General features: G+C 71.9%; 156 protein-coding genes, 3 tRNA genes, 11 pseudogenes and 2 riboswitches (1 of these 172 running past the window's edge). Of the genes and pseudogenes, 110 read left to right on the plus strand and 60 right to left on the minus strand.

Features of this window, described 5'->3' with window-relative positions; translation table 11 throughout:
- A protein-coding gene (locus ACZ4O3_RS09720) for an amino acid permease (protein WP_467721813.1) crosses the window boundary here: on the plus strand, nt 1–877 show its 3' portion. It extends 593 nt beyond the left edge of the window; 877 of the gene's 1,470 nt are visible here — the last part of the coding sequence; its start codon lies off the left edge, out of view; it ends in the stop codon at nt 875–877.
- 42 nt (nt 878–919) lie between these two features.
- Nucleotides 920–1,290 (plus strand): annotated as a pseudogene (locus ACZ4O3_RS09725) (macro domain-containing protein); the annotation flags it as partial.
- A 92-nt stretch (nt 1,291–1,382) separates the two neighbouring features.
- On the opposite strand, the gene ACZ4O3_RS09730 reads toward ACZ4O3_RS09725, so the two are convergent.
- Nucleotides 1,383–2,852, minus strand: coding sequence for a M1 family metallopeptidase (locus ACZ4O3_RS09730; RefSeq protein ID WP_362718254.1), 1,470 nt, complete (start codon nt 2,850–2,852; stop codon nt 1,383–1,385).
- Nucleotides 2,853–3,073: 221 nt separating this feature from the next.
- Between ACZ4O3_RS09730 and ACZ4O3_RS09735 the strand changes: the two genes are divergently transcribed.
- A complete protein-coding gene (locus ACZ4O3_RS09735) occupies nt 3,074–5,029 on the plus strand; it encodes a Xaa-Pro dipeptidyl-peptidase (protein WP_362718257.1) in 1,956 nt (651 codons plus the stop codon).
- A 4-nt stretch (nt 5,030–5,033) separates the two neighbouring features.
- On the opposite strand, the gene ACZ4O3_RS09740 is transcribed toward ACZ4O3_RS09735, so the two are convergent.
- On the minus strand, nt 5,034–6,002 hold the full coding sequence (locus tag ACZ4O3_RS09740) for an FAD-dependent oxidoreductase (RefSeq protein WP_467721814.1): 969 nt from the start codon (nt 6,000–6,002) through the stop codon (nt 5,034–5,036).
- 65 nt (nt 6,003–6,067) lie between these two features.
- Between ACZ4O3_RS09740 and ACZ4O3_RS09745 the strand changes: the two genes are divergently transcribed.
- Both ACZ4O3_RS09745 and ACZ4O3_RS09750 read left to right on the plus strand, forming a co-directional pair.
- Nucleotides 6,068–7,090 carry an oxidoreductase gene (locus ACZ4O3_RS09745; protein WP_467721815.1) on the plus strand — a complete coding sequence of 341 codons (1,023 nt, stop codon included), beginning with the start codon at nt 6,068–6,070 and terminating at the stop codon, nt 7,088–7,090.
- A 57-nt stretch (nt 7,091–7,147) separates the two neighbouring features.
- Nucleotides 7,148–8,794 (plus strand): ABC-F family ATP-binding cassette domain-containing protein, encoded by a 1,647-nt coding sequence (locus tag ACZ4O3_RS09750; RefSeq protein WP_467721816.1) that lies wholly within the window; start codon nt 7,148–7,150, stop codon nt 8,792–8,794.
- A gap of 66 nt (nt 8,795–8,860) precedes the next feature.
- On the opposite strand, the gene ACZ4O3_RS09755 is transcribed toward ACZ4O3_RS09750, so the two are convergent.
- The 3 genes from ACZ4O3_RS09755 to ACZ4O3_RS09765 all read right to left on the minus strand — a co-directional run bounded on the left by ACZ4O3_RS09755 (nt 8,861) and on the right by ACZ4O3_RS09765 (nt 13,194).
- A complete protein-coding gene (locus ACZ4O3_RS09755; RefSeq protein ID WP_467721817.1) occupies nt 8,861–11,260 on the minus strand; it encodes a Tex family protein in 2,400 nt (799 codons plus the stop codon).
- Between the two features lie 122 nt (nt 11,261–11,382).
- Entirely contained in the window at nt 11,383–12,252 is an 870-nt protein-coding gene (locus ACZ4O3_RS09760) for an SCO6745 family protein (RefSeq protein WP_362728582.1), read from the minus strand.
- Nucleotides 12,253–12,438: 186 nt separating this feature from the next.
- Nucleotides 12,439–13,194 carry an enoyl-CoA hydratase/isomerase family protein gene (locus ACZ4O3_RS09765; protein ID WP_384997505.1) on the minus strand — a complete coding sequence of 252 codons (756 nt, stop codon included), beginning with the start codon at nt 13,192–13,194 and terminating at the stop codon, nt 12,439–12,441.
- Nucleotides 13,195–13,445: 251 nt separating this feature from the next.
- Between ACZ4O3_RS09765 and ACZ4O3_RS09770 the strand changes: the two genes are divergently transcribed.
- Nucleotides 13,446–13,940 carry an ATP-binding protein gene (locus ACZ4O3_RS09770; RefSeq protein WP_362730986.1) on the plus strand — a complete coding sequence of 165 codons (495 nt, stop codon included), beginning with the start codon at nt 13,446–13,448 and terminating at the stop codon, nt 13,938–13,940.
- A gap of 6 nt (nt 13,941–13,946) precedes the next feature.
- On the opposite strand, the gene idi is transcribed toward ACZ4O3_RS09770, so the two are convergent.
- Complete coding sequence (gene idi / locus ACZ4O3_RS09775; protein ID WP_384997503.1) at nt 13,947–14,540, minus strand: isopentenyl-diphosphate Delta-isomerase; 594 nt, start codon at nt 14,538–14,540, stop codon at nt 13,947–13,949.
- A gap of 219 nt (nt 14,541–14,759) precedes the next feature.
- The gene (locus tag ACZ4O3_RS09780; protein ID WP_384997501.1) at nt 14,760–15,701 is read right to left on the minus strand and encodes a cation diffusion facilitator family transporter; all 942 of its coding nucleotides are present in this window, start codon (nt 15,699–15,701) and stop codon (nt 14,760–14,762) included.
- A gap of 437 nt (nt 15,702–16,138) precedes the next feature.
- Here ACZ4O3_RS09780 and ACZ4O3_RS09785 point away from each other — a divergent pair, with 437 nt between their 5' ends.
- The 20 genes from ACZ4O3_RS09785 to ACZ4O3_RS09880 all read left to right on the plus strand — a co-directional run bounded on the left by ACZ4O3_RS09785 (nt 16,139) and on the right by ACZ4O3_RS09880 (nt 37,308).
- Nucleotides 16,139–17,911: a DUF5941 domain-containing protein gene (locus ACZ4O3_RS09785; protein WP_467721818.1), complete on the plus strand. Its 1,773-nt coding sequence runs from the start codon at nt 16,139–16,141 to the stop codon at nt 17,909–17,911.
- Nucleotides 17,908–18,660 carry a phosphocholine cytidylyltransferase family protein gene (locus ACZ4O3_RS09790; RefSeq protein ID WP_362729444.1) on the plus strand — a complete coding sequence of 251 codons (753 nt, stop codon included), beginning with the start codon at nt 17,908–17,910 and terminating at the stop codon, nt 18,658–18,660. Before ACZ4O3_RS09785 ends, ACZ4O3_RS09790 begins: the two co-directional genes overlap by 4 nt.
- The gene (locus tag ACZ4O3_RS09795) at nt 18,648–19,709 is read left to right on the plus strand and encodes an iron-containing alcohol dehydrogenase family protein (RefSeq protein WP_362729446.1); all 1,062 of its coding nucleotides are present in this window, start codon (nt 18,648–18,650) and stop codon (nt 19,707–19,709) included. The genes ACZ4O3_RS09790 and ACZ4O3_RS09795 overlap by 13 nt, the downstream gene beginning before the upstream one ends.
- Nucleotides 19,687–20,466: a CDP-alcohol phosphatidyltransferase family protein gene (locus ACZ4O3_RS09800; RefSeq protein WP_362729448.1), complete on the plus strand. Its 780-nt coding sequence runs from the start codon at nt 19,687–19,689 to the stop codon at nt 20,464–20,466. Before ACZ4O3_RS09795 ends, ACZ4O3_RS09800 begins: the two co-directional genes overlap by 23 nt.
- A gap of 8 nt (nt 20,467–20,474) precedes the next feature.
- Nucleotides 20,475–21,347, plus strand: a complete 873-nt coding sequence (locus tag ACZ4O3_RS09805) for a glycosyltransferase family 2 protein (RefSeq protein WP_384997602.1) — start codon at nt 20,475–20,477, stop codon at nt 21,345–21,347.
- A gap of 149 nt (nt 21,348–21,496) precedes the next feature.
- Nucleotides 21,497–22,426 carry an ABC transporter permease gene (locus ACZ4O3_RS09810; protein WP_362718674.1) on the plus strand — a complete coding sequence of 310 codons (930 nt, stop codon included), beginning with the start codon at nt 21,497–21,499 and terminating at the stop codon, nt 22,424–22,426.
- Nucleotides 22,419–23,219 carry an ABC transporter ATP-binding protein gene (locus tag ACZ4O3_RS09815; RefSeq protein ID WP_362718677.1) on the plus strand — a complete coding sequence of 267 codons (801 nt, stop codon included), beginning with the start codon at nt 22,419–22,421 and terminating at the stop codon, nt 23,217–23,219. The genes ACZ4O3_RS09810 and ACZ4O3_RS09815 overlap by 8 nt, the downstream gene beginning before the upstream one ends.
- Nucleotides 23,220–23,578: 359 nt before the next feature.
- Nucleotides 23,579–24,481: a squalene synthase HpnC gene (gene hpnC / locus ACZ4O3_RS09820; protein ID WP_467721819.1), complete on the plus strand. Its 903-nt coding sequence runs from the start codon at nt 23,579–23,581 to the stop codon at nt 24,479–24,481.
- Nucleotides 24,478–25,431 (plus strand): presqualene diphosphate synthase HpnD, encoded by a 954-nt coding sequence (gene hpnD / locus ACZ4O3_RS09825; protein WP_362718681.1) that lies wholly within the window; start codon nt 24,478–24,480, stop codon nt 25,429–25,431. Before hpnC ends, hpnD begins: the two co-directional genes overlap by 4 nt.
- Nucleotides 25,431–25,571, plus strand: coding sequence for a DUF6380 family protein (locus ACZ4O3_RS09830; protein ID WP_362718684.1), 141 nt, complete (start codon nt 25,431–25,433; stop codon nt 25,569–25,571). The genes hpnD and ACZ4O3_RS09830 overlap by 1 nt, the downstream gene beginning before the upstream one ends.
- Nucleotides 25,568–26,989, plus strand: a complete 1,422-nt coding sequence (gene hpnE / locus ACZ4O3_RS09835; RefSeq protein ID WP_467721820.1) for a hydroxysqualene dehydroxylase HpnE — start codon at nt 25,568–25,570, stop codon at nt 26,987–26,989. Before ACZ4O3_RS09830 ends, hpnE begins: the two co-directional genes overlap by 4 nt.
- Entirely contained in the window at nt 26,989–28,116 is a 1,128-nt protein-coding gene (locus tag ACZ4O3_RS09840; protein ID WP_467721821.1) for a polyprenyl synthetase family protein, read from the plus strand. Before hpnE ends, ACZ4O3_RS09840 begins: the two co-directional genes overlap by 1 nt.
- A gap of 117 nt (nt 28,117–28,233) precedes the next feature.
- Complete coding sequence (shc, locus tag ACZ4O3_RS09845) at nt 28,234–30,225, plus strand: squalene--hopene cyclase (protein WP_362718693.1); 1,992 nt, start codon at nt 28,234–28,236, stop codon at nt 30,223–30,225.
- Nucleotides 30,226–30,867: a phosphorylase family protein gene (locus ACZ4O3_RS09850; RefSeq protein ID WP_362718696.1), complete on the plus strand. Its 642-nt coding sequence runs from the start codon at nt 30,226–30,228 to the stop codon at nt 30,865–30,867.
- A 5-nt stretch (nt 30,868–30,872) separates the two neighbouring features.
- Nucleotides 30,873–31,895, plus strand: a complete 1,023-nt coding sequence (gene hpnH / locus ACZ4O3_RS09855; RefSeq protein WP_467721822.1) for an adenosyl-hopene transferase HpnH — start codon at nt 30,873–30,875, stop codon at nt 31,893–31,895.
- Between the two features lie 4 nt (nt 31,896–31,899).
- Nucleotides 31,900–33,057 carry a flavodoxin-dependent (E)-4-hydroxy-3-methylbut-2-enyl-diphosphate synthase gene (gene ispG, locus ACZ4O3_RS09860; protein WP_467721823.1) on the plus strand — a complete coding sequence of 386 codons (1,158 nt, stop codon included), beginning with the start codon at nt 31,900–31,902 and terminating at the stop codon, nt 33,055–33,057.
- Nucleotides 33,058–33,084: 27 nt separating this feature from the next.
- On the plus strand, nt 33,085–35,121 hold the full coding sequence (gene dxs / locus ACZ4O3_RS09865) for a 1-deoxy-D-xylulose-5-phosphate synthase (RefSeq protein ID WP_467721824.1): 2,037 nt from the start codon (nt 33,085–33,087) through the stop codon (nt 35,119–35,121).
- On the plus strand, nt 35,121–36,506 hold the full coding sequence (locus ACZ4O3_RS09870) for an aspartate aminotransferase family protein (protein WP_362718216.1): 1,386 nt from the start codon (nt 35,121–35,123) through the stop codon (nt 36,504–36,506). Before dxs ends, ACZ4O3_RS09870 begins: the two co-directional genes overlap by 1 nt.
- Nucleotides 36,507–36,565: 59 nt before the next feature.
- Nucleotides 36,566–37,189 carry a helix-turn-helix domain-containing protein gene (locus ACZ4O3_RS09875; RefSeq protein WP_362718218.1) on the plus strand — a complete coding sequence of 208 codons (624 nt, stop codon included), beginning with the start codon at nt 36,566–36,568 and terminating at the stop codon, nt 37,187–37,189.
- The gene (locus ACZ4O3_RS09880) at nt 37,186–37,308 is read left to right on the plus strand and encodes a DUF6126 family protein (RefSeq protein WP_123972047.1); all 123 of its coding nucleotides are present in this window, start codon (nt 37,186–37,188) and stop codon (nt 37,306–37,308) included. Before ACZ4O3_RS09875 ends, ACZ4O3_RS09880 begins: the two co-directional genes overlap by 4 nt.
- Before the next feature lie 22 nt (nt 37,309–37,330).
- Here ACZ4O3_RS09880 and ACZ4O3_RS09885 read toward each other — a convergent pair whose 3' ends face one another.
- Nucleotides 37,331–38,128 carry a tyrosine-protein phosphatase gene (locus tag ACZ4O3_RS09885; protein WP_362718222.1) on the minus strand — a complete coding sequence of 266 codons (798 nt, stop codon included), beginning with the start codon at nt 38,126–38,128 and terminating at the stop codon, nt 37,331–37,333.
- A gap of 173 nt (nt 38,129–38,301) precedes the next feature.
- On the opposite strand from ACZ4O3_RS09885, the gene ACZ4O3_RS09890 reads away from it, so the two are divergent.
- From ACZ4O3_RS09890 to ACZ4O3_RS09900, 3 genes are all read left to right on the plus strand, one after another.
- A complete protein-coding gene (locus ACZ4O3_RS09890) occupies nt 38,302–40,386 on the plus strand; it encodes an alpha-galactosidase (protein ID WP_467721915.1) in 2,085 nt (694 codons plus the stop codon).
- A gap of 307 nt (nt 40,387–40,693) precedes the next feature.
- Nucleotides 40,694–40,854: riboswitch (cyclic di-AMP (ydaO/yuaA leader) on the plus strand.
- Between the two features lie 4 nt (nt 40,855–40,858).
- Nucleotides 40,859–41,818 carry a M23 family metallopeptidase gene (locus ACZ4O3_RS09895; protein ID WP_467721825.1) on the plus strand — a complete coding sequence of 320 codons (960 nt, stop codon included), beginning with the start codon at nt 40,859–40,861 and terminating at the stop codon, nt 41,816–41,818.
- A gap of 239 nt (nt 41,819–42,057) precedes the next feature.
- The gene (locus tag ACZ4O3_RS09900) at nt 42,058–42,843 is read left to right on the plus strand and encodes an SGNH/GDSL hydrolase family protein (protein ID WP_362718228.1); all 786 of its coding nucleotides are present in this window, start codon (nt 42,058–42,060) and stop codon (nt 42,841–42,843) included.
- Nucleotides 42,844–42,886: 43 nt separating this feature from the next.
- On the opposite strand, the gene ACZ4O3_RS09905 is transcribed toward ACZ4O3_RS09900, so the two are convergent.
- The gene (locus tag ACZ4O3_RS09905) at nt 42,887–43,489 is read right to left on the minus strand and encodes a TetR/AcrR family transcriptional regulator (protein WP_362718230.1); all 603 of its coding nucleotides are present in this window, start codon (nt 43,487–43,489) and stop codon (nt 42,887–42,889) included.
- Nucleotides 43,490–43,498: 9 nt separating this feature from the next.
- A complete protein-coding gene (locus ACZ4O3_RS09910; RefSeq protein WP_467721826.1) occupies nt 43,499–44,050 on the minus strand; it encodes a GNAT family N-acetyltransferase in 552 nt (183 codons plus the stop codon).
- Here ACZ4O3_RS09910 and ACZ4O3_RS09915 point away from each other — a divergent pair.
- Nucleotides 44,049–44,651 carry a helix-turn-helix domain-containing protein gene (locus ACZ4O3_RS09915; protein WP_467721827.1) on the plus strand — a complete coding sequence of 201 codons (603 nt, stop codon included), beginning with the start codon at nt 44,049–44,051 and terminating at the stop codon, nt 44,649–44,651. The genes ACZ4O3_RS09910 and ACZ4O3_RS09915 overlap by 2 nt on opposite strands.
- Before the next feature lie 27 nt (nt 44,652–44,678).
- Here the strand turns inward: ACZ4O3_RS09915 and ACZ4O3_RS09920 are convergent, their stop codons facing one another.
- The gene (locus tag ACZ4O3_RS09920) at nt 44,679–45,857 is read right to left on the minus strand and encodes a glutamate dehydrogenase (RefSeq protein WP_467721828.1); all 1,179 of its coding nucleotides are present in this window, start codon (nt 45,855–45,857) and stop codon (nt 44,679–44,681) included.
- Between the two features lie 106 nt (nt 45,858–45,963).
- Here ACZ4O3_RS09920 and ACZ4O3_RS09925 point away from each other — a divergent pair, with 106 nt between their 5' ends.
- The 7 genes from ACZ4O3_RS09925 (at nt 45,964) to ACZ4O3_RS09955 (ending at nt 53,846) form a co-directional block, all read left to right on the plus strand.
- The gene (locus ACZ4O3_RS09925; protein ID WP_467721829.1) at nt 45,964–47,211 is read left to right on the plus strand and encodes an MBL fold metallo-hydrolase; all 1,248 of its coding nucleotides are present in this window, start codon (nt 45,964–45,966) and stop codon (nt 47,209–47,211) included.
- 1,560 nt (nt 47,212–48,771) lie between these two features.
- Nucleotides 48,772–51,060 carry an ATP-binding protein gene (locus tag ACZ4O3_RS09930; protein WP_467721830.1) on the plus strand — a complete coding sequence of 763 codons (2,289 nt, stop codon included), beginning with the start codon at nt 48,772–48,774 and terminating at the stop codon, nt 51,058–51,060.
- A gap of 86 nt (nt 51,061–51,146) precedes the next feature.
- Nucleotides 51,147–51,581, plus strand: a complete 435-nt coding sequence (locus tag ACZ4O3_RS09935) for a roadblock/LC7 domain-containing protein (RefSeq protein ID WP_361290652.1) — start codon at nt 51,147–51,149, stop codon at nt 51,579–51,581.
- A gap of 2 nt (nt 51,582–51,583) precedes the next feature.
- Complete coding sequence (locus tag ACZ4O3_RS09940) at nt 51,584–51,955, plus strand: DUF742 domain-containing protein (protein WP_362728426.1); 372 nt, start codon at nt 51,584–51,586, stop codon at nt 51,953–51,955.
- Entirely contained in the window at nt 51,933–52,532 is a 600-nt protein-coding gene (locus ACZ4O3_RS09945; RefSeq protein WP_467721831.1) for a GTP-binding protein, read from the plus strand. The genes ACZ4O3_RS09940 and ACZ4O3_RS09945 overlap by 23 nt, the downstream gene beginning before the upstream one ends.
- Before the next feature lie 60 nt (nt 52,533–52,592).
- Entirely contained in the window at nt 52,593–53,174 is a 582-nt protein-coding gene (locus ACZ4O3_RS09950; RefSeq protein WP_362728422.1) for a GAF domain-containing protein, read from the plus strand.
- Between the two features lie 57 nt (nt 53,175–53,231).
- Nucleotides 53,232–53,846, plus strand: a complete 615-nt coding sequence (locus ACZ4O3_RS09955) for a TetR/AcrR family transcriptional regulator (RefSeq protein ID WP_467721832.1) — start codon at nt 53,232–53,234, stop codon at nt 53,844–53,846.
- Between the two features lie 50 nt (nt 53,847–53,896).
- Here the strand turns inward: ACZ4O3_RS09955 and ACZ4O3_RS09960 are convergent, their stop codons facing one another.
- Both ACZ4O3_RS09960 and ACZ4O3_RS09965 read right to left on the minus strand, forming a co-directional pair.
- Nucleotides 53,897–55,096, minus strand: a complete 1,200-nt coding sequence (locus ACZ4O3_RS09960) for a YbfB/YjiJ family MFS transporter (RefSeq protein ID WP_467721833.1) — start codon at nt 55,094–55,096, stop codon at nt 53,897–53,899.
- Complete coding sequence (locus ACZ4O3_RS09965) at nt 55,093–55,395, minus strand: muconolactone Delta-isomerase family protein (protein ID WP_362730167.1); 303 nt, start codon at nt 55,393–55,395, stop codon at nt 55,093–55,095. The genes ACZ4O3_RS09960 and ACZ4O3_RS09965 overlap by 4 nt, the downstream gene beginning before the upstream one ends.
- 116 nt (nt 55,396–55,511) lie before the next feature.
- Here ACZ4O3_RS09965 and ACZ4O3_RS09970 point away from each other — a divergent pair, with 116 nt between their 5' ends.
- The 10 genes from ACZ4O3_RS09970 to ACZ4O3_RS10015 all read left to right on the plus strand — a co-directional run bounded on the left by ACZ4O3_RS09970 (nt 55,512) and on the right by ACZ4O3_RS10015 (nt 62,851).
- Nucleotides 55,512–56,441, plus strand: coding sequence for a LysR family transcriptional regulator (locus tag ACZ4O3_RS09970; protein WP_467721834.1), 930 nt, complete (start codon nt 55,512–55,514; stop codon nt 56,439–56,441).
- 128 nt (nt 56,442–56,569) lie between these two features.
- Nucleotides 56,570–57,283 carry an SDR family NAD(P)-dependent oxidoreductase gene (locus ACZ4O3_RS09975; protein ID WP_362730173.1) on the plus strand — a complete coding sequence of 238 codons (714 nt, stop codon included), beginning with the start codon at nt 56,570–56,572 and terminating at the stop codon, nt 57,281–57,283.
- 49 nt (nt 57,284–57,332) lie between these two features.
- Entirely contained in the window at nt 57,333–57,704 is a 372-nt protein-coding gene (locus ACZ4O3_RS09980) for a YybH family protein (RefSeq protein ID WP_362730177.1), read from the plus strand.
- Nucleotides 57,705–57,895: 191 nt separating this feature from the next.
- Nucleotides 57,896–58,924 carry an L-threonine 3-dehydrogenase gene (gene tdh, locus ACZ4O3_RS09985; protein WP_467721835.1) on the plus strand — a complete coding sequence of 343 codons (1,029 nt, stop codon included), beginning with the start codon at nt 57,896–57,898 and terminating at the stop codon, nt 58,922–58,924.
- A 19-nt stretch (nt 58,925–58,943) separates the two neighbouring features.
- Entirely contained in the window at nt 58,944–60,137 is a 1,194-nt protein-coding gene (locus tag ACZ4O3_RS09990) for a glycine C-acetyltransferase (protein ID WP_362721619.1), read from the plus strand.
- Between the two features lie 31 nt (nt 60,138–60,168).
- Nucleotides 60,169–61,071, plus strand: a complete 903-nt coding sequence (locus tag ACZ4O3_RS09995) for a LysR family transcriptional regulator (RefSeq protein WP_362721610.1) — start codon at nt 60,169–60,171, stop codon at nt 61,069–61,071.
- Nucleotides 61,072–61,117: 46 nt separating this feature from the next.
- A complete protein-coding gene (locus ACZ4O3_RS10000) occupies nt 61,118–61,750 on the plus strand; it encodes a helix-turn-helix domain-containing protein (protein WP_362721607.1) in 633 nt (210 codons plus the stop codon).
- Nucleotides 61,747–62,283, plus strand: coding sequence for a GNAT family N-acetyltransferase (locus tag ACZ4O3_RS10005; protein WP_467721836.1), 537 nt, complete (start codon nt 61,747–61,749; stop codon nt 62,281–62,283). The genes ACZ4O3_RS10000 and ACZ4O3_RS10005 overlap by 4 nt, the downstream gene beginning before the upstream one ends.
- A gap of 30 nt (nt 62,284–62,313) precedes the next feature.
- On the plus strand, nt 62,314–62,673 hold the full coding sequence (locus ACZ4O3_RS10010) for an MmcQ/YjbR family DNA-binding protein (RefSeq protein WP_467721837.1): 360 nt from the start codon (nt 62,314–62,316) through the stop codon (nt 62,671–62,673).
- Between the two features lie 104 nt (nt 62,674–62,777).
- A tRNA-Pro gene (locus tag ACZ4O3_RS10015) sits at nt 62,778–62,851 on the plus strand.
- A gap of 71 nt (nt 62,852–62,922) precedes the next feature.
- Here ACZ4O3_RS10015 and ACZ4O3_RS10020 read toward each other — a convergent pair.
- The 4 genes from ACZ4O3_RS10020 to ACZ4O3_RS10035 all read right to left on the minus strand — a co-directional run bounded on the left by ACZ4O3_RS10020 (nt 62,923) and on the right by ACZ4O3_RS10035 (nt 67,196).
- Nucleotides 62,923–63,510 carry a muconolactone Delta-isomerase family protein gene (locus ACZ4O3_RS10020; RefSeq protein ID WP_467721838.1) on the minus strand — a complete coding sequence of 196 codons (588 nt, stop codon included), beginning with the start codon at nt 63,508–63,510 and terminating at the stop codon, nt 62,923–62,925.
- Between the two features lie 570 nt (nt 63,511–64,080).
- Entirely contained in the window at nt 64,081–64,608 is a 528-nt protein-coding gene (locus tag ACZ4O3_RS10025) for an NUDIX hydrolase family protein (RefSeq protein ID WP_351316004.1), read from the minus strand.
- A 42-nt stretch (nt 64,609–64,650) separates the two neighbouring features.
- The gene (locus ACZ4O3_RS10030; protein WP_467721839.1) at nt 64,651–65,793 is read right to left on the minus strand and encodes an amidohydrolase family protein; all 1,143 of its coding nucleotides are present in this window, start codon (nt 65,791–65,793) and stop codon (nt 64,651–64,653) included.
- Nucleotides 65,793–67,196, minus strand: coding sequence for a type I glutamate--ammonia ligase (locus ACZ4O3_RS10035; protein WP_467721840.1), 1,404 nt, complete (start codon nt 67,194–67,196; stop codon nt 65,793–65,795). The genes ACZ4O3_RS10030 and ACZ4O3_RS10035 overlap by 1 nt, the downstream gene beginning before the upstream one ends.
- Before the next feature lie 224 nt (nt 67,197–67,420).
- Between ACZ4O3_RS10035 and ACZ4O3_RS10040 the strand changes: the two genes are divergently transcribed.
- Nucleotides 67,421–68,275 carry a Cof-type HAD-IIB family hydrolase gene (locus ACZ4O3_RS10040; RefSeq protein WP_362731134.1) on the plus strand — a complete coding sequence of 285 codons (855 nt, stop codon included), beginning with the start codon at nt 67,421–67,423 and terminating at the stop codon, nt 68,273–68,275.
- A gap of 2 nt (nt 68,276–68,277) precedes the next feature.
- On the opposite strand, the pseudogene ACZ4O3_RS10045 reads toward ACZ4O3_RS10040, so the two are convergent.
- Nucleotides 68,278–68,701, minus strand: a pseudogene (locus ACZ4O3_RS10045) (SDR family NAD(P)-dependent oxidoreductase); the annotation flags it as partial.
- Nucleotides 68,702–68,792: 91 nt separating this feature from the next.
- Here ACZ4O3_RS10045 and ACZ4O3_RS10050 point away from each other — a divergent pair.
- Nucleotides 68,793–68,967 (plus strand): annotated as a pseudogene (locus tag ACZ4O3_RS10050) (LysR family transcriptional regulator); the annotation flags it as partial.
- 32 nt (nt 68,968–68,999) lie between these two features.
- Here ACZ4O3_RS10050 and ACZ4O3_RS10055 read toward each other — a convergent pair.
- A complete protein-coding gene (locus ACZ4O3_RS10055) occupies nt 69,000–69,470 on the minus strand; it encodes a Dps family protein (protein WP_362731183.1) in 471 nt (156 codons plus the stop codon).
- A 117-nt stretch (nt 69,471–69,587) separates the two neighbouring features.
- On the opposite strand from ACZ4O3_RS10055, the gene ACZ4O3_RS10060 reads away from it, so the two are divergent.
- From ACZ4O3_RS10060 to ACZ4O3_RS10080, 5 genes are all read left to right on the plus strand, one after another.
- Nucleotides 69,588–70,364 (plus strand): sulfite exporter TauE/SafE family protein, encoded by a 777-nt coding sequence (locus ACZ4O3_RS10060; RefSeq protein ID WP_362731189.1) that lies wholly within the window; start codon nt 69,588–69,590, stop codon nt 70,362–70,364.
- Nucleotides 70,365–70,468: 104 nt separating this feature from the next.
- Nucleotides 70,469–70,633, plus strand: coding sequence for a 50S ribosomal protein L33 (gene rpmG, locus ACZ4O3_RS10065; protein ID WP_362731185.1), 165 nt, complete (start codon nt 70,469–70,471; stop codon nt 70,631–70,633).
- Nucleotides 70,634–70,703: 70 nt separating this feature from the next.
- Nucleotides 70,704–70,964 carry a type B 50S ribosomal protein L31 gene (locus ACZ4O3_RS10070; RefSeq protein ID WP_362731187.1) on the plus strand — a complete coding sequence of 87 codons (261 nt, stop codon included), beginning with the start codon at nt 70,704–70,706 and terminating at the stop codon, nt 70,962–70,964.
- A 35-nt stretch (nt 70,965–70,999) separates the two neighbouring features.
- Nucleotides 71,000–71,122 (plus strand): type B 50S ribosomal protein L36, encoded by a 123-nt coding sequence (gene ykgO / locus ACZ4O3_RS10075; protein ID WP_467721841.1) that lies wholly within the window; start codon nt 71,000–71,002, stop codon nt 71,120–71,122.
- Between the two features lie 90 nt (nt 71,123–71,212).
- Nucleotides 71,213–71,959, plus strand: coding sequence for a cobalt-precorrin-6A reductase (locus ACZ4O3_RS10080; RefSeq protein WP_467721842.1), 747 nt, complete (start codon nt 71,213–71,215; stop codon nt 71,957–71,959).
- Between the two features lie 10 nt (nt 71,960–71,969).
- Here the strand turns inward: ACZ4O3_RS10080 and cobF are convergent, their stop codons facing one another.
- Complete coding sequence (gene cobF / locus ACZ4O3_RS10085) at nt 71,970–72,752, minus strand: precorrin-6A synthase (deacetylating) (RefSeq protein WP_467721843.1); 783 nt, start codon at nt 72,750–72,752, stop codon at nt 71,970–71,972.
- A 33-nt stretch (nt 72,753–72,785) separates the two neighbouring features.
- Nucleotides 72,786–73,241, minus strand: coding sequence for a DUF309 domain-containing protein (locus tag ACZ4O3_RS10090; protein WP_467721916.1), 456 nt, complete (start codon nt 73,239–73,241; stop codon nt 72,786–72,788).
- 185 nt (nt 73,242–73,426) lie between these two features.
- On the opposite strand from ACZ4O3_RS10090, the gene ACZ4O3_RS10095 reads away from it, so the two are divergent.
- A tRNA-Pro gene (locus tag ACZ4O3_RS10095) sits at nt 73,427–73,500 on the plus strand.
- Nucleotides 73,501–73,678: 178 nt separating this feature from the next.
- Nucleotides 73,679–73,846 (plus strand): annotated as a pseudogene (locus ACZ4O3_RS10100) (IS4-like element ISSav1 family transposase); the annotation flags it as partial.
- A 204-nt stretch (nt 73,847–74,050) separates the two neighbouring features.
- Here the strand turns inward: ACZ4O3_RS10100 and ACZ4O3_RS10105 are convergent.
- Nucleotides 74,051–74,389 (minus strand): annotated as a pseudogene (locus ACZ4O3_RS10105) (alpha/beta fold hydrolase); the annotation flags it as partial.
- A 559-nt stretch (nt 74,390–74,948) separates the two neighbouring features.
- Here ACZ4O3_RS10105 and ACZ4O3_RS10110 point away from each other — a divergent pair.
- Complete coding sequence (locus ACZ4O3_RS10110) at nt 74,949–75,896, plus strand: pyridoxamine 5'-phosphate oxidase family protein (protein ID WP_467721844.1); 948 nt, start codon at nt 74,949–74,951, stop codon at nt 75,894–75,896.
- Here ACZ4O3_RS10110 and ACZ4O3_RS10115 read toward each other — a convergent pair.
- Nucleotides 75,893–76,708, minus strand: a pseudogene (locus ACZ4O3_RS10115) (NF041680 family putative transposase); the annotation flags it as partial. The gene ACZ4O3_RS10110 and the pseudogene ACZ4O3_RS10115 sit on opposite strands and share 4 nt — an antisense overlap.
- A gap of 817 nt (nt 76,709–77,525) precedes the next feature.
- Between ACZ4O3_RS10115 and ACZ4O3_RS10120 the strand changes: the two are divergent.
- Complete coding sequence (locus ACZ4O3_RS10120; protein ID WP_467721845.1) at nt 77,526–77,945, plus strand: DUF1622 domain-containing protein; 420 nt, start codon at nt 77,526–77,528, stop codon at nt 77,943–77,945.
- 721 nt (nt 77,946–78,666) lie between these two features.
- Here ACZ4O3_RS10120 and ACZ4O3_RS10125 read toward each other — a convergent pair.
- The 4 genes from ACZ4O3_RS10125 to ACZ4O3_RS10140 form a co-directional block, all read right to left on the minus strand.
- Nucleotides 78,667–79,728: a CU044_5270 family protein gene (locus ACZ4O3_RS10125; RefSeq protein ID WP_467721846.1), complete on the minus strand. Its 1,062-nt coding sequence runs from the start codon at nt 79,726–79,728 to the stop codon at nt 78,667–78,669.
- Complete coding sequence (locus tag ACZ4O3_RS10130; RefSeq protein WP_362719519.1) at nt 79,725–80,363, minus strand: RNA polymerase sigma factor; 639 nt, start codon at nt 80,361–80,363, stop codon at nt 79,725–79,727. The genes ACZ4O3_RS10125 and ACZ4O3_RS10130 overlap by 4 nt, the downstream gene beginning before the upstream one ends.
- 605 nt (nt 80,364–80,968) lie before the next feature.
- Entirely contained in the window at nt 80,969–81,292 is a 324-nt protein-coding gene (locus ACZ4O3_RS10135; protein WP_467721847.1) for a hypothetical protein, read from the minus strand.
- A gap of 435 nt (nt 81,293–81,727) precedes the next feature.
- Nucleotides 81,728–82,162, minus strand: a complete 435-nt coding sequence (locus ACZ4O3_RS10140; RefSeq protein ID WP_467721848.1) for an Rrf2 family transcriptional regulator — start codon at nt 82,160–82,162, stop codon at nt 81,728–81,730.
- A 128-nt stretch (nt 82,163–82,290) separates the two neighbouring features.
- Between ACZ4O3_RS10140 and ACZ4O3_RS10145 the strand changes: the two genes are divergently transcribed.
- Nucleotides 82,291–83,046: an SDR family NAD(P)-dependent oxidoreductase gene (locus ACZ4O3_RS10145; protein WP_362719510.1), complete on the plus strand. Its 756-nt coding sequence runs from the start codon at nt 82,291–82,293 to the stop codon at nt 83,044–83,046.
- 81 nt (nt 83,047–83,127) lie between these two features.
- Nucleotides 83,128–83,268: pseudogene (locus tag ACZ4O3_RS10150) on the plus strand (IS3 family transposase); the annotation flags it as partial.
- An 85-nt stretch (nt 83,269–83,353) separates the two neighbouring features.
- Here the strand turns inward: ACZ4O3_RS10150 and ACZ4O3_RS10155 are convergent.
- Nucleotides 83,354–83,875 (minus strand): hypothetical protein, encoded by a 522-nt coding sequence (locus tag ACZ4O3_RS10155; protein WP_467721849.1) that lies wholly within the window; start codon nt 83,873–83,875, stop codon nt 83,354–83,356.
- Between the two features lie 145 nt (nt 83,876–84,020).
- Between ACZ4O3_RS10155 and ACZ4O3_RS10160 the strand changes: the two genes are divergently transcribed.
- Nucleotides 84,021–84,902, plus strand: a complete 882-nt coding sequence (locus ACZ4O3_RS10160; protein ID WP_467721850.1) for an alpha/beta fold hydrolase — start codon at nt 84,021–84,023, stop codon at nt 84,900–84,902.
- Between the two features lie 18 nt (nt 84,903–84,920).
- On the opposite strand, the gene ACZ4O3_RS10165 is transcribed toward ACZ4O3_RS10160, so the two are convergent.
- A complete protein-coding gene (locus ACZ4O3_RS10165; RefSeq protein WP_467721851.1) occupies nt 84,921–88,991 on the minus strand; it encodes a discoidin domain-containing protein in 4,071 nt (1,356 codons plus the stop codon).
- A gap of 281 nt (nt 88,992–89,272) precedes the next feature.
- On the opposite strand from ACZ4O3_RS10165, the gene ACZ4O3_RS10170 reads away from it, so the two are divergent.
- The 13 genes from ACZ4O3_RS10170 to ACZ4O3_RS10230 all read left to right on the plus strand — a co-directional run bounded on the left by ACZ4O3_RS10170 (nt 89,273) and on the right by ACZ4O3_RS10230 (nt 104,710).
- The gene (locus tag ACZ4O3_RS10170; protein ID WP_467721852.1) at nt 89,273–91,396 is read left to right on the plus strand and encodes a DUF8189 domain-containing protein; all 2,124 of its coding nucleotides are present in this window, start codon (nt 89,273–89,275) and stop codon (nt 91,394–91,396) included.
- A 14-nt stretch (nt 91,397–91,410) separates the two neighbouring features.
- Nucleotides 91,411–92,700 carry an ABC transporter substrate-binding protein gene (locus ACZ4O3_RS10175; RefSeq protein ID WP_467721853.1) on the plus strand — a complete coding sequence of 430 codons (1,290 nt, stop codon included), beginning with the start codon at nt 91,411–91,413 and terminating at the stop codon, nt 92,698–92,700.
- Between the two features lies 1 nt (nt 92,701).
- Complete coding sequence (locus ACZ4O3_RS10180; protein ID WP_467721854.1) at nt 92,702–93,640, plus strand: carbohydrate ABC transporter permease; 939 nt, start codon at nt 92,702–92,704, stop codon at nt 93,638–93,640.
- Nucleotides 93,640–94,488, plus strand: coding sequence for a carbohydrate ABC transporter permease (locus ACZ4O3_RS10185; RefSeq protein WP_362731221.1), 849 nt, complete (start codon nt 93,640–93,642; stop codon nt 94,486–94,488). The genes ACZ4O3_RS10180 and ACZ4O3_RS10185 overlap by 1 nt, the downstream gene beginning before the upstream one ends.
- The gene (locus ACZ4O3_RS10190; protein ID WP_467721855.1) at nt 94,485–96,566 is read left to right on the plus strand and encodes an alpha-galactosidase; all 2,082 of its coding nucleotides are present in this window, start codon (nt 94,485–94,487) and stop codon (nt 96,564–96,566) included. Before ACZ4O3_RS10185 ends, ACZ4O3_RS10190 begins: the two co-directional genes overlap by 4 nt.
- A gap of 8 nt (nt 96,567–96,574) precedes the next feature.
- The gene (locus ACZ4O3_RS10195) at nt 96,575–97,348 is read left to right on the plus strand and encodes an SDR family NAD(P)-dependent oxidoreductase (protein ID WP_362729616.1); all 774 of its coding nucleotides are present in this window, start codon (nt 96,575–96,577) and stop codon (nt 97,346–97,348) included.
- 40 nt (nt 97,349–97,388) lie between these two features.
- Complete coding sequence (locus ACZ4O3_RS10200; RefSeq protein WP_362729614.1) at nt 97,389–98,129, plus strand: FadR/GntR family transcriptional regulator; 741 nt, start codon at nt 97,389–97,391, stop codon at nt 98,127–98,129.
- Nucleotides 98,126–99,271: a galactonate dehydratase gene (gene dgoD / locus ACZ4O3_RS10205; protein WP_467721856.1), complete on the plus strand. Its 1,146-nt coding sequence runs from the start codon at nt 98,126–98,128 to the stop codon at nt 99,269–99,271. The genes ACZ4O3_RS10200 and dgoD overlap by 4 nt, the downstream gene beginning before the upstream one ends.
- The gene (locus tag ACZ4O3_RS10210; protein WP_467721857.1) at nt 99,271–100,077 is read left to right on the plus strand and encodes a hypothetical protein; all 807 of its coding nucleotides are present in this window, start codon (nt 99,271–99,273) and stop codon (nt 100,075–100,077) included. Before dgoD ends, ACZ4O3_RS10210 begins: the two co-directional genes overlap by 1 nt.
- 287 nt (nt 100,078–100,364) lie before the next feature.
- Complete coding sequence (locus tag ACZ4O3_RS10215; RefSeq protein WP_384998058.1) at nt 100,365–101,000, plus strand: bifunctional 4-hydroxy-2-oxoglutarate aldolase/2-dehydro-3-deoxy-phosphogluconate aldolase; 636 nt, start codon at nt 100,365–100,367, stop codon at nt 100,998–101,000.
- A complete protein-coding gene (locus ACZ4O3_RS10220; protein WP_467721858.1) occupies nt 100,997–102,001 on the plus strand; it encodes a sugar kinase in 1,005 nt (334 codons plus the stop codon). The genes ACZ4O3_RS10215 and ACZ4O3_RS10220 overlap by 4 nt, the downstream gene beginning before the upstream one ends.
- A gap of 136 nt (nt 102,002–102,137) precedes the next feature.
- Entirely contained in the window at nt 102,138–103,955 is a 1,818-nt protein-coding gene (locus ACZ4O3_RS10225) for an ABC transporter ATP-binding protein (RefSeq protein WP_362729917.1), read from the plus strand.
- An 89-nt stretch (nt 103,956–104,044) separates the two neighbouring features.
- Nucleotides 104,045–104,710 carry an NUDIX domain-containing protein gene (locus ACZ4O3_RS10230; RefSeq protein WP_362729914.1) on the plus strand — a complete coding sequence of 222 codons (666 nt, stop codon included), beginning with the start codon at nt 104,045–104,047 and terminating at the stop codon, nt 104,708–104,710.
- Nucleotides 104,711–104,807: 97 nt separating this feature from the next.
- On the opposite strand, the gene ACZ4O3_RS10235 is transcribed toward ACZ4O3_RS10230, so the two are convergent.
- The 7 genes from ACZ4O3_RS10235 to iolD form a co-directional block, all read right to left on the minus strand.
- Nucleotides 104,808–106,820 carry a beta-galactosidase gene (locus ACZ4O3_RS10235; protein ID WP_467721859.1) on the minus strand — a complete coding sequence of 671 codons (2,013 nt, stop codon included), beginning with the start codon at nt 106,818–106,820 and terminating at the stop codon, nt 104,808–104,810.
- A complete protein-coding gene (locus ACZ4O3_RS10240) occupies nt 106,817–108,130 on the minus strand; it encodes a glycoside hydrolase family 36 protein (protein ID WP_467721860.1) in 1,314 nt (437 codons plus the stop codon). Before ACZ4O3_RS10240 ends, ACZ4O3_RS10235 begins: the two co-directional genes overlap by 4 nt.
- A gap of 26 nt (nt 108,131–108,156) precedes the next feature.
- The gene (locus ACZ4O3_RS10245) at nt 108,157–109,044 is read right to left on the minus strand and encodes a carbohydrate ABC transporter permease (RefSeq protein ID WP_351314385.1); all 888 of its coding nucleotides are present in this window, start codon (nt 109,042–109,044) and stop codon (nt 108,157–108,159) included.
- A complete protein-coding gene (locus ACZ4O3_RS10250) occupies nt 109,041–110,021 on the minus strand; it encodes a carbohydrate ABC transporter permease (protein ID WP_351314383.1) in 981 nt (326 codons plus the stop codon). Before ACZ4O3_RS10250 ends, ACZ4O3_RS10245 begins: the two co-directional genes overlap by 4 nt.
- An 8-nt stretch (nt 110,022–110,029) precedes the next feature.
- Complete coding sequence (locus ACZ4O3_RS10255; RefSeq protein WP_384998040.1) at nt 110,030–111,340, minus strand: ABC transporter substrate-binding protein; 1,311 nt, start codon at nt 111,338–111,340, stop codon at nt 110,030–110,032.
- Nucleotides 111,341–111,684: 344 nt separating this feature from the next.
- The gene (locus tag ACZ4O3_RS10260) at nt 111,685–112,470 is read right to left on the minus strand and encodes a GntR family transcriptional regulator (RefSeq protein WP_362722181.1); all 786 of its coding nucleotides are present in this window, start codon (nt 112,468–112,470) and stop codon (nt 111,685–111,687) included.
- Nucleotides 112,471–112,499: 29 nt separating this feature from the next.
- Nucleotides 112,500–114,371, minus strand: coding sequence for a 3D-(3,5/4)-trihydroxycyclohexane-1,2-dione acylhydrolase (decyclizing) (iolD, locus tag ACZ4O3_RS10265; RefSeq protein ID WP_467721861.1), 1,872 nt, complete (start codon nt 114,369–114,371; stop codon nt 112,500–112,502).
- A 310-nt stretch (nt 114,372–114,681) separates the two neighbouring features.
- On the opposite strand from iolD, the gene ACZ4O3_RS10270 reads away from it, so the two are divergent.
- From ACZ4O3_RS10270 to ACZ4O3_RS10290, 5 genes are all read left to right on the plus strand, one after another.
- On the plus strand, nt 114,682–115,701 hold the full coding sequence (locus ACZ4O3_RS10270; RefSeq protein ID WP_467721862.1) for a sugar ABC transporter substrate-binding protein: 1,020 nt from the start codon (nt 114,682–114,684) through the stop codon (nt 115,699–115,701).
- Nucleotides 115,702–115,706: 5 nt separating this feature from the next.
- Nucleotides 115,707–116,777 carry an ABC transporter permease gene (locus ACZ4O3_RS10275; protein WP_384998029.1) on the plus strand — a complete coding sequence of 357 codons (1,071 nt, stop codon included), beginning with the start codon at nt 115,707–115,709 and terminating at the stop codon, nt 116,775–116,777.
- A gap of 4 nt (nt 116,778–116,781) precedes the next feature.
- A complete protein-coding gene (locus ACZ4O3_RS10280) occupies nt 116,782–117,693 on the plus strand; it encodes an ATP-binding cassette domain-containing protein (RefSeq protein ID WP_362725270.1) in 912 nt (303 codons plus the stop codon).
- 2 nt (nt 117,694–117,695) lie between these two features.
- Nucleotides 117,696–118,598, plus strand: a complete 903-nt coding sequence (locus tag ACZ4O3_RS10285; protein ID WP_362725272.1) for a sugar phosphate isomerase/epimerase family protein — start codon at nt 117,696–117,698, stop codon at nt 118,596–118,598.
- A 118-nt stretch (nt 118,599–118,716) separates the two neighbouring features.
- Nucleotides 118,717–118,905, plus strand: coding sequence for a hypothetical protein (locus tag ACZ4O3_RS10290; RefSeq protein WP_362725275.1), 189 nt, complete (start codon nt 118,717–118,719; stop codon nt 118,903–118,905).
- Here ACZ4O3_RS10290 and ACZ4O3_RS10295 read toward each other — a convergent pair.
- Together ACZ4O3_RS10295 and ACZ4O3_RS10300 are read right to left on the minus strand one after the other, a co-directional pair.
- Nucleotides 118,893–119,843: pseudogene (locus tag ACZ4O3_RS10295) on the minus strand (Rossmann-fold NAD(P)-binding domain-containing protein). The gene ACZ4O3_RS10290 and the pseudogene ACZ4O3_RS10295 sit on opposite strands and share 13 nt — an antisense overlap.
- A gap of 118 nt (nt 119,844–119,961) precedes the next feature.
- The gene (locus tag ACZ4O3_RS10300) at nt 119,962–120,177 is read right to left on the minus strand and encodes a hypothetical protein (RefSeq protein WP_467721863.1); all 216 of its coding nucleotides are present in this window, start codon (nt 120,175–120,177) and stop codon (nt 119,962–119,964) included.
- A gap of 51 nt (nt 120,178–120,228) precedes the next feature.
- On the opposite strand from ACZ4O3_RS10300, the gene ACZ4O3_RS10305 reads away from it, so the two are divergent.
- The gene (locus tag ACZ4O3_RS10305; RefSeq protein WP_467721864.1) at nt 120,229–120,525 is read left to right on the plus strand and encodes a hypothetical protein; all 297 of its coding nucleotides are present in this window, start codon (nt 120,229–120,231) and stop codon (nt 120,523–120,525) included.
- Nucleotides 120,526–120,639: 114 nt separating this feature from the next.
- Here the strand turns inward: ACZ4O3_RS10305 and ACZ4O3_RS10310 are convergent, their stop codons facing one another.
- The 3 genes from ACZ4O3_RS10310 to ACZ4O3_RS10320 all read right to left on the minus strand — a co-directional run bounded on the left by ACZ4O3_RS10310 (nt 120,640) and on the right by ACZ4O3_RS10320 (nt 123,733).
- Nucleotides 120,640–121,644, minus strand: a complete 1,005-nt coding sequence (locus tag ACZ4O3_RS10310) for a Gfo/Idh/MocA family protein (RefSeq protein WP_467721865.1) — start codon at nt 121,642–121,644, stop codon at nt 120,640–120,642.
- A gap of 130 nt (nt 121,645–121,774) precedes the next feature.
- Nucleotides 121,775–122,551: an SDR family oxidoreductase gene (locus ACZ4O3_RS10315; RefSeq protein ID WP_467721866.1), complete on the minus strand. Its 777-nt coding sequence runs from the start codon at nt 122,549–122,551 to the stop codon at nt 121,775–121,777.
- 15 nt (nt 122,552–122,566) lie between these two features.
- On the minus strand, nt 122,567–123,733 hold the full coding sequence (locus ACZ4O3_RS10320) for a phytanoyl-CoA dioxygenase family protein (RefSeq protein WP_467721867.1): 1,167 nt from the start codon (nt 123,731–123,733) through the stop codon (nt 122,567–122,569).
- A gap of 152 nt (nt 123,734–123,885) precedes the next feature.
- On the opposite strand from ACZ4O3_RS10320, the gene ACZ4O3_RS10325 reads away from it, so the two are divergent.
- Nucleotides 123,886–124,917: a LacI family DNA-binding transcriptional regulator gene (locus ACZ4O3_RS10325; RefSeq protein WP_362729543.1), complete on the plus strand. Its 1,032-nt coding sequence runs from the start codon at nt 123,886–123,888 to the stop codon at nt 124,915–124,917.
- A gap of 6 nt (nt 124,918–124,923) precedes the next feature.
- Here the strand turns inward: ACZ4O3_RS10325 and ACZ4O3_RS10330 are convergent, their stop codons facing one another.
- The gene (locus ACZ4O3_RS10330) at nt 124,924–125,271 is read right to left on the minus strand and encodes a cupin domain-containing protein (protein ID WP_467721868.1); all 348 of its coding nucleotides are present in this window, start codon (nt 125,269–125,271) and stop codon (nt 124,924–124,926) included.
- Nucleotides 125,272–125,401: 130 nt separating this feature from the next.
- Here ACZ4O3_RS10330 and ACZ4O3_RS10335 point away from each other — a divergent pair, with 130 nt between their 5' ends.
- The gene (locus tag ACZ4O3_RS10335; protein ID WP_362729547.1) at nt 125,402–125,908 is read left to right on the plus strand and encodes a hypothetical protein; all 507 of its coding nucleotides are present in this window, start codon (nt 125,402–125,404) and stop codon (nt 125,906–125,908) included.
- A gap of 70 nt (nt 125,909–125,978) precedes the next feature.
- Nucleotides 125,979–126,561, plus strand: a pseudogene (locus tag ACZ4O3_RS10340) (dioxygenase); the annotation flags it as partial.
- 169 nt (nt 126,562–126,730) lie between these two features.
- Here ACZ4O3_RS10340 and ACZ4O3_RS10345 read toward each other — a convergent pair.
- On the minus strand, nt 126,731–127,336 hold the full coding sequence (locus ACZ4O3_RS10345) for a TetR/AcrR family transcriptional regulator (RefSeq protein WP_362730729.1): 606 nt from the start codon (nt 127,334–127,336) through the stop codon (nt 126,731–126,733).
- A 209-nt stretch (nt 127,337–127,545) separates the two neighbouring features.
- On the opposite strand from ACZ4O3_RS10345, the gene ACZ4O3_RS10350 reads away from it, so the two are divergent.
- Both ACZ4O3_RS10350 and ACZ4O3_RS10355 read left to right on the plus strand, forming a co-directional pair.
- Nucleotides 127,546–128,973, plus strand: a complete 1,428-nt coding sequence (locus tag ACZ4O3_RS10350) for an MFS transporter (RefSeq protein WP_362730732.1) — start codon at nt 127,546–127,548, stop codon at nt 128,971–128,973.
- A gap of 45 nt (nt 128,974–129,018) precedes the next feature.
- A tRNA-Pro gene (locus ACZ4O3_RS10355) sits at nt 129,019–129,092 on the plus strand.
- A gap of 119 nt (nt 129,093–129,211) precedes the next feature.
- Here the strand turns inward: ACZ4O3_RS10355 and ACZ4O3_RS10360 are convergent.
- Complete coding sequence (locus ACZ4O3_RS10360; RefSeq protein WP_467721869.1) at nt 129,212–129,529, minus strand: hypothetical protein; 318 nt, start codon at nt 129,527–129,529, stop codon at nt 129,212–129,214.
- Between the two features lie 740 nt (nt 129,530–130,269).
- On the opposite strand from ACZ4O3_RS10360, the gene ACZ4O3_RS10365 reads away from it, so the two are divergent.
- The 4 genes from ACZ4O3_RS10365 (at nt 130,270) to ACZ4O3_RS10380 (ending at nt 134,880) form a co-directional block, all read left to right on the plus strand.
- Nucleotides 130,270–132,384: a SpoIIE family protein phosphatase gene (locus ACZ4O3_RS10365; RefSeq protein WP_467721870.1), complete on the plus strand. Its 2,115-nt coding sequence runs from the start codon at nt 130,270–130,272 to the stop codon at nt 132,382–132,384.
- Between the two features lie 38 nt (nt 132,385–132,422).
- Nucleotides 132,423–133,157 (plus strand): hypothetical protein, encoded by a 735-nt coding sequence (locus ACZ4O3_RS10370; protein WP_384998144.1) that lies wholly within the window; start codon nt 132,423–132,425, stop codon nt 133,155–133,157.
- A gap of 28 nt (nt 133,158–133,185) precedes the next feature.
- Nucleotides 133,186–133,614, plus strand: a complete 429-nt coding sequence (locus ACZ4O3_RS10375; protein ID WP_362729285.1) for an OsmC family protein — start codon at nt 133,186–133,188, stop codon at nt 133,612–133,614.
- A gap of 102 nt (nt 133,615–133,716) precedes the next feature.
- Complete coding sequence (locus ACZ4O3_RS10380; RefSeq protein ID WP_362729287.1) at nt 133,717–134,880, plus strand: cytochrome P450; 1,164 nt, start codon at nt 133,717–133,719, stop codon at nt 134,878–134,880.
- 156 nt (nt 134,881–135,036) lie between these two features.
- Here ACZ4O3_RS10380 and ACZ4O3_RS10385 read toward each other — a convergent pair.
- Nucleotides 135,037–135,507 (minus strand): annotated as a pseudogene (locus tag ACZ4O3_RS10385) (dehydroquinate synthase/iron-containing alcohol dehydrogenase family protein); the annotation flags it as partial.
- A gap of 130 nt (nt 135,508–135,637) precedes the next feature.
- On the opposite strand from ACZ4O3_RS10385, the gene ACZ4O3_RS10390 reads away from it, so the two are divergent.
- Together ACZ4O3_RS10390 and ACZ4O3_RS10395 are read left to right on the plus strand one after the other, a co-directional pair.
- A complete protein-coding gene (locus ACZ4O3_RS10390; RefSeq protein ID WP_467721871.1) occupies nt 135,638–135,979 on the plus strand; it encodes an MFS transporter in 342 nt (113 codons plus the stop codon).
- A 139-nt stretch (nt 135,980–136,118) separates the two neighbouring features.
- Nucleotides 136,119–136,268: a hypothetical protein gene (locus ACZ4O3_RS10395; protein WP_362728262.1), complete on the plus strand. Its 150-nt coding sequence runs from the start codon at nt 136,119–136,121 to the stop codon at nt 136,266–136,268.
- Here ACZ4O3_RS10395 and ACZ4O3_RS10400 read toward each other — a convergent pair.
- Nucleotides 136,265–137,053: a hypothetical protein gene (locus ACZ4O3_RS10400; protein ID WP_467721872.1), complete on the minus strand. Its 789-nt coding sequence runs from the start codon at nt 137,051–137,053 to the stop codon at nt 136,265–136,267. The genes ACZ4O3_RS10395 and ACZ4O3_RS10400 overlap by 4 nt on opposite strands.
- A gap of 162 nt (nt 137,054–137,215) precedes the next feature.
- Nucleotides 137,216–137,473: a hypothetical protein gene (locus tag ACZ4O3_RS10405; protein ID WP_362728266.1), complete on the minus strand. Its 258-nt coding sequence runs from the start codon at nt 137,471–137,473 to the stop codon at nt 137,216–137,218.
- A gap of 437 nt (nt 137,474–137,910) precedes the next feature.
- Here ACZ4O3_RS10405 and ACZ4O3_RS10410 point away from each other — a divergent pair, with 437 nt between their 5' ends.
- The 9 genes and pseudogenes from ACZ4O3_RS10410 to ACZ4O3_RS10450 form a co-directional block, all read left to right on the plus strand.
- On the plus strand, nt 137,911–138,783 hold the full coding sequence (locus ACZ4O3_RS10410; protein WP_362727850.1) for a glutathione S-transferase C-terminal domain-containing protein: 873 nt from the start codon (nt 137,911–137,913) through the stop codon (nt 138,781–138,783).
- A gap of 77 nt (nt 138,784–138,860) precedes the next feature.
- Nucleotides 138,861–138,972, plus strand: a riboswitch (SAM riboswitch).
- 402 nt (nt 138,973–139,374) lie between these two features.
- Nucleotides 139,375–140,355: an amino acid ABC transporter permease gene (locus ACZ4O3_RS10415; RefSeq protein WP_467721873.1), complete on the plus strand. Its 981-nt coding sequence runs from the start codon at nt 139,375–139,377 to the stop codon at nt 140,353–140,355.
- Nucleotides 140,352–141,146 carry an amino acid ABC transporter ATP-binding protein gene (locus tag ACZ4O3_RS10420; RefSeq protein WP_467721874.1) on the plus strand — a complete coding sequence of 265 codons (795 nt, stop codon included), beginning with the start codon at nt 140,352–140,354 and terminating at the stop codon, nt 141,144–141,146. Before ACZ4O3_RS10415 ends, ACZ4O3_RS10420 begins: the two co-directional genes overlap by 4 nt.
- 67 nt (nt 141,147–141,213) lie before the next feature.
- On the plus strand, nt 141,214–142,239 hold the full coding sequence (locus ACZ4O3_RS10425) for a transporter substrate-binding domain-containing protein (RefSeq protein WP_362727844.1): 1,026 nt from the start codon (nt 141,214–141,216) through the stop codon (nt 142,237–142,239).
- A 47-nt stretch (nt 142,240–142,286) separates the two neighbouring features.
- Nucleotides 142,287–142,856, plus strand: a complete 570-nt coding sequence (locus ACZ4O3_RS10430) for a hypothetical protein (RefSeq protein ID WP_467721875.1) — start codon at nt 142,287–142,289, stop codon at nt 142,854–142,856.
- Nucleotides 142,853–142,948, plus strand: a complete 96-nt coding sequence (locus tag ACZ4O3_RS10435) for a putative leader peptide (protein ID WP_362725870.1) — start codon at nt 142,853–142,855, stop codon at nt 142,946–142,948. The genes ACZ4O3_RS10430 and ACZ4O3_RS10435 overlap by 4 nt, the downstream gene beginning before the upstream one ends.
- A 69-nt stretch (nt 142,949–143,017) precedes the next feature.
- Nucleotides 143,018–144,238, plus strand: coding sequence for an LLM class flavin-dependent oxidoreductase (locus ACZ4O3_RS10440; protein WP_362725868.1), 1,221 nt, complete (start codon nt 143,018–143,020; stop codon nt 144,236–144,238).
- A 21-nt stretch (nt 144,239–144,259) separates the two neighbouring features.
- A complete protein-coding gene (locus tag ACZ4O3_RS10445; RefSeq protein WP_362725866.1) occupies nt 144,260–145,633 on the plus strand; it encodes an NtaA/DmoA family FMN-dependent monooxygenase in 1,374 nt (457 codons plus the stop codon).
- Nucleotides 145,634–145,767: 134 nt separating this feature from the next.
- A pseudogene (locus ACZ4O3_RS10450) lies at nt 145,768–146,274 on the plus strand (LLM class flavin-dependent oxidoreductase); the annotation flags it as partial.
- 111 nt (nt 146,275–146,385) lie between these two features.
- On the opposite strand, the gene absR1 reads toward ACZ4O3_RS10450, so the two are convergent.
- Nucleotides 146,386–147,465 (minus strand): beta-glucuronidase AbsR1, encoded by a 1,080-nt coding sequence (gene absR1 / locus ACZ4O3_RS10455; protein ID WP_362725863.1) that lies wholly within the window; start codon nt 147,463–147,465, stop codon nt 146,386–146,388.
- A 94-nt stretch (nt 147,466–147,559) separates the two neighbouring features.
- Between absR1 and ACZ4O3_RS10460 the strand changes: the two genes are divergently transcribed.
- Nucleotides 147,560–149,287 carry a LuxR family transcriptional regulator AbsR2 gene (locus ACZ4O3_RS10460; RefSeq protein WP_467721876.1) on the plus strand — a complete coding sequence of 576 codons (1,728 nt, stop codon included), beginning with the start codon at nt 147,560–147,562 and terminating at the stop codon, nt 149,285–149,287.
- 85 nt (nt 149,288–149,372) lie between these two features.
- Here the strand turns inward: ACZ4O3_RS10460 and ACZ4O3_RS10465 are convergent, their stop codons facing one another.
- Nucleotides 149,373–151,937: a CHAT domain-containing protein gene (locus tag ACZ4O3_RS10465; RefSeq protein ID WP_467721917.1), complete on the minus strand. Its 2,565-nt coding sequence runs from the start codon at nt 151,935–151,937 to the stop codon at nt 149,373–149,375.
- A 152-nt stretch (nt 151,938–152,089) separates the two neighbouring features.
- On the opposite strand from ACZ4O3_RS10465, the gene ACZ4O3_RS10470 reads away from it, so the two are divergent.
- The 3 genes from ACZ4O3_RS10470 to ACZ4O3_RS10480 are packed head-to-tail and all read left to right on the plus strand — an operon-like array spanning nt 152,090 to nt 154,643.
- A complete protein-coding gene (locus tag ACZ4O3_RS10470) occupies nt 152,090–153,532 on the plus strand; it encodes a S8/S53 family peptidase (RefSeq protein ID WP_362728464.1) in 1,443 nt (480 codons plus the stop codon).
- Nucleotides 153,533–153,567: 35 nt separating this feature from the next.
- On the plus strand, nt 153,568–154,167 hold the full coding sequence (locus ACZ4O3_RS10475; protein WP_362728466.1) for an RNA polymerase sigma factor: 600 nt from the start codon (nt 153,568–153,570) through the stop codon (nt 154,165–154,167).
- Nucleotides 154,164–154,643 (plus strand): hypothetical protein, encoded by a 480-nt coding sequence (locus ACZ4O3_RS10480; RefSeq protein WP_362728468.1) that lies wholly within the window; start codon nt 154,164–154,166, stop codon nt 154,641–154,643. The genes ACZ4O3_RS10475 and ACZ4O3_RS10480 overlap by 4 nt, the downstream gene beginning before the upstream one ends.
- A 121-nt stretch (nt 154,644–154,764) precedes the next feature.
- Here the strand turns inward: ACZ4O3_RS10480 and ACZ4O3_RS10485 are convergent, their stop codons facing one another.
- From ACZ4O3_RS10485 to ACZ4O3_RS10500, 4 genes are all read right to left on the minus strand, one after another.
- Nucleotides 154,765–155,556 carry an N-formylglutamate amidohydrolase gene (locus ACZ4O3_RS10485; protein WP_467721877.1) on the minus strand — a complete coding sequence of 264 codons (792 nt, stop codon included), beginning with the start codon at nt 155,554–155,556 and terminating at the stop codon, nt 154,765–154,767.
- Between the two features lie 158 nt (nt 155,557–155,714).
- Nucleotides 155,715–156,860 carry a homoserine O-acetyltransferase MetX gene (gene metX, locus ACZ4O3_RS10490; RefSeq protein ID WP_467721918.1) on the minus strand — a complete coding sequence of 382 codons (1,146 nt, stop codon included), beginning with the start codon at nt 156,858–156,860 and terminating at the stop codon, nt 155,715–155,717.
- On the minus strand, nt 156,857–158,221 hold the full coding sequence (locus ACZ4O3_RS10495; protein ID WP_362717622.1) for a bifunctional o-acetylhomoserine/o-acetylserine sulfhydrylase: 1,365 nt from the start codon (nt 158,219–158,221) through the stop codon (nt 156,857–156,859). Before ACZ4O3_RS10495 ends, metX begins: the two co-directional genes overlap by 4 nt.
- 363 nt (nt 158,222–158,584) lie before the next feature.
- A complete protein-coding gene (locus tag ACZ4O3_RS10500; RefSeq protein WP_467721878.1) occupies nt 158,585–160,801 on the minus strand; it encodes an NADP-dependent isocitrate dehydrogenase in 2,217 nt (738 codons plus the stop codon).
- 203 nt (nt 160,802–161,004) lie between these two features.
- On the opposite strand from ACZ4O3_RS10500, the gene ACZ4O3_RS10505 reads away from it, so the two are divergent.
- Nucleotides 161,005–162,588: a M1 family metallopeptidase gene (locus ACZ4O3_RS10505; RefSeq protein ID WP_467721879.1), complete on the plus strand. Its 1,584-nt coding sequence runs from the start codon at nt 161,005–161,007 to the stop codon at nt 162,586–162,588.
- A 58-nt stretch (nt 162,589–162,646) separates the two neighbouring features.
- Here the strand turns inward: ACZ4O3_RS10505 and ACZ4O3_RS10510 are convergent, their stop codons facing one another.
- From ACZ4O3_RS10510 to ACZ4O3_RS10520, 3 genes are all read right to left on the minus strand, one after another.
- A complete protein-coding gene (locus tag ACZ4O3_RS10510) occupies nt 162,647–163,738 on the minus strand; it encodes a mechanosensitive ion channel family protein (protein WP_467721880.1) in 1,092 nt (363 codons plus the stop codon).
- Between the two features lie 302 nt (nt 163,739–164,040).
- A complete protein-coding gene (locus ACZ4O3_RS10515; protein WP_362730923.1) occupies nt 164,041–164,841 on the minus strand; it encodes a crotonase/enoyl-CoA hydratase family protein in 801 nt (266 codons plus the stop codon).
- 31 nt (nt 164,842–164,872) lie between these two features.
- A complete protein-coding gene (locus tag ACZ4O3_RS10520) occupies nt 164,873–165,856 on the minus strand; it encodes a lysylphosphatidylglycerol synthase transmembrane domain-containing protein (protein ID WP_384997931.1) in 984 nt (327 codons plus the stop codon).
- Nucleotides 165,857–166,075: 219 nt separating this feature from the next.
- On the opposite strand from ACZ4O3_RS10520, the gene ACZ4O3_RS10525 reads away from it, so the two are divergent.
- The 3 genes from ACZ4O3_RS10525 to ACZ4O3_RS10535 all read left to right on the plus strand — a co-directional run bounded on the left by ACZ4O3_RS10525 (nt 166,076) and on the right by ACZ4O3_RS10535 (nt 171,722).
- Nucleotides 166,076–167,947, plus strand: coding sequence for an ABC transporter ATP-binding protein (locus ACZ4O3_RS10525; RefSeq protein ID WP_467721881.1), 1,872 nt, complete (start codon nt 166,076–166,078; stop codon nt 167,945–167,947).
- A gap of 193 nt (nt 167,948–168,140) precedes the next feature.
- Entirely contained in the window at nt 168,141–169,505 is a 1,365-nt protein-coding gene (locus tag ACZ4O3_RS10530; RefSeq protein WP_362728241.1) for a lectin, read from the plus strand.
- A gap of 27 nt (nt 169,506–169,532) precedes the next feature.
- Nucleotides 169,533–171,722, plus strand: coding sequence for an RICIN domain-containing protein (locus ACZ4O3_RS10535; protein ID WP_467721882.1), 2,190 nt, complete (start codon nt 169,533–169,535; stop codon nt 171,720–171,722).
- 63 nt (nt 171,723–171,785) lie between these two features.
- On the opposite strand, the gene ACZ4O3_RS10540 is transcribed toward ACZ4O3_RS10535, so the two are convergent.
- The 4 genes from ACZ4O3_RS10540 to ACZ4O3_RS10555 all read right to left on the minus strand — a co-directional run bounded on the left by ACZ4O3_RS10540 (nt 171,786) and on the right by ACZ4O3_RS10555 (nt 175,950).
- A complete protein-coding gene (locus ACZ4O3_RS10540; protein ID WP_467721919.1) occupies nt 171,786–173,432 on the minus strand; it encodes an MFS transporter in 1,647 nt (548 codons plus the stop codon).
- A gap of 116 nt (nt 173,433–173,548) precedes the next feature.
- Complete coding sequence (locus tag ACZ4O3_RS10545) at nt 173,549–174,016, minus strand: MarR family winged helix-turn-helix transcriptional regulator (protein WP_467721883.1); 468 nt, start codon at nt 174,014–174,016, stop codon at nt 173,549–173,551.
- 78 nt (nt 174,017–174,094) lie between these two features.
- Complete coding sequence (locus tag ACZ4O3_RS10550) at nt 174,095–175,285, minus strand: glycoside hydrolase family 3 N-terminal domain-containing protein (protein WP_467721884.1); 1,191 nt, start codon at nt 175,283–175,285, stop codon at nt 174,095–174,097.
- Nucleotides 175,286–175,479: 194 nt separating this feature from the next.
- Nucleotides 175,480–175,950 (minus strand): ATP-binding protein, encoded by a 471-nt coding sequence (locus ACZ4O3_RS10555; RefSeq protein ID WP_467721885.1) that lies wholly within the window; start codon nt 175,948–175,950, stop codon nt 175,480–175,482.
- Between the two features lie 147 nt (nt 175,951–176,097).
- Between ACZ4O3_RS10555 and ACZ4O3_RS10560 the strand changes: the two genes are divergently transcribed.
- Both ACZ4O3_RS10560 and ACZ4O3_RS10565 read left to right on the plus strand, forming a co-directional pair.
- Nucleotides 176,098–176,463 (plus strand): STAS domain-containing protein, encoded by a 366-nt coding sequence (locus tag ACZ4O3_RS10560; protein ID WP_362728123.1) that lies wholly within the window; start codon nt 176,098–176,100, stop codon nt 176,461–176,463.
- A 211-nt stretch (nt 176,464–176,674) separates the two neighbouring features.
- On the plus strand, nt 176,675–177,673 hold a 999-nt coding region (locus ACZ4O3_RS10565), incomplete at its 3' end, for a HAMP domain-containing protein (RefSeq protein WP_467721886.1).

The following is a 177,673-nucleotide window of genomic DNA, read 5'->3' on the forward strand; positions in this document are numbered from 1 at the left end:
CCAGCACAAGGTCGACGGCCAGACCCCGGGTCTGAGCGCCATCGGCGACCACGGCGGTGTCCTGCCGCACGGGCTGATGCCGGTCATCCTGGTCATGCAGGGCGTGATCTTCGCCTACGCGGCCCTGGAGCTGGTCGGTGTCGCGGCCGGCGAGACCGCCGAGCCGGGGAAGGTCGTCCCACGCGCGGTGAACTCGATCATGTGGCGCGTCGGCATCTTCTACGTCGGCTCGGTCGTCCTGCTCGCCCTGCTCCTGCCCGGCTCGGTGTACTCGGCCGACCAGAGCCCCTTCGTGACGGTCCTCTCCAAGATCGGCGTCTCGGGCGCCGGCGACGTCATGAACCTGGTGGTCCTGACCGCGGCGATGTCCTCCCTCAACTCCGGCCTGTACTCCACCGGCCGCATCCTGCGCTCCATGGCGGTGGCCGGATCGGCCCCGAAGTTCACGGCCCGCATGAACCGCAGCCAGGTCCCCTACGGCGGCATCCTGCTGACCTGCGCGGTCTGCGTGCTCGGTGTCGTCCTGAACTACCTGGTGCCCAGCCAGGCCTTCGAGATCGTGCTGAACGTCGCCTCCCTCGGCATCATCAGCACCTGGGTGATCATCATGCTCTGCCACCTGGTCTTCGTCCGCCGCGCGAAGGCGGGCCTGGTCGGCCGTCCCTCCTTCCGTCTCCGCTTCAGCCCGGTCACCGAGATCGCCACGATCGTCTTCCTGCTGGTCTGCCTCGGCATGATGTGGAACGACCCGGAGGTGGGCCGCAAGACCCTCCTGCTCATCCCGGTCATCGCCGCCCTGCTGGTGGCGGGCTGGTTCGGCGTCCGCCGCAGGGTGGTCCAGACCGCCGACGAGGAGCTGTCGCGGCTCACGAAGTAGCAGGTCAGCGCCACTGTCAGTGGCATCGCCCACGGTGGCGTCATGTCGGAGATCACTTACATCCGGGGTGACGCCACCCGCGCCGTCGGGCAAGGGCGTCAAGGTGATCGCCCATGTCTGCAACGACCTGGGGGGCCGGGGGAAGGGCTTCGTGCTCGCACTCTCGCGCCGCTGGCCGGAGCCGGAGCGGGCGTACCGCGCCCAGATCCGGCAGCAAGGGCGTACCGGTCCGCTGCGGGGCGAGCGACACGGCCCTGACCAAGCTGGCCGACGGGACGCTCGCGCTCGGCGCCTTTGTCCACATGCCCCGCACAGGCTGCGGCCTGGCAGGCGGCAGGTGGTCCCGCGGGGAGCCACTGACAGCGGAGCGGTTGGTGAGACGGGGACTGGCGGTCACGGTGTACGACCACGGAGCTGAGGTGCCCTTCCAGGGGCGCTGGGGGAGGAACTGCGCGACCAGCCGCAACCGGCCCGCAGCCCCCCGCTCACCGCACCCTGCAACCGCTCAGTGCACGTCGTTCGTCGCCTCGATCTTCTTCCAGGACCTCGGCTGGTCAGGCACGCCCGCGGCCTTGAGCGCGGGTACCGCCGGCTTCGCCGGCTCGAACAGCCACGCGTCGAACAGCCCCGACAGCGACTTCCCGGACACCTTCTCGGCGTACTCCTCGAAGTCGGCCACCGACGCGTTGCCGTACGCGTGCTCCCTCGGCCACCCCTTCAGGATCGCGAAGAAGGCGCCGTCCCCGACCGCGTTCCGCAGCGCCTGCACGGCCAGGGCCCCGCGGTCGTAGACGGCGATGTCGAACTGGTCGTCCGGACCGGGATCCCCCGGCTTGACCGTCCAGAACGCGTCGTCGGCCGGGTGCGACGCGTACACGTAGTCGGCGAGTTCCTGCGTCGTCCCCTCGCCCTCGTGCTCGGACCACAGCCACTGCGCGTAGCGCGCGAAGCCCTCGTTGAGCCAGATGTCCTTCCAGCCCTTGACGGAGACGTCGTCGCCGTACCACTGGTGCGCCAGCTCGTGCACCACCACGGAGGTGTTGGAGCCGTTCGCGAACTGCTTGGGGCTGTAGTACACACGGGTCTGGGTCTCCAGCGCGTACCCCGTCGTCGTGTTCGGCACGTACCCGCCCGCCGAGCTGAAGGGATACGGCCCGAAATAACCGGAGAGCCAGTCGACCAGCTCCCCGGTGCGCTCCACGCTCGCCCGCGCCGCCCCGTCGTTGTCGCCGAGGTCCTTGCTGTAGGCGTTGACGACCGGCACCCCTCCCTCGGAGGTGCTCGTCGTGATGTCGAACCTCCCGACGGCCAGCGTGGTCAGGTAGGTCGCCTGCGGCCTGTTCTGCCGCCAGTTGTAGCGGGTCCAGCCGCGCTGCGAACTCGTCGACTGGAGCGAGCCGTTGGAGACGACCTGGGTGCCGTCGGGGACGGCGACGGAGACGTCGTAGGTGGCCTTGTCCAGCGGGTGGTCGTTGCTCGGGTACCACCACCAGGCGGACTCGGGCTCGTCCGCGGCGACCGCCCCGTCGGGCGTGCGGTGCCAGGTGCTGAAGCCGTACGCGCTCTTCGTGGACGGTACCCCGCTGTAGCGGACGACGACCGTGACCTGCGTGCCCTTCGCCAGTGGCGACTTCGGGGTGACGACCAGCTCGTGCTGTCCGGACGTGGTGAAGGCCGCTGTCGCGCCGTTGACCCGCACCTCGCTCACGTCCAGCAGGAAGTCCAGGTCGAAGCTGGACAGGTCCTGTGTGGTGCGCGCCAGGATCGTCGCCGTACCGGCCAGCTCGTCGGTGGCCGGCTGGTACTGCAGACGCAGATCGTAGTGGGAGACGTCGTAGCCGCCGTTGCCGTAGTACGGGTAGTAGGGGTCGCCGATGCCCGGCGCGCCGGGACTGTGACTCGCGGCCGATGCCGGGATCGCCAGCAGCAGGGAGGCCGCCGCGAGGGCGCCCGGCGCGAGGATTCTGCGGTGCACGAGAACTCCAGGTCGGTAGGGGGCCGAGGCGCCCGTCACGCCCGGACGGGAACGCCAAGTCGATGGAGCACGAAAACTGTTCGGATCCTATTCAGTCCCTGTGGCCCCTGGCCTGTCCACGGCCCCTGCTGTCACACGATCGCCATTCGGCCGCAATCAGTGCTGTCGGTCCCTCAGATGCCGTCTTTTGCACAGGAGTTGACGGGGGTAGCGTCCGCCGCATGCCGAAACGCACGCGCTTCACGATCTGGAGACCGTTCGTCATCGCGGTCGTCGGGGCCCTGGCGGCCGCCTTCCTCAGCCCGGTCGCGGCCCAGGCGGCCGGGACAGCCCCGCGCGAGAGCAGGCCGGTCTACTCCTACGCCGACGCCATCCGCGAGGCCGTCTGGGTGGACACCGGCCTCGACTCCGACGGCGACGGGAGGACCGACCGGGTCGCCGCCGACATCGTCCGGCCCGCCGAACCCGCCGCGCAGGGGCGCAAGGTGCCGGTCATCATGGACGCCAGCCCGTACTACTCGTGCTGCGGACGCGGCAACGAGAGCCAGCTCAAGACGTACGACGCCGCCGGGAACGTCGTCCGGATGCCGCTGTTCTACGACAACTACTTCGTGCCCCGCGGCTACGCCGTCGTCGGCGTCGACCTGGCCGGCACCAACCGCTCCGACGGCTGTGTCGACGTCGGCGGCCGCTCGGACATCCAGTCCGCGAAGGCCGTCGTCGACTGGCTGAACGGCCGCGCCAAGGCCTACAGCAGCCGCACCGGCGGCACCGCCGTCAAGGCCGGCTGGACCAACGGCAGGACCGGCATGATCGGCAAGAGCTGGGACGGCACCATCGCCAACGGCGTCGCCGCCACCGGCGTCAAGGGTCTGAAGACGATCGTCCCGATCAGCGCCATCTCCTCCTGGTACGACTACTACTTCGCCCAGGGCGCCCCGCTCTACGACTCCGGGCCCGACTGGCTGGCCGGCGCGGTGGAGAGCGACGACGCCTACGCCAGGTGCGGTGCCGTCCAGCAGAAACTGGTCGACGGCGCGCCGCGCACCGGCGACTGGACCGGTCTGTGGACCGAACGGGACTACGTCAGGGACGCCGCCAAGGTACGCGCCAGCGTGTTCCTCGTGCACGGCATGCAGGACCTCAACGTCCGCACCAAGAACTTCGGCCAGTGGTGGGACGCCCTCGCCAAGAACGGCGTCGAGCGCAAGATCTGGCTCTCCCAGACCGGGCACGTCGACCCCTTCGACTACCGGCGCGGAGCCTGGGTCGACACGCTGCACCGCTGGTTCGACCATGAACTCCTCGGCTACGACAACGGCATCGACCGCGAGCCGATGGCCGACGTCGAACGGCACCCCGACCAGTGGGTGACCTCCGCCGTCTGGCCGCCGCGCGGCACCGCGGCCACCACCCTGCGTCCCGCCGCCGGGGCCCGGGCGGGCGTGGGCATTCTCGGCCTCAGCCGGAAGACGGGCACCGAGACGTTCACCGACGACCCGACGCGGAGCGAGACCGACTGGGCGGCCCAGATCGCCACCCCGACCGCGGACAAGGCCGGCTTCCTCACCGCGCCGCTCAGCCGCGACCTGCGCCTGTCCGGCTCCTCCGAGGTCACGGTCACCGCCACCCCGACCACCTCGACGGCCCACCTGACCGCCGTCCTGGTCGACCTCGGCCCCGACACCATCCGGGACTACGCCGACGCCGCCGAGGGCATCACCACGCTCACCGACCGCACCTGCTGGGGCGAGAGCACGGCCGGCGACAGCGCCTGCTTCCTGAGGACCGCGGCCAGGACCAAGGCCGTCGACTTCACGGTCCTCAGCCGTGGCTGGGCCGACCTCGGCACCTACGCCGACCCCGGCAAGGGCGTCCCGCTCACCCCGGGCCGGACGTACACGATCACCCTCGACCTGGCCGCCACCGACCACGTCGTACCCAAGGGGCACCGGCTGGCGCTGATCGTCGCGGGCACGGACAAGGACCTCATCGATCCGCCGTCCACGACGCCGACGCTCACCCTGGACCTGTCCCGCACCGCGGCCCGGGTCCCGCTCGTCGGGGGAGCGGCCGCGTTCGCCCGCGCCACCTCCGCGCGCTGGACCGCCCCCGGGACGGGCGACCTGACCGGAGTGCGCGCCCCGCGTACCGTGCGGCGGGTCCCCGCGAGCTGACCGCTCAGGCGGCCGGGCCCGGATCCACCAGCCCGGCCGCCTGACGTGCGCAGCCCCAGGCCACCGTGACCCCGGCCCCGCCGTGCCCGTAGTTGTGCACCAGCAGGCGCCCGTCCGGCAGGATTTGACGTTCCAGCCGTACCGCGTCCCGGTACGGGCGCAGCCCTACCCGGTGCCCCAGCACCCGGGCCCCGGCGATCTCCGGCCGTACCGCCGCGCACCGCGCCACGATCCCGGCCGCGATGTCCGGATCGGGCTCCAGGCACCAGGCGTCCTCGTGCGCCGTGCCCCCGAGCAGCAGTCCTCCCGGCTGTGGGAAGAAGTAGGCCGAGACACTTCCTTCGGCCCCTCCTCCAGGTCCTGCCGCGGTCTTCTCGGCAGAGGTGTACCAGGTGGTGATGCCCGGGTTCTCCACCACGACCAGCTGCCCGCGCACCGGACGCACCGCCGGATCGGGAACCAGCGAACGGGCCCCCAGCCCGCTGCAGTTCACCACCACCGCCGACCGCACCTCGCCCAGCCCGCGCACCACCCGTTCCTCGACCGTCCCGCCCGCCTCCTCCAACCGCTGCCGCAGCCACCCGAGATGGACCGGCATGTCGATCAACGGCAGCCGCGCCGAGAGCCCTTCAGGTGTGTCGGCCAGCGGCACCCGGGCCGCCCACGGCCCCAGCCTGTCCAGCCGCAGCCCGTCGTGTACACCCTCGACCAGGCGTACGCCCGTCTGCGCGGACCGCGCCGCCAAGTCCTCGTACACGGTGAGGGATTCGAGCGCCCAGTCACCGACCAGCCGCTCCGGCTCGATCCGGTACGGCCACCACAGCGCACCCGCGACCGCCGAGGTCGTGCGCTCGCCGGACTCCCGTGCCCAGACCCGCACCCGGTGCCCGCTCTCCGCCAGCACCACCGCCGTGGTCAGCCCGACGACCCCGCCGCCGACCACGATCACTTCGTCACTCAGCCCTCGGTCCATGCCGGGACGCTAGCCGAATATGTCATGCCGCGCTCAGATCATCCCGTTCTGGGGATACTCACAGCATGTGTGCCGCATACGCGACCTTCGGCCTGGCCCCGGCGATGCGCGCCGGCGGCGTCCGCGCCGACGGCGGTTACCAGGTCCACCGGGACTTCGTGGACTTCGTCGTCGACGGGTCCCCGCTGCTGTTCCAGCTCTCCGACCTGGACGCCGTCTCCCCGCTCGCCTCCGACGTGCCGCCCGCGATCTTCACCGCCCAGGTCCGCGGCCTGCTGCTGGAGTCCGAGGCGCCGCTGCCCGGTGAACGGTACGTCATCTACGGCTGCCCCGACTGCGAGGACCTGGGCTGCGGCGCGGTCACCGCGGTCATCGAGCGGGACGGCGACGACTACGTCTGGCGGGACTTCGCCTGGCAGACCGACGAACACGCCGACCTGGAACTCAACGGCTACCCCGGCATCGGCCCGTTCCGCTTCCCCGGCCCCGAGTACCGCAGGGCCCTCGGGGCCCTCCTGGAGGACCCCGGACCCCCGCCCGGCCGCCGGGTCCTGCTGATCGGCGCGCGAGTCGCCCTGCTCGCCAAGCTGGCCGCGGCCCTGCGCACCATCGGCATCGGCGCCGACATCACCCGAGACGCCGAGGGCGTCCTGGCCGAGGAACTCCGCGGCTACGGTGCCGTGGCCTTCGGCCCCACGGTGGGCGAGGCCGAGCGGGCCGCCGTACGCAGGGCGTTCGACCGGGCCGGCGCGGAAGCCGCCTACGTCGACGGGTTCGCCCCGATCGTCCCCGTCCTCGTCGCCCAGATCGAACACGCCCTGGACCACAGCGCACTCCCGCAGCGCCGGCTGACCCACCTGGTCGCCGCCGACGGCACGGCCGGCATCGAGGTCACCTCGCCGTGCCGGGTCCGGCTCACCGCCTACCGCCTGGACCGGCTCTCCCGCCTGCGCGCCCAGGACCTCTTCGACGGAGTCCTGGAGCCCGGCAGCCACCGCATCCCGCTCGACGGTCAGGCGGCCAAGGACGGCGTCTACGTCGTGGCCCGGACCTCCGGCAGCGTGCTGGTGGCGGCGGTGACGCGCTGACCGGCGGCGAGAGGGGGCTGAAGGCGGGCTCCCGGGCGCATTAGGATCGGCCATCTGATGACTGCCACCCTCGTCGCCAAGAACCTCGCCGCCGGGCACGGCGACCGCTCCCTCTTCTCCGGGCTCGACCTCGTCGTCGCGCCGGGGGACGTGATCGGTCTGGTCGGTGCCAACGGCGCGGGCAAGTCCACCCTGCTGCGGCTGCTCGCCGGCCTCACCGCCCCCGAAGAGGGCGAACTGCGGCTCTCCCCGCCGACCGCGGCCGTCGGCCATCTGCCCCAGGAGCCGGAGCGCCGGCCGGGCGAGACCGTGCGCGCCTTCCTCGCCCGCCGCACCGGCGTCGCCGAGGCACAGCGGGTGATGGACGAGGCAACCCAGGCCCTGGTCGACGGGGCGCCGGGGGCCGACGACGCGTACGCCACCGCGCTGGAGCGCTGGCTCGGCCTCGGCGGCGCGGACCTGGAGGAGCGGGCCGAGGAGGTCACCGACTCCCTGGGCCTGGCCGTCGGACTCGACCAGCCGATGACCTCCCTCTCCGGCGGCCAGGCCGCTCGCGCGGGCCTCGCCTCCCTGCTCCTGTCCCGCTACGACGTCTTCCTGCTCGACGAGCCGACCAACGACCTCGACCTGGACGGTCTCGAGCGGCTGGAACGCTTCGTGACCGGCCTGCGCGCCGGCACGGTCGTCGTCAGCCACGACCGCGAGTTCCTCACCCGCACGGTCACCAAGGTCCTCGAACTCGATCTCGCCCAGCGGCAGGTCAACCTCTACGGCGGCGGCTACGACGCCTACCTGGAGGAACGCGAGACGGCCCGCCGGCACGCCCGCGACGACTACGAGGAGTACGCCGACAAGAAGAGCGCCCTCCAGGACCGCGCGCAGATGCAGCGCTCCTGGATGGACAAGGGCGTCAAGAACGCCCGGCGCAAGGCGAACAACGACAACGACAAGATCGGCCGCAAGTTCCGCAGCGAGGCCAGCGAGAAGCAGGCCGCCAAGGCCCGCCAGACCCAGCGCATGATCGAACGCCTGGACGTGGTCGAGGAGCCGCGCAAGGAGTGGGAGCTGCGCATGGAGATCGCGGCGGCCCCGCGCTCCGGTTCGGTGGTGGCCACCCTGCGGGACGCGGAGGTACGGCTCGGGGACTTCGCCTTCGGACCGGTGTCCCTGCAGATCGACTGGGCCGACCGGGTCGCGGTGACCGGCGCGAACGGGGCCGGCAAGTCGACGCTGCTCGGCGCGCTGCTGGGCCGGGTGCCACTGGAGGCGGGGCACGCCGCGCTCGGCTCGGGGGTCTTGGTCGGCGAGGTCGACCAGACCCGCAAGCTCTTCCACGGCACCGAGGCCCTGCTGGACGCCTTCTGCGCGGCCGTCCCGGACACCGAGCCGGCGGAAGTCCGCACCCTGCTGGCCAAGTTCGGCCTCAGGCAGGACCACGTCCTGCGCTCCGCGGCCACCTTGTCGCCGGGGGAACGGACTCGGGCCGCGCTGGCGCTGCTCCAGGGCCGGGGCGTCAACCTCCTCGTCCTGGACGAGCCGACGAACCACCTCGACCTGCCCGCGATCGAACAACTGGAGTCCGCCCTCGACGCCTACGAGGGCACCCTCCTCCTGGTCACCCACGACCGCCGCATGCTGGACGCGGTCCATGTGACCCGCCGCCTTGAGGTCGCGGCGGGCAAACTGACCGAACTCGCCCGGTAAGGGGGCGGGAACCGCGCGACCGTCGACGACGGACCCGCGGTTCCCCACGACCTCCCATGGGCGGAGTCAGCGCTTGCCCTTCTTGCCGCCGTCCAGCAGCCCGGCCCGGCGCAGAGCGTCGGCCATCGCGCTGTTGGCGGGCGCCGGCGCCTGACGCGCACCGCCGCCCTGTCCCTGGCCGCCACGGCCGCCGCCCTGCTGCCGCTGCTGCGGCGGACGTCCGCCGCGCTGTCGCCGTTCGCCGCCCTCGCCCTGCCGGCCGCCGCCCTGAGGCGTCGCCTCGTCGTCCAGCCGCAGCGTCAGCGAGATCCGCTTGCGCGGGACGTCCACGTCGAGGACCTTCACCTTGACGATGTCGCCCGGCTTGACCACGTCCCGCGGGTCCTTGACGAAGGTCTTCGACAGCGCGGAGACGTGCGCCAGACCGTCCTGGTGGACGCCGATGTCGATGAACGCGCCGAACGCCGCCACGTTCGTGACGACCCCCTCCAGGATCATGCCGGAGGACAGGTCGGAGATCTTCTCGACGCCCTCCTTGAACGTGGCCGTCTTGAAGGCGGGACGCGGGTCGCGACCGGGCTTCTCCAGCTCCTTGAGGATGTCGGTGACGGTCGGCAGACCGAACGTCTCGTCCACGAAGTCGCCCGGCCGCAGCGAGCGCAGCACACCGGTGTTGCCGATGAGCGCGGCCACCTCCTGCTGCGAGGCCTTCACCATGCGCCGTACGACGGGGTACGCCTCGGGGTGGACGCTCGACGAGTCCAGCGGGTCGTCGCCGCCGCGGATGCGCAGGAAGCCCGCGCACTGCTCGTACGCCTTCGGGCCGAGCCGCGCCACGTTCTTCAGCTGGCCCCGGGAGGTGAACGGCCCGTTGGTGTCCCGGTGGGCCACGATGTTCTCGGCGAGCCCGGAGGTGATGCCGGAGACCCGGGACAGCAGCGGGGCCGACGCGGTGTTCACGTCGACGCCCACGCCGTTCACACAGTCCTCCACCACCGCGTCCAGCGACCGCGACAGCTTCACCTCGGACAGGTCGTGCTGGTACTGGCCGACACCGATCGACTTCGGGTCGATCTTGACCAGCTCGGCGAGCGGGTCCTGGAGCCGGCGGGCGATGGAGACGGCGCCGCGCAGCGACACGTCCATGCCGGGCAGCTCCTGGGAGGCGAACGCGGACGCCGAGTACACGGACGCGCCCGCCTCCGACACCATCACCTTGGTGAGATTCAGCTCCGGGTGCCGGGTGATGAGTTCACCGGCGAGCTTGTCGGTCTCGCGGGACGCCGTGCCGTTGCCGATCGCGATCAGCTCGACCGTGTGCTCGGTGGCGAGACGGGCGAGCTTGGCGACCGCCTCGTCCCACTTGTTCGCCGGGACGTGCGGGTAGATGACGTCGGTGGCGACGACCTTGCCGGTGGCGTCGACGACGGCGACCTTCACGCCGGTACGGAAACCGGGGTCCAGGCCCAGCGTCGCGCGCGTGCCGGCCGGAGCGGCGAGCAGCAGGTCGCGCAGGTTCGCGGCGAAGACGTCCACCGCCTCGTCCTCGGCGGCCGTACGCAGCCGCAGCCGCAGATCGATGCCGAGGTGGACCAGCAGGCGGGTGCGCCAGGCCCAGCGGACCGTGTCGGTGAGCCACTTGTCGGCCGCCCGGCCCCGGTCGGCGATCGCGAACCGGTGGGCGACGATGCCCTCGTACGACGAGGGCCCCTCGGTCGGCTCCTCCGGCTCCAGGACGAGGTCGAGGACCTCCTCCTTCTCGCCGCGCAGCATCGCCAGGATCCGGTGCGAGGGCAGCTCGGTGAACGGCTCGGCGAAGTCGAAGTAGTCGGCGAACTTGGCGCCCGCCTCCTCCTTGCCCTCCCGTACCTTCGCGGCGAGCCGGCCACGCACCCACATGCGCTCGCGCAGCTCACCGATGAGGTCGGCGTCCTCCGAGAACCGCTCGGTGAGGATCGCCCGGGCACCCTCCAGGGCCGCCTGCGGATCGGCGACGCCCTTGTCGGCGTCCACGAACGCGGCGGCGGCGGCCAGCGGTTCCACCGTCGGATCGCCCAGCAGTCCCTCGGCCAGCGGCTCCAGGCCGGCCTCCCGCGCGATCTGTGCCTTGGTCCGCCGCTTCGGTTTGTACGGCAGGTAGATGTCCTCCAGCCGCGCCTTGGTCTCGGCGCCGCGGATCCGCGCCTCCAGCTCCTCGGTGAGCTTGCCCTGCTCGCGCACCGACTCCAGGATCGCCGTCCGGCGCTCCTCCAGCTCCCGCAGATAGCGCAGCCGCTCCTCGAGCGTGCGCAGCTGCGCGTCGTCGAGCATCTCGGTCGCTTCCTTGCGGTAGCGGGCGATGAAGGGCACCGTCGAACCGCCGTCGAGCAGCTCCACGGCAGCCTTGACCTGCCGCTCCCGTACGCCGAGCTCCTCGGCGATCCTGCCTTCGATGGACCCTGGAACCAGGGACCCGGGTGTCGTCACGATCCCGTACCGCCTTCTCCACTGAGGTTGCGCGGCAATTGTGGCAGGTGACACCGACAACCGGGCCTCAGGGCACCGTTCCGCGACACGAAGTCACCGCGAGGGGGGTCAGCCGACCGCTTTCACCCCTTGCCGACCAGATCGGCCGGAAAGGCGCCCGCGGCGAGGGCCGCCCCCGCGAACCCCCTGGCCAGGTCGGTCAGCCGGGCCACGTCGTCGCTCCCCAGGTGTTCGTACGGCGCCCGGTCCAGCCGGTCCGTCTCCGACTCGATCTCCGCCCGCAGGGCGGCCCCCGCCTCGGTCAGCTCGCCCGCCGTGTCGAGCAGCCCGCGCTCCCGCAGCCGCCGCACGGCCGCGTCCCAGTCGTCCTGGCTCCACCCCCGTGTGGCCAGCACCCATTTCGGGGCCATGCCCTTGCCGGTCGCGGTGTGGGTCACCACCGCCTCCAGCCCGTCGAGCCCGGCCGAGATCAGCACCGCGAGGTGCCCGTCACCGCGGTGCTCGCGCAGCAGCGTGGTCGCGTGCCAGTAGGCGAGGTGGGGCTCCTCGGGCACCGGCAGATCCGCGTGCGCCGCGTAGAGCGGGCGGCCGGAGCGGGAACACGCCTCGGCGGCGCGCAGCGCGAGCCGCGCGGCCTCGGCCATCTCGGCGCAGGCCACCGTGTCGGCGCCGAGCAGTCGTCGCATGGAGGCGTCGACGGCACGCGCGCGTGCGGCGAGCACGTCGCCCGGCGAGGCGGTCTCCCAGACGGCCGGGACGTGCCGGGCGACCAGTTCGTACTTGTAGTTGTAGAACGTGGCCGTCACCGTGCCGGGCCCGACCGGCCCCAACGCGGCAGCCCGCACCGCGAAGTTGACGGCCCGCGGGTGGGTCACCCCGAGCGCGGCCAGTTCCTCGGCCAGCTCGGGACTGAAGAAGTGGGTCGCGTGCAGGGAATTGAGCAGGGTGTGACAGCGGCGGCCGGCGCGCGGCTCCAGGACGGCAGTGGTCATGGCGAGCACGTTACCGACTGGTCGGTACGGACTCCAGTGCCGTGCGTGTCCTGACGGTACGGCCTTCGGCCCGCGCCGGCAGGAAAGGCGGGAAATCCGTTGTCGCGGTCGTCGCGGGGAACAGGTCGTCGCCGACGGCAGGTACGTCACCGCGGCCGGGCGGCTCGGGATCGAGTACGGCCCGCTTCATCCTCGGCCGGGGACGGCCCAGCTGAACCGCGGCCGGCGGCGCTCCAGGAACGCGGCGACGCCCTCGGCGGTGTCGCCACTGCCCCGCGCCTGCTCCGTCCAGTGGCCGTCGCGGTCGGTACGGCCGTTGACGAACTCCTTCGCCGCCGCCTGCGTCAGCTGGGAGCGCGCGGTCAGGATCCGGGTGAACTCGGCCACCCGCCCGGTCAGTTCGCCCACGGGCAGCACCTCGTCGACCAGGCCGGTGCGCAGCGCCCGCTCGGTGTCGATCAACTCGCCGGAGTACAGCAGGTACTTGGTGGCCGCGGGGCCGACCAGGGCCACCAGACGGCGGGTGGAGGAGGCCGGGTAGACGATCCCGAGCTTGGCCGGGGTCACGCCGAAGAGGGCGCCCTCCTCGGCGAACCGCAGATCGCAGGCCGCGGCGAGCTGCGAGCCGCCGCCGACGCAGTGGCCGCGGACCGCGGCGAGGGTCGGCTTGGGGAACGCGGCGAGTGCCTCCTCGGCGGCGCAGGCGAGGAACTGCGCCTCGGCGGGAGAGCCCTGGAGGGTGGAGATGTCGGCACCGGCGCAGAAGGTTCCGCCCGCGCCGGTCAGCACCAGGGCCCGGACGCCCGGGTCGGCCGACAGCTCGTCCAGCAGGGGCGGCAGGGCTCGCCACATCGCCGCGGTCATCGCGTTGCGTTTGACCGGGTTGTGGATGACCACCGTGGCCACGGCGCCGGTGACCTGGTGGGAGAGGTGGGGCTCCATGGGCGGGATGCTATCGGCGTGACGGTGCCGGCAAGCGGCGCGGCCCCGCCCCAGGTGTTGCAGTACAACCGTAATAGTGCGCGAAGTCGACTTTACTGGGACAGGAACGGTCTCTCGACCGACCTTGTCGTGCGTCGACGGTCAGAAGCGTTCGATAGTCGCTGACTTGTGTTCAGTCATCCGGAGCGGAGGGCGTCGTTACCAACACTCGTCGTGTGGTGACAATCGAGCGCGAGGGTGGCGACCGGACCATGGAGAACCACGGGCGCGGGCACGACCCGCGTCCAGAGGGAGGCGGCCCTCCGCCGCCGGATCCGCTGCCGTACGAAGGAGTCTGGCGGTTCACCGCCGCCGCCGTGGACGCCTCGGTCCCGCAGGCGCGGCGCGCCGTACGGGACCTGCTCCAGCGCCAGGGCGTCCCGGTCTCGGAGGACCTGGTGTACGGGCTGTTGCTGATCGTCTCCGAGCTGGTCACCAACGCGGTCAAGCACGCGGCGCTGCTGTCGCCGGTGCTCGCCGTCGAGGTCGCCGTCGGCGCCGAGTGGGTGCGGGTGTCGGTGGAGGACAACCACCCCTACCGCCCGACCGCCCTGGAGGCCGACCACGGGCAGACCGGCGGCCGGGGGCTGCTGCTGGTGCGGGAGGTGGCCAGGGAGGCGGGCGGAGTCGTGGACGTGGAGCACACGTCGAGCGGCGGCAAGGTGATCTGGGCCGCCCTGCCGCTCAAACCCGCGGCGCTGCCGTGAGGCCGCTCACCAACCCGCGGACGGGCCCGTCAGCTCCCTGATCGCCGGACGGGCCGCGTCCAGCACGGTCATGAACCACGCCGAGAAGGGGTCCCGGGTGTGCCGCTCGGTCAGCTCGGCGGCCGTCACGAACGCGGTCTCCCCGACCTCTTCGGGGTCCGCCGCGAGCGGTGCCTGCACCATGCCGACGAACAGGTGGTTGTACTCCTGCTCCACGAGTCCGGAGGCCGGGTCCGGGTGGTTGTAGCGGACCGTGCCCGCCTCGCCGAGCAGCGAGGGGGAGACCCCCAGCTCCTCGAAGGTGCGGCGGGCCGCCGCCGCGAACGGGGCCTCGCCGGGGTAGGGGTGGCCGCAGCAGGTGTTGGACCACACGCCCGGGGAGTGGTACTTGCCCAGCGCCCGCTGCTGGAGCAGGAGTCTGCCCTGCTCGTCGAAGAGGAAGACGGAGAACGCCCGGTGCAGCTGCCCGGGTGGCTGATGCGCGGCCAGCTTCTCCGCGGTCCCGATGGTCACACCCTTCTCGTCGACGAGTTCAAGCAAGATCGCGTCCGTTGTGCCCTTCGACGTGCTGTGCGTCGCGGTGGCAGGTGTGATCGGCATACCCATCCTTCGCCTCGGTCTTCGTACCAAGTCTGCCGTACGAATCCGACACTCCCGGCACTTCCCGGCACGGGCACGCCGGAAGAGGGACCCGGTAGTTGATCGTGCCCTACGGGTGCGGACGGGAACCGCCCGGGGGTCTCGAACACCAGGACGCCGGGGGGAGTCCGGACCGATGCGTTCCCTGCGTTCCGGCGGCCCGGGCGGACCGCGGCGCGGTCAGTGGCAGAGCCGGGCCTCGTGCTGCGCGTGCCCGACCGGCTCCAGCTGGAAGGTGCAGTGCTCCACGTCGAAGTGATGGCCGAGACAGCCCTGCAGTTCGTGCAGCATCTTCTCGTGGCCGATGGCGTTCAGCACGTCCGAGCGGACCACCACGTGCGCCGACAGCACCGGCATCCCCGAGGTGATCGTCCAGGCGTGCAGATCGTGGACGTCCTGCACGCCGTCCAGCGCGAGGATGTGCGACCGCACCTCGGCCATGTCCACGTCCTTGGGTGCCGACTCCAGCAGGACGTCCAGGGTCTCGCGCAGCAGTTTCACCGTCCTCGGCACGATCATCAGTCCGATGAGCAGCGAGGCGATCGGGTCCGCCGCCTGCCAGCCGGTGGTCAGGATCACCACGGCCGAGATCAGCACCGCCAGCGAGCCCAGCGCGTCGGCCGCCACCTCCAGGAAGGCGCCGCGCACGTTCAGGCTCTCCTGCTGGCCGCGCACCAGCAGGGTGAGCGAGATCATGTTGGCGACCAGGCCGATCAGACCGAACACGATCATCACGCGGGCCTCGGTGTCCGCGGGCGTCAGGAACCGCTGGACCGCCTCGTACAGCACGTAGCCGCCGACACCGAGCAGCAGCAGACAGTTGGCCAGGGCGGCCAGGATCTCGGCGCGGGCGTAGCCGAAGGTGCGGTTGGTGCTCGCCGGGCGGTTGGCGAAGTGGATCGCCAGCAGCGCCATGCCCAGACCCAGGGCGTCGGTCGCCATGTGGGCCGCGTCCGCGATCAGCGCGAGCGAGTCGGCCAGCAGGCCGCCGAAGATCTCGACCACCATCACCCCGAGGGTGATGGCGAGCGCCACCCGCAGCCGGCCGCGGTAGGCCGCCGCGGCCGTGCCGGTGGTCGGCGCGTGGGCGTGCGTGTGACCGTGGTCGTGCCCTGCCCCCATGGGATACGCCTCCTCTGTTCCGCCGGGGATCACAGTGAACTACGGGTGGGGGGTATCCGGCAACGCGACGGTGAACACCGTTGTCATGTGCCCTGACCTGCGGAAACGAATCCCAGGTCAGGGCACCCTCAGTCACCCTTCATGAACGGGCGCTCACCCCGGGCCGCCGCCGGACGCTCCTCGGTGCCGCAGCGCCCCATGTCCTCAATGCCCGTTCTGTGAGCACGGTTTGTGAGCCGGGGCCGGGATCACGGATGATGATCTCGGCAAAGGCCGGGGCAGAGCGGGTCGTCCGTGCCGTGAACGGCCGGTGAACAAGCAGTCCGCACCATCCGATAGCCTCTGCCGAATGCCGCCCGGGGGCAACCAGGCACACCACGCCCCACCACGCAGGAGAAACCGGCGCCCGTCGCCGGCACACCAGGGAGTGAGTTCGGTTGCCGACCGCCATCGTCACCGGCCAGCCGGTCCCCGGATCGTCGTTGGAGAGCGATCTGCGGGCGCTCGGCTTCGAGGTGTCCACGGCCCCGGACAGCGCCGGCACCGCGGCCCTCCTCGCGGCCGTGCCCGCCGACCGGCGGGTCGCCGTCGTCGACGCCCGCTTCGTCGGGCATCCGCACGCCCTGCGCCTCGGCCTCACCGACCCGCGCTTCCCGCTCGCCGCGATACCCGGAGCCGTCACCGCCCAGCCGGCCGGCCGCCAGGCGCTGACCTCGGCACTGGCCCGGGAGGCCGCGGCCGGCGGCGGTACCGACCTCGCCGTCGACGGCCTCGTCACCGCCCTGGACGCCGACGTGCACCGCCCCGAGCTGGGCAGTCTCGTCGCCGCCGTCCCCGCCGACCCGCAGGCCCGCAACGAGGCACGGCAGGCCGTCGCCGCCGTCGACGACGAGGCCGTACGCCTGAAATCCGCGGTGAAGTCCCGGGACGGCTTCTTCACCACCTTCTTCATCAGCCCGTACTCCCGCTACCTCGCCCGCTGGTGCGCCCGGCGCGGACTGACCCCCAACCAGGTCACCACCGCCTCCCTGCTCACCGCCCTGATAGCGGCGGGCTGCGCGGCCACCGGCACCCGGGCCGGGTTCGTCGCGGCGGGCGTGCTGCTGATCGCGTCCTTCGTCCTGGACTGCACCGACGGCCAGCTGGCCCGCTACTCCCTGCAGTACTCCACGCTCGGCGCCTGGCTGGACGCCACCTTCGACCGGGCCAAGGAGTACGCCTACTACGCGGGCCTCGCCCTCGGCGCGGCCCGGGGCGGCGGCCACGACGATGTCTGGGCCCTCGCGCTCGGCGCGATGATCCTGCAGACCTGCCGGCACGTCGTCGACTTCTCGTTCAACGAGGCGAACCACGACGCCACCGCCAACACCAGTCCCACCGCGGCCCTCTCCGACCGGCTCGACAGCGTCGGCTGGACGGTCTGGGTGCGCCGGATGATAGTCCTGCCCATCGGCGAACGATGGGCTCTCATAGCCGTCCTGACCGCGGCGACGACGCCGCGGATCACCTTCTACGTGCTGCTCGTGGGCTGCGCCCTCGCCGCGACCTACACCACGGCCGGGCGCGTGCTGCGCTCGCTGACCCGCAAGGCCAGGCGGACCGACCGGGCCGCCCGGGCGCTGGCCGACCTCGCCGACAACGGCCCGCTCGCCGGATTCGCCTCCCGCGTGCTGCCCGCCCGGCTCGGCTCCCCGCTCCTGGTGGCGCTCGCCGGAGTGGCGGTTCTCACCGTCTCCCTCTTCTCGGGCGTGACCTGGGCGCCGGTCGCGGGTGCCGTCGTCTACGCGCTGGCCTCCGGCCAGGCCCTGGCCCGCCCGCTCAAGGGCGCCCTCGACTGGCTGGTCCCGCCCCTGTTCCGGGCCGCCGAGTACGGCACCGTCCTCGTCCTCGCAGGCAAATCCGGGGTGAACGGAACCCTTCCCGCGGCTTTCGGCCTGGTGGCCGCCGTCGCCTACCATCACTACGACACGGTGTACCGCATCCGCGGCGACGCCGGGGCGCCGCCGGCCTGGCTGGTCCGCGCCATCGGGGGGCAGGAAGGGCGAACGCTGCTGGTCACCGTGGTGGCCGCGGTACTCACCGCCACGCAGTTCGAGGTCGCGCTCACGGTCCTGGCCGTGGCCGTGGCCGGGCTGGTGCTCGTCGAGAGCATCCGCTTCTGGGCGTCCGCAGGGGCGCCCGCCGTACACGATGAAGGAGAACCCGCATGATCGGCCTCGTGCTGGCGGCCGGCGCCGGACGGCGTCTGCGCCCCTACACCGACAGCCTGCCCAAGGCGCTGGTGCCGGTGGGGCCCGCCGGGATAGAGGACTCGATCACGGTGCTCGACCTGACCCTCGGCAACTTCGCCGAGATCGGCCTGACCGAGGTCGCGATCATCGTCGGCTACCGCAAGGAGGCCGTGTACGAGCGCAAGGCGGCCCTGGAGGCGAAGTACGGCCTCAAGCTCACTCTCATCGACAACGACAAGGCCGAGGAGTGGAACAACGCCTACTCCCTGTGGTGCGGCCGTGACGCCCTCAAGGACGGCGTGATCCTTGCCAACGGCGACACCGTCCACCCGGTCTCCGTCGAGAAGACGCTGCTCGCCGCCCGCGGCGAGGGCAAGAAGATCATCCTGGCGCTGGACACGGTCAAGGACCTCGCCGACGAGGAGATGAAGGTCGTCGTCGGCGCCGGCCAGGGCATGACGAAGATCACCAAGCTGATGGACCCGGCCGAGGCCACCGGCGAGTACATCGGCGTCACCCTCATCGAGGGCGACGCGGCCCCCGAGCTCGCCGACGCGCTGAAGACGGTCTGGGAGAGCGACCCGCAGCAGTTCTACGAGCACGGCTACCAGGAGCTGGTCAACCGCGGCTTCCGCATCGACGTCGCGCCCATCGGCGACGTCCGGTGGGTCGAGATCGACAACCACGACGATCTCGCCAGGGGACGGGAGATCGCATGCCAGTACTGACCAGGCTGATCCCCTCGCCGGTCGTCGTCGACATCCGCCCGGGTGCCCTCGACGACCTGGCCGGCGTGCTCGCCGACGAACGCATCTCACACTCCGGCCGTCTCGCCGTCGCCGTCAGCGGCGGCTCCGGCGCGAGGCTGCGCGAGCGAATCTCGCCGAGCCTGCCCGGCGCCACCTGGTACGAGGTCGGCGGCGGCACCCTCGACGACGCGATCCGGCTGGCCGGCGAGATCAAGGCGGGCCGCTACGACGCGGTCGTCGGCCTCGGCGGCGGCAAGATCATCGACTGTGCCAAGTTCGCGGCCGCGCGGGTGGGACTGCCCCTGGTCGCCGTGCCGACGAACCTCGCGCACGACGGCCTGTGCTCGCCGGTCGCCACCCTCGACAACGACGCGGGCCGCGGCTCCTACGGCGTGCCGAACCCGATCGCGGTCGTCATCGACCTCGACGTCATCCGGGAGGCCCCGGCGCGCTTCGTGCGCTCGGGCATCGGCGACGCCGTCTCCAACATCTCGGCGATCGCGGACTGGGAGCTGTCCCACCGCGTCACCGGCGAGAAGATCGACGGTCTGGCGGCCGCCATGGCCCGGCAGGCCGGTGAGGCGGTGCTGCGCCACCCCGGCGGCATCGGGGAGAACGACTTCCTCCAGGTGCTCGCCGAGGCGTTGGTGCTCAGCGGTATCGCCATGTCGGTGTCGGGCGACTCCCGCCCGTCCTCCGGCGCCTGTCACGAGATCAACCACGCCTTCGACCTGCTGTTCCCGAGGCGTGCCGCCAGCCATGGCGAGCAGTGCGGGCTCGGCGCGGCCTTCGCGATGTATCTGCGCGGAGCCCACGAGGAGTCCGCGTTCATGGCCGATGTGCTGCGCCGGCACGGACTGCCGGTGCTGCCGGAGGAGATCGGCTTCACCGTGGACGAGTTCGTCCGGGTCGTCGAGTTCGCCCCGGAGACCCGGCCCGGCCGCTACACCATCCTCGAACACCTCAACCTCAAGACCCACCAGATCAAGGACTTCTACGTCGACTATGTCAAGGCCATCGGTAGCTGAACTCCGTCCGGTCGTCCACCCCGCAGGGGTCAAGGACCGGCGCAGCGGTGAGCACTGGATGGGGCGCCTCTATATGCGCGAGGTGTCCCTGCGGGTCGACCGCTACCTGGTGAACACCAGGGTCACGCCCAACCAGCTCACGTACCTGATGACCGTCTTCGGCGTGCTCGCGGCCCCGGCCCTGCTGGTGCCGGGGATCACGGGCGCCGTGCTCGGCGTGGTCTGCGTCCAGATGTACCTGCTCCTGGACTGCGTCGACGGCGAGGTCGCGCGCTGGAAGCAGCAGTACTCGCTGGGCGGGGTCTACCTCGACCGGGTGGGCGCGTACCTGACCGACGCGGCCGTCCTGGTCGGCCTCGGGCTGCGCGCCGCCGACCTGTTCGGCAGCGGCCGTATCGACTGGCTGTGGGCCTTCCTCGGCACCCTGGCCGCGCTGGGCGCCATCCTGATCAAGGCCGAGACCGACCTGGTCGGCGTCGCCCGGCATCAGGCCGGGCTGCCGGTGGTCAAGGAGGCGGCCGCCGAGATGCGTTCCTCCGGCATGGCCCTGGCCCGCCGGGCCGCCGCCCTGCTCCGGTTCCACCGGCTGATCCTCGGCATCGAGGCCTCGCTGCTGATCCTGGCCCTGGCGATCGTGGACCACGTCCGCGGTGACCTCTTCTTCACCCGGCTGGGCACCGCCGTGCTCGCCGGCATCGCGCTCCTGCAGACCCTGCTGCACCTGGTCTCGGTCCTCGCGTCGAGCAGGCTGCGGTGAGCGCCGGGCTGAAGGTCGGCGCGGTCGTCATCACCATGGGCAACCGCCCCGACGAACTGCGTGCCCTCCTCGACTCGGTCGCCAAGCAGGACGGCGACCGGGTCGAGGTCGTCGTCGTCGGCAACGGCTCGCCGGTCCCGGACGTCCCGGACGGCGTCCGCACCATGGAGCTGCCGGAAAACCTGGGCATCCCCGGCGGCCGCAACGTCGGTATAGAGGCCTTCGGCCCGAGCGGCCGCGATGTCGACATACTGCTCTTCCTGGACGACGACGGCCTGCTCGCCGAGCACGACACCGCCGAGCTGTGCCGGCAGGCCTTCGCGGCCGACCAGCGGCTCGGCATCATCAGCTTCCGCATCGCCGACCCGGAGACCGGGCAGACCCAGCGCCGGCACGTGCCCAGGCTCCGGGCCGCCGACCCGATGCGCTCCTCGCGGGTCACCACCTTCCTGGGCGGCGCCAACGCCGTCCGCACCCAGGTCCTCGCCGAGGTCGGCGGCCTGCCGGACGAGTTCTTCTACGCCCATGAGGAGACCGACCTGGCCTGGCGGGCGCTGGACGCCGGCTGGATGATCGACTACCGCTCCGACATGGTCCTCAACCACCCCACCACCGCCCCCTCCCGGCACGCGGTCTACCACCGGATGGTCGCCCGCAACCGGGTGTGGCTCGCGCGCCGCAACCTGCCCGCCCCGCTGGTCCCCGTCTACCTCGGGGTGTGGATGCTGCTGACCCTGGTGCGGCGCCCCTCGCGCCCGGCCCTGCACGCCTGGTTCGCCGGCTTCCGGGAGGGCTGGACCACCCCGTGCGGACCCCGTCGGCCCATGCGGTGGCGCACCGTGTGGAAGCTCACGCGACTGGGCCGGCCTCCGGTGATCTGAGAAGCTCGAAGGTGCGTGTCCGCGTTCCCGGGGGTGTCCGGCGCGCGGACAGCCCCGGAAACGTGTCCCATGGCGGATACGTGTCACCTCCGGTAGCACAATTTCGTAAGACGCACGTAAGACGAATCCGAGGACGAAGGCTTCCACCCTTGAGTGAGACAACGCATGACGTCGGAATCGCGGTGAGCGCGGTGCCGTCGCCCGACGAGGGCCTGACGGCGGGGCAGCTGGCCGCCAGGTACGGGCTCACGGTGAGCGGCGCACGTCCCTCGCTCGTCGAGTACGTACGCCAGCTCTGGGGACGCCGGCACTTCGTCCTCGCCTTCTCCCAGGCGAAGCTCACCGCCCAGTACAGCCAGGCCAAGCTCGGCCAGGTCTGGCAGGTGGCCACACCGCTGCTGAACGCGGCCGTGTACTACTTCATCTTCGGCGTCATCCTGCACGCCAGCCGCGGGATGTCCCAGGACATATACATCCCGTTCCTGGTCACGGGCGTCTTCACGTTCACCTTCACGCAGAGCTCGATCATGACCGGCGTGCGCGCGATCTCCGGCAACCTCGGCCTGGTGCGGGCGCTGCACTTCCCGCGTGCCGCGCTGCCGGTCTCCTTCGCGCTCCAGCAGCTCCAGCAGCTGTTGTTCTCGATGATCGTCATGATCGCCGTGGTGATCGGCTTCGGTACCACCCCGGGCCTGTCCTGGCTGCTGGTCCTGCCGACCCTGGTGCTGCTGTTCCTCTTCAACACCGGCCTGGCGATGATCGTGGCCAGGCTGGGCGCCAAGACGCCGGACCTGGCCCAGCTGATGCCGTTCGTGCTGCGCACCTGGATGTACATGTCCGGTGTCATGTTCTCCATCAGCAAGATGATGGAACACCGGCCGGAGTGGGCGCGCCTGCTCCTCCAGGTGAACCCCGCGGCCGTCTTCATGGACCTGATGCGCTTCGCGCTGATCGACGGCTACGGCTCCGAGAACCTCCCGCCGCACGTCTGGGCCGTCGCCCTGGCCTGGGCGCTGGTCGTCTTCGCGGGCGGTTTCGTGTACTTCTGGAAGGCGGAGGAGCGGTACGGTCGTGGCTGAGCTGAACGACACGGAGCAGCAGGGGGCGCGGATCCCCACCGTCATCGCGGAGGACGTGCACATCGTCTACCGCGTCAACGGCGCCAGGTCCGGCAAGGGCAGCGCGACGGCCGCCCTGAGCCGCATCGTCAAGCGCGGCTCCGACGACGCGGCGCGCGGCGTCCGCAAGGTGCACGCCGTGCGCGGGGTCTCCTTCGTCGCCTACCGGGGCGAGGCGATCGGCCTGATCGGCTCCAACGGGTCCGGCAAGTCGACCCTGCTGCGGGCCATCGCCGGCCTGCTGCCCGCGGAGAAGGGCAGGGTCTACACCAACGGCCAGCCCTCGCTGCTCGGCGTCAACGCCGCCCTGATGAACGACCTCACCGGCGAGCGGAACGTCATCCTGGGCGGCCTCGCCATGGGCATGTCCCGGGAGCAGATCAGGGAGCGCTACCAGGAGATCGTCGACTTCTCCGGCATCAACGAGAAGGGCGACTTCATCACGCTGCCCATGCGCACCTACTCCTCCGGCATGGCGGCCCGGCTGCGGTTCTCCATCGCCGCCGCCAAGGACCACGACGTCCTCATGATCGACGAGGCGCTGGCCACCGGTGACGCCGCGTTCCGCAAGCGGTCCGAGGCCCGGATCCGCGAGCTGCGCGAGCACGCCGGCACCGTGTTCCTGGTCAGTCACAACAACAAGTCGATCCGGGACACCTGCGACCGGGTCCTGTGGCTGGAGCGCGGTGAGCTGCGCATGGACGGTCCGACCGAAGAGGTGCTCAAGGAGTACGAGAAGTTCACGGGCAAGTAGCCCTGCGCTCCCCGGGCCCCGCCGGAACCTTTCCGGCGGGGCCCGGCGTCTGCAAAGGAAACGTCAACTCCGGCTCGCCTTAGGAATCTTGACGCCAATCGGTGTGTTGTTGTGATCTGCGGGACACCCCGACGAACCTCGATGCGTTGTACAACGTAAGCTGTACCGGTCCCGGAAAGCGGCAAGTGGGGCGATAATGCGCGACACCCTCGGCCGGTCCGCCCTGCGGATTGCTGGGCGGCGTGTCCGAAATAGTGTGTATTGGGTCGGCAGTGTAGAACGGGAGATGTGACGGCAATGGCTACGGAAACTCCCCAGCTCAACGCAGGCCACGCCGTCCCGGCCCCGGGCAGCGAACGGTGACGGCGACCACGCCGGCGCGCACCGGAGACGCCGGGCGAGGCATTCTGGACAAGGCCGCGGACGAGAACTTCCCGGTGGCCCCGTTCTTCCTGCCGAGGGCCTGGCGCGACGACCTGATGGCCGTGTACGGCTTCGCCCGTCTCGTCGACGACATCGGCGACGGCGACCTGGCCCCCGGCGGCGGCGACGCCCGACTGCTCGGCGTCTCCCCGGCCGAGGCCGACGACCGCCTGGCGCTCCTCGACGCCTTCGAGGCCGACCTGGCCCGCGTCTTCGACGGCACCCCGCACCACCCCCTGCTGCGCCGCCTCCAGCCCACGGTGCGCCGCCGCGACCTGGCGCCCGAGCCGTTCCTCGGGCTGATCGCCGCCAACCGCCAGGACCAGCTGGTCACGCGGTACGAGACCTATGACGACCTGCTCGCCTACTGCGAGCTGTCGGCCAACCCCGTCGGCCGCCTGGTCCTCGCCGTCACCGGCACCTCGACCCCCGAGCGGATCCGGCTCTCGGACGCGATCTGTACCGCACTCCAGATCGTCGAACACCTCCAGGACGTGGCCGAGGACCTCGGCCGCGACCGGATTTATCTGCCCGCCGTGGACATGAAGCGCTTTCATGTCCAGGAGGCGGATCTCGCCAGGAAAACCGCGGGCGCATCGGTGCGTGCTCTGGTTGCATACGAAGCGCAACGCGCCCGCGATCTCCTGAATGAAGGCGCCCCCTTGGTGGGTAGCGTCCACGGCAGGTTGAAGCTGCTGCTCGCGGGGTTCGTGGCGGGGGGAAGGGCGGCGATCGCAGCGATCGCCGCCGCCGAATACGACGTACTTCCCGGCCCGCCCAAGCCCGGCAAGGGCCGGTTGCTGCGTGAGGTGGGCCTGACTCTGCGAGGAGAGGGGTGATCCGGACCGTGGACTCTCCCACACCTGTGTCCGCACCGGTACTCGCCGCCTACAGCTACTGCGAGACCGTCACCGGACAGCAGGCACGGAACTTCGCCTACGGCATCAGGCTGCTGCCCGCGCCCAAGCGGCGCGCCATGTCGGCGCTCTACGCCTTCTCCCGGCGCGTCGACGACATCGGCGACGGCGTGCTGGCCGACGACGTGAAGGCGGCCCGTCTGGAGGACACCCGGGCGCTGCTCGCCCGGGTCCAGGACGGCGCGGTCGACGAGGACGACACCGACCCGGTCGCGGTCGCCCTCGCGCACGCGGCCCAGGTCTTCCCGATCCCGCTGGGCGGCCTGGACGAACTGATCGACGGCGTGCTGATGGACGTACGCGGCGAGACGTACGAGACCTGGGACGACCTGAAGGTCTACTGTCGCTGTGTGGCCGGTGCGATCGGCCGGCTCTCGCTCGGTGTGTTCGGCACCGAACCGGGGGCGCGCGGCGTCGAGCGAGCGCCGGAGTACGCCGACACGCTCGGGCTCGCACTCCAGCTCACCAACATCCTCCGCGACATCCGCGAGGACGCCGGGAACGGCCGCACCTATCTGCCCGGCGACGACCTCGCCAAGTTCGGCTGCGCGGCCGGGTTCCACGGGCCGACCCCGCCGGAGGGCTCGGACTTCGCGGGCCTGGTGCACTTCGAAGTACGGCGCGCCCGGGCCCTGTTCGCCGAGGGTTACCGGCTGCTGCCCATGCTGGACCGGCGCAGCGGTGCCTGTGTCGCCGCCATGGCCGGCATCTACCGCCGGCTGCTCGACCGGATCGAGCGCGAACCGGAGGCGGTGCTGCGCGGCCGGGTCTCGCTGCCCGGGCGCGAGAAGGCGTACGTCGCCGTACGCGGCCTGTCCGGCCTGGACACCCGGCGCCACGCCTCCCGCCGGACCGTCAGGAGGCGCGCCTGATGGACGAAGTGGGCCAAGCTGACGTCACCGGAGAAAAACGGCAGGCAACCCTCCGGCGCGGTGCGGCGTCCCTGACTGCGACGGCCCGCCCCGCCCCGCTCCACCGGCACGGCGGGTGGGCAGGGGAGGCTGCACGATGACCGACGGCACGCGATCCGAACGGACGCACGACGACATCCCGTCCGGGCGCACGGCCGTCGTGATCGGCGGCGGCCTGGCCGGCGTCACGACCGCACTGGCACTCGCCGACGCCGGGGTGCGGGTGACGCTGCTCGAAGGCAGGCCGCGCCTTGGCGGGCTCGCCTTCTCCTTCCGGCGCGGCGACCTGACCGTCGACAACGGCCAGCACGTGTACCTGCGTTGCTGCACCGCCTACCGCTGGTTCCTCGACCGCATCGAGGGCGCGGCGCTGGCACCGCTCCAGGACCGGCTCGACGTGCCCGTGCTCGACCTCGCGAAACCGGAGGGGCGCCGACTCGGCAGACTCCGCCGGGACCCCCTGCCGGTGCCCCTGCATCTGGGGCGCAGCCTCGCCTCCTACCCGCATCTCTCGCTCGCCGAACGCGCCGCGGTGGGCAGAGCCGCTCTCGCCCTCCGAGCACTCGATCTCCGCGATCCCGCGCTCGACGCACAGGACTTCGGCAGCTGGCTTGCCGCCCGGGGCCAGTCGGCGCGGGCCATCGAGGCACTGTGGGACCTGGTGGGGGTCGCCACCCTCAACGCGGTGGCCCAGGACTCTTCCCTGGCGCTCGCCGCGATGGTGTTCAAGACCGGTCTGCTGTCCGACCCGGGCGCGGCCGACATCGGCTGGGCCCATGTGCCGCTGGGAGAACTGCACGACCGGCTGGCCCGCAAGGCGCTCGACTCCGCGGGCGTGCGCACCGAAGTCCGTACACGCGTCACCTCCGTCTCCACTAACGAGAACGGCACGTGGAGCGTTCAGGTTCCCGGCGAGACGCACACCGCCGACACCGTGGTGCTCGCCGTGGCCCAGCGCGAGGCCTACGACCTGCTTCCCGAGGGTGCCCTCGAGGCACCGGAGAACCTCCTGGAGATCGGCACCGCGCCGATCCTCAACGTCCATGTGGTCTACGACCGTACGGTGCTCACCAAGCCGTTCTTCGCGGCCCTGGGCACCCCGGTCCAGTGGGTGTTCGACCGCACCCATGCCTCCGGGCTGCGCGAGGGCCAGTACCTCGCGCTGTCCCAGTCGGCCGCCCAGGACGAGATCGACGCGCCCGTGGCCGTACTGCGCGAGCGCTACCTGCCCGAACTGGCACGGCTGTTGCCCGGCGCGCGCGGCGCCGAGGTGCTGGACTTCTTCGTCACCCGGGAGCGCACCGCGACGTTCGCCCCCACCCCCGGCGTCGGGCGGCTGCGGCCCGGCGCCCGCACCAAGTCACCCGGCCTCTACCTGGCCGGAGCGTGGACCGCCACAGGGTGGCCCGCGACCATGGAGAGTGCGGTCCGCAGCGGTGTGAACGCGGCCGACGCCGTGCTGCGCACCCTGGGCCGGCCCCGCCCCCGTCACCTCTTCGAGTTGGAGGAGGCGGCGTGATGCTCGGTCAGCAGACGGCAGGCCCCCGCACCCCCGGTACCGCAACAAGAGGAGAAACTGTGCCCACTGTGCCCCCGGCCGAGACGGCTGCCGACGCGGTGGACGTGACCGCGCTCCTGGAGCGCGGCCGGACCCTTGCCACCCCGGTACTGAAGACGGCCGTCGACCGCCTGGCACCCCCCATGGACACCGTGGCCGCCTACCACTTCGGCTGGATCGACGCCGAGGGCAACCCCGCCGACGGCGACGGCGGCAAGGCCGTACGGCCCGCGCTCGCCGTCCTCTCCGCCGAGGTCACCGGCGCCGGCCCCGAGGTCGGCATCCCGGGCGCCGTCGCCGTCGAGCTCGTCCACAACTTCTCGCTGCTGCACGACGACCTGATGGACGGCGACGAGCAGCGCCGCCACCGCGACACCGTCTGGAAGGTGCACGGTCCCGCCCAGGCGATCCTGGTCGGCGACGCCCTGTTCGCCCTCGCCAACGAGGTGCTGCTGGAACTCGGCACCGTCGAGGCCGGCCGGGCCACCCGCCGGCTCACCACCGCCACCCGCGCCCTGATCGACGGCCAGGCACAGGACATCTCCTACGAGCACCGCGACCGGGTCAGCGTCGAGGAGTGCCTGGAGATGGAGGGCAACAAGACCGGCGCACTGCTCGCCGCCTCCAGCTCCATCGGCGCGGTGCTCGGCGGTGCCGACGACCGTACCGCCGACACCCTGGAGAAGTACGGCTACCACCTCGGCCTCGCCTTCCAGGCCGTCGACGACCTCCTCGGCATCTGGGGCGACCCGGACTCCACCGGCAAGCAGACCTGGAGCGACCTGCGCCAGCGCAAGAAGTCCCTGCCGGTCGTCGCCGCGCTCGCCGCGGGCGGGCCCGCCTCCGAGCGGCTCGGCGAGATCCTCGCCGCCGACGCCAAGAGCAGTGACTTCGAGAACTTCTCCGAGGAGGAGTTCGCCGCCCGTGCCGCCCTCATCGAGGAGGCCGGCGGCCGGGAATGGACCGCCGAGGAGGCGCGTCGTCAGCACACCATCGCCATCGAAGCCCTGCACGCCGTCGACATGCCCGAGCTGGTGCGGGCGCAGTTCACGGCGCTGGCCGACTTCGTCGTCGTACGAAAGAGATGATCACTATCGGTCGAATAGCCCTCGCGTAGTCGCCGGCCGGTGCGAGCGCGCAAGCAGCACCGGCCGACGGCGGACCCACAGCAGAACGATTTCGTACGACTGCACGAAGGGGAAGCCATGACAGCGACGACCGACGGAAGCACCGGGGCCACCCTGCCGCCCCGCGCTGCCTCGGCCAGCACGGACCGCACCACCCCCGCGGCGACCGGGGTGAAAGAAGCCGCCGAACGCGCCATGCGGCGTGCCACCGACCATCTGCTCGCCCGTCAGGACGCGCAGGGGTGGTGGAAGGGTGACCTGGAGACCAACGTCACCATGGACGCCGAGGATCTGCTGCTCCGTCAGTTCCTCGGTATCCGCGACGAGGCCACGACGGCCGCCGCCGCGCTCTTCATCCGCGGCGAACAACGCGAGGACGGGACCTGGGCCACCTTCTACGGCGGGCCGGGCGAACTCTCCGCGACCATCGAGGCGTACGTCGCCCTGCGGCTGGCCGGCGACGCCCCCGACGCGCCCCACATGGCGAAGGCGTCGGCCTGGATCCGCGAGCGCGGCGGGATCGCCGCCGCCCGGGTCTTCACCCGGATCTGGCTGGCCCTGTTCGGCTGGTGGAAGTGGGAGGACCTGCCCGAACTCCCGCCGGAACTCCTGTACTTCCCCAAGTGGTTCCCGCTCAGCATCTACAACTTCGGCCAGTGGGCCAGGCAGACCATCGTGCCGCTCACGGTCGTCTCGGCCAAACGCCCGGTGCGGCCGGCCCCCTTCCCGCTGGACGAACTCCACACCGACCCGGCCGTTCCCAACCCGCCCCGTCCGCTGGCCCCTCCGATCAGCTGGGAGGGTCTCTTCCAGCGACTGGACAAGGTTGTCCGCGGCTACCGCAAGGTCGCCGTGCGCCGGCTGCGCGGCTCCGCCCTGAGGTCCGCCGCCCGCTGGATCATCGAGCGGCAGGAGAACGACGGCGCCTGGGGCGGCATCCAGCCGCCGGCCGTGTACTCGGTGATCGCCCTTCATCTGCTCGGCTACGACCTCGACCACCCCGTGATGCGCGCGGGCCTGGAGTCGCTGGATCGTTACGCCCTGTGGCGCGAGGACGGCTCCCGGATGATCGAGGCCTGTCAGTCGCCCGTGTGGGACACCTGCCTGGCCGCCATCGCCCTCGCCGACGCCGGACTGCCCCCCGACCACCCGCAACTGGTCAAGGCCGCCGACTGGATGCTCGGCGAGCAGATCGTGCGGCCCGGCGACTGGTCCGTCAAACGGCCGCAGCTCCCGCCGGGCGGCTGGGCGTTCGAGTTCCACAACGACAACTACCCCGACATCGACGACACCGCCGAGGTCGTCCTCGCGCTGCGCCGGATCAGGCACCACGACCCGGAGCGGATGGAGAAGGCGATCGGGCGCGGGGTGCGCTGGAACCTCGGCATGCAGTCGAAGAACGGCGCCTGGGGCGCCTTCGACGTCGACAACACCAGCCCGTTCCCCAACCGGCTGCCGTTCTGCGACTTCGGCGAGGTCATCGACCCGCCCTCGGCGGACGTCACCGCGCACGTCGTGGAGATGCTCGCCTTCGAGGGCATGGCCCACGACCCGCGCACCCGGCGCGGCATCGACTGGCTGCTGGCCGAACAGGAGCCCAACGGCTCGTGGTTCGGGCGCTGGGGCGTCAACTACGTCTACGGCACCGGCTCCGTGGTGCCCGCGCTGACCGCGGCCGGACTGCCCGCCTCGCATCCAGCGATCAGACGCGCGGTGACCTGGCTGGAGCAGGTCCAGAACGAGGACGGCGGCTGGGGCGAGGACCTGCGCTCCTACAAGTACGCCGGTGAATGGAGCGGACGCGGCGCCACCACCGCCTCCCAGACGGCGTGGGCGCTGATGGCGCTGCTCGCGGCCGGGGAGAAGGACTCCAAGGCCGTCGAGCGGGGCGTGCGGTGGCTCGCCGAGACCCAGCGGGAGGACGGCTCCTGGGACGAGCCCTACTTCACCGGCACCGGCTTCCCCTGGGACTTCTCCATCAACTACCACCTGTACCGGCAGGTCTTCCCGCTCACCGCGCTCGGCCGGTACGTCCACGGCGAGCCCCTGCCCGAGGCCGAGAGGAGCTGAATGAGCACCACGCCCGCTCCGGCTCCGCTGCTGATCGCCTGCGCGCTCGGCATCGAGCATCTGGCCCTGCGCGCCGGCGAACGCGGCGGTGCGGGCGGGCCGGTCACCGTACTGCGCACCGGCATGGGCCCCAGGGCGGCGGAACGGTCCGTCACCCGGGTCCTGGCCGGTCCGGCGCTCGCCGGTGCCGCCGTCCTGGCCACCGGCTTCTGCGCGGGACTGGCCCCCGGGATGCACCCCGGCGACCTGGTCGTCGCCGAGGAGACCCGGGACCCGCGCGGCAGCGTCCCCTGCGTCGGCACCGAACTCCTCGTGAAGGAACTCGTGCGGACCCTGCCCGGCCGCACCGTCCACACCGGGCCTGTCACCGGCTCCGACCACGTCGTCCGCGGAAACGAACGGTCCGACCTGTTCGGGACCGGCGCGATCGCGGTCGACATGGAATCGGCGGCCACGCTCCTGAGCGCCGTGCGCGCGGGCGAACGCCCCGTCGCGGCCGTCAGGGTGGTCGTGGACGCTCCCGAACATGAACTCGTCCGGATCGGCACGGTGCGCGGTGGAATATCTGCTTTCCGCGTTCTTCGATCCGTTCTTCCTGCTTTCTTCGAATGGCACCGTTCTTTGTTGCTCCCCCGGAGGTGAGCCAGATGGCCATGCCGCTGCGCCAGTCCATCAAGGTCGCGACTTACTTGGCTGAACAGAAGCTCCGCAAGCGGGACAAGTTCCCGCTGATCGTGGAGCTGGAACCCCTCTTCGCATGCAACCTGAAGTGCGAGGGCTGCGGCAAGATCCAGCATCCGGCAGGTGTGCTCAAGCAGCGCATGCCCGTCGCGCAGGCCGTCGGAGCCGTGCTGGAGTCCGGGGCACCGATGGTGTCCATCGCGGGCGGCGAACCCCTGATGCACCCTCAGATCGACGAGATCGTGCGGCAGTTGGTGGGGAAGAAGAAGTACGTCTTCCTCTGCACCAACGCCATGCTGCTGCGCAAGAAGATGGACAAGTTCACGCCGTCGCCCTACTTCGCCTTCGCGGTGCACATCGACGGGCTGCGCGAGCGGCACGACGAGTCCGTGGCGAAGGAGGGCGTGTTCGACGAGGCGGTGGCGGCCATAAAGGAAGCCAAGCAGCGCGGCTTCCGGGTGACCACCAACTCGACCTTCTTCAACACCGACACCCCGCAGACCATCATCGAGGTGCTCAACTTCCTCAACGACGACCTCAAGGTCGACGAGATGATGATCTCGCCCGCCTACGCCTACGAGAAGGCTCCCGACCAGGAGCACTTCCTCGGCGTGGCCCAGACCCGGGAGCTGTTCAAGAAGGCGTTCGCGGGCGGCAACCGGCGCAAGTGGCGGCTCAACCACTCCCCGCTCTTCCTGGACTTCCTGGAGGGCAAGGTCGATTTCCCGTGCACGGCCTGGGCGATCCCGAACTACTCGCTCTTCGGCTGGCAGCGCCCCTGCTACCTGATGAGCGACGGGTACGTGCCGACGTACCGCGAACTCATCGAGGAGACCGACTGGGACAAGTACGGCCGCGGCAAGGACCCGCGCTGCGCCAACTGCATGGCGCACTGCGGCTACGAGCCCACCGCCGTCCTCGCCACCATGGGATCCCTCAAGGAGTCGCTGCGCGCCATGCGCGAGACGGTCAGCGGAAACCGGGAGTGACCGCATGACCGCCATCTCCCTGGGACTCCCCGAGGTCCCGGCCCGGCCGATCGCCGAGCGACGCGTGTCGCGGCGGATCCACGTCGGGCCGGTGGCCGTCGGGGGCGGTGCCCCGGTCTCGGTCCAGTCGATGACCACGACCCGTACGTCGGACGTCGGCGCGACCCTCCAGCAGATCGCCGAGCTCACCGCGTCCGGATGTCAGATCGTCCGCGTCGCCTGCCCCACCCAGGACGACGCGGACGCCCTCGCCACCATCGCGAGGAAGTCCCAGCTCCCGGTGATCGCGGACATCCACTTCCAGCCGAAGTACGTGTTCTCGGCGATCGAGGCCGGCTGCGCCGCGGTCCGGGTGAACCCCGGCAACATCAAGCAGTTCGACGACAAGGTCAAGGAGATCGCGGCGGCCGCCAAGGACCACGGCACCCCGATCCGCATCGGCGTCAACGCCGGCTCCCTGGACCGCCGGCTGCTGCAGAAGTACGGCAAGGCGACCCCCGAGGCCCTGGTCGAGTCGGCCCTGTGGGAGGCGTCCCTCTTCGAGGAGCACGGCTTCCGGGACATCAAGATCTCCGTCAAGCACAACGACCCGGTCGTGATGATCGAGGCGTACCGGCAGCTCGCCGCCCAGTGCGAATACCCGCTGCACCTCGGTGTCACGGAGGCCGGCCCCGCCTTCCAGGGCACCATCAAGTCGGCGGTGGCCTTCGGCGCGCTGCTCTCCGAGGGCATCGGCGACACCATCCGGGTCTCCCTGTCGGCTCCTCCGGTCGAGGAGGTCAAGGTCGGCAACCAGATCCTGGAGTCCCTCAACCTCCGGCAGCGGCGCCTGGAGATCGTCTCCTGCCCGTCCTGCGGGCGCGCCCAGGTCGACGTCTACAAGCTGGCGGACGAGGTGACGGCGGGCCTGACCGGCATGGAGGTTCCGCTGCGCGTCGCGGTCATGGGCTGTGTGGTGAACGGCCCCGGCGAGGCCCGCGAGGCCGACCTCGGCGTCGCCTCCGGCAACGGCAAGGGGCAGATCTTCGTCAAGGGCGAGGTCATCAAGACCGTCCCCGAGTCGAAGATCGTGGAGACCCTCATCGAGGAAGCGATGAAGATCGCCGAGCAGATGGAGCAGGACGGCGCCGGGTCCGGAGCACCCGCCGTCACCGTGAGCTGAACAGCACGGACCGAGAGGGGGCCGAGCGTGACGATTCTGGAAACCATCCGGCAACCACGCGACCTGAAGGCGCTGTCCGAGGCGGAACTTCGCGAACTGTCCGGAGAAATACGAGAGTTCCTGGTGCACGCGGTCGCCAGGACCGGCGGTCACCTCGGCCCCAACCTGGGCGTCGTGGAACTGACCGTCGCACTGCACCGGGTCTTCGAGTCCCCGGTCGACCGCATCCTCTGGGACACCGGTCACCAGAGCTATGTGCACAAGCTGCTGACCGGCCGTCAGGACTTCTCCAAGCTGCGTGGCAAGGGCGGCCTGTCCGGGTACCCCTCGCGCGAGGAGTCCGAGCACGACGTCATCGAGAACAGCCATGCCTCCACGGCGCTCGGCTGGGCGGACGGCCTGGCCAAGGCGCGCCAGGTGCAGGGGGAGAAGGGGCATGTCGTCGCGGTGATCGGCGACGGCGCGCTGACCGGCGGGATGGCCTGGGAGGCGCTCAACAACATCGCGGCCGCCAAGGACCGGCCGCTGATCATCGTCGTCAACGACAACGAACGGTCCTACGCCCCCACCATCGGCGGGCTCGCCAACCACCTCGCCACCCTGCGCACCACCGACGGCTACGAGCAGGTGCTGGCCTGGGGCAAGGAGGTGCTCCTGCGCACCCCCGTGGTCGGCAACACCATCTACGAGTCCCTGCACGGCGCCAAGAAGGGCTTCAAGGACGCCTTCGCCCCGCAGGGCATGTTCGAGGACCTGGGCCTCAAGTACGTCGGCCCGATCGACGGCCACGACATCAGGGCGGTCGAGTCCGCGCTCAGGCGGGCGAAACGTTTTCACGGGCCGGTGCTCGTGCACTGCCTCACGGAGAAGGGCCGCGGCTACGAACCCGCCCTCGCCCACGAGGAGGACCGCTTCCACACCGTCGGTGTGATGGACCCGCTCACCTGCGAGCCCCTCGCGCCGCCCAACGGACCTTCCTGGACCTCGGTGTTCGGCGACGAGATCGTCCGGATCGGCGAGGAGCGCGACGACGTCGTGGCGATCACCGCGGCCATGCTGCACCCGGTCGGCCTCGGCAAGTTCGCCGTCCGCTTCCCCGACCGGGTCTGGGACGTGGGCATCGCCGAGCAGCACGCGACGGTCTCGGCGGCCGGCCTGGCGACCGGCGGACTGCATCCGGTCGTCGCCGTCTACGCCACGTTCCTGAACCGGGCCTTCGACCAGTTGCTCATGGACGTAGCTCTGCACCGCTGCGGGGTGACGTTCGTGCTGGACCGGGCGGGCGTCACCGGAGTCGACGGAGCCTCGCACAACGGCATGTGGGACATGTCCGTCCTTCAGGTGGTCCCGGGGCTGCGCATCGCCGCCCCGCGTGACGCCGAGCAGCTGCGCCTCCAGCTGCGCGAGGCGGTCGCGGTGGACGACGCGCCCACGCTGGTGCGGTTCCCCAAGGAGTCGGTGGGCCCCGAGATCCCGGCGGTCGACCGGATCGGAGGGCTGGACGTGCTGCGCGGCGACGCGGACGCCCAGGTGCTGCTGGTCGCGGTCGGCGTGATGGCGCCGGTCTGTCTCCAGGCCGCGGAGCTGCTGGCCGCCCGGGGCATCGGGTGCACGGTGGTGGACCCCCGGTGGGTCAAGCCCGTGGACCCCGCGCTGCCGGTCCTGGCGGCCCAGCACGAGCTGGTGGCCGTCGTCGAGGACAACAGCAGGGCGGCCGGTGTCGGCGCGGCGGTCGCGCTCGCGCTCGGCGACGCGGACGTGGATGTGCCGGTCCGGCGGTTCGGGATTCCTGAGCAGTTCCTGGCGCACGCGAAGCGGGGGGAGGTGCTGGCCGACATCGGGCTGACGCCGGTGGAGATCGCGGGGCGCATCGGGGCGAGCCTCGCGGGGCGGGCGGCCGAGCGCGCCCACGGAGGTGCCGCGGGGGGCCGTGCGGCGGGGACGGCCTCGTCCGGGCTGGTCGCGCCCGCGCGGCGGCAGCCGCATATCGAACGCAGTCCCGCGCCCCTTCAGGGCGCCACAGCCGACAGCGCTTTCATCGATGGCGCCGCCAAGGAGAAGTGATGAGCACGGAGTTCGACCTCGGCGCACTGCTGGCCGAGCGTGGCGGTGAGCGGTACGAGCTGCATGCCAGGTACCTGAACCACCAGCTGCCGCGCATGCTGCACACCATCGGGTTCGACAAGGTCTACGAGCGGGCCGAGGGCGCCCACTTCTGGGACGAGGACGGCAACGACTACCTGGACATGCTCGCCGGGTTCGGGGTGATGGGCCTGGGACGCCACCACCCCGTCGTCCGCAAGGCCCTGCACGACGTCCTGGACGCGCAGCTGGCCGACCTCACCCGCTTCGACTGCCAGCCGCTGCCCGGGCTGCTCGCCGAGCGGCTCCTGGCCCACAGCCCCCACCTGGACCGGGTGTTCTTCGGCAACAGCGGCACCGAGGCGGTCGAGACCGCTCTGAAGTTCGCCCGCTTCGCCACCGGCAGACCCCGTGTCCTCTACTGCGACCACGCCTTCCACGGCCTGACCACCGGCTCGCTGTCGGTCAACGGCGAGGACGGCTTCCGGGACGGCTTCGCCCCGTTGCTGCCCGACACGGCCGTGCCCCTCGGTGACCTCGACGCCCTGGCGCGTGAGCTGCGGAAGGGCGACGTCGCCGCCCTGATCGTCGAACCGATCCAGGGCAAGGGCGTGCACGAGGCGCCACCCGGCTACCTGCGCGGAGCCCAGGAGCTGCTGCACAGGCACAAGGCGCTGCTGATCGCCGACGAGGTCCAGACCGGCCTCGGCCGTACCGGCGACTTCTACGCCTACCAGCACGAGGACGGCGTCGAGCCGGACCTGGTGTGCGTGGCCAAGGCGCTGTCCGGCGGCTACGTCCCGGTAGGCGCGACCCTCGGCAAGGACTGGATCTTCAAGAAGGTCTACTCGTCCATGGACCGCGTCCTGGTCCACTCGGCGAGCTTCGGCGCCAACGCCCAGGCGATGGCCGCCGGACTCGCCGTCCTGTCCGTCATGGAGAACGACCAGATCGTCGCGAACTCCCGGTCGGTGGGGGAGCTGCTCAGGTCCCGGCTCGCCGGACTGGTCGACAAGTACGAGCTGCTCGCCGACGTCCGCGGCCGGGGCCTGATGATCGGCATCGAGTTCGGCAGGCCCAGCTCGCTGAAGCTCCGCAGCCGCTGGACCATGCTCCAGGCCGCCCGCAAGGGCCTGTTCGCGCAGATGGTCGTCGTACCGCTGCTGCAACGGCACCGGATCCTCACCCAGGTCTCCGGCGATCATCTGGAGGTCATCAAGCTCATCCCGCCGCTGATCGTCGACGAGGCCGACGCGGACCGCTTCGTGGCCGCCTTCACGGACGTCATGGACGACGCGCACAGCGGCGGCGGCCTGATGTGGGACTTCGGCAAGACCCTCGTCAAGCAGGCGGTGGCCAACCGCTAGCTTTTTGTCTCTGAGGCAAGAAAATTGCCGCGGAGGCAAATCTTTGGCTGAATGGAGGCATGAACGCCTCCGAGGACGAGCGCGCGGGCGGTCCGGTCGAGGACCTGCCCGCCGTCGCTCCGCAGCTGCGGTCCCTGCGCCGCCGCGCCGGTCTCACCCTGGAGGCCGCGGCCCGCGACGCCGGACTGTCGGCCGCCCATCTCTCCCGGCTGGAGACCGGGCAGCGCCAGCCCTCGCTGCCGATGCTGCTCGCACTCGCCCGTGTCTACGGTACGACGGTCTCGGAACTGCTGGGCGAGACCGTCGCCGAGCGGGACGCGATCGTACGCGCCGGCGACATGGAACCGACCCGCGCCGGCGGCTGGACGTACTGGCAGGCCGGCTCCTCCGGCCGCGGGATGCAGTCGCTGCGCGTCCGGGTGCCGTACGGCACCCAGGGCGACATCGTGCGGGTGCATCCCGGCGAGGAATGGCTGTACGTCCTGAGCGGGCGGCTGAGGCTGCGCCTGGGCGACACCACCCATGTCCTCGCCCCCGGCGACAGCGCCCACTTCGACTCGCTGACCCCGCACCGCCTCGCCGCCGAGGACCACGACGGCGTCGAGCTGCTGTTCGTCCACACCCTGCTGCAGAGTCCCACGGCCACGCTGTGCCTGGGACCGATCACTGGAGAGCTGCTGTGAGCAACATCGAGGAGAAGTTCCCCCGCGCCCTGTGGGTCCGGCTCATCATCTACATCGCCGTCGGGCACGTCTTCGCCGCCTTCCTCTACCTGCTGTTCGCCGTGGGCGGCAAGGGCTGAACGCTCCCCGCTCGCCCGGGCGTCAGTCCAGGAGGCGGGCGCGCAGCCGCTCCCGGGTCTGCGGAGCGAGCTTCAGACCCTGCTCCAGGTACGTGTCGGCATCGCCCCACGCCTCGTCGATGCTCTCGAAGGCCGCCGTCAGATACTCCGCGCGGGCCTCGAAGAGCGGACTCAGCAGCTCCATCACCTCGGGGCTGTACGCGCCGTCCCCGCCGCCGCTGCGCCGCACCTTGTAGCGGCGGTGCTTGGCGTTGGACTCCAGGTAGTCGGCGAGGATCGCGTCCCGCTCCACGCCCAGCGCGAGGAGCGTCACCGCTATGGAGACGCCCGCCCGGTCCTTGCCGGCCGCGCAGTGCATCAGCGCCGGCACGCTGTCCTCGGCGAGCCCGTGCAGCACCCGCGAGTGCTCGTCGGTGCGGTCCCTGACGATCGTGCGGTACGAGCTGATCATCCGGTTCGCGGCCTTGCCGTCGCCCAGCAGCCCGCGCAGCTGCTCGGTGTCGCCCTCGCGCACCATCGTCCAGAACTCGGCGCCGTGCGCCGGGTCGGTCAGCGGCAGGTTCAGGTTCCGCACGCCGGGCAGATCGACGTCCGGGCCCTCCAGCTTCTGGTCGGCCGCGTTGCGGAAGTCGAAGATCGTGTGCAGGCCGAGGGAGGCGAGGAACTCCGCGTCCTGCGCCGTCGCGTGTGCCAGATGTCCGCTGCGGAACAGCACACCGTGCCGCACCCGGCGCCCGTCCACGGTCGGCAGGCCGCCCACGTCACGGAAGTTGCGCACACCGGCCAGCTCGGGCTCGGTCGACGGGACCTGCTGCGTCACGGGGGCTCCTCCCGGCCGGCCCCGTCGGCGCTGCTCGTCGACGGGCACTGGATCGACCATACGACATCGGTTTCCACGGGCAATGAGTTGTCCACAGGCGTTGCCTCCGGGCCCCGTGGCCTTGATGATGTTGGTGCTTGAGCGGATCTGTTGGCACCTGTGTGAGGTTTCTCGTGGTGGACATCGCCGAAAACGGTCGTACATGGCTCCTGTCGGGCCCGGGCAGCAGTTACGCGCTGCACCTCACGGAGGACGACGAACTGCTCCACCTCCACTGGGGCCCGAAGATCGGGCTCGCCGACGCCGAGGAGCTCAGCACCCGGGCGCTGCCCGGTTACTGGCCCTTCGAGTCCCCGCTGGACGGCCGTGAGGAGTACCCGGTCGAGGGCGGCCCGCGTTTCGTCCGCCCCGCGCTGTCCGTGCGCACCGAGGAGCGCCGCGGCACCGAGTGGACCTTCGAGTCGTACGAGACGGAGGGGGACGCGGCCGGCCAGGAGCTCCGGCTGCGCTTCAGGGACGGCCGGATCCTCATCACCCTGCACTACCGGATGCGCGGCGACGTCGTCGAGCGCTGGGTGACCGTCGACAACCAGGGGGACGCGCGCCTGGAGCTGCTGCGGGCCGATCCCGCCGCCTGGACGCTGCCCGACCGTGAGGGCTGGCGCCTGTCCCAGCTGCACGGCCGCTGGGCCGCCGAGTCGCGCCTCACCAGCGCCCCGCTCACCTACGGCGAGAAGGTGATAGGCAGCCGCCGCGGCCACACCGGTCACCAGCACCTGCCCTGGGTCGCCCTCGACACCGACGCCACCGAGGAGCGCGGCGAGGTCTGGGGCTGCGCCCTCGGCTGGTCCGGCTCCTGGCGCATCGCGGTCGCGCAGCTCCCCGACGCGCGCGTGCAGATCACCGGCGGCGCCGGATACGACGACTCGGGCCTGCTGATGCTGGCCGGGGGCGAGTCGTACACCAGCCCGGTCTTCGCGGGCCTGTGGACCGACGGCGGTTTCGGCGGGGCCAGCCGCGCCTGGCACGCCTACCAGCGGGCGTACGTCATCCCCGACGCCGACCGGGACCGGCCGGTGCTGTTCAACTCCTGGGAGGCCACCACCTTCGACATCTCCGAGGAGCAGCAGGCCACCCTCGCCCGGCGGGCCGCCGCGATCGGCGTCGAGCTGTTCGTGGTCGACGACGGCTGGTTCGGCGCCCGCACCAGCGACCGCGCGGGCCTCGGCGACTGGACGCCGAACCCGGACCGCTTTCCCAAGGGCCTCAAACCCCTCGCCGACCACGTGCACGCCCTCGGCATGCAGTTCGGCATCTGGGTCGAGCCCGAGATGGTGAACGCGGACAGCGACCTGTACCGCGCGCACCCCGACTGGGTGCAGCACCAAAAGGGGCGAAAGCGGACCGAACTCCGCAATCAGCTCGTCCTCAACCTCGCCCGCGAGGACGTCCAGGAGTACCTCTGGGAGCGGCTCGACACCCTGCTGTCCAGCGCCCCGATCGACTACGTCAAGTGGGACTTCAACCGCTGCTTCACCGACGCGGGCTGGCCCGGCGAGCCCTACCCGCAGCGCCTGTGGGTCGACCACGTCCGCGGGCTGTACGCCCTGCTCGACCGGATCCGGGCGGCCCACCCCGACGTGGCCATCGAGTCCTGCTCCGGCGGTGGCGGCCGGATCGACCTCGGCATCATGAGCCGTACCGACGAGGTGTGGACCTCCGACAACACCGACCCGCTGGACCGGCTCGCCATCCAGCACGGGTTCAGCCAGATCCACCCCGCCCGGGTGATGTCCGCCTGGGTGACCGACAGCCCGAACCACCAGCTCAACGGCCGGGTCAGCAGCCTGCGTTTCCGCTTCGTGAGCTCCATGGCCGGGGCTCTCGGCGTCGGGGGCGACCTCTCCCGGTGGACCGAGGAGGAGCTGGCCGAAGCCGGCCGTTGGGTGGCGCTCTACAAGGACATCCGGCCCCTGGTGCAGCGCGGGGACCAGTACCGGCTGCGGCCGCCGGCCGGCGGGCTCAGCGCCGTGCAGTACACGCTCGGCGACGAGACCGTGGTCCTCGCCTGGCTCCAGGCGCAGAGTTACGGCGAGCCGATGCCGGCGCTGCGGCTGCGGGGGCTCGACCCGACAGCATCGTACGAATGCCGCGAAACGGGCGAAGTGCACCGAGGTGCCGTCCTGTTGCATCACGGGCTGCGCACGGAGCTGCGCGGCGACCTGGATGCGGCAGTTATCCGTCTCCGTCGCATATGACGTCTTTGTCCGAATTGAAACATTCATTCCAACTGGTTCTGGAATAAAAGGGCGTGGTGTGACGCGCGTGAGGAGCGTCATATTCGTGACCGTCCGTCGCGCGTCATGTCCACGTAATTCCCGTGCGTGCCAAGGGGATTGGAAAGGCGTGAAAAGCCGGAATTAACGGAGGGTGACCAGGAATTCCCGTAACGGATCAAGCGAAATCCGGACAGAGGGAATTTGATGCTTGTTTATACGCGTCCTACTCGCTTACGTTCCACGCAACCGGACGGAACGCCGAATCCTGCCGCCGCCCGGAGTTCCCCACACACACTCACCCGTGCCCGGCAGGAGCGGGGGACCCACCAGGTATGACCGCCTGTTCCGGTTCCCGGGACGGCTAGGGGTGTAGCCACGTCTTCCCGCGTGGCCGGGCAGCTCCAGCCCGAACCCGACAGCTCACCTCGCAGGCGCCGGAGAGGAATGCGTCATGCCCGCGAAGGGTAAGCACCGCCGCCCCAAGTCCCAGCGTCTCACCCGCTCGATGGCCGTGGCCGGAACCGGTGGCGCCGCGCTGGCCCTGCCGCTCATGGGAGCCACCGGCGCCCACGCGGCCACCGTGCACACCGTTTCCGGAAAGGCCACGCAGTCGCTTCCGGCCGTCGAGAAGACGGCCGTCGAGAAGACGGCCGTCCGGAAGTCCGCCGTCCGGGATTCCGCCGTCCGGGAATCCGGCACCGGGAATTCCGCGCACCGCGTCTACACGGTGGTGTCCGGCGACTACCTCTCGAAGATCGCCCGCGAGCACAACGTCGACGGCGGCTGGCCCCGGCTCTACGCCGACAACCGGCAGGCGGTCGGCGACAACCCCTCGCTGATCCACCCCGGTCTCAAGCTCACGCTCGGCGGCCGGCACACCGCCCCGGACACCTCCGGCCCGGACTCCCGGTCCGAGACGCGGTCTCCTTCGCGGTCCTCCGCCCCCTCCTCGGACGCGGCGTCCTCCCCGGAATCCTCGGACACCTCCACGACGGCCGTCTCCGGTTTCACCCTCCCGGTGAGCGGCGGCACCATCGGCACCGGTTACCACGTGGCCGGCAGCATGTGGTCCAGCGGTTACCACACCGGCGTCGACTTCGTGGTCCCGACCGGCACCCCGGTCAAGGCGGTCGGCGAGGGCACGGTCGTCACGGCGGGCTGGGGCGGTGCCTACGGCAACCAGGTCGTCATCAGGCTCGCCGACGGCTACTACGCGCAGTACGGCCACCTCTCCGCGCTCTCCGTCTCGGTCGGCCAGACCGTGACCGCGGGCCAGCAGATCGGCCTCTCCGGCGCCACCGGCAACGTCACAGGTCCGCACCTGCACTTCGAGATCCGGACCAGCCCCTACTACGGCTCAGACATCGACCCGGTCGGCTTCCTCCGTCTGAAGGGCGTGGTCGTCGGCTGACCCGTCGACCCCGCTGATCCGACACGCACCCCGAAGGCCGGACCCTCGATCCCCGGGTCCGGCCTTCGGGCGATCGACGCTTCAACGCCCCTGCTCAGAGCCTTATTCCGGGCTTGGCCGAGTATTTACAAGTGTCTTATCTCACCGCTCGTCAACCCTTTATTACGGTCGCGTAGGTCACAGGCCAAGGTGAATCATGGCCCGACGTGGCAGACGATTCGAAGAGTGACAATGCATCAGTGATCGGGTCGTACGTGGCGGTGGGGGACAGCTTCACCGAGGGCGTCGGCGACCCCGGCCCCGACGGGGCGTTCGTCGGCTGGGCGGACCGGTTCGCGGTCCTGCTGTCGGACCGGCGGCCCGAGGGCGACTTCGAGTACACCAACCTCGCGGTGCGCGGGAAACTGCTCGACCAGATCGTGGCGGACCAGGTGCCGCAGGCCCTGGCACTCGCCCCCGACCTGATCTCCTTCTGCGCCGGCGGCAACGACATCATCCGCCCCGGCACCGACCCCGACGAGGTGGCCGAGCGGTTCGAGCGGGCAGTGGCCCAACTGACCGAGGCCGTCGGCACGGTTCTGGTGACCACCGGGTTCGACACCCGGGGGGTGCCCGTCCTCAAGCATCTGCGCGGCAAGATCGCCACCTACAACGGCCATGTCCGCGCCGTCGCCGACCGGTACGGCTGTCCGGTCCTCGACCTGTGGTCCCTGAAGACCGTGCAGGACCGGCGGGCCTGGGACGGCGACCGGCTGCACCTGTCGCCCGAGGGGCACACACGGGTGGCGCTGCGGGCCGGGCAGGTGCTCGGCGTCGACGTGCCGGCCGACCCGGACCAGCCGTGGCCGCCGCTGCCGCCGCGCGGCACCCTGGAGGTCCGCCGCGACGACGTGCACTGGGCCCGTGAGTACCTGGTGCCGTGGATAGGACGACGGCTGCGCGGCGAGTCGTCGGGCGACCACGTGACGGCCAAGGGGGCGCTCTCCCCGGACGACATCAAGATGCGGATCGCCTCCGTGGCTTGAGGCTGTGGCGGCGGTGAGGGGCGGCATCCTGGCGAGCCGCCCCTCACCATTCCTCGGACAGCCCCAGTTCGCGCGCCAGCGCCTCGTCGACCCACTCCTGCGCCCGGGAGCGTGACAGGGCGCCCGGGTAGGAGGTCAGCTGGACGGCGAGCCCGTCGAGCAGTGCGGTCAGCCGCAGCGCCGCGGCCGCGGGGTCGGGGCAGCGGAACTCACCGGCGGCCACCCCCTCGGTGATGACCTCGGCGATCGCCGCCTTCCACTGCTGGTCCAGCTCCTTGGCGACGTCGCGCAGGGCGGGTTCGCGCAGTGCCGCCGCCCAGCCCTCGATCCACAGCCGCCAGCCCTTGGCCTGTCCGGTCGGCGCGTACCAGCGCACCGCCGAGCGCAGCCGCCGTGACGCCGACGTACGGCGCCCCAGCAGCTTGCGCAGATGCGCCAGGTCGCCCTCGGCGGCGTAGGCGAAGGCGGCGGCGACCAGCTTCTCCTTCGTCGAGAAGTGGTACAGCACCAGTGCGTTGCTCACGCCGAGGGCCGAGGCGACATCGGCGATCCGTACCGCCGCCACGCCTCGCGCCTCGATCTGCTCGATGGCCGCCCGCAGCAGTTCCTCACGCCGCTCGGCCACGCTCAACCGCACTCTCGCCACGCGGTCACCCTAATCGGTCCTCCCCCCGCGCGCGTTGCCGTCCCGGTCCAGCGGCAGCCGCATGAGCGTGAGGTCCAGCCGGCGGCCGAACTTGACGCCCACCTCCCGGACGGTGCCCGCGTGCTCGAACCCGAACCGCTGGTGCAGCCGGACGGACGCGGTGTTCTCCGCCTCGATGCCGGCGATCATGACGTGGTGGCCGGCCTCGCGCGCCGCGGTGACGAGGGCGCCCAGCAGCGCGGAACCGATGCCGAGCCCGTGGCGTCCCTCGCGGACGTAGACGGAGTCCTCCACCGTGTGCCGGTAGCCGTCCAGCTCTCGCCACGGGCCGTAGACCGCGAACCCGGCCACCTCGCCCGCCACTTCGGCCACGAACGCCGAGCCGCGCGCCAGATGGGCGGCGAGCCAGGCCGCTCCCTCGGCGGAGGACTGGGGGGCCGAGGTCCACAGTGCGGTCGAATGCTCGATCGCGTCGTTGCGGATCGCGCGAACAGCCTCCGCGTCACCGGGGTGCGCCGGGCGGACCGTCACCGTCCGGCCTCTCTCGTATATTGGATTCATGTCCAACATAGTAGATCCGTCGACGGACTCCCTGGCGGCACGGATCGCGGCCCGGGTCCGCACCGAGCGGGAGCGCCGCCGCTGGACGCTGGCGCAGCTCGCGGACGCCTCCGGTGTCTCCCCGGCGATGATCAGCCGGATCGAACGCGGCGAGAGCAGCCCCACCGCCGTGGTCCTCGGCAAGCTGTCCGCCGCCTTCCAGCTGAGCGTCGCCTCCCTGCTGGCCCTCGCCGAGGGCACGCAGGACACCGCGGCCGACACCGCGGGAGTGCGGCGTGACGCCGACGCCGCCGAGTGGTGCGACCCCGGCACCGGTTACCGCCGCCGCCAGATCACCGGACCGCGGTTCCCGGCGGAGATCGCCGAGATCCGCCTGCCCGCCGGCGCCCGGGTGCCCTACCCGGCGGCCGCCTTCGCCTTCGTACGGCAGCTCGTCTGGGTCCTCGACGGCCGCCTGACCTTCCACGACGGCGACACGGTCCATGAACTCGGTGCCGGCGACACCGTCGAACTCGGGCCGCCCGCCGAGCGGGTCTTCGCCAACACCACCGACGCGGAGTGCCGCTACGCCGTCGTCCTCACCCGGGACGCGCGACCCTAGGCGCGGTGCCGCCGGGCGGCCGGCCCCTCACCGGTACCAGCCGAACCGCTCCGCGATCACCGGCAGCCGGTCGCTCACCAGGGCGTGGGCCGCGGTGCGCGGGGTCGTGCCGTCGGACTCCGCGCGGTCCAGCATCAGCTCCACCAGGGCCCGCATCGAGCGGCGGGTGTGGGCGAACGCCTCGTCGGCCTCCGGACCGATGTCGCCGAACAGGGTCCACCACCACCAGGCGTTGGTGCCCGAGTTGACCACCACGTCCGGCAGCACGGTCACCCCGCGCGCCGTGAGCCGCTCCTCCGCCTCGGGCAGCACCGGCATGTTGGCCGCCTCCACGATCCAGCGGGCCGTCACCAGGTGCTCGTTGGACGCGTCGACGGTGTACGACACCGCGGCCGGCACCAGCACCTCCGCGTCGGCGCACAGCCACGCGTCGCCCGGCAGTTCGAGATCGCCCGGGCGCAGCACCGCGCGGTCGACGGTGCCGTACGTGTCCCGCGCCCGCAGCAGCGTCTCGACGTCCAGGCCCGCCGGGTTGGCGATCGTGCCCTTGACGTCGGCGACGGCCACCACGGTGAGCCCCGCGCGGGCGAGGAAGCGCGCCGTCGCCCCGCCCATCGTGCCCAGCCCCTGCACCGCGACCCGCGTCCCCGGGTACGGCACCCCGGCCCGGTCCAGGGCCGTCAGCGCCGACTCGGCCACCCCGCAGCCGCCGACCAGCTCGTCGAGGCCGATGCCGTCGACCTCGATGGCGAAGGCGTCCGCCAGCCGCCGCCGCGCCCCCGCCTCGTCGTCCAGCAGCGGATACACGGCCTGGATCGAAGAGACCAGCCCGGCCTCGACGGCCGCCCGGTCCACCAGGTCCTGGGTGAGCCCGAGGTCCTCGCCGGTGGTCCAGAAGCTCTCGACGTACGGCCGCACGGCGCGCAGATAGCGGACCAGCAGGGCGTAGGACCCCGGGTCCTGCGGATCGCAGTCGATGCCCCCCTTGGCGCCGCCCAGGGGGATGTAGCGGCCCGCGGGGTTGTAGTGCAGGGCCTCCTTCATCGTCATGCCCCGCGCCAGCGCGGTGACCTCCTCCAGGGTGCAGCCCGGCCGCATCCGCAGACCGCCGCTGGCCACCCCCCGCACCAGCCGGTCGACCACCAGGAACCCTTGCCGTCCGGTGATGTGGTCGGTCCAGACGAGAGACATCAGTGGAGCGGCCATGGTGGCTCCCGAGAGGTTCGTGATGGAGGTTACTACTGAATGGTGATTCAGTATCCGGAGGTGGACGGCAGGGTGTCAACGCCGACCGCCCGAGGGGCCGACCATAATGGAGGACCTCGGCGACACCACTGGAGGTACCGTGACCCGTTTGCGTTCCCTGAGCTCCGGGCTCCGCGTGCTGCGGCCCGCTGCCTTCGGCGTGGACCCCAGCGGTGAGCGGATGGCTCGCATCCAGGCCTCACCGCACTTCAAGGACGGTGTCTTCCAGAACCCCGGCGGTACCGCCCGTACCCGCCCCTCGGGCTCGATGCTCGACTTCGCGAAGATCTACTTCGAGAAGGAGCAGCGCGTCCGCCGCGCCCCCCGGGGCACCGTCCCGGTGCACGCCACCACCGTCGCCGACCTCGCCCGGCCCGCCGCGAGCGGGCTGCGGGTGACCTGGTTGGGACACTCCAGCGTGCTCGTGGAGATCGACGGACACCGGGTCCTGTTCGATCCCGTCTGGGGCGAGCGCTGCTCCCCGTTCCCGTTCGCCGGGCCCAAGCGGCTGCACCCGGCACCGCTGCCGCTGGCCGCGCTCGGCCCGGTCGACGTGGTGGTCATCTCGCACGACCACTACGACCACCTCGACCTGCCCACCATCAAGGCGCTGGCCGGCACGGACACCCTCTTCGCGGTGCCGCTCGGGGTGGGGGCCCACCTGGAGCACTGGGGCGTCGCCGCCGACCGGCTGCGCGAGCTGGACTGGCACGAGGAGACCAAGGTCGGCGGCCTGACCCTGACGGCCGCCCCGGCCCGTCACTTCTGCGGCCGCGGACTGCGCAACACCCAGCACACCCTGTGGGCGTCCTGGGTCGTCGCGGGCGAGCGGCACCGGATCTACCACAGTGGTGACACCGGCTATTTCGAGGGCTTCAAGGACATCGGCGCCGACCACGGGCCCTTCGACCTGACGATGATCCAGATCGGCGCGTACAGCGAGTTCTGGCCCGACATACACATGACGCCCGAGGAGGGCGTGCGCGCCCACCTCGACCTCCAGGGCGGGGGCCCGCACGGAGTGCTGCTGCCGATCCACTGGGGCACCTTCAACCTAGCCCCGCACGCCTGGGCCGAGCCGGGGGAGTGGACGAAGGACACCGGCGACGGGGCGGGCCAGGCGGTGGCGCTGCCGCGCCCCGGTGAGCCCTTCGAGCCGTCCGGGAAGCTGCCCGCGGACCGGTGGTGGCGCGAGGTGTCGGCGCCGGTCGCCCGGCCGTGGCGTACCGCGGTCCCGCCGCGGAGCGAGGCCGATCAGGATCTCGGCCTGGCCGGCGACACGGCGACGCCGGACGCGGACGACCTCGTGAAGTGAGCGCGGCGCCGGTGCGGCGGTGACGTGAGCGGCGTGCCTGCCCGTGCACGGCCGGGGCGGGGACATCGGCGTGCGTCATCCGCATGTGCCAACCCCCGCTTCTTTACCGGGACTTGAGCTGTCCCGGCGGTTCTGCACCGAGGCCGCGCGCTCGCTGCCGGAGGAGTCCGCACCCGGGGTTCCGCACTCGGCGGCCCAGGTGGCGGATCAGACCCATGCCCGCCGAGCGCCTTCCCAACACCTCTCACGGCCGGCGCACCCACTTCGCCGCCCGGGGAACCCGGACGTCCGGGTCGTGCGCGTCACCGACGGCCCGGTGCGCCACCGGGCCGAAGTGACCGGTGTCCCTCCTGGTTCCGTGCCGCCCTCGGCTTCGGCCCCGCCTCCGGTGCCACCCCGGCCGACTGGCTCGCCACCCCCGCCCAGTTCCTCGCGGAGGCCACCGCGGGCGCCGTGTTCCACCACGGCCTCCGCACGCTCTCCCCGGCACGGGCCGCTCCCGGCCGGCCCCGCATGACCTCTGGCTCCGTGTCCTCGCCTGCCAGTGGCGGCGCATCGCCCAGGGGGAGGCGCTCGTCGGCCGCTGCGCGAGGCCGGCGACGAACTCGGTTCCGCCGCCGCGGCCGCCCGACTGGTCCGCGACCCCGTGTGGCTCTGCCTTCCGATGGACCGGCGCTGTCCGCCGTACGGCAGGTGGCTCGGCAGCGCCTTCGCCCGGATGCCCGCGGCGCCCCGGCCCACCTCCGTGCTGTGAACGCCGCCCTCGCCGCCACGCAGGCCGGCCTGCCCGACTGGCACGCCCGCGAGCGGCAGCCGGCGCACGCCTACGAGATCGTCGCCCATCTGCACAACGAACTGGAGCTCACCGACCGGGCCGACCCGCCCGTACCAACCCCCGGCCCTTCCGGGTACTGCGTGCCGACCGCTTCCCACGGGCCCTGGTCGCCCGCATCAAGGCTCCCGGCATACGGGGCCTGCCCGTCGTCGGCGCGGAGGACCAGTTCGTCGACGTCGCGGAGGCCCTCGGCCGCCCGGACCGGACGCGGGCCGTCGTCCAGGCGACGACGGACTTGGACCAGCACGACGGCCCGACGGTGGAGACGGGACGCGGCGGCAGAAGGGGAAGAGGTCACCGTGAGTGATGTTCTGGGGGGCGATGGCGGGGGTGGAGCAGGCTTCCCGGCCGCTCGGCCGGGCCCGCCGAAGGGGTGTGGAGCGACGGTCGGCGAGGGCTGTGGCGCGCCGGTCGCACCGCTTCACGCCTTCGGTGTCTGACCGTTTTTGAGCAGGTCGGATCGGTCATTGGCCGATCCGGGGCGGAGTGTCGACGGGGACTATCGGTCTTCCGTGCGACGGCTCATACCAGAGCGGGACCCTCTCCGGGGGACTTTGTCAACTGCCCGCCGCACATGATGCGTTGCCGACTACTGTGAGTGTCCGCCGGGCGACACGGGGCCGAATTCCTGCGCGGTCCCCTCGGCCGGCAACGCGATGGCGCATGCCCAACTCGCGCGGCCCGCGCGAGCAATTCAGGCCCGACGGACCAGTACGAGGACGCAGATGTCTCACCTCCGTGCACCGGCCGCCCGTGCCGACCGCCGTGAGGGCGGCCGGCACGGACGGCCGGTCGCCCGACCCGTTCCCGCGCTGCCCGAGACCCACATACGGCCTCAGCTGATGCGCCTCGCCGTGCTGCCGCCGGTCGCGGTGGCGCTCAGCGGCTGCGCGGCCGTCCTGTTCACCGTGCGCTCCACCGGGGCCCGGCCCAGCCTCACCCTGCTGGCCGTGCTGACCGGGGCGGTCTCGGTGACGGCCGCGGGCATCGTGATCGCCGCCGTGGCCGCGGGCCGCGCCGCCCGCTCGGTCAGCGACCGCGTCAGCATGCTGCGGCGCAACGCCGCCCGCGGCGAGGCCGACCTGCTGGCCCTCGTCGACGCGCTGCGCCGCGGTGAGACCCCCGCCCCGCGCAAGTCGCGCGGCGGACCGCCCGCGGACGCCGACGACTTCGAACTGCTCGCCGCCGACCTGTCCCGCGCGCACGACGGCGCCGTCACCGCCGTCGTACAGGCGGCCCAGCTCTCCAGCCAGGCCGGCAGCGAACAGAAGCTGGAGGTCTTCGTCAACCTGGCGCGGCGGCTTCAGTCCCTCGTGCACCGGGAGATCTCGATCCTCGACGAACTGGAGAACGAGATCGAGGACCCCGACCTCCTCAAGGGTCTCTTCCACGTCGACCATCTGGCCACCCGCATCCGGCGGCACGCCGAGAACCTCGCGGTGCTCGGCGGCGCGGTGTCCCGACGGCAGTGGAGCAACCCCGTCTCCATGACCGAGGTGCTGCGTTCCGCCATCGCCGAGGTCGAGCAGTACTCCCGGGTCAAGCTCGTCCCGCCGATCGACGGCGAACTGCGCGGGCACGCCGTCGCCGACGTCATCCACCTCCTCGCCGAACTCGTCGAGAACGCCACGGTGTTCTCCGCCCCGCACACCCAGGTGCTGCTCCGTGCCAACCTCGTCACCTCCGGCCTCGCGGTCGAGGTCGAGGACCGCGGACTCGGCATGCCGGTCGGCGAACAGTCCAAGATGAACGCCCTGCTCGCCGACCCCGACCAGGTCAACGTCGCCAGCCTGCTGGCCGACGGCCGCATCGGCCTCTTCGTGGTCTCCCAGCTCGCCCGCCGCCACGGCATCCACGTCCGCCTGCAGTCCAACATCTACGGCGGTGTCCAGGCCGTCCTCGTCGTCCCGCAGGGCGTGCTGGGCACGGCACCGGGCAGCACCGGGGCGGTATCGCAGCCACGCGACGCGGAGGCCGGGGGCGGGACGCCGGCCTCCGGGACCGTACGGCCGTCCGTCGTCATGGGGACACCGGAAGGCGTCCATGGCGCCCCCGGCCCCGCGCCTGCGGACCGACGTCCCGTGTCGCGGCCGGGCCCGGCCGCGCCCGCCGTCGGCGGCGGGCGGCGAAGGCACGCGCAGCCCGAGGGCGCACCCGCGCCGTTGCCGGTGCGCGGCAGCCAGGAGACCCGGCCCAACCCCGCCGAGGCGCTGCCGGGCATCCGGCCCGAGGACCGGCCCGCGGTCGCCGAGCACGCCGGGGCCCCGCCCGTCCCGCGCGTCGGGGCCGTACGCGGCACCATGGGCAAACCCCAGCTGCCGCGCCGCCGCGCGCAGGAGCACATCGTCCCCCAACTGCGGGGTGGACCGGCACCTCGCCAGGACAACGAGGCGCCGGCCGGGCACGATCCCGGTCTGATGGCCGCCTTCCAGCGCGGCATCGGCCTCGCGGAGGCTCAGCAGCATCTGGAGGGCACCCAGACGGAGCCGTCGGCCGCCGCCGACCCCCCCTACCCGATGCTGAACGGTACGGGCGCCACCGACATGAGCCCGAACGGCATGCACGGCGGCAACGGATCCGGCGGAACGACATCCGGGCAGAGCACCGGGGACGGGGCCGGCAGCGCGTCCCACGCCACACACGCGGACGGCATGCACATGGATCTCCCGCACACGGATGTCCCGCGCACGGGCGCCACGCCTCTGGATGCCGCCCACGGTGAGGCGGCGCACGGTGAGCCGGCACACCGGGAGACCGGACACGCGGCTGCGGACTACACGGTCACGGACCCCTTCGGCTCTGACCACCCGGTCTCTGACCACCTGCGCCCGGACCACCTGCGCCCGGACCACCCGGGCTCGGCCCACACGGCCCCGGTCCACACGGTTCGGGCGTACGGGGAGCCGGCCGACCCCCCGTCCGTGCCCCGAGCCCAGTCGCACTCCCCGGTCCTGCGCCCGGTGCGCACCTCGGAATTCAACGCCCGGCCGGACGGGAGCGCACCGGCCGGATGACCAGCACCGTCCCCACCCCCACCCCCACCCCCACCCCGTCCCCCACCGCTCCCGAAGACCTTCGTACCTCAAGGAGTCGATCCACCATGGCGAGCGATGCGCCGACCGCCCAGGTATCCGACCTCGACTGGCTGATGAGCGGCCTCGTCCAGCGCGTACCCCACACCACCAGCGCGGTGCTTCTGTCCTGCGACGGGCTGGTGAAGTCCGTCCACGGTCTCGACCCCGACAGCGCCGACCACATGGCCGCGCTCGCCTCCGGCCTCTACTCGCTCGGCCGCAGCGCGGGCGTCCGCTTCGGCGACGGCGGGGACGTCCGTCAGGTCGTCGTCGAACTCGACTCGACGCTGCTGTTCGTCACCACCGCCGGCTCCGGCACCTGCCTCGCCGTGCTGGCCGGCCGCGAGGCCGACGCCGCCGTCCTCGGCTACGAGATGGCGATGCTGGTCAAGAGCGTCCGCCCCTACCTCGTCACCGCGCCCCGGCAGCATGCCGTCGACTCCACGGCGATGAGGCCTTGAGGGTGGCGGCAGCCGGCGACGGGCCATGGCTGGACGATGCGGCCGGACGACTGGTGCGCCCGTTCACGGTCAGCAACGGCCGCACCGAGCCCAGCATCTCCTTCGACCTGATGTCGCAGGTGATGGCCACCGGCGCCACCCCCCTCGGCTACCTCGGCCCCGAGCACGCGCAGGCCCTCGACCTGTGCCGCGCACCGGTCCCGGTCGCCGAGATCGCCGCGCACCTCAAGCTGCCGGCCGTGGTCACCAAGGTGCTGCTCTCCGACCTGGTCGACTGCGGGGCGCTGACCGCCAAGCCCCCCGTGTTCCACCACAACCCCACTGACCGGTCTCTTCTGGAGGCAGTGCTCGATGGACTACGACGACAGCTGTGACCCCTTCCCCACCGCGCTGAAGATCCTGGTGGCCGGTGGGTTCGGGGCCGGCAAGACCACCTTCGTGGGTGCGGTCAGTGAGATCGCGCCGCTGTCCACGGAGGAGCTCCTCACCACGGTGAGCGCCGCGACCGACAGTCTCGACGGCATCGAGAACAAGGTCGAGACGACCGTGGCCATGGACTTCGGCCGTATCACCCTGGACCCCGAACATGTGCTCTACCTGTTCGGCACGCCGGGACAGGAGCGGTTCTGGTTCATGTGGGACGAGCTGTCCGAGGGCGCGCTCGGCGCGGTCATCCTCGCCGACACCCGCCGTCTGGAGGACTGCTTCGCGGCCGTCGACTTCTTCGAGGAGCGCGGTCTCGGCTTCATCGTCGCGGTCAACGAGTTCGACGGCTCCTACCGGTACGACCCCGAGGAGGTGCGCGCCGCCATCGACCTCGACCCGGAGGTCCCCGTCGTCCGCTGTGATGCCCGTATCTCCAGTTCGGGCATCCAGACCCTGCTCACGCTCGTCCGCCATCTCATCGCCCACGCGCCGGTCTCCGCGCCGAGCCACGGCGCCCACATGTGAACCCCACCCACCCTCACGGAGCCCCTGTATGACCCACGTCCACAGCGGCGGAGCCCGCCCATGAGGTACGACCCGTCGCGCCCGTCCGGCCGGCTGCTGCTCACACCGGAGGACAAGGAGGCGCCCGTGCGTATCCGGCGCCTCGGCCAGCTGGGTCTCGGTGAACATCCCGACCCGGAGCTGGACGCCTATGCCAACCGGCTCGCGGAGGTCACCGGGACGCCGTACGCCATGGTCAACTTCGTCGGCGAGCACCGGCAGTTCTTCGCCGGACTGCACCTGCCGGCCGTGCCGCCGCCGGTGGTGAAGCCCGACGGCACCACGCCGGTGCTGGGCCGTGCACTCGCCCGCGACCACGGGTTCTGCCCCCATGTGGTGGTCCGGCGCAAGGCGCTGGTCCTGGAGGACGTCTGCGACTACCCGCGGTTCGCGGGCAACGCGGTCGTCGACGAGTTCGGCGTCCGTTCCTATCTGGGCGCCCCGCTCATCGACAGCACGGGGACGGCGCTCGGCACGGTGTGCGTGGTCGACGTGGCGCCGCGGCCCTGGGGCCGGCCCGGCCTGGAGACCATCAAGTCGTCGGCGGCGGAGCTGGTGGCCCGCATCGAGCGACGCGAGGCGGACGGACTGCCGCTGCTGTGACGACGGGAACGGCTCCGTCACTAGCCGACCGGTCTATTACGTCCGTACCCTGGTGACATGGGACGCACCAGTGACGCCAAGCGCAAGATCCTCGACGCCGCCTGCTCGCTGATCGAGGGGCGCGGGTACTCGGCGCTCGGGGTGGCCGAGATCTGCCAGGCGGCCGGGGTGCCGAAGGGCAGTTTCTACTACTTCTTCGAGTCCAAGGAGGCCCTCGCGCTCGCGGTCGTCGACGAGCACTGGGCGGCCCAGAAGCGCGAGTGGACGCAGGCCCTCACCGGCGAGGAGGAACCGCTCCAGCGGTTGCGGCGGCTGTTCGAGGAGACGGAGGCCGGTCAGCGCGCCGTCCAGGAGGGCTGTGGCACGGTGGCGGGCTGCCTGTTCGGGAACCTCACCCTTGAGCTGAGCAACCGGACCGAGGCGGTCCGTGGGCGCCTCCAGGAGATCTTCGAGGCGCAGGTCGGCATGGTCGAGTCCGTCATCGTCGAGGCCCGCGAGCGCGGCGAGGTCGGTGTCACCGACACCCGGGAGGCGGCTCGTGCGGTGGTGGCCCAGCTGGAGGGCCAGGTGATGTTCGCCAAGCTGTACAACAACACCGGGCGACTGAGCCCCCTGTGGCAGAACTGCCGGGCCCTGCTCGGCGCGACGGCGGTCCAGGGCGGTGCAAGGTAGCGGCCCAGGGTCGTGACATGGAAGGACCCTGGGCCGTGACATACGTCGGTCTAGGGGCGTGCGGCCTCCGCGGGCTGCCGCAGGCGCCGTACCGGTGCTGTGTGTTCCGCGCCCATGTGGTGCGGGAAGCCGATCCGCAGCACGGCGGCGGCCGCGGCCGCGGCGAGGACCACCAGGGCGGCCAGGAGCAGGGCCTGGTGATAGCCGTGGCGCAGCAGCGGGGCGACGACCAGAGGGCCCAGGATCTGGCCCACGGAGTACCCGGCGGTCAGCAGCGCGACGGAGCGTGGAAAGCGCAGGTGCGCCCCGGTGGCCAGGGACAGGGTGCTGACGCCCAGGAACGTGGCGCCGAACAGCACCGCCGAGCCGAGGGCGGCGGCCGTGCTCCCGGTCACCGCGGGCAGGGCGATGCCGACGGCCTGGACCGTGAGCGCGGTGAGCAGCAGGCCGGGCCGGGACCACCGGCGCCCCAGCCGGGCCCACAGTGCCGCGGACGGTACGGCGGCCAGCCCCACCAGCACCCAGGCGCCGCTGCCGAGCCAGCCGGGGGAGCCCTGGCCGATGGCCGCGACCAGGAAGGTGCCGGCGACGATGTAGCCGACGCCCTCCAGGAAGTAACTGACGAACAGGGCGCCGAACCAGCGGTGGGTCCGGGCCGTCGCCGGGCTTGCGGGTACCGGCGCGGCCGGTGGGTCCTCGGGCCGCAGATTCCACGAGGCCGCGGTCAGCACCAGGGCCAGCGCGGCGGCGGCCCACCAGGCGGCCCGCCAGTCCGCGACCGGCCGCAGGGCCAGTACCAGCAGACCGGACAGCGCGATACCGGCGCCCACACCGCCGAAGGCCCAGCCGGGCAGATGCGCCGGATGGTTCCGCAGATGGTGCAGCAGGGAGGCCGCGGCGACGACGAACACCAGGGCGCTCGCGGCTCCTGCCAGCAGTCGCAGCACGCCCCACAGCGCGGTGCTGTGGGTGAGCGGCATCGCGGCGAGCGTGGCGGTCAGCAGGAGCAGGCAGCCGCGCAGTACGGCGCTCGACCGGACCAGCGCGGGGGCCAGGGTGCCGGCCAGCGCGCCGACGAGATAGCCGACGTAGTTGGCGGTCGCCAGGTTCGCGCCGGCGGCCGCGGACAGGCCCGCCTGGGTGTGCATCAGGGGCAGGATCGGGGTGTAGACGAAGCGGCCGACGCCCATGCCCGCGGCGAGCGCGGCGCCGGCCCTGGCGGCGTGGGTCCAGGCGGATACGGTGGTCATCGGGTGCCGTCGCCCCGGCCCGGGTCGTTGGGGTGGGACTGCAGCGGGGTGACGGTCAGCGTCATCCACGGGCGCAGCGGCAGGGTGCCGAGCACCTTCTCGTGGAGTTCCGCCTCGTCGGTGGCGCACCAGACACCGATGCTGCGCAACTCGCCCACGGGGCGCCACAGCCGGGACAGATGGCCGGCCGCGGCCAGTTCCCCCGCACGGACGGCTTCCGCGGCCCGACGCCGGTCGACCTCCTCCTGGGCCGTGCCCGCGGGGACGGTGGTGGTGATCTCGACCAGGAACTCGCGCACGGTGCGCTCCCTTCTCTCTCGTCACTCTCGGTGCGTTCATCGTGCTCCCGTGGCGGCGCCGGTGCCACGACCGGTTGCCTCGCTGTTGAGAGGCGCGACCTAGCACCGCGCGTAGCATGGCGCGCGTGGAACTGCGCCAGCTGAGGTACTTCGTTGCGGTCGCCGAGGAACTGAACTTCGGCCGGGCCGCCGAGCGGCTGCTCATCGCGGGTCCCTCGCTCTCTCAGCAGATCAAGGCGCTCGAACGCGACCTGGGCGTCCGGCTGTTCGACCGGAACCGCCGCTCGGTGTCGCTCACTGCGGCAGGCGCCGCCCTGCTGCCGCACACCCGTGCCCTGCTGGAGCGGGCCGACGACCTCAAACACCGGGCGGGTCAGCTCTCGGGTTCGCAGTCCGTACGGCTCGGTTACGTCAACTGGCTTCCCCCGGACCTGATGTCGCGGACGGCCCCGGTGGCCCGGGTGCACGTGGACGCCTGGGTCGCGCCCTCCCACACCCAGGCGGCCCGGGTCGCCGACGGCAGTCTGGACCTGGCCGTCTGCTGGGTGCGTACCGAGGACCTCGAACGGCTCGGGCTGCGGGCCCGGCTGCTCGGCGCCGACCGGCTGTACGCGGTGGCCAAGGGCACCGACACGGGCGATCTGCCGGCCCGGGACGCCGACGTCCTCATCGACGACGACATGACCTCCTGGGCCTCCTGGAACGGGTACGCGGAGGAACTGACGCGGGCCCTCGGCGCCCGTGCCGTACGCATCTCCGACGGAGCCGTCACCGGTCCCGCCTTCTTCGAGCACGTCCGCCGCTGCACCCGCCCGGTCCTCAACTCGCCCAAGGGCCAGACGGTCCCGCTCCCGTCCGACCTGGTCCGCCGGGAGATCGTCGCGCCGAAGGTGTACTGGACATGGTCCCTGGTCCGCCGGGAGAACGAGGACCGCGCAGGAGTCCTGGCCGTCATGGACGCCCTGTGCGAGGGGGTCGGTGACCTCGGCATCAACGCCGCGGACGCCTGGCTGCCCGCCGGCGACCCGTACGCACTCCCCGGCTGAGCTGTGCTGGGAGGCCACGCCTCCCAGACGTGAGGAAAAGAGTCCTGGCACCCCGGACCCGCCCGGGCTACCTTCCAAATAGTCGACCGGTCGGCTAGTACCGGTCAGTCACTACGGAGAAGGTCACCATGAGCACGCAGAACCAGAAGGTCGCCATCGTCACCGGTGCCTCGCAGGGCATCGGAGCCGGTCTCGTCGAGGGCTACCGCAAGCTCGGATACGCCGTCGTAGCCACCTCGCGCACCATCGCCCCCGTCGACGACCCGGAGGTGCTGACCGTGCAGGGCGACATCGCCGACCCGGCGACCGCGGAGCGGGTCGTCGCCGCGGCCGTCGAGCGGTTCGGCCGGATCGACACCGTGGTCAACAACGCGGGCATCTTCGTCGCGAAGCCCTTCACCGACTACACGGCCGCCGACTACGCCGCCGTGAGGGGCATCAACATGGACGGCTTCTTCCACCTCACCCAGAAGGCCCTGCCGCAGCTGCTCGCCCAGGGCGGTGGACACGTCGTCAGCGTCACCACCAGCCTGGTGGACAGCGCGGACGCCCGGGTCCCCTCCGCCCTGGCCTCGCTGACCAAGGGCGGTCTGCAGTCCGCGACCAAGTCCCTGGCGATCGAGTACGCCACCCGTGGCGTCCGGGTCAACGCGGTGTCGCCCGGCACCATCAAGACCCCCATGCACCAGGCGGAGACCCACGAGTTCCTCGCCGCCCTGCACCCGGTGGGCCGGATGGGTGAAGTGAGCGACATCGTCGACGCGGTGCTCTTCCTGGAGACCGCGCCGTTCGTCACCGGAGAGATCCTGCATGTCGACGGCGGCATGAGTGCCGGCCACTGACCGTATTCAGGAACTGACAGCAGGTCACCTCACGTCATCAGGAGCGGACATGACCACCACGACGGGCGACACGGCGATTGTGAGCGGAGTGCTCGACCGATGGAAGGCGGCCGTCGACGCACACCAACCCGAGCGCGTGGCCGCCCAGTTCACCGAGGACGCCGTCTTCCAGGGACTGCATCCCTACAGCGTCGGACGGCAGGGCGTCGCCGAGTACTACGACTCCCAGCCCCTCGGCATGAAGGCCGAATACCGCGTCCTGGAGACCCGGCGGCCCGCGGACGGCGTCGTCCTCGGCTACCTGGCCGTCGAGTTCTCCTTCACCGACCGGCCTCCGCTGGACGTGAAGCTCTCGGTCCTCGTGACCCGAGCGGGGGACGACTGGTACATCAGCCACTACCAGGTCTCCCGCCTCGGCTGAGCGCCTCGCCGCGAGCGTCGCGGCGGTCCGGCGCCGGGGCGTGAAGTGGAGCTGTGGCGGCGGTTAAGAAATCCTCGATGGACCCGGGCCGCCCGGGTACGGCAGATTGCTGTGCGATTCCACCCCCCTCCCCGGCCGCGGGACGCTTCGGCGTACCCGCGGCTGGGACCTCACGCACAGGAGCCGTAGCGTTGAAGGCGCTGGTCAAGCAGAAGGCGGAGCCCGGACTGTGGCTCGCGGACGTGCCGGAACCCACGGTCGGCCCGGGTGACGTACTGATCAAGGTGCTGCGGACCGGCATCTGCGGAACCGACCTGCACATCCGGGCCTGGGACGGCTGGGCCCAGCAGGCGATCACCACCCCCTTGGTGCTCGGGCACGAGTTCGTCGGCGAGGTCGTCGGGACCGGCCGCGACGTCGTGGACATCAAGGCCGGCGACCGGGTCAGCGGCGAGGGTCATCTCGTCTGCGGCAAGTGCCGCAACTGCCTGGCCGGGCGGCGCCACCTGTGCCGGGCCACGGTCGGTCTCGGCGTCGGCCGCGACGGCGCGTTCGCCGAGTACGTCGCGCTGCCCGCGACCAACGTCTGGGTCCACCGCGTCCCCGTCGACCTCGACGTGGCCGCGATCTTCGACCCGTTCGGCAACGCCGTGCACACCGCGCTCTCCTTCCCGCTCGTCGGCGAGGACGTCCTGATCACCGGCGCGGGGCCGATCGGTCTCATGGCCGCCGCCGTCGCCCGGCACGCGGGCGCCCGCCACGTGGTGATCACCGACGTCAGCGAGGAGCGCCTCGACCTCGCCCGCAAGATCGGGGTGAGCCTCGCCCTGAACGTGTCGCAGGGCCGGATCGCCGACGGACAGCGGGAGCTGGGGCTGCGCGAGGGCTTCGACATCGGTCTGGAGATGTCCGGCCGCGCCGAGGCGCTGCAGGACATGATCGCCAACATGACGCACGGCGGCCGTATCGCCATGCTCGGTCTGCCCGCCCAGGACTTCCCCGTCGACTGGGCCCGGATCGTCACCTCGATGATCACCATCAAGGGCATCTACGGCCGTGAGATGTTCGAGACCTGGTACGCGATGTCGGTCCTCCTGGAGGGCGGACTCGACCTCGCCCCCGTGATCACCGGCCGCTACGGGTACCGCGATTTCGAGGCCGCCTTCGCCGACGCCGCCAGCGGGCGGGGCGGCAAGGTCATCCTCGACTGGACCCTCTGACGACAACCAAGGACTGATGATGTTCGACTCCGTGCGCGACGACCTGCGCGCCACCCTCGACGAGATCCGCGCCGCCGGCCTGCACAAGCCCGAGCGGGTCATCGGCAGCCCGCAGTCCGCGACCGTCAACGTGACCGCGGGCGGCCGCCCCGGCGAGGTCCTCAACTTCTGCGCCAACAACTACCTGGGCCTCGCCGACCACCCCGAGGTGATCGCCGCCGCCCACGAGGCCCTGGACCGGTGGGGCTACGGCATGGCCTCCGTCCGCTTCATCTGCGGCACCCAGGAGGTCCACAAGGAGCTGGAGGCGCGCCTCGCCGCGTTCCTCGGCCAGGAGGACACGATCCTCTACTCCTCCTGCTTCGACGCCAACGGCGGGGTCTTCGAGACCCTCCTCGGCGAGGAGGACGCGGTGATCTCCGACGCCCTCAACCATGCCTCGATCATCGACGGCATCCGGCTGTCCAAGGCCCGCCGCTTCCGCTACGCCAACCGTGACCTGGCCGACCTGGAACGCCAGCTGAAGGAGGCACAGGGCGCCCGGCGCCGGCTGGTCGTCACCGACGGCGTCTTCTCCATGGACGGCTACGTGGCGCCGCTGCGCGAGATCTGCGACCTCGCCGACCGCTACGACGCGATGGTCATGGTCGACGACTCGCACGCCGTCGGCTTCGTCGGCCCGTCCGGCCGCGGCACCCCCGAGCTGCACGACGTGAGGGACCGCGTCGACATCATCACCGGCACCCTCGGCAAGGCCCTCGGCGGGGCCTCCGGAGGCTACGTCGCGGCCCGCGCCGAGATCGTCGCCCTGCTCCGCCAGCGCTCCCGCCCCTACCTGTTCTCCAACACCCTCGCCCCGGTGATCGCGGCGGCCTCGCTGAAGGTCCTCGACCTGCTGGAGTCCGCCGACGACCTGCGGATCCGGCTCGCCGAGAACACCGCGCTCTTCCGCCGCCGGATGACCGAGGAGGGCTTCGACGTCCTTCCGGGCGACCATGCCATCGCCCCGGTGATGATCGGCGACGCGGCCGTGGCCGGCCGGATGGCCGAGCTGCTGCTGGAGCGAGGCGTGTACGTGATCGGCTTCTCGTATCCGGTGGTCCCGCAGGGCCAGGCCCGGATCCGGGTGCAGCTGTCCGCGGCCCACTCGACGCAGGACGTGAACCGCGCGGTGGACGCCTTCGTCGCGGCGCGCGCGGAGCTCGCCGACTGAGCCTGCGGGACATATTGCAATAATCAACCCCATGATCGAGGCGCGGCGGCTCCACATCCTCCGTGCGGTGGCCGACCACCGCACCGTGACGGCGGCTGCCGCCGCGCTCTATCTGACCCCGTCGGCCGTCTCGCAACAGCTGGCGGCCCTGGAGCAGGAGACCGGCCACCGCCTGGTCGAGCGCAGCGCCAAGGGCGTACGGCTCACCCCGGCCGGCGAGATCCTGCTCGGCCACACCAACGCGGTCCTCGCCCAGCTGGAGCGGGCCGAGGCCGAACTGGCCGCGTACGGCTCCGGCGAGGCCGGCACGGTCACCGTCGCCGCCTTCGCCACCGGCATCGCCCAGGTGGTCGCCCCGGCCGTGGCGCACCTCGCCCGCACCGCCCCCGGCATACGCATCCGTGTCCAGGACGCCGAGGGCGACGCCAGTCTGCCGATGGTCCTGGACCGGCAGGTCGAGGTCGCGGTCGCCGTCGAGTACCGGGGAGCCCCGTCCGCGGACGACCCCCGGCTCACGCATGTCTCCCTGTACGCCGAACCCTTCGACGCGGTCGTCCCGCTCCACCACCGCCTGGCCGGAGCCGCCGAGGTCCCCCTGGCCGAACTGGCCAAGGACCCCTGGATCGGCCCGTATCCCGGCAACCCGTGCCACGACGTGGTCGTCCTGGCCTGCGAGAGCGCCGGTTTCCAGCCCCGCCTCGAACACTCTTCCGATGACTTCCGGGCCGTGGTGGCCCTGGCCTCGGCCGACGCGGGCGTGGCCCTCGTCCCCCGCTCGGCCCTGCGCGGCATGGACCTGGCCGGCGTCGTCGTACGCCCGGTCGACGGCGTCGCCCCGACCCGGCGCGTCTTCGCCGCCGTACGGCGCGGAGCGGAGGACCATCCGCTGATCCGCCCGGTGCTGGACGCGCTGGGCGAGGCGGCCCGGCCGTGAGCCTTCCTCTACAACGGCGTTTCGTATCGGGGATATCGTCCCGCGCATGAAACGCGCCGAACCGCGGACGAGCCGCGTCGAGGCGGCGGCCTCCGGCCGACGTCAGCCGTCGCATCCCGCTCCCGACCCCGTCGACGTCCGCCCCGGCAGCCGCCTCGCCGGACTGCGGGCCGAGCACGGCTGGTCCCTCGGTGAGTTGGCGGAACGCAGCGGAGTGAGCAAGTCCACCCTGTCCCGGGCCGAACGGGGCGAGACCAGCCCCACGACGGCCCTCCTCAACCGGCTCTGCAACGTCTACGGGCGGACCATGTCCCAGCTGCTCAGCGAGGTCGAGGCGGCACCCGTGCCGGTGCTGCGCGCCGCCGGACAGGCGGTCCGGGAGGACCGCGCCGCCGGTTTCGTACGCCGGTCGGTGTCACCGCCGCACGAGGGTCTGCGCGGCGAACTCGTGGAGGGCCGGCTCGCGGCGGGCGCGGACATCGCCTACGACCGCCCGCCGGTACCCGGCCTGGAGCAGCACCTCTGGGTGCTCGCCGGGAGCCTCGCGGTGACCGTGCGGGAGGCCGAGCATGTTCTGGACACCGGCGACTGCCTGCGCTTGCGGGTGTGGGGGTCGACACGGTTCCGATGCGTCGGGCCGGTGGAGACGAGGTACGTCCTGGTGGTGGTGCGGCCGTGACGGCAGTGCGCCTCGGGGCGGATCAGCTGACCCGGCGGGTGGGGGAGTTGGCCGAGCTCCTGACCGACACCGTGAACGGCGGGGCGTCCGTCGGCTTCCTCGCGCCCCTCGGGCGGGAGGAAGCCGACGCCTGGTGGCGGGGGTGGACGGAGGCCGTGGCCGCCGGGCGGCTGGCCGTCTGGGCCGCGCTGGACGGCGCGGACCGGGTCGTCGGCACGGTGAGCCTGGCCTTCGCCTTCCCCGGCAAGCCGAACAGCCGGCACCGCGCCGAGCTGGTCAAGCTGATGGTCCACCGCGAGGCCCGCGGACGGGGCGTCGGAAGACGGCTGCTGACCGTCGCTGAAGAGGCGGCGAGCGCCGCCGGCATCACCCTGCTCCACCTCGACACCGAGACGGACAGCCCCGCCGAGCACCTCTACCGCTCGGCCGGCTGGACCCGCGCCGGAGTCATCCCAGACTACGCGGCCGACCCCGGCGGTGTGCTGCGGCCGACGACCCTCTACTACAAGCGGGTCGGGGCGCTGACCAGCTGACTGTCAGTGGCAGGGGATACGGTTCCGGGCATGCCGGAAGCCGAAGACGTACGCCGTGTCGCGCTGTCCCTGCCGGACACCAGCGAGAAGACCGCCTGGAACATGCCCACGTTCCGGGTCGCCGGGAAGATGTTCGCCACGCTGCCCGAGAACGAGACATCCATCGCCGTGCGCTGCCCCAAGGAGGAGCGTGACGAACTGGTCCTCGCCGAGCCGGACAAGTTCTGGATCGCCTCCCACGAGGCCCAGTTCGCCTGGGTCCGGGTGCGGCTGGCCGCCCTGGAGGACGAGGCCGAGCTGCGCGACATCCTCGCCGACTCCTGGCGGCAGGCGGCCCCGCCCCGACTCCTGGACACCTACCCGGAGGTGGGGTCCCCCGGGCCGGGCTGAGGCCCGCCGCACCGCCCGGCCAAAAGGCGTGCGCGACCACCTGCCCGAGTGCGGTATTGTTTCCTTGCGCGTTTCGACCAGGGAAATCCCAGGTCAGACGGCACCGGGACGTGGCGCAGCTTGGTAGCGCACTTGACTGGGGGTCAAGGGGTCGCAGGTTCAAATCCTGTCGTCCCGACGGTGCGAAGGGTCATCGCAGGTGAGAGCCTGTGAGGGCCCTTTTTCGCATGCGCCGCCCCGGCCGGCCGCTCAGGTCACCTGTGCCGGATCGCTGGGGTGACGGGTCAGCGGCACCGTCTCGACGGGGCCCGGGCCGGCCACCGCGAGGGCGTGCGCGATCTCCCGCGGCCGGTCGGCCCCGGACGCCTGCCACAGGCCGATGACGCGTCCCCGGTCCGGCAGCGTCCACAGACGGACCAGCCGGCCCTCGGTGGCCAGGGCACGCACCTGCCGCGACCCCGCCGGGTCCGCCGTGCCCGTGCCGGGGGGTTCCTCCTCGGTGAAGGTGACCAGGTACTCGTCGCCGTCCGCCGCGACCGCCACCGCGCCCCGGCCCGGATCGGCGGGGTGCGGGCCGAGCGCGACGGGCACGTCGGTCCGCCAGACGCGCAACGGCATTCCCGCGAGCGTGTGTTCAAGGGCGTCCGGGCCTTCGTCGTCGAACAGGCCGATCGAGCGCCATTCGCCGGGTCCCAGCGGCGGACGCCACAGCCGCAGCAGCCGCCCCCGCGCGGCGAGTTCGCGGCTGTGCGCGGCCTCCCGGGCCCTGACCTCGGCCACCTCCCGCTCCGTCGTACCGTCCGGAACGCGGGTGGTCATCGTGACCAGATACTCCATCTCGGCCCTCCTCGGCGGTCGGCGCTTCCAGGATCGGCCAGGCCGGTTCCGTCCGCTCCTCCGGCACTGCGCCGGAGTGCTGTGACGGGTCAGAGTTTCAACTCTCAAACATTCACTCGTCGGAGAACGTCATGCGCGTCGCGATCACCGGATCCACCGGACTCATCGACTCCGCCCTCAGCCGGTCCCTGCTCGCCGACGGCCACCGCGTGCTCGCCTGACCCGCGGCCGGTCCGCGCCCCGCCGGCCGGCGGCGGCGAATCCGCCTCCCGGGAACCCGGTGCCCGCCTGGACCGGGCCGTCCTGGCCGGCGTCGACGCCGTGGCGCACCTGGCCGTAGCCGGCATCGGCGACCGGCGCCGGGCCGAGACGTACAGGCAGCGGATCCGGCACGCCGCCTGCACCGACGAGGGCGGCCGCGGCCTCCGGCCGGTCGCCGCCCTGTCCCGGCGCCGGGGCGCCGGCTTCCTCAGCGACTCCACGAGCATCTGGGCCGAGCGAGGCCTCCCGACGGCACCAGCGGGGCCGGGGTCGCCTCCTGACCCTGTGGGACATCTCCCTCCCGGCCCGTCAGCCCACGCACCCCACGTGCGCCAGGGCCTGCTTGAGCAGCACTCCGTGACCGCCGGGCATCTCGCTCTGCACGGCCGCGGAGACCGCGTCCTGCGGGCTGAACCACACCAGGTCCAGGGCGTCCTGGCGGGGCCGGCAGTCCCCGGTCACCGGCACGATGTAGGCCAGCGACACCGCGTGCTGACGCGGGTCGTGGTACGGCGTGACGCCCAGCGTCGGGAAGTACTCGGCGACCGTGAACGGCTGCAGGGAGGCCGGCACCCGGGGCAGCGCGACGGGGCCGAGATCCTTCTCCAGGTGACGCAGGAGAGCGTCCCGGACCCGCTCGTGATGCAGGACACGGCCGGAGACGAGGGTCCGGCTCACCGTTCCGTCCGGGCCGATGCGGAGCAGCAGTCCGATGCTGGTGACTTCACCGCTGTCGTCCACCCGTACGGGCACGGCCTCCACGTACAGGATCGGCATGCGGGCGCGAGCCATCTCCAGCTCGTCGGAGGACAGCCAACCGGGCGTGGTTTCGGTCATGTCAGACATTGATTGATCATACTTTCCGGGTGGGGCGCGCGCTCAGTCGCGGCCGGGGTCCGATACGGGAAGTCCGTAGAGGCGACGGGCGTTGTCGCGTCCTGTCCAGGCGGCGATCCTCACTGCGTCGGCGTGGCTCAGTTCGTCGGCGTCCACCCGCTCCTGGAGCACTCCGGCCAGCCCCTGCCGGAAGGACAGCGCACCGAGAAGGTGGAACTCCGCCACACCATAAGCGTCCGAGCTGTACAGCAGCTTGCGGAACGGAGTGATCTCCATCGCCTCCGCCAGCACCGCGCCCGCCCGGGCCGGTCCCACGTAGTGCAGCGCGAGCCCGACGTCGAGGTGCACCTGCTCGAACACCGTGGCCAGATAGGCGGCTTGGCGCTGGTACGGCCAGCAGTGCAGCAGCAGCACCGGGACGGTGCCGGCGGTCAGCCGCAGCCAGTCGGTGAGCAGGGCCGGGTCCGCCCGGTGCAGCCGCAGGTCCGAGTCCCCGAAACCCGCGTGGAGTTGGAGCGGCAGCCCGAGGGCGACGGCGGTCCACAGCAGATGGCGCATCAGTACCGGGTCCGTGAGGCCGCCGCCGCGCGCGAGCCACAGCGCGGCCGCCCGGGTCACCTCGGAGTACGTCGGCCGCGCCGGATCCAGGTCGAAGCCGGTGCGGTAGGCGGCGACCGACTTGACCGCCACCACCCCCGGCCGCCGTACCGCCGCCTCCGCCGCCGCCCGGAACGCGGACGCGTACTCGCCGGCGTCGACACCGCGCGCGGCCACCGCCTCGGCGACGCTCTCCAGCCGGACCACCTCGTGGGCGGCGGCGCCGCAGGCGTCCGCGAGGTCGGCGGGCGAGGTGACCGGATGCGGGGCGTAGCCGGTGTCCACGCAGAACGTCTCCACGTGCGCGGCGGTGAGGAACCGGCGGTTGACCTCCCGCCAGCCCAGTTCCGCGCGGCGCGCCAGGTAGTCGGCGGCGGACGCGTGCCGGTCCAGGCCGAGCAGCGGCGCGCAGTGCCGTCGTACGGCGACCCCGACCGGACTGTCGAACGCCGACATGCCCGGCCAGGCCGTGCCCTCCGTCAGCAGCGACTCGAACTCCGCCGGGCCGAGATCGGCGGTGACCGCGCCGTGGCAGTGGTGGTCGACGAGGGGGAGCGCGTCGAGAGCCTCCCGGACCGGTCCCGGCATCAGTACTTCCAGCGGTAGGCCGCCGCCACCCCGGCGTCGTCGAGCCCGGTGACGGTCGCCGTCTCGCCCTCGCGTACGGCGACCACCGCGTCCGCGAGGACCGGGCCGAGAGCCGTGCGCAGCACCTTGTCCTCGCGGAAGGCGTCGACGGCCTCCATCAGCGAGGCCGGCAGCCGTCGTACGCCCCGGGCGACCGCCTCGTCCGGGATCAGCCGGGCCGGGTCGTCGACGACCTCCTCGGGGAGGGCCGCCCCCGAGGTGAAACCGTCGAGTCCCGCGGCGAGGACGCAGCCGATGGCGAGATACGGGTTGGCGGCCAGGTCGACAGGCTTGACCTCCAGGTTGGCGTCCCGGCTCTGGTGGCCGGTCGTGCCGGTGATGACCCGGACACCGGCCTCCCGGGCCTCCCGGCCCCAGGCCGTGAACGCCCCGGCCCACTGGGAGGGCTTGAGCCGCAGATAGCTGGCCGGGCTCGGCGCGGTCACCGCCGTCAGCGCCGGCAGATGGGCCAGCAGCCCGGCCAGGAAGGACTCGGCCTCGCCCGTCATGCCGTACCGGCCGTCGCCCGCGGTGTGCAGATTGATCCCGTGGCGCCAGACGGAGAGATGGAGGTGGCCGCCGTTGCCGACGCCCCGCTCGGTGACGGCCGGGGAGAAGGAGGCCCGCAGGCCGTGCCGCTGCGAGATCGCGCGGATGGTCTGCCGTACCAGCACGCTCTGGTCGGCGGCGGCCACCGGATCCAGCGCGTCGGTGGAGAGCTCGAACTGGCCGGGGGCGTACTCGGGGTGGAACTGGGCGACCGGCACCTGCTGCGCGTCCAGGGCCGCGAGCAGGTCGGCGGCGTAGTCGCTCAGCTCGATCTGCCGGGCGGCGCCGTACGCCGGTCCCAGGGCCGCCGGGGCGAACTCGTCGGCGGGGGCGGCGGCCCGGCCGAGCGCCCACTCGATCTCGATGCCCGCCTTGAAGGTCAGGCCGAGCCGGCCCTCGGCGTCGGCGACCGTCCGGCGCAGGAAGGTGCGGCTGCACCCCGGGTGCCGGTCGCCCTCCTGGGTGATCCGGTCCACGGGGGCCCAGGCCCAGCCGGGCTGCCCGGCCAGCACCACCAGCCGGTCCAGATCCGGGTAGAGGCGCAGGTCGCCGTCGGGCGAGCCGAGGACGTCGGTACGGACGATCGCGTCGTTCGCCAGGAAGGTGTCGAACACCGGGGACATGCCGACGCCCCAGGCCGTCGCCTGCTGGAGCCGCTGCCAGGGGACCGTCTTCACCCGGCAGATCCCGGCGGTGTCCACATAGGCCAGCACGATCGCGCGCACCCCTTGAGCGGACAGCTCATGGGCGAGGGCATGCGCCCGGGCGAGTTCACCGGGACGCCCGCCGGGTACGGGGTCGACAAGGGGTGGCATACGGCGTCCTCCTCGACGGGCTCGGATGCACACGTCCCGGTCAGGGTTTCACGGCGACCGCGCCGAACTGCGGCACCGGCGCCGGGGAGTCGGCACCGGCGCGGCTCGGGGCGGTGTGGCGTACGGTGATCGCGCCGTCACGCGGATCTCCACAGCCGTCTCCGGTCCGTCGGCGGCGTGCGGGAGACTGGTGTACGAAGCCGTCTCCCACTCGGAAGCAGGACATGCCCGCCTCGCCAGCCTCCCTCCTCGCCACGCCCGGCCTCCCGGCCGGCCCCGCCGACATCCGTCTCGTCGTCACCGACATGGACGGCACCCTCCTCGACGACGAGAAGCGCATCCCCGAGGGACTCTGGCCGATGCTGGCCGAGCTGCGCCGGCGAGGTGTGCTGTTCAGCCCGGCGAGCGGCCGCCAGTACGCCACCCTGGCCCGGCAGTTCGCCGACGTGGCCGACGGCATGGTGTTCATCGCGGAGAACGGCACCTATGTGGTGCGCGACGGCGTCGAGCTCAGCTCGGACGTCCTCGGCGCGGCCGTAGCCGGCGACCTCGCCCGGACCGTGCGCCGCCTGGTCGCCGACGGGGTCGACGTGGGCGCCGTGGTCTGCGGCAAGCGGTCCGCGTACGTGGAGCGCGCGGACGAGGCCTTCCTCACCGAGGTCCGCCGCTACTACGTCGAGCACCGGGTCGTCGACGACCTCACCGCCGTCGACGACGAGGTGATCAAGGTCGCGCTCTTCGACTTCGGGCCCGCCGAGCGCACCACCGCCCCGGCCCTGGCCGGCTTCGCCGGCACCCACCAGGTCGTGGTCTCCGGCGAGCACTGGGTCGACGTGATGAACCGCACCGCCAACAAAGGCACCGCCCTGCGCGGCCTCCAGCGCGAGCTGGGCATCACCCCCGCCCAGACGATGGTCTTCGGCGACTACCTCAACGACCTGGAGATGCTCGACGCCGCCGACTGGTCCTTCGCCATGGCCAACGCCCACCCGGACGTCATCGGCCGGGCCCGCCACCTCGCCCCGTCCAACAACGACAACGGCGTGCTGCGTACCGTCGCCCGGATCCTGGGCCTGTGACGTCAGCCGGCGCGGAGTTCCTCCGACAGGTCCCGCAACAGCCGGGCGCTGTCCGGGTCGGCGGTCCGGCTCTCGTCGCAGTCGTCGAAGTACCGTCCGCCGACGCCTTCGAGCAGGGGTGACGTGGCGAGCAGGACCGAGCTCGCGGCGCCCTGCTCCGGGGCCGTGATCGGTTCCGCCGGCACCTGCCCGCTGCCGCTGCCGCCGGTGTGGCGCCGCAGGCCGGCGTGGATGGCGCCGGGCATCAGGGCGTTGGCGGTGATGCCGTCCGCGGCCCAGCGCCGGGTGGTCTCCACCGCGAACAGGACGCCCGCGGTCCTGGACCGGCCGTAGGCGAGCCACGGGTCCTGCCTGGGGAGCGTCGATGTCGTCCCACACCACCGGAGACCGCCGGTGACCGGTGGAGCTGACGACGACGATGCGGGACCAGGACGTGCGGCGGCCCCTGCCGGCCGGCCACGAGGGCGGTGGAAGGCGGTGACGGACGCCGGGTCGGTCGGCTCCAGCCGTGCGATCCTCACCCGCCGCACCGCCGGGCGTCCGGATCCTGCCGGTGCGCGGTCGGACCTCAGGAGCAGCGGCGCCAGCTGCTGGCCCGGCTGCCTCAGCCGCCGACGGAGGCGGTCGCCCGCGTTGCGGCGGCCCTGCGGGCGGCGGCGCTCGAAGCGGACCTGCCGGAGGGGCGGAGGTGAGCGGGGCGCCCCGGCGCGGGCGTTCGCGAAGCTCAGGTGTTCTCGGCCGCGAACATCCAGCGCTGCTTCTCCAGGTCCGCGGTGATCGAGATCAGCAGGTCCTGGGTGACCGGGTCGGGTTCGTCGGTCGCGGCGATGCGCTCGCGCAGCCGTCCGATCGCCGCCTCCAGCGTCCGCACCATCAGGTCGACGACCTCGTCGTCCCGCAGCCAGCCGTCCTTGGCGCCGGGCAGCGAGAAGGCCGCGGCGATCGTCTCGGGGCGGCCGTCCGGCGCCACGCCCAGCGCGGCGGCACGTTCGGCGACGGTGTCCGAGTAGGTGCGCGCGGTGGCGACCACCTCGTCGAGCTGCAGATGGATCGAACGGAAACGGGGCCCCACGATGTTCCAGTGCGCCTGCTTCCCGACGAGCGACAGCCCCAGCAGATCCACCAGGGTCTCCTGGAGGGCGGTCCCGGTGACCCGGAGCGCTCCTTCGGCCAGCGTGCTCTTCACCACGGTCATGCCTGCGGTTCCCTTCCTCGTGCTGCGGTCGCCGACCGGGTGCCCCTGGTGAACAGGCGTAAACGGCGAGACGGCACCTACCGGATCTGCTTGTCCGGACATAACATCGGTCCCCGCATGAACACCATGACCCTCTGGCACATATCCGGCTGGGAGTTCGCCGCCCTGGCCCTCGCCGCACTGCTCGTCGGCTTCTCCAAGACCGCCGTCAGCGGGGCCAACACCGTCAGCCTCGCCGTCTTCGCGGCGGTCCTCCCGGCCCGCGCCTCCACCGGCGTGCTGCTCCCGATCCTGATCGCGGGCGACGTCCTCGCCGTCGCCACCTACCGCAGGCACGCCCACTGGCCCACGCTGTGGCGGCTGTTCCCCGCGGTCGCGGGCGGCGTGGTGACCGGCACCCTGTTCCTGGTGTGGGCCGACGACCAGGTCGTACGGACCTCGATCGGCGCGATCCTGCTGCTGATGGCGGGGGTCACCCTGTGGCGGCGGCGCCGGGCCGACCGCCCCGACGAGGACCCGGACGAGGTCACCACCCGGGCGGGCCAGGTGAAGGCCGGTGCGTACGGCGTCCTCGGCGGCTTCACCACGATGGTCGCCAACGCGGGCGGCCCGGTGATGTCGCTGTACCTGCTGTCGGCGGGCTTCCGCAAGCTCGGTTTTCTCGGCACCTCGGCGTTCTTCTTCCTGATCGTGAACGTCTCCAAGGTTCCCTTCAGCGCCGGCCTCGGGCTGATCGACGGCAACTCGCTGCTGCTCGACGCCGCGCTCGTGGTGTTCGTCGTGCCCGGCGCGCTGCTCGGCACCTGGGCGGTGGACCGGATCAACCAGCGCCTGTTCGAGCAGCTGGTCATCGCGGCGACGATCGTCGGAGGCCTGCAGCTCCTCCTGCGCTAGCCGGTCCGCCGGCCCGGGAATGAGACCGGGGGCCCCGGTGTTACAGCCATCGTGATTGACATGCTCGGATCAGTGATCACGGGTATGGGCGAAGGGAGAACCTCATGGCACGCAGCATCCTGCGTCCGGTCGTCAGGCTGAGGTCGACGGCCGGGACCGGAGTCACCTACGTGACCCGCAAGAACCGCCGGAACGACCCGGACCGCCTGGTCCTGCGCAAGTACGACCCGGTGGCCGGCGCGCACGTCGAGTTCCGCGAAGAGCGCTGACCGCCGAGAACGACCGGGCCCGACCCCTCCGGAACCACCACCGGACCGAGGCCCCAGGAAGGACAACCCCATGAAGGCCCGCATCCATCCCGTCTCCCGGCCCGTCGTCTTCCGTGACCGTGCCGCGGACGTGGCGTTCCTGACCCGTTCCACCGCCGACTCGTCCCGGACGGTCCAGTGGGAGGACGGCAACACGTACCCGGTGATCGACGTCGAGGTCTCGTCCGCGTCGCACCCCTTCTACACCGGCAGGTCACGGGTGATGGACAGCGCAGGCCGGGTGGAGCGCTTCGAGCGCCGCTACGGCCGTACCGCCGCCGCCCGCGGCTGAGCCGGCCCGGCGACCGACACGAGGAGAACAGCACCATGAAGGTACGCAAGTCCCTGCGCTCACTGAAGGCCAAGCCCGGCGCCCAGGTGGTCCGCCGACACGGCGTGGTCTACGTGATCAACAAGAAGGACCCCCGCTCCAAGGCCCGCCAGGGCTGACGGGAGTCGCTTACCAGGACGGCCGCCCGGCCCCCGCCGGGCGGCCGTCCCGCGTCCCGGGCCCGCCGACGGGACCCGTACGCTCGCCCCATGTCCCCGCACGTCCTCGTCCTCGGCGGCACCACCGAGGCCCGCGAACTGGCCGCCGCGCTCGCCGCGCGTCCCGGTGTCCGCGTCACGACCTCCTTGGCGGGGCGCGTCACCCGGCCGGGCGCGCTGGCCGGGGAGGTGCGCGTCGGAGGCTTCGGCGGGGCGGCGGGCCTCGCCGACTGGCTGCGCGACGGGCGTGTGGACGTCCTTGTCGACGCCACCCATCCGTTCGCCGAGACGATCACCGCCAACGCGGCGGCGGCCGCGGCCCGGACCGGCGTCCCGGCCCTGGTGCTGCGCCGCCCGGGCTGGCGTCCCGGTCCCGGGGACCGCTGGCACCCGGTCGCGTCCCTGCCCGCCGCGGCGGACCTGCTGCCGCGCTTCGGCCCCCGGGTCCTCCTGACCACCGGACGCCTCGGCCTGTCCGCCTTCGCCCACCTGGACGACCGGCACTTCGTCGTCCGCTCGGTGGAGCCTCCCGAGCCTCCGGTACCCCCGCACACCGAAGTGCTGCTGGCCCGCGGGCCGTTCACGGTGGCCGACGAGACCGCGCTGCTGCGGGAGAACCTGATCGACGTCCTGGTCACGAAGGACAGCGGGGGAGCGGCGACGGCCGCCAAGCTGACGGCGGCCCGCGGACTGGGCCTGCCGGTGGTCGTCGTACGCCGGCCACCGCTGCCGGCGGGGATGGCGGCGGTGCCCGATGTGGCGGCGGCACTGGAACGGCTGGGGTGGGGACCGGCGTGACGGGGGCCGCTCAGCCCTCCGGCGCGGCCTCCGGGTGGCGGCGCAGCAGATAGGTGTCCATGATCCAGCCCTTGCGCTCGCGCGCCTCGGCCCGCAACCGCTCGATCCGCGGACCGGCCTCGGCGATCGGACCGGAGACCAGGATCTCGTCGGGTGTGCCGATGTAGGCGCCCCAGTAGATGTCGATGTCCTGGTCCGCGTACCGCCGGAAGGCCTGGTGGGCGTCCAGCATCACGACCACGTCGTCCACGTCCTGCGGGAGCCCCGCGGCGAGCCGCCGCCCGGTGGTGATCTGCACCGGCCGGGCCACCCGGTTCAGCCCCGTGCGATGCCGCGCCATCAGCGCCGAGACACTGCTGATGCCCGGCACCACGTCGTACTCGAACGCCACCGCGCCGCGGGCCAGCACCTCTTCGAGGATCGCCAGCGTGCTGTCGTACAGCGAGGGATCGCCCCACACCAGGAAGGCGCCGGTCTGCTCCGCGCCCAGTTCCCCGCGGATCAGCTGTTCGTAGATGTCCGCGCGGGCGCTGCGCCAGTCCCCGACGGCCGGCGAGTACGCCCCGCCGTCGGCGGCCCGGTCCCGGTCCGGGTCCCGGGCCTCGACCAGCCGGTAGCCGCGGTCGGGCAGGTGCGTGTCGAGCATGTCCCGGCGCAGCCGGGTGAGGTCGCTCTTGACCTCGCCCTTGTCGAGCAGGAAGAACACGTCCGTGCTCCGCAGCGCCCGGACCGCCTGGAGGGTGAGCTGGTCGGGGTCGCCCGCGCCGATACCGATGACATGAATCTTTCGCACGCCCCGAGTCTGCCGTATGCCACTGGCGACGGATCACTCCCGGTACGGCCCGGTGCCGCGCAACCGCGGCGCCTCGGCCCCGGCCCCGACGGTCCCGGAATCCTTCTCGTCCTTCTCCACCCGCCCGGCCAGCTCCCGCGCCCACGCGGCGAGCCCGTCGAGATCCATCCCGTACGGGCGCCGGACCCCGCTGCCGGACGACCACTCCTCGACCGCGCCCGCGCCGCGCCGCAGCAGCCGCGCGCCACCGGTCACGTTCCCCCGGGCCGCGTGCGTGAGCCCGACGGCCAGCTGGGCCAGCCCCCGCCACAGCGCCCGCTCCGCCTCGGGCCCCGACTTCCAGGCGTCCTCGAACACCTCGTGCGCATGGAAGGGCTTCCCGGCGTCCAGCAGCGCCTGCGCTTCGGCGACGGTCTCCTCCGGGGCCCGTACGACTCCCTCGGCCTGCCGCTCGACGCCCGGAACGCCGTACGGCAGCGGCCGCCCCAGCCCGTCCCGCGGCCGGGCGCTGCGCGCCCGCCCCTCGGCGTCCCGGTCCCGTGCTCCTGATCCGGCGTTTCCCGTACGGCCCATACGACGATTGTCCCCCGCCCTACGTCCTCTTTCGGTCCGCCCGGGGAGGTGGGGTAAAGTGCTGTCCGCGTGATCACGCGGGTCACCGCGAGTGAGGGCACCGGGACGTGGCGCAGCTTGGTAGCGCACTTGACTGGGGGTCAAGGGGTCGCAGGTTCAAATCCTGTCGTCCCGACTGGAGACAGTGGCAGGTCTGGGTCGGTTTCGGAGGCATCCGAAACCGGCCCTTGATCATTGTTGGTGACCAGTCGGGGACCGGCGTCCTTGACCGGGGCCAGCGGGTTACGACGAGCGGGCTCGGCAGCGAGCGAGGACGCTGAGGTGTGCGGAGAGCGCCGCCCCGGCGGCCGTGACTCGACGGGACCCGGCTGAGGATCATCGACGCGCACATCTTGGTGACGACCGCAAAAGGGCTGCAGCTGGAAGGCCACTGCCGGTTGGCCACCACACTGACCGATCATCGACGCCACCCCGCCGCCGAACTGGTGGAGCTCCATCACGAACGACGGGAGATCGAGTCGACTGGCTCCACGCCCTTCCGAACCGAGGCTGAGGCAGCAGCGTTCCGTCCCTGCGAGCAGCGCTGCCCCGACCGGAGCCGCGGAACCCGGTGCACACCCGACGCGACAGTCAGGCCCTCAACCTGCCCCGACTCCGAAAATCCCACCAATACTCACCACAGAGGGTCCATCAGCAAGCTGACGGACCCTCGTACAGGAGGGGCTGAGGGCCAGCCGCCACCCGATGGGTGCCCCGAAGTCGTGCACGTAGCTGGAGAAGCGCTTGATGCCCAGCTGGTCGAGCAGCCCCCAGTAATATTGGCCAGGTTGTCGAAGGTGTAGTCGATCTTCATGGCTCGGGCATGGAGGACTGGCCGTAGCCGATGTGATCGGTAGCGATCACACGATACCGGTCGGCCAGTGCCGGATGAGATGACGGAACATGTCTGAGCTGCTGGGAAATCCATGCAGCAGCAGGACGACCGGTGCTTCAGTGGGTCCAGCCTCGCGGTAGAAGACCTCTTGGCCGTTAACGGTCGCTGTTTTGTGGCGCATGGGGAGCATGACGACCTCCTGGGATCTTCGGGCGCGGAATATGCGTCAAATCCGCCCGCGTGTAACCCCTTTCGCTGCGATGACAGGCAGGGGTGGTCACCTGCTCAGGCTCAGGAGTGTTTTCCCCTCGGCGGCGTGGCGCCTCGAGACGGATGGCGTCGGGCGCAACGTGTTCACGCTAGACCCGCCCCCCGCGACAGCAACACAGAGACGGATAGATGCGACCTTTCGGATTTTCTCTGCAGCTGGTGAAACGGGAATGGCGGACGCATTAAGGCATGAGGAGGTTGCGTAGGGTCACCGTCCCGCTCTGCGGAGCGCATCTAGGCGGTCTGCACAGCGCCAAATCGGGTGGGCCCGAATTTCAAATATGCACGTTCACCTGTCACTGCGCCACCTCGCGATGGCTGCGGGTCTACGCTGGAATGAACCGTCCGCTCCCACTCATCGGATCGTCGGCCGTGCGGGTAGCCGGCTCTAGCGTGGTCATACGCGGCATGAAGAAATTCTTCTTCCGGGCGTATGCCGGTGCTGCCTGAAGGCGCTGACAGCAGTTAGGAATGCCACCATGCGCAACAGCAGCTCCCATCTGGCCTCCTACCATAAGGGTGAGTTGGCCGCTCAGGACCGCGCAGGATTCCGTGAACACGCCGATCGCCTGCGCCCGATCATCAGTGACAGACTTCCTCGTGGTGCCCGCGACTACCTTGCCGATCTGCGGTTCCTGGTTGTCGGAGCAAGTGCACCGGACGGTCAAATGTGGGCGTCCATGGTGTACGGGCAGCCGGGATTCCTCCAGGTGCCTGGCCCTCGTGAGGTGCTCATCGGAGCGCGCCTTTTGGATGGCGACCCGCTGGCGGCGGTCTTGGCGGCACCTGCACTTGTGGGCACTCTTGCCATCGACTTGAAAAACCGTCGACGACTGAGGATCAACGGTCGGACCGTGCCGGCGGCAGGTGGACTCAGACTTTCAGTGGACCAGGCATACGGCAATTGCCCCAAATACATCCAGAGCCGTGAACCGCAGGAGGCAGTACCTGCGCCCGGGAAGCCCCAGGTGTCGCAGAGCAGCGAACTGCTCCCGGAGCAGCGCCGGATGATTGACACCGCGGACACGTTCTTCATTGCCTCCGCTTCCCCGGCGGGTGACGCCGATGCCTCCCATCGCGGCGGCAACCCCGGCTTCGTCAGCAGCCTGTCCCCACAACGGGTCCAATGGCCCGAATACGAAGGGAACACGATGCTGATGACCCTGGGAAATCTCACCGTCAACCCGGCCGCGGGTCTGTTGTTCATCGACTGGAAGGCCGGCAGAGCCTTGCACCTGACAGGTACGGCGGTGATCGACTGGAGTGCGGACACCGCCGCTGAATTCCCCGGCGCGGAGAGAACGGTGGAGTTCCAGGTGGCCAAGGTCGTCCAGATCGACCACCCGGACGGCGCCCTGGTCTGGTCCGCGCCGCAGTATTCACGGTTCAACCCGCCGGTGGCGCCGGCAACCCCAGGGGGCCCTTAGAGTCGGTTTCGTTCGGTGATGCCTTCGGGGCGTTTGGCGGTCTTGCCGACGTCATAGCGGGTGGCGGGGCGTCGATTCTTCGGTCCAACCGGTCTGACTGGTCCGGATGTTGATGGTTTCGGTGCGCGAGCCGGATTGCGCAGGTGCGGGCGGATGTTCCTGAACCCGCGGCGGACGCGGGCCGGGGTGAGCCGGGCGGCCTCGGCAGGCTTCTCCCAGGGGCGGCGCGGGTCCGCGGCCTCGCGGGTGAGACGGAGCTGAGTGTGAGCGGCGACCACGATCCAGGTCGACCGGTCGGCGGCGTGGGGGGTGCGCAGTTCGGAGCGGGTCCAGCCGAGTGTCTGCTTGGCGAAGCGGAAGGTGTGCTCCAGGTCGAAGCGGCGGAGGAATGCCTGCCGGCGCAGGTCGACGTCCCTGCTGGTCATGCCCGTGCGGGAGGACCGGAGCCAGACGGGCGGCGGGTCCTGTCCGCCGGGCAGGTGGTCGACTTGGAGGCGGCTCACCGTGCCCTCGACGACAGGAAGCTCGTCGGTGCGGTCGATCCGTGCGGAGCGGGTGGTCAGTTTCGGGTGGAGGCGGTCGAACGCCATGGTCTGCGCGATGCCGTAGCTGCCGGTCACGGTCGTGGTCGCCACATCCGGTTCGCCCCAGGACTCCGAGTGGGCGAAGCGGAACTCCTTGCCGTGCTTCGGCGGGCGTCCGCCCTGGCGGGGCAGAATCCAGGTGTCAGGCACGGGCCGGCGCAGCACGCGGTCGGCACGCATCCGCCCCGGCACTTCCACGGGCAGGCCGGCCAGGAGATAGGCCATGCGGACCTCGAACAGGGTGTCACCGCGTCGGGTCAGGCAGGCGTGGCGGTCTTCCCGGAAGTGTGACGTGAAGTCGAGTGCTTCGTGCCGTGCGTCGCAGTGCAGCAGACTCACCCCTGTGGCCTTCGGACGAGTGCGGTTCGGTGACAGAACGCATCCTCGTGCGGAGGCCGTCCGCCTGTCCGGCAAAGGTCCAGGTGAGTGACGGTGTCCTACTCGATGTTCGAGTCCGGACCATAAAGAACAAGTTCAGAGCCCGTTCCACCGGGCCGCTGCGGAACGCCCCGTGATGGGGCAAAGTGGAGAGGAAGGCCGAATGGCCGGGACGGCGCCCCTCAGGTCACACACCCCGAAGGTGAGCAGGGCACTTGAGTGATGTCGCCCGGGGTCGGCAAAACCGCACCGGAAGAGACCTCGCGTCACCGGACCGGAATGCCTTTCGGAAGGGCATCCGCTGTACCGAATATGTGTCATACCGGTGGTGGGTCCTCGCGTGAGGAGCGGCGGGTGGAAAACAAGAAGATCGACACGGCGGTTGTGTTCACCGACCCACAGAACGACGTGCTGAGCGAAGACGGAGTGAACTGGACGTGGTGGGAGCGAGGGTCACAGATAACAGGACCATCGAGGATATTATGCGTCACCTCATTGCGGAGTGGATTTGAGGTAGCTGTGGTCAGGGTTGCAGCAGCTGGACCCCGGAATAGCGATCGCGTCCGCCCGATAGTCAGGCTTTCAGTAGGCGCCGTTGACGGTGCCGTTTTACTGCGTGGGGGAGTGCTGTGGAGACAACAGCAGCCCGACAGGTGCTCGGGACGAAGTGCAGATAGCAACAGAGGTTGCGGACCACAAAGGAGCGGATTCGGGTCGGTGTGAGAGGGATACTGTGGAGTTCCAACCCATCGTGGAGCTGGTCGGTCGGGGCGTTGACGCCGCGGGCGTAGCCATTATGGTCGTGGGGTCGCTCTTGGCGACCGTTATCGCGGGTATCCGACTCAATCGCCGACAGGCGGGTGTGTACCGCGGCTATCGCCGTCGCGTCGGGCGGTCGATCCTGCTGGGGCTGGAGTTTCTCGTAGCCGGCGATATCATCCGTACAGTCGCCGTCGCACCGACGTACAAAAACGTCGGAGTGCTGGCCGTGATCGTGGGCATCCGCACCTTCCTCAGCTTCTCTCTCGAGCTCGAGATCACCGGGCGGTGGCCATGGCAAAAGCCAGTGGCCGAAGCCGAGGACTGACCCCTGTCCTGGGGCCTTGACCCTTGATGGGTCCGGGCGGCCGGCGCGAGCCGGCCGCGGGGACGCCGGGCGGAGGTGCCGACCGAGCCGACGACACCCTTGGAGGCTGAGAACGCCGCCCTGCGCAAGAAGATCCGCGAGCCGGAGGAGGAACGCGAGATTCTGCGCAAGGCGGCGAAGTATTTCGCCGGGGAGACGTGCTGGTGAACCGCTTCCAGTTCGTTGCCGACCACCACCGCCGCTACGGCGTGAAGCGGCTGTGCGTCATCCTGGGCATCGCCCGCCTCGCGGGCCTCCGGCAGACCGAGCACCGACGGCACCAGCCACCTCCACAAGCGAGACGAACGGACGAACCACGCCCATCTCTCGCGCCGCAAACCGGAGTTCATGCCCACTCAGCCCGAACCAAACGATCACGTTCGGAAAGCGGATGGTGTCTAAGCCCAACCATCAGACCGCTAATTCGGGCATGACCACCGGGACCGGCTCACCGCTCCTCATGGCTCGACCACGACGGTGAACCACCCATGGTGCAAGGCTGTTGATCCGGCCGAGGGCGAGGCCGAGCATCTGTCGACGGACGAGCCCTTGCCGCCCTGTCAGACGATGTCGCCTCCGCTCAGGCCCGACCGTATGGGTGCCAGGCTGGTGGTGGTGGGGGGACGGATCCGCCCGACCGCTGAGTGATGGTCGGCAGCCGGGCGGTTGGGTGGTGTGCGGGTCAGGCGCGGGCGCCTGCAGGCAGGTCACCCATCTTGTTCACGACGGCGCGGGAGAGGATCGCGCTGGTGCCGGTGAGCATGCCTGCCTTGCCCATCGAGGTGTCCTTGATGAGGTAGCTGCGCTCGCCGAGGAACAGGTGGGTGTTGCGGTCGAAGATGTACTCGGTGCGTTCGCCGTTGGAGACGTGGGCGATGGCTTCGCCATGGCGGCCGGCCGCGTCGGTGGCGTCCTTGACGAGGACGACGCCGGGGATCTTCGCGGCGGACCGCCAGATCGCGGAGGCCACGTCACCGGGCACGATCGACTCGGACACGGTCTCGCCGATCCAGTTGAACGCGGCGGCGTCCTTGCCCGGAGCCTCGCCGCGGGTGGCGGAGTAGATCTGCTTCAGCAGCGCGTCGGGGTTCGTCGACAGCGACGCGATCTGCGGGACGGTGCCCGGCCTGGCGGGCTGCGACTGTGTGCCGGGCTTGACCACACCCGTGCCGCTGTTGTGGATGGTGATGTTCTTGCCGCCCTCGTGGATGAGGCCGTCCTTGGAGGGGTCGGCGGCCAGCCACACTTCGCGCTGGTGGACGGCGTCGAGTTTGGCCGCGCCGCCGATGGTGCGCTGCTTGACCTGGTGGGTGAAGCCGACCTTGCTTTCGACGTAGATGAACTGGTGGGCGCCGACGGTCGGGGTCTTCTGCCTGCTGGCCGCGTCCGCGACCTGGCTGAGGAAGGCGGTGGCGCCGCGGGCGGAGGCGGGCTGCACGGTGATGACCGAGGCCATGGCCACACTGTCGTCGGCGGGGGTCGCGCCGGAGCCGGTGACGCTGACGGCGACGGCTGCGGCGACAGCCAGGGCCGCGACCGGCGCGGCTATCAGGCTCCAGCGCGGCATACCGCGCTTCGCGGCGGGAGACGGCTGCGTCTGCGCGCCGGTCTGGGTGACTTCCTGCATCAGATATTCCTCAAGACGTTGAGACCGGGCGGGAGAGAGACCTGGTGTGCCGGGGCGCGGCAGCAGGTGCGACAGCTCCTGGCGCTCGGCCTCGTCACCATGCTTCGGAGCGTTCATCGGGCTTTCTCCTGTATCGACCGGACCGCGGGTCTGCGGTCGCCCTGTATCTGTCGGACGGGCGCAGGGGGTTCCACTCTTTTTTCCACGCGCTTCAGTTCCTGCTCGGTCAGTTTGAGCAGACGCCCCCGTGCGCGTGACAGGCGGGAGCGGACGGTACCGACCGGGATGCCCAGGGCCTGGGCCGCCGCGGCGTAGCTGAGGTCGGACCAGACGCACAGCATGAACACGTCGCGGTCCCCGCGGCGCAGCCTGGCCACCGCCGCTCTGGCGGCCGCGAGCCTTTCGCTGTCGTCGATGCGAGCGGCGACTTCGTCGGCAATATCCGGGACGGTCTCGGGTGTGGGGAAGCGGGTCAGGGTCTGCTGGTGTCTGCGCGCTGCGCGTCCGCGGTTGCGCAGGACGTTGGTGGCGATGCCATAGACCCAGGGGCGGAGGCTCTCGTCGCCCTGCTCCAGCCGCCCTCGCAGACGCCACACCTCCAGGAACGTCAATGACACCGCGTCCTCGGCGGCCGACCAGTCTCCCGTGGCGCGGTAGGCGTGCGCGTAGATCGCCTGGCCCAGTTCCTGGTACAGCTGGCGGAAGGCTTCTGGATCGTCGGCTCGCAGACGAGCTCGCAAGGATTGCTTCACGCAGGTACCTGTCGGATACGCGGGGCCGGTTCCCGTGAGGTGGATCACAGTCGGATGAGGCACAGGAGGATTTCGGCATCCCGGTGGTTCTTCTCGATCAGAGGCCTCACGCGCCCCATTGCCGCCGACCTCGGTGGCAGCACCACGATATGTCGTTGAAGTGTAAACTACCTGCCTGGGTGTCCGCCTGTGCACCCTCGCCGAGCTTGTCCGTCCGTACCCCCGGCGCGGCCCGTGGTCTCTGCCCCACGTCACGAAGCACCGACCGCTTGAAGCGGGGCCTGAGTGTCCACTCCCGTGCGGCCCGCGCGAGCGGTGTGTGCCGACCGCGCAAAGCCGTCACCGGGCGCGGTCGCCCGGTGGAGGCGACGCTGGAGTGGAACTCGGCCCGGCCGCCGGCGGAGTCGCCGAGCAGGCCCCCTCTGGCCCAGGCAGCCCTCGCGCACGCGCCGGGCGCGGGCTGTCATCGGTTCCGTGGCTTTCGGAGGGGCCGTCCGTACTGCTCGGCTCACCCGCGGTCCGCCCGACTGCACCCCCTGGCATCTCCGCCAGGCACCATGAGCGAACCACCGGTCAGCCGAAACGACCCGCGCACGACTGGAGCGTCAGGCACAGCTCTGAGCCCGGTACGTCTCCGACGGCGTGGCCGGACCTCGCTGGCGGTCGGTGGGGTAGCTGGGCACCACATGCCACAGCAGGGAAAGCGGCACCCCTCGTGACAATGGCCGTCGTGGCGGAGTGGACGAGATCCGCGACGCCTGGACCGGCGAACGCCGCGCCCACCACCGCGTGCCGCTGGCTCGGTCGATGACGAGTTCGGCGCGCCCGAGATGGTCCTCACGCGTCACGTACGTGCCGGCGAGGGCGGCCATGTCGTACTCGGCCGTGGCCACGTCGAGCCCCGCTTCGGGGGCCCGTCGCCCGGTCATGCCGGGACGCCGCGTTCGGTCCTGACGGCGGGATCACGGGCGCGGGCAGCGGGACGGGTCGCTGCCATCTCGACCTGGAGATTGAGGAAGCCCTGATCGCAGCCTGGCACTGGAAGGGGTGCGCTCCGCGCTGGCCGGGGCCGGCGCGCTGGAGTACGCGACGTCCAACGTGAGCGACTGGTCACGCGGCGGCTGATCGTCCGCCCCGGCGGAGGCCTGGGCGGCGAGCACGTCGGGGTGGCGGGCGTTCTCGATCGTGTTGGCCACCCACCCGCACCGGCACGCAAGCGGTCCTCATCACAGGACCCCGACCCGCAGACCCGTGACGCAACACGCCCTGGTACTGCAAGCGTCTTTGGCGTGACCGGTTGCCGGGCTGTTCGCCGGCCTGGGCATGGATGGGGATCTTGGTGGTGTCAGGGCGTTACGGGGAGGCTAGCGAGGTGCCGCGAGTGCGTCCCGGAGTACGTTCTCGAGCGTGACGCGGGCCAGCTCGTGTCTCAGGGTCTCCTCGATGCCCTCGTAGACGCCCCGCATCGCCGGCTGGATGCCATAACCCACCACGCATCCGTGGTCCGGGGCGGTGCGGTGCATCGCGAACAGCGGGCCGGGTTCCACTGCCTCGTACACGTCGAGCAGGGTCATCGAGCCCAGCTCGCGCGCCAGCGACCAGCCCGCGCCCACACCCCGCCGGGACTCTACGAGCCCGGCCCTGCGCAGTTCGCCGAGCAGCCGCCTGATCACCACGGGGTTGGTGTTCGCGCTCGTCGCGATCTGCTCGGAGGTGGCGACCTCATGGCCCTGGCGCTGGTAGAGACCGATCCAGGCCAGCGCGTGGGCGGCAAGGGTCAACCTGCTGTTGGCACTCATGAACTCCTCCTCCCGGCCGCAACACTTTACGTCACGACGGCACAGTCGTAACAGCGATAGTTGCAACCAGGTGTCGTAACAATTAATGTTACGACTATCGGGGAAGATCGATCAACGAGGTGAGAAGAATGAGCAAGCCACTCACGGGCAAGGTGGCCCTGGTCACCGGGGGGTCGCGCGGACTGGGAGCCGCGACCGTACGACTGCTGGCCGAGCAGGGCGCCGACGTCGCCTTCACCTATGTCAGCTCCGAGAAGCAGGCGCAGGCCGTCGTCGACGATGTGCGCCTCAAGGGAGCGAAGGCCATCGCCTTCAGGTCCGACCAGGCAGACATGAGCCAGGCGCCGGCGCTGATCGACGACGTGGTCGCGCACTTCGGCGGCCTGGACATCCTCGTCAACAACGCGGCGATCTCGGTGGAGCAGGGCCGCACGGTGGACGACCCGGACGCCGACACCGCCGCACTGGACCGGATGCACGCCACCAACTACCTCGGCGTGATCGCCGTCATCCGGGCCGCCTCCCGAGTGCTGCGCGCGGGCGGCCGCATCATTACGGTGAGTTCCGGCCTGGGCTCCCGGGTCGGCGTCCCGGGCCTTGCCGACTACTCGGCGACCAAGTCAGGGATCGAGAGGTACACCATGGGGGTCGCACGGGACCTCGGGCCCCGGGACATCACGGCCAACGTGGTGGAAGCCGGACTGATGGAGGGCGGCATGGAAGGGCCGGACGCCGAGACCGTCAAGGCCCTGGTCAGCTCGCTGTCCCTGCAACGCGTGGGTCACCCCGAAGAAATCGCCGCGGCGATCGCCTTTCTGGCGAGCCCCGCCGCGTCGTACGTCACGGGCGCGGTGCTGGACGCCCACGGTGGCTACAACGCCTGAACCGGAACCCCTGCCGCGCGCGCCCCGAAGGGAATCCTGTCTTCGGGGCGCGCACCGCCAGCGATCCGCGTGTGCGTGCACACGCCTCAAGAAGCCCGGATCGCGATCGTGACCTGGATCGAGCGGACCTACCACCGGCGCCGCGGCCAAGCCTCACTCGGCCGGCTGACCCCCATCGCATTCGAAACCGTCATGACCACGCCGGCCCTTCAGGCCGCGTGACCGAACCTGTCACCTGGCGCCCAGGTCACATGCACGGACCACTGGTCTCCAGGCGGCTTCTCGCGTTCCCGGCGCGCGCCGACCGTCAGCAGTATTCCTCGCCCCCGTCCCGCCCGGCGCCGATCGACACCGAGTAGGCGAAGCCCGTGCCGGTCTCGGGCTCGGGGGAGAAGCCGGTGGGACGCAGGTCCACGTCGAGCAGGAGATGCCGGCCCTGCTCGGTCCTGGTCCAGCACGTCTCCGACACCCTGGCGGCTGTCCGCCGGACGAGCCAGCCGGCCGCGGCGGCTGTCTTCGTGTAGTGCGCGAGGACGTCGTCGGGGCCGCCCGAGAAAGCGTACAGGCGGTCCGCGTGCAGCCAGGGTGGTCCGCTGCTGTCGTCGTCGCATCCGGTGGTCACGCCCACCCCGCGGTAGTTGGCGGGTGCCGAGGCGCCGGTCGGGGCCGAGGCGAGCAGCGGCTGCCCGGCCAGCCGCCGGAGTTCGGCGGCCGTGCCGTGGCAGCCGTCCTCGCCGACGACGGAACAGGCGCCGGCGAAGGCCGCCGGCAGCAGCAGGGCGGTCGCCAGCAGGAAGCAGCGGCCGACGGACGGTGCGGTGGGGGACAACAGCGCTCCTGGGATCAGCGGACCGGGCGGGCCGGCACCCGCTGATTATCGTCCGGCCGCGCGTTGCGCGGGGCCGGTTCCGCGGGCACGGCGGCGACGGGCAATCCGGGTGCGCCCGACCGGCCGGACCTGGCAGGATCCGGGTATGCCGATCGCCGACGTGTCGCCCGGAGTGTCCATCGCCTACGACGATTTCGGTGACCCCGGGGACCCGGCGGTGCTGCTCGTGATGGGCTTCGGTGCCCAGATGATCGCCTGGCACGAGGACTTCTGCCGCGAGCTGGCCGGCCGCGGCCGCCATGTGATCCGGTACGACAACCGGGACAGCGGTCTGTCCACCAAGTTCGACGACCACCCGGTCGACATCGGCCGGTTCCTCGCCGCGGTGAGCTCGGGAGACATCCCCGGTGCCCTCGCGATGGTCCCCTACGGTCTGGCGGACATGGCCGAGGACGGACTGGGCCTGCTCACCGCGCTCGGTATCGAACGCGCGCACGTGGTCGGAGCGTCGATGGGCGGAATGATCGCCCAGACGATGGCCATCTCCCGGCCGGAGCGGGTGCTCACGCTGACCTCGATGATGTCCTCGACCGGCGAGAGCGAATACGGTCGCGCGACTCCCGAGGCGCAGGCGGTGCTGCTCAGTCCGAAGCCCCGGGACCGCGAGGGGTACATCGCCGCCGCGGAGCGGGACCTCGTGTGGGCGTCCAGGCGCTACGGCGACCCCGCGCTCGTGCGGGAGCTGGCCGCGGACAGCTACGACCGCGCGTACTACCCCGCGGGCGTGGGACGTCAGCTCGGCGCGATCATCCTCGGCGGTTCGCGTGCGGAGGCACTCCGCGGACTCCGGGTGCCGACGCTGGTGATCCACGGCCTGGACGACACCCTGATCGACGTCAGCGGCGGCCGGCGCACCGCGGACCTGGTCCCCGATGCCGAACTCCTCCTCATCCCCGACATGGGCCACGACCGCCCGCGTGAACTCTGGCCCGAGATCATCGACGCCGTCGCGGCCCATACCGGATGAGGTGACAGCCCCCGGCGGCTACCGCGCCGTGGACCGGGGCACGTTGTGCCCCTCGACCTGCACGCTCGGCCGTGCGACCACCGTGTCGGCCGGCCAGGAGGCGGTGACGGTCCGTGCCTCGCCGGGCAGCAGCCACAGGTAGTTGTCGCTGTAGAGCGTGGGCAGGACGCGCTGTCCCGTGCGGGCGTCGCGCAGCGAGACGCGGAGCATGGCCGCGACGGACGAACCGCGGTTGGTCACCCGGGCGGTCACCGTGTGCCGCTGTGTGCTCGGGTCACGGTCCGTGCCGGTGACGTCGACCGAGACCCGTGTCGCGGGCATCTCGTTCATGGCCCGCATGGCCTCGGGGGTGCGGTACCTCCAGTAGGTGTTCTCCGACAGCAGCGTGTCCCGCGCGTCCGTGAGGCGCAGTCGCAGCAGATGGAGGTCCGGCAGCCCGTCCTCGCTCGCGGTGAACGCGGTCGTGGCGGCGGACGACGCGATGTCGACGCCCGCGCGGCGCTCCGCGGCGACCTGGCGGCCGGACAGGTCGTACCGGCGTGCCACGACCGTGGCACCGCGGATCGGCCGCGCGGTGTGGTTGACGGCGATCACCCTGCCGTCGACGGGACTCGCCTGCACATGGACGGGTTCGGCTGCCTTGCGGGCACCGTAGTAGGCGCCGTTGACGTCGAAGTCGTAGTCGTACGTCTGCCACACCGTGCTGTACCAGGCGGGATGCGACATCCACAGCATCAGTCCGCTCGCGTCCTCCCAGAGCCGGTCGTTCCAGGCCTCGAACATGGCGCGGAAGTTCTCGTAGTTGACGAACTGAGCCTTGCGGCAGAAGTCGTCCAGATCCGTCGCCGTACCCAGCCGTGACTCGATGGCGGCCCGGTAGTTCTGCGGGGCCTGGTTCCCCCTGGTGCTCCAGTCGTGGTAGTACCAGGCGCCCCCGACGGGCCACTCCGGCTCGTCGCCGACCAGGTGGCGCATCGTCTCCGCGGTGGACACGGCCGGCATGCCGATCTCCGTGTGGAACCCGAAGGTCCCGCCGCCGTAGGTCGCGGCGGAGTAGTAGCGCTCCGGCTCGACCCAGCCGTAGGGCCCGCCGCCGGAGACGATCCCCCCGGCCGAGTTGTTCTGGTAGAGGACGGCCGGTGCCTCCGCCTGGACCGCTGCCCGCATGCCGTCGTCCACCGGGCCGGGCGGGTTGCCCTCGTTGGCTCCGCACCACACGGCCACGCTGGGGTGGATGCGGTAGCGCCGTACGGTGTCCTGGGCCACGTCGAGGAAGAGCTGGTGGTCCGGCGGGTCCATGCCCCAGGCGTTGGGGAAGTCGTTCCACACGAGCAGACCGTGCTCGTCGCAGCTGGCGTAGAACTCCTCGCGGTCGGAGCAGCCCACCCAGTTGCGGATCATGGTGAAGTTCATGTCGCGGTGCATCCGCACCGCCGCGTCCATGCGCGTGGCCGGCATCCGCCGCAACAACTCGTCCCAGCCCCAGTTGCCGCCGCGGCAGAACACCCGGACGCCGTTGACGCTGATCTTCAGCGGCACGGTGGAGTTGTCGACGGACTCGGCGTCCACCCAGTCGGAGCCGTTGTCGGAGACCTGGATCGTGTACGTCTTCGCGTAGGCCTGCTCCCACAGCAGCAGCACCCGGTCGAACCGCACCCGCGAGCCCAGGTCGACCTGGATCCACTGGTCGTCCTCGTACGCCGAGGACCACCGGGTGTCCGGATTTCCGTCCACCGCCTGGGCGGCATGGGTCCCGTCGCTCTCGGAGGACGCGGTGGCCTCCTTGCGCAGGGCCAGGTCGGTGCCCGCAGAGGCGCTGTCCACGACGGACAGGCTCCACAGCGACGAGCCCCAACTGGTCGCCCGGGTACGGCAGAACACCCGCACGTACCGGGCCGTCGCCGCGGTCAGCTCGACGGTCTGCAGGCTCGCCGCGCCGGACGTCCGGAACGGCAGCGGGACCGCCGTGTTGTCGACGTCGCGCACATCGGTCCACTCCGTGCCGTCGGCGGAGGCCTGGACGGTGTACGTCGCCGCGTAAGCCCGCTCCCAGGTGACGACGACGCGGTCGAACGCGACCTGGGACCCGAGGTCGACCTGGATCCACTGGCCGTCCTCGAAGGCGGAGGACCAACGGGTGTCCGAGTCCCCGTCGGTGGCGTTGCCCGGCCCGTTCCCGGGGTCGTCGACGGAGGACGCGGTGGCGTCCTTGTGCAGGGCCAGGTCGTTCGCCGGCACGGAGCTGTCGAGCACCGACAGGCTCCACATGGACGAGCCCCAGTCCGTCGCGCGGGTGCGGCACAGGACGCGCACGTACCTGGCCGTGTGCCGGGTGAAGTCCACGGTCTGGGCGTAGGCGTCGCTGCCCGTCTGGAAGGTCAGCGGCACCTCGTACGCGTAGCCGAACTGACGTATCCCGAAGCGGGTGGTGCGCCGGTCGCTCTCGGTGCCGTCCAGGGAGGCGGTCAGCGTGAGCCCGTGCAGGGCCGGCTCGCCGTAGCCGTTGGGCCACCACAGCTCCGGGTCCTTCAGGCGCAGCCGCGGATACTCGGCCGGGGTGAAGACGACGTCCGTGCTCTCGCCGGCGGGCACGGTGACCGTCCGCGTCACCCGCACCGTCCCGAAGGCCGCCGCGACGGTGATCCGCGCGGCGTCGGTGCCGGCGTTGCGCACCGGGACGAGGACGGTCAGTTCCGCCGTGCCGGTGTCGGGCAGGTCGGGCAGCACGGTGTCCACCCGGGGGTCGCCGAGTACCGCCGCGCCGGTGGAGCGCAGCCGTACGTGGTTCCAGATGCCGGCCGCCCGGTCCCGTACCGCGGGCATCCAGTCCCAGCCCGAAGAGGCGAGGTAGGTCGGCGAGTTGCGGTTCATCATGTTCGCGCCCGCGTCCACGAACGCCAGCCCCGCCGGGCCCTTGTCCGCGGGGCTGCCGGGGAACGGCATCGGGGCGATCCGGACCGCGAGGGCCTGCTCGCCGTCGCCGAGCAGCCGGGTGACGTCGTAGGCGGCACGGGCGAAGGGGGAGGTGAAGTCGCCGACCCGGGTGCCGTTGAGCCAGACCTCGGCCTTGTGGTTGACCCCGTCGAACTCCAGCCAGACATGGCGTCCCGAGCCGGTGCGCAGGCTCTCGGGGAGCCGGAACTCGCGGCGGTACCACCAGGAGTGCCGGGACAGCGCCTCCGGGACGTGGAGGTTGCCGAAGCCGGCCACCGGGTCGGGCAGCCGTCCCTGCTCCACCAGCGAGCCCAGCACGGTGCCGGGGACCGTGGCCGGCAGCCAGCGGCTGGTGTCGACCGACGGCCCGGACAGGGAGGCACCGTCCCCGCCCGCCCGGTCATCCATCGTCAGGACCCAGCCGGACTCCAGGGGAACCGTGCCGTCCGCGTCGGCCCGCAGCGGTTCGGGGGTGTGGTGCCGGGTCTCCCAGTCCGTCCAGCCGGTCACCTCGGGGCGCGCGGTGCGGCAGGTGCCGTACACCTGGAGGCCGTTGAGGCCCAGGGGGTTGCTGTTGGAACGCTTGTGGACCGTCATGCGGACCCAACGCGCGGTGGCGGGCTCGGGCAGCGCGATCTCCATGACCCCGCCGGTGCCGGACTCGGTGCGGTACACCGTGGTCCAGGACCGGTGGTCGGTGGAGGTCTCGACGACGAAGCCGACCGCGCAACTCGACAGGATCTCCTGCCCGGTGGTGTTGTCCCGGGGGCTGCCGCTCGGCGAGTCGGTGAACGGCGGGTCGTCCGCGGTCGCCTCGAAGACGAGCCGGAGCGACTCCACCCGGCACTGCGCCTGGAGGTCGACGGAGATCCACTGCGGATCCCCGGCCGCGGCCCGCCATCCGGTGCCCCGGACGCCGACGGTGTCGAGACCGTCCACGGCGAACTCCGCGGGGGTGGGCGCGTAGTCGGTGGAGGACACCGACACCGGCCGGTAGGCGGCGAGTTCGCCCCGAGAGACACCCGGATGCGGCTGTCCGGATACCGCCGTGGCGGCGGAGGCGAGCGGGCCCACACCGAGCCCGAAGCCGGCCAGCAACGTGGTGCCGGCGGACAGAACGGCACGGCGGGAGGGCGAGGCTGACTGATCCGACATGGACGAGCGCTCCGATCGGGGGAGTTCGAAGAACGGCACAGCCGGGAAGACCAGGTGATGACAACGTTGCCATCGACCATGACAACGTTGCCGAACACTGCCCCCCCGCGCTGACCCTGTCAAGGTTCCGCGTTCGCCCCCACCTCGCTTCTATTAAATTAGTAATTAATCTTGACAGTGTTTCGGCCACACGCCACAGTCATCGCCGTGACGTCGTCGGCCTCTGCCGCGGAGCGGCCCGCGTCCTTGTTCTCCTGCTTCCCAATCCCCGGGAGAGGCACGTGACTTTGCACCCGCCCGTACCACCCAGATCCAGGCACCACCGGTTCACCCGGCCCGCCCTCGCGACCGCGATCGCGGCCGTCCTGGCCGCCACCATGGCCCCCGACGCCGTCGCCCGGACGGCCGTCGACCAGGGCGCACCCGGCTTCTACGACAGCGGCCTCGCGCCGACTCCCTACATGGGATGGAACACCTACTACGGACTGGGCGCGCCCACCGAGAAGGAGGTGCGCTCCGTCGCCGACCGGCTGGTCAGCAGCGGTCTGCGCGACAGCGGATACGACATCGTGTGGCTGGACGGCGGCTGGCAGGCCGACAACCCCCGCGACGCACAGGGGCACCTGGTCGCCAACCCGGACCGCTTCCCGTCCGGCATCCCGGCCCTCGTCTCCTACCTGCACAAGCGCGGTCTGCGGGCCGGCATCTACACCGACGGCGGCACCTACGACGGCGGCAAGAGCTGCGGCCTCGGCAGCCGCGGGTACTACGACCAGGACGCACGGCAGTTCGCGAACTGGAAGATCGACGCCATCAAGGTGGACTTCCTCTGCGGCATCGGCGCGAAGCTCGATCCGGGCCCCGCCTACAAGGAGTTCAGCGACGCGGTCGCCAAGTCCGGCCGCAGGATGCTGCTGAACCTCTGCAACCCGCTCACCGACGACTGGGGCCTGCCGCACACCCCCGAGCAGGACGCCCACAACACCTACGTCTACGCCCCGGCCATCGCCGACTCCTGGCGCACCGGCACCGACATCGCCTGGGGCACCCCGAGCCCCGGCGAGTGGCCCAACATCCTGCGCAACATGGACGCCAACGCCTGGCACCCCGAGGCGCAGGGCCCCGGCCACTACAACGACCCGGACTACCTCATCCCCATGCGGAAGATGACCGACGGGTCGTACGAGCTGACGCAGGAGGAGTCCACCAGCCAGTTCGTGATGTGGGCCGAGATGGGCTCGCCGCTGGTGCTGGGATCCGACCCGCGGACGCTGTCGGACTCGATGCTCGCGACCCTGCGCAACCCGGAGATCATCGCCGTGGACCAGGACCCCCTCGCCGTCCAGGGCGTGCGGGTCGCCACCGACTCGGCCGGAGACGTCTACAGCAAGGTGCTCCAGGGGCGCGGACAGCGCGCGGTCGTCCTGCTCAACCGGTCCGACCAGCCCGCCCAGCGCACCGTCCAGTTCTCGGACACCGGCCTCGGCGGACCGGTGCGCGTGCGCGACCTGCGGGCGCGTACCGACCGGGGCACGCACACCGGCTCGTACACCGTCGAGGTGCCCGCACACGGCACCGCGTTCCTGAAGCTCACCGGCGCCGACGCGCTGCCGGGCACCGACCTCGGGGTCACGGCCACGGCGAGCCCGGCCGTCGCGAGCGGTGGCGCCGCCTTCTTCCGCGGACCGCACGGCTCGCTCGTCGAGAAGGCGGACGGCAGGGCGCGCGACCTCGGTGGCCCGGTCCGCGGCGGGATCCTCGGCCAGCCCGCGGTGTACGCCTCCGCCGGCGGCCGGATCGACGTCTTCGTACGCGGCGACGACTCCCGCGCCTACCGGCGGATCTACGCCGACGGCCGCTGGGGCCACTGGCAGTCCCTGGGCGGGCAGTTGGCCGACGCGCCGTCCGTCGCCTTCACCGACCCCGCGCACTGGACGCTGCTGGCGACCGGCGCCGACGGCACCGTCGTCCAGCGCGGCCCGGCGTCCGGCTGGTCCTCGCTCGGCGCGCCCGGCGACCGGCAGGTGTACGGCCGCCCCTCCGCCGCCGTCGACGCGCAGGGGCGCGTCCACGTCGCCGTACGCGGCGCCGCCGACGACGTGTGGACACGGAGCCGGGACACCGCGGGGGAGTGGTCCGGCTGGACGTCCCTCGGCGGGACCGTCAGCGGCAGCCCGACCCTGGTCGCCGTCGGCGACACGGTGCTGCTGTACGCCCGGGCGGCCGACTACACGCTGTGGCAGCAGCGGTACGCCGACGGCGCCTGGCAGGGCTGGAGCAAACGGCAGGAGTTCCCGAGCGCCGCGTTCGACGGTGCGCTCGGCGCGGTCGCCGGCCCGGAAGGCGCCGTCGACGCGGTGTTCCGCGGCGTCGACGGCCACGTGTACCGCACCCGAATCAAGTGACTGAGGAAACGACCATGACCGACCAACAGCCCAGCCGACGCCGGTTCCTCGCCGGACTCGGGGCCGCCGGGACAGCGGCCCTGCTCAGCGGCTGCGTCACCGACAGCTCCTCCGCCAAGGGCTCCTCGAAGGGCGCGGTGACCCTCCAGTCCAACCTGTCCGCCCCGCAGGCCAAGTCCGCGATGGAGGACCTGGTCGCGGCGTACGCGAAGAAGGGGTCCGGCAAGGCGAGTCTCAACACGGTCGCGGCCGAGACCTTCCGCACCCAGCTGCCGACCTACCTCACCTCGGCCAACCCGCCCGACGTGTACACCTGGTACCCCGGCTCGGTCGCGGACGCCTACGCGAAGAAGAACCTGCTGCTCGACCTCGACGAGGTGTGGGCCTCCTCGCCCGACCTCAAGCGCTACTCCAAGGCGCTGAACACGCTCTGCACGGCGAGCTCCGGCAAGAAGGTCTTCGTGCCCAACACCTACTACTGGTGGGGCATGTTCTACCGGAAGTCCCAGTTCGCCAAGTGGGGTGTGAGCGAGCCCACCAGCTGGGACGGCTTCCTCGACCTGTGCGACAAGCTCAAGAGCAAGGGCATCGCCCCGATCGGGCTCGGCGCCGGCGGCAACACGCCGTGGGTGGCGTCCGCCTGGTTCGACTACCTCGACATCCGGATCAACGGCGCCCAGTACCACCGCGAACTCCTCGCGGGCAAGCACCGGTTCGACGACCCCGAGGTGCGCAAGGTCTTCGACCGCTGGCAGGAGGTGCTGCCGTACTTCGACCCGAACGGCACCGCCCTGGCCTTCCAGGACGCGACGACCGCCCTGCTCGGCGGCAAGACCGGCATGATGCTCATCGGCACCTTCTTCGCCGACTCGGCGCCCAAGAACGCCATCGACGACATCGACTTCTTCCGCTTCCCGGTCATCGACTCCAAGGTCCCGCTCGCCGAGGAGGCGCCCGTCGACGGCTACTTCGCCAGCGCCCGCACCGGACGCGGCGACCAGGTCCGCGACCTGATGAGCTACCTCGCCACGGCCGAGGCCCAGGAGATCTACATCAAGGGCTCCTCCGGCACCGTGCTGCCCTGCAACCCGGACGCCAAGGACGCCGGCACCGCACTGGTGAAGAAGGGCCGCGCGCACGTCGACGCGGCCGCCGAGATCACCCAGTTCTTCAACCGGGACTCCAGCGACGCCCTCCAGCCCACCGCGGACACCGCGCTCACCAAGTTCTTCGCCAAACCCAAGTCGATCGGGAGCATCCTGACCGACTGGCAGCGGGACGCCGAGAAGATCTGGAACGCCTGAGATGGCTGTCCTGACCGCTCCTGACCAAAAGTCCCCGGCCCGCCCGCCCGCCCGAACGCGGCGGGCGGGCCGGGGGCCCCGGCACACCCCGCCCCTGGTCCTCGCCTTCGTCCTGGTGCCGCTCCTGGCCGAGGCCGTGTGGGTGTTCTGGCCCGCCGTGCAGGGCTTCTACCTCGCCCTGACGAAGTGGGACGGCGTCTCCCCGCCGCAGTTCGTCGGCCTCGACAACTTCCGGGAGATGGCCCACGACGACGTCTTCCGCAGCGCGGCCGGCCACACCGTGCTGTGGCTGGTCCTGTTCGGCGGGCTGTCCGCCGTGCTGGGCCTGGCCGCGGCGCTGTTCCTCCAGCAGGAGCGGCGCGGGATCGGCTTCTACCGGGCCGCGCTGTTCCTGCCGGTGGTCTTCTCCCTGGTCGCCACCGCCCTCGTCTGGCAGGCGATCTACCAACCCGACGGCGTGCTCAACCAGTTGCTGCAGGGCGTGGGCCTCGGCAGCCTCCGGCACGCCTGGCTCGCCGACCAGGACACCGCCCTGTACGCGGTGATCGTGCCCGCGCTGTGGCGGCAGATCGGCTACGTCATGGTCCTGTACCTGGCCGGCCTCAAGGGCATCGACCCGGCGCTCTACGAGGCCGCCAAGGTCGACGGCGCGAGCGCGCTGCAGCGCTTCCGGCACGTGACCCTGCCCCAACTGCGCAGTGTCAACGCGGTCGTGCTGTCCGTCATCGTGATCGACTCGCTGCGCTCCTTCGACGTCGTCTGGTCACTGACCCGCGGCGGCCCCTACCACTCGTCCGAACTGCTGAGCACCTACATGTACTCGACCGCCTTCCAGTCGCTGCGCCTCGGCTACGGCTCCGCCCTGGCCGTCGTCATCTTCGTCCTCGCCTTCGGGGTCATCGCCTCCTATCTGGTCCGCGCGTTCCGGGAGGCCGACTGATGTCCGCCGACTCGACCGCACTGCGCCGCAGGCGGGCCGCCACCGCCGGATTCCACCTGGGCGCCGGTGCGCTGGCCGTGCTGTGGCTGCTGCCCATCCTCCTGGTCGTGGTCACCAGCCTGCGTACCTTCGACGACATCGCCGGCCACGGACTGGGCAGTTGGCCGCACTCCTTCACCCTCGGCAACTTCCGGCAGGCCTGGACCGACGGCGGCCAGCAGCGCGCGCTGATCAACAGCCTGCTGGTGACCGTCCCCAGCGTCCTGGTGACCCTCGCCCTCGCCGCGATGGCCGCGTTCGCCCTCAGCCGCTACGAACTCCCCTTCCGGCGCTCGCTGCTGCTCCTGATGCTCGGCGGCAACCTGCTGCCCCCGCAGATCCTGCTCATCCCGGTGTCCAAGCTGAGCGAGCTGATGGGCGTCTACGACACCCTGCCCGCGCTCATCGGCGTGCAGATCGGCTTCGGCGTCGGCTTCTACGTCTTCGTCCTGCACGGGTTCATGCGGTCCATCCCCGTCGAGATCCAGCAGGCGGCGGTGGTGGACGGTGCCGGGCCGTGGCAGATCTTCTGGCGGATCATCCTCCCGCTGACCCGCCCCGCCCTGGCGGCCCTCAGCGCGCTGTCCTTCACCTGGATCTTCAACGACCTGCTCTGGGCGATCACCGTCCTGCGCAGCGACTCCAAGATGCCTATCACCGCCGCCCTCATCGGACTCCAGGGCCAGTACGTGTCCATGTGGAACGTGATCGCCGCCGGCTCGGTCATCGCCGCCGCGCCCACGGTCGCAGTGTTCCTCCGCTTCCAGCGCCACTTCGTTGCCGGACTCAACCTCGGAGCGGTCAAGTGACGTACACCCGCTGGACCCTGCGCACGGAGCACACCTCCTACACCGTCCGTCTCTCCCCGGACGGCCCCTGGGCCGAGCTCGACGCCTGGGGCCCGCTCGGCGTCGAGGACGGGCCCTCCGCCCTCGACTGGTCCCACCGCACCCACTTCATCACGCCCGCCGACGCCGCCCCGGCCGAGTATCTGCCGTACGGGCTGCGTCCGTTCACCGGCTCCGAGCTGATCGCCGGCGACGAGCGGGGCGTGTGGTGGGAGTTCGACGGCGCGGAGCAGGCGGAGGGCGGGCTGCGGCTGGCCTTCACCGACGAGAAGACCGGGTTGCGCACGGTCCTGTGCTACGAGACCGTGCCGGGCACCGATGTGATCCTGCGCTGGACCGAGTTCACCGCCGCCGGGGAACTCCGCCTGGAACGCCTCGACTCGGCCGCCGTGAACATCCCGGTGACCGGTGCGGCCCGGCTGACCTACCTCGCCGGGCAGTGGTCGCAGGAGTTCCAGCTCACCCATCTCGACCTGGAACGCGGCACGTTCACCATCGGCAGCCTCCAGGGCGCGCCGGGACACGCCTACGCGCCCTGGCTGGCCGTGCGCAGCGACGGGGACGCGGCGTACGGCATCGCCCTGGAATGGTCCGGCAACTGGCACATCACGGCGGAGGCCGAACCCGGCGGCGCCGTACGGGTCCGCGCCGGCCGGGTCCCGCACGAGGGCGCCGTCCTGCTGGCCGCGGGGGAGACCCTCAGCACCCCGCGCCTCGCCTGCGCGTTCAGCCCGGACGGCCTCGACGGCCTGTCCCGGGTCTGGCACCGCTACGAACGCCGGCTCACCGGGGAGCGGCTGCACCGGCCGCGCAAGGTGCTCTACAACTCCTGGGAGGCGACCGGCTTCGACGTCGACGCGGCCGGGCAGCTGGAGCTTGCCAAGGCGGCCGCGGACATCGGGGCCGAACTGTTCGTCGTGGACGACGGCTGGTTCACCGGCCGCGCCGACGACACCGGCGGACTCGGCGACTGGTACCCGGACCCTCAGGCGTTCCCGGAGGGCTTCGACCGGTTCGTGGCGGAGGTCCGCGCCCTCGGCCTGGACTTCGGGCTGTGGGTCGAGCCGGAGGCGGTCAGCCCCGGCAGCCGGCTGTACGCCGAACACCCCGAGTGGGTGTACCGCGTCGACGGCCGCCCCTCCCGGCTGGTCCGTAACCAGCTCCTCCTGGACCTCGGCCGCACCGACGTCCAGGAGTTCGTCATCGCGACCCTGGACCGGCTGCTCGGCACCTACGACATCGGCTACCTCAAGTGGGACATGAACCGCCCGCCCACCGAGCGCGGCCGGCCAGGCGCCGGCCCCGTGGACCTGGACGCCGAGCATGTCGCCGGATACCTGCGCGTCCTCGACCACCTGCGCACCGCCCACCCGGACGTCACCGTCGAGGGCTGCGCCGGCGGCGGCGGCCGGATCGAGCACGCCACCGTCGCCCGCACCGACGTCGTCTGGCCCAGCGACAACACCGCACCCATGGACCGGCTGCGCATCCAGCACGGCTTCCTGCACGCGCACGCCCCGCACGTGATGAGCTCCTGGGTCACCGACGCCCCCGGAATCCTCGACCCGCGGCCGCGCAGCCTCGCCTTCCGCTTCGTCAACGCCCTGTGCGGGGTCCTGGGCATCGGCGCCGACCTGCGCGTCTGGACCCCCGCTGAGCAGGCCGAGGCCGCCCGGTGGATCGCCCGCTACAAGGAGGTCCGGGACGTCGTCCACCTCGGCGAGGCCCGGCTGCTGGGCACCCCGGACGACACCAGCTGCGGAGTGCAGTACGACCACGGGGACCGTACCGTCGTCGCCGCGTTCTCCACCGGCCGCCTCGACGGCGCCCCGCTGCTGACCGGCCGCCCCGACCGGCTCCGGCTGCGCGGCCTGGACCCGGCGGCCCGCTACCGGGACACGGCGACCGGAACGACGTACGGCGGAGCCCATCTGCTCCACCACGGCCTGCCGTTCGCCTGGAGCCCCGACCACGATGCGGACCTGGTGGTACTGACCCGCCGGCAGGCCGCATATGTTTCCAGCAAGCTCACCCTCTAAGGAGCCCGATGGACCAGTCCGTACGACGGTACGGTGCCCGCTTCACCGGCCGTACCGCCGTGGTGACCGGTGCCGCCTCCGGCATCGGAGCCGCCACCGCCGAACGCCTCGCCCGGGAGGAGGCCGCCGTCGTCCTCGTCGACATCGCGGACGAACGCGGGCAGGCCGTGGTGGACGGCATCACCAAGGACGGCGGCCGGGCCTGTTACGTGCACGCCGACGTCGCCGCCGAGGACGACTGGACCCGGATCGTCACCGCCGCCCATGCCTACGGCCCGGTCGACGTGCTCGTCAGCAACGCCTACACCGTCGACGTCCTACCGGCGCACGAGATGCCGGCCGAGTCCTGGCAGCGGCAGCTCGCCGTCAACCTCACCGCGAGCTTCCTCGGCTTCAAGGCGGTCCTCGCCGACCTGCGGGCCCGCCGCGGGGCCGTGGTGCTCACCTCGTCGGTGCACGCCCACGCCGGCATCCCCGGACACCCCGCCTACGCGGCGTCCAAGGGCGCCCTGCTCTCCCTGAGCGGGCAGCTCGCCGTCGAGTACGGGCCCGAGGTACGCGTCAACACGGTGCTCCCCGGGCCGGTGCTGACCGGTGCCTGGGACCGGGTGCCGCCCGAGGAGCGGGAGCGCAGCGTCGCGCAGACCGCCGCCCGCCGGTTCGGCGCGCCCGAGGAGGTGGCCGCTGCGATCGCGTTCCTGTGCGCCGACGAGGCCTCCTTCGTCACCGGGGCCAGGCTGGTCGTGGACGGCGGCTGGAGTGTCGTGAAGGACTCGGTGTGAGCGCCGCCGAACCACGTCGTGAACAGAAAGGCTGTACGACATGACGCCCTACGCCCGCCGCGGTGTGCACGGCCAGACCGTGGAGGCCCTGGCGCGCCGCATCCTGGGCGGCGAGATCCCGGAAGGGGCCACCCTCGACCTGGTGGCGCTGCAGCGCGAACTCGACGTCAGCCTCACCGCCCTGCGCGAGTCCCTCAAGGTGCTCGCCGCCAAGGGGATGGTCGACGCCCGTCAGAAGCGCGGCACCTTCGTGCGCGCCCGGGCGGACTGGAACCTGCTCGACGCCGACGTACTGCGCTGGCAGTTCGAGGGCGCCGGTACCGCCGACGCCGACCGGTCGCTGCTGCACAACCTCGCCGAGGTCCGGGCGATCATCGAACCGGCCGCCGTCCGGCTCGCCGCCGAGCGCCGCACCGACGCCGACCTGCTGGCCCTGGAGGCGGCCCTGGACGCCATGGGACGGCACGACGACGCCGACCCGGGCCACGCGGTCGACGCCGACCTCGCCTTCCACCGGGCACTGCTCGCCGCCACCCACAACGAACTTCTCGAACGCATGGAGATGGTGATCGAGTCGGGGCTCGCCCACCGCGACCGCCTCGTGCACAGCTCCCCGCACAGCGAGCCCCCCGTCCCCGCCCACCGCGCCGTCCTGGACGCCGTCCGTGACGGCGACCCCGGGGCCGCCGAGCGCGCCATGCGTGCCCTGCTCGACCAGGCGGGCCGCGACCTCGCCCGGCTCGACGGCACCGACGAACCGAAAGGCAACGGCGGCCAGTGAAGATCGAACGAATAGAGACCTTCCTCGTCCCGCCACGCTGGCTGTTCTGCCGTGTCGAGACCGACGAGGGGGTCGTGGGCTGGGGCGAACCCGTCGTCGAGGGCCGCGCCGAGGTGGTGCGCGCAGCCGTCGAGGTCCTCGCCGAGTACCTGGTGGGGCAGGACCCGCTGCGGATCCAGGACCACTGGCAGGTGCTCACCAAGGGCGGCTTCTACCGGGGCGGCCCCGTCCTGTCCAGCGCCGTCGCCGGACTCGACCAGGCGCTGTGGGACATCGCCGGCAAGACCTACGGCGCGCCCGTGCACGCGTTGCTCGGTGGCCCGGTACGCGAACGGGTCCGGGTGTACGCCTGGGTCGGCGGCGACGAACCCGCCGAACTCACCGAACAGGTCACCGCCCAGGTGGAGGCGGGCTTCACCGCCGTGAAGATGAACGCGGCCGGGGCCACCTCGCCCATCACCACGGCGGCGGAGACCGCGGCCGTGGTCGCCCGGGTGGCGGCCGCCCGCGACGTCCTCGGCCCCGACCGCGATGTCGCCGTCGACTTCCACGGCCGTTTCACCGCCGCCGGCGCCCGCCGGGTCCTGAGCGAACTCGCCGCGCTGCACCCGCTGTTCGTCGAGGAGCCCGTCGTCCCCGAGCAGGGCCACCTGCTGCCCGGCCTGGTCACGGCGAGCCCGGTACCGCTGGCCACCGGTGAACGCCTGTACTCGCGGGCCGAGTTCCTGCCCGTCCTCGCCGCCGGTGTCGCGGTGGCCCAGCCGGACCTGTCCCACGCGGGCGGCATCTCCGAGGTGCACCGCATCGCCTCGCTCGCCGAGACCTACGGCGCGCAGCTCGCCCCGCACTGCCCGCTCGGGCCCATCGCGCTCGCGGCGAGTCTCCAGGTCGCCTTCGCCACGCCGAACTTCCTGATCCAGGAGCAGAGCCGGGGCATCCACTACAACAAGGAGGCCGATCTCCTGTCCTACCTGGTCGACACCGAACCCTTCCGGTTCGTCGACGGGCACGCCCGGCGCGGCGACGCCCCGGGGCTCGGCATCACCGTCGACGAGGCGGCCGTCCGTGCCGCCGACCGGGCCGGCCACCAGTGGCGCAACCCGGTGTGGCGGCACCCCGACGGCTCCTTCGCGGAGTGGTGATGGACGTCCTGACCGACCTCGCGCACGGCGGCCGCTGGACCTCACTGCGCCACGGTGGCCGCGAGTGGCTGTGGCGGCGGGGCGACACCGGACGCGACGGCGTGGCACCCGGCGACGCGTTCGTGGACGCCGGAGGACTGGAGGAGTGCGTCCCCACCGTGCGCGGCACCCCCGATCACGGGGACGCCTGGTCCCGGGCCTGGACCCGGGAGGGGGACGCCGAGCGGGTCCGCTGCGAACGCTTCACCCTGACGCGCAGGCTGAGCGGCACGGCCGACGGCGTCCAGGCCGACTACGTGCTGACGGCCGAACCGGGCTTCCGTTTCCTGTGGGCCGCGCACGCCCTGCTGGACCTCTCCGAGGAGGCCGTGGTCAAGGCCCGGGACACGGCGCCGACCCGGCTGTTCCCGGAGGCGGCACCGCTGCTGAACCGGCCCTGGCCGGACGGCGCCCGCTGGCTGGAGGACGGCTGGCCGGCACCGCTCGGGCTGCGGCTCGACCGGTTCGGGCCGGACGACGGGACGGCGGCCGGGGCCGTGCTGGCCGACGGCCGGTGCTGTGTGCACGACGACGGGGACCGGCTCTCCTTCACCGTCGAGGCGGACGGTCAGCCGGTCTCGGTCGCCCTGTGGCGCAACCTCGGCGGCTTCCCGGCGGGCCGGCCCTACCGCAGCACCGGCGTGGAACCCATGCTCGGCCGGGTCTTCGACCTCGCCGACGCGGGCCCGGACGACGCGGCGCGGGTCGGCGCCTCCGGCGAGGTCCACTGGCGCCTCACGGTACGAGCCGCCTGCCGCTGCCCCTGAAAACCCCCGAGCCGTGGACGGTGACCGGTACCCCCGGGAGAGAGTCCCCTGTCGTAGCGGCGGCCGACGGCGCCTGCGAGTCCCGAAGCTCACGGCGCCCGGGCCCGCCCGAGAGACCTGGCCGCGGAGGTGACCGATGCCGCCGAGATACCCGGACCTCGCGGCGGCCGGTGTCCTCGAGAGCCCCGAATCGCAGAGACGACCGTCGCCCCATCCGAGAGGCCCGAACCTCACGGAGGCGGGTGGCGGTCGCCCCCGAAACCCGAACCCCACAAGGAGCCCTGGCCGTGGATCTGCGCGCCGCCCTCACCTCCCGCCGACTGCTCGCCATCGTGCGCGGCACCGACCCGGAAGCCGCCCTGCGAACCGTGCTGACCCTGGCCGAGGAGGGCATCGAACTGATCGAGGTGTCCCTCAGCGGCACCGACGCGCTCTCCGTCCTGGCGCGGGCCGCCAAGGAGCTGGGGCCCGGCCGGCCGCTGGGCGCCGGCACCGTGCTGACCGCCGCAGACGCGCGGGCCGCCCACGAGGCCGGCGCCACCTTCGCGGTCACCCCCGGCCTCGGCGCCGGCGTGGACACCGCGCTGGACCTCGGGATGCCGGTCCTTGCGGGTGTGCTGACCCCCACCGACGTGATCGCCGCGCAGGCCCGGGGCGCGGCCGCGCTGAAGCTCTTCCCCGCCGCCGAGGCCGGGGGAGTGGCCTATCTGAAGGCGCTGCGCGGCCCGTTCCCCGACGCCGTGCTGGTGCCGGTGGGCGGCGTCGACGTCCCGGCGGCCCGCGCCTACCTCGCGGCCGGGGCGACCGCCGTCGGCGTCGGCTCCCCGCTGGTCGGCGACGCGGCCGACGGCGGCGACGGCGCCGGACTGCGCGACCGGGCCCGGGCGTTCCTGGCCGCCGTGGCGGAGGACGGACAGGCATGACGGCACCCTGGCGGCCGGCCCCGGGACGGGTCGTCTGCGTCGGCGAGACCATGGCGGCCCTCGCCCCCGACCCGCCCCGGCCGCTCGCCGAGGCCGAGCGACTGCGGCTGTCCACGGCCGGTGCCGAGTCCAACGTGGCCATGTACCTCGCGGACCACGGCATCCCGGCCGTCTGGCTCTCGGCCGTCGGCGACGATCCGCTGGGCCACCGGGTGCGCGCGGCGGTCGCCGCCGCCGGGGTCGACGTCAGCCATGTGCGCACCGATCCGCACCGGCCCACCGGCCTCCTGGTCAAGAACCCCGGCCCCGCCGGAACCCGCGTCCACTACTACCGCACGGGTTCGGCGGCCTCGGCGCTCGGCCCAGGCGTCCTGGACGGCGAACCGCTGCGCTCCGCCGCCCTCCTGCACCTCACCGGCATCACCCCCGCCCTCTCGGCGTCCTGCCGCGACCTGGTGACCCGCGCCCTCGCCACGCCGGCCGCCGAACGGCCGTACGCCATCAGCTTCGACGTCAACCACCGCGCCGCCCTGTGGCCCGACGGCACGGCGCCGACGACCCTGCGCGCCCTCGCCGACCGGGCGGACATCGCCCTCGTGGGCCTGGACGAGGCGCAGGCGCTGTGGGGCGAGGACCTCACCGTCACCGGCGTGCGGGACCTGCTGCCCGGTCCGCGGATCCTCGTCGTCAAGGACGGCGCCCGCGCCGCCACGGCCGTCACCGCGGACGGCCTTCGCACGGTGCCCGCGCTGCGCACGACCGTGGTGGAACCCGTGGGCGCGGGCGACGCGTTCGCGGCGGGCTTCCTGGCCGGGCTGCTGCACGGCGGGACGACGGACCGTGCCCTGCGGCTCGGCCACATCACCGCCGTCTCCGCCCTCAAGGTGACAGGAGACCACGGTCCGTTGCCCGGCCCTGCTCAGACCCGGCGGCTCCTCGGCCTCGTGGCCGGTGACTGGGAGCGGTACGACGACCGCATCGACCGCGTGTTCGGACAGTAGCCGCCGTCCGGAAAACACGTGGACTCAGTGACCGTCGTCGCGGCACACTTCCCTTTCCTGACCTGCCGATTCGAGGCCGCCGCAGACCATGCGCCGGCCGACTCGGCATGCCGTACGACGACTACACAGGGTTGAGATGACATCCTCAGTCGATTTACCTGCGAGCGGACCGCGACAAGGTGCCGTCCTGCTCGCACTTCGTTACTACGGACGGGAACTGGCGCGGCTCAAGTGGTTCACCCTGCCCGGAATGCTGCTGCCGGCGCTCGGCAACATCGGCATCAACTACGTGGCGCCGCTGGTCGTCGCCAAGCTGGTCGGCCGGATCGCCGACGGCCGCGGCCTGGGCCTCGGCGCCGCACTGCCGTACGTCCTCGGCTTCGGCGGTGTCCTGCTGCTGGCGGAGACCTTCTGGCGGATCGGTCTGCACTGCCTCAACCGCCTGGACGCGCTCGGCATCGAGCAGCTGTACGTCACCGGCATGGACGAACTGTTCGCCAAGGACTCCGCGTTCTTCCACGACAACTTCGCCGGGTCGCTCACCAAGCGGGTGCTGAGCTTCGCCACCCGCTTCGAGGAGTTCGCCGACACGCTCACCTTCAACATCGTGGGCAGCTTCGTGCCGCTGCTCTTCGGGTCGGTGGTGCTGTGGCGCTACGAACCGCTCCTGGTCGTCGGGCTGCTCACGATGATCGCGGTCACCGCGGTGTGCGTGGTGCCGCTGATCCGGCGGCGGCAGCGGCTGGTCGCCCAGCGGGAGGAGGCCATCGCACGGGTGTCCGGCCATGTCGCGGACAGCCTGATGAACATGGACACGGTCCGGGCGTTCGCCGCCGAACGGCGCGAGGCCGCCGAACACCGCTCCCGGGTGGCCGAGTCCAGGCGGCGCACCCTGCGCTCCTGGGACTACGGCAACCTGCGCATCGACACCTTCGTCGCGCCGATGTCCGTGGCGACCAACGCGCTGGGCCTGCTGCTCGCGGTCGGGCTCTCCGGCGGCGGGCACGGCGTGGAGGCGGTCGTGGTCGCGTTCACCTACTACACCAACGCGACGCGGATCATGTTCGAGTTCAACCAGATCTACCGGCGTATGGAGAGCTCCATGACGGAGGCGGCCCAGTTCACCGAACTGCTCCTGGACCCGCCGACCGTGCTGGACCCGGTGACCCCGGAACCGCTGGCGCCGCGGGCCGCCGACGTCCGGTTCGAGAAGGTCTCCTTCACCCACGCGGGTGCCAAACCGCTCTTCGAAGGGCTGGAGCTGGACGTGCCCAGCGGCTCGAAGTTCGGGTTCGTCGGCCGGTCGGGCGGCGGCAAGACCACGCTCACCCGGCTGCTGCTGCGGATGACCGACCTCGACGGCGGCCGGATCACCATCGGCGGCCAGGACATCAGCAGGCTGCGCCAGGCCGACCTGCGCAGCCAGATCGCGTACGTGCCGCAGGATCCGGCGATGTTCCACCGCACCCTGCGGGACAACATCGCCTTCGCCCGGCCCGACGCCGGCGACGCCGAGATCCGGCTCGCCGCCGAGGCCGCCCATGTCACGGAGTTCGCCGACGCACTGCCGGACGGCTTCGACACGATGGTCGGTGAACGTGGCGTCAAGCTCTCCGGCGGCCAGCGCCAGCGGGTGGCGCTGGCCCGGGCCATCCTGCGGGACGCCCCGATCCTGCTCCTGGACGAGGCGACCAGCGCGCTGGACTCCGAGAGCGAGATGCTGGTCCAGGAGGCGCTGTGGCGTCTCATGGAGGGCCGCACGGCACTCGTGGTGGCGCACCGGCTGAGCACGGTCGCCTCCATGGACCGGCTGGTGGTCCTGGACCGCGGCCGGATCGTCGAGCAGGGCACGCACCACGAACTGCTCACCGCCGAGGGCGCCTACGCCAAGCTCTGGCAGCACCAGTCGGGCGGCTTCCTCGACGAGGGCCCGGCACGGGCCGAGGTGCACTAGGACCGGTCCGGCGGACCAGTTCCGCGGGCGGGTGGTAGACAGGGGATCATGAACGATCCGAACGCTCCCGCCCGCCCGGCGGGCCCGCGGTGACCGCCGGGGCCGACACCCCCGACCGCCGGGGCCGCACCGGACTCGACCGCACGGGCCTCGACCTGAGTGGCAACCCGCGCGTGCGGGTCCGGGAGGTGAAGCTGCTCTCCAGCCACTGGTACGTCGAGCGGGCCACCACCTTCGACTACCGGCATGCCGACGGCACCTGGCACACCGAGGAACGCGAGACCCACGACCGCGGCAACGGCGCCACGCTGCTGCTCTACGACACCGAGCGCGAAACCGTCCTGCTCACCCGGCAGTTCCGCTTCCCGGTGTACGTCAACGGCCACCCCGACGGCATGCTCATCGAGACCCCGGCGGGCCTCCTGGACGCCGACGACGAACACCCCGAGCACGCGGTGCGCCGGGAGGTCGTCGAGGAGACCGGTCACACCGTCGGGGACGTCGAGCACGTCTTCGACGTCTACATGAGCCCCGGTTCGGTGACCGAGCGGATCTCCTTCTACGCGGCCGCCTACACACCGGCGACCCGCACGCACGAGGGCGGCGGCCTGGACGAGGAGGGCGAGGACATCGAGATCCTCGAACTCCCCTTCCGCCGCGCCCTGGAGATGATCCGCACCGGAGAGATCGCCGACGCCAAGACCATCATGCTGCTCCAATGGGCGGCCCTGGACGGCCCGTTCGCAGCCAGGTGAAACCAGCCCCCGCGCCTCGCCCCGTCAGGGGCGCGGGGAACTGCGCGACCGGCCACGACGAACCCGCTGCCGCGCGACGGCCTTGCCGCCCCAGGCGCTACGCCCGCCGCCGGGCCTCCCGCACCACGGCGATCTCACCCGGAGCCACCACGACGGCCCCGTCGACCGACTTGCCGGACAGCAGCTCCACCGACCCCGGCGTCACCGGTACCTCGGCTCCCGAACCGGCGTGGTCGATCACGAACACATAGTCCGCGTCCGCCCCGCGCCGCACGACGACCTCCACACCCGCCGGCGCGCTACGCCCCGCGGTCACGCCCGCCTCCGCGCGGATCCGGTCCAGCAGCGCGGCCAGGGTCCCCGCGTCCGGCAGCGTCGCCAGGTACCAGGCGCTGCCCGCGCCGTACCCGTGCCGCGTCACCGCCGGGAGACCGGCCAGCGGGCCGCCGGCGTAGGACGTGACGACCTCGGCGCCCTCCGGACGCACCCGCTCCGACCAGAGCGAGCCGGTGCCGCCCTCGCCGAGCGCCACCCGCTCACCCGGCAGCAGCGGGAACAGTTCGTCCGTGCGGACGCCCAGCACCTCCCGGAACGCCCCCGGGTAACCGCCCAGCCGGACATGGCTGTTCTCGTCCACCATGCCGCTGTGGAACCCGACGGCGAGGGTGCCGCCGGCCTCCGCGAAGGCGGTGAGGTTCGCCGCGCCCGCGTCGTCCACCAGGTACAGGCTCGGCGCCAGTACCGCCTTGTACGCCGACAGGTCCGCCTGCGGCCGGACGAAGTCCACGGCCACCCCGGCCCGCCACAGCGGCTCGTACCAGGCCCGGACCAGGTCCAGGTAACGCAGTTCGCCGCTCGGCTGGGAGGGGAACTCCAGCGCCCAGCGGGCGTCCCAGTCCCAGACCACGGCCACCTCGGCGGTGCCGCCGCTGCCGCGCACCTCCGCCAGCGCCCGCAGATCCGCGCCCAGCCGGACCACGTCCCGCCAGATCTGGCTGTCGGTGCCCGCGTGCGGCAGCATCGCGGAGTGCCACTGTTCGGCACCGGCCTTGGCCGCCCGCCACTGGAAGTAGCAGATGCCGTCGGCGCCGTGCGCCACATGGGCGAGCGCGTTGCGCCGCAACTCACCCGGGGTCTTCGCCCGGTTGACGGGCTGCCAGTTCACCGCGCCCGTGGAGTGCTCCATCAGCAGCCACGGGCCGCCCGCCAGCGACCGCATCACGTCACCGCTGAGGGCGACGTCGATCTGCGACTCGGGGTCGGCGGACATCAGGTAGTGGTCGTTGGCCACCACGTCCAGCTCCGGGGCCCACCGCCAGTAGTCGAGGGCGTCGAAGTCGTGCATCACCATGAAGTTGGTGGTGGCGGGGATCGCCGGGGCCGCCTCCCGGAGCACGTCCCGTTCCGCCGTGTACAGCGACAGCAGCTCGTCCGAGCAGAACCGCCGCCAGTCCAGCTGGTGCGTCGGGTTGGGTACGGCACCGGTCGCACGGGGCGGCAGGATCTCGTCCCAGTCGTAGTACCACTGGCTCCAGAAGGTGGTGCCCCAGGCGTGGTTGAGGGCGGCCAGGTCGTCGCCGTAGCGGGCCCGCAGCCAGCGGCGGAAGGACTCCGCGCTGGTGTCGCAGTAGCAGGCCGCGTTGTGGCAGCCGTACTCGTTGTGGACGTGCCACATCGTCACGGCCGGGTGGCTCGCGTACCGCCCGGCGAGGGCGCCGGCGATCCGCAGTGCGGCGGCCCGGTAGGCGGGGCTGCTCGGGCAGAACGTCTGGCGGCTGCCGTACGACAGGGTGCGGCCGTCGTGGTCGACCGGCAGCGCCTCGGGGTGGGCGCGGAAGAACCAGGCGGGCGGGGCGGCCGTCGGGGTGGCGAGGTCTGCGGCGATGCCGTTCTCGTGGAGGAGATCGAGGATCCGGTCCATCCGCGAGAAGTCGTGGACGCCCTCGGCCGGCTCCAGCAGCGCCCACGAGAAGATGCCGACGCTCACCATGTTCACGCCCGCCTCGCGCATCAGGCGGACGTCCTCGGCCCACACCTCCTCGGGCCACTGCTCGGGGTTGTAGTCGCCGCCGTAGACGATGCCGGGGACGGTGAGGGTGCGGTCGTTCATCGGGTGGCTCCGGTGAGAAGGCGGCGGGTGGTGTCCACGCCCCACGGGTCGAGGGAGAGCAGGCGGTCGCTGGAGGCGACCAGGCCGCCGACGGCCTCCACATGGGCCGCCCAGCGGGCGCGGGTCTCCACGGCGGGGCGGGCCATCAGGCAGTCGGGGTCGTTGACCCAGAGCCGGCCGTGCTGCCACTGGCGGCCGGCCCCGGTGAACTCGGCCGGGTCCTGGCCCGGCTGGCTGTAGTCGCGGGCCTCGGAGCGGCGGTGCGGCGCGGTGTCGGGGCTGACCCGCATCGCGTCGAACAGCCCGATGGAGGGCAGCATCGGCGCCCCGCAGCCCAGCAGGTAGGCGTCCGCCCCGATGGCCTCCCGGATCAGCGCGATGCCCAGCCGGTACGCGGTGAGCGGGTCCGCCCCCGAGTGCCGTACGCCGTCCATCGCGCCCGCGTAGAGGAAGTCGGTCTTGAAGTAGTCGTAGCCCTCGGCGCGCAGCGTGGCGAAGACCTCGGTGAGGTAGGCCGCGGCGGCCGGGTGGGTGGTGTCCAGGACGTACAGGTCGTGGCCCCGGTTGCGGCCCGCGTGCAGCGGGTTGCCGTCGGGGTCGCGGACCAGCCAGTCCGGGTACGTCTCGGCGAGCGCGCTCGCCGGGTCGACCAGGAAGGGCGCCGTCCAGATGCCCGCCCGGCGGCCGCGGTCGCGGATGGCGTCCGCGATGCCCCGCCGTGAGCGGAAGCGGCCGGAGAGGTTCAGCCAGTCGCCCAGGGCGCTCTGGTGGCCGTCGTCGATCTGCACCACGTCGATGGGCAGGTCGAGGGTGTCCATCGCCCGCAGGTTCTCGTGGATGTCGTCCTCGGTGACGGCGGTGAAGTACTCGTACCAGGAGCACCACACCGTGGGCGCCGGGCGGGGCGCCGGCAGGGCCAGGGAGTCCGCCCACTCGGCCAGCACGGACTGGATGCCCGTGCCGGTCCACTCCTTGACCGGGCCGTCGGCCTCCACCTCGGCGACACCGCCCGCCACGGTCAGCCGGATCGACGGCACCTCGTGCGGCGGGTTCGCCGCCGCCCAGAGCCGGACCGGGGAGCCGTCACCCGGGTCGAGCGCCAGCAGACCCTCGCCCTGGTACGACCTGGCGGGCACCGTGCGGCCGGGGCGGTAGCACATGCTTGCCCAGTTGGCGTTCGCCGGGCGGTGCGGGGCGGCGCCGAGGGGGTAGGAGCCGCTCGGCGACCAGGACTGCCAGCCCTCCTCGTGGACACGGGCGGAGTAGGTGTCCACGGGTACGGAGGCGACCGGGGTGAACGGGTTGTGCACGGGGTTCTCTTTCGGAGGGGGCCGGATCAGCCCTTGGCGGAGCCCAGGGTCAGACCGCTGACGAACTGCTTCTGCAGCGCGAAGTACACGACCAGCGTCGGGATCGCGGTGAGCAGGGAACCGGCGGCGACCAGGTTCGGGTCGGTGAAGTACTGGCCCGAGAGGTTGTTGAGCGCCGAGGTGATCGGCATGTTCTCACCGGTCGAGATCAGCACCAGCGCCCAGAAGAAGTCGTTGTAGATCCAGATCGACAACAGGGTCGCCAGGGCCGCCATCGCCGGCCGGCACAGCGGCAGCGTGATCTGCCAGTACAGCCGCCACACCGACGCGCCGTCCACCAGCGCCGCCTCGGTCAGCTCGTGCGGCAGCGACCGCATGTAGTTGCTGAGCACGAACGCGCAGAACCCGGACTGGAACGCCACATGGATCAGCACCAGGCCGAGCGCCGAGTCGTACAGCTTGCCGCTCTGCGTGATGCCCGGCAGGTTCGTCAGCAGGTACATCCGGTACAGGGGGGTGATGATGACCTGCTGGGGGAGCAGGTTGCCCGCCGTGAAGACCAGCAGCAGCGCCAGGTTGAGCCGGAAGTCGAAGCGGCTGACGTAGAAGGCGACCATCGACGACAGGAACAGCGTGAGCAGCACGGCCGGGACCGCGATGATCAACGTGTTCATGAAGTAGTGCGTCATGTCCGACTGCGTGAACGCGTTGGTGAAGTTGTCGAAGTTCAGCGTGTGCGGCCAGGACACGTAGCCGCGGTCGCTGGTCTCGCTGTACGGGCGCAGCGCCGAGAAGACCGCCCACAGCAGCGGGGCGAGCCACGCCAGCGCGGTGACGGCGAGGAAGACGTGCAGCAGGACGCGGGCCGGACGGATCGGGGTGCGCTGTTTGCCCAGCGCGCTCACGGTGCTCATGCGCGCCGCTCCTTCCGGAAGGTCGCGATCAGGTACGGGATGATCACGATCAGGGAGATGACCAGCAGGACCACCGCGATCGCCGAGCCGTAACCGATGCGGCTGGACTCGCCGATGATGTTGTTGGTCACCAGGATGGAGAGCAACTCGGTGCCCTGGGCGCCCTTGTTGAAGACGAAGACCAGGTCGAAGGCGCGCAGCGCCTCGATGATGGTGACGACCAGGACGACCGTGTTGGTGGGCCGCAGGGTCGGGAAGATGACGTTCTTGAACGTCTGCCACTCGTTGGCGCCGTCGAGGGCCGAGGCCTCGCGCAGCGACGGGTCGACGCTCTTCAGACCGGCCAGGTACAGGATCATCATGTAGCCGGCGTGCCGCCAGGACGCGGCGATCAGGACCGCCCACAGGTTGAGCTTCGGGTCGCCGATCCAGTCGATGTAGTGCCCCGGCTTGTTGGCGCCGATGATGCTGTTGATCAGGCCCGTGTCCGGGTTGTAGATCAGCTGCCAGACGAAGCCGATGCACGCCATGGAGATGACGACCGGCAGGAAGAACGCCGTCTGGTAGATCCGGGTGAACCGGATCCGCTTGTCCAGTTGTACGGCCAGGAACAGGCCGAACGGCGTGGGTATCAGGATCAGTACGACGAACCAGATGACGTTGTGCTGGACCGCGGGCCAGAACTGCGGGTTGTCGCTGAAGAGTTGGTGGAAGTTGTCGAACCCGACCCACTTGATGGAGTCGAAGCCGATGCCGTCCCAGGTGGTGAAGGCCAGCAGGATCGAGGCGAGGGCGGTCACCCAGACGAGCAGGACGTGGAGGACCGTCGGCACGCCGGCCATGAAGGCCAGCGTGATGCGGTCGCGGCGGGTCAGCAGGCGCTTGTGCCCCTGCCGGACCCGCTTCTTCTCGGACGCGCGCCCAGGAGGCGGCACGGCGGCCGCCTCCTGGGACTTCGTGGTGATGTCAGTCGTCATTCAGCCGCTCACTCGGACGCGAAGATGGTCTTCTTCTGGCGCTCGATCGACGAGAGCAGGCTGTCGACGCCCTTCGGGTTCTGCAGGAACTTCTGCAGACCGGGCTGCATCACCGTGGAGGTGAAGTCCGGGCGGGAGTCGCGGTCCATGAACTGGGTGAGGCTCTTGGCGTTGCTGATCATGTCGTACGCCTTCTTCTGCAGGGCGGAGTACGACGAAGTGTCCGCCTTGGAGGACGCGGCGACCACACTGGAGTCGGCCTTGAGGTAGATCTGCTCGGCCGAGGGGGTACCGAGGTACTCCATCAGCTTGAAGGCGCCGGACTTGTTCTTCGGGGCCTTGCTGACCATGTAGCCGTCGGTGGGCGCCTCGACGGTGTCCTGGCCGTACGCGGAGTTGATCTCCGGGAAGGCGAAGAAGTCCAGGTCGTCCAGGTCGGCCTTGTTGGTGAACTGCTGGGCCACGAAGGAGCCGAGGAGGTACATGCCGGCCTTCTTGGAGACCAGGGTCTGCGCGGCGTCCTGCCAGGTGCGGCCCATGAAGCCGTCCTGGTGGTAGGGGAGGATCTCGGCCCAGTGGTCGAAGACGGCCTTGACCTTGGGGTCGGTCCACTCGGCCTTGCCGCCCATCAGGTCGACGTGGAAGTCGTAGCCGTTGATGCGGAAGTTGAGCTGGTCGAAGGTGCCCATCGCCGGCCACGCGTCCTTGTCGCCGAACGCGATCGGGACCAGGCCGTCCTTCTTCATCTGCTTGCACAGGGCCACGAAGTCGTCCCAGGTGGTGGGGACCTTGTAGCCCTTCTCCTGGAAGAGGCTCTTGCGGTAGAAGATCGCCCAGGGGTAGGTGTCCAGCGGCACGAAGTAGTACTTGCCGTCCTCGCCCTTGCTGAGCTTCTTCATCGCGTCGGGGAAGCCGTCGCCGATCTTGTCCCAGACCTCGTCGATCGGGGTCGCGAGACCCTTCTTCGCGAAGAACTGCATCCGGTACCCGGCGAACCAGTTGAACACGTCGTCCGGCGTACCCTGCAGGTAGGAGTTGATCTGCTCCTGGAAGGTGTTGTGGTCCTTCGTGTTGACATCGACCGTGATGCCCGACTGCTTCTTGAAGGTCGCGTACATCTCCGCGTATGCCTTCTTCGGCACGGCGTCCGAGCCGTTGGAGCCCAGGGTGACGGTCTTCGGGTCGGAGGAGGACCCGCTGCCGCCGCAGGCGGAGAGCAGGGGTATGCCGCCGGCGACGAGGGCGGCCGAACCGGCCCCACGCAGAACGGTACGGCGGCTCGGACCCGGCAGGTGAAGACCGGACGGGGAGATGCGCATGGCGGCTCCTGAGTAACAGGGTTCGGCAAGGGGAAGAGTTGATCTTCGAAAGGTCCCGAAACCGATCAGAAACCAACTCGGCCGAACATCGTGGGCGCAATAACAGCCGCTTGTCCGCTCATGCGTCAATAGCCTGCGTCCCTCTCGCCCGTCTCTTGCCCGAAACGTAATCGACACAGTTGCCTGCCGCTTTGTTGAACACGGGGAGACGACGGAGCCCCCGGGGGGCGAACTTCGTGAGGGCTCGTGTGCGGGCGTGTTGGTTTCCGGTGGCGGGACCAGCGGTTTAGCGCGCGGCGGCCGCGGCGGCAAGCGCCGTTCCGCGTGCCGTTCACCGCAACGGGCTAGGGCCGTACCAGCAGTTGGAAGTCGAAGGCGTACCGGGACGCCCGGTAGACGTGGCTGCCGTACTCCACCGGGCGGCCGGTGTCGTCGTAGGCCGTGCGCCGCATGGTGAGCAGGGCGGCGCCCTCCTTCTCGTCGAGGCGGGCGGCCTCCTCGGCGGTGGCGCTGCGGGCGCCCACGGTCTGCCGGGCGCTGTGCAGGGTGATGCCGGCCGTGCGCATCATCCGGTACAGACCGGTCGACTCCAGGCGTCCGGTGTCGAGTTCGAGCAGGCCGGCGGGCAGGTAGTTGCAGAGGAACGCCACCGGCTGGCCGTGCGTGCAGCGCAGCCGCTCCAGGACGACCACCTCCGCGCCGTCCGCGATGCCGAGCGCGGCGGCCGCCTCGCCGGCCGCCGGGATCCGCTCGTTGCGCAGCACCCGGGTGGTGGGGCCCTGTCCGGCCGACTCCAGGTCGTCGTAGAGGCTGCTCAGCTCCAGCGGCCGTCTGACCTGACTGTGCACCACCTGGGTGCCCACGCCCCTGCGGCGCACCAGGAGGCCCTTGTCGACCAGCGACTGGATGGCCTGGCGGACCGTGGGCCGGGACAGGCCGAGCCGCACCGACAGTTCGATCTCGTTGCCCAGGAGGTTCCCCGGGGCGAGCACGCCGTGCTCGATGGCCTCCTCCAGCTGCCGGGCGAGCTGGTAGTAGAGCGGCACCGGACTCCCGCGGTCCAGGGAGAAGTCCAGGGAGTCGAGTGCCGAGACGGTCGCGGTCCGGGCGGAACCACCGGTTCGGGCCACCGGGACACCTCCTTCCGGGGGTCGGGGGATCACAGGTGCCGGCGGCGGCCGGCGACCTGCCGCTCGTAGTCCTCACGGGCCCGTACGGCGGCCTCGCGGGTGGCGGTCGCCGCGACCGGCACGTCCCACCAGGCCTCGGCACCGGGGGCGGTGGGCGCCGGGTCCGTCTCGACGTACACACAGGTCGGCCGGTCGCTCGCGCGGGCCGCGGCGAGCGCCTCGCGCAGCTCGCGCACGGTCTTGGCGCGCAGCACCTCCATGCCGAGGCTGGCCGCGTTGGCGGCGAGGTCGACCGGCAGCGGGGCGCCGCCGAAGGTGCCGTCGGCGGCGCGGTAGCGGTAGGCGGTGCCGAACCGCTCGCCGCCCACCGACTCGGAGAGTCCGCCGATGGAGGCGTACCCGTGGTTCTGGATCAGCACCAGGTTGACGGGCAGGCCCTCCTGGACGGCGGTGACGATCTCGGTCGGGTTCATCAGGTAGGTGCCGTCGCCGACCAGCGCCCAGACCACGGTGTCCGGGGCGGCCTGCTGCACGCCGATGCCGGCCGGGATCTCGTAGCCCATGCAGGAGTAGCCGTACTCCAGGTGGTACTGGCGCGGCGAGCGGGCCCGCCAGAGCTTGTGGAGGTCGCCGGGGAGCGAGCCGGCCGCGTTGATGACGACGTCGTCGTCGCCCACCACCGCGTCCAGGGCGCCGAGCACCTGGGTCTGGGTCGGCACCGCGTCCTCGTCGTCCGCGCGGTAGGCGGCCTCGACGACGGCCTCCCAACGCTCCTTCCCGGCCCGGTACTCGGCCTCGTAGGCCGCGGCCGCCCGGTGCCCGGCGAGGGCCTTTGTGAGGGCGTCCAGCCCCGCCCGCGCGTCGCACACGAGGGTGCGGCCGGCCAGCTTGTGGGCGTCGAAGCCGGTGATGTTCAGGTTGAGGAAGCGGACGTCCGGGTTCTGGAAGAGGGTGCCGGAGGCCGTGGTGAAGTCCGTGTACCGGGTGCCGACGCCGATGACCAGGTCGGCGGTGCGTGCCAGGTCGTCGGCGACGGCGGTGCCGGTGTGGCCGACCCCGCCCAGGTCGCCCGGGTGGTCGTGGCGCAGGGCGCCCTTGCCGGCCTGGGTCGAGGCCACGGGGATGCCGGTCGCCTCCACGAGGGCCCTCAGGGCGTCCTCGGCGCGGCTGTGGTGGACTCCGCCGCCCGCCACGATCAACGGCCGCTCAGCGGCCCGTACGGCGCTCACGGCGGCCGCCAGCTCGGCCGGGTCGGGTGCGGGCCGCCGGACCCGCCAGACGCGCTCGGCGAAGAACTCCTCGGGCCAGTCGTACGCCTCCGCCTGGACGTCCTGCGGAAGGGCGAGGGTGACCGCGCCGGTCTCGGCCGGGTCGGCGAGCACCCGCATGGCGTTCAGGGCGGACGGGATCAGCGCCTCGGGGCGGGTGATCCGGTCGAAGTAGCGGGAGACCGGGCGCAGCGTGTCGTTGACGGAGACGTCGAACTCGACCGGGTGCTCCAGCTGTTGCAGCAGCGGGTCGGGCGCGTGGCTGGCGAAGTAGTCGCCGGGCAGCAGCAGCACCGGCAGCCGGTTGATGGTCGCCAGGGCCGCGCCGGTCACCAGGTTGGTGGCGCCCGGCCCGATGGACGTGGTCACCGCCTGCGCGGAGAGCCGGTCCAGCTGGCGGGCGTGGCCCACGGCCGCGTGCACCATCGCCTGCTCGTTGCGGCCCTGGTGGTAGGGCATGACGTCGCCGTACTCCAGCAGCGCCTGGCCGATGCCCGCCACGTTGCCGTGGCCGAAGATGCCCCAGGTGCCGGCGATCAGCCGGTGCCGGACGCCGTCGCGCTCGGTGTACTGCGCGGACAGGAACCGCACCAGCGCCTGGGCGACGGTCAGTCGGGTGGTCGGCTGGCTCATGGGGACCTCATTCGGGCGGGGTGGTGTACAGGGGTACGCCGGGCGGGAGCGGGTAGGGATCGCGGGGCTCCCAGGGTGGGGCGGGATGCCTCTCAGGTGTAGATCGGACAGGCCGAACTGTCAATGGTTTGTACTTACATTCGGACCTGAGTGTGAAATGATGTCTTAACAAAGTATTGACAGCGGGCCGCACAGGGACTTGTATCCCGTCCCAACGCACAGCACGGCCCGGACCGGCACCCTCCGGACCGGGTCCATGACCTTCACGGATCCCGTTCTTTTCCCCGTCGCACAGTGAGGTGCAGGCAAGATGGAGCGCTCATCCCGTATCCGTCCGCGGAGACTGGCCCCCTTCGTGGCCGTGGCCGCGGCGGCCGCCCTGGCCCTCGCAGGCTGCTCCAGCAGTTCCGGAGGAAAGAAGTCGGAGGAGGGCGCCGCGTCCGCCGCGGCAGGCAAGGCGAGCACCCCGCGCATGACGGTCGCGCTGGTCACCCATCAGGCACCCGGTGACACCTTCTGGGACATCGTCCGCAAGGGTGCCCAGGCGGCGGCCGACAAGGACAACGTCAAGCTCGTCTACTCCGCCGACCCGAACGCCGGCAACCAGGCCAGCCTGGTGCAGAACGCGATCGACCAGAAGGTCGACGGGATCGCCGTCACCCTCGCCAAGCCGGACGCCCTCAAGGCCGTCATCGGCAAGGCGACCGCGGCGAACATCCCGGTCGTCGGGCTCAACTCCGGTGTGAGCGACTGGAAGAAGCTCGGCCTGCTGGAGTTCTTCGGCCAGGACGAGACGGTGGCGGGCGAGGCGCTCGGCAACCGGCTGAACACGGAAGGCGCCAAGAAGGTCGTCTGTGTCATCCAGGAGCAGGGCAACGTCGGCCTCACCCAGCGGTGCGACGGGGTGAAGAAGACGTTCTCGGGGACGACGGAGACCCTGTACGTCGACGGCACGTCCCCGACCGCGGTCAAGTCCACGATCACCGCCAAGCTCAAGACGGACGGCGCCATCGACCACGTGATCACGCTCGGCGCCCCCATCGCGCTGATCGCCGTGCAGTCGGTGTCGGACGCGGGCAGCAAGGCGCAGATCGCGACCTTCGACCTCAACAAGGACCTGACCGGCGCCATCAGCAAGGGGACCATCGAGTTCGCCGTGGACCAGCAGCCGTACCTGCAGGGCTACCTGGCGGTCGACTCGCTGTGGCTCTACAAGAACAACGGCAACTACATGGGCGGCGGTGAGCAGCCGGTGCTGACCGGGCCGGCCTTCGTCGACAAGTCCAACGTCGACAAGGTCGCCCAGTTCGCCGCGAAGGGCACACGGTGATCGGTATGAGTCACCAGGCACCACCGGCGGTGGCCACACCGCCGGCCCCTGGCCCCGGCGAGAAGGACGGCCGTACGGCCCGGCGTCCGCTCGCGCTGCGGGTGCTGGCCCGTCCGGACGTGGGCGTGTTCCTCGGCGCCGTCGCGGTGTACGTCTTCTTCCTGATCGCGGCGCCGCCGGTGCGCGAGGCCGGCGCGATGGCGAACATCCTGTACCAGTCGTCCACCATCGGGATCATGGCGCTGCCGGTGGCCCTGCTGATGATCGGCGGCGAGTTCGACCTCTCGGCCGGTGTCGCGGTGGTCAGTTCGGCGCTCACCGCGAGCATGCTCAGCTACCAGCTGACGCTCAACGTGTGGATGGGCGTGATCGTCGCCCTGGTCGTGTCGCTCGCCATCGGTGCCTTCAACGGCTGGATGGTGGTGAAGACCGGGCTGCCCAGCTTCCTGGTCACCCTGGGCACCTTCCTGATCCTGCAGGGCGTCAACCTCGCGGTGACCAAGCTGGTCACCGGCAACGTCGCCACCGACGACATCAGCAACATGGACGGCTTCGACCAGGTCAGGAGCGTCTTCGCCTCCTCCTTCCACATCGGTGGCGTCGAAGTGAAGATCACCATCGTGTGGTGGCTGGTCTTCGCGGCCATCGCCACCTGGGTGCTGCTGCGCACCAAGTACGGCAACTGGATCTTCGCGGTCGGCGGCAACAAGGAGAGCGCCCGCGCGGTCGGCGTCCCGGTGACCTTCACCAAGATCTCGCTGTTCATGCTGGTCGGCTTCGGCGCCTGGTTCGTCGGGATGCACCAGCTGTTCTCCTTCAACACCGTGCAGTCCGGCGAGGGCGTCGGCCAGGAGCTGATCTACATCTCCGCCGCGGTCATCGGCGGCTGCCTGCTGACCGGCGGTGCGGGCTCGGCGATCGGCCCGGTCTTCGGCGCCTTCATGTTCGGCATGGTGCAGCAGGGCATCGTCTACGCGGGCTGGAACCCGGACTGGTTCAAGGCCTTCCTCGGCGTGATGCTGCTCGGCGCCGTCCTGATCAACCTGTGGGTCCAGCGCACCGCGACCAGGAGGTGACCCGATGACAGACAACGGAACCGGAACCCACGGCGTCACCCTCCCGGACACGGCCCCCGCCGAGGGCGCCCCGATCGTCGAACTGCGCGGCGCGGGCAAGTCCTACGGCAACATCCGCGCCCTGCACGGCGTCGACCTCCAGGTGTTCCCCGGCCGGGTCACCTGCGTCCTCGGCGACAACGGGGCCGGCAAGTCGACCCTCATCAAGATCATCTCGGGGCTGCACCAGCACACCGAGGGCGACTTCCTCGTGGACGGCACCCCGGTGCGCTTCAGCACCCCGCGCGAGGCCCTCGACAAGGGCATCGCCACCGTCTACCAGGACCTCGCCACCGTCCCGCTGATGCCGGTGTGGCGCAACTTCTTCCTCGGCTCCGAGATGACCAAGGGCCCCTGGCCGGTCCGGCGCCTGGACATCGCGAGGATGAAGGAGACCGCCGACCGCGAACTGCGCAACATGGGCATCGTCCTGGACGACCTGGAGCAGCCCATCGGCACCCTCTCCGGCGGCCAGCGCCAGTGCGTGGCCATCGCCCGCGCCGTGTACTTCGGCGCCCGGGTGCTGATTCTGGACGAGCCGACGGCGGCGCTCGGCGTCAAGCAGTCCGGTGTGGTCCTGAAGTACATCGCCGCCGCCCGCGAGCGCGGCCTCGGCGTCATCTTCATCACCCACAACCCGCACCACGCCTACATGGTCGGCGACCACTTCAGCGTGCTGCGGCTCGGCACCCTCGAACTCTCCGCCGAGCGCAGCGAGATCACCCTCGAAGAGCTCACCAACCACATGGCGGGCGGCGCCGAACTGGCCGCCCTCAAGCACGAACTGTCCCAGGTCCGCGGAGTCGACACCGAGGAGCTCCCGGAAGAAGAGGACCTCACCGCACCCGCGGTGACCGGTCCGGAAGGAAAGTCCTGAGCATGGCGAACGCCCTCGACCGCATCCGTGTCGGCTCGGCCCCCGACTCCTGGGGCGTCTGGTTCCCGGACGACCCCCAGCAGGTCCCCTGGGAACGCTTCCTCGACGAGGTCGCCGAGGCCGGGTATTCCTGGATCGAGCTCGGCCCGTACGGCTACCTCCCGAGCGACCCGGCGCGGCTGACCGACGAGGTCTCCCGGCGCGGCCTGAAGGTCTCGGCCGGCACCGTCTTCACCGGCCTGCACCGCGGCCCCGCCGTCTGGGACGCGACCTGGGAGCACGTCAGCCAGGTCGCCGCGCTCACCCAGGCGATGGACGCGAAGCACCTGGTGGTCATCCCCTCCTTCTGGCGGGACGACAAGACCGCCGAGATCCTGGAGCCGCACGAGCTGACCGGCGAGCAGTGGGCCCACCTGACCAAGGGCATGGAGCGGCTCGGACACGAGGTCAAGGAGACGTACGGCCTGGACATCGTCGTCCATCCGCACGCCGACACCCACATCGACACCGAGGAGCACGTGGAGCGCTTCCTCGACTCGACCGACGCGGACCTGGTCAACCTCTGCCTGGACACCGGCCACTACGCCTACTGCGGCGGCGACAGCGTCAAGCTGATCGAGACCTACGGCGAGCGGATCGGGTACCTCCACCTCAAGCAGGTGGACCCGGCGGTCCTGGCCGACGTCCAGGCCAAGGGCACCCCGTTCGGGCCGGCCGTGGCCCAGGGCGTGATGTGCGAACCGCCCGCCGGGGTACCGGAGCTGGGCCCGGTGATGGAGGCGGCGCAGCGCCTCGGCGTCGACCTGTTCGCCATCGTCGAGCAGGACATGTACCCCTGCGAGCCGGACAAGCCGCTGCCCATCGCGGTGCGTACCCGGCAGTTCCTGCGCTCCTGCGGCGCCTGAGCCCGGGAACACGCGCCGCGACCCGGACGTTCTCCCGGTCGACGGACGGGACCGGACTCCGCCCCGCCGGCCGGCACACGGCCGCCGGGGGCGCAGGACACGGGCGACAGGGGTGAGCATGACGGACGAACAGCACGCGGAGCCGGACGCCGACGAGGCCGCCGAGGTGCTGCGGCACCGGCGCTTCGGCGCGCTGCCCGAGCGGATCCGCCCGGAGGACATGGTCGAGACCAGGCCGGCCGTCGGGCACGACCCGGACCGGGAGGCCTACGACCCGGACGGGTTCGCGGTCCGTTACGGCCTCTGAGCGGCCGGGACCCGGACCGCGCCGTGGGCGGGCAGGCTCCCGGCACAGTCCAGCACCGTCTCCCGGGCCGGGCGCGGCCGCCGGCCCAGCGGCCGGGCCGCCTTCTCGGTGCTGTGCCGGTTGCGCCGGCCCGGCGCGGGGGTGATCTCGCGCAGCGCGGGATCCCGGAAGCGGGCCGCGAGGCGCACCGCGAAGTCCGGCAGCCGGCGCGTCGGCACGTGCCGCCCGCGCTCCCCGAGGCCCTCCCGCAGGAACCGCGCCAGGTCCGCCGTCCACACGAACTCACCGGTGGCCAGGAACCGTTCGCAGGCGGCGGCCGGTGAGGTCATCGCCCCGAGGTGGACGTCGACCAGGTCCCGGACGTCCACCACCTCCAGCCCGATGCGGGGCCCGCCCGGCGCCCCGGAGAGCATCCGGGCGACGATCCCGACGGAACCGGCGGTGTCCGCCGTCGGCACCGGCCCGAACACGGCACCGGGCGGCACGGTGGCCGGCTCGGTCGGCCCGTCGTGTCCCCGCACGAACGCCCAGGCCGCCGGCTCGGCGAGGGTCTTCGAACGCCGGCAGGGGATCAGGGCCGGATCCTTTGGATCGGTCCACGGCGTCTCGTCGGTGACACCTTCCGAGGCGTACGACGACGGGCTCGCGGTGTTCGCGGCCGACGTCGCCACCACCCGCCGTACGCCCGCCGCGGTGGCCGCCCGCAGTACCCGCAGGGTGTCCTTACGGGCCGGGGTGAGCAGGTCGGGCGTGCCGGTGCTCACACCGGGCGGCTAGGCGAAGTCCGGCCGCCCGGCCGGGTCGGCGACCGTGGAGACCGCGTCGAGGGCCGCCTGCTCCCGGCCCGGCGAGCGCACGGTCGTCCGCACGTCGTAGCCGCGTCGCAGCAGCTCTGCGACGCACCAGCCGGCGATGTGTCCGGTGCCGCCGGTCACCAGGACGACCTAGCTCGGGCACGACTGACCGCCACGGATGCGGTGGGAGGTGCCAGAATCGGCCAAGAAACGGAGATCCCTCCGCTTCGTCCGCCAGCGTACCGGAGAGGTCTCCGGATTATCAGTCCACCTCGGACGGACGACTGACACCCGTGAGCCCGCAGCCCTCGAAGCCGACCGGGAAGGACGCCCGCGACGACCGGGACCGGATCCTCGCCGCCGCCCGGGCGGAGCTCGCCGTGGCCACCTCCGCCTCGCTCTCCGCGACCGCCCGCAGGGCCGGCGCCGGCATCGGCACGCTCTGCCGGCACTTCCCGACCCGGGAGGCGCTGATCATGGAGCTGTACCGGCACGATCTCCAGCATCTGATCGACCTCGGGCCGGGCTGGTGCGGACGTATCCGCCGCTGGAGGCCCTGCGCCGCTGGTTCGACGAGGTGGCGCACTACGGCAGGCTCACGTCCGGCGTCTCCGAGGCCGTGCACGCGAGGACCGGCGGCGGCGCCGACCCGATGTACGAGCCGTTCGTGGACGCCATCGCGTCGCTGCTCCGCGCCGGCGCGGCGGACGGCACGCTGAAGCCGACGTCGACCCGGAGGACGTACTCCTCCAGCTCGGCGTGTTGTGGCGGATCGACCCGGCGCGCGGCGACGCGGAGGCCAGGGCGACGCGGATCCTGGGCCTGATCGTGGACGGGCTGCGGGCCGGGTGAGGGGGAGGGCGGGGCAAAGGGCGGCGGGGCGGGCCGCCGGGACCGCGTGCTTCGGTCCCGGTGCCCCGCCCCGCCGCCGTGCGCGGTGTCAGGCTCCGCGCACCTCCGCGACGGTCACCGGACGGTGCTCGCGCAGAGACAGGGTGCAGGCCTCCGCGATCCAGCCGGCCTGCAGGGCGTCCTCGACCGTGCAGGGGGACGGGCGGTCGCCGGCCACGACCTCGGTGAACGCGGCGAGTTCGGCACGGTAGGCCGCGGCGAAGCGGTCCATGAAGAAGTCGTGCGGGGTGCCCGCGGGGAAGGTCACCCCGGGCTCGACGGAACGCAGCGGGAGCTTGTCCTCCAGGCCGACGGCGATCGAGTCCCGGAAGCCGTGCAGCTCCATGCGGACGTCGTAACCCCGGGCGTTGTGGCGGGAGTTGGAGACCACCGCGATGGTGCCGTCGTCCAGGGTGAGGATCGCGCCGGTGGTGTCGGCGTCGCCCGCCTCCTTGATGTAGTCGGCGCCTCGGTTGCCGCCGACCGCGTACACCTCGGTGACCTCACGGCCGGTCACCCAGCGGATGATGTCGAAGTCGTGCACGGAACAGTCCCGGAAGATGCCGCCGGACACGGCGACATAGGCGGCGGGCGGCGGGGCCGGGTCCAGGGTGGTGGAGCGGACGGTGTGCAGTTTGCCCAGTTCACCGGCCTGGACGGCGGCACGCGCGGCGACGAAGCCCGCGTCGAAGCGCCGGTTGTAGCCGATCTGGATCGGCACGTCCCTGCCCTGGACCGCCTTGAGGACCTCGACACCGTCACTCATGTGCTTGGCGACGGGCTTCTCGCAGAAGACGGGGATGCCGGCCTCGACGCCGGCCAGGATCAGGGCGGGGTGGGCATCGGTGGCGGCGGCCACCACGATGCCGTCCACGCCGGCTGCCAGCAGCGCCTCGGGCGAGTCCACGACCTCGCCGCCGAACTTCTCGGCGGCGGCCTTGGCGGCGTCCGCGAACGGATCCGTGAAGACGAGCGACTCGACGGCGTCGAGCCCGGACAGGGTCTCGGCGTGGAACGCGCCGATGCGGCCGAGACCGAGGATTCCCATACGCATAGGGGTGTTACTCCTTGATGTGTACGCGCCCGAAGGGGGCGCGGGGCTGTGTCGATGTGCGGCTCCGCCGCGTGGGCGCCATCAGCCACGACGCGGCCGCGGGCGACCCATGACCCGACGTGGCGACCCCTTAGTCGAGACCCCCCAGCACGTTCTGGTCCCAGTCGATCACCGACCCGGTCACCACCCCCGACCGGTCCGACAGCAGCAGCACCACGAAGTCCGCGATCTCGTCCGGCTGGCCGAGCTTGCCCATCGGCAGCCTCGCGGCGGCCTCGTCGAGCCAGCCGTCTCCCGCCCCGTGGAACGCCCGTTGTGTCGCGTCCTCGCCCTCCGTCGCCGTCCAGCCGATGTTCAGGCCGTTGATCCGCACCCGGTCCCAGCGGTGCGCGTGCGCCGCGTTGCGGGTCAGGCCGATCAGGCCGGCCTTCGCGGCGACGTAGGGCGCGAGGAACGGCTGCCCGCCGTGCGCGGAGGAGGTGATGATGTTGACCACCGTGCCGGGCGCCTTGCGCGCGACCATGTCGGCGACCGCCGCCTGCATCGCGAAGAACGGCCCCTTGAGGTTGATCGCGATGTGCTGGTCGAACAGCTCGGGCGTGGTGTCGAGGAGGGTGCCCCGGGAGGTGAGCCCTGCCGAGTTGACCAGGCAGTCGATCCGGCCGTACGCGTCGATGACCTCGGCCACCGAGGCCTTGGCCTGTCCGGCGTCCGAGAGGTCGGCCCGTACGTAGCGGGCCTCCGAGCCGGCGGCGGCGAGTTCCGCCACCAGGGCCGCGCCGGGCTCGGGGCGGCGGCCGGTGACGGCGACCGTGGCGCCCTCACGCGCCGCGGCCCGCGCGATGGCCGCGCCGACGCCCTGGCTGCCGCCGTTGACGAGGACGACCTTGTCGTCGAGAAGTCCCATGAGGTCCTGGCCCCTTCAGCTCTCGCGCCGGGCCGAGGCGGCCCGCAGCTCGTCCCGCAGGGCCCGTGTCGCCCAGTCCTCGCGCAGCGCCCGCCGCACCAGGTCCGCCTGCGAGGGCGGGGCCATGCCGTCGACCGGCGGATCGCTGTCGAGGTTGGTCGGGAACGGGTAGCCCTCGGCGCTCGCCGCGATGACGTGCTCCAGCCAGGCCGCGGCGGCCCCCTCGCTCCGGCGCCGGCGCAGCACCGGGTAGACCGCGTTGGTCACCGCCTCCCGGTCCACCGTCTCCATGGCCCGTCCGAAGGCCGAGGACACCTGGAGCAGGTTGGCCATCCGCCGTACGTCGACACTCCGGTTGGTGCCGGCCCCGTGGAACACCGCCGGGTTGAAGAACACCGCGTCGCCCTTGGCCAGCGGCAGTTGCACGTGGTGGGCCTTGAAGTAGTCCTGGAACTCCGGCCGCCGCCAGGCCAGATAACCCGGCTCGTAGGTCTGGGAGTAGGGAAGGTACATCGTCGGCCCGGACTCCACCGGCATGTCGCAGTGCGCCACCGCGCCCTGGAGGGTGAGCACGGGGGAGAGGCGGTGGACGTGCCCCGGGTAGGCCTCGGCCTGCCCGTCGGAGAGGAAACCGAGGTGGTAGTCGCGGTGCGCGGTCTGGGCCACCCCGCCCGGGTTGACCACGTTGACCTGCGAGGTGACCTGGTAGCCGGGGCCCAGCCAGGCCCGGGAGACCAGGGCAAGGATGTCGTTGGCGTAGTAGTCGGCGAACACCTCCGGGTCGTAGAGGGCCGCCTTCTCCAGCGCGTTCCACACCCGTTCGTTGGCCCCCGGCTTCGCGAAGTGGTCGCCGGCCTGCGCGCCCGACTCCTTCTGCTCCGAGATCAGTGCCTCGAACACCGCGGTGGCCCGGTCGACGATCTCCGGGTCGGGGAACGCGCCCTTGAAGACGACGACCCCGGGGCCGTCGGCGAGGGCGCGCACGAGTTCGGTCCGCACCGGGTGGGGCGACTCGGCGGCGCGCAGCCGCTCACTGTCGTAGACGAGGACGTCGCCCTCGACGGCCGAGGCGTGCGGATAGGCGGCCGGGTCGGTGGTCCGCTCGACCAGCGCGCGGAAGGTGTCGAGGTCGCAGTCCTGCGGGGAGAGCCAGGCGCTGTCCTGTTCGGCGGCGAGGGACATCGGTGTCCTTCTTTCGGTCACGGCCACGGTCACGGCCGCGCTCACGGCCTCGAAGAGGGCCGTGGGAGCGGCGGGGCTCTGTCATTCTTGTCAGTACAAACCCCTCGAACAACCAGCAGCGAACCATCAAAAACCCCTCAAGGAGCCAGGCTGTGGGCCATCCCTTCCCGATCCGCGAGATCGCACGTCAGGCAGGGCTCAGCGAGGCCACCGTGGACCGGGTGCTGAACGGCAGGGGAGGGGTGCGGGAGAGCACCCGGCGTGAGGTGCGGCAGGCCATCGCCGACCTGGACCGGCAGCGCACCCAGGTCAGGCTGGTGGGCCGCACCTTCATGGTCGACATCGTGATGCAGGCGCCCGAGCGGTTCACCACGGCGGTGCGCGGGGCACTGGAGGCCGAGCTGCCCTCACTGCACCCGGCGGTGGTGCGTTCCCGGTTCCACTTCCGCGAGACCGGGCCGGTGGCGGAGCTGGTGGCCACGCTCGACCGGACAGCCCGCCGGGGCTCGCAGGGCGTGATCCTCAAGGCGCCGGACGTCCCCGAGGTGACCGCCGCCGTGGGCCGGCTCAGGTCGGCGGGGATCCCGGTGGTCACCCTGGTCACCGACCTGCCCGCCAGCGGCCGGCTCGCCTACGTCGGCAGCGACAACCGGGCGGCCGGCGCCACCGCCGCCTATCTGATGGGCCAGTGGCTCGGCGACCGGCCCGGCAATGTCCTCACGAGCCTCAGCAGCGGCTTCTTCCGCAACGAGGAGGAGCGCGAGATGGGCTTCCGCAGCGTCATGCGCGCCACCCACCCCGAGCGCACCGTGGTGGAGATCGCCGAGGGCCAGGGGCTGGACGCCACCCAGTACGACCTGGTCCGCGCCGCACTCGAACGGGACCCGGAGATCCGTGCCGTGTACTCGATCGGCGGCGGCAACAACGCGACCCTGCGGGCCTTCGCCGAGCTGGGCCGGGAGTGCGCGGTGTTCGTCGCCCACGACCTCGACCACGACAACACCCGCCTGCTGCGCGAGCACCGCCTGTCCGCCGTCCTCCACCACGACCTGCGGCAGGACATGCGCGAGGCCTGCCATCTGGTGATGCGCGCGCAGGGGGCGCTGCCCCCGGCGGGCCCGAGCCTGCCGTCGCCGATCCAGGTGGTCACGCCGTACAACATGCCGGCGTCCACGGCCCGCTGAGCCTGCTCACAGACTGATCGCGTACGCCTTGCGCAGCGTCTCGTGCACGGTCCACGTCGTACGGTCGCCCGCGCGGAGCACGGCCATGTCCCCGGGGCCCACCGTGAGCGTGGGGCCGCCCTCGACCTCGATCGTCGCGGAGCCGCTGACCACCACGAACAGCTCGTCCGCCTCGGTGTCGGTGACCACCCCCGGAGTGATCTGCCAGACCCCGCGGAGCTGCCTGCCGTCGGCCGACTCCCAGACCACCTTCCCGGTGACCTCGGGCCTGCCGGAGACGATCTGCGCGGGGTCCAGCGGCTCGGGTTCGAGTGCGGCGTCGGGGATGTGGAGGGCGAAGCTGTGCGTCGTCATACGGCGACCCTAGCGAGCGCCCCGGCGTCCTGGGCGTGGACAGGGTGTGGGGCATCGGGCCTGGTGGGAGGACACTTCGTCGGGCCGTCCGGACTGGCGGGGGCGGCGCGCCGGGGTGATCGTGGAGGGCATGGCCGACTCCACGGCGGCGGAGCCGCACCCGCACGACACCCGCGAGGCCGTCCTGTTCGGCGGGGTGTACGGCGCCGTACTGGCCTCCTCGATGGTCGCGGCGCTCACCCAGTACGGGCACACCTCCGCCGCGAGCCGCCGCTACGACGCCCTCTGGCTCCTGGTGACCGCCTGCGCCTCCGCCCTGGCCCACGGCTACGCCCACTACATCGCCGAGCGTGCCCCGCACCGGCGCTGGGACGGGCTGCGTGCCCTGGCCGAGGAGTGGCCGCTGGTCACGGCCGTCCTGCCCACGGTCTTCCTGCTCGCGGGCGCCGGCTGGGGCTGGTGGCCGCCCAAGGGCGTCGAGTATCCGGCGTTTCTTCTGAACATCGTGATCCTGTTCGGTCTGGGACTTGTCACGGCCCGCTGGTCCGCGCGGAGTTGGCCCGCGGCCGTGTTCATCGGCCTCCTCGACGCGCTGCTCGGGGTGATCGTGGTGGTGGCCAACGCGCTCATCAAGTAGATCCGGTTCATTGAACGCTGAACGGTTTACGACCACTCATCGTCACCGTTCCGCCGGGCAAGGAGCCGTCATGACAACCGAAGACGCGGTGACCGCGGAGGCCGTCGAGAGCCGGCGGGGCACCGGCCCCCGGCTGCGCGAGGTGCTCGCGGCGCTGATCCGCCCCCCCGCACGCCTTCGCGCGCGAGACCCGGCCGACCCGGGGCGAGCGGGCGGCGGCCGTCGCCTTCCTCACCGCGACCGGGCAGGCCTGTACGGACACCAGGCAGGAGTTCATCCCGCTCTCCGACGTCCCGGGCCTGTCGATGCTGGTGGAGACGGTCAACGGGCACAGCGGCCCCGGCGGCACCGAGTCCACCGTCCTCGGCCCCTTCCACATGACCGAGTCCCCGGTCCGGGAACCGGGGGCGGACATCGACCTGGTCGGAGCCGGCGAACCCTGCGTGGTCGGCGGTGTGGTCCGGTCCGCCGACGGCACCCCGCTGCCCGGTGCGGTCCCGGACGTCTGGCAGGCCGACCCGCACGGCTTCCACGACGTGCAGCAGCCCGGGCACCAGCCGGCCGGCAGCGGCCGGGGCCTGTTCACGGCCGGCGGCGAGGGCCGCTTCCGGTTCCGGACCTGTGTGCCCAGTGCCTGCCCGATCCCGGCCGAGCTGGCCCGGCGTCTCGGCGCCCCCGTTCTCTCGCCGAACCCGGTCTCGGGGAGGGTGACTTGGCGGCGGCTGCCGAGCAGGTGGCAGGGCAGGCGTACGCCAGTCCGCGGCCGGTGACCGCAGACGACGCGCGGGACGTGCTGCGGGCGGCGTACGCGGGGCGAGCCGTTCAGGCAAGGGGCTGAGCGAGAGGCGCCGGCCGCGCCGTCCGTACCCCGTCCAGGGCGATGCCCATCACCCGGTCCCGCTGGGCGTCGTCCTCGAAGGCCGTGCCCGTGATGCCGGAGACCATCCGGAGCAGATCGCCGATCTCCATGTCCGTCCGCACCACGCCCGCCTGCTGGGCCCGCTCCAGCAGCGGGCCGCCGGCGCCGTACATCGAGTCGCGGCAGGCCTGGAAGATCTCCGACTCGTCGTTGAGGGCGTCGCGGACCGCCCGCTTGGTGACCATGTAGTCCGTGAAGCGGTCCAGCCAGGAGGTCAGGGCCTGCCACGGCTCCAGCTCGGCCAGCTCCACGGCCGCCCGGCACAGGGTGTTGACCTCGTCGGCGTAGACGCTCTCGAAGAGGTCGCGGCGGGTGGGGAAGTTGCGGTACAGCGTGCCGATGCCGACTCCGGCACGGCGGGCGACGTCCTCCAGGGAGGCCTCCGCGCCCTTCTCGGCGAACGCCTCGCGGGCGGCCGCGAGCAGCGCGTCGTAGTTGCGGGCCGCGTCTTTGCGGTGCGGTCTGCGGGACGCGACGATCTCACTGACGGGGAAGGGGCCGGCCGTCACTGCTGCCTCCCGGGTGACGTGGGTGAACCGGAGGGATTCCTCGACTTCGGTTGAAGCGGAGGATTGCCTCCAGTACAGTGGAGGGGTACCTCCACTTTAGCAGTGCGAGAGGGGCCCGCCACGGCCGGACGCGGCCTGCGCTCCGCGCCCCTCCGCACCCACCCAGACATCTCTTTCCCTCCGTGTCCGATGTTCGGAGAGGCTCCTTCATGCCCCGGAAGTCCACCCGCCTCACCTTCGCGGTCCTCGCGACCGGTGCCGGCGTGTTCTCCATGCTCCAGTCGCTGGTCGCGCCGGCCCTGCCGACCGTTCAGCACGCCCTGCACACCTCGCAGTCCAACGCGACCTGGGTGATGACGGCCTATCTGCTGTCCGCCTCGGTCTTCACCCCGATACTCGGCCGTGTCGGCGACCTGACCGGCAAGAAGCGCACCCTCGTCGCCGTCCTGCTGGCCGTCCTGGCCGGCTGCCTGCTCGCCGCCCTCGCGCCGAACATCGGCGTCCTGATCGTCGCCCGGGTCGTCCAGGGCGTCGGCGGCGCCCTGTTCCCGCTCTCCTTCGGCATCATCCGGGACGAGTTCGCCCCGGGCGAGGTCAGCGGCAGCATCAGCAACCTGTCCGCGGTGATCGCGGCCGGCGGCGGTGTCGGCATCGTGGCCGCCGGCCCCATCGTCTCCGCGCTGGACTACCGCTGGCTGTTCTGGATCCCGGTCGGCGTGGTCGCCGTGACCGTCCTCATCGCCGCCCGCTACGTCCCCGAGTCGCCCAAGAGGGCCGAGGGCAGCGTCAGTTGGCTCGGCGCCGTACTGCTCTCCGCCTGGCTGGTGACGCTGCTGCTGCCGCTGAGCCAGGCCGGTCAGTGGGGCTGGGGCTCGGCCAAGGTGCTCGGCCTGTTCGGTACGGCCGTCGTGCTCTTCGCGGTGTGGCTGCTCACCGAGGCCCGCTCCCGCACCCCGCTGATCGACCTGCGCGTCATGCGGCTGCCCGTCGTCTGGACCACCAATGCCGCCGCCCTGCTGTTCGGCGCGGGCATGTACGCGCTCTGGTCCTTCCTGCCCGGCTTCGTCCAGACGCCGTCCGCCGCCGGATACGGCTTCGGTGCCAGCGTCACCGCCTCCGGACTGCTGATGCTCCCGATGCTGCTCGCGATGTTCGGCTCGGGAATCCTCAGCGGCCGGCTGGAGCCCAGGGTGGGCGCCAAGGCACTCCTGACCGCCGGTGCGGCCTTCGGTGCCCTCGCGCTCGCGCTGCTCGCCCTGTGGCACACCGCCCAGTGGCAGATCGCCGTGGTCTCCGGCCTGTTCGGCCTCGGCATCGGTCTGGCCTTCGCCTCGATGGCCAACCTCGTCGTCGGCAGCGTGCCGCCCGAGCAGACCGGCGCCGCGACCGGCATGAACGCCAACATCCGCACCATCGGCGGCTCCATCGGCGCCGCGCTCACCAGCGTCCTGGTCACCGGCCGGCTCCAGCCCTCCGGACTGCCCTACGCCTCCGGCTACACCCACGCCTGGACCCTGCTCGCCGTGTTCTGCCTGGCCGCCGCCGGGGCGGCGCTCCTGGTCCCGGTCCGCCGCGCACAGCACGTCATCGCACCGGTCACGGAGCGGGCGGCAGCGGCACCGGCACGCGTGCGGTAGTGTTGACCTGCGTGATCACGCGGTGACCACCGCGTGACTCCGCAGCGGGACGTGGCGCAGCTTGGTAGCGCACTTGACTGGGGGTCAAGGGGTCGCAGGTTCAAATCCTGTCGTCCCGACTTTTCGAAGTCGCCGGTGAGGGGCTGTCACGGAGAGATCCGGGACAGCCCCTCGATCGTTTCCGGGGCCGGGCCCGGCGTGTTCAACCCCGCTTGAGCCGCCAGGAGTTGCGGATCCGTCACCTGCGCCGGTCCTCCGTCGGGCCTCCCGGTGGCCGGACGGGTCCAAGGCCGAGGCCCCCTTCGCTGTCCGCCGCCGTGGAGACGAGCACGGGCGGCACGCAACCGCCGGCCGGACGACCGGAGAAGGCGCGGTCGAACCCGTCGGCGATCTGCCCGCCCCGCAGTGACAGCGGCTCGGGGACGGCGGCGGCCTGGTACAGCCGGCCGCCGATGCGCTGGAAGGCGGAGACGGCGTCGGCGAGGTACAGGTCGTTGATCGACACGGAGCGGGTCCACCGGCCGCCGAACCGGGCCGGCAGGACGCGGACCTCCATGGCGGTACGGGTGCCCGTGTCCGGGACCGGGACGTTCCCGTACGCCGGCGGCCGCACGCCCCGGACAGGCGGCCGTTCCCCCTCTGACGTCGGTGACGGGGACGGCCGCGGGATGGCCCCGGGGTACGGGCGAGGGGCCGTACGTCACTGTCGCCGTCACCGCCGAACAGCGCGGCACCGCGCTCCGCCGGCAGCGGCACCGAATCTCCCTCGCCGATCGTCACCCCGAGCGCCCGCTGCGCGTCGGTGACGTCCCGCGCGTGTACCGCCCGTCCCGGCTCCAGCCGGCCGACCCCGAGGGCGGCGGGGAGGTGCAGGAGCACACCTCGGGTGGCGAGGGCCCGAGCGCCGGCGCCGCCCGAAGCGGGCGCCCGCGCTGCCTGCGACGTCGGTGGCCGCCCGGCCGTCGTGGAGGCGCCCCCGGCAGACGACGTGACACAGGCCGTCGAGGTGCGTGACGCCCTGCCCCGGCAGTCGCGCCCACGAAGTCCCTGTGCACGGGGGGCTCGGGTCACGCCACGCCGGCCATAGCCCGCCGCACACGGCCCGTGGTCGGCCGGCCCCGGCGTCCCCAGGGCGCGGGCCGCCTCGACGAACGCGTCGGACTCCCGCCGCGAGACGGCGGGCGCCCCGCGCGGACCGGCCCCGATGTGTCCCCCGCGGTCCGGGGCGACCATGGATGCACAGCACGCCGCCGATGTTCCACGAGCCCGCGCACCGGGCGGGAGGGAAGATGAGGGATGGGCACGACGGACTCCTCCCGAGCAGTCACCGGCCGGTCCGCGGCCGTTCCCGCCGCGCCGCCCAGCGGTCTGCTGGATCTGCTCAGCGTCGCCGCGGTGGTGCTGAACGCGGAGGGCCAGGTCGTCCTGTGGAGCCCGAAGGCCGAGGAGCTGTTCGGCCACAGCGCGGCGGAGGCCCTGGGGCAGTACGCGGCCCGGCTGATGGCCGACGAGGAGCACTGGGACGAGGTCATCGGGCTGTTCGCACACGTCATGGAAACCGGCCAGGACTGGGCCGGAGTCTTCCCGGTCCGGCACAAGGACGGCAGCACCCGTCCGGTGGAGTTCCGCAACATGCGGCTGCTGGACGACCTCGGCGGCCACTACGCGCTGGGGTTCGCCGCCGACCGGGCCGCGGTGGAGCGGGTCGAGCGGGACGCCGCCCTGGCCATGCGTCTGGTGTCCCAGTCGCCGGTCGGGCTGGCCATCCTGGACTCGGACCTGCGATACGTGGCCGTGAACCCCGCCCTGGAACGCATCACGGGCCAGTCCGCCGCCGAGCGTCTGGGCCGGTCGGCCGGCGAGATCCTGACCTTCCTGAACACCGGCCCCGAGGCACGGCTGCGGCGGGTCCTGGAGACGGGCGAGTCGGTCGTGGACCGGGACATCGTCTGCCGTCCCCCCGGCGACCCCGACCACGACCACGCCTGGTCCGTGTCGTACTACCGGCTGGAGGACTCCGGCGGGCGGGTCCTGGGCCTGGCCTACTCCGTCATCGACGTCACCGAACGCCACCGGGCGGCCGCCGAGGCGGCCGAGGCCCGGCAACGGCTGGCGCTGATCGTGCGGGCCTCCGCCTCCGTGGGGACCACCCTGGACGTGGCGACGACCGCCCGGGAGCTGGCCGAGGTCGTCGTACCGGACCTGGCCGACCTGGCCGCCGTCGACATGCTCGACCGGGCGCTCGAGGGCCGGACCCCGCCCCGCGACGGCCCGGTGTGCTTCCGCACCCTCGCCGTCAGCGCGGTCCGCGGGGGCGAGGCGCTCCGCGCGGCCCACCCGCCCGGAGGAACCGTCGTCTACGACAGCGACCGCCTGGTCGCCCGGTGCGTGCGCACCGGCCGACCGGTGCTGCTGCCCCGCACCACGCGCGGGGACCTGGACCGCATCGCCCGCAACGATGCGTCCGCCGCCCTGCTCGCGGAGGCCGGCGTCCACTCCTACCTGGCCGTACCGCTGCCGGCCCGGGGCGAGGTGCTCGGTGCCCTGGCCCTCGCCCGCAGCGGCGACTGCGCGCCCTTCGACGACGACGACGTCCTCCTCGCCTGTGAACTGGCCGCCCGGGCCGCGGTCTGCATCGACAACGCCCGTGGCTACCAGGCGCAGCGCCATGCGGCCCTCACCCTCCAGCGCAGCCTGCTCCCGCGGCTCGCGACCCACCTGCCGGGTCTGGAGGTGGCCTGCCGATACCAGCCCGCCGGCGCCACGAGCGAGATCGGCGGCGACTGGTACGACGCCATCCCGCTGCGGGGCGACAAGACCGCGCTGGTCGTCGGGGACGTCATGGGCAGCGGCATCAACGCGGCCGCCACCATGGGGCAACTCCGCAGCGCCGCCCGCGCCTTCGCCGAACTCGATCTCGCCCCGGACGAGGCCCTGTACCACCTCGACCACCTCATCGACGGCGCCGAACAGGCCATCACCACCTGCCTCTACTGCGTCTGCGACCCGCACCGGGGCGAGTGCCGGCTGTGCCTGGCCGGTCACCTGCCGCCGGTCCTGCTGCGGGCGGGCCGGCCGGCCCGGCTGCTCGACCTGCCGGCCGGCGTACCCCTGGGCGTCGGCGGGGTGCCCTTCGAGGCCGCCACCGTCGGCTTCCGACCCGGCGACGAACTGGTCCTCTACACCGACGGCCTGGTCGAGACCCGCAGCGAACCCATCGACGCCCGCCTGGACACCCTGCTGGACGCCCTCACCGCGACCCGCGGCCACGGTCTGGAGGAGACCTGCGAACGCATCCTGGAGACGCTGCGGCCGCCCGGCGGCGAGGACGACGTCGCCCTGCTCATCGCCAGGGCCCGGCCCCTGCTCCAGGCGGGCCCGGCGGGTCCGGGGCGGCTTCCCGCTCCCTGACCGCGGGCCGGCCGGCGGTCTCGGGGACAATCGTCGCCATGGACGACCGCATGAGCGATGCCGAGCACCGGCTGACCAGGCTTGAGCGGCTGCTGGCGGACGGCGGGCGTGACGTGGTGCCCGCGTGGCGCAGGGCCACGCAGGGCGAGCCACGGTGGGCCGTGACCGCGGTGATCCTGGTGGCCGTGGGGCTCCAGCTGGCGCTGCCGCACCGGCTCGCCCTCCAGCCGTACTGGGCCCTGCCGGCCCTGGAACTGGCGCTGCTGGCGGGCCTGGTCGCCGGCAACCCGCGGCGGGTGGAGCCCCGCACCCGGTGGCTGCGGGTCCTGGGCCTGGTGCTGATGTGCGTGATCAGTCTCGCCAACGGCTGGGCGGCGGTCCGGCTGGTGGCCGGCCTGGTGAACGGCACCGAGGGCGAGGAGGCCGGACCGCTGCTGCTGACCGGCGGCGGCATCTGGCTGACGAACGTGATCGTGTTCGCCCTGTGGTACTGGGAGTGGGACCGGGGCGGACCGATGGCCCGGGTCCGGGGCCACCACCAGTACGCGGACTTCCTGTTCGTGCAGATGCAGAGCCCCGAGACCGCCCCGCCCGACTGGGAGCCCGCCTTCCTGGACTACCTGTACCTGTCCTTCACCAACTCCACGGCCTTCAGCCCGACCGACGTGATGCCGCTGTCGCGCTGGGCCAAGATGCTGATGATGCTGCAGTCCTCCGTCTCCCTGGTGACGGTGGTGCTGGTGGTGGCACGGGCCGTGAACATCCTGCACTGACGGCCCGGGCTGCCCTAGGTTCGGCGGTATGAACGAAGACTCCCTGCGCCGGGTCACCGTCGAGCGCACCGCCACCGGACACTTCACCGCGACGAACGCGCGCGGCGGCACGATCGGCTTCGGTACCGCCGACGGCACCGAGTTCACACCGGTGGAGCTCCTGCTCGCCGCGATCGGCGGCTGCACCGCGGCCGACGTCGACGTCGCCACCGGTCGGCACGCCGAACCGGCCGCCTTCACCGTCACCGTCAGCGGTCAGAAGGTCACCGACGAGGGCGGCAACCGGATGACCGACCTCGCGGTCTCCTTCTCCGTCAGCTTCCCGGACGGCCCGTCGGGCGACCGGGCCCGCGCCATCCTGCCCCGCGCCGTCGCCGTCTCGCACGACCGGCTGTGCACGGTCAGCCGCACCATCGAGGCCGGGACACCCGTCGCCGTCTCGGTCGAGGACGACTGAGCCGGCGGCGGCCCGTCGCTCCCAGGGCGGCCGCCGGGCCGCCGGGCCGCCGTGATTGGGTGGGGAGGTGAACGGATTCCCTTCCTCCGGCCGGACCGCTCGATGAGCACCGTCGGCGACTTCCCGCTCGGCGCCTCCACCACGCTCGCCGAACTCGCCCGTGATCCGCACCCGCGTCTGGCCCGGCTGCGCGCCGGTGAACCGGTGTCCTGGCTGCCCGAGTTGAACGGCTGGCTGGTCACCCGCCGCGACCTCGCGGTGGACGTGATGCGGGACTCCGCCACCTTCACCGTGGACGACCCGCGCTTCTCCACCGCCCAGGTCGTCGGCCCGAGCATGCTCTCCCTCGACGGTGCCGCGCACGCCCGACACCGCGAGCCGTTCGCCGCTCCCTTCCGGCCCCGCGCCGTGCACGACGGCTTCGCCGCGTTCATCGAGCGGGAGACGGACCGGCTCATCACGGAACTGGAACCGTCCGGAGCCGCCGAACTGCGCCGTACCTTCGCCGGACCGCTCGCCGTCGCCGTGGTGACCGAGGCGCTCGGCCTGGCCGGCGCGACCACGGACACGGTGCTGGCCTGGTACGACGCGATCGTACGGGCCGTCTCGGACATCACCGAGGGGCTGGAGGCGGGTCCGGCCGGTGCCGCCGCCTACACGGAGCTGCGGGCCGCCGTGGAGGCCACGATCGCCGACCGGCACGCGTCCTCGCTCCTCGTCTCCGCCGCCGGCCGGCTGACACCGCCCGAAGTGGCCTCCAACGCGGCGGTCATGATGTTCGGGGGCATCGAGACCACCGAGGCGATGATCACCAACGCGCTGCTCCACCTGCTCGGTGACCCCGCCCAACTCGCCCTGGTCCGGGCCGATCCGGCCCTCCTGGACGGCGCGGTCGAGGAGTCCCTGCGCCTGGAGCCCGGAGCGGCGGTGGTGGACCGCTACGCCACCCGCGACGTGGTCCTCGGGACGGCGGCCGTCCGCCGCGGCGACCTGGTCACCGTCTCCCTCACCGGTGCCAACCGCGACCCCGCGGTCTTCCCCGACCCGGACCGGTTCGACGTCCGCCGCGACAACGCCCGCCTCCAACTGGGCTTCGCCCACGGCCCGCACCACTGCATCGCCGCGCACCTCGCCCGCCTGGAGACCCGGATCGCCCTCCAGCGCCTGCTCGACCGCCTGCCGGAGCTGCGCCTGGACCCGGAACGGCCCGCCGTACCGCACGGGTTGGTGTTCCGCAAGCCGCCGAGCCTGCACGTGCGCTGGTGACGGTCCGGCCCGGCACGCCGGACCTTCGCGACACGCCCCAGTACACCGCCTCGAGGACCCGGAGGACCTGCTCCTCGGTCGGATGCCGCGGGGCGTTCTGATGACCGCGTCCGCCACGGCGCCCGCGGCGACGGGACGCAACAGGTGCGGGCGGACGCCGAGTTCACGCAGCGGCTGCTTGACGCCGAGCGCGCCGGAGATCTCGCGGACGGCGTCCACCGCGGCGCGGGCCCAGTCGCCGTCGGCGGGCGGATCCAGGCGCACGGCGCGGGCGGTCTGTTCGTACGCGTCCGTCGCGGCCGGTGCGCCGACCTCCGGGACCTCCTCCAGGACGGCGGCCGGCGCGACCCCGTGCGGGGTGCCGGTGCGCGCGGTCGGCGCGTGCCCGATGCCGTGCACGAGGCCCAGCCCGGAGACGGTCAGCGCCTGGCCCGCCACGTGGGCACCGACCATCAGCTGGGCCCGCGCCTGCAGGTCCGAGCCGTCGGCGTGGGCGCGGGGCAGCCAGCGGCCGATCACGGTCACCGCCTGGGTCGCGTACGCCTGCGACACCGGGTTGGCGACATGGCACGTTCTGGACGCGGGTCTTCGACGCCCTCCACATGGGCGACAACGCGGTGGCGGCACTGCCCGTCTACTCGTTCACCGCGGTCGCCGGTGTCACCGCCGGCTGTCTGGTCGTGGACCGCATCGGCCGCCGCGGGCTGCTGATCCCGCCGTCGTGGATCACCGCCGCCTGTCTGGCGCTGGTCGCGGTGTGGCCGCACTCGACGCCCGTCGTCGTGGCGGCTTCCTCTTCTTCATTTTCCTCAACGCCGCCTCCAGCGCGCTCACCGCGGTCCACCCGCTGGAGGTGTTCCCCACCTCGCTGCGTGCCACCGGCGCCGGCCTCGCCACCGCGATGAGCCGGGTCGGCGCGGCCGTCGGCACCTTCCTGCCGCCGATGGGCCTCGACCGCTTCGGCGTGGAGTTCGTGCTGCTCGGCGGTGCGGGGGTGCTCGCGGTCGGCGGTCCGGTCTCCCAGGTCCTCGCCCCGGAGACCACCGACCTGGACCTCGCGAAGGCGGCCCGCACCGCACGCGGCCCGGTGAACGGCTGAGGCCTCCCGACGCCGGGGAAGGCCCCGCGGGCGGTCACCCGCGGGGCCTGTGCGATGTCCTGGCGGCAGGCAGGTGACGCATTGGGCATGCATGGCCTGCGGATCCGGTACGGCGCCGCACCTCCCGCCCCGACGTAGCGTGAGCCCGTCACCGCAGGCCCGTCCGCAGCACCGGGAGGGCGGGATCGTCTTCCAGAACGGCACCGGCACCCTCACGGCCACCGAGGGCGCCCTGCTGCTCACCGCGGAGACCTGTGGTGGCAGTCCCGCCTGCGGTGCGACCCCCTAATCGAGCTGGCTCGGCGTCGGTGCCGGGGTCCTGCCGGACAGGACGTCCTTGAGACGCTGGGCGCCGCTCTGCACGGCGAGCGCGGTGCTGTCGTGGTCGACGCCGGACAGGCCGCCGTTGGTGACCGCCGCGCCGGAGGCGCCGATGCGCAGCACCGCCACGTCCGTGGTGTAGGTGGCGGACTGGCCGTTGGCGTCGCCCTGGACGGTCACCGTCACGGCCTCGCGCGCGTCGCCCGACGTCGGCACCTTCGCCGAGACGACCTGCACGGTCCGCTTGCCGCCGTCCTTGCCGGTGGCCGTGAACTGGTCGCACTTCTGCGGCAGGCTCTTCAGCCAGGCCAGGGTGGCGTCCAGGTTCGCCGAGCCGTAGTCGCCGACCTGGTACAGCATCCGGGAGTCCTCGGAGGTGAACCCGCGCAGTCCGGAGGCTCCGGAGGCGCGGCCCAGGAGACTGTCGGAGTAGAGGCCGTCGAGGAGGCGCTGGCAGTCGGCGGCGTCCGCCTTGGCGGTGAGGAAGCCGGCCACGTCGACCTTGCCGACCAGCATCGAGTTGCGCCAGGTCGCCGCGTCGGTGGCCGGCTGCCAGTTGTCCTCGATGTCGGCCGACGTGATCAGCGCGGCCTGCGCGCCGGCCCCGGTGAGGGCGGGGGTGGCCGACGGGGACGCGGGGGAGCGCTCGCCGGCCGGCGAGACCGCCACGGCACCGGGGCCGCCGCTCTCGTCCGCACAGGCCGCCGTGGCGAGCAGGATCCCCGCCGCCAGGGCCGCGGCGAGAACACGCACGGGTCGGAACGGACGGATCATCGCGACTGCCTCCTCGGGAACGCGGTACGTCACTCCACGGGGCAGCGGTGCTGCGTCACTCCACGGGCGACGGCGGTACGTGCCTCCACGCCACCATCCGGCACGGCCGCCGACCACCCGCGCGTGTCATCCGGGTGAGCGTCATGATCCGGGCACGGTGATCCGCACCTTCCGGCTGCCGCAGCGCGGGCACACCGCGTCGGTGAGCGGCGACCGCACGGCCCGCCCGGCCTCGTCGACGTACTCCTGGGTGGTCTGCAGGTCCGGATCGGCGATCGGGTCGGTGAAGAACACCGCCTGGAAGGTCGCCTCCCAGACCTCGCCGCACCGCCCGCAGGCGAACGCGAAGGTCTCGGGCACCGCGCCGGGCACGGGCCCGGGACCCGGGGGCTGGCTCATCGCATCCGGCTCCTGTCACTCGGCCTGCGTCTCCAGCGGACAGCCCCGGTCGCCCCGGGGCAAGCCGGGGCCGGTGTCCCAGGCGTGGACGCCCCCTTGACGGCACGCGGAGGCCGATCGACACTCCAGGTGGGAATCCTAGTGAAGAGGTAGGGAAAGATGGGCCGGCCGCGCACGCCCACCGGCGCAGAGCGCCGAGAGAGCCGTACGCCCTGCCCCGTCCCGTCGCTCACCCCTCGTCTGCTCACCTCCCGTCTGCACATCGACCTGCAGCGCGTGTGCAGCGCCATCAGCCGCACCGGCTGAGCACCCGCCGCCGGCCGCGGCAGCCCTGCGGCCGAGCGCCGCCGCCGGCCGTACCCGCCGGGCACCCCCACCCTCCGACGACCGCTTCCGCCGCGCGGACGTCCGCGCGCCCGCACCCCCCGGGGAGACGCATGTCCATCACTCCGCTCGCCGCCCTCCCGTCCGTCCGCACCGGCCCCGCCTTCCGCGGTCGCATCGGCCGGGACGCGCGCAGCGGGCACTACGCCGTGCCGCGCCGCTACAGGCTCCATCTCGCCACCGCCTGTCCCGACGGCCTCCGCATCGCCGTCGGTCACAGCCTCCTCGCCCTCGACGACTGTTGTCCGGTCACCTTCCTGCCCGCCGTCCCGGACTGTCCCGACGGCAGTCACACGGCACTGCGCCCGCTGTACGAGGCGAGCGCCCACCGCTACTCGGGACCGGCCCTCGCGCCGGTCCTCAGCGACGACTGGTCCGGCCGGATCGTCTCCACCCACAGCCGGGACATCCTGCGTGACCTGGACCGCCACTTCGGCGACGGCGTCGTCCGCCTGTACCCCTGCGGTGCGGAGGCCGAGATCGAGGAGGCCGAGCGGCTGTGCGCCGACGACATCGAGCAGGCGGCACAGCATGCCGGCCGGGAGGGCGGCGACCCGCAGGCGCTGGAGGTGCTGCTCGCCGCCCTGGACGGGCTGGAACGCCGGCTGGCCGGTGCCGAGTTCCTCGTCGGCGGACGACTCACGGCCGCGGACGTCGAGTTGTGGGTGACCCTGGTCCAACTCGACACCGTGCACCGCAACCACCTGGACGCCGCCGCCGTGCACGCCATCGCCGGCCATCCGGTCCTGTGGGCCTACGCCCGCCGGCTGGCCGCCCGCCCGGCCTTCGGCGCCCACCTCGACCTCGACGGCATCGCCCGCCGCCACCACGGCCGTTGCCAAGGCCTGGAAGCCGCCGGCGCGGCAGTCCAGATCCTGGACTGGGCCGGCCACGCGGCGGAGGCTCCCGGCGCGCCGCGCAGGTGAGAGGGGCCCGAGCTGTTTCGCCAGTCGGACAGGCGTTGACATTCGTTCGGGCAACTGCCTTACTTGCGGCACAGAACGGTCAAGAGCGTCAGCATCGAGCCCTGGCTTGCTGACCGGCAACCCTCGCATCGCGGTGGGGTGCCCCAGGTGACGACCGGACCGGATGACGACGTTCGGTAAGCGCGAGGCCCCCAGGGGCCGCCACGACAGCGACAGGTGACGGGACATGTACGCAGCCTCCAGGTCGGCCGAAGGCCGCGCCCAGGGCTGCGTACAGCCGTATCCGAGCCCGCTGGTCGCCGACCGCGCCGTCGATCTGCTCCGTGTCAACAGCGCCCTGTGTAGCGCGTGTACCGCACCGGGCCGCGCCCGCTGTCGGGTCTGACCAGGCCTTTCCGCCTCACCCGCAGCAGGTCTCGCGCAGCCTCGCGTCCCCGCGTCCTCGACGAAGCACCGGCCGCCCCGGTGCGAAGCCGTCCGCCCCATCCCGTGTCCCGCGCGCCCCCGCGTACCCGTGCCGTGTCCTGACGCGGCGCGGTGCAGCGGCCCCGGCCGTGTGATCCGGGGTGTCCGACTCCGCCGGAGCCCGTCATGAGTGAACCCCCAGGCGCCCTGTCCGTGGCCGAGGCGCCACCATCCACCGACATACCGTCAAAACCCCCGCGGAATCAGCGGGTTCGGCCACTGCGCCGGCCCGGACGGTGGCTCGCCACCGCCGTCGTCCTGGTACTCGTCGCGCAGTTCGCCCACGGACTGGCCACCAACCCCTTCTACCAGTGGGATCGCTTCCGTTACTGGTTCCTGCGCCCCACCGTCCTCGACGGGCTCGTCGTCACCCTCGAAGTCGCCGCGCTCAGCGCCGTACTGGGCCTGCTCGGCGGGGTCGTGCTGGCGCTGGCCCGGCTCTCCGGCAGCCCCGTGCTGCGGGCGGTGAGCTGGACCTACACCTGGCTGTTCCGCTCGGTGCCGCTGATCGTCCTGCTGATCTTCCTCTACAACTTCTCCGCCCTCTACCAGACGCTGAGCCTGGGCGTTCCCTTCGGCCCTTCCTTCGTCTCCTTCGACGAGTCCGAGCTCGCCACCGACATGGCCATCGCCGTGATCGGCCTCAGCCTCAACGAGGCCGCCTACGCGGCCGAGGTGGTGCGCGGCGGCATCCTCTCCGTCGACCAGGGCCAGCACGAGGCGGCCGCCGCCCTCGGCCTGCCCAAGGGCTACCAGTTCACCCGGATCGTCTTCCCGCAGGCCCTGCGCTCCATCGTCCCGAACTACGTCAACCAGCTCATCGGCCTGATCAAGAGCACGTCCCTGGTGTTCTACGTCTCGCTGCTCGACCTCTTCGGCTCGGTGCAGTCCATGGGCAGCACCTACCCCGGCGACATCGTGCCGCTGCTGCTCGTCGCCACCGTCTGGTACCTGATCCTGACCAGCGCCGTCTCCGTCGTCCAGTACTACGTCGAGCGGTACTTCGCCCGCGGCGCCACCCGCACCCTGCCGCCGACCCCCCTGCACAGACTCCGCACCGGCCTGGCCGGCCTGCGGGAACGGATACGCCGGGAGGCCGCCGTATGACCACCGCACCGGACACGGCACCGGAGGCCGCCCCGGCCGCCCTGGAGATCCACGACGTCCACAAGTCGTACGGCGCCCACCGCGTCCTCGACGGCATCGACCTGACCGTCCGCCCCGGCGAGGTCACCGTCGTCCTCGGTCCGTCCGGCTCCGGCAAGTCCACGCTGCTGCGCGTCGTCAACCACCTGGAGAAGCCCGAGACCGGCTACGTCAGCGTCGGCGGCGAGCTGATCGGGGTCAAGCGCCACGGCGACGGTCTCAAGGAGCTGAGCGAACGCGCCATCCTGGCCCAGCGCAGCCGGATCGGCTTCGTCTTCCAGAACTTCAACCTGTTCCCGCACCTGACGGTCCTCGACAACGTCGCGGCCGCTCCCGTCGCCACCGGGAAGCTGACCAGGCCGCAGGCCCAGCAGCTGGCCAAGGAACTCCTCGAACGGGTCGGCCTCGGCGAGCGCGTCGGCGCCTATCCCCGCCAGCTGTCGGGCGGCCAGCAGCAGCGCGTCGCCATCGCCCGCGCCCTCGCGCTGCGCCCCGGGATCATCCTCTTCGACGAACCGACCTCGGCGCTGGACCCCGAACTCGTCGGCGAAGTCCTCTCCGTCATCAAGGATCTGGCCTCCGGCGGCACCACCCTCGTGATCGTCACCCACGAGATCGGCTTCGCCCGCGAGGTCGCCGACCGGATCGTCTTCATCGACGGCGGAAAGATCGTCGAACAGGGCCCACCCACCGAGGTCCTCGACCGTCCGCGGCACGAACGGACCCGGGACTTCCTGCGCAAGGTCCTCTGAACCACCCCCCTTTCCGCCTTCGCCTCACCTCTCGACTCTCCCTCCGGCCCGAACACGAAGGACAGCCATGCCCACGCTCCTCTCCCGACGCAGCCTGATCCGCGGCCTCACCACGGCGACCGCCGTCGCGACCCTCGCCACCGGGCTCGCCGCCTGCGGGGGCGACAGCGACGCGGCCACCACGACCGGCAGCGCCAAGAGCGGCGAGGTCGTCATCGGACAGGTCTCCAACGGCGCCGCCCAGCAGACCACCGTCAAGGTCTCCGAGGTCAAGTCCATCAGCGCCGAACTGCCCGCCGCCGTCCGCAAGAGCGGCAAGCTCGTCATCGGCGAGGGCGCCCTGCCCGCCGGATTCCCGCCGCTCGCCTACGTGGGCGGCGACCAGAAGACCCTCACCGGTTCCGAACCCGACCTGGGCCGCCTGGTGGCCGCGGTGTTCGGCCTCACCCCCGAGGTGAAGAACTTCACCTGGGAGAACATGTTCGTCGGCATCGACAGCGGCAAGGTCGACGTGGCCCTCTCCAACATCACCGACACCGAGGAGCGGAAGAGGAAGTACGAGTTCGCCTCCTACCGCCAGGACGACCTCGCCTTCACCGTCCCGAAGAAGAGCACCTGGAACTTCGCCGGGAACTACCAGAACCTCGCCGGCAAGACCGTCTCCGTCAGTGCCGGAACCAACCAGGAGAAGATCCTCCTGGAGTGGAAGGCCAAGCTGGCCAAGGAGGGCAAGAATCTGACGGTCAAGTACTACCAGGACAGCAACAGCGTCTACCTGGCCCTCGCCGGCGGCAAGATCGACGCGTACCTCGGACCCAACCCCGGCATCGCGTACCACAACAGGCAGACCGCGAACACGCCCGACGCCACCCGCACCGCGGGTACCTACTCCGGCGCGGGCGCCGGCCTCCAGGGCCTGATCGCCGCCACCGCGAAGAAGGACAGCGGCCTCGCCGAGCCGCTCGCCGACGCCATCAACTACCTGATCGACAACGGTCAGTACGCCCAATGGCTCAAGGCCTACAACCTCTCCGACGAAGCCGTCGCCAAGTCCGAGGTCAACCCGCCCGGACTGCCCCTCGACAACTCCTGATCCACCGTCAAGAGGTCATCCGGCGAGCAGAGAAGGGACCCCGCCCCGTGATACTCCAGACCGGCTCCCGCGGCGGCGTGGCCCCGCTCGGCAACGCCGTCCGGCCGGCCCTCGCCGGCCCGCACACCCACCTCGCGGAGCAGGTCGGCCGGGCCGCCCGTCACCCCGACGACGTGTACGGCTACGCCGCCCCCGCGGACCCCGCCGCCCCGGACGCCTGGGCCGACCTGCGCACGCCCGGCGGCCCGGGGACGGTCGTGAGGATCAAGCGGGTCGAGGAGGCGCCGCCCGGCCGGGCGGCGGTCGGCGACGGGACCGGCGTGCAGTTCGTCGGCACGGCGCTGCGGCCGGGCCCGCCCCCGAGGCGGTCCGGGTCGGGCCGGACGAGGTGCCCGAGATGCTGGACCTGGCCGCCCGCACCGAGCCCGGCCCGTTCCGTGAGCGGACCTCGAGAGGGGCGCCTGTCCCGCGATCCGGCTGTACGAGTCGACCGGCCTCACCGAGCGGCTGCGCACCCGCACCCTGCTGGTGCGCAGCCCGGGAACAACCACGGAAACCGGTCTGTTGTGAGCTACGACGAGATGTACGCGGAGCAGGCCGGGAGGTGCGGGACGTGACACGTGTCCTCAGTCCCAGCCGCCGTACCGTCCTGTACTCCCGGCCGCACATCGACCTGGCGCGCGTGGCCGGCGCGCTCTGTTGTTCCTGACCAGTCGTCCCCGCCGCGCCCCCTGGCACTCGGCGCGCCCACGTACGGACCCCTCAGGAAGGCATCCCCGTGTCCTCATCTCCCGCTTCACCCCCCGCTTCCCACCTGCACCTGGCCGTCGCCCTGGACGGCACCGGCTGGCACCCCGCGTCCTGGCGCGAGCCGTCCGCCCGCCCCCGGGACCTGTTCACCGCCGGCTACTGGGCCGATCTGGTCGCCGAGGCCGAACGCGGTCTCCTCGACTTCGTCACCATCGAGGACGGCCTCGGCCTGCAGTCCTCGCACTACGGCGAGCTCGACGGCCGCACCGACCAGGTCCGCGGCCGCCTGGACGCCGTGCTGATCGCGTCCCGGATCGCGCCGCTCTCCCACCACATCGGCCTGGTGCCGACGGTGATCGCGACCCACACCGAGCCGTTCCACATCTCCAAGGCGATCGCCACCCTCGACTACGTCAGCACCGGCCGTGCCGGTCTGCGGGTGCAGATCTCCGCCCGCCCGCACGAGGCGGACCACTTCGGACGCCGTACCTTCCCGCCGATCGACCTCGCACAACTGCGGTCACCGGCCGGGCAGCAGCGGCTCGCCGAGCACTTCGACGAGGCCGCCGACTACGTCGAGGCGGTGCGCCGGCTCTGGGACAGCTGGGAGGACGACGCCGAGATCCGGGACACCGCCACCGGCCGCTTCATCGACCGCGACAAGCTGCACTACATCGACTTCGAGGGCCGGCAGTTCAGCGTCAAGGGCCCCTCCATCACGCCGCGCCCGCCGCAGGGCCAGCCGCTCGTCACCGCCCTCGGCCACCAGACCGTGCCCTACCGGCTGATCGCCCGCCAGGCCGACGTCGGCTACGTCACCCCGAAGGACGGCGCCGACGCCCGCGCGATCGTCGCCGAGATCCGCGCCGAGCAGGAAGCCGCCGGACGGGCCGGCGAGACCGTGCACGTCTTCGGTGACCTCGTGGTCCTCCTCGACGACGACCGGGCCGCCGCCGACGCCCGCAAGGAGCGCCTCGACGCCCTCGACGGCGGCGAACTCGCCAGCGACGCCCGCGTCTTCACCGGCACTGCGGCCGAACTCGCCGACCTGCTGGAGGAGTTCGCCGCCGAAGGTCTCGCCGGGTTCCGGCTCCGGCCCGCCGTACTCGGCCACGACCTGCCGCGCATCACGGCGGACCTGGTCCCCGAACTCCAGCGCCGCGGCCGGTTCCGCACCGCCTACGAGGCGGACACCCTGCGCGGTCTGCTCGGGCTCGCCCGCCCCGCCAACCGCTACGCCGCCGTCTGAGCCGGAAGGACCGCACCCGACATGAGCAAGCCGCTGAAGCAGATCCACCTGGCCGCGCACTTCCCCGGCGTCAACAACACCACCGTGTGGAGCGACCCGGCCGCCGGCAGCCACATCGAGTTCAGCTCCTTCGCGCACTTCGCGAGGACCGCGGAACGCGCGAGGTTCGACTTCCTGTTCCTCGCCGAGGGCCTGCGCCTGCGCGAACAGGGCGGCAAGATATACGACCTGGACGTGGTGGGCCGCCCCGACACCTTCACGGTGCTGGCCGCGCTGGCCGCCGTCACCGAGCACCTCGGCCTGACCGGCACCATCAACTCCACCTTCAACGAGCCCTACGAGGTGGCCCGTCAGTTCGCCAGCCTCGACCACCTCTCCGGCGGCCGGGCCGCCTGGAACGTGGTCACCTCCTGGGACGCCTTCACCGGGGAGAACTTCCGGCGCGGCGGCTTCCTGCCGCAGCACGAGCGCTACTCCCGCGCCAAGGAGTTCCTCGCCACCGCGGGTGAGCTCTTCGACTCCTGGCACGGCGACGAGATCGTCGCCGACCAGGCGACCGGTACCTTCCTGAGCGACGCCAGGGCCGGGTCCTTCGTGCACCAGGGTCCGCAGTTCGACATCCACGGACAGTTCAACGTGCCGCGGTCCCCGCAGGGCCGCCCGGTGGTCTTCCAGGCCGGCGAGTCCGACGAAGGCCGTGAGTTCGCCGCCTCCAGCGCCGATGCCATCTTCAGCCGGTACGCCACCCTCGACGCCGGTCAGGCCTTCTACACCGACGTGAAGTCCCGGCTCGCCAAGTACGGCCGCCGTCCCGAGGACCTGCTGATCCTGCCCGCCGCCAGCTTCGTCCTCGGCGACACCGACGAGGAGGCCGAGGAGATCGCCCACCAGGTGCGCCGCCGGCAGGTCAGCGGGGCCACCGCCCTCAAGCACCTGGAGTTCGTCTGGAACCGGGACCTGTCGTCGTACGACCCGGAGGGGCCGCTGCCGGACGTGGACCCGCTGGTCAGCGAGGAGCACATCTCCCGGGGCCGGGCCCAGGTCCGGATGTACCGCGACCCGGTCGCCATCGCCCGCGAGTGGCGGGAGCTCGCCGAGGCCAACAAGTGGTCCATCCGCGACCTCGTGATCAACACCGGCAACCGGCAGACCTTCGTCGGCTCCCCGGCCACCGTCGCCCGCACGATCAACGACTTCGTGCAGGCCGACGTCTCCGACGGCTTCATCCTGGTCCCGCACATCACCCCCGGCGGCCTCGACACCTTCGCCGACACGGTCGTCCCGCTCCTCCAGGAGCAGGGCGTCTTCCGCACCGAGTACGAGGGCACCACCCTGCGCGACCACCTCGGCCTCGCCCACCCGGACGAGCCCCGGGGCGAGCGGGCGGCCTCGTGAGATTCCTGGCGATCACCCTGATCGTGCACCGCCCGGACCCGGTCACGGGCAGACGGAAGTCCACCCAGGAGCGGTTCCGGGAGGTCCTCGGCAACGCGGTACTGGCCGAGGAGCTGGGCTTCGACGGCTTCGCCCCGGGGGAGGGTGCCGAGGTCGAGGTGTGGATCCTGGGGAGCAGCGGTGGTGAGAGCGCACGGGTCGCGGGCGAGCGGGGCCTGCGGTTCGCCGCCAACTACCACGTCAGCCCGTCCACGGTCCTGGAGGCGGTGGACGGCTGCCGGTCCGGCTTCCAGCCCTCGGGCGTCCTCGGCAAGCCCTACGTCAGCGTCTCCGCCGACGTCGTGGTCGCCGAGGACGACGCCACCGCCCGTGAACTCGCCGCCGGCTACGGCGCCTGGGTCCGCAGCATCCGCACCGCCGAGGAGGCCAGGGCCCACGTCTGGACGGACGAGGACCGGGCACTGGTCCAGGACCGCCTCGACACCCGGTTCGTGGGCAGTCCGCGGCACGTCGCCGACCGCCTGCAGCAGCTCCAGGAGGCCACCGGCGCCGACGAGCTGCTCATCACGACGATCACCCACGACCAGGCCGACCGGGTCCGCTCCTACGAACTGCTCGCGCGGGAGTGGGCCCGGCGCTGACGGCACACAGGCAGGACTGCGAGACGTCTCCCTCCCCCGAAGGTGACGTCTCGCAGCCGCTTCCCCCGCGCCGGACTGGTGGTCCGACCTCCGCGTCGCGGTCGTGCCGGTCTACCAGCACATGACCGCTGTCTCCCCCGACCCCCACGTGGAATGGAGACGGACGCGGACGAAATAGCGCCGGCCCTTGACGAGCCGGACCCAGAGCCCGGTGTTGTGCGGGGCGCCCCCGTCGTCGTGGCCGGCGAGGTAGCGCGGTTCCCCGTCGCGCTCCTCGAAGACCACGACGACGCAGTCGCTCTCTCCGAAGGTGCCCACGCGGTACACGCGGGTCTCCGGCGGCGCCACGGTGAAGTCCGCCTGCTCGCCCGGACCGAGCCCGAGCGGCGCCGACCGGAACGGCACCAGCGGGGCCGGGACGTCGGCGGGCGGATACCAGCGGAGCACGAACTCCTTGTCGGCCGGGGACAGCGAACCCGGCGGGTACAGGCCGTTGTGGTACTGCTCCGGCTCCAGGATCAGCCCCGGGCCGAACGGGAACTGCATCACGGACTGCGGGTCCCACACCGGACCGTTGGCCTCGGCCGGGTCCAGCTTCCGCAGGACGCTGGCGTCCGTCCGGTCCCGGCTCCAGTGGTTCGGCGGTCCGGCGAGGTCGGCGTAGACCGCCTCGTCGTCCCAGTGGACCCCGGCGAACGGGCTCTGGTGCTCGTGCCGCATCCCGAGGGCGTGCCCGATCTCGTGCAGGGCCGTCCAGCGGCCGCCGGGCTCGGTCAGGTCCCAGCCCAGGTTCATGGTGCGCTCGCCGGCGCCCACCGAGAGCGCGTCCCGGCCGACCTCCGACCAGGAGCCGTCCCCCAGCTGGAAGCCGATCCGCAGCTCGGCCTCGCACCTGTCCGAGACCTCGGCGAACGTCACCCCGATACCGAGGTCCTGCCACTCCCGGAAGCACTCGCGCACCACGTCCAGCTGCTCCCTGGCGCCGGCCCACGGCACCCGGCGGGTCTCCCCGGTCCCCGGGATGGGGATCACCGAGGCATCGGTGTCGGCGTCGAGGAAGCAGTAGTGCAGGACGGTGCCGTTGACCCACATCCGCCGCCCGCCGATCAGCGCGCCGAGCCGCTCGGCGGCCAGCCCCGGGGCGAACGCCGGGACCGACTGCCGCGGGAGCGAGCAGTAGCGTCGGGTCATGCGCCCAGACTGCCGTTCCCCCCGCCCGGCCGCCTGAGTCGCAAGCTACTCAAGTCCCCCTGTATCAGAGCTGAGCAACGCGACTCCTACTCATGTGACGAGCTACGAACAGGACACGCGGACCCTTTGGCCGTCCTGGCCGTTCACCGGCCGGGAGGTCGAACTCGAGCTGGTCAGGCGGTCGCTGGGCATCGGCCGGCAGGGTGTGGTGGTGACCGGACCGGCCGGCGGCGGCAAGACCCGGCTGATCACGGAGGCCGTGCGGGGCACCGACTGCGTCCGCGTGACCGGCACCCCCGAGACCTCCGCCCTCCCCTTCGCGGCGTTCGCGCACCTGCTCCCCGGCGGGCTCTCACTGCCCGGCGCGATCCGGCACCTGTCGGGAGTACGGCTCCTCGTCGTCGACGACGCCCACCTCCTCGACGAGGCCTCGGCCGCCCTCGTCCACCAGCTCGCCGTGCACGGCCGCACCCGGCTCGTGGTCGCCGCCACCGACCCGGCACCCCTGCCCGGCGCGGTCTCCCGGCTGTGGACCGGTGAACTCCTCACCCGTCTCGCCCTGGAGCCGCTGCCGTACGACGAGACGGCCCACCTGCTCGCCGGCGGCGGCCTGGAGCCGCTCACCGTGCGCCGGCTGCACCGGGTGTGCCGGGGCGACCTGCGGCTGCTGCGGGACCTGCTCGGCGCACTGCACGAGACCGGCGCGCTGGACCGGGTCGCGGACACCGGCGAGTGGGCCTGGCACGGCCCGCTGCCGCTCACCGCGACCGTACGGGACCGGATCGCCCCCCTCCTTGACCGGCCGGATCCCGGTGAGCGCGACACCCTCGAACGGCTCGCCTTCGCCGAGCCGCTGCCGCCGCACCTCGACGAAGGACTCGACCTCGGCATCCTCGAACGGCTGGAGACCGACGGCCTGATCCATGTCGACGACCGGGGCGCGGTCCGACTCGCCCACCCGCTGCACGGCCCCGCGCTGCGCGCCCGCGCCGGCCGGCTCCGGGCCCGCCGCCTGGCCCGCACCCCGGCCCAGTGCGAGCCCGCCCTGAAGGACGAGCAAGAACAACTAAGCCAATCTGTCGACCAGTTGGACGTACGGGAGGTGCCGGCCCCAGTGGGGGAGTGGCTGGCCGCGGGGGGCCTGCCCGTACCGGCCGGGTACGCGGCGGTGCGTGCCCGGTACTCGTGGCTTCGGGGGGAGCTGCGAGAGGCGGCGGCGTGGGCGAGGGAGGGACTGCGGACGGCGCCGGGGGACGCCTCCTGCCGTTTCGAACTCGCCCGTGCCGCCGCCGAGTCGGGAGAAGCTGCCGTAGTGCGCGGGGACGGGGGTCTCGCGCACTACGGCGCGGTCCGGCGGGGGGATCCGGCGGGGGCCGCCGGGCGGCTGGACGGCGTCCTGGCCCGGCATGCGGAGGCCCTGGCGCGGGGCGACGGGCCCGCCCTGGACCGGGCCGCGGAGGGGCTCGCCGAACGGGGTCTGCTGCTGTTCGCAGCCGAGGCCCACGCCCAGGCGGTCCGCGCGCACCGCGACCCGCGGGCGGCCCGGATGTCACGCACCCGCGCCGTCGCCCTCGCCCGTCGCTGCCAGGGCGCCCGCACCCCGGCCCTGTCCGGCCTGGTCCTCGGTGAACTCACCGCCCGGCAGCGGCAGATCGTCACGCTCGCCGCGACCGGTCTGAGCAACCGCCAGATCGCCGAGCGGCTGACCCTGTCCGTACGCACGGTGGGCAATCACCTCTACGGCGCGTACACCCGCCTCGGTGCGAGCGACCGGGCGGCACTGCCGTGGCTGATGGAGGAACCCGAGCGGAAATCGGCGTGAACGATCCCGTGCCCCACAGGGGCGCGGGGAACGGCGCGATCAGCCACGACGGCGCCGCACCCGGCCGAACCGCGACCGGCTCGGCTCAGGCCGCCCCGAACGCCGCGAACGCCCACCCCGTCGCCTGATGGACCGCATCGCCCGGCAGGGCGGCCCGGGCGTCCCGCAGTGCCTCCGCCAGCGAGAGGCCCGCGCCGAGCCCCTTGTGCAGGGCCAGCATCAGCGGGACCACGGCCGCGTCGTTGACCGGCGCGCTGCTCGCCACCACGCCGGCTGTCCCAAGCGGCAGCAACGCCGTGACCAGGCCGAGGAGTTCGTCGGCGCCGACGGAGGCGAGCCGGGCGGTGTCGCAGCTGGAGAGGATGATCCGGTAGGGGCTGCGGGCGAGGCGCTCGAAGTCGTGGACGATCAGCGGGCCGTCGGCCATGCGCAGCGAGGAGAAGAGCGGGCTGTCGGCGCGGAAGGTGCCGTGCGCCGCGATGTGCGCCAGCGCCGCCCCGTCCAGTTCGCGCAGGACGCGGGGGACGTGGGCCTCCTCGTCTTCGAGGATCCGGGCCGTCGCGTACTGCCCTGCCACCTCGGGCACCTCCGCGCCCCCGGTGGCCAGTCCCGGCCCGCGAACGAGCACATGACGGCCGCCGGGCGGCGGCTCGGTCTCCCGGGCCCGCAGCCAGCTCCCCGCCGACGGCGACACGCTGAGCACCCGCTCCCGCAGCGAGGGCAGCAGGGCCCACGGCACCCGGTGCAGCGCCCCCGGCGGGACGATCACCACCGGCCCCGAGCCGAGCTGGTCCGCCGCCGCGCCCAGCAGCAGTTCCTCCAGGCGCCGCCCGGCCGCCTCCACCACCGCGAGCCGCCGCTCCGCCCCCGGATGCGCGAGCCGCCGCAGCCCGGCCTGGACGTGTTCCGCCTCGGCGACCGCCTCCGCCAGCAGGCCGCCCTCGAAGCGCCGTACCCGGCCCTGCCCGCACAGCAGGATGTGCACCCGCCCCTCCAGCACGGCCAGTTCGACCAGGCGGGCGTCGCCGAGCCGGTCGAGCAGCCGGGCCGGGTCGAAACGGTCACCCCCGCCGGGGCCGTCACCGTGCATGTGATGGGTGCGGGAGCGGATCTCCCCTTCCAGGCGGCGCTGTTCACGCTCCAGGGCGGGCACCGGGCGGCCCTGCCTGCGGGCGTCCTCCGCCCGGGAGGCGATCTCACGGAACGCGGTGAGCGAGGTGAGCAGGGCCGGGTCGGCGGGCGGCCGGGTCGGGGGAGTGGACAGGACCGTGGCCCGCCAGCGCTCGCTCCACTCCAGGAGCCGCCGTGGGCCGCCGTGCGCCAGGCTCGCCTGCTGGGCCAGCGCGGCCAGCTCCGCGCCCTGCGCGGTGGCCCGGGCCCGCAACTCCGAGGCGCCCAGCGTCATCCGGTGGTCGTCCAGGACGTCCAGGCCCCGCCGGCAGGCCTCCAGCACACCCCGCCGCGAACCCGCCACCCGGGCGCGCAGCGCCTGCGCCGCCCAGCCGGTCATCCGGGCCAGCGGCGGTCCGCCGTGCCTGCTGCGCGCGGCCACCGCCAGGTGCCGTTCCGCGTCGGCGGTCCAGCCCAGCGCCAGCGCGATCCGGCCCGCGAGCAGCGAGGCCTCCGGCGCGGCCGGCGCCCCGAAGGACGCCAGCTGGTCGGCGACCGCCGCCGCCTCCTGCACCAGCCGTCCCGAGGCGGCCCCGCCCGCCACCCGTGCCTCGATCAGCACCAGCCGGGCATGGGTCTCCCACCAGCTGCGCCGCTGCCCCGAGAAGAGCCGGACGGCGACCGCGGCGCGGGCGATGGCGGTCTGCGCGTCCCCCGCCGATCGCGCGGCCCGGGCGGCGGCCAGCAGCAGCTCGGCCTTGCGCGTGGACTGCCCGCCGAGCCGGTCCAGCGCCGCGATGGCCGCGTCCGCCTCGGCCAGCGCCTCGGGCGCCAGCCCGGCCGCCATCAGCACCTCGCAGCGCCGGATGTACAGCATGAACGTCGGAGTTCCCAGCTCGGCGTACCGCTCCTCGGCCTCGGCGAGCAGCCGCAGGGACGCCGGGATGTCGCCCGCGCGGAACGCGGCCAGGCCCCGGCTCTCCACCGCGTCCGCCTTGTCGTGCTCCTGGCCCGTCGTCTCCCACAGCAGCTCCGCCGCCGTGAAGTCCGCGTCGGCCCGGTCCACCGCGCCGAGGGCCAGATGCACCGTGGCCCGCAGCGTCAGCGCCCGGGCCGTCCAGATGACGTCGTCGGCCTGCCGCAGCACGGGTATCGCCCGCCGTACGTCCTCCAGGGCCTCCTTGTGCCGGCCCAGCACCCACCACACGTACGCCCTGCGGTACAGCACCCGGGCCCGGGTGTGCCCGCTGCCCCGCGCCACCCCGCGCTCGAACGCGGTCAGCCCCTCCCGGGTGCGCCCCGCGTGCACCAGCGCGACCCCGAGCGTGGCGAGGACGTCCGCCTCCCGCTCCGCCGAGTCCGCGCGCGCCGCGAAGTCCCGGGCGCGCCGCAGATGGTCGAGGGCGACGCCGAGGTCCCCGAAGTCCCGTTGCCAGATGCCGATGACCTGGTGGGCGACGGACGCGTCCAGCGGCGGCGGATCGGACCGCAGGACCCGCTCCGCACGTGCCAGGGCCTCGCCGGGGGCGGCGAACACCATCGGCAGGAGTTCCGCAACCGATTCGCTTCGCGCAGTCACCCCTCGGATGGTAGTGGCCTGGACATACATGCCCCACTGGTTTGGCGCTGTATCAGACGGGCTGCGCGAGACTCTGACTGAAGAACGCCGTTTCTGGGGGAGGACGACAGGCCATGGCACCTCAGCGATTCCACGAGCAGTTCGATCAGATCCAGCGCTCCATGCCGGACGTTCCGCTGGCGATGGGGCCGGACGACTCCGCGGAGTTCCTCTACGAGAAGGGGGTCGTCCTCGCCCGGGACGGAGAGGAGGCCCGAGTCGTCGAGGACACCGTGCGCGCCCACTTCACCGCCACCACCGGCCTGGTAGCCGACCACGTGCGGCGGGCCGGCCCGGAGACCAACCGCACCGGAATCACCCGCATCCAGGTCGGCGACCCGAACCACGGCGACCGGACCGGCGACCGTGCGGTCGGCCACGCGCTGCGCGCGCTGCGGGAGCCGGAGGGCCGTGCCGGACGCCGGCTGGTCAGCCGTAACCACGTGGTGTCCACCACCCCGGGCGTCAACGCCTGCAATCCCTGCGAGCCCCTGCCCGCGCTGCTCACCCAGACGCCCAACCCCGGTCCGGTGAGCGGGAGTCACGATCCCCAGACCGCCGTGGGCGTGCTGGTGATCGACACCGGCCTGGTGCACGACTACCGCTCCTACCCGCTGCTCGACCGCGTCCAGGGCGATCCGCAGCTGACCGAGACGGACGCCGACGGCATCCTCCAGCAGTACGTCGGCCACGGCACGTTCATCGCCGGACTCGTCGCGGCGCTGGCGCCCAACACCGACATCACCGTCACCAACACCCTCAACGACGCGGGCGCCATCCTGGAGTCCGAGTTCGGAGGGAAGCTCTTCGAGGCCGTCGACCGGCACGGCTGGCCCGCGATCATCAGCCTCTCCGCGGGCACCCCGAACGGCAGTACCGCGGGCCTGCTCGGCATGGAGGCCTTCATGGAGGCCCTGCGCGAGCAGCCCACCCTGCTCGTCGCCGCCGCGGGCAACAACGCGAGCGCCACCCCGTTCTGGCCCGCCGCCTACGCGGACGTGCCCGGCTACGAGAACTCGGTCCTCTCGGTCGGCGCGCTGCGCAGCGACGGCGAGTACGGCGCCTGCTTCACCAACCACGGCGGCTGGGTCAAGGTCTACGCCCCCGGCGAGCAACTCACCGGCGCCCTCGCCGGGTTCGACGCCCCGGTGCCGTACGTGTACCAGCACACCACCTACGAGGCCTGCCGGTTCGGCTTCACCTACGCCTGCACCTGCCAGTACCCGCGCCACACCGGCGTGTTGACCGACACCGGGGCCACCGGCCCCGGCAAACCGGACCAAGTCATGTTCGAAGGGTTCGCACAGTGGAGCGGAACGTCGTTCGCCACCCCCATCGCCGCCGGCCTCGTCGCCGACCGGATGAACACGGCCCAGGAGCCGGACCCGCGTGCCGCGCGCACCCAACTCCTGGCGGGGATCACGGATTACGCCGAGGTACGCGGGGCGCACGTACCGGCGCTCCGCCCGGCGAGCTGGCAGCCGGTCCCGGTCGTACGGCTGGCTCCTCCGGCCTGAGTTCCGGAACACTCCACTCCACGGCGTACCATGACTTGCCGTACACGAGGGGTGGGACCGTGGACCGAGCAGAGGTCGGCGCGCTGGTCCAGTCCGCCGTCGACGGCGACGCGGCGGCCTGGAAGGCGCTCGTGGAGGGGCTGAGCCCACTGGTGTGGTCCGTGGTGCGCGCGCATCGGCTCTCCGACGCCGACGGGCACGAGGTGTACCAGACCGTGTGGTTCCGCTTCGCCCAGCACCTGGGCCGGATCCGGGAGCCCGACAAGGCGGGCTCCTGGCTGGCCAGCACGGCACGCAACGAGTGCCTGAAGGTGATCCGCGGGCTGACCCGCCTGCTGCCCACCGACGATCCGCAGGTACTGGACCGGGTCAGCGAGGACCGTACGCCCGAACAGTCCCTGATCGACGCGGAGGACCGGGCGGACGAGGCCGAGCGGATCCGTCTGCTGTGGCAGGAGTTCGAGGAACTAGGCGACCGGTGCAGGCAGTTGCTGCGGGTCCTGATGGCCTCGCCGCCGCCCAGCTATGTCGAGGTGTCCGTGGCGCTGGGTATCGCGGTGGGCAGCATCGGCCCGCTGCGCCAGCGCTGTCTGCGCCGGCTGCGGGCCCGGCTCGACGCGAGGGGTGCGGTATGAGCGACGACGGGTTCCCGGTGGAGGAGGACCTCGAGGGCACCGGGTTCGACGCGGACCTCCTGGAGGAGGAGCTGCGCCAGGCGGCCGCCGTCCTCGACCCGCTCCCGGCCGGACTGCTCCAACTGGCCATGGACGCCTACGTGCTGCACGACCTGGACGCCCGGATCGCCGAGCTGACCTTCGACTCCCTGGTCGACGCCATCCCGGTCAGAGGGGCCGAGGCCCCGCCCCGGATGCTGACCTTCCAGGCGGGCGACCTCACCGTGGACATCGAGGTCACCGGCGACGGACTGCTCGGGCAGGTGCTGCCCCCGCAGTCCGCGCGGATCGAGGTGCTCGGCGGTCCGGCGGCGGCCCGTCCGCTCACGGCCGACGGCATGGGCCGCTTCGCCAGTGACACCGCGCCCGCCGGCCCGTTCGCGCTCCGGCTGCACGCCGGCGGGGACGTGATCGTCACGGAGTGGCTGCGGGCCTGAGTCCGGCACCGTCTCACCGGGTGCCGGGCAGGGTCCGCGGCCCACGGATCATCGTCCTGCGGGGCCACCGCACGGACTTCGCCGGTCCGCGTGTCCCGCGGGGGGCGCTCCAGCCGGAGGGTCAGGGGGCGACGGAGTCCACGAGCGCGGCGAGCGCGACGGCCAGCCGGTCCGCCCCCGCCCCCGCCGGTCCGCCCGGCTCCGTCATGTAGAGGTCGCGCCGGATCTCGATCATCAGGGCGCCGACCCGCGCGTCCGACCCGTAGAACTCCAGCGGCACGTAGGCCCCGCCGAACGGGCTGTCCAGCCCTGTCCCCCCGCACTCCGCGAAGGCCTCGCGGGCCGCCGCCGTCAGGCCGGTCGGCGTGTGGAAGCCGTCCGTACCCAGACACACCGGCGGCCGCGGCCCCGCACCGTGCAGCTCGTACGGCAGCGCCCGGCTCGGATAGGAGTGGACGTCGATCACCACGGCCCGTCCGGTCGCCGCCAGCCGCCCGGCGACGGCCTCCGCCATCGCCCGGGCGTACGGCCGGAAGTACCGCTCGACCAGGGGTCCTTGATCGAACGGCTCGTCCCGCAGCACACCGCGGTGCGTGGTCCGCGTGTACACGGCCCCCATCCCGACGGCGAGCATCTCCTCCCGCTCGTCCGGGAACCGCTCCGGGTCCACCACCAGCCGGGACAGCCGGTTGACGAACCGCCAGGGCCGCACCCCGGCGAGCCCGGCCGCCGCCTCGGCGAGTTCGGCCGTGTGCGCGTCCGTGATGTGGTCCAGCTCCCGCTCCAGCGCGCCGTCGTCGAGCACGATGCCGCTGCGCACCCCCGCCGGGATCGTCCGTGCCGAGTGCGGCACGTGCAGGATCACCGGCGACTCGGCGGCGCCGGGCAGCAGTTCGTAGGACGGCTCGGACACGGGCGGCTCCCGGGGCGTTGTCTGTCAGGGGCAGGGCGCAGGATCAAGGTGTCACATCGCCCAGGGAGACAGCCGGCGGTCTCCGGGTCACGCCCGGGTCCGCGGTTTCGCGGACGTGGACGTCGCGGAGCCGATCGCGACCAGGGGGCGGTGAGTCCTCAGGCCAGCAGCTCCCGCAGCAGCGTGCCCACCTGCTCCGTCTCGATCAGGAAGCCGTCGTGCCCGTACGGCGACTCGATCAGCCGCAGTCCGTCGGCGGCGGGGATCAGCGCGGCCAGCTCGGCCTGCTGGGCCGGGGGATAGAGGCGGTCGGAGTCCACGCCCGCCACCAGGGCGCGGGCCGTGACCCGGCCGAGCGCCGCGCGCAGCCCGCCCCGGTCGCGGCCGGCGTCATGGGCGTTCATCGCCTCCGACAGGACGACGTAACTGCCCGCGTCGAAGCGCCCGGTCAGCTTGGCGGCGTGGTGGTCGAGGTACGACTCGACCTGGTAGCGGCCGCCGGCGAAGGGGTTCTCGGCGCCCTGCGCCGCCCGGCCGAAGCGCACCGCGAGTTCCGGTTCGCTGCGATAGGTGACATGGGCGATCCGGCGGGCCAGGCCCAGGCCCGTGTGCGGGGCGCGGCCGGTGCCGTGGTAGTCGCCGCCCTGCCAGTGCGGGTCGGCGCGGATCGCGGAGAGCTGCATGGCGGACCACGCGATCTGCTCCGCGCTCGCCGCCGCCGTCGTGGCGAGCAGCAGCAGCGCGCCGACCCGCTCCGGGTAGGACACCGCCCACTCCAGGGCCCGCATCCCGCCCATCGAGCCGCCGGCCACCAGCGCCCAGCGCCCGATGCCCAGGGCGTCGGCCAGCCCGGCCTCGGCGGCGACCTGGTCCCGCTGGGTCAGGAAGGGGAACGCACCGCCCCAGCGCCCGCGTCCGCCGGCGCGCGGGGAGGACGGGCCGGTGCTGCCCCGGCAGCCGCCCAGGACGTTCGGGGCGACGACGAACCAGCGGTCGGTGTCCAGCGCCAGGCCCGGTCCGACCACGCCGTCCCACCAGCCCGGGGTCGGATGTCCCGGCCCGGCGGGCCCGGCGACATGGCTGTCACCGGTGAGCGCGTGCAGTACGAGCACGGCGTTGCCGGCGTCGGGGGCGAGCCGGCCCCAGGTCTCGAACGCCAGCCGCGGCCCCGGCAGTTCGCCGCCCGCCTCCAGGGGCAGCGGCTTCTCCGCCGCGTACCACTGCCTGCGGCCCGGCGGATCCCCCTCCCGCCAGGCCACCGCGGCCGGCGGCAGGGGCACCCCGTGCGGCGGTACGGCGTTCAGGACGCGGCGCCCTTGGCGGCGCGGAATCCGGCCTCCAGGTCGGCCTTGAGGTCGGCCAGGTTCTCGATGCCGACCGACAGCCGCACCAGGCCCGGCGCGGTCCCGGTCGCCGTCAGCTGTTCCTCGTCCAGCTGGCTGTGGGTGGTGGACGCCGGATGGATGATCAGGCTGCGGACGTCCCCGATGTTCGCGAGATGGCTGAACAGCTCGACGGCGTCCACGAAACGCTTGCCCGCCTCGATCCCGTCCCTCAGCTCGAAGGAGACGATCGCGCCCGCCCCGCGCGGCAGATACCGCTGCCCCGCCCCGTACCAGCGGCTGGAGGGCAGGCCCGGATAGTGCACGGCGGCCACCTCGTCCCGCTGCTCCAGCCACTCGGCCAGGGCCAGCGCGTTCGCGGAGTGCCGCTCCAGCCGCAGGCTCAGCGTCTCCACGCCCTGGAGCAGCAGGAACGCCGAGTGCGGGGAGAGCGCCGGGCCGAGGTCGCGCAGCAGCTGCACCCGCAGCTTGGTCGCGTACGCGCCCGGGCCGAGCGCCGGCCAGTAGCGCAGCCCGTGGTAGCTGGGGTCGGGTTCGGAGAAGTCGGGGAAGCGGTCGGAATGTGCGCCGAAGTCGAAGCCGCCGCCGTCCACGACCACACCCGCGATGGCCGTGCCGTGCCCGCCGAGGAACTTGGTCGCCGAGTGCACCACGATGTCGGCGCCGTGTTCGAGAGGCCGCAGCAGATAGGGGGTCGGGACCGTGTTGTCCACGATCAGCGGCACGCCCGCCGCGTGCGCCACGTCCGCGACCGCCCGCACGTCGAGCACGTTGCCGCGCGGGTTGCCCAGCGTCTCCGCGAACAGCGCCTTGGTGTTCGGACGGACGGCCGCCCGCCAGGCCCCGGCGTCGTCCGGGTCGTCCACGAAGGACACCTCGATGCCGAACCTGGGCAGCGTGTGCCGGAACAGGTTGTAGGTGCCGCCGTACAGGGACGTGCTCGACACGATGTGGTCGCCCGCACTCGCCAGCGTCAGGATCGCCAGCGTCTCCGCCGCCTGCCCGGAGGACAGCGCCACCGCCGCGACCCCGCCCTCCAGGGCGGCGACCCGCTGCTCGAAGACGTCCTGGGTGGGGTTGTGGATGCGGGTGTAGATGTTGCCGGGCTCGGCGAGGGCGAACAGGTCGGCGGCGTGCCGGGTGTCGCGGAACACGAACGACGTCGTCTGGTAGATCGGCGTCGCCCGGGCGCCGGTCGTCGGGTCCGGGACCGCCCCGGCGTGGACCTGCCGGGTCTCGAAGGACCAGGCCGGGGTGTCGGGTCCGGTGGGCGGCTCCTCGGGCGTGTGACCGGCGGTGACGGAGTCGATGGGCTGGCTCATGGTGCTGCTCCTCGTGCGGGAAGGCAGGACGGCGTGCGCGTGCGGGCACGCGTCGGCAGGACGGGGCAGGACGGGGCAGGAGGGGAGGGGAGGGGAGGGCCGGAGCGTCAGCTCTCGGCGCGACACCCCGTGGTGGTGGCACGCGCGTGATCGACATGGCGTCGGGTCACCAGCACCGTCATGAGTCGGGCGAACCACAGCGGGGCACGGCGGACCAGCCGCCCGCCGCCCGCGACACGCGGACTTCACGAACGACATACGCACGTCACGAAGGGCGCACATGGCTCCGCCCCGGCGGGCGGGATGCCTGCCGGGGCGGAGATTCGGGAACCCTCGGCGGGTTCCCGGAGCCAGGGGGCCGGCTCAGAGGGCGGCGAGCGCCGCGTTCCAGGTGGCCGACGGGCGCATGACCGCGTCCGCCTTGGCCTTGTCGGGCTGGTAGTAGCCGCCGATGTCGGCCGGGGAGCCCTGGACGGCGAGCAGCTCGTCGACGATCTGCCGCTCGTTGGCGGCGAGCGTCTCGGCGAGCGGCGCGAACGCCTTGGCGAGCTCGGCGTCGTCGGTCTGGCGGGCCAGCTCCTGCGCCCAGTACAGCGACAGGTAGAAGTGGCTGCCGCGGTTGTCGATGCCGCCGACGCGACGGGTCGGGGACTTGTCCTCGTTGAGGAAGGTCGCCGTGGCGCGGTCGAGGGTGTCGGCCAGCACCTTGGCCCGGGCGTTGCCGGTGGCCGTGGCGTACTGCTCGAAGGACGGGACGAGCGCGAAGAACTCGCCGAGGGAGTCCCAGCGCAGGTAGTTCTCCTTGAGCAGCTGCTGCACGTGCTTCGGCGCGCTGCCGCCGGCGCCCGTCTCGAAGAGGCCACCGCCCGCCATCAGCGGGACGACCGACAGCATCTTGGCGCTGGTGCCCAGCTCCAGGATCGGGAAGAGGTCGGTCAGGTAGTCACGGAGCACGTTGCCGGTGACGGAGATGGTGTTCTCGCCGCGGCGGATGCGCTCCACGGACAGCTTGGTGGCCTCGACCGGCGCGAGGATCCGGATGTCCAGACCCTCGGTGTCGTGCTCCGGCAGGTACTGCTTGACCTTGGCGATCAGCTGCGCGTCGTGGGCGCGGCCCTCGTCCAGCCAGAAGACGGCCGGGTCGCCGGTGGCGCGGGCGCGGGTGACGGCCAGCTTCACCCAGTCCTTGATCGGCGCGTCCTTGGTCTGGCAGGCGCGGAAGATGTCACCGGCGGCGACCGGCTGCTCGATCACGGCGTTGCCGGCCGCGTCGACCAGGCGGACCGTGCCGGCGGTGGCGATCTCGAAGGTCTTGTCGTGGGAGCCGTACTCCTCGGCCTTCTGCGCCATCAGGCCCACGTTCGGGACCGAGCCCATGGTGGACGGGTCGAAGGCGCCGTTGGCCCGGCAGTCCTCGATCACGGCCCGGTAGACACCGGCGTAGGAGGAGTCCGGGATGACCGCGAGGGTGTCGGCCTCCTGGCCGTCCGGGCCCCACATGTGGCCGGAGGTGCGGATCATGGCCGGCATCGACGCGTCGATGATGACGTCGGAGGGCACGTGCAGGTTGGTGATGCCCTTGTCGGAGTCGACCATCGCCAGCGCCGGGCCGTCGGCGATCTCGGCGTCGAAGGAGGCCTTGATCTCGGCGCCCTCGGGCAGGTTCTCCAGGCCCTTGAGGATGCCGCCCAGACCGTCGTTCGCGCTGAGGCCGGCCGCCTTGAGGGTCTGGCCGTACTTCGCGAACGTCTTCGGGAAGAAGACGCGCACCACGTGACCGAAGATGATCGGGTCGGAGACCTTCATCATCGTGGCCTTGAGGTGCACGGAGAACAGCACGCCCTCCTGCTTGGCGCGGGCGATCTGCGCGGCCAGGAAGTCGTTGAGCTGGGCGACGTGCAGCACGGAGGCGTCCACGACCTCGCCCGCCAGGACCGGTACGGAGTCCTTGAGCACGGTCGTGGTGCCGTCCTCGGCGACCAGCTCGATCTTCAGGGCGCCGGCCTCGGAGATCACCACGGACTTCTCGGTGGAGCGGAAGTCGTTCTCGCCCATGGTGCTGACATCGGTCTTGGACTCGGAGGTCCAGGCACCCATGCGGTGCGGGTGGGTCTTGGCGTAGTTCTTGACCGACGCGGGGGCACGGCGGTCCGAGTTGCCCTCACGCAGGACCGGGTTCACGGCGGAACCCTTGATCTTGTCGTAGCGGGCGCGGATCTCGCGCTCCTCGTCGGTCTTCGGGTCGTCCGGATAGTCCGGCAGCGCGTAGCCCTTGCCCTGGAGCTCGGCTACGGCGGCCTTGAGCTGCGGGATCGACGCCGAGATGTTCGGCAGCTTGACGATGTTGGCCTCGGGCGTCTTGGCCAGGTCGCCCAGCTCGGCCAGGGCGTCCGGGACGCGCTGGTCCTCGTTCAGGTACTCCGGGAAGTGGGCGATGATGCGCCCGGCCAGCGAGATGTCGCGGATGTCCACGGCGACACCGGCCTGCGAGGCGTACGCCTGGATCACCGGCAGGAACGAGTGCGTCGCGAGGGCCGGGGCCTCGTCTGTGTAGGTGTAGAAGATGGTCGAGTCAGTCACCGGGTGCTCCGCTCCACGTCTGCAACATTGCTCGACATCAAGATATCTCGTGAACGACCCGGGCTCGACAGGGGTCCGCGACTCGGAGGATCCGTTTGTCATACGGCAGGCAACCGGATCGGTCAAAAGGGTGGTCAAGAGGAACGAGCCACCATCGACCGACGGCCGGAGCGACCATCCGGCCGCCCGAGCGAAAGCGGACCATGAGAAATCGCACCAGAGTGACGGCCCCGGCGGCCGCCCTGCTCGGCACGGCGGCCGTGCTGGCCACGGGGACCCCGGCCCTTGCGCGTCCCTTCTCCACGGGGGAGAAAAGCGGCGACGCGGGGGCCGGGGGCAAGACGCCCGCACCGGGCCCCGAGACCCTCGGCGACCCCGTCTACCCGGCCCTCGGCAACGACGGCTACCGGGTCCTCGCCTACCACCTCGACCTCGCCTACGACGCCACCACCCGCCTGGTCGACGGCACCGCGACGCTGCGCGTCCGCAGCACCCGACAGCTGTCCCGCCTCTCCCTGGACGCGCTCGGCCTCGACATACGCGCCGTGCGCGTGGACGGCCGCGCGGCCGCCTTCGAGCAGGCCGACGAGAAGCTGCGCATCACCCCGGCCCGCCCGCTGCGGGAGGACGACCACGTCACCGTGTGCGTGGAGTACGGCGCCGACCCGAGCCGCACTCTCCCGCACACCGCCTGGGTGCCCACCCCGGACGGCTTCGCCGTCTGCCCGCAGCCGAACTCCGCGCACACCGTCTTCCCGTGCAACGACCACCCCTCGGACAAGGCGGACTTCACCTTCCGCATCACGGTCCCGAGCGGTCTGCGCGGGGTCGCGAACGGCAGCGCGACCCGCACCGAACGCCTCCCCGGCGACCGGACGGCCTTCTCGTACCGGTCCCGCGCGCCGATCGCCACCGAACTCGTCCAGATCACCGTGGGCGACTACGTGATCAAGGACCGGCAGGGCCCGCACGGCCTGCCGCTGCGCGACGTCGTCCCGGTCGCCCGCGCCGCCGCCCTCGAACCGGCGCTCGCCCTGACCGCCGGCCAGGTGGCGTGGCTGGAGGACCGGCTCGGCGTGGCCTTCCCGTTCGAGACGTACGGCCTGCTGCCCTGCAACTCCGACGACCCGGACGCCTTCGACTTCACGGGCCTGGAGACCCAGACCCTCACCCTCTACAAGCCGAACTTCCTGCTCCAGGAGGAGGCGAAGATCGGCTCGCACATGATGCACGAGCTGGTCCACTCCTGGTTCGGGAACCTGGTCTCCCCGGCCACCTGGGCCGACCTCTGGCTGAACGAGGGGCACGCCGACTTCTACGGGCTGCTCTACCGCTACGAACGCGGCTGGCCGGACTCCCTCGGCATGACCACCATGGAGGCCCGGATGAAGGACACCTACGCCCGCGGTGACCAGTGGCGCCACGACTCGGGGCCGGTGGCGGCCCCGGACGCGGTCAACCTCTTCGACAGCCAGCGCTACCTCGGCGGCGTCCTGACGCTGTACGCCTTCCGCGAGCTGGTCGGCGAGGACGTCTTCCACCGGGTCGAGCGCACCTTCCTGGACCGCTTCCGGAACCGCTCGGCCTCGACGGAGGACTACATCGCCGTCGCCTCCGAGGTCTGCGGCCAGGACCGGTCGGGCTTCCTGCGCGACTGGCTCTACGGGACCACCACCCCGCGGATGCCCAACCACCCCGACTGGACGGTCACCCCGGTGACCCCGACCCCGGCGGCCCCGCACCGCCTGCGCGGAGGCCACCACCACGACAACTCCGCGACCCTGTAAGCGGCACGGCAGGGGGCTGGGGCGTGTTGCGAAAGTCCCGCCTGCCGCGCGACATGCCCTAGTCGGTGTGCGTCAGGCCCGGCCGCAGATCGTCCGGGACGCGCTGCTGCGGGATCACCACGGCCCCCTGCTGGAGCGCGACCGTGCGGGTCGGGGACGGGATGCGGATGCCCTCCTCGCGGTAGCGGCGGTGCAGGCGCTTGATGAACTCGTGCTTGATCCGGAACTGGTCGCTGAACTCGCCGACGCCCAGGATCACCGTGAACCCGATCCGCGAGTCGCCGAAGGTGTGGAAGCGGATGGCCGGTTCGTGCTCCGGGACCGCGCCGGTGATCTCGGTCATGGTCTCGGCGATGACCTCGTGCGTGATGCGCTCGACCTGGTCAAGGTCGCTGTCGTAGCTCACGCCCACCTGGACCAGGATCGTCAACTGCTGCTCGGGGCGCGTGTAGTTGGTCATGTTCGTCTTCGCCAGCTGGCCGTTGGGGACGACCACCAGGTTGTTGGAGAGCTGACGGACGGTCGTCTGCCGCCAGTTGATGTCCACGACGTAGCCCTCCTCGCCGCTGCTCAGCTGGATGTAGTCGCCCGGCTGCACGGTCTTGGAGGCCAGGATGTGGATGCCCGCGAAGAGGTTGGCCAGGGTGTCCTGGAGCGCCAGCGCGACCGCGAGGCCGCCGACGCCCAGGGCGGTGAGCAGGGGCGCTATGGAGACGCCCAGCGTCTGGAGCACCACCAGGAAGCCGATCGCCAGGACCAGCACCCGGGTGATGTTCACGAAGATCGTGGCCGACCCGGCGACCCCGGAACGGGACTGGGTGACCGACTGCACCAGGCCGGCGATCACCCGCGCCGCCGAGACCGTCACCGCGAAGATGAGCAGCACCTTCAGGCACTGGTCGGTGTGGTGCTGGACGGTCCTGGTCAGCGGCAGCACCGCCGCCGCGGATGCCGCGCCGCCCGTCAGCGCCGCCCACGGGACCACCGTGCGCAGCGCGTCCACGACGACGTCGTCACCGCTCCAACGGGTCCGCTTCGCGTGCTTGGCCAGCCAGCGCAGCACGCCGCGCGACAGAAAGGCCAGCAACAGGCCCGCGGCCAGAGCGATGCCGGCCAGGACCAGGTCATCGACGGTGAGCGCTCGGTCCACCGGTTACCTCCCATTCGATTGTGCAACTGCTCATCCTGCCGTATCCACGGACCCGAATCCGCACAGAGGTTCGCGCGGCGGACCCCGGCGGCCGGTACGGCGGTGAGGCCGATGGGGATCGAACTCCCGCGAAAGACAGCCCGGTTGGCTCCGGCCGTCGTGCGCCGGCAGGCTGCCCCCTTCGCCCGGCGGCCCTCGCGCGCACCGGCGACACCCCGCACCCCGCACCCCGAACCCGGGGCCCGTTCCGCCCCGTCGCCTTGCCGCGCGGCCAGGTTGCCGCCGGGACGGCGGCGTGGCCGTCAGGCGTCCGGGAGGGACCTCTGGTCGGCGAAGGACCCCCGGTCCGTGAAGGATCCGTGCCGGCCCGCTCCCGCGGCGAAGCGCGCCGCCCCCTGCACGCCTTCCGCCAGCACGTCCATGCCGTACTGGACCTCGGCGACCATCGCCGCCTCTTCGTCCAGCCCCTCCTGGTCCAGCACCGACGCCCGGTCGCTGCGCAGACAGGCCTGCGGGAACGCGGCGATGGTCAGGGCCAGTTCCTCCGCCGCCTCGCGTGCCCGGCCGGCTGGGACCAGGCGGTTGGCCAGGCCCATCTCGTACGCCTCGGGGGCCGGGACCGGGCGGCCGGTCAGGATCAGGTCCATGGCCCGGCCGGTGCCGATCAGCCGGGGGAGCCGTACCGTGCCGCCGTCGATCAGCGGCACGCCCCAGCGGCGGCAGAAGACGCCGAACACCGCGTCCTCCTCGGCGACCCGCAGGTCGCACCACAGGGCCAGCTCCAGGCCTCCCGCCACCGCGTGCCCGGCGATCGCCGCGATCACCGGCTTGGACAGCCGCAGCCGGGTCGGGCCCATCGGGCCGTCCCCGTCCTCCGCCACCCGGTTGCCGCGCTCGCCGCCCATCGCCTTCAGGTCCGCGCCCGCGCAGAAGGTGCCGCCCTCACCCCACAGCACCGCCACCCGGGCCGCGTCGTCCGCCTCGAACTCCCGGAAGGCGGCGGCCAGTGCGGCCGCCGTCGGCCCGTCCACCGCGTTGCGCGCCTCGGGGCGGGAGAGGACGACCGTGGTGACGGGACCCTGGCGTTCCAGGCGGACCGGCATGCGTTTCCTTCCGTCGGAAGGCCACCCGGGGTCAGATGACCTTCAGTCGTACCAGCGCTCCCAGTGTCAGTGCTCCCGGCAGCAACGGCACCCACACGGTGATGATCCGGTAAGCGAGGACGACGGCGGTGGCGACCGCCACCGGACCGCCCGCGGCCACCAGCGCCACGATCAGCGCGGCCTCCACCGAACCCAGGCCGCCCGGAGTGGGGATCAGCGCGACGGCGACCGTGGCCGCCAGGTACGCGAGCGCCATGTGCGCGGGCGGCACCGGCAGCCCCAGTGCCTGTCCCACCGCGACCAGACCGGCCGCCTGAAGGGCGGGGAAGGCGAGCGAGCCGCCCCACAGCGCCAGCGCCCGGGACGGCCGGGTGTGCACCGAGCGGGCCTCGCTCAGCGCGGAGCGCGCGAAACGCAACACGGGCTCGCGCACCCGTCGCAGGAGGAACAGCGCTGCCAGCGCCACGGCGACCAGTGCGCCGGCGACGGCCAGGACCGGGCCGACCGTCCCGTGCGGGAGCAGGCTGCCGAGGTGCAGCGCGTCCGGGAAGGCGACGAAGAACACCGCCATCAGGCCCACCCGGGCCACCGACTCGGCGAGCAGGTACAGGGCGAGCGCCGCCGAGGAGGTGGCCAGCGGCACCCCGCACACGGTCATGAACCGCAGGTTGACCGCGCCGGAACCCAGACCCGTCGGCAGCAGGTGGTTGGCCGAGCCGGCCGCGAGCTGGGTCGCGAGCAGCCGCCAGCGGGGGAGCTGCTGGACCACCGCGCCCTGCCGGGTGAAGGCCGCCGCCACCCAGGTCAGACAGGTGGCGGCACCCGCCGCCAGCAGCCAGGGCCAGGAGGCGTCGCGGAGGTGGGCGAAGCCCTCCACGAGGACCGACCGGTGCTGCACCGCGATGACCGCCACGAGCAGCAGCGGAACCAGGGTGAGGACGTGCCGCCAGGGGACACGGCGGGCGAGCCGGGGCAGACGGCTCTCACGGAAGCCGGGGATTCTTACCGCTGTCACATCGGGAGAGGTTTTCCGCGCCGCGCCAACTGCGGGTGGCGGAAGAGGAGACGCCGGATGACGGACGGGAAGCGGGTGAGGGGGGAGGCCGGTCCGGGCTTCGGCGGGGGCCTTCGCGGAGCTGGGCGGTGCCTTCGGGAGGCTCATCGGGTCCTTCGTACGGGGGGACGGCGAGCGGACATTGACCTCAACGAAGCTTGAGGTCCTACGTTCTCTCCCATGAGTATGGAGACCACCGCCTGGACGCAGCTGCACAGCGTGATGACCGCCGAGCAGCAGCGGCGCCCGTTCGACCGGGCCACGTTGCGCCGCATCGCCGCTTTCGCCCGCCCGCACCGGGGCGGCATAGTCCGTTTCGTTCTGCTCGGGGTGGTCACCGCCCTGCTCGCCGTCGCGACCCCGGTACTGGCCGGCCAGGTCGTCGACGCGATCGTGTCGGGGCACGACGACGGCACGATCGTACGGCTGTCGTTGCTGATCGCCGGCGTCGCCGTCGCCGAGGCGGCGCTCGGGGTGCTGGGGCGCCGCCTCTCGGCGACGCTCGGGGAGGGACTCATCCTCGATCTGCGAACGGCTGTGTTCGATCATGTGCAGCGCATGCCCGTCGCGTTCTTCACGCGTACTCGTACGGGAGCGCTGGTCAGTCGTCTCAACAACGACGTGATCGGTGCCCAGCGCGCCTTCGCCAACACCCTCTCCGGCGTGGTCAGCAACCTGGTCACGCTGCTTCTCACCCTCGCGGTGATGCTGACCCTGTCCTGGCAGATCACCCTGCTCGCCCTGGTGCTGCTGCCGGTGTTCGTGGTGCCCGCCCGCCGCATGGGCGGCCGGATGGCCCGGATGCAGCGCGAGGCCGCCGCGCTCAACGCGGCCATGGGCACCCGGATGACCGAACGTTTCTCCGCACCCGGCGCCACCCTGATCAAGCTCTTCGGCCGCCCCGAGGAGGAGTCGGCGGAGTTCACGGCGCGCGCCGCCCGGGTCCGGGACATCGGGGTGCGTACCGCCACCGCCCAGTCGGTGTTCATGACCGCCCTCACCCTGGTCTCCTCGCTCGCGCTCGCCCTGGTCTACGGCCTCGGAGGCTGGTTCGCGCTGCGCGGCACCCTGGAGCCGGGCGCCGTCGTCGCCCTCGCCCTCCTCCTGACCCGGCTCTACGCCCCGCTCACCTCCCTCGCCGGTGCCCGCGTGGAGGTGATGAGCGCGCTGGTCAGCTTCGAGCGGGTCTTCGAGGTCCTCGATCTGAAGCCCCTGATCGAGGAGAAGCCGGACGCCCGCGAGGTGCCCGAGGGCCCGGTGGCCGCCGAGTTCGAGGACGTCCGGTTCGCCTACCCGGCCGCCGACCAGGTCTCCCTGGCCTCACTCGAAGAGGTCGCGACCCTGGACGGCCGCGGCGGCGCCGAGGTCCTGCACGGCATCTCCTTCCGCGCCGAACCCGGCCAGACCGTCGCCCTGGTGGGCTCCTCGGGGGCCGGCAAGTCCACCATCGCCCAGCTGCTGCCGCGCCTGTACGACGTCGACGGGGGCGCCGTACGCATCGGCGGCGTCGACGTCCGCGACCTGGCCGCCGGCTCCCTGCGCGCCACGATCGGCATGGTCACCCAGGACGGCCACCTCTTCCACGACAGCGTCCGCGCCAACCTGCTGCTCGCCCGGCCGGCCGCCACCGACGAGGAGCTGTGGGACGCCCTCGGCCGGGCCCGCCTCGACGCGGTCGTACGGTCCCTGCCGGACGGCCTGGACACGGTGGTGGGCGAGCGCGGCTACCGGCTCTCCGGCGGCGAGCGGCAGCGCATGACCATCGCCCGGCTGCTGCTGGCCCGGCAGCGTGTGGTCATTCTCGACGAGGCCACCGCGCACCTGGACAACACCTCGGAGGCGGCCGTCCAGGAGGCTCTCGCCGAGGCGCTGGAAGGGCGTACGGCCGTGGTCATCGCCCACCGGTTGTCCACGATCCGGGCCGCCGACCAGATCCTGGTGATCGAGGCCGGCCGGATCGTGGAGCGCGGCACCCACGAGGAACTCCTGTTGGCGGACGGGCGGTACGCCGAGCTGCACCGTACCCAGTTCGCGGCGGCACCGACGCCCTGACGGTGCCGTTCACCTCATCGTCATCTTTTTCCTCGATTCCGCGAAGGGAGCGCTCCCGCCCTTGACGGCACTGGTCCGGACCTTTAGCTTCACGCCTTAAACAAAGCCTCACGGCTGTACCCAACGCCCGGTGACCGCAGGGGTGTTGGGCACACGCCGTGCTGCATCCCCCCGCGTGAAAGGCCAACCCCCCATGGCCAGACCCCTCCCCACGGCCGCCGCGCTTGCCGCCCTGACCCTCTCCGCAGGCCTGTTCGCCGCGTCCCCCGCGCAGGCCGCCACCGGTACCATCACCGGCCTCGGCGGCAAGTGCCTGGACGTGGCGGGCGCCAGCTCCGCCGACGGCACCGCCGTCCAGCTCTACGACTGCAACGGCACCGCGGCCCAGCAGTGGACCGTCGGCAGCGACGGCACCATACGCGCCCTCGGCAAGTGCCTGGACGTGACCGGGAATTCGACCGCGGACGGCGCCAAGGCCCAGCTGTGGACCTGTTCCGGCGGCGCCAACCAGAAGTGGACGGTCAGCTCCGCCCACGACATCGTCAACCCGCAGGCGAACAAGTGCCTGGACGCCACCGACAACTCCTCGGCGAACGGCACCCGCGCGCAGATCTGGACGTGCGGCGGCACCGCCAACCAGAAGTGGACCGCGCCCGCGTCGGACGGCGGCGGCACCACGCCGTCCTCGCCGATGGCCGTGGCGCCGTACCTGTACAACGGCTGGGGCGACCCGCCGAGCCCGACCACCATCACCAACGCGACCGGCGTGAAGTACTACACGCTGGCGTTCGTCCTCAGCAACGGCTACTGCAACCCGCAGTGGGACGGCAGCCGGGCGCTGACCGGCGGGGTCGACCAGCAGACCGTCAACACCGTGCGCGCGGGCGGCGGTGACGTCATACCGTCCTTCGGCGGCTACAGCGGCAACAAGCTGGAGAGCTCCTGCTCCAGCGCCGGTGAACTGGCGGCGGCCTACCAGAAGGTCATCAACGCCTACGGCGGTCTCAAGGCGATCGACATCGACCTGGAGGCCGACGCTTACAGCAACGGGACCGTGCAGCAGCGGGTCGTGGACGCGCTGAAGACGGTGAAGGCCAACAACCCGGGCACGAAGGTGTACATCACCATCGGCACCGGCCAGAGCGGACCCGACACCAGCCTGATCAACCGGGCCGCGTCCTCCGGGCTGACCGTGGACGCCTGGGCCATCATGCCGTTCGACTTCGGCGGCGCCGGCCAGAACATGGGCAACCTCACCACGCAGGCGGCCGAGGGGCTCAAGAACGCGCTGAAGAACGCCTACCACTACAGCGACGACCAGGCCTACCGGGACATGGGCATCTCGTCCATGAACGGCATCACCGACAACAACGAGACTGTGACGGTCGCCGACTTCCGGACCATCCTCGCCTACGCCCAGCAGCACCACCTGGCCCGGCTCACCTTCTGGTCCGCCAACCGCGACCGGCCCTGCACCGGCGGTTCCGCCGACAGCTGCTCGGGCGTGAGCCAGTCCGACTGGGACTACACGCGCGTCTTCGCCGGCTACACCGGCTGAACCCTCCACCTCTGACCAGGAGATCCAGTGCTTCGCCTTTCCTTGCGTCGCAGACCGACGGCCGCCGCCGTGCTGGCCGTTCTCGGGGCGTCCCTGCTGACCGCCGCCCCGTCCGCACAGGCGGCCGCCACCGCCCTGCCCACCGGCCTCGCCACCCTCACCAACGCCGCCAGCGGCAAGTGCCTGGACGCCCGGGCGGCCGCCACCGCGAACGGCACCGCCGTCCAGCAGTACACCTGCAACGACACCACCGCCCAGCAGTGGAGTCTCACCGCCACCAGCGACGGCTACGTCCGGATCGGCAACGGCAACGACACCAGCCAGGTGGTCGACGTCACCGACGTCTCCACCGCCGACAACGCCCTGACCCAGCTGTGGGCCTACGGCGGCGGGGCCAACCAGCAGTGGCTGCCGGTCGACGAGGGCGGCGGCGCCTACCACTTCGTCAACCGCAACAGCGGCAAGTGCCTCGACGACCCGGCGGCCTCGACCGCGGACAGCGTGCAGCTGGTCCAGTACACCTGCAACGGCACGGCGGCCCAGCGCTTCCAGGTGACCGCCGTGACGCCGCCGTCGTCCCAGAACCCCGACCTCGGCCCGAACGTGGTCGTCTTCGATCCGTCGATGTCCGCGTCGACCATCCAGAGCCGCCTCAACTCGATCTTCCAGCAGCAGGAGACGAACCAGTTCGGCTCCCAGCGCTACGCCGTGATGTTCAAGCCGGGCACCTACAGCGCGAACGTCAACGTCGGCTTCTACACCCAGGTCCTCGGCCTCGGCCTGACCCCGGACTCGGTCAACATCAACGGGGCGGTGCACGCCGAGGCCGACTGGTTCCAGGGCAACGCCACCCAGAACTTCTGGCGGGGCGCGGAGAACCTGTCCGTCACCCCGACCGGCGGCGCCGACCGCTGGGCGGTCTCGCAGGCCTCCGCCTACCGCCGGATGCACCTGCGCGGCAACCTCGCCCTGGACGACGGCGGCTGGTCCAGCGGCGGCCTGATCGCCGACAGCAAGATCGACGGGCAGGTCAACTCCGGCAGCCAGCAGCAGTGGCTGACCCGTAACTCGCAGCTCGGCAGCTGGACCGGCTCCAACTGGAACATGGTCTTCGTCGGCAGCCAGGGCGTCCCGGGCACCAGCTTCCCCAACCCGCCGGACACCACGGTCGCGCAGACCCCGGTCACCCGTGAGAAGCCCTTCCTGTACGTCGACAGTGCCGGCGCCTACCAGGTCTTCGTGCCCTCGACCCGCTCCAACTCGACTGGCACCAGCTGGAGTTCGGGCAGCCCGTCCGGTACCTCGCTCTCCCTGGACAGCTTCTACGTCGTGAAGGCGGGCGCGACCGCCGCACAGATCAACGCGGCCCTCGCGGCGGGCAAGAACCTCCTGGTCACCCCGGGCGTCTACCACCTCGATCAGACGCTCCAGGTCAACCGGGCCGACACGGTCGTGCTCGGCCTCGGCCTCGCCACGTTCGTCCCGGACAACGGCGTCACCGCCATGAAGGTCGCCGACGTCGACGGAGTGAACATCGCGGGCCTGCTCTTCGACGCGGGCACCACCAACTCGCCCTCCCTGATGGAGGTCGGGCCGACGGGCTCGTCCGCGACCCACAGCGCCGATCCCACGTCCCTGCACGACGTGTACTTCCGTATCGGCGGCGCGGGCGTCGGCAAGGCCACCACCAGCCTCGTCGTCAACAGCGACAACGTGATCGGCGACCACATGTGGATCTGGCGCGCCGACCACGGCAGCGGAGTCGGCTGGACCAGCAACACCGCCGACACCGGCCTGGTCGTCAACGGCGACAACGTGACGATGTACGGCCTGTTCGTCGAGCATTTCCAGAAGTACCAGACCGTCTGGAACGGCAACGGCGGCCGGACGTACTTCTACCAGAACGAGATGCCCTACGACCCGCCCAACCAGGCGGCCTGGATGAACGGCTCGACCCAGGGCTACGCCGCCTACAAGGTCGCCGACTCGGTCACCAGCCACCAGGCGTACGGCCTCGGAAGCTACTGCTACTTCAACGTCAACCCGGGTGTGGTGGCGGCGCACGCCATCGAGGCACCGAACACCTCGGGCGTCCGCTTCACCAGCATGGTGACGGTCTCCCTGGGCGGCACCGGCACCATCAGCCATGTCATCAACAACACGGGAGGACCGTCGAACTCGTCGAGCAACGTGGCGAACCTGACGTCGTACCCCTGATGCGAGCGGCCGTGGGCCGGTACGGCGGACATCCGCCGTACCGGCCCACGGCCCTTTCTTCTCCTACGACTTCGCGGAGGGCGTCCGGGCGGACGAACGGTCCTTGGACCCCGGCCGGTCCTGCACGGGCCGGTGGCTGCCGCGCAGCGCGGAGGCCACGGCGGAGACCAGGGCCATGCCCGCGGCGACGCCGAACACGATGGCCAGGCCGTGGTGGAACGGGCCGGAGACCAGCTGCGGGAAGAAGGTGTGGCCGGTCAGGACGGCCCGCTGCGCGCTGGTCACATGGTCGAGGACACCCTCGGAGGAGAGCAGGTGCCCGATCGGGTTGTTGCCGAGGAACGTCGCGAACAGCGTGCTCACCGGCGGCAGTGAGGCGGCGTGCGCGGCGGACGCGGCCGGCACGCCGTGCGCCGTCAGCCCGCTCCTGAGCGTGTCCGGCAGCGAGGAGGCCAGGCCGGAGACCATCAGCGAGAAGAAGACACCGATGGACAGCGCCGTACCGGAGTTCTGGAAGGTCGAGCGCATGCCCGAGGCGACACCCCGGTACTCGGCCGGGACACTGCCCATGATCGACGACGTGTTCGGCGCCGAGAACATCCCCTGGCCGAGCCCGTTGAGCAGCAGCAGCGCCGCGAACAGCCCGTAGTCGAAGTCGACGGGCAGCGCGAGCAGCCCCAGGAACGACAGCATGACGACGACCAGCCCGGCGGTGGAGAAGAACCGGGCGCCGAACCGGTCCGAGAGATAGCCGGAGACCGGGCCCGCGACGAGGAACCCGAGCGTGAGCGGGAGCATGAAGATGCCGGCCCACAGCGGGGTGTCCTCGAAGTCGTAGCCGTGCAGCGGCAGCCAGATGCCCTGGAGCCAGATGATGAGCATGAACTGCAGGCCGCCGCGGGCGATCGAGGTCAGCAGGGCGGCCACGTTGCCCGCCGCGAACGCCCTGTTCCTGAAGAGCGCCAGGTTGAACATGGGGTCGGTGACCCGCGTCTCGACGACACAGAAGGCCAGCAGCAGGGCGACGCCGCCGATCAGCCCGGTCAGCACCCACGGGTTCCCCCAGCCGGTGGCGCTGTCGCCGTAGGGCTGGATCCCGTAGGTGATCCCGGCCAGCAGGATCCCGGCGCCCGCCGCGAAGGTGATGTTGCCCAGCCAGTCGATCCGGCCGGGCCGGCCCGTCGAGGTCTCGCGCAGGCTCAGGTACGACCAGATCGTGCCGGTGATACTGACCGGGACGCTCACCCAGAACACGGCACGCCAGTCGACGACGGCGAGCAGACCCCCCGCGAGCAGACCGAGGAACTGGCCCGCCAGCGCGGTGATCTGGTTGATCCCGAGCGCCATGCCGCGCTGCCGTGCGGGGAAGGCGTCGGTGAGGATGGCGGCCGAGTTGGCGGTGAGCATGGACCCGCCGAAGGCCTGCACGATCCGCCACAGGATCAGCCACATCGCTCCCGCTCCGGCGCGGAACGGATCGAGCGACAGCGCGACCGAGGCACAGGCGAAGATCAGGAATCCGAGGTTGTAGATCTTCACCCGCCCGAACATGTCGCCGAGCCGCCCGAGCACGACCACCAGGACCGCGGAGACCAGCAGGTACCCGAGGATCATCCAGAGCAGATAGCCGATGTTGCCCGGTGCGAGCGGGTCCAGGCCGATGCCCCGGAAGATGGCCGGGAGCGAGATGATCACGATCGAGGCGTCCATCGTCGCGATCAGCACCCCGAGAGTGGTGTTCGAGAGCGCGACCCACTTGTAGCCCGGCCCGGGCGGGGTCTCCTTGTGGCGGGCCGAGCGCAGCAGGCCGGACCGGTGGCGGGCGCTCACAGCTGTTCCGCCAGCCGGGCGAGCAGCGGCACGGCCGCCCCGAGGGTCGCGCGCTCCTCGGCGGAGAACGTGCCGAGGACGTCCGCGAGCCGCCGCACCGACTCGGAGCGCCGCTCGGCGAGCATGGCCCGCCCCTCCTCGGTGACGGCCGCGATGCTCCGCCGTCCGTCCGTCGCGTCGGGGGCACGGCGGACCAGGCCGCGCTGTTCGAGGTGGGCGAGCGTGGTCGCCATGGCCTGCGGCCGCACCCGCTCCAGCTCGGCGAGCGCGGTGGGGGAGCCGGGTCCGTCGGCGGCGAGCCGCGCGAGCACCGAGACGCCCGAGAGTGAGACGTCCCCCACGGCGTGGGCCTGTCGCAGCCGCCGCGTCATCCGGCCCACCGCGAGCCGGAGTTCGTAGGCGAGCAGGGACGCGTCGCTCGGATCGCGGGTACCGCCGGCATCGGAGGCCGTAACTGTCTTCACATGTACTGATACTAGGTTTATCAGTCTGGACTGTTCAACCAGGCGTAAGTAAACACGCCTGGCCGTCGGGGGCGGGTCTCAGCTGCAGGTGAGCTTGCCTGCCGTGGCCTTGGCCGTGAGGATCCGGTGCACGGAGGCCGCGACCGTGGTGCGGAAGGAGGCGCTCGCCGCCATCCGGGCCTGTACGCCCTGCACCATCGCCGGAATGGTCGACGCCTTGACCGTGAGGATCATGTCCCCGCCGGCGGTCAGGAAGTCCACCGCCCGCTGCGCGGGGGTGTAGGCGCGGACCGCGACGGCCTGCCCGATGTCGTCGGAGATGACGACCCCCTTGAAGCCCAACTTGGTGCGCAGCAGCGAGTTGATCACGGTCGGGGAGAACACGGCCAGGTGCTTCGAGTCGATCTTGGTGTACTTCGCCGAGGAGACCATCACGAACGGCGTGCCGGCCGCGATCCCGCTGCGGAACGGCTGGAGGTTCGCACTGGAGGCGGTGGTCACCGAGTCGACGACGTTCGCGGTGGTGTCGGTGTTCCCGATGACCTGGCCGAGCCCGGGGAAGTGCTTGAAGGTGGTCATGACCCCGGCCGCCCGGAAGCCCGCGGCGAAGGCGCCGGTGTGCGAGGTCACGACGGCGGGGGTGTGGCCGTACTCGCGGTAGAAGTGGCCGATGGGAGCGTTGCGGGTGCCCAGACTCGCGGGCACCACGTCGGCGACCGGGGCGAGATTGAGGTCGAGACCCGCGGCCTTGAGCTGCTTGGCCCAGGTCTGGGCGCGGGCGCGCAGGGTCGTCGTGCTCCACGTGCCCTGGGTCAGGGCGTTGGGCATGACGGAGAAGCCGGGCCCGCTGAGCACCTGGACCTGTCCGCCCTCCTGGTCGGTGGAGACGAGCAGTCCGACCCGGTGGCCGGCGACCGTGTCCGCCTGCGCCCGCACCCCGTCGACGACCTTCTTGGTCGCCGCCGTACCGGCGGAGCTGCGCCCGGTCAGCATGACGGACCCCACGTGATAGGTCCGCAGGGTGCGCAGGTCCGTGGTGCTGGGGCGGGCGGCGGCGACCCCGCCCATGAACAGCTGGCCGACCCGCTGCGCCTGGGTCATTCCCGTGTAGACCTTGCCGGCGCAGGACGCGGCGGACACGCGGTGGGCTTCCTCCCCGGCGGCCGGCGCGCTGCACGCGCCGACGGCGACCAGGGTGGTGGCGAGCCCGACGGCGGTGCGCCGGACAGCGGAGCGCCGGCCCGCGGGCCGGCGGACAGGTGTCGCCATGATGCGCTCCTGACTCGTGAGAAGAGCAGTCCGAGGGGGGTCCGGCAGGCGCACGGCATCGGCACCCTGCGCGAAGCGCAGCCGCCCCGGCGCCTCACGTTACGCCGAACGGGTGGGGTGCGCGCTGTGGGCGGCCCGACGGCCGACGACTCCACCACCCGGACGGCCGCACCGGCCGCGGCTGCGGGCAGCCGTCACTCGGACGACGCCAGCCGGGCGGTGATGCGCTTGCCGACGGGCTCCCGTCGCGCCTCGACGTCCCGCGCCACCGCCAGCACGATCTCCAGGCCGTGCTGACCCGCCCGTCCCGCGTCGGCCGCCCGGGCCTGCGGCAGGGTGGGATCGCTGTCCCAGACCTCGATCTCCACCGCGCCGGCCGCGGCGCTCACATGCAGCAGGACGGGTCCGGGCGCGTACTTCAGCGCGTTGGTGACGAGTTCGCTGACCACCAGCTGGGCCAGCTCCCGGGTGCGGGCCGGTACCGGCAGCCCCCGCGCGGGCTCGGCCCGGGCCAGGAAGTCCGACGCCCGTCTCCGCGCGTGGGCGATACAGCCGTCCGCCCCGTCCAGCGCGATGGTGACCTCGACCGGTGCGGCACCCGCCGTCCCCGAACACTCCTCGGGCGGGACCGAATCCCTGCCGGCGAACCGCGATACCCCGTTCATGGGCGCGCGCCTACCCGGCGATCCGCCGTGGTACTCCCGCGCCGCCGGGATTCGGATGCCCCCTCCCGTGCATCGCACTCCGCCCGGCTGGGCACTGTGGCTGCAGAGCGGGTGACAGGGTTGGGACCGAGGGCGCGGAGGACGCACGTGACGGACGAGAACAGGGCAGTGGAGCGCGGCGAGCTGTCCGTCACCCGGACCGACGTCGACGGCGTCACCGTGCTCGGCCTGCGCGGCGAGATCGACTACGAGAGCGTGGGCGCCCTGGCCCGGGCCATGCCTCCGGCGGACCCCACCGCGGGCTCCCGGGTCGTCGTCGACCTGAGTGGGGTCACGTTCATGGATTCCAGCGGGATCAACGCACTGATCGCCGCCCACCAGGTGACCCGGGCCGGTCAGGGGTGGCTGCGTCTCGCGGGGGTCCGCGACTCCGTGCTGCGCACCGTGCAGCTGGTGGGACTGGACACCCTCGCCTCCTGTCACCCCACCGTGCAAGCCGCCATCGCGGCGTGACGGCGAGCCCGGCGCCGGGCTCCCCTGTGGCCGGGAGGGCCGGGCGCGCCCGACGTTGGTTGTCGGGCGACAACTGAGTTAATCTGCGACCGACTGCCCGTCGTGCGAGGCCGTCGAACACGGAATCGCCGCTGGTGGGCGGAGCTCTACGGCTCCGGCGAGGTTCCGGGTCCTCGGGGTGGGGACCCTGGGGAGCGGAACGAGGGTGTGCATGAGCGGCGTGTCGGTGGACGCCCAGGTCCAGGGTCCGGGCGAGCAGGAGCTGCGACAGCTGCTGGCCGGCCTCACGGCGGTACGCGACGGTGACTTCGGCACCCGGCTGCCCTCCGACGGCGAGGGACTGCTCGGCGACATCGCCACGGTCTTCAACGGCATGGTCGACCAGTTGTCCCTGTTCACCTCGGAAGTCACGCGGGTGGCCCGCGAGGTGGGCACCGAGGGCACGCTGGGCGGCCAGGCGCAGGTCCCCGGGGTCTCCGGCACCTGGGCGGACCTGACCGACTCGGTCAACGCCATGGCGGGGAACCTGACCACTCAGGTCCGTGACATCGCCCAGGTGGCCACGGCGGTGGCCCGCGGCGATCTGTCCCAGAAGATCGACGTCCCCGCGCGCGGGGAGATCCTGCAGCTGAAGGAGACCGTCAACACGATGGTCGACCAGCTGTCCGCGTTCGCCGACGAGGTCACCCGTGTCGCCCGCGAGGTCGGCAGCGAGGGCCGGCTGGGCGGCCAGGCGCAGGTGCCCGGGGTCGGCGGCGTCTGGCGGGACCTGACCGATTCGGTCAACTTCATGGCCGGGAACCTCACCTCCCAGGTCCGCAACGTCGCCCAGGTGACGACCGCGGTGGCGCAGGGCGACCTGTCGCAGAAGATCACCGTGGACGCGCGGGGCGAGATCCTGGAGCTGAAGAACACCATCAACACGATGGTCGACCAGCTCTCCGCGTTCGCCGACGAGGTCACCCGTGTCGCCCGCGAGGTCGGCACCGACGGCCGGCTCGGCGGGCAGGCGGACGTCAAGGGGGTCAAGGGCACCTGGCGCGACCTGACGGACTCCGTGAACTTCATGGGAGGCAACCTCACCGCGCAGGTCCGCAACGTCGCCCAGGTGGCCACCGCGGTGGCGCAGGGCGACCTGTCGCAGAAGATCACCGTGGACGCGCGGGGCGAGATCCTGGAGCTGAAGAACACCATCAACACGATGGTCGAC

The organism is Streptomyces sp. NPDC026515 (assembly GCF_055567595.1).

What these genes read in the sequence shown, in the direction of transcription:
- ACZ4O3_RS09735 (WP_362718257.1), top strand. Translation starts at nt 3,074, where the DNA reads ATGCCGAAACGCACGCGCTTCACGATCTGGAGACCGTTCGTCATCGCG.
- ACZ4O3_RS09740 (WP_467721814.1), bottom strand. Translation starts at nt 6,002, where the DNA reads ATGGACCGAGGGCTGAGTGACGAAGTGATCGTGGTCGGCGGCGGGGTC.
- ACZ4O3_RS09745 (WP_467721815.1), top strand. Translation starts at nt 6,068, where the DNA reads ATGTGTGCCGCATACGCGACCTTCGGCCTGGCCCCGGCGATGCGCGCC.
- ACZ4O3_RS09750 (WP_467721816.1), top strand. Translation starts at nt 7,148, where the DNA reads ATGACTGCCACCCTCGTCGCCAAGAACCTCGCCGCCGGGCACGGCGAC.
- ACZ4O3_RS09760 (WP_362728582.1), bottom strand. Translation starts at nt 12,252, where the DNA reads ATGACCACTGCCGTCCTGGAGCCGCGCGCCGGCCGCCGCTGTCACACC.
- ACZ4O3_RS09765 (WP_384997505.1), bottom strand. Translation starts at nt 13,194, where the DNA reads ATGGAGCCCCACCTCTCCCACCAGGTCACCGGCGCCGTGGCCACGGTG.
- ACZ4O3_RS09770 (WP_362730986.1), top strand. Translation starts at nt 13,446, where the DNA reads ATGGAGAACCACGGGCGCGGGCACGACCCGCGTCCAGAGGGAGGCGGC.
- idi (WP_384997503.1), bottom strand. Translation starts at nt 14,540, where the DNA reads ATGCCGATCACACCTGCCACCGCGACGCACAGCACGTCGAAGGGCACA.
- ACZ4O3_RS09780 (WP_384997501.1), bottom strand. Translation starts at nt 15,701, where the DNA reads ATGGGGGCAGGGCACGACCACGGTCACACGCACGCCCACGCGCCGACC.
- ACZ4O3_RS09790 (WP_362729444.1), top strand. Translation starts at nt 17,908, where the DNA reads ATGATCGGCCTCGTGCTGGCGGCCGGCGCCGGACGGCGTCTGCGCCCC.
- ACZ4O3_RS09795 (WP_362729446.1), top strand. Translation starts at nt 18,648, where the DNA reads ATGCCAGTACTGACCAGGCTGATCCCCTCGCCGGTCGTCGTCGACATC.
- ACZ4O3_RS09800 (WP_362729448.1), top strand. Translation starts at nt 19,687, where the DNA reads ATGTCAAGGCCATCGGTAGCTGAACTCCGTCCGGTCGTCCACCCCGCA.
- ACZ4O3_RS09830 (WP_362718684.1), top strand. Translation starts at nt 25,431, where the DNA reads ATGGACGAAGTGGGCCAAGCTGACGTCACCGGAGAAAAACGGCAGGCA.
- hpnE (WP_467721820.1), top strand. Translation starts at nt 25,568, where the DNA reads ATGACCGACGGCACGCGATCCGAACGGACGCACGACGACATCCCGTCC.
- ACZ4O3_RS09840 (WP_467721821.1), top strand. Translation starts at nt 26,989, where the DNA reads ATGCTCGGTCAGCAGACGGCAGGCCCCCGCACCCCCGGTACCGCAACA.
- shc (WP_362718693.1), top strand. Translation starts at nt 28,234, where the DNA reads ATGACAGCGACGACCGACGGAAGCACCGGGGCCACCCTGCCGCCCCGC.
- ACZ4O3_RS09850 (WP_362718696.1), top strand. Translation starts at nt 30,226, where the DNA reads ATGAGCACCACGCCCGCTCCGGCTCCGCTGCTGATCGCCTGCGCGCTC.
- hpnH (WP_467721822.1), top strand. Translation starts at nt 30,873, where the DNA reads ATGGCCATGCCGCTGCGCCAGTCCATCAAGGTCGCGACTTACTTGGCT.
- ispG (WP_467721823.1), top strand. Translation starts at nt 31,900, where the DNA reads ATGACCGCCATCTCCCTGGGACTCCCCGAGGTCCCGGCCCGGCCGATC.
- ACZ4O3_RS09870 (WP_362718216.1), top strand. Translation starts at nt 35,121, where the DNA reads ATGAGCACGGAGTTCGACCTCGGCGCACTGCTGGCCGAGCGTGGCGGT.
- ACZ4O3_RS09875 (WP_362718218.1), top strand. Translation starts at nt 36,566, where the DNA reads ATGAACGCCTCCGAGGACGAGCGCGCGGGCGGTCCGGTCGAGGACCTG.
- ACZ4O3_RS09895 (WP_467721825.1), top strand. Translation starts at nt 40,859, where the DNA reads ATGCCCGCGAAGGGTAAGCACCGCCGCCCCAAGTCCCAGCGTCTCACC.
- ACZ4O3_RS09915 (WP_467721827.1), top strand. Translation starts at nt 44,049, where the DNA reads ATGTCCAACATAGTAGATCCGTCGACGGACTCCCTGGCGGCACGGATC.
- ACZ4O3_RS09910 (WP_467721826.1), bottom strand. Translation starts at nt 44,050, where the DNA reads ATGAATCCAATATACGAGAGAGGCCGGACGGTGACGGTCCGCCCGGCG.
- ACZ4O3_RS09920 (WP_467721828.1), bottom strand. Translation starts at nt 45,857, where the DNA reads ATGGCCGCTCCACTGATGTCTCTCGTCTGGACCGACCACATCACCGGA.
- ACZ4O3_RS09925 (WP_467721829.1), top strand. Translation starts at nt 45,964, where the DNA reads ATGGAGGACCTCGGCGACACCACTGGAGGTACCGTGACCCGTTTGCGT.
- ACZ4O3_RS09930 (WP_467721830.1), top strand. Translation starts at nt 48,772, where the DNA reads ATGTCTCACCTCCGTGCACCGGCCGCCCGTGCCGACCGCCGTGAGGGC.
- ACZ4O3_RS09935 (WP_361290652.1), top strand. Translation starts at nt 51,147, where the DNA reads ATGGCGAGCGATGCGCCGACCGCCCAGGTATCCGACCTCGACTGGCTG.
- ACZ4O3_RS09945 (WP_467721831.1), top strand. Translation starts at nt 51,933, where the DNA reads ATGGACTACGACGACAGCTGTGACCCCTTCCCCACCGCGCTGAAGATC.
- ACZ4O3_RS09950 (WP_362728422.1), top strand. Translation starts at nt 52,593, where the DNA reads ATGAGGTACGACCCGTCGCGCCCGTCCGGCCGGCTGCTGCTCACACCG.
- ACZ4O3_RS09955 (WP_467721832.1), top strand. Translation starts at nt 53,232, where the DNA reads ATGGGACGCACCAGTGACGCCAAGCGCAAGATCCTCGACGCCGCCTGC.
- ACZ4O3_RS09960 (WP_467721833.1), bottom strand. Translation starts at nt 55,096, where the DNA reads ATGACCACCGTATCCGCCTGGACCCACGCCGCCAGGGCCGGCGCCGCG.
- ACZ4O3_RS09970 (WP_467721834.1), top strand. Translation starts at nt 55,512, where the DNA reads ATGGCGCGCGTGGAACTGCGCCAGCTGAGGTACTTCGTTGCGGTCGCC.
- ACZ4O3_RS09975 (WP_362730173.1), top strand. Translation starts at nt 56,570, where the DNA reads ATGAGCACGCAGAACCAGAAGGTCGCCATCGTCACCGGTGCCTCGCAG.
- ACZ4O3_RS09980 (WP_362730177.1), top strand. Translation starts at nt 57,333, where the DNA reads ATGACCACCACGACGGGCGACACGGCGATTGTGAGCGGAGTGCTCGAC.
- ACZ4O3_RS09990 (WP_362721619.1), top strand. Translation starts at nt 58,944, where the DNA reads ATGTTCGACTCCGTGCGCGACGACCTGCGCGCCACCCTCGACGAGATC.
- ACZ4O3_RS09995 (WP_362721610.1), top strand. Translation starts at nt 60,169, where the DNA reads ATGATCGAGGCGCGGCGGCTCCACATCCTCCGTGCGGTGGCCGACCAC.
- ACZ4O3_RS10000 (WP_362721607.1), top strand. Translation starts at nt 61,118, where the DNA reads ATGAAACGCGCCGAACCGCGGACGAGCCGCGTCGAGGCGGCGGCCTCC.
- ACZ4O3_RS10010 (WP_467721837.1), top strand. Translation starts at nt 62,314, where the DNA reads ATGCCGGAAGCCGAAGACGTACGCCGTGTCGCGCTGTCCCTGCCGGAC.
- ACZ4O3_RS10020 (WP_467721838.1), bottom strand. Translation starts at nt 63,510, where the DNA reads ATGGAGTATCTGGTCACGATGACCACCCGCGTTCCGGACGGTACGACG.
- ACZ4O3_RS10025 (WP_351316004.1), bottom strand. Translation starts at nt 64,608, where the DNA reads ATGACCGAAACCACGCCCGGTTGGCTGTCCTCCGACGAGCTGGAGATG.
- ACZ4O3_RS10030 (WP_467721839.1), bottom strand. Translation starts at nt 65,793, where the DNA reads ATGCCGGGACCGGTCCGGGAGGCTCTCGACGCGCTCCCCCTCGTCGAC.
- ACZ4O3_RS10035 (WP_467721840.1), bottom strand. Translation starts at nt 67,196, where the DNA reads ATGCCACCCCTTGTCGACCCCGTACCCGGCGGGCGTCCCGGTGAACTC.
- ACZ4O3_RS10040 (WP_362731134.1), top strand. Translation starts at nt 67,421, where the DNA reads ATGCCCGCCTCGCCAGCCTCCCTCCTCGCCACGCCCGGCCTCCCGGCC.
- ACZ4O3_RS10055 (WP_362731183.1), bottom strand. Translation starts at nt 69,470, where the DNA reads ATGACCGTGGTGAAGAGCACGCTGGCCGAAGGAGCGCTCCGGGTCACC.
- ACZ4O3_RS10060 (WP_362731189.1), top strand. Translation starts at nt 69,588, where the DNA reads ATGAACACCATGACCCTCTGGCACATATCCGGCTGGGAGTTCGCCGCC.
- rpmG (WP_362731185.1), top strand. Translation starts at nt 70,469, where the DNA reads ATGGCACGCAGCATCCTGCGTCCGGTCGTCAGGCTGAGGTCGACGGCC.
- ACZ4O3_RS10070 (WP_362731187.1), top strand. Translation starts at nt 70,704, where the DNA reads ATGAAGGCCCGCATCCATCCCGTCTCCCGGCCCGTCGTCTTCCGTGAC.
- ykgO (WP_467721841.1), top strand. Translation starts at nt 71,000, where the DNA reads ATGAAGGTACGCAAGTCCCTGCGCTCACTGAAGGCCAAGCCCGGCGCC.
- ACZ4O3_RS10080 (WP_467721842.1), top strand. Translation starts at nt 71,213, where the DNA reads ATGTCCCCGCACGTCCTCGTCCTCGGCGGCACCACCGAGGCCCGCGAA.
- ACZ4O3_RS10110 (WP_467721844.1), top strand. Translation starts at nt 74,949, where the DNA reads ATGCGCAACAGCAGCTCCCATCTGGCCTCCTACCATAAGGGTGAGTTG.
- ACZ4O3_RS10125 (WP_467721846.1), bottom strand. Translation starts at nt 79,728, where the DNA reads ATGAACGCTCCGAAGCATGGTGACGAGGCCGAGCGCCAGGAGCTGTCG.
- ACZ4O3_RS10135 (WP_467721847.1), bottom strand. Translation starts at nt 81,292, where the DNA reads ATGACCGGGCGACGGGCCCCCGAAGCGGGGCTCGACGTGGCCACGGCC.
- ACZ4O3_RS10140 (WP_467721848.1), bottom strand. Translation starts at nt 82,162, where the DNA reads ATGAGTGCCAACAGCAGGTTGACCCTTGCCGCCCACGCGCTGGCCTGG.
- ACZ4O3_RS10145 (WP_362719510.1), top strand. Translation starts at nt 82,291, where the DNA reads ATGAGCAAGCCACTCACGGGCAAGGTGGCCCTGGTCACCGGGGGGTCG.
- ACZ4O3_RS10160 (WP_467721850.1), top strand. Translation starts at nt 84,021, where the DNA reads ATGCCGATCGCCGACGTGTCGCCCGGAGTGTCCATCGCCTACGACGAT.
- ACZ4O3_RS10165 (WP_467721851.1), bottom strand. Translation starts at nt 88,991, where the DNA reads ATGTCGGATCAGTCAGCCTCGCCCTCCCGCCGTGCCGTTCTGTCCGCC.
- ACZ4O3_RS10175 (WP_467721853.1), top strand. Translation starts at nt 91,411, where the DNA reads ATGACCGACCAACAGCCCAGCCGACGCCGGTTCCTCGCCGGACTCGGG.
- ACZ4O3_RS10180 (WP_467721854.1), top strand. Translation starts at nt 92,702, where the DNA reads ATGGCTGTCCTGACCGCTCCTGACCAAAAGTCCCCGGCCCGCCCGCCC.
- ACZ4O3_RS10185 (WP_362731221.1), top strand. Translation starts at nt 93,640, where the DNA reads ATGTCCGCCGACTCGACCGCACTGCGCCGCAGGCGGGCCGCCACCGCC.
- ACZ4O3_RS10195 (WP_362729616.1), top strand. Translation starts at nt 96,575, where the DNA reads ATGGACCAGTCCGTACGACGGTACGGTGCCCGCTTCACCGGCCGTACC.
- ACZ4O3_RS10200 (WP_362729614.1), top strand. Translation starts at nt 97,389, where the DNA reads ATGACGCCCTACGCCCGCCGCGGTGTGCACGGCCAGACCGTGGAGGCC.
- ACZ4O3_RS10210 (WP_467721857.1), top strand. Translation starts at nt 99,271, where the DNA reads ATGGACGTCCTGACCGACCTCGCGCACGGCGGCCGCTGGACCTCACTG.
- ACZ4O3_RS10220 (WP_467721858.1), top strand. Translation starts at nt 100,997, where the DNA reads ATGACGGCACCCTGGCGGCCGGCCCCGGGACGGGTCGTCTGCGTCGGC.
- ACZ4O3_RS10225 (WP_362729917.1), top strand. Translation starts at nt 102,138, where the DNA reads ATGACATCCTCAGTCGATTTACCTGCGAGCGGACCGCGACAAGGTGCC.
- ACZ4O3_RS10235 (WP_467721859.1), bottom strand. Translation starts at nt 106,820, where the DNA reads ATGAACGACCGCACCCTCACCGTCCCCGGCATCGTCTACGGCGGCGAC.
- ACZ4O3_RS10245 (WP_351314385.1), bottom strand. Translation starts at nt 109,044, where the DNA reads ATGAGCACCGTGAGCGCGCTGGGCAAACAGCGCACCCCGATCCGTCCG.
- ACZ4O3_RS10250 (WP_351314383.1), bottom strand. Translation starts at nt 110,021, where the DNA reads ATGACGACTGACATCACCACGAAGTCCCAGGAGGCGGCCGCCGTGCCG.
- ACZ4O3_RS10255 (WP_384998040.1), bottom strand. Translation starts at nt 111,340, where the DNA reads ATGCGCATCTCCCCGTCCGGTCTTCACCTGCCGGGTCCGAGCCGCCGT.
- iolD (WP_467721861.1), bottom strand. Translation starts at nt 114,371, where the DNA reads ATGAGCCAGCCGACCACCCGACTGACCGTCGCCCAGGCGCTGGTGCGG.
- ACZ4O3_RS10270 (WP_467721862.1), top strand. Translation starts at nt 114,682, where the DNA reads ATGGAGCGCTCATCCCGTATCCGTCCGCGGAGACTGGCCCCCTTCGTG.
- ACZ4O3_RS10275 (WP_384998029.1), top strand. Translation starts at nt 115,707, where the DNA reads ATGAGTCACCAGGCACCACCGGCGGTGGCCACACCGCCGGCCCCTGGC.
- ACZ4O3_RS10280 (WP_362725270.1), top strand. Translation starts at nt 116,782, where the DNA reads ATGACAGACAACGGAACCGGAACCCACGGCGTCACCCTCCCGGACACG.
- ACZ4O3_RS10285 (WP_362725272.1), top strand. Translation starts at nt 117,696, where the DNA reads ATGGCGAACGCCCTCGACCGCATCCGTGTCGGCTCGGCCCCCGACTCC.
- ACZ4O3_RS10290 (WP_362725275.1), top strand. Translation starts at nt 118,717, where the DNA reads ATGACGGACGAACAGCACGCGGAGCCGGACGCCGACGAGGCCGCCGAG.
- ACZ4O3_RS10300 (WP_467721863.1), bottom strand. Translation starts at nt 120,177, where the DNA reads ATGATCAGCGCCTCCCGGGTCGGGAAGTGCCGGCAGAGCGTGCCGATG.
- ACZ4O3_RS10310 (WP_467721865.1), bottom strand. Translation starts at nt 121,644, where the DNA reads ATGCGTATGGGAATCCTCGGTCTCGGCCGCATCGGCGCGTTCCACGCC.
- ACZ4O3_RS10315 (WP_467721866.1), bottom strand. Translation starts at nt 122,551, where the DNA reads ATGGGACTTCTCGACGACAAGGTCGTCCTCGTCAACGGCGGCAGCCAG.
- ACZ4O3_RS10320 (WP_467721867.1), bottom strand. Translation starts at nt 123,733, where the DNA reads ATGTCCCTCGCCGCCGAACAGGACAGCGCCTGGCTCTCCCCGCAGGAC.
- ACZ4O3_RS10330 (WP_467721868.1), bottom strand. Translation starts at nt 125,271, where the DNA reads ATGACGACGCACAGCTTCGCCCTCCACATCCCCGACGCCGCACTCGAA.
- ACZ4O3_RS10335 (WP_362729547.1), top strand. Translation starts at nt 125,402, where the DNA reads ATGGCCGACTCCACGGCGGCGGAGCCGCACCCGCACGACACCCGCGAG.
- ACZ4O3_RS10350 (WP_362730732.1), top strand. Translation starts at nt 127,546, where the DNA reads ATGCCCCGGAAGTCCACCCGCCTCACCTTCGCGGTCCTCGCGACCGGT.
- ACZ4O3_RS10360 (WP_467721869.1), bottom strand. Translation starts at nt 129,529, where the DNA reads ATGGAGGTCCGCGTCCTGCCGGCCCGGTTCGGCGGCCGGTGGACCCGC.
- ACZ4O3_RS10365 (WP_467721870.1), top strand. Translation starts at nt 130,270, where the DNA reads ATGGGCACGACGGACTCCTCCCGAGCAGTCACCGGCCGGTCCGCGGCC.
- ACZ4O3_RS10370 (WP_384998144.1), top strand. Translation starts at nt 132,423, where the DNA reads ATGGACGACCGCATGAGCGATGCCGAGCACCGGCTGACCAGGCTTGAG.
- ACZ4O3_RS10375 (WP_362729285.1), top strand. Translation starts at nt 133,186, where the DNA reads ATGAACGAAGACTCCCTGCGCCGGGTCACCGTCGAGCGCACCGCCACC.
- ACZ4O3_RS10380 (WP_362729287.1), top strand. Translation starts at nt 133,717, where the DNA reads ATGAGCACCGTCGGCGACTTCCCGCTCGGCGCCTCCACCACGCTCGCC.
- ACZ4O3_RS10405 (WP_362728266.1), bottom strand. Translation starts at nt 137,473, where the DNA reads ATGAGCCAGCCCCCGGGTCCCGGGCCCGTGCCCGGCGCGGTGCCCGAG.
- ACZ4O3_RS10410 (WP_362727850.1), top strand. Translation starts at nt 137,911, where the DNA reads ATGTCCATCACTCCGCTCGCCGCCCTCCCGTCCGTCCGCACCGGCCCC.
- ACZ4O3_RS10415 (WP_467721873.1), top strand. Translation starts at nt 139,375, where the DNA reads ATGAGTGAACCCCCAGGCGCCCTGTCCGTGGCCGAGGCGCCACCATCC.
- ACZ4O3_RS10420 (WP_467721874.1), top strand. Translation starts at nt 140,352, where the DNA reads ATGACCACCGCACCGGACACGGCACCGGAGGCCGCCCCGGCCGCCCTG.
- ACZ4O3_RS10425 (WP_362727844.1), top strand. Translation starts at nt 141,214, where the DNA reads ATGCCCACGCTCCTCTCCCGACGCAGCCTGATCCGCGGCCTCACCACG.
- ACZ4O3_RS10445 (WP_362725866.1), top strand. Translation starts at nt 144,260, where the DNA reads ATGAGCAAGCCGCTGAAGCAGATCCACCTGGCCGCGCACTTCCCCGGC.
- absR1 (WP_362725863.1), bottom strand. Translation starts at nt 147,465, where the DNA reads ATGACCCGACGCTACTGCTCGCTCCCGCGGCAGTCGGTCCCGGCGTTC.
- ACZ4O3_RS10465 (WP_467721917.1), bottom strand. Translation starts at nt 151,937, where the DNA reads ATGGTGTTCGCCGCCCCCGGCGAGGCCCTGGCACGTGCGGAGCGGGTC.
- ACZ4O3_RS10470 (WP_362728464.1), top strand. Translation starts at nt 152,090, where the DNA reads ATGGCACCTCAGCGATTCCACGAGCAGTTCGATCAGATCCAGCGCTCC.
- ACZ4O3_RS10480 (WP_362728468.1), top strand. Translation starts at nt 154,164, where the DNA reads ATGAGCGACGACGGGTTCCCGGTGGAGGAGGACCTCGAGGGCACCGGG.
- ACZ4O3_RS10495 (WP_362717622.1), bottom strand. Translation starts at nt 158,221, where the DNA reads ATGAGCCAGCCCATCGACTCCGTCACCGCCGGTCACACGCCCGAGGAG.
- ACZ4O3_RS10505 (WP_467721879.1), top strand. Translation starts at nt 161,005, where the DNA reads ATGAGAAATCGCACCAGAGTGACGGCCCCGGCGGCCGCCCTGCTCGGC.
- ACZ4O3_RS10515 (WP_362730923.1), bottom strand. Translation starts at nt 164,841, where the DNA reads ATGCCGGTCCGCCTGGAACGCCAGGGTCCCGTCACCACGGTCGTCCTC.
- ACZ4O3_RS10525 (WP_467721881.1), top strand. Translation starts at nt 166,076, where the DNA reads ATGAGTATGGAGACCACCGCCTGGACGCAGCTGCACAGCGTGATGACC.
- ACZ4O3_RS10530 (WP_362728241.1), top strand. Translation starts at nt 168,141, where the DNA reads ATGGCCAGACCCCTCCCCACGGCCGCCGCGCTTGCCGCCCTGACCCTC.
- ACZ4O3_RS10540 (WP_467721919.1), bottom strand. Translation starts at nt 173,432, where the DNA reads ATGGACGCCTCGATCGTGATCATCTCGCTCCCGGCCATCTTCCGGGGC.
- ACZ4O3_RS10550 (WP_467721884.1), bottom strand. Translation starts at nt 175,285, where the DNA reads ATGGCGACACCTGTCCGCCGGCCCGCGGGCCGGCGCTCCGCTGTCCGG.
- ACZ4O3_RS10555 (WP_467721885.1), bottom strand. Translation starts at nt 175,950, where the DNA reads ATGAACGGGGTATCGCGGTTCGCCGGCAGGGATTCGGTCCCGCCCGAG.